At 42.0% G+C, this 230686-nt stretch carries 171 protein-coding genes, 1 tRNA gene, 1 other RNA gene and 1 riboswitch (1 of these 174 cut by a window edge); of the genes, 65 read left to right on the forward strand and 108 right to left on the reverse strand.

Features of this window, described 5'->3' with window-relative positions:
- From ACNORC_RS05605 to pruA, 3 genes are all read right to left on the reverse strand, one after another.
- On the reverse strand, positions 1-1289 hold a 1289-nt coding region (locus tag ACNORC_RS05605), incomplete at its 3' end, for an HYR domain-containing protein (protein WP_418334640.1).
- Between the two features lie 195 nt (positions 1290-1484).
- Entirely contained in the window at positions 1485-11426 is a 9942-nt protein-coding gene (locus tag ACNORC_RS05610; RefSeq protein ID WP_418334641.1) for a DUF8693 domain-containing protein, read from the reverse strand.
- A 313-nt stretch (positions 11427-11739) separates the two neighbouring features.
- On the reverse strand, positions 11740-13365 hold the full coding sequence (gene pruA / locus ACNORC_RS05615; protein WP_418334643.1) for an L-glutamate gamma-semialdehyde dehydrogenase: 1626 nt from the start codon (positions 13363-13365) through the stop codon (positions 11740-11742).
- Between the two features lie 137 nt (positions 13366-13502).
- Between pruA and ACNORC_RS05620 the strand changes: the two genes are divergently transcribed.
- Complete coding sequence (locus ACNORC_RS05620) at positions 13503-14234, forward strand: NRDE family protein (protein ID WP_418334644.1); 732 nt, start codon at positions 13503-13505, stop codon at positions 14232-14234.
- On the opposite strand, the gene apaG is transcribed toward ACNORC_RS05620, so the two are convergent.
- From apaG to ACNORC_RS05635, 3 genes are read right to left on the reverse strand one after another with little or no spacing between them, the layout of a single operon-like run.
- Positions 14226-14612 (reverse strand): Co2+/Mg2+ efflux facilitator ApaG/CorD, encoded by a 387-nt coding sequence (gene apaG, locus ACNORC_RS05625; RefSeq protein WP_418334645.1) that lies wholly within the window; start codon positions 14610-14612, stop codon positions 14226-14228. The genes ACNORC_RS05620 and apaG overlap by 9 nt on opposite strands.
- Positions 14613-14615: 3 nt before the next feature.
- Positions 14616-15719: a DUF3667 domain-containing protein gene (locus ACNORC_RS05630; protein WP_418334646.1), complete on the reverse strand. Its 1104-nt coding sequence runs from the start codon at positions 15717-15719 to the stop codon at positions 14616-14618.
- Between the two features lie 28 nt (positions 15720-15747).
- A complete protein-coding gene (locus ACNORC_RS05635; protein WP_418334647.1) occupies positions 15748-17001 on the reverse strand; it encodes a type IX secretion system plug protein in 1254 nt (417 codons plus the stop codon).
- A 160-nt stretch (positions 17002-17161) separates the two neighbouring features.
- Here ACNORC_RS05635 and ACNORC_RS05640 point away from each other — a divergent pair, with 160 nt between their 5' ends.
- The 8 genes from ACNORC_RS05640 to ACNORC_RS05675 all read left to right on the forward strand — a co-directional run bounded on the left by ACNORC_RS05640 (position 17162) and on the right by ACNORC_RS05675 (position 24588).
- Positions 17162-18505, forward strand: a complete 1344-nt coding sequence (locus tag ACNORC_RS05640) for a Na(+)-translocating NADH-quinone reductase subunit A (protein WP_418334648.1) — start codon at positions 17162-17164, stop codon at positions 18503-18505.
- A 10-nt stretch (positions 18506-18515) separates the two neighbouring features.
- Complete coding sequence (locus tag ACNORC_RS05645; protein WP_418334649.1) at positions 18516-19700, forward strand: NADH:ubiquinone reductase (Na(+)-transporting) subunit B; 1185 nt, start codon at positions 18516-18518, stop codon at positions 19698-19700.
- Positions 19701-19702: 2 nt separating this feature from the next.
- Entirely contained in the window at positions 19703-20443 is a 741-nt protein-coding gene (locus tag ACNORC_RS05650) for a Na(+)-translocating NADH-quinone reductase subunit C (RefSeq protein WP_418334650.1), read from the forward strand.
- A 5-nt stretch (positions 20444-20448) separates the two neighbouring features.
- Complete coding sequence (locus tag ACNORC_RS05655; protein ID WP_418334651.1) at positions 20449-21207, forward strand: NADH:ubiquinone reductase (Na(+)-transporting) subunit D; 759 nt, start codon at positions 20449-20451, stop codon at positions 21205-21207.
- 24 nt (positions 21208-21231) lie between these two features.
- A complete protein-coding gene (gene nqrE / locus ACNORC_RS05660; RefSeq protein ID WP_418334652.1) occupies positions 21232-21846 on the forward strand; it encodes an NADH:ubiquinone reductase (Na(+)-transporting) subunit E in 615 nt (204 codons plus the stop codon).
- 10 nt (positions 21847-21856) lie between these two features.
- Positions 21857-23146, forward strand: coding sequence for an NADH:ubiquinone reductase (Na(+)-transporting) subunit F (nqrF, locus tag ACNORC_RS05665; protein WP_418334653.1), 1290 nt, complete (start codon positions 21857-21859; stop codon positions 23144-23146).
- A gap of 91 nt (positions 23147-23237) precedes the next feature.
- Positions 23238-23594, forward strand: coding sequence for a DUF8840 domain-containing protein (locus tag ACNORC_RS05670; RefSeq protein ID WP_418334654.1), 357 nt, complete (start codon positions 23238-23240; stop codon positions 23592-23594).
- 52 nt (positions 23595-23646) lie between these two features.
- Complete coding sequence (locus ACNORC_RS05675; RefSeq protein WP_418334655.1) at positions 23647-24588, forward strand: FAD:protein FMN transferase; 942 nt, start codon at positions 23647-23649, stop codon at positions 24586-24588.
- 260 nt (positions 24589-24848) lie between these two features.
- Here ACNORC_RS05675 and ACNORC_RS05680 read toward each other — a convergent pair whose 3' ends face one another.
- From ACNORC_RS05680 to gpmI, 5 genes are read right to left on the reverse strand one after another with little or no spacing between them, the layout of a single operon-like run.
- Positions 24849-25613 (reverse strand): class I SAM-dependent methyltransferase, encoded by a 765-nt coding sequence (locus ACNORC_RS05680; RefSeq protein WP_418335379.1) that lies wholly within the window; start codon positions 25611-25613, stop codon positions 24849-24851.
- Positions 25614-25645: 32 nt separating this feature from the next.
- Entirely contained in the window at positions 25646-26464 is an 819-nt protein-coding gene (gene map / locus ACNORC_RS05685; RefSeq protein ID WP_418334656.1) for a type I methionyl aminopeptidase, read from the reverse strand.
- Between the two features lie 2 nt (positions 26465-26466).
- Complete coding sequence (locus tag ACNORC_RS05690) at positions 26467-26877, reverse strand: BT0820 family HAD-type phosphatase (RefSeq protein ID WP_418334657.1); 411 nt, start codon at positions 26875-26877, stop codon at positions 26467-26469.
- Positions 26878-26928: 51 nt separating this feature from the next.
- On the reverse strand, positions 26929-27480 hold the full coding sequence (locus tag ACNORC_RS05695) for a TlpA family protein disulfide reductase (protein WP_418334658.1): 552 nt from the start codon (positions 27478-27480) through the stop codon (positions 26929-26931).
- A gap of 1 nt (position 27481) precedes the next feature.
- Positions 27482-28996 carry a 2,3-bisphosphoglycerate-independent phosphoglycerate mutase gene (gene gpmI, locus ACNORC_RS05700; protein ID WP_418334659.1) on the reverse strand — a complete coding sequence of 505 codons (1515 nt, stop codon included), beginning with the start codon at positions 28994-28996 and terminating at the stop codon, positions 27482-27484.
- Between the two features lie 278 nt (positions 28997-29274).
- Between gpmI and ACNORC_RS05705 the strand changes: the two genes are divergently transcribed.
- Positions 29275-30024 (forward strand): murein L,D-transpeptidase catalytic domain family protein, encoded by a 750-nt coding sequence (locus ACNORC_RS05705; RefSeq protein WP_418334660.1) that lies wholly within the window; start codon positions 29275-29277, stop codon positions 30022-30024.
- On the opposite strand, the gene ACNORC_RS05710 is transcribed toward ACNORC_RS05705, so the two are convergent.
- From ACNORC_RS05710 to ACNORC_RS05725, 4 genes are all read right to left on the reverse strand, one after another.
- Positions 30021-31673, reverse strand: coding sequence for a L,D-transpeptidase family protein (locus ACNORC_RS05710; RefSeq protein ID WP_418334661.1), 1653 nt, complete (start codon positions 31671-31673; stop codon positions 30021-30023). The genes ACNORC_RS05705 and ACNORC_RS05710 overlap by 4 nt on opposite strands.
- Before the next feature lie 24 nt (positions 31674-31697).
- Positions 31698-32084, reverse strand: coding sequence for a GNAT family N-acetyltransferase (locus ACNORC_RS05715; RefSeq protein WP_418334662.1), 387 nt, complete (start codon positions 32082-32084; stop codon positions 31698-31700).
- Positions 32085-32154: 70 nt separating this feature from the next.
- Complete coding sequence (locus tag ACNORC_RS05720) at positions 32155-32448, reverse strand: GNAT family N-acetyltransferase (RefSeq protein ID WP_418334663.1); 294 nt, start codon at positions 32446-32448, stop codon at positions 32155-32157.
- On the reverse strand, positions 32448-33011 hold the full coding sequence (locus ACNORC_RS05725; protein ID WP_418334664.1) for a ClpP family protease: 564 nt from the start codon (positions 33009-33011) through the stop codon (positions 32448-32450). Before ACNORC_RS05725 ends, ACNORC_RS05720 begins: the two co-directional genes overlap by 1 nt.
- Positions 33012-33043: 32 nt before the next feature.
- On the opposite strand from ACNORC_RS05725, the gene ACNORC_RS05730 reads away from it, so the two are divergent.
- The 4 genes from ACNORC_RS05730 to ACNORC_RS05745 all read left to right on the forward strand — a co-directional run bounded on the left by ACNORC_RS05730 (position 33044) and on the right by ACNORC_RS05745 (position 35112).
- Positions 33044-33496, forward strand: coding sequence for a GNAT family N-acetyltransferase (locus ACNORC_RS05730; RefSeq protein ID WP_418334665.1), 453 nt, complete (start codon positions 33044-33046; stop codon positions 33494-33496).
- Positions 33497-33612: 116 nt separating this feature from the next.
- A tRNA-Gly gene (locus ACNORC_RS05735) sits at positions 33613-33685 on the forward strand.
- Positions 33686-34061: 376 nt separating this feature from the next.
- Positions 34062-34259, forward strand: a complete 198-nt coding sequence (locus tag ACNORC_RS05740; protein WP_418334666.1) for a hypothetical protein — start codon at positions 34062-34064, stop codon at positions 34257-34259.
- 34 nt (positions 34260-34293) lie between these two features.
- Positions 34294-35112: a GNAT family N-acetyltransferase gene (locus ACNORC_RS05745; RefSeq protein ID WP_418334667.1), complete on the forward strand. Its 819-nt coding sequence runs from the start codon at positions 34294-34296 to the stop codon at positions 35110-35112.
- A 110-nt stretch (positions 35113-35222) separates the two neighbouring features.
- On the opposite strand, the gene ACNORC_RS05750 is transcribed toward ACNORC_RS05745, so the two are convergent.
- Together ACNORC_RS05750 and ACNORC_RS05755 are read right to left on the reverse strand one after the other, a co-directional pair.
- A complete protein-coding gene (locus ACNORC_RS05750) occupies positions 35223-35981 on the reverse strand; it encodes a hypothetical protein (protein WP_418334668.1) in 759 nt (252 codons plus the stop codon).
- Entirely contained in the window at positions 35978-37309 is a 1332-nt protein-coding gene (locus ACNORC_RS05755) for a S41 family peptidase (protein WP_418334669.1), read from the reverse strand. The genes ACNORC_RS05750 and ACNORC_RS05755 overlap by 4 nt, the downstream gene beginning before the upstream one ends.
- Positions 37310-37424: 115 nt before the next feature.
- On the opposite strand from ACNORC_RS05755, the gene ACNORC_RS05760 reads away from it, so the two are divergent.
- Positions 37425-38036, forward strand: a complete 612-nt coding sequence (locus ACNORC_RS05760) for an alpha-ketoglutarate-dependent dioxygenase AlkB family protein (protein ID WP_418334670.1) — start codon at positions 37425-37427, stop codon at positions 38034-38036.
- Here ACNORC_RS05760 and ACNORC_RS05765 read toward each other — a convergent pair.
- Together ACNORC_RS05765 and pepE are read right to left on the reverse strand one after the other, a co-directional pair.
- On the reverse strand, positions 38026-38940 hold the full coding sequence (locus tag ACNORC_RS05765; protein ID WP_418334671.1) for a glutaminase: 915 nt from the start codon (positions 38938-38940) through the stop codon (positions 38026-38028). The two genes, ACNORC_RS05760 and ACNORC_RS05765, sit on opposite strands and share 11 nt — an antisense overlap.
- Before the next feature lies 1 nt (position 38941).
- The gene (gene pepE, locus ACNORC_RS05770; RefSeq protein WP_418334672.1) at positions 38942-39649 is read right to left on the reverse strand and encodes a dipeptidase PepE; all 708 of its coding nucleotides are present in this window, start codon (positions 39647-39649) and stop codon (positions 38942-38944) included.
- A gap of 246 nt (positions 39650-39895) precedes the next feature.
- Here pepE and ACNORC_RS05775 point away from each other — a divergent pair, with 246 nt between their 5' ends.
- The 9 genes from ACNORC_RS05775 (at position 39896) to ACNORC_RS05815 (ending at position 50078) form a co-directional block, all read left to right on the forward strand.
- Complete coding sequence (locus ACNORC_RS05775; protein ID WP_418334674.1) at positions 39896-40684, forward strand: BamP family beta-assembly machinery protein; 789 nt, start codon at positions 39896-39898, stop codon at positions 40682-40684.
- Positions 40685-41167: 483 nt separating this feature from the next.
- Positions 41168-41977: a BamP family beta-assembly machinery protein gene (locus ACNORC_RS05780; RefSeq protein ID WP_418334676.1), complete on the forward strand. Its 810-nt coding sequence runs from the start codon at positions 41168-41170 to the stop codon at positions 41975-41977.
- A gap of 342 nt (positions 41978-42319) precedes the next feature.
- The gene (locus tag ACNORC_RS05785; protein ID WP_418334677.1) at positions 42320-42820 is read left to right on the forward strand and encodes a DUF6702 family protein; all 501 of its coding nucleotides are present in this window, start codon (positions 42320-42322) and stop codon (positions 42818-42820) included.
- A 54-nt stretch (positions 42821-42874) separates the two neighbouring features.
- The gene (locus tag ACNORC_RS05790) at positions 42875-45193 is read left to right on the forward strand and encodes a M1 family metallopeptidase (protein WP_418334678.1); all 2319 of its coding nucleotides are present in this window, start codon (positions 42875-42877) and stop codon (positions 45191-45193) included.
- Positions 45194-45353: 160 nt separating this feature from the next.
- The gene (locus ACNORC_RS05795) at positions 45354-45638 is read left to right on the forward strand and encodes a Sec-independent protein translocase subunit TatA/TatB (RefSeq protein ID WP_418334679.1); all 285 of its coding nucleotides are present in this window, start codon (positions 45354-45356) and stop codon (positions 45636-45638) included.
- 482 nt (positions 45639-46120) lie between these two features.
- Positions 46121-46768, forward strand: a complete 648-nt coding sequence (locus ACNORC_RS05800) for an O-methyltransferase (RefSeq protein ID WP_418334680.1) — start codon at positions 46121-46123, stop codon at positions 46766-46768.
- Between the two features lie 208 nt (positions 46769-46976).
- Positions 46977-47333, forward strand: coding sequence for a four helix bundle protein (locus tag ACNORC_RS05805; RefSeq protein ID WP_418334681.1), 357 nt, complete (start codon positions 46977-46979; stop codon positions 47331-47333).
- Positions 47334-47535: 202 nt separating this feature from the next.
- Positions 47536-48798: a kynureninase gene (gene kynU, locus ACNORC_RS05810; RefSeq protein ID WP_418334682.1), complete on the forward strand. Its 1263-nt coding sequence runs from the start codon at positions 47536-47538 to the stop codon at positions 48796-48798.
- A gap of 509 nt (positions 48799-49307) precedes the next feature.
- Positions 49308-50078, forward strand: coding sequence for a hypothetical protein (locus ACNORC_RS05815; protein ID WP_418334683.1), 771 nt, complete (start codon positions 49308-49310; stop codon positions 50076-50078).
- A 658-nt stretch (positions 50079-50736) separates the two neighbouring features.
- On the opposite strand, the gene ACNORC_RS05820 is transcribed toward ACNORC_RS05815, so the two are convergent.
- The 26 genes from ACNORC_RS05820 to ACNORC_RS05945 form a co-directional block, all read right to left on the reverse strand.
- The gene (locus tag ACNORC_RS05820; RefSeq protein WP_418334684.1) at positions 50737-53130 is read right to left on the reverse strand and encodes a GumC family protein; all 2394 of its coding nucleotides are present in this window, start codon (positions 53128-53130) and stop codon (positions 50737-50739) included.
- Between the two features lie 3 nt (positions 53131-53133).
- On the reverse strand, positions 53134-53919 hold the full coding sequence (locus ACNORC_RS05825) for a polysaccharide biosynthesis/export family protein (protein WP_418334685.1): 786 nt from the start codon (positions 53917-53919) through the stop codon (positions 53134-53136).
- A gap of 821 nt (positions 53920-54740) precedes the next feature.
- On the reverse strand, positions 54741-55865 hold the full coding sequence (locus ACNORC_RS05830) for a YjbH domain-containing protein (RefSeq protein WP_418334686.1): 1125 nt from the start codon (positions 55863-55865) through the stop codon (positions 54741-54743).
- On the reverse strand, positions 55846-56637 hold the full coding sequence (locus ACNORC_RS05835; protein ID WP_418334687.1) for a YjbH domain-containing protein: 792 nt from the start codon (positions 56635-56637) through the stop codon (positions 55846-55848). Before ACNORC_RS05835 ends, ACNORC_RS05830 begins: the two co-directional genes overlap by 20 nt.
- A gap of 13 nt (positions 56638-56650) precedes the next feature.
- Positions 56651-57337, reverse strand: a complete 687-nt coding sequence (locus tag ACNORC_RS05840; RefSeq protein WP_418334688.1) for an outer membrane beta-barrel protein — start codon at positions 57335-57337, stop codon at positions 56651-56653.
- Positions 57338-57359: 22 nt separating this feature from the next.
- Entirely contained in the window at positions 57360-58418 is a 1059-nt protein-coding gene (locus ACNORC_RS05845) for a hypothetical protein (protein WP_418334689.1), read from the reverse strand.
- A gap of 158 nt (positions 58419-58576) precedes the next feature.
- Positions 58577-59719 (reverse strand): MraY family glycosyltransferase, encoded by a 1143-nt coding sequence (locus tag ACNORC_RS05850; RefSeq protein ID WP_418334690.1) that lies wholly within the window; start codon positions 59717-59719, stop codon positions 58577-58579.
- An 81-nt stretch (positions 59720-59800) separates the two neighbouring features.
- A complete protein-coding gene (locus ACNORC_RS05855; RefSeq protein ID WP_418334691.1) occupies positions 59801-61000 on the reverse strand; it encodes a glycosyltransferase family 4 protein in 1200 nt (399 codons plus the stop codon).
- The gene (locus tag ACNORC_RS05860) at positions 60997-61866 is read right to left on the reverse strand and encodes a dTDP-4-dehydrorhamnose reductase family protein (protein ID WP_418334692.1); all 870 of its coding nucleotides are present in this window, start codon (positions 61864-61866) and stop codon (positions 60997-60999) included. The genes ACNORC_RS05855 and ACNORC_RS05860 overlap by 4 nt, the downstream gene beginning before the upstream one ends.
- Before the next feature lie 4 nt (positions 61867-61870).
- Positions 61871-62995 carry a non-hydrolyzing UDP-N-acetylglucosamine 2-epimerase gene (gene wecB / locus ACNORC_RS05865; protein WP_418334693.1) on the reverse strand — a complete coding sequence of 375 codons (1125 nt, stop codon included), beginning with the start codon at positions 62993-62995 and terminating at the stop codon, positions 61871-61873.
- The gene (locus ACNORC_RS05870; protein WP_418334694.1) at positions 62992-64008 is read right to left on the reverse strand and encodes a polysaccharide biosynthesis protein; all 1017 of its coding nucleotides are present in this window, start codon (positions 64006-64008) and stop codon (positions 62992-62994) included. Before ACNORC_RS05870 ends, wecB (ACNORC_RS05865) begins: the two co-directional genes overlap by 4 nt.
- Positions 63995-65155: a glycosyltransferase gene (locus ACNORC_RS05875; RefSeq protein ID WP_418334695.1), complete on the reverse strand. Its 1161-nt coding sequence runs from the start codon at positions 65153-65155 to the stop codon at positions 63995-63997. Before ACNORC_RS05875 ends, ACNORC_RS05870 begins: the two co-directional genes overlap by 14 nt.
- Before the next feature lie 17 nt (positions 65156-65172).
- Positions 65173-66150 (reverse strand): acyltransferase family protein, encoded by a 978-nt coding sequence (locus ACNORC_RS05880; protein WP_418334696.1) that lies wholly within the window; start codon positions 66148-66150, stop codon positions 65173-65175.
- A 33-nt stretch (positions 66151-66183) separates the two neighbouring features.
- The gene (locus ACNORC_RS05885; RefSeq protein WP_386779900.1) at positions 66184-66681 is read right to left on the reverse strand and encodes an acyltransferase; all 498 of its coding nucleotides are present in this window, start codon (positions 66679-66681) and stop codon (positions 66184-66186) included.
- Positions 66674-67849 (reverse strand): glycosyltransferase family 4 protein, encoded by a 1176-nt coding sequence (locus tag ACNORC_RS05890; protein WP_418334698.1) that lies wholly within the window; start codon positions 67847-67849, stop codon positions 66674-66676. Before ACNORC_RS05890 ends, ACNORC_RS05885 begins: the two co-directional genes overlap by 8 nt.
- Positions 67849-69048, reverse strand: a complete 1200-nt coding sequence (locus ACNORC_RS05895; protein WP_418334699.1) for a glycosyltransferase family 4 protein — start codon at positions 69046-69048, stop codon at positions 67849-67851. Before ACNORC_RS05895 ends, ACNORC_RS05890 begins: the two co-directional genes overlap by 1 nt.
- Before the next feature lie 2 nt (positions 69049-69050).
- Positions 69051-70355, reverse strand: coding sequence for an O-antigen ligase family protein (locus ACNORC_RS05900; protein WP_418334700.1), 1305 nt, complete (start codon positions 70353-70355; stop codon positions 69051-69053).
- A gap of 2 nt (positions 70356-70357) precedes the next feature.
- On the reverse strand, positions 70358-71449 hold the full coding sequence (gene wecB, locus ACNORC_RS05905; RefSeq protein WP_418334701.1) for a non-hydrolyzing UDP-N-acetylglucosamine 2-epimerase: 1092 nt from the start codon (positions 71447-71449) through the stop codon (positions 70358-70360).
- Entirely contained in the window at positions 71440-72591 is a 1152-nt protein-coding gene (locus ACNORC_RS05910; protein WP_418334702.1) for a glycosyltransferase family 4 protein, read from the reverse strand. The genes wecB (ACNORC_RS05905) and ACNORC_RS05910 overlap by 10 nt, the downstream gene beginning before the upstream one ends.
- Positions 72592-74064 carry a lipopolysaccharide biosynthesis protein gene (locus ACNORC_RS05915; protein ID WP_418334703.1) on the reverse strand — a complete coding sequence of 491 codons (1473 nt, stop codon included), beginning with the start codon at positions 74062-74064 and terminating at the stop codon, positions 72592-72594.
- Between the two features lie 126 nt (positions 74065-74190).
- A complete protein-coding gene (locus ACNORC_RS05920) occupies positions 74191-75204 on the reverse strand; it encodes an SDR family oxidoreductase (RefSeq protein WP_418334704.1) in 1014 nt (337 codons plus the stop codon).
- A complete protein-coding gene (locus ACNORC_RS05925; protein WP_418334705.1) occupies positions 75204-76604 on the reverse strand; it encodes a nucleotide sugar dehydrogenase in 1401 nt (466 codons plus the stop codon). Before ACNORC_RS05925 ends, ACNORC_RS05920 begins: the two co-directional genes overlap by 1 nt.
- Positions 76605-78278: 1674 nt before the next feature.
- Positions 78279-78881, reverse strand: a complete 603-nt coding sequence (locus ACNORC_RS05930) for a UpxY family transcription antiterminator (RefSeq protein WP_418334706.1) — start codon at positions 78879-78881, stop codon at positions 78279-78281.
- An 827-nt stretch (positions 78882-79708) separates the two neighbouring features.
- Positions 79709-80377, reverse strand: a complete 669-nt coding sequence (locus tag ACNORC_RS05935) for a hypothetical protein (RefSeq protein WP_418334707.1) — start codon at positions 80375-80377, stop codon at positions 79709-79711.
- 730 nt (positions 80378-81107) lie between these two features.
- Positions 81108-81866 (reverse strand): SDR family oxidoreductase, encoded by a 759-nt coding sequence (locus tag ACNORC_RS05940; protein WP_418334708.1) that lies wholly within the window; start codon positions 81864-81866, stop codon positions 81108-81110.
- Between the two features lie 143 nt (positions 81867-82009).
- Complete coding sequence (locus tag ACNORC_RS05945) at positions 82010-82165, reverse strand: lmo0937 family membrane protein (RefSeq protein WP_029038389.1); 156 nt, start codon at positions 82163-82165, stop codon at positions 82010-82012.
- A gap of 499 nt (positions 82166-82664) precedes the next feature.
- Between ACNORC_RS05945 and ACNORC_RS05950 the strand changes: the two genes are divergently transcribed.
- Positions 82665-84011, forward strand: a complete 1347-nt coding sequence (locus ACNORC_RS05950) for an FAD-dependent oxidoreductase (protein WP_418334709.1) — start codon at positions 82665-82667, stop codon at positions 84009-84011.
- 511 nt (positions 84012-84522) lie between these two features.
- Here the strand turns inward: ACNORC_RS05950 and ACNORC_RS05955 are convergent.
- The 5 genes from ACNORC_RS05955 to ACNORC_RS05975 form a co-directional block, all read right to left on the reverse strand.
- Positions 84523-86013 carry a potassium/proton antiporter gene (locus tag ACNORC_RS05955; RefSeq protein WP_418334710.1) on the reverse strand — a complete coding sequence of 497 codons (1491 nt, stop codon included), beginning with the start codon at positions 86011-86013 and terminating at the stop codon, positions 84523-84525.
- Positions 86014-86049: 36 nt separating this feature from the next.
- The gene (gene msrA / locus ACNORC_RS05960; protein WP_418334711.1) at positions 86050-86712 is read right to left on the reverse strand and encodes a peptide-methionine (S)-S-oxide reductase MsrA; all 663 of its coding nucleotides are present in this window, start codon (positions 86710-86712) and stop codon (positions 86050-86052) included.
- A complete protein-coding gene (locus ACNORC_RS05965) occupies positions 86709-87272 on the reverse strand; it encodes a hypothetical protein (RefSeq protein WP_418334712.1) in 564 nt (187 codons plus the stop codon). The genes msrA and ACNORC_RS05965 overlap by 4 nt, the downstream gene beginning before the upstream one ends.
- A gap of 655 nt (positions 87273-87927) precedes the next feature.
- Positions 87928-88707: a zinc ribbon domain-containing protein gene (locus ACNORC_RS05970; protein ID WP_418334713.1), complete on the reverse strand. Its 780-nt coding sequence runs from the start codon at positions 88705-88707 to the stop codon at positions 87928-87930.
- A gap of 2 nt (positions 88708-88709) precedes the next feature.
- Positions 88710-89804 (reverse strand): Nif3-like dinuclear metal center hexameric protein, encoded by a 1095-nt coding sequence (locus tag ACNORC_RS05975; RefSeq protein ID WP_418334714.1) that lies wholly within the window; start codon positions 89802-89804, stop codon positions 88710-88712.
- 82 nt (positions 89805-89886) lie between these two features.
- Here ACNORC_RS05975 and lpxK point away from each other — a divergent pair, with 82 nt between their 5' ends.
- Entirely contained in the window at positions 89887-90900 is a 1014-nt protein-coding gene (gene lpxK, locus ACNORC_RS05980; RefSeq protein WP_418334715.1) for a tetraacyldisaccharide 4'-kinase, read from the forward strand.
- A 125-nt stretch (positions 90901-91025) separates the two neighbouring features.
- Here lpxK and ACNORC_RS05985 read toward each other — a convergent pair whose 3' ends face one another.
- The 6 genes from ACNORC_RS05985 to ACNORC_RS06010 all read right to left on the reverse strand — a co-directional run bounded on the left by ACNORC_RS05985 (position 91026) and on the right by ACNORC_RS06010 (position 97295).
- Positions 91026-93260 carry a hybrid sensor histidine kinase/response regulator gene (locus ACNORC_RS05985; RefSeq protein ID WP_418334716.1) on the reverse strand — a complete coding sequence of 745 codons (2235 nt, stop codon included), beginning with the start codon at positions 93258-93260 and terminating at the stop codon, positions 91026-91028.
- A 31-nt stretch (positions 93261-93291) separates the two neighbouring features.
- Positions 93292-94329 (reverse strand): type I glyceraldehyde-3-phosphate dehydrogenase, encoded by a 1038-nt coding sequence (gap, locus tag ACNORC_RS05990; RefSeq protein ID WP_418334717.1) that lies wholly within the window; start codon positions 94327-94329, stop codon positions 93292-93294.
- Positions 94330-95199, reverse strand: coding sequence for a lipoyl synthase (gene lipA, locus ACNORC_RS05995; protein ID WP_418334718.1), 870 nt, complete (start codon positions 95197-95199; stop codon positions 94330-94332). It lies immediately after the preceding gene.
- A gap of 215 nt (positions 95200-95414) precedes the next feature.
- Entirely contained in the window at positions 95415-95984 is a 570-nt protein-coding gene (locus ACNORC_RS06000; RefSeq protein WP_418334719.1) for an RNA polymerase sigma factor, read from the reverse strand.
- Positions 95975-97075 carry a glycosyltransferase gene (locus tag ACNORC_RS06005; protein ID WP_418334720.1) on the reverse strand — a complete coding sequence of 367 codons (1101 nt, stop codon included), beginning with the start codon at positions 97073-97075 and terminating at the stop codon, positions 95975-95977. Before ACNORC_RS06005 ends, ACNORC_RS06000 begins: the two co-directional genes overlap by 10 nt.
- Before the next feature lie 13 nt (positions 97076-97088).
- Entirely contained in the window at positions 97089-97295 is a 207-nt protein-coding gene (locus ACNORC_RS06010) for a membrane or secreted protein (protein ID WP_418334721.1), read from the reverse strand.
- A 165-nt stretch (positions 97296-97460) separates the two neighbouring features.
- Between ACNORC_RS06010 and ACNORC_RS06015 the strand changes: the two genes are divergently transcribed.
- Positions 97461-98084, forward strand: coding sequence for a fasciclin domain-containing protein (locus ACNORC_RS06015; protein ID WP_418334722.1), 624 nt, complete (start codon positions 97461-97463; stop codon positions 98082-98084).
- Positions 98085-98142: 58 nt separating this feature from the next.
- Here the strand turns inward: ACNORC_RS06015 and murB are convergent, their stop codons facing one another.
- Positions 98143-99156, reverse strand: coding sequence for a UDP-N-acetylmuramate dehydrogenase (gene murB, locus ACNORC_RS06020; protein ID WP_418334723.1), 1014 nt, complete (start codon positions 99154-99156; stop codon positions 98143-98145).
- Positions 99156-100346, reverse strand: a complete 1191-nt coding sequence (locus tag ACNORC_RS06025) for a pyridoxal phosphate-dependent aminotransferase (protein ID WP_418334724.1) — start codon at positions 100344-100346, stop codon at positions 99156-99158. The genes murB and ACNORC_RS06025 overlap by 1 nt, the downstream gene beginning before the upstream one ends.
- A 90-nt stretch (positions 100347-100436) precedes the next feature.
- Here ACNORC_RS06025 and ACNORC_RS06030 point away from each other — a divergent pair, with 90 nt between their 5' ends.
- Entirely contained in the window at positions 100437-101750 is a 1314-nt protein-coding gene (locus ACNORC_RS06030) for a retropepsin-like aspartic protease (RefSeq protein ID WP_418334725.1), read from the forward strand.
- 55 nt (positions 101751-101805) lie between these two features.
- Here the strand turns inward: ACNORC_RS06030 and ACNORC_RS06035 are convergent, their stop codons facing one another.
- Positions 101806-102186, reverse strand: a complete 381-nt coding sequence (locus ACNORC_RS06035; RefSeq protein WP_418334726.1) for a DUF1573 domain-containing protein — start codon at positions 102184-102186, stop codon at positions 101806-101808.
- Positions 102187-102327: 141 nt separating this feature from the next.
- Between ACNORC_RS06035 and ACNORC_RS06040 the strand changes: the two genes are divergently transcribed.
- On the forward strand, positions 102328-104958 hold the full coding sequence (locus tag ACNORC_RS06040; RefSeq protein ID WP_418334727.1) for a valine--tRNA ligase: 2631 nt from the start codon (positions 102328-102330) through the stop codon (positions 104956-104958).
- Positions 104959-105058: 100 nt separating this feature from the next.
- Here the strand turns inward: ACNORC_RS06040 and ACNORC_RS06045 are convergent, their stop codons facing one another.
- From ACNORC_RS06045 to rsfS, 6 genes are all read right to left on the reverse strand, one after another.
- On the reverse strand, positions 105059-105328 hold the full coding sequence (locus ACNORC_RS06045) for an acyl-CoA-binding protein (RefSeq protein WP_418334728.1): 270 nt from the start codon (positions 105326-105328) through the stop codon (positions 105059-105061).
- A 10-nt stretch (positions 105329-105338) separates the two neighbouring features.
- Complete coding sequence (locus tag ACNORC_RS06050; RefSeq protein ID WP_418334729.1) at positions 105339-105992, reverse strand: phosphatidylserine decarboxylase family protein; 654 nt, start codon at positions 105990-105992, stop codon at positions 105339-105341.
- Positions 105982-106785 (reverse strand): phosphatidate cytidylyltransferase, encoded by an 804-nt coding sequence (locus ACNORC_RS06055; RefSeq protein ID WP_418335380.1) that lies wholly within the window; start codon positions 106783-106785, stop codon positions 105982-105984. Before ACNORC_RS06055 ends, ACNORC_RS06050 begins: the two co-directional genes overlap by 11 nt.
- Position 106786: 1 nt before the next feature.
- Positions 106787-107398 (reverse strand): LUD domain-containing protein, encoded by a 612-nt coding sequence (locus ACNORC_RS06060; RefSeq protein WP_418334730.1) that lies wholly within the window; start codon positions 107396-107398, stop codon positions 106787-106789.
- A 101-nt stretch (positions 107399-107499) separates the two neighbouring features.
- On the reverse strand, positions 107500-109548 hold the full coding sequence (gene ftsH, locus ACNORC_RS06065; RefSeq protein WP_418334731.1) for an ATP-dependent zinc metalloprotease FtsH: 2049 nt from the start codon (positions 109546-109548) through the stop codon (positions 107500-107502).
- A 16-nt stretch (positions 109549-109564) separates the two neighbouring features.
- Positions 109565-109936 carry a ribosome silencing factor gene (gene rsfS / locus ACNORC_RS06070; RefSeq protein WP_418334732.1) on the reverse strand — a complete coding sequence of 124 codons (372 nt, stop codon included), beginning with the start codon at positions 109934-109936 and terminating at the stop codon, positions 109565-109567.
- Positions 109937-110028: 92 nt separating this feature from the next.
- On the opposite strand from rsfS, the gene ACNORC_RS06075 reads away from it, so the two are divergent.
- The gene (locus ACNORC_RS06075; protein ID WP_418334733.1) at positions 110029-110760 is read left to right on the forward strand and encodes a biotin--[acetyl-CoA-carboxylase] ligase; all 732 of its coding nucleotides are present in this window, start codon (positions 110029-110031) and stop codon (positions 110758-110760) included.
- Here ACNORC_RS06075 and ACNORC_RS06080 read toward each other — a convergent pair.
- Both ACNORC_RS06080 and pyrE read right to left on the reverse strand, forming a co-directional pair.
- Positions 110757-111152: an SRPBCC family protein gene (locus ACNORC_RS06080; RefSeq protein ID WP_418334734.1), complete on the reverse strand. Its 396-nt coding sequence runs from the start codon at positions 111150-111152 to the stop codon at positions 110757-110759. The genes ACNORC_RS06075 and ACNORC_RS06080 overlap by 4 nt on opposite strands.
- Before the next feature lie 3 nt (positions 111153-111155).
- Positions 111156-111797 carry an orotate phosphoribosyltransferase gene (gene pyrE, locus ACNORC_RS06085; protein ID WP_418334735.1) on the reverse strand — a complete coding sequence of 214 codons (642 nt, stop codon included), beginning with the start codon at positions 111795-111797 and terminating at the stop codon, positions 111156-111158.
- Between the two features lie 7 nt (positions 111798-111804).
- Here pyrE and ACNORC_RS06090 point away from each other — a divergent pair, with 7 nt between their 5' ends.
- Positions 111805-112428, forward strand: a complete 624-nt coding sequence (locus ACNORC_RS06090; protein WP_418334736.1) for an NUDIX hydrolase — start codon at positions 111805-111807, stop codon at positions 112426-112428.
- Here the strand turns inward: ACNORC_RS06090 and ACNORC_RS06095 are convergent.
- The gene (locus ACNORC_RS06095) at positions 112396-114147 is read right to left on the reverse strand and encodes a M14 family metallopeptidase (RefSeq protein ID WP_418334737.1); all 1752 of its coding nucleotides are present in this window, start codon (positions 114145-114147) and stop codon (positions 112396-112398) included. The two genes, ACNORC_RS06090 and ACNORC_RS06095, sit on opposite strands and share 33 nt — an antisense overlap.
- A gap of 163 nt (positions 114148-114310) precedes the next feature.
- On the opposite strand from ACNORC_RS06095, the gene ACNORC_RS06100 reads away from it, so the two are divergent.
- Both ACNORC_RS06100 and ACNORC_RS06105 read left to right on the forward strand, forming a co-directional pair.
- Complete coding sequence (locus ACNORC_RS06100; RefSeq protein ID WP_418334738.1) at positions 114311-115603, forward strand: PQQ-dependent sugar dehydrogenase; 1293 nt, start codon at positions 114311-114313, stop codon at positions 115601-115603.
- A gap of 9 nt (positions 115604-115612) precedes the next feature.
- Positions 115613-117895 carry a TonB-dependent receptor gene (locus ACNORC_RS06105; RefSeq protein WP_418334739.1) on the forward strand — a complete coding sequence of 761 codons (2283 nt, stop codon included), beginning with the start codon at positions 115613-115615 and terminating at the stop codon, positions 117893-117895.
- Positions 117896-117909: 14 nt separating this feature from the next.
- Here ACNORC_RS06105 and coaD read toward each other — a convergent pair whose 3' ends face one another.
- Together coaD and ACNORC_RS06115 are read right to left on the reverse strand one after the other, a co-directional pair.
- Positions 117910-118365 (reverse strand): pantetheine-phosphate adenylyltransferase, encoded by a 456-nt coding sequence (gene coaD / locus ACNORC_RS06110; protein ID WP_418334740.1) that lies wholly within the window; start codon positions 118363-118365, stop codon positions 117910-117912.
- A gap of 39 nt (positions 118366-118404) precedes the next feature.
- On the reverse strand, positions 118405-119382 hold the full coding sequence (locus ACNORC_RS06115) for a D-alanine--D-alanine ligase (protein ID WP_418334741.1): 978 nt from the start codon (positions 119380-119382) through the stop codon (positions 118405-118407).
- Positions 119383-119484: 102 nt separating this feature from the next.
- Between ACNORC_RS06115 and ACNORC_RS06120 the strand changes: the two genes are divergently transcribed.
- The 5 genes from ACNORC_RS06120 (at position 119485) to ACNORC_RS06140 (ending at position 126347) form a co-directional block, all read left to right on the forward strand.
- Positions 119485-120117: a PASTA domain-containing protein gene (locus ACNORC_RS06120; RefSeq protein WP_418334742.1), complete on the forward strand. Its 633-nt coding sequence runs from the start codon at positions 119485-119487 to the stop codon at positions 120115-120117.
- Positions 120098-121159, forward strand: coding sequence for an RluA family pseudouridine synthase (locus ACNORC_RS06125; protein WP_418334743.1), 1062 nt, complete (start codon positions 120098-120100; stop codon positions 121157-121159). The genes ACNORC_RS06120 and ACNORC_RS06125 overlap by 20 nt, the downstream gene beginning before the upstream one ends.
- 116 nt (positions 121160-121275) lie before the next feature.
- The gene (gene yaaA / locus ACNORC_RS06130; RefSeq protein ID WP_418334744.1) at positions 121276-122037 is read left to right on the forward strand and encodes a peroxide stress protein YaaA; all 762 of its coding nucleotides are present in this window, start codon (positions 121276-121278) and stop codon (positions 122035-122037) included.
- Positions 122038-122165: 128 nt separating this feature from the next.
- A complete protein-coding gene (locus tag ACNORC_RS06135; RefSeq protein ID WP_418334745.1) occupies positions 122166-125615 on the forward strand; it encodes a pyruvate carboxylase in 3450 nt (1149 codons plus the stop codon).
- Between the two features lie 60 nt (positions 125616-125675).
- Positions 125676-126347, forward strand: a complete 672-nt coding sequence (locus ACNORC_RS06140) for a uracil-DNA glycosylase family protein (RefSeq protein ID WP_418334746.1) — start codon at positions 125676-125678, stop codon at positions 126345-126347.
- Here the strand turns inward: ACNORC_RS06140 and ACNORC_RS06145 are convergent.
- The 9 genes from ACNORC_RS06145 to ACNORC_RS06185 are packed head-to-tail and all read right to left on the reverse strand — an operon-like array spanning position 126344 to position 133218.
- Positions 126344-126478: a 30S ribosomal protein THX gene (locus ACNORC_RS06145; RefSeq protein WP_418334747.1), complete on the reverse strand. Its 135-nt coding sequence runs from the start codon at positions 126476-126478 to the stop codon at positions 126344-126346. The genes ACNORC_RS06140 and ACNORC_RS06145 overlap by 4 nt on opposite strands.
- Positions 126478-126663 (reverse strand): hypothetical protein, encoded by a 186-nt coding sequence (locus ACNORC_RS06150; protein WP_418334748.1) that lies wholly within the window; start codon positions 126661-126663, stop codon positions 126478-126480. Before ACNORC_RS06150 ends, ACNORC_RS06145 begins: the two co-directional genes overlap by 1 nt.
- Positions 126664-126717: 54 nt before the next feature.
- Positions 126718-127491 (reverse strand): tryptophan synthase subunit alpha, encoded by a 774-nt coding sequence (gene trpA / locus ACNORC_RS06155; RefSeq protein WP_418334749.1) that lies wholly within the window; start codon positions 127489-127491, stop codon positions 126718-126720.
- A gap of 55 nt (positions 127492-127546) precedes the next feature.
- Entirely contained in the window at positions 127547-128728 is a 1182-nt protein-coding gene (gene trpB / locus ACNORC_RS06160) for a tryptophan synthase subunit beta (RefSeq protein WP_418334750.1), read from the reverse strand.
- A gap of 15 nt (positions 128729-128743) precedes the next feature.
- The gene (locus ACNORC_RS06165) at positions 128744-129394 is read right to left on the reverse strand and encodes a phosphoribosylanthranilate isomerase (protein ID WP_418334751.1); all 651 of its coding nucleotides are present in this window, start codon (positions 129392-129394) and stop codon (positions 128744-128746) included.
- The gene (gene trpC / locus ACNORC_RS06170; RefSeq protein ID WP_418334752.1) at positions 129391-130185 is read right to left on the reverse strand and encodes an indole-3-glycerol phosphate synthase TrpC; all 795 of its coding nucleotides are present in this window, start codon (positions 130183-130185) and stop codon (positions 129391-129393) included. Before trpC ends, ACNORC_RS06165 begins: the two co-directional genes overlap by 4 nt.
- A gap of 10 nt (positions 130186-130195) precedes the next feature.
- Positions 130196-131191 (reverse strand): anthranilate phosphoribosyltransferase, encoded by a 996-nt coding sequence (trpD, locus tag ACNORC_RS06175; protein WP_418334753.1) that lies wholly within the window; start codon positions 131189-131191, stop codon positions 130196-130198.
- A gap of 3 nt (positions 131192-131194) precedes the next feature.
- The gene (locus ACNORC_RS06180; RefSeq protein WP_418334754.1) at positions 131195-131821 is read right to left on the reverse strand and encodes an anthranilate synthase component II; all 627 of its coding nucleotides are present in this window, start codon (positions 131819-131821) and stop codon (positions 131195-131197) included.
- Between the two features lie 2 nt (positions 131822-131823).
- The gene (locus ACNORC_RS06185; protein ID WP_418334755.1) at positions 131824-133218 is read right to left on the reverse strand and encodes an anthranilate synthase component I family protein; all 1395 of its coding nucleotides are present in this window, start codon (positions 133216-133218) and stop codon (positions 131824-131826) included.
- A 298-nt stretch (positions 133219-133516) separates the two neighbouring features.
- On the opposite strand from ACNORC_RS06185, the gene ACNORC_RS06190 reads away from it, so the two are divergent.
- From ACNORC_RS06190 to ACNORC_RS06200, 3 genes are all read left to right on the forward strand, one after another.
- Positions 133517-133828 (forward strand): rhodanese-like domain-containing protein, encoded by a 312-nt coding sequence (locus tag ACNORC_RS06190; protein ID WP_418334756.1) that lies wholly within the window; start codon positions 133517-133519, stop codon positions 133826-133828.
- A gap of 261 nt (positions 133829-134089) precedes the next feature.
- Positions 134090-135301, forward strand: coding sequence for a S8 family peptidase (locus ACNORC_RS06195; RefSeq protein WP_418334757.1), 1212 nt, complete (start codon positions 134090-134092; stop codon positions 135299-135301).
- A 112-nt stretch (positions 135302-135413) separates the two neighbouring features.
- On the forward strand, positions 135414-136106 hold the full coding sequence (locus ACNORC_RS06200) for an aspartate/glutamate racemase family protein (protein WP_418334759.1): 693 nt from the start codon (positions 135414-135416) through the stop codon (positions 136104-136106).
- Positions 136107-136302: 196 nt separating this feature from the next.
- Here ACNORC_RS06200 and ACNORC_RS06205 read toward each other — a convergent pair whose 3' ends face one another.
- The 8 genes from ACNORC_RS06205 to ACNORC_RS06240 all read right to left on the reverse strand — a co-directional run bounded on the left by ACNORC_RS06205 (position 136303) and on the right by ACNORC_RS06240 (position 149796).
- Complete coding sequence (locus tag ACNORC_RS06205; RefSeq protein ID WP_418334760.1) at positions 136303-137106, reverse strand: DUF1206 domain-containing protein; 804 nt, start codon at positions 137104-137106, stop codon at positions 136303-136305.
- A 123-nt stretch (positions 137107-137229) separates the two neighbouring features.
- Positions 137230-140358 carry an efflux RND transporter permease subunit gene (locus ACNORC_RS06210; protein ID WP_418334761.1) on the reverse strand — a complete coding sequence of 1043 codons (3129 nt, stop codon included), beginning with the start codon at positions 140356-140358 and terminating at the stop codon, positions 137230-137232.
- On the reverse strand, positions 140358-141554 hold the full coding sequence (locus ACNORC_RS06215) for an efflux RND transporter periplasmic adaptor subunit (protein ID WP_418334762.1): 1197 nt from the start codon (positions 141552-141554) through the stop codon (positions 140358-140360). Before ACNORC_RS06215 ends, ACNORC_RS06210 begins: the two co-directional genes overlap by 1 nt.
- Positions 141555-141559: 5 nt before the next feature.
- Positions 141560-142810 (reverse strand): efflux transporter outer membrane subunit, encoded by a 1251-nt coding sequence (locus ACNORC_RS06220; RefSeq protein ID WP_418334763.1) that lies wholly within the window; start codon positions 142808-142810, stop codon positions 141560-141562.
- Positions 142811-143119: 309 nt separating this feature from the next.
- Positions 143120-144985, reverse strand: coding sequence for a mechanosensitive ion channel family protein (locus ACNORC_RS06225; protein ID WP_418334764.1), 1866 nt, complete (start codon positions 144983-144985; stop codon positions 143120-143122).
- Positions 144986-145085: 100 nt separating this feature from the next.
- A complete protein-coding gene (gene metF, locus ACNORC_RS06230) occupies positions 145086-146042 on the reverse strand; it encodes a methylenetetrahydrofolate reductase [NAD(P)H] (protein ID WP_418334765.1) in 957 nt (318 codons plus the stop codon).
- Complete coding sequence (gene metH, locus ACNORC_RS06235) at positions 146042-148777, reverse strand: methionine synthase (RefSeq protein WP_418334766.1); 2736 nt, start codon at positions 148775-148777, stop codon at positions 146042-146044. Before metH ends, metF begins: the two co-directional genes overlap by 1 nt.
- On the reverse strand, positions 148774-149796 hold the full coding sequence (locus tag ACNORC_RS06240) for a homocysteine S-methyltransferase family protein (RefSeq protein WP_418334767.1): 1023 nt from the start codon (positions 149794-149796) through the stop codon (positions 148774-148776). The genes metH and ACNORC_RS06240 overlap by 4 nt, the downstream gene beginning before the upstream one ends.
- Positions 149797-149846: 50 nt before the next feature.
- A riboswitch (SAM riboswitch) is annotated at positions 149847-149949 on the reverse strand.
- Positions 149950-150245: 296 nt separating this feature from the next.
- Here ACNORC_RS06240 and ACNORC_RS06245 point away from each other — a divergent pair.
- The 3 genes from ACNORC_RS06245 to ACNORC_RS06255 all read left to right on the forward strand — a co-directional run bounded on the left by ACNORC_RS06245 (position 150246) and on the right by ACNORC_RS06255 (position 153606).
- Positions 150246-150584, forward strand: a complete 339-nt coding sequence (locus ACNORC_RS06245; protein ID WP_418334768.1) for a P-II family nitrogen regulator — start codon at positions 150246-150248, stop codon at positions 150582-150584.
- Positions 150585-150586: 2 nt separating this feature from the next.
- Positions 150587-151813: an ammonium transporter gene (locus tag ACNORC_RS06250; RefSeq protein ID WP_418334769.1), complete on the forward strand. Its 1227-nt coding sequence runs from the start codon at positions 150587-150589 to the stop codon at positions 151811-151813.
- Between the two features lie 371 nt (positions 151814-152184).
- Complete coding sequence (locus ACNORC_RS06255) at positions 152185-153606, forward strand: glycosyltransferase family 2 protein (protein WP_418334770.1); 1422 nt, start codon at positions 152185-152187, stop codon at positions 153604-153606.
- Positions 153607-153690: 84 nt separating this feature from the next.
- Here the strand turns inward: ACNORC_RS06255 and ACNORC_RS06260 are convergent, their stop codons facing one another.
- From ACNORC_RS06260 to ACNORC_RS06305, 10 genes are all read right to left on the reverse strand, one after another.
- Positions 153691-153843, reverse strand: coding sequence for a hypothetical protein (locus tag ACNORC_RS06260; RefSeq protein ID WP_418334771.1), 153 nt, complete (start codon positions 153841-153843; stop codon positions 153691-153693).
- A 332-nt stretch (positions 153844-154175) separates the two neighbouring features.
- A complete protein-coding gene (locus ACNORC_RS06265) occupies positions 154176-155744 on the reverse strand; it encodes a serine hydrolase (RefSeq protein WP_418334772.1) in 1569 nt (522 codons plus the stop codon).
- 124 nt (positions 155745-155868) lie between these two features.
- On the reverse strand, positions 155869-156546 hold the full coding sequence (locus tag ACNORC_RS06270) for a DUF4097 family beta strand repeat-containing protein (RefSeq protein ID WP_418334773.1): 678 nt from the start codon (positions 156544-156546) through the stop codon (positions 155869-155871).
- A 70-nt stretch (positions 156547-156616) separates the two neighbouring features.
- On the reverse strand, positions 156617-157231 hold the full coding sequence (locus ACNORC_RS06275; RefSeq protein WP_418334774.1) for a hypothetical protein: 615 nt from the start codon (positions 157229-157231) through the stop codon (positions 156617-156619).
- 163 nt (positions 157232-157394) lie between these two features.
- The gene (locus ACNORC_RS06280; protein WP_418334775.1) at positions 157395-158849 is read right to left on the reverse strand and encodes a hypothetical protein; all 1455 of its coding nucleotides are present in this window, start codon (positions 158847-158849) and stop codon (positions 157395-157397) included.
- A gap of 77 nt (positions 158850-158926) precedes the next feature.
- A complete protein-coding gene (locus tag ACNORC_RS06285) occupies positions 158927-159421 on the reverse strand; it encodes an outer membrane beta-barrel protein (RefSeq protein WP_418334776.1) in 495 nt (164 codons plus the stop codon).
- Between the two features lie 307 nt (positions 159422-159728).
- The gene (locus tag ACNORC_RS06290; RefSeq protein ID WP_418334777.1) at positions 159729-160385 is read right to left on the reverse strand and encodes a response regulator; all 657 of its coding nucleotides are present in this window, start codon (positions 160383-160385) and stop codon (positions 159729-159731) included.
- 5 nt (positions 160386-160390) lie between these two features.
- Positions 160391-164602: an AAA family ATPase gene (locus tag ACNORC_RS06295; RefSeq protein WP_418334778.1), complete on the reverse strand. Its 4212-nt coding sequence runs from the start codon at positions 164600-164602 to the stop codon at positions 160391-160393.
- A gap of 200 nt (positions 164603-164802) precedes the next feature.
- The gene (locus ACNORC_RS06300; protein WP_418334779.1) at positions 164803-165234 is read right to left on the reverse strand and encodes a hypothetical protein; all 432 of its coding nucleotides are present in this window, start codon (positions 165232-165234) and stop codon (positions 164803-164805) included.
- A gap of 11 nt (positions 165235-165245) precedes the next feature.
- Entirely contained in the window at positions 165246-165545 is a 300-nt protein-coding gene (locus ACNORC_RS06305; protein ID WP_418334780.1) for a hypothetical protein, read from the reverse strand.
- Between the two features lie 212 nt (positions 165546-165757).
- Between ACNORC_RS06305 and ACNORC_RS06310 the strand changes: the two genes are divergently transcribed.
- Positions 165758-166396: a hypothetical protein gene (locus ACNORC_RS06310; protein ID WP_418334781.1), complete on the forward strand. Its 639-nt coding sequence runs from the start codon at positions 165758-165760 to the stop codon at positions 166394-166396.
- Positions 166397-166403: 7 nt separating this feature from the next.
- Here ACNORC_RS06310 and ACNORC_RS06315 read toward each other — a convergent pair whose 3' ends face one another.
- Positions 166404-167750, reverse strand: coding sequence for an alpha/beta hydrolase (locus ACNORC_RS06315; RefSeq protein ID WP_418334782.1), 1347 nt, complete (start codon positions 167748-167750; stop codon positions 166404-166406).
- 127 nt (positions 167751-167877) lie between these two features.
- Between ACNORC_RS06315 and ACNORC_RS06320 the strand changes: the two genes are divergently transcribed.
- The 9 genes from ACNORC_RS06320 (at position 167878) to ACNORC_RS06360 (ending at position 189673) form a co-directional block, all read left to right on the forward strand.
- Positions 167878-169284: a hypothetical protein gene (locus tag ACNORC_RS06320; protein ID WP_418334783.1), complete on the forward strand. Its 1407-nt coding sequence runs from the start codon at positions 167878-167880 to the stop codon at positions 169282-169284.
- Between the two features lie 68 nt (positions 169285-169352).
- The gene (locus ACNORC_RS06325) at positions 169353-171326 is read left to right on the forward strand and encodes a caspase family protein (RefSeq protein WP_418334784.1); all 1974 of its coding nucleotides are present in this window, start codon (positions 169353-169355) and stop codon (positions 171324-171326) included.
- Entirely contained in the window at positions 171316-173031 is a 1716-nt protein-coding gene (locus tag ACNORC_RS06330; protein ID WP_418334785.1) for a caspase family protein, read from the forward strand. The genes ACNORC_RS06325 and ACNORC_RS06330 overlap by 11 nt, the downstream gene beginning before the upstream one ends.
- A 10-nt stretch (positions 173032-173041) precedes the next feature.
- Positions 173042-174586, forward strand: a complete 1545-nt coding sequence (locus ACNORC_RS06335) for an ankyrin repeat domain-containing protein (protein WP_418334786.1) — start codon at positions 173042-173044, stop codon at positions 174584-174586.
- Between the two features lie 22 nt (positions 174587-174608).
- Entirely contained in the window at positions 174609-181304 is a 6696-nt protein-coding gene (locus tag ACNORC_RS06340) for a CHAT domain-containing protein (protein ID WP_418334787.1), read from the forward strand.
- A gap of 223 nt (positions 181305-181527) precedes the next feature.
- Positions 181528-186066, forward strand: a complete 4539-nt coding sequence (locus ACNORC_RS06345; RefSeq protein ID WP_418334788.1) for a caspase family protein — start codon at positions 181528-181530, stop codon at positions 186064-186066.
- 65 nt (positions 186067-186131) lie between these two features.
- Positions 186132-186278, forward strand: coding sequence for a hypothetical protein (locus tag ACNORC_RS06350; protein ID WP_418334789.1), 147 nt, complete (start codon positions 186132-186134; stop codon positions 186276-186278).
- A 168-nt stretch (positions 186279-186446) separates the two neighbouring features.
- Positions 186447-186644, forward strand: a complete 198-nt coding sequence (locus ACNORC_RS06355; protein ID WP_418334790.1) for a CHAT domain-containing protein — start codon at positions 186447-186449, stop codon at positions 186642-186644.
- 137 nt (positions 186645-186781) lie between these two features.
- The gene (locus tag ACNORC_RS06360; RefSeq protein WP_418334791.1) at positions 186782-189673 is read left to right on the forward strand and encodes a CHAT domain-containing protein; all 2892 of its coding nucleotides are present in this window, start codon (positions 186782-186784) and stop codon (positions 189671-189673) included.
- Between the two features lie 36 nt (positions 189674-189709).
- Here ACNORC_RS06360 and ACNORC_RS06365 read toward each other — a convergent pair whose 3' ends face one another.
- Both ACNORC_RS06365 and ACNORC_RS06370 read right to left on the reverse strand, forming a co-directional pair.
- Positions 189710-193831 (reverse strand): caspase family protein, encoded by a 4122-nt coding sequence (locus tag ACNORC_RS06365; RefSeq protein ID WP_418334792.1) that lies wholly within the window; start codon positions 193829-193831, stop codon positions 189710-189712.
- A 54-nt stretch (positions 193832-193885) separates the two neighbouring features.
- Positions 193886-194815, reverse strand: coding sequence for a hypothetical protein (locus ACNORC_RS06370; RefSeq protein ID WP_418334793.1), 930 nt, complete (start codon positions 194813-194815; stop codon positions 193886-193888).
- 175 nt (positions 194816-194990) lie between these two features.
- Here ACNORC_RS06370 and ACNORC_RS06375 point away from each other — a divergent pair, with 175 nt between their 5' ends.
- Together ACNORC_RS06375 and ACNORC_RS06380 are read left to right on the forward strand one after the other, a co-directional pair.
- Positions 194991-195713, forward strand: coding sequence for an outer membrane lipoprotein-sorting protein (locus ACNORC_RS06375; protein WP_418334794.1), 723 nt, complete (start codon positions 194991-194993; stop codon positions 195711-195713).
- Positions 195714-195784: 71 nt separating this feature from the next.
- On the forward strand, positions 195785-198832 hold the full coding sequence (locus ACNORC_RS06380) for a WD40/YVTN/BNR-like repeat-containing protein (RefSeq protein ID WP_418334795.1): 3048 nt from the start codon (positions 195785-195787) through the stop codon (positions 198830-198832).
- Positions 198833-199358: 526 nt separating this feature from the next.
- Here ACNORC_RS06380 and ACNORC_RS06385 read toward each other — a convergent pair.
- The 3 genes from ACNORC_RS06385 to ssrA all read right to left on the reverse strand — a co-directional run bounded on the left by ACNORC_RS06385 (position 199359) and on the right by ssrA (position 210592).
- Positions 199359-208634, reverse strand: coding sequence for a BspA family leucine-rich repeat surface protein (locus ACNORC_RS06385; protein WP_418334796.1), 9276 nt, complete (start codon positions 208632-208634; stop codon positions 199359-199361).
- Between the two features lie 142 nt (positions 208635-208776).
- Complete coding sequence (locus tag ACNORC_RS06390) at positions 208777-209466, reverse strand: LuxR C-terminal-related transcriptional regulator (RefSeq protein WP_418334797.1); 690 nt, start codon at positions 209464-209466, stop codon at positions 208777-208779.
- 726 nt (positions 209467-210192) lie between these two features.
- Positions 210193-210592: a transfer-messenger RNA gene (gene ssrA / locus ACNORC_RS06395) on the reverse strand.
- A 227-nt stretch (positions 210593-210819) separates the two neighbouring features.
- On the opposite strand from ssrA, the gene ACNORC_RS06400 reads away from it, so the two are divergent.
- Positions 210820-212025, forward strand: coding sequence for an NAD(P)-dependent oxidoreductase (locus ACNORC_RS06400; RefSeq protein ID WP_418334798.1), 1206 nt, complete (start codon positions 210820-210822; stop codon positions 212023-212025).
- A gap of 55 nt (positions 212026-212080) precedes the next feature.
- Here ACNORC_RS06400 and ACNORC_RS06405 read toward each other — a convergent pair whose 3' ends face one another.
- A complete protein-coding gene (locus ACNORC_RS06405; protein WP_418334799.1) occupies positions 212081-213370 on the reverse strand; it encodes a mechanosensitive ion channel in 1290 nt (429 codons plus the stop codon).
- Positions 213371-213677: 307 nt separating this feature from the next.
- Here ACNORC_RS06405 and ACNORC_RS06410 point away from each other — a divergent pair, with 307 nt between their 5' ends.
- Positions 213678-216230 (forward strand): adenosylcobalamin-dependent ribonucleoside-diphosphate reductase, encoded by a 2553-nt coding sequence (locus ACNORC_RS06410; RefSeq protein WP_418334800.1) that lies wholly within the window; start codon positions 213678-213680, stop codon positions 216228-216230.
- A gap of 98 nt (positions 216231-216328) precedes the next feature.
- On the opposite strand, the gene ACNORC_RS06415 is transcribed toward ACNORC_RS06410, so the two are convergent.
- The 3 genes from ACNORC_RS06415 to ACNORC_RS06425 form a co-directional block, all read right to left on the reverse strand.
- The gene (locus ACNORC_RS06415; RefSeq protein ID WP_418334801.1) at positions 216329-218260 is read right to left on the reverse strand and encodes a TlpA family protein disulfide reductase; all 1932 of its coding nucleotides are present in this window, start codon (positions 218258-218260) and stop codon (positions 216329-216331) included.
- Between the two features lie 163 nt (positions 218261-218423).
- Positions 218424-219242, reverse strand: coding sequence for a 3-deoxy-8-phosphooctulonate synthase (kdsA, locus tag ACNORC_RS06420; protein ID WP_418334802.1), 819 nt, complete (start codon positions 219240-219242; stop codon positions 218424-218426).
- Positions 219243-219319: 77 nt separating this feature from the next.
- Positions 219320-219904, reverse strand: a complete 585-nt coding sequence (locus ACNORC_RS06425) for a nuclear transport factor 2-like protein (protein WP_418334803.1) — start codon at positions 219902-219904, stop codon at positions 219320-219322.
- A 303-nt stretch (positions 219905-220207) separates the two neighbouring features.
- Here ACNORC_RS06425 and typA point away from each other — a divergent pair, with 303 nt between their 5' ends.
- The 3 genes from typA to ACNORC_RS06440 all read left to right on the forward strand — a co-directional run bounded on the left by typA (position 220208) and on the right by ACNORC_RS06440 (position 222555).
- Positions 220208-222007 (forward strand): translational GTPase TypA, encoded by a 1800-nt coding sequence (gene typA, locus ACNORC_RS06430; protein ID WP_418334804.1) that lies wholly within the window; start codon positions 220208-220210, stop codon positions 222005-222007.
- A gap of 72 nt (positions 222008-222079) precedes the next feature.
- Entirely contained in the window at positions 222080-222337 is a 258-nt protein-coding gene (locus tag ACNORC_RS06435) for a uroporphyrinogen decarboxylase (RefSeq protein ID WP_418334805.1), read from the forward strand.
- 56 nt (positions 222338-222393) lie between these two features.
- Positions 222394-222555, forward strand: a complete 162-nt coding sequence (locus tag ACNORC_RS06440) for a hypothetical protein (protein ID WP_418334806.1) — start codon at positions 222394-222396, stop codon at positions 222553-222555.
- Between the two features lie 19 nt (positions 222556-222574).
- On the opposite strand, the gene ACNORC_RS06445 is transcribed toward ACNORC_RS06440, so the two are convergent.
- Positions 222575-223258 (reverse strand): cell division ATP-binding protein FtsE, encoded by a 684-nt coding sequence (locus tag ACNORC_RS06445; RefSeq protein WP_418334807.1) that lies wholly within the window; start codon positions 223256-223258, stop codon positions 222575-222577.
- Positions 223259-223455: 197 nt separating this feature from the next.
- On the opposite strand from ACNORC_RS06445, the gene ACNORC_RS06450 reads away from it, so the two are divergent.
- The 4 genes from ACNORC_RS06450 to ACNORC_RS06465 all read left to right on the forward strand — a co-directional run.
- Positions 223456-226479, forward strand: coding sequence for a tetratricopeptide repeat protein (locus tag ACNORC_RS06450; RefSeq protein WP_418334808.1), 3024 nt, complete (start codon positions 223456-223458; stop codon positions 226477-226479).
- Positions 226480-226506: 27 nt separating this feature from the next.
- A complete protein-coding gene (locus ACNORC_RS06455; protein ID WP_418334809.1) occupies positions 226507-228228 on the forward strand; it encodes a TonB-dependent receptor domain-containing protein in 1722 nt (573 codons plus the stop codon).
- Between the two features lie 234 nt (positions 228229-228462).
- Positions 228463-229593, forward strand: a complete 1131-nt coding sequence (locus ACNORC_RS06460; RefSeq protein WP_418334810.1) for a hypothetical protein — start codon at positions 228463-228465, stop codon at positions 229591-229593.
- Positions 229594-229673: 80 nt separating this feature from the next.
- Positions 229674-230686, forward strand: partial view of an amidohydrolase gene (locus ACNORC_RS06465; protein WP_418334811.1) — the 5' portion only. It continues 610 nt past the right edge of the window; 1013 of the gene's 1623 nt are visible here — the first part of the coding sequence; it begins with the start codon at positions 229674-229676; its stop codon lies off the right edge, out of view.

The raw sequence follows: 230686 nt of genomic DNA on the forward strand, positions 1-230686 counted from the left end.
CTTCCCAGGGTAATTTTTGGATTTTCATTATCGGAGACCACAACGTCAATAGAACCTGTAACAGTATTGTTTGCCGCATCGGTCACTGTGTAGTTGATAGTGGTGGTTCCGATGTTAAAGGTTTTGGTGCCTACCTGGCTGCTTCCGGAACCTGAAGTAGCTCCGCTCATGGTCCAGCTAAGGCTGCTTCCGGAACAGTTGTCATCGAAACCGGCATTTGGAATAGCGATAGCTGCGGTACACTGCCCGTTGTCTGTATCTCTGGAAATGTCACTTCCCAGGGTAATTTTTGGATCTTCATTGTCGGAGACTACCACATCAATGGACCCAGTAACGGTGTTGTTTGTCGCATCGGTCACGGTGTAGTTGATAGTGGTGGTTCCGATGTTAAAGGTTTTGGTGCCAACCTGATTGCTTCCTGAAGCTGTAGTGGCCCCGCTCATGGTCCAGCTCAAAGTCTCCCCGGAACAGTTATCACTGAAAGTTGCATTAGGAATAGCAATAGAGGCGGTACACTGTCCTGAATCTGTATCTCTGGAAATGTCACTTCCCAGGGTAATTTCAGGATTCTCGGTATCAGTAACCGTAATACTAAGATCTTTCGTAATGAAATTACCGGCCGCATCGGTTACTTTATAGGTAATGGTGGTCTGTCCCTTGTTAAAGGTTTTGGTGCCTACCTGATTGCTTCCGGAATCTGTAGTGGCCCCGCTCATGGTCCAGCTCAAAGTTTCCCCGGAACAGTTATCACTGAAAGTTGCATTAGGAATAGCAATAGAGGCGGTACACTGTCCTGAATCTGTATCTCTGGAAATGTCACTTCCAAGGGTGATTTTAGGATTCTCGTTATCTGTCACCGTTATCTGCATGACATCTTCAGCTGTGCTGGATCCATCAGATGCGGTATAGGTAATTGTTGTCACTCCTTTGTTGAAGTCTTGAGAGCCTACCTGGCCACTACCTGAACCTGATGTGGCGCCGGTCATGACCCAGTTAAGGTTTGTGCCGGTATAAGAGGCATCTGGAATATCAATACTGGAGAGGCAATAACCTTCATCAGTGTTTTTCGATATATCATTGGCAGCAATTACAGTTGCACCCCATTCTTCATCCAAAAGGCTAAAAGAAAAAATACCAAAAGGAGATTCCTCCCATGCAGTAGACTTTTTTTGATCTAAAGCCGGAAAGGAATAGGTAGTTGGACTGAAATTTTTCCAATAGCTGGCCAGGGCTGAATTCAGCACTAAAAGAAAGCCAATAAGAAAAACAGAGGTAGTTTTTTTACCCATATGACCCGTTTGATATGGATCAAAAGTAGGAAAAAAAACTATATGTGTCTCATTTTAAGGTAATTTTAAACGTTTAAATGCAATTTTTGAGGATAAAATGCATAATATTGAAAGAAGATTCCTACAGGAAAATTTTCATTTTAAAAGGAAAAGCCGCTCATTAAAGCGGCTTTTCCTATTGTTAATTTCTGATTTCTATTCCAGAATTACCTTTTTAGTAACTATTCCTTCTTCGGAATGTACTTTTACAATATACATGCCCGAAGCAAATCTATTGACCGGTAGACGGATTTCTTTTTCAACAGGAATATCATAATACATATGGACTTGTTGCCCAAGTGCATTGTTAAGGTATACTTTGTCTACTCCAATCAACTGAGGGTTCCTGATTAGAATCTCTCTGGTGCCAGTAATATAAAGTACCTCGAATGGCCCTTCTTCCAGTTCTGGTTCGGGTTCCGGTTCAATTACGGTATCATCCTGGAAGGCAAGTTTGAATCTGTTAGTAAAAGTTCCTTCTTCTGAAGTGGTCTCATATGGGCCATCTCTAAGATTGTGGACAATTTGATGCAGACTGTCCTTAATGAAAATATTCATGTCAGCCGGAATATTTTCCAGCTTATCTAATTCAATTGTCAAAGTACCAGGTTTCTGAATTTTCACCCCCATTTGCAGTTCCCGCTCGGGGTTAAAATCGCTCACCGCCTGGATAACGAATTTCTGGTCAATAAAATACCAGTACATATCTTCTGCGTTGTCTTCAATAAGAGGAGCATCATAACCCCAATCAAATCCGTCTCCAGCCTGAGGAACTGCGCCTACTAAAATTTGACGATGATACCCTATTGGGGAACGGAATTTTAACCAGATCTTTTTAAACCCTGTTTCCTGGGTTTTCTTTAATTCTGCCCTTTTCCTTTCTTGAGAGAAGAAAATGGAAGTGCTTCCTCCTTCTATCTCATAGACTCTTTGGGTGTTTCTGAATTGAACAGTTCCGTAAGTCTGAGGATCAGTTGATAAAATGGGAACTGTATTCAAGAAAAATCCTTGCGCAACAGGAATAAACTGGCCGGGTATTTTATTGTCGGTGTTTCCGGAATCATCGATCCTCCAATCTGTAGAGACAGCTTCAATTCCGTCCAGATAATTCCTAACTGCATAACCTCCTATGTACTGTTCCAAAACATGGGTCTGTCCGGCAAAATGGCTCCAGAAATATAAAGCACCGTTAAATTTACCTTGGTTCTCATCCATGAACTTTTGGGAATCAATTGCAGAAGGATAAGGGTTTCCAACAAGGTAATTTTGATTTGTTCCCATTGTAGAAGAAAGAATATCCCCGTTGTTTGGTTTTCCCTTGAAAGCATAATTTTGGCGATCACTTATAGCGGCTGCACCTGAGGTTCCTTTCATAGTGAAGCCTTCCGCAGCATTAAGGGCTCCATCAGATCCTACGTAATCCCAATTAGCATATATATCAGCAGCATCAGGGAAATAGGTCCAGAGCCAATAGCTACTTACTATTATGTTTGTAGGATTTAAGCCTGTGGGGTCAGCTGCGTAAGGGTTGTCAATAAAGTCAATCGTGCCATTTGGATTTTTCAGGATATCTCCAACAGTGTAACCCGAATTATTATTCGCCCCCTGAATTGCTACAGGTGAGCTCCAATAATTGTAATTAAAGCTCCTTTGAGTTCCCTGCTGATCTCTTTCCAACCATCCGGCACTTGTGTTGTCTAGTATACTACCATGATCCTGTAAAAGTTGAGATTCGCCTACAAGATCAATATTTCCATCCAATTTCAGATAATGAGTAATTCTGATAGGATGATCTGCTTCAATGGTTAAAAGTCCTGATTCAGAATGTAATCCGAGCATTGTTATGTTCTTATCTCCTGAAGTAATATTATGGCTGGTCCTTGCAATATTCCAGTCAATAGGATCACCATTAACTCCAGTACTATTAGGGAAATCCCATACATTAGGTCGTGCCCATGTGTTCACCAGTTCCCAATCTCCATCGTTTCCTGAAAAATAAGGAGTAGGAGAGGTGTTTTCCTGGTTGGTGGTAATATTATAGAGCCTTCCCGGCACTTTGCTATTTTTACTACTTGAATGGTCTGGAGTGAAACCGTTAGACGGCATTAAGCCAACATCAAATGAAATTAAACCTGCAGGATCTGGGTTTTTAGAAATTAGCCTGTAATATCCTGCCAAATCACTTGTTGAAAGATTATAAAATGGAAGGTCATTTTGATCAAGATTATAAGTTCCATCTGTATGGTAACTACTCAATCCTCCATCCTGGATGGCCAGATTAGGCACCACTTCACCCTGCAAAGGTGTCACAACTGTTCCGGAAGCATCTAATTTTAATCTTTGATTCATCATGAATCTTATCTGTTCATCAGTGAGAACTTTATTCCAGATCCTCAATTCTTCTATCCAGCCCGAAAAATGATTAGAAGTTGTTTTTGTACTGGCATTATATCTCGCCCCAATGCTCGTATTGTTAATTCCAGACCCGGTTGTGACTATTTTTCCGGAAGGGATTCCATCTACCCACAGGTCACCATTATTAGAAACCGCAATATGATACCATCTGGTGTTCTTTTTTATTTCTGCCGGAAGGTTTTCCATTTTGAGCTCAAATCCCGAGCTACTAAAAATAACCCCCGTTGATGCATCTGTAGTACCCGATTCATCCTCAAGTGGCCTGTCAAATGGTCTAATCCATGTTTCAATAAAATAGCTGCCATTGTAATTATTTCCGAGGTCAATATAATCATCATCTCCGTCAAAGTCCAGGGTAGTGCAGTCTGCAAAGTAAAAAGTTACTTCACCGTTATTAACGGGACAGGTGTTTCTCTCGTCGGGAGTAATCGTCCAACTCAAAGTGTATTCTCCCTCAATAGGAGGTGTGAAAGTTGCATTTGGATCTTCGATTGCCGGACCGGTTCCTGTGGTTGCAAAGTGATCCTCAGAAAAAGTGTATCCATCAGGACCTGATATCACCGTCCAGGCCACTGTTGATTGGTCATCCAATGGGAATTCAGTTATTTCACCCTGTTGCCCGCCTGTTAAAGTTCCTGATAACGGAACTTCTGAACTACCACAACTTCCAACGTTTGCGGTAGCTGTAGTGGAATATGTGTCGAATACATAAACCTGTGCAAGTGCTTTATTTTCGACACTTTCACAAGGGTCTCCATTGGTGTCAAAAACCAGCGCAGTTTGGACCTCAAAATAGTTCCATCCAATTTTTTCGGGGGTATACTGGACTACACTCTGGTTCACTTCCCCAATCTGCACTAGCGGATTATTTGGGTCATTTAGATCGTCATCATAGTACCAAACCAGTTGAACATTCTGAGGGTCTTCAGGAAGTCCTATATCGTCGATTGTATAGATTCCACCGGTTGTTCCATCGTAAAGCCATCTGATTCTCAAGTTTCCTAAGCCAGCATATTTACTTAGGTCTATGGCCATATTGTTTGGTTCACCGAGTCCATCATCTCCAAACTTTTCATAATTATCACTGTGTTCCGGTCCAATAATTTCCATTAAAGGAGCTTCTGTATAGGTCTGTCCACCATCTAAAGATATTTCAACTCTAATAATATCTCCGTCAGTCAAATTATAAGCCTGATCGAAGGTCAATACCGGATCATCAGTCGCATATAAGTTGAAAATCGGAGTTTCGAGAGTTGAAGGGTTGTTACCTGATACTATTGCAAAACCTTTATTTCCTTCATCACAGGAGCAGGAATCAAATAACTGGTCAATAATTCCTGAACCGGTAGAGGTATTGGCCATTTCAAACTCTTTTGGAGTTGTTCTCATCCAACGATCAGGCCTGGTATTGTCGGCAGCAGATTCAAATGTATATTCTGTTCCATCATTACCTTCACCATATCTCATTACTCTCCACCCGTGGTTTGCAATGGAAGAATTGTCGAAGGCCCCTCCTAAAAAAGTTCCATAGCCTCCATACCCTGTGCTGGAACTGAGAGTTACATAATCTCCGAAACAGATCTCTGGAGGTAGTACACTTACGGGAGAAGGTGCAATATCTGATGGGATGACACTTAATGTTGCATATTCTGAATAGACATTAGGTGAACATGCGCCACTTTGGACCTCCACTCTAAAAAGTGTCGATTCGTTAGAACTAGCTGCCATAACCTGGGATCCCTCCAGAGTATTACCGGTATATGGTGCGGAACCGTCGAGCACGGTTCTCCATTCTGTATCTGAGTTTCTTCTATACTGCCATGAAACGATCTCACCTACATAACTTCCTACTGTTTGAAGAGGAACTACATAATCTTCTGTTGGAAATTCACACATTGTAAAGACCCTGTCATTTCCATTGAATAAAATTTGACCTGCTACAGGTTCAGGATCCACATCAATACTTAATTCTGTTGAATAAGCTTCATCACAAACACCGTTTTTCACTACAGCCCTAAAAATTGTTGTTGATGGAAGATCCTGAAAATCTAAGGTCTCAGAAGTTTGTGCAATTGAAGTCCAGTTGCTACCGTCTGTTGAACTTTCCCACCTCTGGATTTCTCCATTTTTACCTGTCAGTGTAATGGTTCCATAATTTTGAGTAATACACACTGAGGCTGGTCCGGAAGTTACACCGCCATCTGAAGGTTCTTCCACATAAATACTTATAACATCTGTATTGACACATCCATTGTCATCTGTTCCGGTGACCGAATATTCAAATGTTCCCACAGAGTCTCCGGTTACGGTAAGCTCATTGCCTGTTCCAACGTCATTCCCGTCCAAACTCCAGATGTATGTAGTGGCTCCAGAAGCAATTAATCTGGTTTCCGTATTAAGACAGATTTCGGAGGAATAACCTGAAGCTATACTAATATCAATCTCTGGTAGCGGATTAATAGTAATGTCTACTTTCGTCCTTTCGCTTTCACAACCGGTACTTGTAAGAGTTTGACTGACCCAATAAGAAGTAACTTTCACTTCACTAGTATTAGGAACAGGGGCAGATCCCAGAACGGTAGTAGCGTCAACAGCATCGTACCAGTTAATAGTTGCACCTTCAATGGGATCGACTGATAAAGGATTACTTACGGTTTCATTGTAGCAATATTTAAACTCGATGGTTTCAGCAGCAACTGGATCAGGTTTGTCATAAATTGTTACTATAAGTTCTTCAGGGTCACTTTCACATTCATTAGGTTGTTTTTGAGTCACCCAATAAGAGAATGTGCCAGGCGTATCGGTTGTGGGAGTATAAGAGTTACCCAGTAAAACGTATTCCTGAGCGGTGTCGTCATAACTATACCATAGAAGCTCGTTGTCCTCGCTGTCTTTAATAGCTGTTAGTGGTTCGGGAGTTTCTCCCAGACAATATTCAACCGGAGAGGTTTCAGGTGCCCCGGGCCTGGGATTTACCCGAAATGTAAAAGTTTTAGAAGTGGCTGCAGCACAGGTGAAATAATCTGGACCATCAATTTCAACAGCGTAAACTCCGTCATCGTTGATATTAATATTTTCTATAGTCAGTTTGCCACTGTAAACACCATCAGCGCCTGTGGGGCCAGTTTCTGTCATCACATATTTTCCCTGGCTGGGATAAATTGGATTGCCGTCTTTGATCCACTGGAATGTCAGCGGTGCCCCTTTGGCATTTGCTTCATATTCAAAAGTCAAACTTTGATAATCATCTTCACATATGGTGATATCCTCTACTGGTTTTGTAATTATTATGTCTTCATCAATATTTAAAGTGACGATATTGGAAGTTTCTGAAGCGCAAACCGGATTTGTGCTACTTACCACTACCTGGTACTCTCCTGCATTTGCTGAAGTAGCGTTGTTAAATGATAATATAGAGTTAGTTTCTCCATTAATTTGAACAAAGTTTCCGCCCGAATCTTTTTTATACCATTGGTAAGTAAGGTTATCTCCTGTAGCAATTACTTCAAAAGAAGCAGGATTGCTGGAACAGGTTCCATAATTTACAGGCTGAGTAGTGATTTGAACCTTTTCAAATATTTCTACCTGTGTAGTTACCTGAACAGCCTCACAACCATCAGCATTATTGTCTTTGGTATATGTGATTGTGTGAATTCCAGGTGTGCTATTTGCCGGGTCGATGGTTCCCTCTGAATCTATTACCAGCCCTTCGGTTGCTGTAAATTCCCCACCCAAATAATCACCGGCAATGCTTGAGTAATTTACTGTATAGGAGTTAGGATCAGCAGTACACAAAGGTGTGGTGTAATTAATGGAAACCTGAGGTAGCTGTGTAATGGTAACTTCCGTCTGAACTGTAACAGGATCACAGCCTAAGGAGGCGGGAATGGTATAAAATACAGTATAAGGGTTTGTGCTTGGACTGCTGGTTTTTGGATTAATACTACCTGTGGTGGGGTCTATATCCAGGCCTCCGGGAGTGGAGGAAAAAGTTCCACCTGTATAAGCTCCAATTCCGTTGGCAAAACTTACCGAATATTCAGTTGCATCTGAATTACAAAATGGTCCGGTATAACTTATATCTACAGAGGGTAACTCGTTTATGATAACAGTTGTTGTTGCTGTTGCAGTTTTGCACCCTTCCGGAGTATCATAAAAAACAGTATATGTCCCAGGGGTACTGGCCCCAGGGGTAATTTCTCCTGTATCTGTGTTTAGGCTTAAACCTTCAGGACTTGAGTAGTAATTTCCTCCTTCATAGGCACCGGTTCCGGTTAAGGTAACTGTTACATTCCCTATCTGAGATTCGCAAAGATCATTGGGGTATTGAATTTCTGCTGTGGGATCCGGTTTTACTATAATTTGTCCGCTTCTTGAAACCTCCTCGCAATCACTTATTGAAGTAACAGTGTAGTCAAAAGTACCTGCCTCGGTAGGTGTACCGCTAATTGTAAACACACTGTTGTTAAAACTTCCGTTTACGCCCTCTGGTAGACCATTTACCTCGGCATCTGTTGCTGGGGAGGTGAGGTTGAATTGAATATCAGCTATTGCGGTGTTGATACATAATTCCTGGTCCATATTGACAGGAGTATCAATAGTTGGATCCGGTTTTACGGTGATGTTTCCGTTCTGTGTTGTACTTACACAATCACCTGATGTAGTGAGAACGTAGTCAAAGCTTCCAGCTTCTGTCGCAGTACCACTAATAACGAAATTACCTGCGGAATAATTTCCGGTCAATCCTGCAGGTAGTCCGGTAACAGAAACATTAGTTACCGTCGTGTTCGTAGTAAATGTTATATCATCGATTGCAGTATTAATACAGATCTCCTGGGACTTATTAGTAGGATCATTCGTAAATTTTTGATCTTCGTTGACAGTGATAGTGCCTGTTATGGCTGTCTGCTGTGTAGAGCAGTTTCCGGTACTGTTGACTGTATAGGTGAAGTTTCCAGATTCTGTAGGTGTACCTGAAATAGTAAAAATTCCCGAGTTATAATTTCCATTTAAACCAGCCGGCAATCCTGTGACTGTAGCTCCCGTACCCGCATCTGTAATAGTAAAAGCGATATTACTGATAGGAGTATTGACACAAACTGTCTGATCTTTGTTAGATGGAGTGGATATAGTTGCATTTTTCAAGACCGTAATGATCATTTCATCTTCTTTTGGATCACAAGGTCCCGCTGGATCAATAGAAGTAATTTTTATAATTATTGTTCCACCACTGTTGGCGATAGAAGAAGGTAGGGTGTAGGTGCCATTTAAGCTATTACCTCCATTGGAAAAACTTCCTCCTGAAACACTTGCACTCCAGTCCCAATCCTGGTGTTTTGTAATAACACCACCTATTTCGCCGGCAAGGGTGATTTGAGTTGTTCCTTTGCAGACTGTTTGATCGGGTCCTGCATTAACGTAAACTACTGTTCCCGTTGTTATCTCGTCAGATGTAAAAGTATTTGAGTTTCCACATTCGTTAGTAGCAGTGACAGAAATTGGGCCGGTTTGCGCGCTAGCAGTTGCAGTAACTGTAACCTCATTAGTTCCTGCCCCATTGGTTATATTCCAGCCAGAGGGAAAGGTCCAGTTATAGGAAGTTGCACCGGGAATATCCTGAACTCTATATTTTAATCCGGAAACCACTGGACAAACTGCAGTTGAATTTATTGTGGGATCAGACGTGTCGAAGGCCGGTGTTATTCCAATAACCGAAGAATCTACCTGGATACTAATTTCATTACTTTCTGCAGTTGGGACAGCCAGACACTCTTCGTCTGATGTCATTATCACTTTTACAGTTTGACCATTTGACAAGCTACTGGTCGTAAAGGAAGCTCCGCCAGATCCTTCCGGATTACCGTCCACATACCACTGATAAGAAGGGTTTGCACCTTCATTTACCGAAGTAGCTGTAAAGGTAATTGAGGATCCTGCGCAAATAATATTGTTGGAATCGTTCGAAGTTATGCTTACCTCTGGTGTAAGATTAGGGTTGACAGTGACACTTACCGGGTCGCTCGTGGCGGTTGTAGTTGACAGGCAGGTTTCGTTAGAAGTAAGCACCACTGTAACATTTTGTCCTGCACTTAAATTACTTGTAGTAAAGGTAGGGCTATTGGTTCCTACGTTGTTGCCATCAAGCTTCCACTGATAAGAAGGTGCTGTTCCCCCATTAGTTGGTTCGGCAGTAAATGTGATACTGTCACCATCACAAATATCCGAATCACTAGGACTAACGGTAACTTGAGGTGTAAGATTAGGATTAACAGTAGTAGTAATTTCATTACTGGTAGCAGATGGTTGGCTTAAGCAGGTTGCATCGGAGATCATTATTACCGTAACTATTTGACCATCTGTCAATGAATTTGTGGTAAAAGTCGGACTGTCGGTTCCTGCATTCGAACCATCTATTTGCCATTGATAGGAAGGATTGCTGCCGCCATTCACTGGTGTAGCAGTAAAAGTCACCTCGGTTCCTGCACAAATGTTATTATCAGTATCTGAAGAACTAATACTTACCGAAGGCTCAAGATTTTCACTAATAATAATAGTACCATTCAAAGATTCTGAGTTGCCACAAGTTCCTGTTGCAGTAATGGTGTAAGGAAAGGAACCCACCAGGGAACTGGAGCCGCTAATAGTATAAACCCCACCGGAGAAATTTCCTGAAATACCACTGGGTAATCCAGTTACGCTTGCTTCTGTGCCTGTTTCCCCGATATCGTAGGTAATATTTGCTATGGCCTCATCCTGGCAAACGTCCTGGGAATTGTTACCAGAAGAAAGGTTTATGGTTGCATCTTTAAGCACAGTGAGAGTACCTGATTCTGTCGCCGAACCACAAGGTCCGGTAGCTGTAACTGTATATGTGAATGATCCCGAAGAAGTTGATGCGCCACTAATTGTGAAATTTCCACTGCTATAGCTACCACTAACCCCGGGCGGCAAGCCGGTTACTGTTGCTCCATTGCCACTACCCTCTATAGAAAAAGTAATTGGATCTATAGCAGAATTGAGACAGAGGCCACTTTGATCTTTATTTCCAGGAGCACTAATACTAGCATCGTCTGTAATGGTTATGTTAGCTGTAGCCTCAGCAGTTTGAGAAGTAACACAGGTAAGGCTGCTGGTCAAAACTACCCGAACACTATTGGCACCGGCTGGAAGACTTGCTATTGAAAAAGTATTTGAACCGGATGTTTGAGAAGGACTTGATTCTGAATTTACATACCATGCATATTGAGGATTGTTTCCTCCATTTGTATTTGTTGCTGTAAACGTGACTGATTCCCCGATACATTTTAAAGAAGGAGAAGATGAAATGTTTACTGTAGGTGTCTTATTGGAATTTACAGTCATTGTTATAGTACTACTCACAGTAGAACAGGTCACGTCATCAGAAGAGGTGACAATAACTTTGACTTTATCCCCATTACTAAGGGTTGAGCTCGGAAAAGATGTGCCGGTGGCCACATCCAAGTCATTAACCTGCCATTGAAAGGAAAGATTTGTACCACCATTAGGTGTAGCAGTGAAATTAACTGGAGTTCCTTCACAAATATTATTTCCAGGATTGACTGATATAGAAACGGAAGAAGGACATTGCCCATACCCCCCAATAGACGCTAGGGTAAAGAGCCAAAAAATCGCAACTTTTATAGAAAGTAGTTTTTTTACCATAGTGACCGCGTTTAGATTTTAAACTGTAGGGGAGTGTAATGCTCTGGTAAGGAGACATTTAACGATCTAATTTAAAGCTTATTTATGGTAAAAAAATACGGAATCGGTGAAAGGTGCGGTCTAACCGACTAAAAACCAGTATTATAAGAATTTTAAGTAAAATTAACATTTTGTATGTCAGAATTTTACTGTAAAATTTTGAGAAGATATGTTAAAAAATTTACAGGATTTTAAGAAGTAACGGGAAATTAGCAAAAGATCTCAATAAAAAAGCCGCCCGAAAGAGGCGGCTTTGAGAAAAATTAACAACAGATTATTCTCCTAAAAATGGATAGCGATAATCTGTAGGAGTTACAAAGGTCTCTTTAATTGTTCTTGGGGAAACCCATCGATAAAGGTTCAGAATAGATCCTGCCTTATCATTGGTTCCACTACCTCTGGCACCTCCAAATGGCTGTTGTCCCACAACAGCACCTGTTGGTTTATCGTTGATATAGAAATTTCCGGCAGCATTCTGTAACGCTATGGTAGCTTCCGCAGCCGCATATCTGTCCTGAGAAAGAATGGCTCCGGTAAGCGCATATTCAGAATCATCAACCAGTTTCAAGGTTTCACTCCATTGATCATCTTCGTAGAGATAAACGGTAACCACAGGTCCAAAAAGTTCTGTACACATAGTACTGTATTTTGGATTAGAGGTAAGGATCACGGTAGGTTCGATAAAATATCCTTTTGATTTATCATAATTACCACCAACTACTATTTCTGCATCATTATCCTCTTTGGCCGCATCAATATACTTCGCAAGTTTATCAAATGAAGCTTCATGGATCACAGCAGTAATAAAGTTGCTCATATCTTCAGGAGAGCCCATTTTGAAGGACTTCACATCTTCTACCACATATTTTTTCACTTCCTCCCACATGCTCTTTGGGATATACACCCTTGACGCAGCACTACATTTTTGTCCCTGGAACTCAAATGCACCTCTGGAAATGGCAGTAGACACTTGCTTTGGTTTAGCACTTGGATGAGCAAGGATGAAATCCTTACCTCCTGTTTCTCCAACAATTCTTGGGTAAGACCTGTAGTTGTGGATGTTTTCACCTATTTGTTTCCAAAGGCTCTTGAAAACAGTAGTGCTTCCTGTGAAGTGGATACCTGCGAAATCGCGGTTAGAAAGAACAACGTCTGAGATCATTTTTGGATCTCCCATGACCATGTTGATCACTCCGTCAGGAAGTCCGGCTTCCTTGAATACTTCCATGATCACTTGTGCAGAGTACACCTGAGAATCACTCGGTTTCCAAACTGCAACATTTCCCATTAAGGCCGGTGCTGAAGGCAGGTTTCCTGCAATGGCTGTAAAGTTGAAAGGCGTTACTGCATAAACAAATCCTTCCAGAGGCCGGTATTCTAATCTATTCCATGCACCCGCACTTGATTCCGGTTGCTCTTCATAGATACGGCTCATATACTCCACGTTGAAACGCAGGAAGTCAATAAGCTCGCAAGCCGAATCGATCTCTGCCTGAAAAATGTTCTTTGACTGACCAATCATAGTGGCAGCGTTGATCTTGTAGCGATAAGGTCCGGCAATTAGATCAGCGGCTTTAAGAAAAACGGCAGCTCTTTGTTCCCACTCCAGGTTAGCCCATTTCTCCCGGGCTTCAAGAGCAGTAGAAATAGCTTTTTCAACATGTTCCTTTGAAGCTTTGTGGTAATCTCCCAAATGATGCTGATGATCATGAGGAGGGTTCATTGGTGCCGTATCTCCGGTCTTGATCTCTTCGCCTCCTATATACAGGGGCACCTCAACCTTTGAGTTATATAATTCCTTATATGCTTTGAGAACTGCTTCTCTTTCCGGAGTTCCCGGAGCATATGACTTTATAGGTTCATTAATGGCTTCAGGTACCTGAAATACTCCTTTTCCCATAATTTTATACTTGTTTTGGATTTTACTAAATGGTTCGTAAAGGTAAATAAATTAAAAGAATTTTGGATCCCCTAAAATTTATTGAACTTTATATAATTATTCGCGTTTAATAGACTGTTTCTTATTATTTTCATAAAATGTGCACAGTAACTTTAACTCCTCAAAAAGCCGATATTAAAGGCTTTGTTCTGACCTCTAACCGGGATGAAGCTCCCGGAAGAAAGACCCTACCGCCAAAAGTGTGTGAGGAACAAGGGGTGAAAATGGTCTTTCCGAAAGACGAAGTGGCCGGAGGCACCTGGTTGGGAGTGAGTGAGCAGCAGCGGCTCGTTTGTCTGCTCAACGGCGGATTCGTAAAACATATGCGCACTCCGCCGTACAGGTTGAGTCGGGGAGTGGTGGTAAAGGATCTTTTGGCTACTCCCGATTATGATCTTGCTGCGGAAGAATATGACCTTCACAAGGTGGAACCGTTCACTATCATTATGGTAGAGTGGAAAGAGCAACTCAGGTTTCAGAAAATGGTTTGGGATGGAAAACAAAAACACTTTCGGGAATTGCCATTACAGGAACATATTTGGTCGTCTTCACCCTTGTATTCCGAAGAGATGAAAAACCTGAGAGAGAAATGGTTTCAGCAGTTCAGGGATAGTGGTGTTGTTACTCCCGAAAGCTTACTTTCTTTTCATTCTTCGGCAGGGATCGGTGACAAGAACGTAGATGTAATAATGGACCGTGGCTTTGTAAAGACACAAAGTATTTCACAGATAGTTCATTCCGAAGATAAAACCAGCTTTTACTACAGGGATCTTACCACAGAAGAGGTGTCAAAAATGATATTTTCAGATACTCTTGAGGAACTAATTTAAAGCGAAAGGTGCGCTCAGTTTGAAGGATGGGATCGCAACGCGGAATTTCCTGGTAGAAGTGAAATTGATCATGCTGTAGAAACCGCTCATTGCTCCAAAAGGAGAGGTGAGCAGACAGCCGCTCTTGTAGGTGTGAGATTCGCCGGGTTTCAGCACCGGTTTCTTACCGATCACACCCTCGCCTTCTACGATCTCTGTTCTATTAAGTGCATCCTTGATCTTCCAGAAGCGGGAGGTGAGCTGCACAGAATCTTTGCTCTGATTTTCAATAGTTACCTTATAGCCAAAGGCGAAATGGACCCTGTAATTTTTGTAAAAGGTCCCTTCGAAATTGGTCTCTATTGAGATCTTTATCCCTCTGGTTACTTGTTGTATCATCTCCTAATATATTGCGAAAGATGCCACGACAGAAAATATGGCTGCAATGATTGCTAAAATAAAGAATATTATATTGATAATAATAAACTTTACCAGTGTTTTAACTCTCCCTTGTCCGTAAAATCTTCGGAAGGCTTTATACAGATAAAACAAGAATACAAGCGTAGTAATTCCCGTCACGGCATTGGTTTCGAGAATAGAATCCAGATTAATTGAGATTCCGTAGAGCACAAACCAGGTAGTCTGATTGTGGAAGGTAAAGATGAGGTGCTCCATATAGGTGAAGGGCCTCCTGATATAAAGCAGCCATATAAAAAGGGCAAAGACCGGTAAATAGAAAAAGATGATGAACGGAAGTTTACTGATGAAATAGTCATAGAACAGTCCCGGTTCTGAAGTAAACCTGTTAGCATCCACAGTCTTCTTGTAGAGCCAGTGGTTTGAGGTGGTGTTGGTATATTTAAGACTGTCCAGTGCCCTGTCTGGACTTTTAATTTCGGTTTCTTCATAAAACTTGTTGAACAGGTTCAATTTTTTCCCTATTCCTGTCCAATAGCCCATCGTGTCTATAGCTTCTTCGGAAATATATATGTCTTTTACTTTAGTGGTATCGGTTAAAGGTAATATCACACCCACATCAGGTCGTTCAATTCCTTCAGCTGCGAGAATAGAATCTGTCATCTTAACCTGTTCTTCCCTGGGGATGTCAGTTTCTGAAGGAACTTCAAAAGTGTCATCAAAATCGTGGGTTAAACTCCAGGCCAGGAAGAAGAGGATAGAAGCGCTAAGGTAGAATCTATAGGGATTGGCATAACGTACTCTTTTCCCTTCTATATAATCCTTCGAGATCTTTCCGGGTTTGAAAAGTAGGACTCCAAGGGTGCGATAAACTCGGGAATCATAAGCAAATATTCCGGCAAAGAACTCATTGAAGAAATCGTTGAATGCGAGTTTTTTCGTACTGTTCAACTGGCTGCAGTTGGGACAATACGTGTCGCTAATATCCAGAGGATGATGACAGTTAAGACATTCGGTACTCCGGTATTTTAATTTATGCCTCTCTTTTATGATCCTTGGGCCGGGAAGGAGATTGTTCTCTTTGCTCATTGCTGCCAATTAACAATCCAAATATATATTAATTTGAGATATTCAGCGATGAGGCATTGCCTACCCCAATAATGCGGGTATACCTTCCTCCAGGCGGAAGATAATATATGAGGACAGTATAATCGTTTTCTGTATTGACAAAGTTTCCGCTGATGAAACCTTCATCCAGTATTCCATCATTCCGAAGAAACACATATTTATAATCGTAATAGCCCTGCTTGAACAGCCTTGCGGTCTCGTAGGCGCCGGTGCCCGGATTATAGGTGAGTTTAGTGCTTTCATCCAGCTCATAATTGTTGAACCTACCGTAGAGATATACGTCACCATCTTCAAGAGGTTCATAGGTTCGTAGGCCGAAATGAACCCATACGTAGCCGGCCTCAATGGTTGGGTCGCTTCCCTGCATGGTTCTCACCACAAAATTTCCGTTGATATCGGGATTGTAAGTGTACGGATCGAAAGCTCTAATGTGGTCCTGGAACAAATAATGATGGTAAAGGTCTTCCACGTCAATGGACCTAATTTTTACAGTGGCAGCACGAAGATCTTTGCTGTCAAAATTGAGATATTCATTGCCTGCCCAAAAAGAGGTTAACTGGTCGTATTTGTAGATGAGGGTATTTCCAATATTGTATTGAGGTTTGACATTGTATATGCCGGTCTTTAAATTATTATTCTGAAGGATGACAGCCCAAACAGACTCTTCTGGATTCCTGATGATGAATTCCTGAGAGCTCACTTCAAAATTCACCACTTGTTTGCTGTGAATAAGTTTTACCTCTCTGGATTTCTTTACCTCGACGCGTACCTGGGTGAGAGGTTGGTAGATCATGAACTTGCGGGAAAAGACAACTTCCTTGTTCTCATTATAAATGGAGAGCATATAATTCCCCGTTACTTTAAGCCCTCTGGTGTCTTCATTAGGAATTTGAAGGTTGTAGTGGGAATATAGCTGTAATGTGTTGTATGAATTTCGGTAATCATTGATCCTCACGTTGTCAAAGCCTTCCAGGTATTCAGATTTCACCAGTTGAGAAGGCGTCCAGTCATAATTAAAATGCTCGATACTATAATAGTAGTTGGCTTCGTCGCCGATTATGTCATCAAATTCAAGGTTAATGGACTGCCCAAGTTGAATGATAGGCACCTGGCTGTAACCGGAACCATCATTAAAGATCACTGTGCGAATATAATTTGGTGGTGGCACTTCCACCGCGACCTGTGCCGGGAGGGTATGCTGAAAAAGAAAAAGGGAGAATAGGATAGTGAAAAATGTCTTCATGTGCCCAAATAAATTCTAAAGATACTCAAAAACTGATTACCGTCAGAATTTGGGCATTTTAACAGGGAACAGAGGGAAATTAATTGATTTTTAATTGGGAAGTGTGGGTCGAAAATGCATAAATTTGCACGATTTTAAATGAAATTTAACACTCCATCCTATGTCAAACGACATTAGAATTAAAAGAGGGCTAACTCTACGACTTAAAGGGGAGGCAGAGAAGACTATGGTCGATGCACCCCGCTCGAAAACCTTTGCTGTAAAACCACCGGACTTTCATTCGGTTGTGCCGAAAATGGTAGTAAAAGAAGGTGCTAAAGTACAGGCCGGAGATGAACTGTTCTTCTCAAAATATGCTGAGTCCGTGAGATTTACTTCTCCCGTTAGCGGTACTCTAAAAGAAGTTAAGCGAGGCGAAAAACGCCGTATCATGGAAGTTGTTATCGAAGCTGATGCAACCGATACGTATCGTGATTTTGGTACTCTTGATCCCGTTTCAGCTGATGCTAACGCGGTAAAGGAAAAAATGCTGAACAGTGGAGCCTGGGCTTTCATCAATCAGCGACCTTACGATATTATTGCAGATCCAAAGGATAACCCAAAAGCTATCTTTGTTTCAGCCATGAACACTGCGCCATTGTCTGCCGATGTGGAATTCATTCTGAAGGACAGAATGGATGCTTTCCAGGCTGGACTTAATGCTCTTGGGAAATTAACTTCTGGAAAAGTACACGTTTCTGTGGCTAAGGACAGCAGTTTGTTCAGCGGACTCAAAAATGTGGAAATGCATAAAGTTTCTGGACCACATCCTGCAGCGAACGTAGGGGTACAGATCCATCACATCGATCCAATCAATATTGGAGAGAGGGTTTGGACTGTTAATCCTGAAGATGTAGCTACTATTGGTGAGCTTTTCCTTACCGGAAAGTTCAATGCCGTGCGCACCATTGCAGTTGCCGGAACTGAGGCTAAAGACCGTAAATACTTCCGTACCAAGATAGGCGCCAATGTTACCGATCTTATTGGAGAGGTTAATGATAATGACGTGCGTATCATTTCAGGTGATGTGTTGACCGGCCAAAAGCTTAATAATGGGCAGTACATCGGGTTCTATCCAAATGAACTGACTTTGATCCCTGAAGGGAACAAGTACAGAATGTTTGGTTGGATGCCATTTACTTACAATAATATTCCTTCAAATTCCCGTACTTCTTTGACGTGGTTGTTTCCGAAGAAAAAGTATGAGGTCAATACGAACCTTCACGGGGAAGAAAGAGCTTTGGTAGTGACCGGCGAAATGGAAGAAGTAATGCCTATGGATATTTACCCGATGCAATTGCTTAAAGCATGTATGTCGGGAGACATCGAGAAAATGGAAAATCTCGGGATCTACGAAGTGGCTCCGGAAGATTTTGCACTGGTAGATTACGTGAATACTTCAAAAATTGAAGCTCAGGAAATAATTAGATTAGGGTTGGACTTAATGATCACAGAAGTTGGATAAACTGTTTACTATGGAATGGATTAGACAAAAATTAGATAAATTCAAAGAACCCTTTGCTAAAGGGAAGAAATTGGAAAAGTATTCGCCTGCATTTAATGCAATAGATACTTTTTTATTTACCCCTAATCACACTACCCGCAAAGGTGCGCATGTGCGTGATGCGGTAGATTTGAAAAGGGTAATGATCACCGTAGTGATCGCCCTAATCCCTGTACTTCTGTTTAGTATGTGGAATACAGGTTATCAATACCTGAGACAGGTGCAGCCGGAGGTTGATTTCTGGGAAGCTTTTGGTTATGGAGCCCTGGAGATACTTCCAATGATCGTGGTTTCTTATGCGGTTGGTCTGGGAATCGAATTCGCATTTGCAATTTTTAGAGGACATGAGGTGAACGAAGGTTATCTCGTTACCGGATTACTGATCCCTATGATCATGCCGGTGGGACTTCCGTTATGGATGCTTGCTATTTCTGTTGTCTTTGCAGTTGTTATCGGGAAAGAAGCTTTCGGTGGAACCGGAATGAATATTCTTAACCCGGCTTTGACTGCCAGGGCTTTCGCATTCTTCGCTTATCCAACTTATATGTCTGGTAACAGCGTGTGGGTGATGAATGCTGCGGAAGTAGACGGAGTTTCAGGAGAGACCATCCTGGGAAGTTTAGCTGCAGGACAAAACGTAGAATACAGCGCAATGGATATGTTCATGGGAATCATCCCGGGGTCTGTTTCAGAAACTTCGGCGGCCCTCATTCTTTTAGGAGCCTTGTTCCTGATCTTTACTAAGGTTGGAAGCTGGAGAATTATGGTGAGCGCTGTTATTGGAGCTATTGTAATGGGATTGATCTTTAATGCGCTTCCTTCACTGGGAATTGCAGGAAATGAATTAACAAACTTCCCCTGGTACCAACACCTGTTGGTAGGTGGTCTTATGTTCGGGATTGTATATATGGCTACAGATCCTGTATCGGCGGCACAGACATATAAAGGAAAATGGATCTATGGATTCCTTATTGGATTCTTCTCCATTATGATCCGTGTTTTCAACCCTGCTTATCCGGAAGGAGTGATGTTAGCCATTCTTCTTATGAACGTTTTTGCTCCAACTATTGATCACTATGTGATCCAGGGCAACATCAAACGCAGATTGAAAAGAAAGAAAGCAGGTATTAACCAACAAGTTGAAACTGTAGTTTAGTTATGGAAGAGAAAACAGTAAATAAAACGAATTCCAACTCTTACACCTTTATATTCTCCATCGTTATGGTGGTGATAGTTGGGGTAGTCCTGGCATTTGCCGCTACGTCTTTACAGCCAAAGCAGTATGAGAATATGCGAAAGGAAAAAATGCAGAATATCCTTGCTACGGTTGGAGTTGAAACAGATCGTGAAGGAGCAAAGGAACTTTTTGACCAGTATATTACTGAGCAGGTGGTTCTTGACAATGAAGGTAAAGTTAAGGAGGGTGTGAACGCTTTTGACGTGGATCTTGCCAAGGAACTTAAAAAGCCTGCAAATGAGCAAAACTTTCCATTATACATTGCAGATGTGGAAGGAAAGGCTTATTACATTGTTCCATTAAGAGGAGCCGGACTTTGGAATGCCATTTTCGGGTACATTGCTCTTAAGGATGACGTGAACACTATCAAAGGTGCTGTATTTGATCACGTCGGGGAAACTCCGGGTCTTGGTGCAGAGATCACTCAGGAGTGGTTCCGTCATAGATTTGATGATGAGAAGATCTTTGATGATAATGGAGAATTGGTTGGTGTATCTGTAGTGAAGGGTAATGCCAGTACTTCCAAAGATGATAATAAAGTAGATGCGATTTCCGGAGCGACAATCACAGGTGACGGTGTTTCTGACATGATCTCTGAAAGACTTAATCACTATCTGCCTTATTTCAAGAGTAAAACAGATATTAAAGTTGCAAATAATTAGGAATTATGGCACAGGAAATAAAAAATACACCTGAGCAGTCTGCTGAGGTTTCAAAAGAAGAAAAGAAGAAAGCGATGGTACTTTTTCTTTCAGATTCTGAAGAAAAAGAGCATTTTCTTTCTAAAGCAAATAGAAAGCTTCTTACAGATCCGTTAGATGATGACAACCCAATAACCGTGCAGGTACTTGGAATCTGTTCGGCATTAGCCATCACCGTACAGCTGGAACCGGCTATCGTAATGGCTATAGCTGTAATGGCGGTAATGGCTTTTAGTAACATGATCATTTCGTCGCTTAGAAATATGATCCCTAACCGTATTCGTATCATCGTACAGTTAGTAGTGGTTGCCTCTCTGGTAGCTTTGGTGGACCAGGTCTTGAGAGCTTATGCATACGATGTAAGTAAACAGTTGTCGGTATTCATTGGTCTTATCATTACCAACTGTATCGTAATGGGACGTCTGGAAGCATTCGCATTGGGTAACGGAGTTTACAAGTCTTTCCTTGACGGAATTGGAAATGCTGCGGGATATGGTTTGATCCTTATCATTGTAGCGTTCTTCAGGGAGTTGCTTGGAGCCGGAAAATTATTCGGATACGAGGTACTGGGACATAAAGGAGCTACTCTTGCAGAATCTACAGGACTATATGCTCTTGGATATGAAAATAACGGATTGATGTTGCTGTCTCCAATGGCTCTTATTGTAGTTGGGATTATCATTTGGGTACAGCGCTCAAGGAACCGTAAATTAATTGAAGCCTAATCTAGAACAGCAAAAAATTCAACTATGGATTATATAAATTTATTCGTAAGGAGTATCTTCATTGAGAATATGGTATTTGCCTATTTCCTTGGAATGTGCTCTTACCTTGCAGTATCTAAAACTGTAAAGACAGCAGTCGGATTAGGAGCTGCGGTGATCTTCGTACTAAGTATTACAGTACCTATCAACTTTTTACTTGATAACTATCTTTTAAGACCGGGAGCTTTAGCCTGGTTGGGAGAAGATTACGCAACCATTGACCTCAGTTTCCTTAGTTTCATCATGTTCATCGCGGTGATCGCGGCCATGGTTCAACTTGTGGAAATGATCGTAGAGAAATTCGCACCGGCTCTATACGGAGCGTTGGGAATTTTCCTTCCGTTGATCGCAGTTAACTGTGCTATCCTGGGAGGATCTTTGTTCATGCAACAGAAGGATTTTGCGGGTATTGGAGAATCTGTAACCTATGGATTAGGAAGTGGTATAGGATGGTTCCTGGCTATTCTTGGAATCGCTGCTATCCGTGAAAAGATCGCTTATTCCAATGTGCCGGCTCCGCTAAAAGGGCTTGGTATTACATTTATTATAACCGGATTAATGGCCCTTGGGTTCATGAGTTTTATGGGAATCAAACTATAGAGAGAAAGAAATGGAAGTAATTATAGCAAGTGTAGTAGTATTTTTAGTATTAATCTTACTATTGGTCGTCATTCTTTTGACAGCAAAGGCCAAATTGATCCCATCGGGCCCCGTTAAAATTAATGTGAACGGAGAAAAAGATCTTGAAGTAGGTTCAGGAGGAACCCTTTTGTCCACGCTGGGAGAGAACAAATTGTTCCTGCCTTCTGCGTGTGGTGGTGGTGGAACCTGTATCCAGTGTAAATGTATTGTTTCTGAAGGTGGAGGTACCATCCTTCCTACAGAGGAGCCTCACTTTACACGAAAAGAGATTGCACAGGGATGGCGTCTTGGTTGCCAGGTGAAAGTAAAGCAGGATATGAAGATCCAGATTCCGGAAGAAGTATTCGGCATCAAAAAATGGGAAGCTACTGTAGTAAGTAACTATAACGTGGCATCATTTATTAAGGAATTCGTAGTTGAGATTCCTGAGGATATGGACTATAAAGCCGGAGGATATATCCAGATCGAGATCCCTAAGTGTGAAGTGAAGTATGAAGATATGGATATCACCGCGCACCCTGAGGAACACCCGGGAGAACCTGATAAGTTCAAACTGGAGTGGGATAAATTTAACCTGTGGCCTCTTGTAATGAAAAACCCTGAGGTAGTGGAAAGAGCCTACTCTATGGCTTCTTATCCTGCGGAAGGAAGAAGGATCATGCTGAACGTTCGTGTTGCTACCCCACCATGGGATAGAGCAAAGAATGACTGGATGACTGTAAACCCTGGAATCGCATCCTCCTATATCTTTAGCAAAAAGAAAGGTGATAAAGTAACTATTTCAGGACCTTATGGTGAATTCTTTATCAACCCTAGTGATTCTGAAATGTTATACGTGGGTGGTGGTGCCGGAATGGCTCCAATGCGTTCTCACTTATACCACCTTTTCAGAACTTTGAAAACGGGTAGAAAAGTTACTTACTGGTACGGTGGACGTTCTAAGCGTGAGTTGTTCTATACTGAGCACTTTAGAGCTTTGGAAAAAGATTTCCCGAACTTTAAGTTCTATATAGCACTTTCTGAACCTTTGGAAGAAGACAACTGGAAAGTTAAAGATGGATTGGACGGAGAAGGAGATGGATTCGTTGGATTCATTCACCAGGTGGTAATTGACAACTACCTGAAACACCACGAAGAGCCTGAAGAAATTGAATTCTATTTCTGTGGACCTCCGTTGATGAACAAAGCGGTGGAGAAAATGGCCGAAGATTTCGGTGTGCCACCAGAGAATGTTCGTTTTGACGACTTTGGAGGATAGGAAACCTCTCATAAATATTGAAAAACAGCCATCGAAAGATGGCTGTTTTTTTTGCCTTTTTTGAAACCTCTATTAACCGTACCTTTGCCCCATGGCTGATCTGTCTGAACAGGAATTGCACAATCTCGCGATGAATATCGTGGGAAAAGAACTTGAAGAACAGGGCTTCGAATTTCTCGGGGTTAACAGTGAATTCAAGAAAGACCCTCAGTTTGTGGTGCTGAAAAATAAGAAGATCCATTTCGTGATCGTAAGGGCGATCGAGTATCCTCATGATCCAAAAGAAGTGGATATGATCTTTCTGGAAACCATTAAACAGCACGCAAAGAAGTTCGACGCTATTACCTATTATGCAGGTGTAGGACTGGCCAACTCAAAAGATTATGAACTTCCGGTAAATTCTTCCGAAGATTATGTGGTTAACTATGACGGACTTCAGGAAATATAACTTCCTCTTACTTTTTTTTCTTTCCATTTCTTTTCTATCCTGCAATTCTGAATTGCCGACAAGGAAAGTGGCAGGGGAGGCGCTTGGAACAACTTATCACATCACTTATTTTGGCGATGTGGAATTAGAACCTGCCCTGGATTCCATTTTTGAGAGGGTAAATCAATCGATGAGCACTTACCGGGAAACCTCTGATATTTCTCGTCTCAACCGCGGAGAAGAAGTGCAGGTGGATTCACTTTTCCGAAATGTCTTCAGGCTTTCGCAGCAGGTGAATCGTGAAAGTAATGGATACTTTGATCCCACAGTGGGTAACCTGGTGAATTTCTATGGTTTTGGACCGGAAAAAGGTTTAAAAGAGATCGATAGCAGCAAGATTGATTCTTTGATGCAGTATGTTGGGATTGAGAAAATACAGATCTCTTCCGAAGGAATAGTAAATAAAACTTCGCCGGAAGTGTATCTTGATTTCAATGCCATTGCAAAGGGCTACACCGTAGATCTTATCGGCCATTACCTCGACACCCAAGATGTACAGAATTACCTTGTAGAATTAGGCGGAGAGCTTTTGGCAAAAGGGGAGAATCTTGAAAAAACTGCTCCGTGGCTGGTTGGGATCGATGATCCCGAACAGGCTGAAGGGGAACGCAGTCTCACTGCCGGAGTCAAACTTATTAATCGTGCTATGGCTACTTCCGGTAATTACCGAAAGAACAGGTTGGATCCTGAAACCGGAAGAATGTACGTCCATACCGTCAATCCGTTGACAGGGCATGGAGAAAAGAGTGATGTGCTCAGCGCTTCAGTGCTCGCTGAAAATTGCGCGCTGGCTGATGCGTACGCAACTGCCTTTATGGCCATGGGATTTGAAGCATCCAGAGAGCTGCTTCAAAAACTTGAAGATGTTGATGCTTTTCTAATTTACGCTAAAGAAGACGGCAGCATGGGCAAATTTTCTACCGAAGGTTTTAAAGAAGTGCTTGTAGATCTCTAATCAGAATAGAGAATAAAGAGCATAGAAAAGAGACTCTGAAAAAATACTTTATAGCATTCTTCTCATCAGTTTGTCATTCTGAACGAAGCCTGGCGAAGTGAAGAATCTCTGCTTAGATCAAGGAATAAATAGAGTCTTAAAAATGTCATTTTTGGAACTCCTTTTTTGGATCATTTACTATTAACGAATTAACGAGTTAACGAATTCCGAATTAACCAATCCCCAATTATCCAATCCCCAATTAACCAATCTTCGATTAACTATTTTTTCGCCACCGGAATAATTTCTCCCTTAGCGAGCCTGTAACGATCCACCAGGCCGGAATCCATCTTTGAGGTAAGATCAACTTCTTCCACTTTGAAACCGATGCTTCTCAGTTTATCAAAATAATCTCTTCCGTAAACCCGCACATGATCGTACTGGCCAAAGATCTTAGCCCGCTCTTTTGGATCTGTGATGCTGTCGTCTTCAAAGGTTCCTTCCCTGTTTAGATCCTGTGGAATTTGAAGAATAGCTGTTCCGCCGGGAGTCAGGATCCGGAATAATTCCTGCATCGCTTTCTCATCATCGGGGATATGTTCCAGCACATGATTACAGAGAATAAAATCAAAACTGTTGTCTTCGAAAGGCAGATCGCAAATATCGGCTTTCACATCAGCTAAAGGCGACTCAAGGTCAGTCGTGGTGTAATCGAGGTTTTCAAGCTTCCGGAATCGCTTGTAAAAAGCTTGTTCCGGAGCAAAATGTAAAACCTTATGCGGCGCGGTAAAGAAATTGGTGTGTTCCTTCAGGTAAAGCCATAAAAGACGGTGACGCTCCAAAGAAAGGGTAGAGGGCGAAAGCACATTCTCCCGTTGATTCTCATAGCCGTAGGGAAGGAACTTTCTGAATGATTTTCCGTCAATTGGATCCGTATAATTATCACCCCGCAAACTGATCAAAAGAAAAGGCCTCGCCAGGTAGCTCAACCTAATCAATAATGGTCTCGGTACCCGGTTTAGAAAGAATTTAAAAAGTTTTTTGATCATAGTAGAAGACTCCTTCGGATGCCCGGGATCTAAAATTCCATTTTATGAGCTCTGAACTCGTCCTCTTCATCGCTTTGGATGCCAAGGGCTTCATAAATATAGTGGAAAGTTGATAGTAGCTCGGGTTTTCCGTCTATGAGAGCCACATCGTGCTCAAAGTGAGCGCTCGGTTTATTGTCGGCCGTGAGGATAGTCCAGCCGTCCTTCAATTGTTTGATGCGGTGAGTACCGGCATTGATCATGGGTTCGATCGCCACAACCATACCTTCGATGAATTTCTTACCGCGGCCTCTTTTTCCGTAGTTCGGCATTTCGGGATCCTCGTGCATTTTTTCTCCCAATCCGTGACCAACCAGTTCTCTTACCACTCCAAACCCATGTTTTTCGGCGTACTGCTGAATAGCAAATCCAACATCACCTACCCGGTTTCCGGCCTTGAACTCTCTAATTCCTAAATAGAGCGATTCTTTTGTAACCCTTAGCAACTTTTCTGTTTCAGGGTCTATTTCTCCAATAGCAAAAGTGTAAGCATGGTCTCCATAAAATCCATTTTTCAGAGCTCCGCAGTCAATCGAGATAATATCGCCTTCCTTTAAAGGTTCGTCATTCGGAATTCCGTGAACCACCTGTGCATTCGGACTCATGCAAAGGGAATTTGGAAAATCATACATTCCTAAGAAGCCGGGTTCTGCACCGTGATCGCGAATAAAGGTTTCAGCAAGTTTATCCAGGTGAAGCGTAGTCACTCCCGGTTTTACTTCCGAAGCCAGCATTCCCAGTGTCCTGGAAACGATTAACGCACTTTCCCTTAAAAGTTCAATTTCTTCTCTGCTCTTGGGTATGATCATGATTATTTTTTAAAAAGTTTTAGCAGGCCTTTTTTCTTCTGCGGAAGGGAAGCAGCTTGGGCTGTAGTCCCCGTTAATTGATGATAGATCTCTCCCCAGGGTGGAAGCCCGTTGATGTTGCGATCGTCTATAAAAAGATCAGCAAGGATCTTTCGGCTAATTCCTTCTTCGTACTTTTCCTCAGGATAACTTTTATTGACGGCATAGAATTGGATTCCCTTGTTTTCACAGAATTCCACCGCTTCCTGAAGCTTGATCCCGCTACGATAGGTCCACAAAATGATCTGGTGGCCTTCTTCCTGCAGCTTCAGTAGGGTTTCAAAAGCAAAAAGAATGGGTTTCCCTATTTCCGGATACCGGTTCTCCACCAGCGTACCGTCAAAATCTACCGCAATTGTCAACATTTTTCGCATGGCACAAAAATAACAAGAATAACAGAAAACGACCTTTTTAAAGGTTTTTTGTTATTCGTAAGGATTAGTATATTCCTGCCCCGTGACTATCTTAGCGATATCTTCTTCAAAAGTTTCCTGCGGAAATTCAACAAACCTGTTCACCTCTTTGCCATCCTTGTAAAAGATAATTGTTGGTACATAGTGTACATTATATTCAGTCTGCAGATCTCCCGGCAGGGTCTTTTCTTGGGTCACACCCCGCATATTGAGGTTCTCCATATTGAATCCACTCTCCTGTAGCACTTTGTATAGCTTCGGGATTTCCCGCTGGCTATCAGCACACCAGGTTCCCATAAAAGCCTTTATTTCATAATCCTTAATGTTACTTTTTATAGCATCAAAAGTCTCTTTAGAAGGTTTATACGACCTGTACATAGGATCAAACCAGGCGGAGTGGGGAGGTTGTTCGAGATCCTGCATGGAGATCTCTCCTACAATAATTTCTTCCTGCTCATTGGATTCTATCGTCGAGTTGGATTCTTTCATCGCAGTGTCCTGTTTTCCCGAACTTCCACAGGAAAGCGCCCCTGCAATAAGTAGGAGGGTAAGAAATGACTTCATATTAAAAAAGGGGTTTTTGGGTCATTAATTCCGGTTGTTCAATTCCCATTAATTTAAGAATAGTAGGAGCGATGTCTCCCAATTTTCCATCCTTAAGTTCCTTCACATCCTTATCGACAAGGATGAACGGCACCGGATTGGTAGTGTGCGCCGTGTTTGGGCTGCCATCGGGATTGATCATCATATCACTGTTTCCATGGTCGGCAATGACAAGCACAGAATAGTCGTTATCTACTGCAGCTTCTATTACTCTTTTAGCACAATTGTCTACAGTTTCGCAGGCTTTTACAGCTGCTTCAAAAACGCCGGTGTGACCCACCATATCGGGATTTGCGAAGTTAAGGCAGATAAAATCAGCTGACTTCTTATTTATTTCAGGCACGATCTCATCAGTGACCTCATTAGCACTCATCTCCGGTTGCAGGTCGTAGGTTGCTACCTTTGGGGAATTTACCATAATGCGGTGCTCTCCGTGAAAAGGCTTTTCCCTTCCGCCGGAAAAGAAGAACGTAACGTGTGGGTATTTTTCTGTTTCGGCAATTCTGATCTGTGATTTATCTGCACGCTCAAGTACCTCTCCTAAAGTGGCTTTAATATCTTCTTTTCCGAAGACCACATTAGTGTTCTTAAATGTTTCGTCGTAACGGGTCATAGTGACGAAGTAGAGCGGTAGTTTGTGCATATTCTGCTCCGGAAAGTCCTTTTGAGACAGAGCCTCGGTCAGTTGTCTTCCGCGATCTGTCCTGAAATTGAAAAAGATCACCACATCCTCTTTTTGCAAGGTGGCTACGGGAGAATCATTTTCTGTAACTACAATAGGTTTGATGAACTCATCAGAAACATTGTTGTCATAGCTTTTTTGAATGGCGGCAACCGGGTCTGCAGTTTTTTCTCCTTCTCCTTTTACGATAAGGTCATAGGCCAGTTTCGTTCTTTCCCACCTTTTATCCCGGTCCATAGCATAATAACGGCCAATAATGGAAGCCAGTTTCCCATTGGTGCTCTTCAAATGTTGCTGCAATTCCTCAATAAAACCTTTTCCTGAGAAAGGGTCCACATCACGACCATCGGTAAACGCGTGTACATATTTGTTTTTCACTCCGGATTCATCTGCCGCCGTAAGCAGCCCTTTCAGGTGATTTATGTGGGAATGCACTCCGCCGTCACTTACCAGTCCCATAAAATGGACGGGTTTATTGTGGACTTTCGCGTATTCAAATGCCTGTTGCAGCACCGGTTCATCTTTGAGACTGTTGTTCTCTACCGCAAGGTTGATCTTTGCAAGGTCCTGGTAAACGATCCTTCCGGCACCAAGGTTCATATGTCCCACTTCACTATTTCCCATCTGCCCGTCTGGTAAACCAACGTTCATTCCGTCGGTGCGAAGGGTGCTGTGAGGATATTTTTGGTATAAAGAATCTATAAAGGGAGTATTTGCCTGGGCTACCGCTGAAGTTTTAGGATCCTGTCCTATTCCCCAGCCATCCAGGATCATAAGGATAACTTTTTTGTTCATGTGAAAATTAATTTCCGTAAAGATAAGAAATCTCCATTGTGGGCGCTTCGGGCTTTCTCGTAATGTTTTGAAAAATTAAAGATTTCTAAAAAAGGAACTCTTAAAAAACTTTAACGTTAAAAGCTGGGGCAGCTACAATATTTTTACAATTTTTAAGTTCTCTAAGAAGGAATATAAACTTGTTAAAACCCTCATTTTAACTGTTTTAATCTCTATTTTTGAGGTTTTGGTATGACCTTTGAATAATTATAGGCACTAACCTACTTTAACAAAACGATATGATAAAGAAACTTATGATCCTTGCAGTTGTGTTAACTGTATCTTTCGCCTTCGCTACCAACCTGCCTGCTAAAGAAAAAGAGTCTGCTTCCGTAGAGAAAACCCTGAAAATAGCTGATAAACCTGAAGTACTTTCTGCAGAGGAAGAAAGACTGGCTTTATATGAAGCTTTTGAGGCTGTAAATTCTTCAATGCCTTCCCAAAACGTTTTTACAGATGCCCTTAAAGGATATGAAAAACTGGAAGCCGAAGATCATATTGAAAAGGAGATCCTGACAGTTGTTGATTTCAGCCTTCCATCTACCGAAAAACGCATGTGGATCCTGGATATGACCACTAAAAAAGTACTTTTTCACACCTATGTTTCCCACGGAAAGAACACCGGCGGAAAAATGGCTACAAAATTCTCAAACACTCCTAATTCCCTTCAGAGCTCTCTTGGGTTCTATGTAACTGCGGAAACCTACTACGGAAAGAACGGACTTTCCCTGTTCATTGACGGAATGGAAGAAGGATTCAACGATAATGCACGTGACCGTTATGTAGTGGTTCACGGAGCCGATTACGCTAATCCTGGTGCTATTAAAAGACTGGGAAGACTGGGAAGAAGTTATGGTTGTCCTGCTGTTCCTACCGCTCTTTCAAAAGATATCATCAATACTATAAAAGGTAAATCGGTACTTTTTATCTACCATCCCAACAAAAATTACCTTCAGAATTCACAGTTTTTGAACCCACAGGTAGCTTAATTCTTAAGTAATTGATCGTAGATCTTCTTGTCAAGATCATACACATCGTTAGTAAATACAGTTTTATTACCGGCCCTCCAGGCTGTCCAGTATAGATGATGGACCCTGAGGGGCCGATCTATTTTTACCTGCATCGTTTTACCGCTGTTGATCACTTCCTGAATTTTTTCTTCATCCCAATCTTCCTGATCTTTCAGGATGTAAGCTGCAAGATCAACCGCGTTTTCCACCCGTACACAACCTGAACTTTCTGCCCGCTGATTCTGCTCGAACAAAGCTTGCCCCGGCGTATCGTGGAGATAGACCAGAAAGCGGTTAGGATAAATGATCTTCAACCGCCCCAATGGATTGGAAGGTCCTGCCGATTGTACAAAGCTGTAAGACCTTACCTGTGGTGAGCTCCAGTCAATGAAGGCAGGATCAAGTTTTTCTCCTGCGGAATTGAACACGCTCATATTGTGACTTGCCAGGTAATTTCCATCTCTTGAAGCCCGGGGGATCACATCCTGTGTCTTTATAGTTGGTGGGATATGCCATTTGGGATTTAGGACAATGTATTCGGTTATATCTGAAAATATAGGAGTGGGGCGGGCTCTGCTTCCGGCGATCACGCTGTGCTGCCGAATAGTATCCCCTTTTTTCACCACTGCCAGTTTGAAATTCGGAATATTGATGACTACATAGTGTTCACCGAGATCTCGTGGGTACCAGCGCCAGCGTTCGAGATTCGCCAGGATCTGTCCATATCTTTCGGCTGGACCGAGATTGAGCTCTTCGATCGTGGAATTGCCAATAATGCCATCGGTGAGGAGACCTCTTTCCTTCTGAAAGCTTTTTACCACTTCCTGCAAGCTATCGGAGTAGAGACTATCCGGAGTATTCTTCGGAAGCGTATAGCCAAGGTCCTTAAGTCGTGAAGCGACAGCCGGAATTCTTGGGTCATATTCTCCTTTTCTTATAAGATCTCCCTTTGAAATTTGGACCGAAGTTCCGGATTCCTCCTTTTTACTATACTCAAGAAGGGATCGTTTAAGATCTGAATAGATCTGATGCTTTGGTTTGAGGTCATTTAAAACCTGTGCAGGTTCTTCTTTATTCACGACTTTATTTAAAGTCTCAAAAAGGTCATTTTCGGCTCGCTCTATTCCCCAGCTTTCATTGAGTTTTCGGGGGTCGAGGTGTCCGTAGTAGAGGTCATGAGCATAGTTGAGAAAAGCATCCGTAAGCAGCAGGTCCAGTTTAGCGGCAGCTCCTGCATCAATTTTTGTTTCTCCTTCCAGGATCTTGTCCAATTCCTCGCCCTGGTACCATTGGTAATTGAGTCCTTCTTCCGGTGCTTTCTTTAGCTCATTAAGGAAGGAATTCCTTATTTCCGCATCATCCCATACGGCTTTATAACTCCTGCCTGCATAAAAGGAGTCCACCAGTTTCTGTTGTTTGAACTTTAGACCGGAATTGTCATTTTTGACCAGCCTCTGTATCTCTTGAGGATCTGCTGTGGGAACAGTCCGCACTTTTTCCGAAGCTGTTTCGGAAGGGGCAGGATCGGCAGGAGCCGATCTGTTTTCCGAAGAGTCATTGCACGCGACAAGTAGCCCTAACCCGAGGATGAATTGGAATACAAAAAATACCGATCTCTGTTTCTTCATGGAAATCTTCTCTAAATGCAGATCTTACAGCTGTTGGAACATCACTATGTGCATACACACATTGGGGATCATAAAAGATCCGCCTTTTGTCTGGTAGCCGAATTTGGAATAGAACCCGACGGCCGACTCCCTCGCATTGAACCAGAGTAGGGAATCTTTACACCTGCTCTTTATTTCCTGTTCTCCCTTCAACAACAGCTGCTTTGCTAATTTCATTCCGCGGTATTCGGGTAAAACAGCCATTCCCCGAAGTTGGTATTGGCAATCTTCCCGGAAATAAGGATGGGAACGTTTCATATAACTGGCTATTCCTACGAGCTGGTCCTCGTGATAAACGCCGAGATGAAAAGTGCTGTCGTCATTGTCTCCTTCAAAAATAACTTCTTCGGGTGGACGATCAGGTCTTAACACCGACTGCCTTACCGAATAGGTGTCTTCGGCCGAAATTTGCTGTACTTTGGGAGTTTTCAGGAGCTGGAAATTATTCGGTTGCTCTTACATCCTTATATTCCGGATGACGTTCAAATTGTTTGGCGGCATACTCGCAGAGAGGATCTATTTTGAGATCGTTTTCTCTGGCGTATTCCACAGAATGCTTTACCAGGCTACTGGCCAGGCCTTCTCCTGTGTTTTCCGGTTCTGTTTCGGTATGATCAAGGGTCATTACATTATTGTCCTCTACGGTATAGGTGAGTTCGGCTACTATTTCCCCATCTTTCTCAATAAAGAACATTCCTTTTCCATTTTCTTCTTTCTGCTGAATATCTTCCTTCATTACATATGTTTTTTAAGTACCTCGTCCACGATTCCGTATTCAATAGATTCCTCAGCATTCATCCAGTAATCGCGGTTAAAGTCCTTTATGATGCGATTGTAATCCTGGTTACAATTCTTGGCCAGGATCTTTGCGCTAATGTCTTTTATTTTCAAGATCTCAGCTGCCTGTATCTCAATGTTTGAAGCCTGTCCCTGCGCTCCGCCACTGGGTTGATGGATCATCACCTTCGCGTGCGGCTGCACGAATCTTCTTCCTTTTGCTCCTGCTGAAAGTAGGATGGAAGCCATGGATGCTGCCAAACCTGTGCAAATCGTGGAAACCGGACTATTAAGAGAAAGCATGGTGTCGTAGATAGCAAAGCCTGCAGTAACATAACCACCGGGACTGCTTATATAGAACTGTATCTCATCATTGCTCTGGGAATCGAGGTACAGCATTCTTTCTATGAGATGTCGGGCGGTCTTTTCATCTACCTGTCCCCATAAAAATATTTTCCGTTCGTTAAGGAGGGAGCGGTCTATCTGGTCCTGAATTTTTCCTGCTTTTTCTTTATTATCCATTCTGAATTTTTCTGGTTTGTTTAGCTAAAAATATGACTATTTTCGCAGAAAAATCGGAAATGAAGCTGGCATTTAACAAGATTTTAAAGGAGGAATTTCCACCTCTCCTTCCGCAGGTGCAAACTTTTATGGGACATCAGTTAGCTGATGAACTTTTGCTTAACCGGTTTATGGAAATGTTCGACCAGAATTATGAGTGCTTTGGAATTTTTCTGGATGAAGAACTGGTGGGTATCTTCGGCTTGTGGTTTATGACCCGTCACTACGCCGGAAGGTCCTGTGAACCTGATCATATTTATATTAGCGAAGAACATCGCAGCAAAGGGATTGGAAAGAAACTTTTTGAATTCATTTCCGGATATGCCCGTGAAAAAGGCTGTGAGACCTCAGAGTTAAATAGTTACGTAAGCAACTACCGGAGCCATAAATTTTACCTTAATGAGGGGTATGAAATAAAGGGATATCATTTTTTAAAAAAGCTGTAAATTTTTTTGGAGCAATTCTAAGTTTCAGTTTATATTTGCACTGCAAAGGCGGGAGTAGCTTCCCGACTACTCGGGAGTAGAGCGTCAGCCTTCGTGAATTAATAAAATCTACCAATGCGGGAGTAGCTCAGTTGGTAGAGCGTCAGCCTTCCAAGCTGAATGTCGCCGGTTCGAACCCGGTCTCCCGCTCAAAAGCTTCACCGAAAGGTGGAGCTTTTTTTTTGCGGGAGGGCGGGTGAGAATCCCGAAGGGCCCGGCCTGTCTGCCGGAGCACGCGTAGGCAGATCTCCCGCTCTTAAGCTTCACCGAAAGGTGGAGCTTTTTTTATTCCAGAAAATGATCTTGGAAAGAAGAGGCCAGGGGGAGAATCCCGAGGCCTCGGGTCCGGCGAAGTCGGGGGGAACCCGCCCGGCCTGTCTGCCGGAATCCTTAATTATCCTTAGTTTTTTCAAACCCTCCAGAAATTCTTAATCTGTTAATAAAATCTTTAATTTTTGAGGAATTTGGAATTTCTAATGTTAATATTATTACCTTACAGGGAGTAAGAACTTTAAAACCATTAAAAATGAGACAGATCAATCCATTTTTCCTAATTGGTACCCTTGGAATGTTGCTTACCTCCATTCTTCATATCTTGATGGCTGTTATTCTCACTGAAGAAGGTGTTAATTCTTCTTTCTCCATCTTGTATCCTGTCTTCATTGGTTTCCTTATTGTAGGTACTGCGGTGATGATCAAAAAGAAAAGATCCCTGAACAGATAATTTCTTAAATTGTTCCCAAAATTTTTTGGGATCTATGGAAATAAAAAATCTCTCCGCCACTCCGGTGGAGATTATCATTGATTGCTTTCTGAAATCTTTTCAGAATTATTTTGTCACACTCCCCACTGACCATCAATATTGGAAAGATCGCTTTCACAATGTCAAAGTAGATTGGTCACTTTCTTTTGGAGCTTTTGAAAACGAAAAGCTCGTCGGTTTCATCATAAACGGAATTGATGTCCACAATGGAAAATTAACTGCTTATAATACCGGCACCGGAGTCTTACCTGAATTTCGGGGACGACGGCTGGTGGATAAAATGTATGAGCAGGCATTTCCAGAATTCAAAAAAAATGGGATCGAAAAATGCCTTTTAGAAGTGATAGTTGAAAATACCCCTGCCAAAAAGGTATATCAGCGCATTGGATTTTCCATCACCAGGAATCTGCGCTCTTTTTCAGGAGAGATTTCCAATACTTCTGAAGCAATAAAGCCGGAGTTAACAACATATTCCGAAGTTCTCCAAACCGGTCTTTATGATTCAGAATCTTATTGCTGGGAGAGTAGGGCAGAAGCCGTAAAAATGGCTGAGGAGCTGACGAAATCTTATTTAGTAAGGGACGTTAAACAAAATGTTGAAGGATATTTCACGCTGGGCCAGGCAGGCAATATTATTCAGCTGGAGGAAAAAGATGGCAATTATTCGGCACTTTTGAATAGTGTGGGTACACTCGAGGAAAACGTAAAACTCAAGAATGTTGCCTCAGACAGGAATAAATTGATCTCTGAACTAGAAAACAGGGGTTTTAAAAATACGGTCAACCAACATGAAATGGAACTGTTGCTGTCTTGATAAGATTCTTCACTTAAAGTTTCCTGCTCTTTATACTTCAGATAGAATTTATTATAAAAAAGATCCGCTCTAAAGTAGCGGATCTTCTTATAAACCTGGATCTGTCGGTTTTAATTCATAAAAGAAAGATCTGTAATCAGTTCAATATTTTCCCTTTTTTGAGCCTCCAGCGTCTGCATAATCCGGTTGCGGTGATTTGCACCAACCAGGATCAAAACTTTTTTCGAGGGGTTGTTTTGGATAAGGTCTAGAGCATTCTCGGTAATACTGCTATCCCGGTTCTTGTTGAATTCGGAATATTCCGCGTATTTGCTGTTTTCAAATAGGCTGTCTTCCAACAGGTATTGTTGTCTTGTGAGGCTGTCATATTCTCCTTTCAAAAATTCTTCTGCGGAATAATTGAGGGCAATACGCATTTGCTCCTGTTGTATCTCCGGAATTCCCGCTTTTTCGTATTGCTGTACGAGCACAGAATCGGTTTTCATTAGTTGACCCAGGTATTTGATCTTCGCAGGTTTATAAACCGTATCCCTGAACATGGCAATATTTACAGTTTCATCGCGGGTGTCCGGGCTGTAAAAATCTATTCCTGCTACTTTTCCGGGGAAAGAATCCCTGATCTGAATGAATTCAAGAGGGTAGAACTTGTCCAGAGTGTCGTTGTCAAGAGCCATATCCTCCTGCCGAATTTCCACCCCGATCACATCAGCCTGATAGGCTTTCACGATCTCCATAAGGTCATCGTACGTGTAGTTCGGATTCATTTCATGTGCCCCGTGAAGGGTAGGAAGCACCAGCACCTGTGTTGGCTCGGGAGTGTTGCAAGCTGTTAACAATACAACAGCCAAAAGCATCATTAATTTTTTCATTTTTTCAAATAGTTTAATGCGGCCTGCAGGGCCACATCTTGTTGATCAATTATATTTTGCAGGGTAGGTTTTACTTCAATATCGGGTTTTATACCAATTCCAATGAACTCGGAATTATCAGGAAAAAGATCCCTTTTGGAACACACCGCACCCATGCCTCCAAAAGGCAGGGGAAAAAATAAAGGTTGTCCGGTACTGCCGCCGGTGGGCTGACCTATGACCACTCCGCGCTTCATTGTCTTAAAGGCCGTGAGAAAATCTTCGGCTGCCGAGTAAGTGTCAGGACCTGCAAGCACAACTACTTTTCCTTTAAAAGTGGGTCCTTTATAAGGTTTCCAGTCTCCCTGCGTAAATTCAAGTTCATCTGGTGCCTGACCCCAAGCTCTTAGTGGAGGGCGATAATGCCTTATCACACTTTTTGATGTAAGGAAAGTACTGTCAGTGAGGTAACCAAGCAGTTCGTAGCCGTTATTTCCATTGCCGCCACCGTTGATCCGCAGATCTACAACCAGATTTTCAGGATGAGGTAACTTCTGAAAGATACTATCTAAATATGGGACGAGGCTTCCGTCATTAAAGGTATTGATTGTCAGCAATACGGTCTTCTTATTCAATTTTTTATAGTCAAAACCTTTCGCCGCCGGGAACATCTGTTCATTCCTGATACGGGCAAAATTTTTCTGAATAACTTTCCCCGTTGGGGTTTTGATCTCCAGTTTGACCGGCTCATCCAACGGTCCGCGGGTGAGGAAAAAAGCATACATGCGAGCAGTTTTATCGTGTGGTGTACTCGAACTCACATAAGGTGCAATATGCTCTTCAGCATATTCGGTAACCGGAAGTTCATTGATCTTTAAGATCACCGTTCCGGGTTGTAACTCCCGGTAGGCCTCCAGTTCACTGTCAAGAAGGGTGATCACCACCTGCCCTTCAACCAGCTGGGTGCGGATAGGAAGGCTGCTGGAAAGTTCCTCCCAAAGTTCCTTTGGCGGAAGAATGAGGCTGTGGCCATCTTTAAGATTGGTGTAAAAATTCGTGAGCACCTTGTAATACTCAGCCTTTGTATCAGCTTCCAGTACCTTCGGGATATAATTGTAGTAGATGCTGTCCCAGTTGGCCTCGGGAATGAGATCAAAATTTGCGAAATTGAATTTTGCTTCTGCCCAGGCTTTACTTAGGCCCGCGATCTTGGTTGCCGGGCTAAGACTATCTCCAAAAAAGCTTCTTTCAAATACCTTTTTAAATTGTTGTGTATACGCTGTGCTGTCAAAGCTCTGCGCCTGTATCCCTAGGCTGCAAAGGCAGGCCAGGAAAAATATTTTTTTCATATCTTCAATAAAAGGCATTAAAATTAATAAAAAGAAGTGGGTAAAATCCTACCCTGTGTAAATAAAAATGTTTTTAATCCCCCTTCAAAAATGCCTTTTTTAAGACCTCTTTAAAATGACAAAAATCGAAACTTTTTCACTTGAAAATCTTTTACCGTATGGAGGTGAGACATTTTACTTTGGAAAGATCCTGACGCCAACAGAGGCTGAACATTATTTTCAGCAGCTTCTTCATTCCCTCGACTGGAAGCAGGACGAGGTGATCATCTTCGGAAAAAGGATCGTCACAAAAAGGAAAACTGCCTGGTATGGAGAAAAGGAATATGAATACACCTACTCCAAGATCACGCGGAAGGCAAAGCTCTGGACTCCGGAATTGAAGGCTTTAAAGCAAAAGGTCGAAGAGTGTACGGGACTACCATTTAATTCCTGTCTGGTCAATTTGTACCACAGTGGGGAGGAAGGAATGTCATGGCATTCCGATGCCGAAGCTGAACTGGGAAAACATCCGGCGATTGCATCATTAAGTCTTGGGGCCGAGCGTAAATTTGTACTAAAGCACAGGGAATCCAAAGAAAAAGTTTCCGTAGACCTGGAGAACGGCAGCCTTTTGCTGATGCAGGGAGAAACTCAGAGGAACTGGCTGCACAGCCTTCCAAAGACTAAAAAAGTAAAGGAACCGCGGATCAACCTTACCTTCCGGAATATCAAAAAAGTTAAAAAATAGAATATCCGGTCAACGTGGTAAGTCTCTCCAATGCGGCCATACCCAGAGCCGAATTTCCTTTCGGGTTCAATGGAGGGCTCCATACGGCTACGGCGTAATGATTGGGATTTACTGCTACAATTCCTCCGCCAACGCCACTTTTTCCGGGAAGGCCTACCTCAAAACTAAATTCCCCTGCTTCATCATAGAAACCACAGGTCTGCATAAGGGCATTCATCCTTTTCACCTGTCTGCCTGTAAGAAATTCCCGCTCAGAATTCAGCAGGGTTCCGTGGTTAGCATAGATGATAAAAGCCTGCGCCAGTTCCCTGCACGACATGGAAATGGAGCATTGGTGAAAGTAAAAGTCCAGCACATCTTCCACATTATTTTCAATATTTCCGAAGGACTTCAGGTAATTGACCAGGGCAAAGTTTCGGTAACCTTCAGCTTTTTCTGAAGCTGCTACAGTTTCATTGAAGCCAATGCTTGTGTCCCCGGTGATCTCGTGCAAAAACGCGAGTAAGGCGGCCTTGGGATTGGTGAAATAAGAAACCAGCACATCTGCCACTACCAGGGCGCCGGCATTGATATAAGGATTCCGTGGAATTCCGGAGTCATTTTCCAGCTGTGACAAAGAGTTAAAAGGGTCACCCGACGGTTCCACGCCCACCCGGTTCCAGAGATCATCACCCACCATTTTCATGGCAAGGCTAAGCGTGAAAACCTTGGAAATTGATTGAATGGAAAAACGCTCAAAACTATCCCCAAAATGGTAATTATTACCATCGATATCGTACATGTGCATACCGAATTTAGAGGGTGGTACTTTAGCCAGTTCGGGAATGTAGGATGCCACCTTGCCTGAAGGCTGCACCTTGGAAAATTCCTGTTGTATCTGGTTGAGGACGGTTTGATATTCCATTTTAGTAGACTTGGTTCAGGGAACAACCCGGTTTGACCTCAAAAGGTTCTTTTTCGGCTTCGAAGATCCGGGCATTCAGGTCGCCTTTGAGAGTAATTTCCTTACCCTTTACCTCCAGCCAGCTTCCTTCCCGAAGTCCCACAACAGGAGGAGTGTTGAATTGATGGAATTCCTTGATACGTGTTTCCCGTGTCTCTCCTTTGTGGGTAGAGTTGGGATTGGGATCGAGATAATGTGGATTGATATTAAAAGGCACCAGGCCAAGAGTAGTAAAACTTGGTGGGTACACTATAGGCATATCATTGGTGGTCTTCATGGTAAGTCCGGCGATATTGGTACCTGCACTGGTTCCAAGATATGGAACGCTGTTTTCTAAAGTTTCTTTTAGCGGAACCAGGAGCAAATTCTGGTAAAGGCTTTGCACCAGTAAAAATGTATTACCACCACCGGTAAATATTCCCTGTGCGGTGCGAACAGCTTTAACAGGATCTGGATATTCATGGATCCCTTTCACCTGGAACCCTATCTTTCCGAAGGCTTTTCTCGCAAGGTCGGTGTAGGTATCATGTGAGATCCCTCCCGGCCTGGCATAAGGAATGAACAGTATCTCTGAACATCCCGAAAAATGCTCTTTTAGAGTAGGGAGTAAATATTCAAGATAATCCTGGCCGTGCAGGGTGGAGGTGCTGGCGAGTATAAGATTCTTCATGGGTGCTGTTTTCCGTAAAATTACTTAAGAATCTGCGGCTATCCTAATCGTAGTTTAGCTGTTGGACATTGGCTATTAAATGTCATAATCCATCTTTTGTTTTCTCTCAAGGTGGGGTGAGCGGTAGAAAGAGAGCTAATAGCTAAAGGCTAAAAGCCAAAGGCTCTTTGTCGTTTTAACAAAGCTTTAGTCGGAAATTAGATTTTTCTAAACAATAGATTTTGTTCCTTTAAGAAAAGTCACAGCATGAGAGTTCTATTGTCCCTTTGTTTTTTGTTCTTCAGTTTCTATAGTTCAGCCCAGATAGGGGAGCGCGTAATGGCTAACGGAGAGATCACTGTGCCTTTGGGAGAAGATCCTGAGGGAGTCGGAATTGTTAACAGGACTGCTTTGCAGGCCACGGTTTCAGATCAGGCAGGTCTTTTTCAGATCCCGGTCAAGGTAGGCGATACCCTGGAATTTTCTTCCCTGCAGTTCCAGGACTTTACCATAGTGATAGACAAAGGAGTTGTGCAGAACAAAAAGCTCCATGTATTCGTTTCAAAAGCAGTCACTGTTTTGCCTGAAGTTGTGGTGAAGCCTTATGATCTTTCCGGAAATGTACGGGTAGATGTGGAGATCATTCCTGTGGCAAAAACTGATCTTCCCAATAAATCGGCTGCCGAGATCGATCCTTATGAATGGAAATTTCCACCGGACTCTATTGTGTCTCCACGGAATGCTGCAATGAAGGAGGCGGTGATATTCAGTGGGGGAAATTTCGCGAATATCTTTCGTGATATCTATACTTCCCGGGATGAGATTACCAATCTCGGAAGAGAAGAAGATATTGATGAGCAGATCCTACTTTTGTACGATGATGACTTCTTTAAGCAGAATCTGGACATCGAAAAAGAGAATATTTACGAGTTCATTTATTTCGCTGAGGACCATGGTTTGACCTCTGCCATGCTCAAACCTGAGAATGAGATGCAACTTATTGAATTCCTCGTGGCCCAAAGTCAGAAGTACAAACAAAGAAAGGCAGAGAATTGATTTCTGATATTACGGTCTAAGGCTTCGACTATTCGGCTGCGCCGGCTCAGCATGACAATGGTTCTCTTGATTTTTGAATTTCGTTTCCTTCATGAGATTGCTTCGCTATCGCTCGCAATGACGGTGGTATGAATGAGGAGTTTACAAGTGGCATCGACTATTCGGCTTCGCCGGCTCAACCTGACAATGGTTTTCGTGATTTTTGATTATCGTTTTCTTCATGAGATTGCTTCGCTGTCGCTCGCAATGACGGGAGCAAGAAAAGGGCTTCGACTTTTCGGCTAACGCCGGCTCAGCCTGACAATGGTTTTCGTGATTTTTGATTATCGTTTCCTTCATGAGATTGCTTCGCTGTCGCTCGCAAAGACGTTGGCATAAAGTGAGGAGTTCGCCAAGGGCTTCGGCTTTTCGGCTGCGCCGGCTCAGCCTGACAATATTTTTATGCGATTTTCTCTTTCCGAATATTTTTTCGTTCTTTAACAGATGAAGCAACTGTTCTTTTTACTTTTTGTGATGGTTTTTGGGATTTCTGCAGGTCAAAATATTGGCCGCATCGAGATCAGCGGAACTGTCAAAGTACCGGCCGGTTCTGAGGCCGAAGGTATAACCATCTTCAACAAGAATTCTAATCGTGGTTCTGTTACCAATCAGCACGGGGAATACGAGATCGCGGTAGCTAAGGGAGATTCTCTTTATTTTTCAGCACTTCAATTCCAGGGAGTCCTGGTGGTAGTTGATGAAAAAGCTATCAAAGATCAAACCCTGCACGTGGAGATCCTTGAAGGTATAAATGAATTGCCCGAGGTGGTAGTGAGGGAACACGATCTTTCAGGAAATATTACTGCAGATCTCAAGAATATTAAGGTGGTAGAACTCAAACTTCCATCTTTTTCTGCTGCAGACATTAGTAAAATGTACCCTGACTGGCATCCTTCAGATGACGTACAGTCCGCTCCCCGGAATGCTGCCGTAGAGAGCAGTAGTGCCGGTTTGCAGAACGGAGCGAATCCGCTGGCTATTATTGGTGGATTAATCGAGTTGATCGTGCCTCCGCGCAAAAACAAGCCTGCACCTGAGCCTTATATAGGAAGGATCGAACTGGAAAAGATCGTTCGGGAGAAATATGGCGATGCCTTTTTTGCTGAGGTACTGAAGATCGAAAAAAAGGATATTAGTAACTTCTTCGACTTCTGTGAGGAAAGTGGCTTCCCCAGGAACCTGCTTAAAAAGGAAAAAGAAATGGACCTGCTCGAATACCTGCTTGAGAAGAGTGAGTTGTTCAGAGAGGCATAACAATAAAAGGCTTCGACATTTCGGCTTCGCCGGCTCAGCCTGACAAATATTTGATTACCGTTTCCGTTCATAAGATTGCTTCGCTGTCGCTCGCAAAGACGGTGGTATGATGTGAGGATTACCTTAAGGGCTTCGACTCTTCGGCTGCGCCGGCTCAGCCTGACATTGTTCTCTTGATGTCGTAAGAGGCCAAAAAGAAATTCAGTTAGCATATTAAACCTTTCTTAATTTTCAAAGTCTAAGCAGGTGTGGATCGCCCAAAGGTCTATCTTGGAACGCTCTTTGATTGTAGAGTGTTGATTTCCGAATCTTTACCCGGATAAAAAGAATGAGAACCTGTTTATGAAAAAATATTTTTTGCTTTTTATTGCCTTTTTGCCCCTGTTGTCTTTTGCCGTTCATAAATTCTACGTTAGCCAGACCGATGTGGTGTACAATGAAAAAACCAAATCTGTTGAGGTGATCTCTCACGTCTTTATTGATGACATGGAACAACTGCTTCAGGAACGTTACAGCAAAGAGCTTTTTTTAGTGAAAGGCGAAGAACATCCGCAGGCTGAATCTTACATAGAAAAATATTTTTTGAGCAAACTTCTTGTTTCCGTTAATGGAAAACAACGCGAGCTCAACTACATAGGTAAAGAATACAAAAATGATCAGCTGGTGCTGTATCTGGAGGCTGAAAAGGTGGAAAGGCCAAACAGCATCTCGGTTGAAAACATAGTTCTTTCCGACATTTTTCCGGAGCAAAAAAACGTCGTGAAAGTTGAATATAACGGCGATATAAAAAGCTTGCTGCTCAGCAGAGACAAGCCGGAAGGCTCGTTAATTTTCAGCGAATAATTGTTAAACTTCAGAAATAAATTATTTTTAGCAACCTAAACTTAAACTTTAAACATGAGAACATTTAAATCTGCACTCGTTGCATTTTTATTTCTGTTTTCTGCAGGCCTATTCGCTCAGGATACTGAGAACGGTCAGCAGCAGACAGAGGTAAAAGAAGCGGGGCACCTTAACCAAAACAAATTCAGACAGCTTTACCAGGAATTCTCAACTCCTAATCAATACCGCACCGCCAGTGGTGCACCGGGGCCGGCTTACTACCAGAATGAGGCCGATTATAAGATGAATATAGAGTTACACGACCGTGAGAAAAAGATCACCGGGCGTGAGACTATTACCTATCATAACAATTCCCCTTCAGATCTTGAATACCTGTGGGTGCAGCTTGACCAGAACATTCGTTCTAAAGAGTCAGTTGCTAAATTAAAAGATGGTAACGGAATTCCACCGGTAGCTCAACCGGGAAGCTTTGTGGCTGAGTATATGGAAGAAGATTTCGACGGTGGATTCAATATAACAAGTGTTACTGTTGATGGAAAACCACTTAATACCGTGATCAACCAGACAATGATGAGGGTAGACCTTCCGCAGCCATTAAAAGCCGGGGAGAGCTTCACTTTTGATATCGAGTGGTGGTACAACATCAACGATCACGTGGTTAACCGCGGCCGTTCAGGATATGAAGAATTTGCCAAAGACGGCAACAGGGCGTATGTGATTGCCCAATTCTTTCCAAGAATGGCAGTTTACAATGATGTTGAAGGCTGGCAGAATTACCAGTTCTGGGGGAATGGTGAGTTCGCCCTTCCTTTCGGAAACTACGAAGTGAGCATTACTGTGCCTGCTGACCACATTTTAGATGGTACGGGAGTGCTTCAGAATCCAAAAGAGGTGCTTACCAAAGAGCAGTATAAGCGCTATGAAAAAGCGAAAAAGACCTATGACAAACCTGTTATGGTGGTTACCCAGGAAGAAGCTGAAGCTGCTGAAAAAGGTTTTTCAACTGAGAAAAAGACATGGAAGCTGAAAGCTGAGAACGTTCGTGACTTTGCATTCGCTACCTCCCGAAAGTTCATCTGGGATATGATGGCTGTAAAAGTAGGAGGTAAGGATGTGATGGCTGTTTCCATGTATCCGAAAGAAGGAAATCCACTTTGGGAAGAGTACTCCACTAAAGCTGTGGCACATACCCTGGAATCATATTCAGATCATACTTTTGCCTACCCTTATCCAAAAGCGATTTCTGTTCATGCCAAAAACCAGGGAATGGAATATCCAATGATCTGCTGGAACTATGGTAGACCTGATGAGGACGGTACCTACAGTGACCGTGTAAAATACGGAATGATCAGTGTGATCATTCACGAGGTGGGGCACAACTTTTTCCCAATGATCGTGAATTCTGATGAGCGCCAGTGGGGATGGATGGATGAAGGTCTTGATACCTTTATGCAGTACATTGCCGAGCAGGAATTTGGAGAAAAGTATCCTGAAGCCATCGCGCCAAACACTAAATATCCTTCACGAAGAGGAGCTCCTTCCCAGATCGTGAACTATATGAAAGGAGATCAGAAGTATATTTCTCCAATCATGTCCAATCCGGAGAACGTTTACCAGCTTGGTAATAATGCCTACGGAAAACCTGCTACTGCATTGAACATCCTTCGGGAAACAGTGATGGGTAAAGAATTGTTTGACTATGCATTCAAAACCTACGCCCAGCGCTGGAAGTTCAAACATCCAACCCCCGAAGATTTCTTCAGAACTATGGAAGATGCTTCAGCTGTTGACCTTGATTGGTTCTGGAGAGGCTGGTTCTATACTACAGACTATGTGGATATAGGAGTAGAGGGAGTGAAAAAATATTTTGTAACAGACAAGCCTACCAAAGAAGGGAAAGATCTGCTTGCCCGTTACGGAATACAGGATCCGGATTCTGAAAACTTCCTTTATGTTGTAGAGGAAGGAAGCGAAGAAATGGAAGAAGGAATGAAAGGCAGATCTACGGTTGAGAATGCTCCGAAACTTCAGGAATACCTGATGGATAATTTTACTCCTGAGCAGAGAAAAGACATGAAAGCTCCCAAATACTTCTATGAAGTGATCTTTAACAAACCGGGAGGGCTGGTAATGCCGTTGATCGTTGAATATACTTATGCTGACGGTACTACTGAAAAAGTCACTTATCCGGCACAGATCTGGAGAAAGAATGATGACCAGGTGAGAAGAGCGGTAGCTTCAGATAAAGAGATCGTGAAGATCCAAGTAGATCCTGATTTAGAAACTGCTGATGTGAACACCGATAACAACTCCTGGCCACAGGAAATGAAGATCGATAAGTTCCAGGAGTTCAAAGCTCAGAACCAGGGTTAAAACCACCCCTGTCCACCGTGCGGTGGACTTCCCCTCCTTTAAAAGGAGGGGTGCCCAAAGGGCGGGGAGGTTTTGGTTCCCAAAAAAATAACAATTGAGAAAGCCGACTTTAACGAGTCGGTTTTTTTAATGACTGATATTGTGAGTATATTTGCAGCCTATGCAAACACTTCCACTTTTTATTAGCAGTGCCGAGATCGGTTTCATCATTTTTATTCTGGTGATGGTCTTTGGTGCCGATAAGATCCCTGAGATCGCCAAAGGTCTTGGAAAGGGAATGCGCAGCATTAAGAATGCCACCAACGATATCAAATCTGAGGTGATGCGCAGTGCTGATAAGCACGGAATGGACACCAAAGGTCTGCAGGATGGGGTTATGAAAGAGATCGACAAGGTAAAGGAGGATATCGAGGAGATCACGGGATCGGTGAAACGGAGGTTTTAAAGACAGTTGCCAATTATCAATTAACAAGGATCAGGTTCCCCGTCTTTGCGATGGAGGCCTCCAGGCCTACTGAAGCAATCTCCCTCTGAAGAAATTCTAATTTCTAGGTGAAACTATTTCCTGCCGGTAGGCAGGGGAGCCGAAAAAGTATTTTTTTTAGACAGGATTAATTTATCATAAGCTTTAGCTAATAGCTAACGGCCAATAGCCAAAAGCTTTTCTTAATAAGTGCATAAGTTTTTTTACCCCGACCCTAAAAGGTGAAAACTGATGCAAAAATTTTCCAGGAAATAAGAGCTAATAGCTAACGGCCAATAGCCAAAAGCTTTTTTTACCTTCGTACTTCTAACTTCTCCGCTTTGCCCCTAACCCTAAAGGGTGGCGGAGAATAATTTCATATGCTGAAGAGCTAATAGCTAACGGCCAATAGCCAAAGGCTTTTTTATACCTTCGTACTTCTAACTTCTAATTTCATACTTCGGATGCATTTTTTACCTCAAGAGATCGACGATTATGTCGTAGCACATTCGGCTAAAGAACCGGAACTGCTTCAGAAACTGAACAGGGAAACTAATCAAAAGGTACTGCAGCCGCGGATGCTCAGCGGGCATTACCAGGGAAGGCTGCTCAGTCTTCTGTCCAAACTGATACAGCCAACCAATATCCTTGAAATTGGTACTTACACAGGATACTCCGCACTCTGCCTGGCTGAGGGAATGAAAGTCGACGGAATTCTGCATACCATAGACATTAATGAAGAACTCTTTGATCTTCAAAAAAGGTATTTTGAGGCCTCTCCTTACGGACATCAGATCAAGCAACACCTTGGTGACGCCACAGAGATCATTCCTTCTTTAAAAGAATCCTTTGATCTGGTCTTTATCGACGCCGATAAACCCAACTACCCGGAATACTTCCAACTTATTATGGACAAGCTGAATCCGGGAGGAGTGATCCTTTCCGATAATGTTCTTTGGAGCGGAAAAGTGGTGGAGCCGGTAAAAGATGACGATGAATCCACTAAAGCTCTTCTGGAATACAATAAGCTTTTAGCTGAAGATGAGCGACTGGAAACGGTGATGTTGCCTGTCAGAGACGGACTTACGATTAGTAGGAGGAAATGGCATTAACTTTTTCCTCTAATTTATCTTTGTATTGAGCTGTTAGCCGTTAGCCCTTGGCCATTAGCTTTTGTTGTCATTCCAACGTATGAAGGGATCTAATCAAGAAAAGGTTTTTTGACATCTTATATTAATTTAAAGCTTTTAGCACTTGGGCACTGAAATTTTTCTCCATTGATTTTTGATTATATTGATTTGATAATCAATAATTCAAAGAATGAGAAATTTCAGAGAATACGACGTGTGGAAAGGTGGTATATCCTTCACGGCATCTGTTTATATATTTACCCGGGAGTTGCCAGATGAGGAAAAGTTCGGAATAATCAGTCAATTGCGAAGGGCAAGTACATCGATACCATCAAACATTGCTGAAGGATGCTCCCGTCACTCTGAAAATGATTTCGCCAGATTTATAGAAATAGCTTTAGGATCTGCTTTTGAGGTGGAGACACTCCTGGTTATTTGTAAAGAGGTAGGTTATATTACAAGGGATCAATTGGATGAACAGGTTAGCCAGTTACACGGAATCCAGCGAGGTCTCAATAGCCTTTACGGAAAATTGAAAGGAAGGTAAAACAAGCCTTTAGCTTTTAGTCTTGGCCATTGGCTTCTTTATTGTCAATCAGACGAGGGATCTTAAAGTAGGTTGAAAGGTCAGGTAAAGCTAATGGCTAACAGCCAACAGCCAATAGCTCTTTTAAGAAAGCCAACAGCTAATAGCCAAAAGCAAATGGCTCTTTTAACCTACTTTCTTACTTTTGGAAAAAATTCCATTCATGCAATTCCAAAACACCTTATCATACGCCCAACAACTCGATCAGAATGATCCCCTCAAAAACTACAGGTACAAATTCCATTTTCCGAAAGTGAATGGAAAAGATGTGATCTACTTTACAGGGAATTCATTGGGATTACAGCCTAAGAATGCAAAGAAATATGTGGATGAGGTGATGACCGATTGGGCGGAGCTGGCGGTGGAAGGACATTTTCAGGCGGAGAAGGCCTGGTGGGATTATCACGAGCGGTTTTCAGAAAAACTTGCACCTATCGTGGGCGCGAAACCTTCGGAAGTTACGGTGATGAATACCCTTACGGTCAATCTGCATTTACTGATGGTTTCCTTTTACCGGCCCACGAAACAGAGGTATAAGATCATTATGGAAGAAAAGGCTTTTCCGAGTGATCAATATATGATCGCCAGTCAGGTGAGGTTTCACGGACTATCTCCTGAGGAGGTCATTGTGGAGGTGAAAAAAAGAGAGGGAGAACATCATTTCAGACTGGAAGATATTCTGCAGACCATTAAAGAAGTAGGAGAGGAGTGCGCTTTAGTGTTAATGGGCGGAGTGAATTATTATAACGGGCAAGTGCTGGATATGGAAAGCATCACCAAAGCAGGAAAAGAAGTCGGAGCTTTTGTAGGCTGGGACCTCGCCCATGCTGCCGGAAATGTGGAGTTGAAACTCCACGAGTGGAATGTGGATTTCGCAGCCTGGTGCAGCTATAAGTACATGAATTCCGGTCCCGGGAACGCTTCCGGTTGTTTTATAAATGAGAAGTACCACAACCAAAAAGATATTCCGCGGTTTGAGGGCTGGTGGGGCCATAACAAGGAAAGACGTTTCCTAATGGAACCGGAATTCCAACCCGAACCCAATGCCAATGCCTGGCAGGTGAGCAATGCGCCTATCCTGGCTTTAGCTCCATATCTTGCATCTTTGGAACTGTTCGAAGAAGTTGGTATGCCTGCACTCATTCAAAAAAGGGATAAGATCGTGGCTTACCTGGAGTTCATTCTGCAGGAGATAGCCTCGGAAGTAGGAGGAGATTTCGAGATCATCACTCCGAAGGAACGCGGTACCCAGCTCTCTGTTTTTCTACACGGGCAGGGAAAAGAGCTGTTCCATTATCTGATGAAGAACGGAGTGATCACCGACTGGCGGGAGCCAAATGTGATACGGTTAGCACCGGCAGCGTTTTATTGTTCTTATGTAGATATGTGGAGGTTTGGGCAGGTGTTGAAGGGGTATTTTTCCTGAATTTAAATTTGGATCTCAATACTTATTACTCCACAATCCCTACTATTTCTCGCAAAGGTCGCAAAGACTAGCGCAAAGGAACGCAAAAGGTTTTGCGCAGATCTTCTCGGAATATAGCTCGGGTTTCCGTCTTTGCGAAGGAGTTCGAAAGAACGACTGAAGCAATCTGCTCCGGATGTGTTACAATTTTAATTCTTAGTTCAGACATGACTCTACTACTGGGCTGAGAGATTGCCGCGGTCGTCCCGAAAATTGGGACTCCCTCGCAATGACGTTTAAAAGCTACAGCCAATAGTTTAGAGCTTTTTCTTTTACAGCATCACTTCATCACTTCATCACATCATTACTTCATCACTTCCTCACAACCTCACTGCATAAAAAAAATCACTCAAATAAACATTTAGTTAAATAACTGGATGAAAATCAAATAATTATCACTAAATTAACATTCCCTCCAAAAATTGCTCCCCTTGTTATTGCGAATTATTAACCCTAACCAATAATAAGTTATGAGAAAATTGATGTACTTGCTATTTCTGATCCCTATGATGGTAATAGCTCAAGACCAAAGCAATGAGCAATATGCTGTTTTTGAAAATGCTCTTCTTACCCCGCAACCGGACAAGGTTCAGCAGTTCGAACAGGGCTTAGCCGCGCATAATAAGAAATTTCACGCTACCGAACCTTATGGGGTGCGTGTTTATTACATCGCTAACGGACCGAATGTAGGAAAGTATATCTGGGCGATGGGACCTATTCCGTGGAGCGCCATTGATGATCGCCCTGCAGATAAGGCACATGATGACGACTGGATCAATAATGTGGTAAAATATATGACCGCCGACTCAGATCAGACCTATTGGAAGTTCAATTCGGGACTATCTAACTTCGCTAAAGATTTCAAGGTTGATAACCTGTTAGTGGATATGTATGATATTAAGCGTTATGAAAATGAGCGGATGATGAAAGCTATGGAAAAAGTAGCTAAAGTGATGAAGGAAAAGTATCCTGATATGACCTATGGTGTCTATACCAATGAATTACCGTCAACTAAAGACGGCCGAGACTTGGCCATGGTATTTTTCTTTGATGAAATGGGCTGGATGGGAGAAGATTCCAAATTCGTGGAGAATTACAACCAGGTCTACGGAGAGAAGGGCTGGGATGATTTCATGAAGGAGTGGAAAGAGATCAGCGATGGAAAACAGTCCGAGCTCTGGAAGTACCAACCTGAACTCAGCGGACTCGGTGCTGATGTGACTGCTTCGGATAGACAGTAGTATTACTGAGAATCAAAATATAGACCCGGTTTTTTGGCCGGGTTTTTTTTGTGAATAGTGGGCAGAGGACAGTGGGCAGAGGTCAAGGTTTCATCAAAGTTTAAAATTCCAAGCTCAAGGTTCAGGGTTTAAGATTCAACGTTATGGGTTGCAGGGTTCCCGTCAGTTGGAGTAGCCCGGAGGGCGTATCGAGAACAAGGGGAATGGAACTCCGTCGACTTCTCGATACTTTTGTCTAAACCTGCCGGTTTTGACAAACACTCGAAGTGACGGCTACTCAATTCACGGCGATTTTGTGCAAACACTCGAAGTGAACAGCTATCAGCAAAAAGCCAACAGCTAAGGGCTAAGGGCTAACGGCTAAAGGCTTTTAGAAGAGATAAGAGAGAAGAGAACCGACAACCGAGAACTGACAACTGAGAACCGACAACCGGCTTCGACTTTTCGGCTGCTGCCGGCTCAGCCTGACAGAGGTAAATGTACTGACCCTCCTGCCTAAAGCTTCCGTGAGAAAGCAACCGAGAACTCCTTTACAAGATCACAGCATCACAGCATCACAGCATCACAGCATCACTCCGTCACTCCGTCACATCATCACCAAAACAAAAAAGCCCCCGAAAATATCCGGAGGCGTTTGAGTTATGGTAATAAAGACCTTCTACCAGAAAGCGGCACGGTTCTTTAAGCGATTCCAGAAGGTATTCTGTTCTTCGCCATAGGCATAGTAATACCCGTATTTGTTTCCGTAGCCGAACTGAGCGGCTTCCACATCATTGAGGATGTAGCCGACGCCGTGCAGTTTACCCTGTTCTTTGGCTTCAATACCAAAGTTAAGGAGTTTCTTTTCGGTGTAGCCTGCGCGGACAACGTAAAGCGTCAGGTCAGCGTATTTGTTAATGAGGAATGTGTCTGATACGAGCATTGCAGGTGCGGTATCCACGATCACATAGTCGTAGAGGTTCTCCAGTTCAGCGAACAAGACAGCGGTTCTTTCCTGTCTCCATAACTCAGATGGGTTAGGAGGGATACTTCCCGATGGTAACAGGTGAAGGTTCTTGTGTAGCTTAGAAGAAATTAAGATATCTTTTAGCTGCAGGTCCTTCTGTACGAGGTAATCACTTACCCCTCGCTGGTCTCTGGCAGTCGCCTCGTAACGCTGTAACTGCGGATTTCGCAGGTCAGCCCCAATGATAAGTACTTTTTTCTCTGCATTCGCCAGGGTCATGGCAAGGTTAAAGGCCGAAAAGGTCTTGCCTTCTCCTTTGATGGTCGAGGTGATGAAGATGATATTTCCTCCGGATTTATTACTTGTATTCACAAGCAGGTACTGCAGGTTCGTATGCAGGATCCTGAAGGACTCTGCCAGTACAGAACGGTCGTTGGTCTCAATAAGGTCGGTCTGGTTACGGGCGATCTTTGGGATCTCTCCTACAATAGGAATGCTCTTGGTGATCTTTTCAATATCTCCACGGCTCTGTACCTTATTGTTCAGCAGGTTTCGAACATAGATGATCAGGAACGGAATTAGAAGGCCGAGGATAAGAGCTGCCAAGAGAATGATCTTTGGTTTCGGAGAGACCGGTTCTTTGGAGCTGTACGCGGCATCAACGATCTTTGCTTTAGGAGCCGTAGCTGCAAGGGAAAGACTGGTCTCTTCCCTTTTTTGAAGCAGGAACAGGTAAAGCGCTTCTTTAATGTTCTGTTGTCTCTCAATACCACGGAACTGTTTTTCTTTGGAAGGTACCCCCGCGATCTGGGCATTGATGGTCGCTTCTCTGGCCGAAAGGTCTTTCTGCGAGATCAATAAGGAATTCCGGAGGTTCAGAAGGCTCTGCATGACGTTAGCCTTGATCTGTGATATCTGATTATTAAGATTGACGATTACAGGGTTCTTCTCAGTAGAACCCGAAAGGATGCGGTTGCGTTCCAATACCGTCTGATTATAGGACTGGATAGCGCTTACCAGGCTGGCTTCGTTAAAACCGAGATTGGCCGGTAAAAGTCCGTCCTTTTCATCATTCTTCAGGTATTCGATCATCGAGTTGGCCAGTTCCAGCTGGGTCTCCACTTCAAGCTGTTCTTTACGGAATTCGCTCGCGTTCTCAATGAACAGCTGCGATTCGGCCTGGATATTAGTAAGGCGGTTCTCAGTCTTGAATTCCTGTTTGCCGGTCTCCACAGAATCCAGTTCTGAAGAGATGATAGCCAAACGGTCTTCAATGAACTCAGCGGTATTTAAAGATACCTGGTTTTTATCTTCTATAGCTTCCCGGTTGTATTGATAGATCAGGCGGTCCAAAATATCCTGTGCTTTTTCCTGAACAGGATCCTGCAGGCTGAGCTCAATGAGGGTACTGTTCTTGTCGGTCAGGTTGACCTGCAATCTGTTCCGGTAACTTTCTACAGCTCCTTCGAGGCTTCCGAAGGAAACCAATATGGTCTTGTCTATTTTGTCCTGCCCCGTCTCAAAGTTTGGAGTTAAGATGATTCCGCCGAAAGGAAGTTCTACCGGAGTTCCAAAAGCTCCTTTTTTGGAGTATTCTATTTCGGGGTTGCTAATGCTGAAGCTGGTGGAATCAATTATGTCCACTGCAAAAGGTTTCAGGTCTTTTAGCTGATCTTCACGGTATTCCAGCACCTGGATATTGAAGGGGCGCTCCTTGTATAATTCGGTAGTGCGAACCGTACCATCTTCAAAATACCGCACTTGTAGCTGCAGGTGCTTACCTACATTGTGCAAAAGTCGGCGGGATTTAAGGATGCCTATCTCATTTTCAATGGAATTGGTTCCCAATCCGTTGAACATGCCAAGGTCAGCAAAGGCTGAAAGATCGGCTCCCGCTCCTTTTTTCTCTTCATCTTTGATAATAATAGTGGCTGCGGTATTATAGACCGGAGTGGTATAGCGCAGGTAGAGAAAAGCTCCAAGGACGCAGAATATTACACCTGCTAAAAACCAGGGCCAGTGGATGAGATACTTTTCCAGTTCTTCCCGAAGATTGATCTCTTCTTCCTGGGGGCGGTAGACCGGGGGTTGGTTATTTTGGGACATAGTTTATTTTGTTATCAGGATAGCCAAAGAGATTAATATTGAAGCTATTGAAATATATACTGAGGAGTTTCGGTTATAGGCAGCGCCCTGTTTCTGGGCTCCGTTAGGTTCTACATACACTACATCATTCTGCTGCAGGTAATAGAAAGGGGAATTCAATAAATTGCTGTCTGTAAGGTCAACATACTGATAGATCTTTCCTTTTTCAGTTTCCCTTATGATCAGAACGTTTGTTCGCTTTCCGTAGATGGTCAGGTCTCCGGCAAAGCCCAGGGCCTTATTGAGACTTAAATATTCGTCAGGAATACTGAAGGTGCCGGGGCGGTTCACCTCCCCAAGAACGGTCACCTGGAAATTGGCGATACGCGTGTTAACAATAGGGTTCTGCACGTAAGCGGAGATCTTTTCTTCCAGCATTTCTGAAAGCTCCTGCCTGTTAAGACCTCCCACGTGGATGGTACCCAGGACCGGAAATTCAATATTGCCAGCCCCGTCTACCAGGTAAGTTTGTAATTGGGGTTGGCCGGAAACACGGGTAGCATCTCCAGTACTCGGCATTCCCACTACCGGCAGGTTGAACGGCTGCACGGCTTCCAGGTTCTCTGCCGCCACGCTGATGGTAAGCAGGTCATTGGACTTTATTTCCAGACTCTTCTTTGATTCAGCAACCTCCTGTTCCAGAGCCTGCATATTCTGATAATAAGTGATCTTTTTTCCTGAGACACAGGAGCCGGCTAGCAGCAAGCTAAACGATCCGATGATCAGGGATAGGGAAAATCTGGTGTTCATGGTTAATTTTATGAGGTTGCGAAGATAATAGTTTAAGATTTGTTTAACAATGATGAAGTTGTTAATGTGGGGTTCGAAAAGAGAAAAAGAGAATAGAACAAAGAGTTAAGAATCACTGACTTATTTATTCAAGGTTCCAGGTTCCAAGTTGCAGGTTACAGGTTACCCGTCAGTTCGAGCCTGCCTACCGTCAGTTCGAGAGGATTGTATCGAGAACGACGGGACTTGAGGTCCGCCTCTGTTCTCGATACACCTTTTGCTCGCTTTACGCTCACAAAAGCCACTCGAACTGACGGCACGGATAAAAGCCAACAGCTAATGGCTACAAGCCTTCTAACTTCATACTTCTAAATTTTAACTTTCAAAGAGATCCCTCGTCGGCTTTTTCTCTTGTCGTCAAAAGAGCCTCTGTCGGGATGACAGTTACCTTCCCCGTCAGTTCGAGCCTGCCTGTCGGCAGACAGGTAGCCCGAAGGGCGTATCGAGAACAACGGGAATTGAAATCCGCCTCTTTTCTCGATACTTTTTCTTCACTTCCGCTCAGAAAAAACTCGAACTGACGGCGCGGATAAAAGTGAACAGCTAACTGTTAAAGGCCTTCTAACTTCCTACTTCTAAAATCTGACTTCCATAGAGATCCCTCGTCAGCTTTTCTCCTGTCGTCAAAAAGCCTCTGTCGGGATGACATTGGAGCTCAAATACCAAATCCCAAATCACCAATTAAGCAATTAACCAATCCCTAATCCCCGTTCTCCGATTCCAAGATTCGACTGAAATAGCCAAAAGCCAACAGCTAACGGCCAATGGCTAATAACTAAAGGCTAATGCCTACCGTCTAGCGACTGCACGAAGAGCTCATTATACTGCCTCAGCACATCATCCAGCCGGGGCATTCCCAGGCGATAGGATCGGGCCACCGGATCTTCGTTGTTGTAACTGTATTCCCAGCGGAATTCCTCGCTGGTTCTGAGTTCCAGTTTTTTGGTCCTGAAAATGGTACCGGGCCAGAGGGAGAAAGCGAACTGAAAACCGCCGGTCACCCCGGCGTCTGTCGCGGCTACGTGCAGGCCAATGTCTACAGTTCCATATTGACGGATAAGATCTACTCTGGCTCCTTTATCACCGAATAGGAACTGGCCAGCGCTGAACTTTCCGGTGAGGTTTTCGAAAAGCAGTCGGTATTCCATATCTGCCACGGCGTGAAAGGCATCGAGCTCTTCGGAATAAAAACTCCCGGCGTTCATCCAGTAAAAGCCGGTCAACCCGGTTTCGAGCCCGAAGCTCCAACGGGAATCAAGGGGTGCATAACGATATTGCAGATCAAACCCGTAGCGATCGTAATAAAAGGAGCCTATACTGGCGGCTAAAAAATGCGAATTTACTGGCTGGGTAAAGTAATGGATCATGCTGGGAGCGAGGCGGGGAGAGGTATCCTGCGCGTCCAGGTTATTCCGAACCGGAATGCTGATCCCCGTTTGCAAACTTAGTCCCGGCGCCAGGTAGATCCTGCTGTCCAGCACCACATTGAATTTTATCTGGAAAGGATCTGAGTAATACCCGAACCTGGCGGAGAAGTCGGGGTTGATCCTGAAGTGAAAACGATAAGAGGATAGGCTATTATTACTTCGGTAGAATTCTCTCTCTGCTTGTGAAAGCTGAAAAAACCTGTCACTTCCGGCAACATAATTTCCTATGGGCCGGTTGTGGTGCATCGGGATCCAGACCAGGGCTTTTTCTGTTTCATCCTGCAACATTAAACCGGCGTAGCGCATGGAGTGATATGGGCTGCGGAATTCCCGGTATTCAAAGAATACCTTCAGGGTGTCGGCTTCCTCCAGCACCTGCACATTTTCAAAGCCGGCTTTAAACAAATTTTGCCCTATTTCCTGAGCCGTGAGCGGACTCAACGACAGCAGCAATACTATTTTAATCCAAATCTTTTTCATAGCGTCTTAAAGCTCTAGGAGAAAAGTTTAAAGAAAAATTAGCTGCAGCGGTAAAGGCCCATTTCTTTCCTTCAAAAGTATGTCCTTGAAGGATCAACCAATTGGTTGGTTTTAAAAAAGCACCGGCGTTGATTGTGTGGGTATCATATTCCAGAAGAATACCTCCAAAAGAAACCGGTTGATAAGTGAGGCCTCCAAAGAAACCTTCCAAATAATTGCTGTGGCCGAATTCTGATTTTGTAATTATTTCTAAGGATTCTAGTCCGTTTTTTTTTGGATTTCGTCTGATTAGGTAGGAGGAACCATATCCCCCTGATAAGTTTATATTTCCAATAGAAGTGGAAATATTTTTTGTCAAAACCAGATAGTCATGAGCCATAACTGGAGAAACCGAGGCGGGAGGAGTCCAGCCGAGAACTACAGCTGGAAAATATTTTTGTTCTTTTAAAAGTAGGAATCTCAGGTCCAATTGTCTGTCGCCAACTCCAATTTTATCAGCCATATGTGGGCGGTGGGCAATACTTAATCCTACTTCCATAAAGGAGGTAAAGTTCACCCTGGCATTGTAGAAGTGTACAGTATTCCGGTCGTTTTCCGGAAGATTGAAGATAGAATATTCTGTAGGTAAATATCCGAAAGAAAGGGACAGGTCTTTTTGGGTGTTCCATTCGGCAGAGGGCGTGGCAATATACCCGGGTTTCCCTAAAAAATTTACCTGTCCGTAGCCGGAGAAAAACCCCAGCAGGGACAGGTAAAGAAAATGTTTTTTCATTTTTATTCAGTTGCTATTGCGCGGAGAAACGATAGCGAAGGCTTAGTCCTACTTCCAGTCCCTGCACAGAGACCTCGTAAGATTCTTTTTGAGAATCTGTGTCGGCCTGATAATTTTGGTTGTATGATCCGGTGTTGTACCCGGCTTCCAAAGCCAGTCCAAAGTTGCTGTTTAACAAATATTCCGCACCGGCTTTAAAATTGGCGCCGTAGTTATTACCATTAAAGCTGTCAGAAGAATTCCCTCCTTCTGTACTGGTACGCTCTACTTTATTCTGAATGAAATAGCGGTTAAGGCCGGCTCCTGCGAACAAGTTGATCGCCTCATTGAAAACTCCGTCAAAGTTATAGACTAATCCTAAAGAAACAGGAATAATAGTCTGATCAATGCTCTCTGAAATGACAAGACCTCCCCCAAATGTTACTTTTTGGGAGAAATCGCCGGTCCAGAAGCCTACTCTTCCATCAAGGGCCAGACCCTTATAAAGGTTTACCTCTGCGCCAATGTGGGGTATGACCCCTCCTTTGGTAAAGTCTGAATCTTCTTCGTAGTTCATCAGGAAAGCGCGCTCATCCAGGTCAGAGTAAGAGCGGTTCCAGTAAGAGATACCGGCTTCGAGGTGGTTTAATTTTATCTGGGCCTGTGCGCTAAATGCGAAAAGGCCGGTTGCAAAAAATAGAATTGCGGTTATTTTCTTCATGGTTGTTTTTTCTGGTTAGTTATTAATTTCCTGATCCCTGGTTATGGCAGTTGTTCAGGGCCTGCTGTAGAGCTGCATCAGCCTCAGCTTTCAAAGCCGCGAAATTTGCATTGACGGTAGCGGTCAGGGCTTCTTTAATAGTAAGAACAGCAGCTTTTTCTTCTGTACGCTTTTGTTCCAGAAGGTTAACAGCTGCAGTGTACCAGGCGGTAAGAGAACTGCTCGCTTCTACGGCATAAATAAGCGCAGCAAGTTTTAGTTGGTCTGCAATAGCAGGTTCGGTAGTTTCCAGGGCAACAGCTAATTGCAACAGGTCAACTGCAACAGCAGTTAATTCAGCCTTGTAGGTGTCATAATCGGCATTAAGAGTAGCCAAACGGCTCTCGTAACGGGCGTCAGCTTCTGTAAGCCTTCTTGTATAGTTAGCCTGAATGCTTGCCAGCTGGGCGTCTCGTGTGGTGGTGAGTTCCTCCATCACAATAGCATAGGCTTCCTGTACTGCTTCTGCACATGGCCCGGTAACAGCCTGAGCTACGGCAAGACGTCTAAAGCTGGTATTGAACGGGGCATCTGCAGCAGCTGAAGCCGTTCCCGTATAATCAGCAGTGAACTGGATGCTTGGCAACAGAGCAGCGATCTCTGCAGGCAGGTCGTCCAGCAGGCTTTCCAGGTTTGCCAGTTCGCCGTCGAAGTTCTCTGTGCTCATAATTGCAGTGATCTGTGCTTCGGTCAATGCCTGGGCTTCAGCAGCTACTCCTGCCGGCAGGGTAGCTGAGAAATTTTGTAAAGCCGTAAGACTGGCCTGGGTCTCTGTTGAAAGTCCGCCAGATCCAAGGTCGGTTATAATGGCCTGAGTGGCTGCCGAATTCTGTACACTTCCAAGGGCAGGAGCGGTGAATTCAGGATCCTGATCTTCTACCGGGGGCATTTCGCCAATATCCTCAAAGTCATCACTTACAAATTCATACGGATCAATGTACTCCAGGTCTTTAGTGCTGCAATTAAACAACAAGAAAGAACCTGCAAATAGACAACAAAACAAAGTTGCCCTACGCGCTAAGCGTGGAAATCTGGTTTTCATAGGTTGGTTTTAAAAATTAGAAACAAGTTTGAAATAAAGCTTTGTTAGGGACTTTGCTTTGTGTTAAAAGTCGCTAATATATAAAAATAAAATTATGTTAAAATTATTTGAAATGCCTTGTTATTGCTGAGTTTGTAATGAATTGTTTTTCAGTAGGGTTATGTGCCGGAAGTTTCTTTTGCAGCGACCGGAATTCGCTTCTTCAGCGAACTCAACCAGCCGAATAACAAAAAAGAAAAAGCATATAACAACACCACCAACAGGACCAAATACAGGTGGGAGAGCTTATTGGAAAGTGAAAAAAAGATCCCGATTATCACCAAATTAAGCAAGCCCAGACTGATACTGGCTTTAAAGTGGGACAGACCCAAATCCAGAAGGACGTGGTGCAAATGATTCCGGTCCGGTTCAAAAGGGCTATTACCATTCAGTTTCCTAATGATAATCACCCTCAACGTATCAAAAATAGGAATAAACAGCGCACAGGCTAAAAATAACAAGCGATTTCCCGGATGGTAACCCTGCTCCATCAGGGGCAGATCGGGTTCCATTACCAGGATCTTTAAGCTCAGAAAAGAGAGAATAAGGCCTATTACCAAAGAACCCGCATCCCCCATGAAGATCTTGTTCCTTCCCCTGGAAAAATTGAAGCGTAAAAAAGCGCTGAGGATCCCTGCCACACTAATAGAGACCAGCACGTAATAAGGTTCTCCTGTGGTATAGAAGACCAGGGCGAAAACAGCAGCGATCAGGATGCCTATGATGGCGGCTAAACCGTCTATCCCATCTATCAGGTTATAAGCGTTTACCAGTCCCAGTACCAAAAAAGCTTTCAACAGGTAACCTACCAGGGCGGGAATCTCGTGAATTCCCACGAAACCGTGCAGATTATTGAAATCCAACTCGGGAGAAAAGATAAGGAACAGAGCGGCGGTGATCTGTCCCACCAGTTTGACACGTGCCGTGGAGATCACCAGATCATCTTTAAGGCCCACCATAAAAAGAATGGTAATGGCAGCGATGAGATGATTTCCAATATAGGTAAGTCGTAAGCCCTGTAGCAGGGATAGCACCAAAATAATAGTGATGTAAAAAGCCACTCCCCCAAACGTGGGGACGGCGGTAGTGTGAGAACTGCGCTCATTTACGCTGGCCATCAGATTCTTTTCCTTGCTCACCCACAGAACCTTGGGAATGAGATAAAAAGTTACTCCGAAGGTTCCCAGAAAGGTAGAGGTAAGGAACCACCAATAATTACCACGGAAGAACTCCAGAATGATCTGTTGATCAAGAATATTCATAATAAATAAAATTGGTTGGTGTAATTCCGGTCGGGTAGGGGCGACCATCTAATTAATGTAAGAGTTGAAATTTGTACTAAACTAAGCTATGGATTGCACAGCGGTTAGAACCTTCTTAGTAGCTGAATCTACAGAAAAAGTATGTTGTAAAAGTTCGAAGGAATTTTTTCCAGCTTCTTTTCTCCATTCGTTTTTATCAACAAACATTTTAGCCATAGATAGAAAGTCGTCATCCTTTCCATTTAATAAAACTTTTCCAGCACCAGCCTCATTAATAATTTCAATAATGTCATTTCCAGCGTTTACACTCCCTAAAATGGGCAATCCTTGAGCCATATACCCTAGAAGTTTACCTGGGAAATTGTGAGTTGTATGTTCTTTATGAAGACTAAATAGCCCAATATCGAATTCGCTCAACATTTTGCGGTACTCACCCTGAGGCACGGGATCCAATAGAGTGAGGTTGTTTAATTGGTATTCTCTAATGGCGTTCTTAATTAAATGAACTTCATTTCCTGAGCCAGCAAAAACAAAGTGGGCATTAGGATTATTTTTTAAACCTAAAGCAAGACGAACCAAATTCATCATATCCTGAGCCTCGCCCATATTTCCTCCATAGAAAAAAACTACTTTATCTTCTAATCGATATTTCCTTCTAAAATCGTTTCCAGAGGAATCGATAGGTGTTTCTCGTGTCCAGTTAAAAAGAACCTCTGACTTGTGATTTAGAACATATTTTTCATTGAACAATTCTAAATTCTTAGGAGATTGTAATCCAATTCTATCCGCAGCTTTGTAATTGAGCTGTTCAAATTTCCTGAAGTATGCTGCAATGGCCGATTTTTCTTTTATTAGGCCATGATCAATTACCCACTGGGGAAAAAGATCCCGAAGGATCAAGTAACTTTTTGCATTCCACTTTTTTTTAAGCTTCGTAACCAGAGGACCAAAAAAAATTGAGGGAGAATAGTAAATTATAAGGTCGCATGGATTTTTGTAGAAGTGAGACTTCAGATTTCTCCATCCATTAAATGATAATAAGGATTCGTTTATTGCACGTCTGACTTTGGAAGGAGCTTTAACATCTGGAGAACGAAACCGATAGACCCTTAAGCCTTCAAGATCTTCTATAACGTACTTTCCAGATACCCTATAGTCGGGAGTTGCCACTGAGACCTGGTGCCCTTCATTTAAAAGAGCTAAACCAAGCTCATGCATCATCTTTGCTCCGATTTTTGTACTATGCGGCAAATAGTCATCTACCAGTAGCAGTATCTTCATTTCTGTGCTAAGTTGTAATTTTCATAGAGGTGAGGGTGAGATTTCATAAAACTTACCATTTCCTCAATCATTTGAGAGTAGGTTGGTATCGTCTTTTTTAATTCCTTACGGGTATCCATAAAAGACTTATCTACCTGCTTCCCCTCTACTGCAGTAATTTTTATATCTTTTCCTGTATGCTCCTGGAAAAGTCTTAACAGTTCATATTTATTAATTGGTTGCCCATTGGTCACATGATACAGACCACTAAGATTTTGCTCTAAGCTAGTAACGACCACATTGGCTAATTCAGTAGTTGTGACCCCGCTCCAAATAGCTTTAGTAAAACCATTAGTTTCTTCTTCCTGCTGCATGAACCAATGAAAAAGACCTTCTCCATTCTGCTTTAACTCAGGACCGATAATGGAGGTTCTAAGAGTTAAGTGGTTTGAGTTCTCAACCTCTCCCAATGCTTTTGTTTTTGCATAAATGTCTTTTCCATCCTTTTCATCCTTTTCGGTATATCCACCTTTTTCTCCTGAAAAAACACAATCAGTTGAAATATGAATTAATTTACTATTTAAATTATCAGCAATTTTCGCCAGAAAATGTGGTAAATAGGAATTTAAATAAATGGCATTAGCCGGATTATCATTAGCTCCTTTAATAAGGACTCCTACACAATTAACTATATAATCTGGATTTTCTCTTTTAATCAATGCCTCCAAATCCTGCTTGTTATGTAAATCCAGGATAATTGTTTCTGGTCTAAGTTTATTTCTATAGCTTATATCAATTATATCAAATTTATTTTCAGATTTTAAATTATAGAAAACCTGATGGCCCAGCATTCCTGTGGAACCTAAGATCATTATTTTTTTTGCCATAGTGTTATTTTTTCCAAACTGTACGGTTGATATAATCTGTGTACGAAAGGATAATTCTTAAGACCTTTTTCGAGACATTATCTGTAATATAATCCCCAACCATTTTAATAGCCGAATTGTTTTCCTGATGCTGCTCAGTGACAACCTTAATACTTTCAACAACTCTGTCCTTTTTCAAACCACTCATGATTAGCGTTCCTTCATCCATACCTTCGGGACGCTCATGGGCCTGGCGTATAGTAATAGCAGGCAAGTTTAAAATTGAAGCTTCCTCTGTAATAGTTCCGCTGTCTGAAATAACGCAGAATGCATTCTTCTGTAGATGTATATAATCGTGGAATCCAAATGGTTTAGAAAATATGAGTTTAGGATTACTGGAAACAAATCCGATCTCCTCTAATTTCTTACGAGTTCTTGGGTGAGTTGAAATTATAACCATCTTATCAAACTCGTTACTTATCGCATCTAATGATTCCATAAGATCCTGAAAATTCTCTTCTGAATCCACATTCTCTTCCCTATGAATACTAACTACAAAATAGCCTTGCTTTTTGAGGTCTTCCTTTTCCAGAATAGCAGAGCTATCTATAGCTTTCATTTGTTTTTCAAGAACCTCTCGCATAGGAGATCCGGTCTTTATTACCGTCTCCGGAGCTAATCCTTCTGCTACCAAATATTTTCTTGCATGTTCAGAAAGAGGCATATTTATATCGCTTAAATGATCAACGATCTTTCTGTTTACCTCTTCCGGAACCCGTTGATCGAAACAGCGATTTCCTGCTTCCATATGGAAGATTGGGATCTTCCTCTTTTTAGCAGAAATTACGGCCAAACAGGAATTGGTATCGCCATACAGCAAGACCGCATCAGGATTTTCTTTTTCGAGGAGAACATCAGATTTGGTGATAACATTTCCAATGGTTTCAGCAGCATTTTTACCTGCAGCTTCCAAAAAGAAATCTGGCTTCCTCAGTCCCAAATCTTTAAAAAAAACTTCGTTGAGTTCGTAGTCATAATTCTGGCCGGAATGCACTAGTATGTGATTAGTATGACGATCAAGTTCTTTGATGACCTCACTCAATTTTATTATTTCGGGCCTGGTGCCTACTATTGTCATTACTTTTATCATGCTTCTACTTTCAATTCATTCTTAATGAAATCAAGGCTTAAGAGGGCTTCTTTAATTTCTTCAATATTCAGCCTTTTAGTGTTGTGGGAATTATAATCTTCAAAGCTTGAAATGGAACCTTCTCCTTTGTCGAAATATATACCGTAGTTAAGATCCCTGTTGTCAGCGGGAATGCGATAATATCCGGGAAGGTCCTCGGCCTTCAGCATTTCTTCTCTGGTACACAGAGTTTCGTATAATTTTTCTCCATGGCGGGTACCTATGATCTTAACTTCATTTTTTGCCTCAAACAATTCTGTCATTGCCTTGGCAAGATCTTCAATGGTACTGGCGGGGGCTTTATGAACAAATAAGTCACCTTGATTACCATTTTTAAAGGCATAGATCACCAGTTCCACAGCTTCCTCAAGAGACATTAAGAATCGTGTCATGTTTGGATCTGTAACCGTGAGAGCCTTACCTTCCTTTATTTGCTTCGCGAATAAAGGGATTACAGATCCCCTCGACGCCATAACATTACCATATCGAGTTAAACAAATAGTTGTGTCCTCAGGAGATATGTTTCGTGAAGCTGCTATTACGGTTTTCTCCATGAGTGCCTTTGACATTCCCATGGCATTAATCGGATAAGCCGCTTTATCGGTGCTTAAACATATTACCTTTTTTACTTTATTAGCAATTGCAGCTTCTACTACATTTGAGGAACCAATCACATTTGTCTTTGCCGCTTCCAGGGGAAAGAATTCACAGGAAGGTACTTGCTTTAGAGCAGCTGCGTGGAATACATAATCGACGCCTCGCATTGCTCTTTCAACACTTTCATAAGTGCGAACATCTCCAATGTAAAACTTGATTTTATCATTTTTATAGAGGTTTCGCATATCATCCTGTTTCTTTTCATCACGGGAAAAAATTCTAATCTCTTTTAGATCTGAATCAAGAAAACGATCTAATACAGCATTACCGAAGGAACCTGTTCCTCCAGTAATCAACAAGGTTTTATCTTTGAACATCAATATGTTGTTTATAGGTATTAAGTAAAAATGAAAATGTTTCTTTAGAAGTTTTTTTCCAGGAATATTTTTCTATTTCCAATTTATTTTTGTCAATGAATTCCTTTCTTTTTCCCGGGTTTTCAAGAAAATCTATTAATGTTTTGATAATGGAATTAGGATCTTTTGCATCAAAATAGAAGCCTCCATCTTTTAAAAATTCTGGCATGGGTTCTTTATCACTACATGCAATAGCTTTCCCGGAAGCCATTGACTCCAACAAAATATTTGGCATGTTTTCACAAGTGGAGGCAAATAGAATTCCATCTGCACTACAATATTCCTTCTCAATTTCTGCATAGTCTACATGTCCTTTAGAATGAATAAAGGTATGTGTGGGATCTTTTGATGCTATAATTTTATTAAGTTTTTTTCCAGCCGGTTTAAAGATCACCCCCCCCACCAGACTTAATTCTACTGGATAACCTAAAATTCTCAATTCGCCAATTGCTTTAACAACATTCCACTGGTGCTTATATACGTGTATTGTTGAGACATATAAGAACCGAAAAGGTTTTTGAAAACTATATTCTGAAATTTTCTTTTGAACTTCTGGAATCCCTACAAATTTTGGGGACAAACCATGATGAATTACCGCAGTTGGTTTGGTGCTTAATTTTAGCTTATTTGAGATATAATTTTTGGCGTAGTCAGAGATAAAAAGAATTCCGGCAGAATTTTTAAAACAAATCTTTTGTTTTTTGTAATTAAGCCAAAAACGAAGGATCTCTTTTGGTTGTGCTATATCTTTCCATATATGCCTTTCATATAAAAGCATATTTCTTGACATGCCAATCATTGGCTTGAATTTACCAATATAATCACCAGTGATTGAAAACAGAATATCGCATCTGGTCTCAATTTCTTTATCATATCCCGAAATCTGAAATTTAACACGACTGAATAAGTCTTTATTAAAAGCAGGGAATGTTACTTTTTCAAAAAACGGAGAATCTGGCAATTCATTTAATACCGCCGTAGAAGAAAAAATGACGATTTTATAAATCCTATTTGAGAAATAAGCATGATCATAATTTATCAATATTTCTCTAAGATGCGTAACACCTCCGCCTCCTCCGATATTGGAAGCGTCTATTCCAAATCTCATTTAAAATATAATATTTTCTAATGGATAAATAATAGCTTTTTTAATTTTTGGCTTTTCCTTAAATACTTAATGCTTAAGTAAAAAAGAACTAAAACTATCAATAAGATTAAAATGGCTGTAATATCGGCCGGTAAATTCGGGTTTAAAATTGTTAAGCCGCGCTTGACCAGTGCATTTAAAAAAATATGAAAACCAAAAATAAATAAGGAGTTTTTCCCTAAGAATTCAAATTGTTGTGAAGAAATAAATGAAGATGCTTTAATTAAAATTAATATTCCTAAAAAACCTGCCAAATACGAAAGGAAAAGATTGCCAAATTTATGCACCGCAAAATTGAGAAAACCATAATTGCAAGCCAAACTAACTCCAAACAAGATCAAGGGGATTATCCAGAACTTAATGTCATAAAGTAATATTTTTTCCAATGAACCTGTTTTTCTAAATAGAAAATCAAATCCTAGAAAAGGAAGTGCCAAAAGGCTATTTGTTATTCCCCAAGGAATATATATATTAAAAGAAGTAAGTAATACTCCGATGGAAAAAAATAGAGTTATGAATAAAACCTTAATTTTTTTATTCTTGTTTTTTTCAATAAAATAAAATAGAATAAGCAATGTAAAAAGACATGGTAAAAACCATAATGGAGGATTCCAAGATAAATGTCCATTTGATGCATTACCAAATATTATAGAAATGAAAAAATCCTCAACAGTTGAGAAATTTTTGTTATCTGTAATAACTGAGAAAGCACGATGTAAAACAAAAGTTAACAACGCGAATGTTAAGAATGGTTTAACTATGGCTAGATATTTCTTTTTAAAGAAGTTTCTAAAGTTATCTTCTGCTTTGAATAGAAAGCCACTCACAAAAAAGAACACTGGCATATGAACAGAATATATCACTTTAAATAATTCTTCAGTAATTTGCAAATGCCCCAGTATTACTAGACTTATTCCTAAACCTTTTAAATTATCAATAACTGGATTTCTATACATTAATTAGAATATGTAATTATCAAAAATCAAAGTTTATCTTTTCAAATATTTAATTCTTCTAGCCGGATTTCCAGCATATATATAATTAGATTCACTTAGAGATTTATTAACTATACTACCTGCGCCTATAATAATATTATCAGCGATCTCGACACCTGGTAATATTAGGGCATTGGCTCCGATCCATACATTATTCCCTATTTTGATGGAGTTCGAAATATGGGACCTTTTATTGGAGTTATCCAAGGATTGAACAGACAGATTACCGGTTATAATCTTAACTCCATAAGAAAGAGTTACGTTATCCCCCAAATTTATTTTTGCTCCTTCACATGATTGAATGATGACCCCATTATTAAAAACATTATTCATTCCTATTTTTACATTTTCACCTTCATAAATAGTAACATTCTGGTCGCAGCGAAAGCCGGAGCCGTTTTTTTCTAATTGTAGCGAAATAAAAAACTGACTGAATCTTCTTTCTATTGCTCTTACATATCTAAGAAACAACCTAACACCTCTCTTAATCATTCAAAATATCTATTAAAACCTTACCCCAGGTTTGTTCCCACACAAGATTTTCTTTTACATAGTTTCTAGCATTGAGGGCTAATAAATTTCTTTTTTCCTCAGAAAATAAAGAAATTATCTTTGCGACAAGATCTTCTTTGCTTTTTGCATTAAAAAGTAAACCATTAAAATCATTATTAATAACTTCACGATTACAATCATAATCTGGAGCTATTACAGCAGTTTCACTGGCCATATATTCCATTATTTTAATAGGACAGATTATATCTGTAGATCCAGGGAGTATACTAATATCGATTGCAGATAAAATGCCTGGAACTTCTTCTTTTGGAACACCATCTATTAAAACTAAACCATTATTTAAAATACCATAGTTCTGAGCTAATTCACGGCATCTATCATAATCTTTACCATTCCCGACTAACACAAAGTGAACATTATTTTCTTTCTTCAATATCTTATTGGCTGCATGTACGAGTAATTCAGTATTATGATAAAAAGCATAACTCCCTAAATACCCAACAACAATATCAGCATTAGGTACCCCGATTTTTTCCTTGAACCTAATGGCTTGAAGAGGGTCCTTCAGAAATTCGTCTGGATTTACGGCATTTAAAGCAACATAAATTTTATTAGCATCTATTCCTTGTTCTATCAATTGAAGTTTAAGAACATTAGACTCTACCACAATAAAGTTTGCACTTCTTATTTTCTTACGTTCAATGTATAGTGCATACCATTTGAACAAGGAAAATTTATAATCTATTAAATGATCTTTCCATTCTAGAACAAAAGGTATATCCAGTTTCTTAGATAGTCGTAAGCCAGCCCAGTGAAGACGGGATGACCTTTCCCATATAAGATCGTGAGAATAATTATTCTTAATTTTTTTATATAGCTTAAGGTCATGAAGAATATCGCGAATTTCAGATACCGAATGAATAAAAAACTGTAAAAGCTTTTTCTTCCGATATGAAGAATTGAAATGCGACTGATTCCCATAATTATTCTGAGATTCTCTCTTGCCACTAATTAGATCCTTGCCAAAGAATACCTCAACTTTAATATTTAACCGCTTCCATACCGCTATAACCTCGCTAATTTTCCTACCTGGGTTGGAGCTTGAAAAACTCCTTCCACCCACCACGTACAAAACTTTTTTAGCCATTAAAGCAAGCTGTTTATCATTTCTTCAATATTTCTTTTATACAGAATAGGATTAAACTCTTTAAGAACCATATTTCGGCCATTTTCACCAAATGCAATTCTTTTTTGTTTATCTGAAAGGAGAGAAATTATTGAATTTATTAATGGATCAATTTCTTGTGGAGGGATCAAATATCCGTTCTCATTATGTCTTAACCATTCAGGAATACCTCCTACATTACTACCAATACATGGTAATTTACAAGCAAGTGCTTCGGGCCCCACCAACCCAAATTGCTCCTGCCAAATACTAGGCATCAAAAAGACATCACCGCTTAAATAAAATTCTCTTATTTTATCGTGTGGAACAAAGCCTAAAAATTCTACATTTTCCACTAAACCCAAGTTTTTAGTTTGTTGCTTTAGTGTATTTAAAAGTGAACCTCGACCTGCAATTTTTAATAAAACATCAGGAAAAATTTCTTTCACTTTTGATAAAGCAGGGAGTAAGAATTGAACTCCTTTTTGTTCTGCAATTGCTCCAACATAAAGCAAAGTTGGTCTTTCCTTGTGAGTTTTAATAGGCTCATCCAAGAACATTTCATCAATACCTAATGGAATATATTTCGACTTAGTTAAACCTAAACGTTTAGCAGTGTTGAAAATATTTAGAGAAGGACAATGAAATAAATCGATAACATTCAATAAAGAATTCCAATATCTTTTTTGCAATTGCCAATATAGTGCAGTATTAGTAAGTGTTGTACATCCTCTAGTAAAACACTTACTTCCAATCCCCATTTCACAAGCGGCGGAATTTTTTAACCCTCCCCAGGAAGTTGCACAGAATAAATTAGGGCCGTGTAACGTTTGAATCACCGGCAACTCTTTAAGCGCAGGTGAATTATATATGGAAAGTGGAAATTTAGAAACTAAATGAATGTGAACTAATTGAGGCTTTATATAGTTAACCAATTTGGTGAATTCCTTTTCTATTTTTGAACTTAGTAGGAATTTATTCAACTTCTCTTTAATTCCATTTATTGGAATATCTATAATGAAATTATTTTCAGTTGATTTTGAAGAATCACCAAAACCTATACTATATACTTGAAAACCCAATTCTTCAAGAGAACGCTTTTCTAAACCAATTACCGCATCTCCTCCGCCTCCAAATTGAATATGATCATTTACTAAAAGAATTCTTTTATTTAGTGACATTTCTATACTTCCGTTTCTTTTGGATATAGATTGCTGTTTGAATTTGTAGATGCATATACCGAAAAGCAAATAAGAACAATTAAAATTCTAAGAGTATTAAAATTATTGGTTGCAAAACCACGCCAAAATGTATGGCCGGCAAAACCTACAATAATCTCACTGATTAGATAACTTAATGATGCAGCTATAAAAACATACTCAAGACTGGATTTATCTGTTGAAAAACTTCTCAGTCCCTTTTTTAAAATTTTGTAGGCAGTGGTGAGAAAACTAAGGAATAAAAATAATCCGATAACACCCGCTTGTTCAAGAGCAAAAATATAGATATTATGAAATCCATATCCTATTCTAAAATTATTATGTGTGGGAGCGACGTAAAATCCACCTCCAAAAAATGGAACTAAAACACCATTTTCTGTATAAGAATTTAAATCAAATTCCTCAAATATCATAAACCTAGAAAGAATCGAATTAGAGCTATTATTCTCCATATTTTCTAAGCGATCAATTGTTTGAAATTTATTTCCTTCTATTGAAAATAAAATTATTATGGAAATGAATAGAATTATTACTCCAGCGTAATATGCTTTAAAACGTAAAATAAGGTAAATTAAGAGAGTAATTACTAATAAGCCCAAACCTGTTCTAGAACCTGTAAATAATAATGGCCACGCAGTTAGTGCGGAAACCCCATAGACTATTTTACTTTTTGCGCCTTTTAATGTGGATGCATAACCAAAAATTAGAATAAAAACCAATGGTAAGTAGGTAGCTATTTGAAAATACGTATTCCCAAAAGGCCCCCAAATTACACCCTCTGGTTTAATTATATATTTACCTGGAGCAAATTCTACCTCTCCTGCCACTCCATAAAAATATTCATAGTAAGAATAGGCAAAAACAAAAAGTCCAGACCATAAAAATATTTTAAAAATGTTTTCAAGAGAATTAATTTCGGAAATAACCCTAGCAGCAATAAATAGAACAAATAGTTCCTGCAAATAAGACCCATAGTAATATACCGTAAAACCATTAATCTCTAAAGGAAAGGTATAAATTAAAATGGATAGGGTTGAGCAAATACCAAACCAAATTATTATTTGCTTATACTTTTCATAAATCAAATTATTTAATTCCAATTTTTTCGTAAATGGGATTAGAAAGATTGCCAGAACACTCGCAATATCAAAAAGTCTCGGATTTAATCTATCAATACTTGATAATATTATTATCGGCTTTTCATAAGCAAAGGATGCAATTAGAAATATAAGCCAGTAAAAAAGCAATTGCTTTCTTTTTACTATCATTCTTAACGAATCACATTAATCAATCTGTCCACTATCCTTCTTGCTGCATTGCCATCCCATAATTCTGGAATTCCTCCTTTTTTCCAGTCACCTTTATCCAATTTTAATATAGTGGGAGCAATTGCGTCTGGATTGGTTCCTATCAATTCATTGGTGCCTATTTTTACAGTTTCAGGACGTTCTGTATTATCTCTTAGAGTAATACAAGGTATCCCCATCACCGTAGTTTCTTCTGTAATCCCCCCTGAATCAGTAATTACAGCTTTAGAATTTTCAACTAGATAATTAAATTCTAAATATCCCATAGGATCCACAATTTTCAAATTAGGTGCTTTAATCCCCAATTCATCAAATAATTTAGCCGTGCGGGGATGCATCGGAAAAATAATAGGCTGATTATTTGCATTATCTATTATTTCCTGCATAAGTGATTTGAAGTTTTCAACTAAATCCACATTTGCTGGGCGATGTAAAGTAAGTACGAAATAAGCTCCTTTTTTCAATTCTAATTCACTAAAAAAAGAGGGGCGTTTAAAATTTCCTCTGTTTTTTAATAAAGTGTCGATCATTACATTTCCAACAAAGAAAATTTTATTTGGAGGAACTCCACTTTTTTCTAGGTTTTCACCCGCCCACAAACTCGTTGTAAAAAAATAGTCGGCAAGTGCATCGGTCACCATTCTATTTATCTCCTCTGGCATACTAAGATCAAAAGATCGAATTCCTGCCTCGATATGTGCAACCTTAGTATTTAATTTTTTAGCAACAATACTGCATGCCATCGTACTATTTACATCACCTACTACAACCAACAAATCCGTAGGGTTTGCAAGCAAATCTTTTTCGAAAGCAACCATTATCGCCGCAGTTTGCTCTGCCTGTGTACCACCACCGCAATTCAAATTAACATCTGGATTTGGTATTCTAAGCTCTTCGAAAAAAGTCTCACTCATCCTATGGTCATAATGCTGGCCGGTATGAACTAATCGATATTGAATATTTTCACCATTATTATTTGCTTCATTTATAGCATGGATGATTGGAGCTATTTTCATGAAATTAGGACGAGCCCCAGCAATTAAAGTTAGATGCATGAATTATCTATATGAGATTCATAAGTTATTTTCAATTTTTTCTGTAGTGTATTGTATGAATAGTTGTCCAATACAAAATTTCTTAAGGCAAACCTACTAGGTAAGTTTCTTTTAGAAACAGTTTTAATACATTTAGCAAGCGCTTGTGGTGTGTTATTATAAACAGTAGCGACATCTGGAGAAACCAAAGTTTCTGGAGCATTAATTTTACTTGTTATAACATAACATCCACATGCCATAGCTTCTAACATAGATACGTTTGCAGTTTCTACTCTACTCGAAACTATATAAATATCATTTTGAGAATAAATTCTCTTAAGCTGTTCTTGTGGAACAGGTTCTAAAAGTTCAATTCGATCCTCAGGTAGTTCTTTTAAAAGGCTCTTCCAAAATTTCTTGTCTTTAGCGGCTGGCTTTCCAATTATGATTAACCTCCATTTAAGATCTGAGGGAAGAAAGGCAAATGCTTTTAACAAAATATCCGTTCCCTTTATTAATCCAATATTTCCAGTAGTAACAAAATTTATGGTTTTATTATTGACCGAATATTCATCAGGATAAAACAATTCCGTATTGATAGGGTTTGGCAGAACCCCAGTTACCTCAAGAGAAGTTTTATTCTCTATATTATATTTGAATCCAGGACTGACAGTATAAAAACCGGAAATATTCTTTTGCATTTCTTTGTAAAAACTACCAAGCCTCCAAAAATATTTATTGTCAGAAAAAAAACCGGAATAATGTTCTGAAACAATTACCGGGATTGAATGTTGGCTTCCTAAATAAGCAGCGCCATATCCTGCCGGCATAGAGACATGAGCATGGATGAGATCTGGTTTTCCATGAACCCTTACGGCAAATTGGTAAAGCTTTTCTAATTTTGCATTATACTTCTTAAGACTTTTCTTATAGGTAATGAAATTACGTTGGAATCTCTTTTTGGGTCCCCCAGAAGTTATGTAATAATGATTTTCATTCAATTCAATTATTTCATCGCTGGTTTGATTTGTTTCCTGATCCACCTGGAGTATTATAACTTCCTGAGCAACAGATTTAGCAAGTTGGATATGTGGTTTTATCCAATTACACCAATTTGGTTTGTCTGGGGTAGGGTGCCAAGAAGGGATCAGAAAAAGTTTCATTTAAAATAATTTCTTAACTAAAGATTTTAATTGAACCTTCAATTTTTTATCAATAAAGAATAAAAAAGTCCAAAATGTGATAAAAATTAGGATTGATATAATAACTCTTAAAATTATGTCATCAATTTCAAACCTTAAAAAAGCAAGAAATATCGCGCCTAAAATCAAAGTATTAATGATAGGTTTTTTTATAGCCTTGAAAAAATCACTTATTTTTACAGGTGTGTACTTAATAACAAACATGAAATTTGGTAATACTATGACCCACATATATATGGCGTAAGCGATAGTTAATCCTTTTACTTCCCAGTTTATTCCTATTAAAAATGTTAATAGGAGTAAGATGGAATTAATCCATCCCCATTTCACTATTCTTTTGGTCTGGTTCAAGGAGGTGAGAATCCAGCCAGTTGTGCTTAACATGGGCTGCCAAAATGCTGCAAAACAAAGGATTTGATATAGTTCAATAGCGGGAACCCATTTTTCACCCAAAACAATTAAAACTACATCCCTTCCTAATATTCCTAATGTGGTTATTAGAGGTAATGTTAAATAGGCAATAAGCATTAATGAATTTGAATAATGTTTTCGAAAATCATTCGGATTCTTTTGGAGCCTACTTAATGTTGGAACCATTACGCTGGTTAAAGGAGCAATTAATTGTCCAATTGGTAACATCATTAATGAGTAGGCTCTACTATAAAAACCGAGACTAGATGCACCTACGAATTTTCCAATAATAATATTGTCTCCTGTTCTTGCGAAGTAATTAATGACACCGTAAACGGTCATATTTTTCCCAAAATTTAATAAGTCTCCTGTGTTCGATTTTTTTTTATAAAATTTAGGCTTCCATGGCAGGACAATAAGTACTCCAATTAAATAAAAGAAGCTTATGATAATAGGTAAGAGTACTAAAGGCCAATAATTTTTCAATTTATATGCTATCAAAATTGAAATTACCGATCCTATCAATTTTGCAGAGACATCTATAATAGCTAATGAAAAAAAATCCATTTTGCGTCTAAGAAGGGCTTGATGTTGGATAGTCAGTGCTCCAATAAATAATCCAATTGATGAAAAAATAAGTATAAACTTAATTTCTGGCTCCATAAAAAACTCAGCAACCAATGGAGATATAGCAACTACTAAGCATGCTAAGCCTATTCCTATTAAAATATTTATCCAGAATAAATTTGAAATTTGCTGTTCGTTAATTTCCTCTTTTTGTACAGTTGCCATAGATAGGCCTAGATCTTTAAAAATCATTATAAAACCTGTAACACTTCCTGCCATTGCAACAATTCCAAAACCTGAAGGAGGAATAATCCTGGCCATAATACTTAGAGTTCCTATTTGGATTAAAAAATTAAGTATTTGAGCAAGAATATTAATAGCTCCTCCTTTCAATGAAATTTTTGAAAGTGAACTGGTTTTAAACTCTTTATTTAAGAGTAGATTTAAATCTTTCATTAATTGGAAATGAAAATTGACCTAATTGGTTCCAATAAAAAGCTAGTGTAAACGGTTATTATAAAAAAAGATAAAATGACCTTTAAGAGGTCAAGGGAAATATTTCTTTCGTCCGTTGAGATATTATTACCAATTAGATTTTTTGGGAGTGAAATTTTTATTATACCAGATCGATGCCTCTTTTAAGCCTTTTTTTAAATCAACATGTGGACAATATCCAAGAAAGGACATTGCCTTATCAATTGAAGCTAAAGAATGCGGTATATCTCCCGCGCGATTTGGTCCGTGTTTTATCTCTACTTGAGCTACTCCCTGGTCAAAATCTGACAAATACATCTTAAGTAATTGAGCTAACTCAAGTAAATTAGTTCTACTCCCTACAGCTGTATTATAGACTTGATTTAGAGCATTTTCATTTTCGGTGGTAATAGCTAGCAAATTCATCTGCACCACATTTTCTACATAAGTAAAGTCCCTGGAATAGGTGCCATCACCGTTGATAACCGGGCTTTCATGATTCATTAACTGGATTGCGAATTTTGGGATCACTGCCGCATAAGCTCCGTTTGGATCTTGTTTTCTTCCAAACACATTAAAATATCGTAAGCCTATTGAATCTAATCCATATGTTTTATTAAAAATATCTGCGTACAATTCATTTACATATTTTGTAATGGCGTAAGGAGAGAGAGGTTTTCCTATTTCATCTTCCACTTTTGGAAGTTTTTCTGAGTCTCCATAGGTAGAGGAACTGGCTGCGTAAATAAAACGTTTAACACCTGCATCTCTTGCCGCTACAAGCATGTTTAAAAAACCTGATACATTCACCTCATTACTGGTGATGGGGTCATTGATGGAACGTGGAACAGAACCAAGTGCTGCTTCATGTAGGATGTACTCTACACCCAGGCAGGATTTGTGACAGGTTTCCAGATTCCTAATGTCACCCTCCAAAAGAGTGAAGTTGGGGCTATTAAGAAACTCCTCTATATTTTCTCTTTTTCCCGTAGCGAAATTATCCAGACAGATAACCTCAGCATTCAGGTTGAGTAAAGCCTCGCAGAGATTAGATCCAATAAACCCAGCACCACCTGTAACAAGTATTTTTTTACCTGCTAATTTCTTGAATTGTTCTTGCATTATAACTTCCCGTTTACTTCAGCTAAAATTCCTTTTACGTCATAAACCACTGCATTTTGACTCCTTAAAGGGTTGAGGTCCATTTGAAGGAATTCTTTATGTGCAACGGTCAAAACCATTGCGTCAAATTTTTGATCAGGTAAGGAAGTAATTGTGCTTAATCCATATTCATGTTTCACCTCCTCAGGATTGGCAAGAGGATCATATATAGTGACCTTAGTCTCGTACTGTTGCAATTCTCTCACTACATCAACTACCTTTGTATTTCGAACATCGGGACAATTTTCTTTAAAGGTGATTCCCAGTACCAGGACATTCGCGCCTTTTACCTTGATATCATTTTGGAGCATTAGTTTAATAACTTCGGAAGCTACATATTGACCCATGGAGTCGTTCATGCGTCTTCCGGCCAGAATGATTTCGGGATGGTATCCGAGCTCCTGAGCCTTCTGTGCCAGGTAGTATGGGTCCACGCCTATACAATGTCCGCCAACCAGTCCTGGTCTGAATGGTAAAAAGTTCCATTTAGTACCAGCAGCCTCCAGAACATCGTTGGTGTCGATGTCCATCTTGTTAAAGATCTTCGCCAGCTCATTTACAAAAGCGATGTTGATGTCGCGCTGAGAATTTTCGATCACCTTGGCGGCTTCGGCTACCTTAATGGTTGGGGCAAGGTGAGTACCGGCGGTGATCACGCTTTTATAAAGGTGATCTACTTTTTTTCCAATGTCAGGGGTGGAGCCGGAGGTCACTTTCAAGATTTTTTCTACCGTGTGCTCTTTGTCTCCCGGGTTTATTCTTTCAGGAGAATATCCCACAAAGAAGTCCTCATTAAACTTTAGGTTGCTGAATTCTTCCAAAACAGGAACACACTCTTCTTCAGTTGCACCGGGATATACTGTAGATTCATAGACCACAATATCTCCTTTCTTCAAAACTTTCCCAACACTCTCGCTGGCTTTGTATAGCGGAGTAAGATCAGGTCGGTTGTTCTTGTCAACCGGAGTTGGAACTGTGATGATGTAATAGTTGCAGTCCTGGATGTCACCCAGGTCGCGGGAAATGTAGAGGCCTGTTGTGGGTTGTGAGTTGTCAGTTGTCGGTTTTGCCTCCTGGGAGTTACCATTCAATCGTAGTGGCTTTTCCCAGTGTCCGGCAATAGCCAGTTCTTCCACCTCCTTAGGCATTTCAATTGGCAGCGGATATTTCTTTAGTAATACCTGCTGCAGAACTTCGTCTTCCACCTCAAGAGTGGAGTCGTGTCCTTTTTGAAGTTCTTCTACCCGTTTGGCATTGATGTCAAAACCTATTACGGGATATTTAGTAGCGAATAGTCGGGCCAGGGGTAGGCCTACGTAGCCAAGGCCTATTACTACTATTTTAGGAGATTCTGTGTTCATGGTACAAGATTAGCTGTCGGGAATTTTCAAATCAAAAGAATCCCGAAGATGTTTATTCTAAAAGTTTGGTGATTTTTTCCGGAAATTCCGGCTCCCTACACCTCCGGTAAGGAGGACGTGAAGTATGTTGGGCATTCTAATTTATTTTTCCTGCTTGAGTGTAGGGATGCTCTTACAGGGGGATTGGTCAATTTGGGGTTGGTGATTGGGGATTGGTTAATTTGGGATTGGAAATTTGTTTCTTACTAAAAACTATTCCGTTCGCCATTTGCCATTCTCCAATCCCCACCCACCTGTGGTGGGCCCTCCTTTGCCAAAAGCTTCAGAGGACAGGCACGGCTTCGCCGTTCTGAGTCCCAGTTACTTGCGGAAACTCAGTCGATAAAAAGATAAAAATGTCCGGTAAACGGCTGATTTTCATCTTGCGAGCTGCAAATATATTCTTAAGAATTACGCTTTAGCAAGTTTTAAGTGTTAAAATCCTTAAGTTTTTATTAACAGCATTTTGTTTATCGCAAGAAAACGATTGAGAAGAGCAATAATTTTTACGGAAAACCGTAAAATCCTATCTTTTTGTAAGAATAATTCACTAATGAACTGTTAATAATATTTTGTAAATGAGGGGATTGGGATTTTTTCCTACAAGAATGTTTAATTGGGGAATGGTTAATCGGGGAATGGTTAATTGGAGAATGGGGACTGGGAATTTGGTGATTGTAAATATCAGATTAAAATTCTTTTTTTTTGCCACGAATGCACGAATGTTTCTCTTTCAGGTTGCAGGTTGCCTGTTGCGGGTTCCAGTTGGGGGTTGCAGATTTCCAATCGTGAGTTGTCAGTTGCTTGTCCGCCGAAGCTTTAGCGTAGGTGGGTCGGTTGTGAGTTGTCAGTTCTGAGTTAGCGGTTCTCGGTTTTCAGTTCTCAGTTGTGAGTTGTCGGTCCTCAGTTTCTGGTTGTGAGTTGTCAGTTTGAGAAGTGTGCTGGCCTAATTAGAGGGACCGTTTTTATAAGTTGGTACGGCAAACGAGTTAACGGAAAAAAGCATACAGAGATTACCGGAATTCTCCGCCTCCCTTTAGGGCCGGGGTAAAGCGGAGAGTTGTGGATTGCAGGTTGCAGGTTTCCAGTTCTCTTTTAATTTTTAAATCTTAAATCTTAAATCTTAAATCTTAAATCTTAAATCTTAAATCTTGAATCTTGAATCGTGGATCTTGAATTTTGAATCTTGGATCCGGAATTTTTCTTCCCCTTTAGGTGTGCCGGGGTGGAAGGAAAACATCAATGGACAATTAACAATAAGCCCATGAGATCTCTGTCGGGATGACAATAGAGTTAACAGCTAACGGCTAATAGTTAAGGGCTTTTCCAAGAATATCACTTCATCACAAGGTCACTACTTCAACAGAGATCCCTCGTCAGCTTATGCCACTACCGTTGCACAAGCTTCTGTCGGGATGACAATAGAGCCAACAGCTAACGGTCAATCCTCCTTCGCATGGCTTCGGTGGACAGGCAGCTCACGGCTTTTTCCAGAAATATAACTTCATCACAAGGTCACATGATCACAACATTACAAGGTCTCAACTTAGAGATTCCTCCTTCGTCGGAATGACAACAGAGCCAACGGCTAACAGCTAACGGCTAAAAGCCATAAAAAATGAACATTCTATATAATTAAGAAATAGCTTCTGAAGTCCGCACATTGACCACCATTCCCAGGCTTTGAAGAACAAGTTTTAATCTTTTTTTTCCCACTTTCTGAACAACTGCCTGCTGCCCCTTAAAGCTTCCGCCTGCAACAGTGATCTTGTCGCCGGGAGTAAGGTCACTCACATCGACTTCCTCCACCCGGTCATCTTCGAGCCACTTTTGAATGGTCTCTATTTCAGCGTCGCGAATAATGGCAGGTTTGCCTAACCAGAAGATATACTGTACAACTCCGGGAACGTCGAAGACTTTTCCGCGGTCCTTTTCATTAAGCTTCACAAAAACATAGGATTTAAAAAGGGGAGTGGTCACCTTTTTCTTGCGGTCGCTCCATTGGCGCACTTCGGTGGCCACCGGGCAATAGGTCTGAATGTCGAGCTCTTCAAGCCTACTCGCTACCTTTCGCTCCCAACGCGGTTTTGTGTACAGGGCATACCAGTTCATTGCTTCTTTTTCCAATCTTGTCTCGGGTAGGGTGTGCACGAAGAGTGCCGAGCTGTGAACTGCAAAATTAAGCTTTTGGTAGGAGGTTTGAAAATACTTTTCTGTAGTCTTTATAATTGAGACCAAATCTTAGATTAAAACTCTATTTTTTGTCACGGACCCGCCTGCCGGACGGGCAGGTGCACGAATGTTTCTTTTTCACGTTGCGGGCCTGCCCGCCGCACGAAAAACATTGTGGTTTACGTCTTTGCGAGTCCGCCTAAGCGGACGAAGCAATCTGTTGTAGTTGAAGATGAATCTGTGGCTGAGTTAGAGCTGTCATCCATAATTTTGAATCCGTTTTCCAAGTTTCACACAAAGAACACAAAGGTTAAAATTAAGCTCATAAAGAGTATTAGATTGCGAGCAGGAATGTTTCAATTCATAAAGTCAATTCCCAAGAGATAGATTGCTTCAGTCGTCCCAAAGCTTCGGGACTCCCCTGCCGGCCGGCAGGCGGGTTCGCAATGACGTAAAGAAGCAACTCACCTCGCCTGGCTTCGATGAGCAGGCGGCCAATAGCTGATAGCCCAAAAGCTTTTCAACATACGCATCCTTCATATCAGGATCACTTCGTCACTACGTCACAGTTGTTGAATCTTGAATCTTGATTTTTGAACCCGGAATTTTTCTTCCCCTTTAGGGGCAGGGGCTGAACGGAAACACAATGAACAATAAACAAAGATCAATGATCAATGATCAATTATCAATGCACAACCTTAGTAGCCAATGGCTAATAGCTAAAGGCTAACAGCCAAAAGCTAACAATTAACAGCTTCACATGATCATCACAGGTTCACTGCAAAGAGATCCCTCGCCAGCTTATGCCACTACTGTTGCACAAGCTTCTGTCGGGATGACAACAAAGCCAATGGCTAACGGCTAACTGCCAACAGCTTTACACCATCACTCCGTCACTCCGTCACTCTGTCCTCCATCACAACATTGATCCCGGTAAAGAACAACTCAAAACTCCCATTCTTGTTCTTGTGGGTCTTGGCGATCTTGAGTCCGTTGAAGTCTTCGTAGTTTTCCCAGCTGGCCGGAAACGGGTTTTCCCTGCTGCCACCTGATAAATAAATCCATTCCCTGATCATTAGATCCTCTCCAAAATAGATCTCATACATATCGCCCGGGGTATAACCGGCTCCTTCCGGATACTTCACGGTCACCATCTGCATTTCATTCCCACTGATAGGCGCGGTTGCCTTTTCGGAATATTCATACTCCATGTCATCCCATGCGAGGTGAAACGGAAATAACAACCAGTATTGATCATTGATGAACCGCTGATCTACCCATTCGTGGCGGTCTGCTTCAGACTTATGATCGTAGGTTATAGTACTATCCGGAGTGGTCAAGGTCACCATGTTCGTTTTAGGTTCCCAGGTCCATTGCCGGGAAGTTCGGAGCGTATCATTGGCTTTGACGTTAAAGGTGTATTGTAGTTCTTTTACCCGATCAAATACCTCAAGGCCATTGGCCTTTGCTATTTGATGGGTGATGGGGATTTCTTTTTCAGGTTCGTTTTTGCATCCGAGTAAGGAGGTAGCCAGAGCGAGCAGGAGAAGTATTTTTTTCATTTTGGTTGGTTTGAGCAATGAATTTAATCTTTTTTCGGGAAATGGAGTAGTGTGATGATATGATACTGTGAGGAAGTGATCTTGTTAAAGGATTCCTTCCCATCAGGGGAACAAGGGAGGACGGTTGCATGTTGCCTGTTGCACGCTGCCCTCCAAAAACATTAAGGTTTACGTCTTTGCGAGTCCGCTTTAGCGGACGAAGCAATCTGTTGTGGTTAGTGGTGATCTGTAGCTAAGTTAAAGCTGCTCCTGGATTTTGGTTCTGTATCCCAGATTTCACACAAAGATCACTAAGAAAAAAGTTAAGCGCACAAAGAGTCTTGCCATGCGAGCAGGGTATTTCTTTTTATAAGGGTATTCAGAATCTTCTTGATAAGCTTTTTCGGCTCCTTTTAGGGCTGGGGTAAAACGAAAAAGCTCCCAGCGGCAGGCGAATCTGTGATTGGTTAGAGCTGCTCTTCAATTTTAGATATATATCCAAGATTTCACACAAAGAAAACTAAGAAATAAATTAAGCTCACAAAGAGTCTTTAGGTTGCGAGCAGGAGTTAATTTGGTTCTATTTCTTTTGATAAAGTCAATTCCCAAGAGATAGATTGCTTCAGTCATCCCGAAACCTAGGACTCCCCTGCCGGCCGGCAGGCGGGTTCGCAATGACGTGATCAAGCCAACTGCTAACAGCCAACAGCTAATGGCTAACAGCTTTTTTTCCAACTTCTCAACTCGTACTTCAAATCGCTTTCACGCTCATTCCACCATCGGCTACTATGTTTTGTCCGGTGATGTAAGAGGATTTGTCCATGGCCAAAAAGGCAATAATGGAAGCCATTTCTTCAGCTTTGGCCACCCGCTTCAACGGAGTCATATTCAGGATGGATTTTAAGCGATCTTCCTGTTCCAAAACACTTTGAGTTAGTGGGGTGTGAGTGTACCAGGGGGAGACGGCGTTAACCCGAATCTTATCTGCTGCCCATTCCACGGCCAGGCTGCGGGTCTGTTGCAGGAGGCCGGCTTTGGACATGGCGTACGGAGTGCCGGAACCCACATCCTGAGTGGCGGCCGCAGAGGAAACATTGATGATCTTTGCATTGCCCGAGGCTTTAAGTAAAAGGTGTAATTCTCTAGAAAGGGCGAAGGGGGAGACGAGGTTGATCTCCAGTACCTTCCGGAATTCTTCTTCAGAATATTCATGGGCTCTTTTCCGGATATTGATCCCCGCATTGTTCACCAGAATGTTCAATGAACCCCAGGTGTTCTCTACATATTCCATGACCTTCTGCCGGTCTTCAGGTTTGGTGACATCAGCTACCATGCCTTTTACCTTGTACCCCTTTGCGAGCAACTCATCCTGAAATTTGATGATATCTTCCGCTTTTCGGGCGGTAAAAAGGACCTCTGCCCCCAATTTCAGGAATTCCAATACACTGGCCCTTCCTATTCCTTTTGACCCTCCGGTGATAACGGCCTTCTGGCCTTCAAGATTCCACATGTACTATTTTTTTAATTCTGAAACGCCAAAACATACGAATGGCTGTTACTGATCCTAACAAAGGTAAAGATTACAAACCATCCTAAATATAGGTAGATCAGGTTTTACCATAAGATCAATAAACAGCCATTTTTCATTATCTGCTATAAGCTTCTTCCGGTAAGCAGTTTATAAATGATCAGGATCACTGCGATTACAATCAGGATGTGGATAATGCTACCCAGGTCGGGGAAGGCAAAGTACCCGATCAACCATCCAATGATCAGTAAAACGATAATAAGCCATACCAAGTCTCTCATAATTTAGGATTTGTGCAGTTATTCACTGCTGGTTAGAGTTTATATGTTGAAGTCAATTTTATGTGACGGTAAGTGTTAGATTATCAATTTTTTAACCTGGTTTCATCAAACTATCTAATAAATGTACAAAAGCTTTTGAATTTCACCTGCTGCTTTAACGGAGGTTTAACCAGAACAATGATCAATGAGCAATTAACAATGAACAATTATCAATTATCAAGAAACGGAGGTGAGAGGTCAGAGGATAGGGGGAGTCACATAAATGAGGGCTTTAAATTAACTAGCAAACTTCTAAAAAAGGTCAATTCTATTTAGGACTCCACAACACAACCGACAACTCATAACTGCCAACGGCTAACCCTCCTTCGCTAAAGCTTCGGCGGGCAGGTAGCCAACAGCCAATAACTCCATCACTCCATCACTCCATCACTCCGTCACACCATCACTGTTTCACCGCTTCACAATTAAAATTCGTATTTTCGCTGCCAAGAATTTTTAAATGCAGCATTCCAAAAATATTGCTATTGTAGGTTCCGGACTGGTAGGGTCGCTTCTGGCGCTTCACCTTAAGAAAGTCGGACATACTATTACCGTCTTTGACCGTCGTCCCGATGTGCGCCTGGTGGAATTTTCAGGTCGGTCCATAAATCTTGCTATGTCTAACCGCGGGTGGAAAGCCCTGCGGGAGGCCGGAGTGGAGGAGGAGATCCGGAAGCTGGCCATTCCCCTGTATCAAAGGGCTATGCACGTGGACAACGACCCGGTCTACTTTCAGAAATACGGAAAGGAAGGTGAAGCCATTTATTCTATTTCCCGCGGAGTGTTGAGCAGGAAGATGATCGACCTGGCGGAAGCTGCCGGGGTAGAATTCCGTTTCGAGGAAAAAGTATGGGATGTTGATCTTTCCGAAGCCAAATTATACACTGGAGAGAGTGAGAAAGGGGAGTGGAAGGAGTATGATTTTGACCTGATCTTTGGTGCCGACGGAGCTTTTTCCCGCGTGCGACACAAGATGCAACGGCAGAGCAGGTTCAATTATTCCCAGGATTTTATTGATGTGGGCTATAAGGAATTGCGTATCCCGCCTAATGAAGATGGTTCTTACCGTCTCGATAAAAATTCGTTCCACATCTGGCCACGCGGCAATTTTATGTTAATCGCGATGCCTAACCTGGACGCCAGCTTTACCTGTACGCTGTTCATGCCTTTTGAAGGAGAGATCTCTTTTGAGGCGATCAATTCCGGAGAAAAAGCAGATAATTTTTTCAGTGAACATTTTCCCGATATCAAGGACGAGATCTCCAATCTCACCCGCGATTTCATGAAGAATCCCACCAGTGCCCTGCTTACCGTAAAATGTTATCCGTGGACCTATTATGATAAGATTGCTCTTGTTGGAGACGCCGCACACGCTATAGTTCCGTTCTACGGACAGGGTATGAACGCGGGGTTTGAAGATATTTCTTTCCTGAGTGAGCTGCATCAAAAGTATGGCGATGACTGGGAAAGCATTTTCAGGATCTATCAGGAAGAGCGCAAACCCAATGCGGATGCTATTGCTGAACTCAGTTACCGGAATTTTCTGGAGATGAGCAGCAAGACCGCAGATCCTGATTTCCTGCTGCGGAAGAAGATCGAAAAGCACTTTGCCACCCGACATCCTGAAAAATGGACTCCGGTGTATTCGCGAGTCACTTTTTCTGAAAATCCTTATTCCGAAGCCTTACAGGAAGGCGACCGGCAGGCGCGTATCATGGATGAGATCATGCAGCTTCCCGGTATTTCTGAAAAATGGGACTCTAAGGAAGTGGAAGATCGCATCCTGGAGCTGTTGAAAGGGAAGTAAAGTTGCCGGTTGCAAGTTGCCGGTTGCCGGTTGCGAGTTATGAGTTGTCGGTTGCTTGCCCGCCGAAGCTTTAGCGTAGGTGGGTCGGTTGTGAGTTGTCTGTTTTCAGTTCTCTTTCAAACCTTCAATCTTAAATCTTGAACTCGGAATTTTCCTTCCCCTTTAGGGGCGGGGGCTGAACGGGAATTGTTGAAGGTTGCCTGTTGCGGGTTGCGAGTTTCCTGTTTTCAGTTCTCTGTTGTCAGGCTGAGCCGCCGCAGATTCTGCGGCGAATAGTCGAAGCCTTTCTGAATCGCTAATACTGAACCCTGCCTTCTTCTCGATACTGTTTCCTTCGCTATCGCTCATGAAACACTCGAAGTGACGGCATAATAGCCAAAAGCCAAAGGCCAAGAGCCAAAAGCTTTTTCCATCACAGGGTCACTTCGTCACAACATCACTACTTTCAAAGAGATTCCTCCTTCGTCGGAATGACAATAGAGCCAAAAGCTAACAGCTAATAGCTTTTTCATTAATCCTCCTCCCCAAAATCCGGGTCGGGATGGAGTTGTAAGCTCTCGTATACAGATTCTACGCTCTGTTTGTCCTCTACGAGGATAACAAGAGTGTCATCAGCCTCGATCTGAGTGGTGCCGTTAGGGGTGAGGAATTTTCCGTTTCGGGAGATCATCGCAATGATGGCTTTCCGCGGAAAGTGTAAGTCTACAATACGTTTTCCCACCGAGAAATTATCCGGAGGAATAGTGATCTCACGAATAAGCGATTTTGTACCGTCGTTCAAAAACGCGTCAACAGGAGAGACCTTTTTTACCTTTTTTGGAAGGGCTACATGAAGCCATTTCGCCACCACCGATAAAGTTGTTCCCTGTACAATTACAGATGTCAGTGAAACAAAGAAGACAATATTGAAGATCATATGTGCCTTTTCAATTCCGGCGAGCAGGGGATAGGTAGCAAAAACAATCGGCACTGCACCCCGTAGTCCTACCCAAGACAAATACCAGCGCCTGCGGGTCTTCATCTTGAACGGGGAAAGACTGAGCCATACCGCCAGCGGCCTTGCGACCAAAATAAGGAATCCTGAGACCAATACGCCAAGACCGAGAATGGGTACAATATCACTCGGAAAGACGAGCAGTCCCAACGTAAGGAACAGCACGATCTGCATCAGCCAGGCGAGTCCGTCATAGAAACGGATAATGGTTTTTTTGTGAATGAGGTCACGGTTCCCAAGATATACTCCGCTGAGGTAGACCGCCAAAAAGCCATTTCCGCCAAGCCTGTCTGTAGCTGAGAAGGTTACGAACATAAGAGCGATCGCCAGTACCGGATATAATCCTTCAAAGTCGAGGGTGATTCGGTTTATGATAATTTTGCTAAGCTTTCCGAAGAGAAAACCGAGTGCTGCACCTATCAGGATCTGCTGCAGGAACAACGGCAAAATAGAAATGAGCTCCTTATCCTGGTTCACCACCAGCCCCAGAAAAGCAATAGTGAGAAAATAGGCCATAGGATCATTACTACCACTTTCCAATTCAAGCGTAGGCCGAATATTAGCTTTTAAAGCTAGGTTCTTGGAACGCAAAATAGAGAAGACCGCGGCAGCATCTGTAGAGGAAACGATGGACCCCAGCAACAGGCCTTCGTAAAAAGTAAAATCTGTGATCGCCCACACGAAAGTACCAACGGCCAAAGCGGTAAAAAGCACTCCGAGGGTGGAAAGGGAGATCCCATGCCAGAGGACGGGTTTGATGCTACGCCAGTTAGTGTCGAGCCCTCCCGAGAAGAGGATAAAGTTCAACGAAACGATCCCGATGAACTGTGCCAGCTGCGGATCGTCAAAATGGATTCCTCCAATTCCTTCAGAGCCTGCCAACATCCCCACAGACAGGAAAAGGATAAGGGTGGGAACCCCGAATTTATAGGAAGTTTTTCCCGCCAGAATACTGATCAGCAATAAAAGCGACCCGATCAATAATACATTTTCGGTGGTAATGTCCATACGGCAAAGAAAGCAAACTTTGTATAAAATGTCCTGTTAGTGGCTGCTTTCCTTTAACAAGTGCGGAAATTTTTTCTTGAACTTCTCTATACGCGGAATGGAAACATTGCGGATGTATGGATCATTCGGGTGCAGGCGTTCGTAATCCTGATGATAGTCTTCTGCTTTCCAGAACTTCTGAAACGGCAATACTTCAACTGAAATTGCTTTTTCGTACTGGTTAGCCAGTTCCTTTATCTTCTGCTCAATGACCTGTTCCTGTTCCCGGTTCTGGAAAAGGATAATGGAGCGATACTGCGATCCCATGTCGGGACCCTGTCCGTTCTTCTGGGTAGGGTCCATAGAACCAAAGTACACGTCTACCAGGGTGGCGTAATCGATGACCTCCGGATCATAGATCACTTCTACTGCTTCAGCATGTCCCGTTCTTCCGGTATTGCTTTCTTCGTAGGTGGGATTTTTGGTATGTCCTCCCGAATATCCCGAAACGGCTTCTTTAACTCCTTTCACGCTTTCAAAAACGGCTTCTACACACCAGAAACAACCGCTCGCAAAATATGCTCTTTTAAGTCCGTCCTGCGCCGGAACCTCTACGGGATCGGCATCAGCCAGATCGGGCCGGATCTCGTTTTTTTCCGAATTATTTCCGCAACCGGTAGTGAAAGTAAATAATATGGATAGGGCAACTAGTAGTTTCATTCTTCGTCTCTTTTATAGGTTCCTTCAAGTGTTTTCTTTCCTAAAATGGCATAATCAGTGGCAATTTCTCCGCCGGAAGCAAATCCTTTCCAATCCAGTTTAGCACTACCATCTTCATGAAATTCTAGGGAAGCCACCGGGGTGTCCCTGTCAAAATCTGCCCACGGCATTTTTTTCTCACGATCATCATCACGGGACACATCTACAAAATAAATATTAGCTGTATTGTCACCTGTTCTTTGGACGCGGGCTGTGATAAACATGCGGTCCTTCTCGATACACCATTCCGTTGGCTTGTCAAAATCGATCTCAATACAGTTACAATTGCAATCTGCAGCGGGCTTGTCTTTCACCAGTTTGCGGTATCGGCCTTTTAAGACCGCCACGGGCGCTTCGGGTTCTACCTCTGTCTGTACGGCCTCTCTTTCCTTCTGAATATTTTCGGGAGGAACATTTTCTGATGTTTCAACTTCCTGCCGGTCCATTGAAGAAGCCCTGTTCTTGTCGTTACAGGAAACAAGAAGACCAAGCAGCAGAATTATTATACCAAATTTTTTCATAATGCAGGTTTTAACCTTTTAAAGGTAAGTTTTCCAGAGGTCTTTTATGTGAAAGCGGTGTTAACGGATTTTTCCGGTTGCAGGTTGCAGGTTGCATGTTGCATGTTGCATGTTGCAAGTTGCGGGTTGCCAATTTTCGGTTGTGGGTTGTGGGTTGTCAGTTATCACTTTCCTGCCGATTGGTTGGCATTTGGTGCTTGGAATTTGGTACTTCAATTTTTCTTCACCTTTAGGGGCGCCGGGGTTGAACGGTGGCGGGTTGCGGGTTGCTTGCCCACCGAAGCTTCAGCGTAGGAGGGTCAGTTGTCTGTTGTGAGTTGTGGGTTGTCAGTTGAGGTCGAACGGTTATCGGCTGTAAGTTGTGATTCTTCAATGGGGGAATCGGAATTTTAAATTTTGAATTTTGAACCAGGGAATTACTTCCCCTTTAGGGGCGCCGGGGTCGAACGGTTGCCGGATGCTGGTTCCTTGTCATCCCGACAGAGGCTTTTTCGACGACAGGAGAAAGAGACGACGAGGGATCTTATAGTTAGTCATCAAAACCATAAACCGAGAACTATAAACCATGAACCTTGAACCCTGAACCCTGAACTCCGAACAACAAAAAACCCCTCACTTTCGTGAAGGGTTCTGTATCTTAAAAAATGACTTTTCCTTAGAAACTCTGGAAAAGTTCATTCATTTTTTCTCTTTCTTCCTGTGCCAGTTCCTCATCAACAAGGATTCGACCACTGTGCTCGTCAGTAATGATCTTTTTGCGGCCGGCGATCTCCATTTGCACCTGTGGCGGAATGGTAAAGAAAGAACCTCCGGAAGCACCTCTTTCGATCGGCACTACGGCAAGACCGTTCTTAACGCTTCCCCTGATCCTTTTATAGGCAGTTACCAGGCGCTCTTCGATCTGCTTTTCGTATTCCTTTGATTTTTCGATCAGCGCTTTTTCCTCTTTTTCAGTCTCTGCAAGGATCTCATCAAGTTCGCTCTTCTTGTGATCCAAGTGTTTTTGGCGCTCTTCCAAACGTTCTTTAGTTTGTTCGATCACTTCTTTCTTTTGATCGATCTGTGCGCGATATTCTTTGATCTGCTTTTCAGCCAGCTCTATTTCCAGTTCCTGGAATTCAACTTCCTTAGAAAGAGCATTGAATTCACGGTTGTTGCGAACATTCTTTTGTTGTTCAGTGTATTTCTTGATCGCTGCCTTAGCATCTTCAATTAAATTCTTTTTGGTGCTGATCTCCTGATCGATCACCTCAAGATCGGCATCCATTTTTTCCAAACGGGTGTTTAGGCCTGCTACTTCATCTTCTAAATCTTCTACCTCCAATGGAAGTTCACCTCGTACATTTCTGATCTCATCCACGCGGGAATCAATAAGCTGAAGGTCGTACAACGCTCTTAACTTCTCTTCTACAGTAACATCGGATTTTTTTGCCATAGTTAAAAATACTTGATAGGATTGGTATCTGTGTTTGATAAAACGATTGCAAAATTAGCAAATTTTTTCTTAAGATAAGAACTGAGCAGGTTTTTTGTGTACTGCTCACTTTCGTAGTGTCCAATGTCTGCCAACACCAGTATTCCCTCAGCTTTGTAGAAGTCGTGATACTTAAGATCTGCAGTTAGAAAAATATCTGCTCCCGCACGCTTCGCATTTTCGATCGCAAAGCTGCCACTTCCGCCCAAAACAGCTACTTTTTTTACAGGTTTATTAAGTAAAGCCGAATGCCGGATGCAACCGGGGCCAAATACCTGCTTTACCTCTTCCAAAAAGGTCTTTTCTTCCACCTCTTCCGGAAGCTCTCCCAGCATTCCTATTCCAATATGCTGATTGTTGTTCTCAAGACTGGTAAGCTCATACGCGACCTCCTCGTAGGGATGTGCTTTAAAAAGGGCATTTAGAACAGCCTTTTCCAAATGCTTTGGGAAAGTTATCCCTATCTGGGTCTCCTCTTCAAAGTGCGTTTCTCCTTTCTTTCCTATCACCGGATTAGAATCTTCATTTCCTTTGAATGATCCACTGCCGTTGACATTGAAGCTGCAATTGTCATAATTCCCTATGCTGCCTGCTCCTACAGCAAATAGAGCCTCCCGCACCTCATTGGCTGCTGCTTTTGGAACAAAAGTGAGCAGTTTTTTGATAGTGCTCTGCTGCGGCACCAGTACCCGGCGGTTCTGAAGATTCAGTTTTTCGCAGATCATATCGTTCACCCCTTTGAAATGATTGTCAAGCGCCGTGTGAATGGCGTAGATAGCTATGTCGTTCTTAATGGCTTTTAGCACGGTACGTTCCACGTAATTGCTGCCGTTGAGGCGCTTAAGTCCGGAAAAAATGATGGGATGGAAGCTAACGATCAGGTTACAGTTCTTTTCTAGGGCTTCGTCAACTACCTCTTCAAGGGTGTCCAGGGTCACCATGATTCCGGTGACTTCCTGATCCGGAGAGCCGGTAAGCAATCCTACGTTGTCAAAGTCTTCAGCATAAGCTAAAGGAGCCAGTTCTTCGAGGGCAGTAGTAACATCTTTTATGAGCATAGTAAGGTCTTTTTTCTATTTTCTTAGCTCTCTTTTCTAGTGAAAAGAGCTAGAAAGCTTGAAAAGTACTAATTTCGCTGGTATGTTAAAAGCCCGAAAACTTCTTTATCCTTTTTCCCTGCTCTACGACGGGATCACCACTCTTCGGAACAAATTCTATGATAATGGCATTTTTGAGTCCCAAAGTTTTGATCTTCCGGTCATTGCGGTAGGTAATTTGAGTGTGGGCGGCACGGGAAAATCTCCCATGGTGGAATACCTGATGCATCTGCTGGAGGAGCAATACAGGGTGGCGAGTCTTAGCCGGGGGTACAAAAGGAGCAGTAAAGGATTTTTGTTGCTTAACGGAAAGGAATCTGCAGCCGAAGTAGGGGATGAGCCCCTGCAGTTCAAGCTTAAATTTCCGCAGGCATTGGTGGCGGTCGATGAGAAACGGGCACACGGGATCAAAGAATTGCTTAAGCTGAAGACTCCTCCCGAAGTGATCATTCTTGACGACGCTTTTCAACACCGGAAGGTAAAAGCCGGATTTTATATTCTGCTTACTTCATATTCAGATCTGTACTGTGATGACCTGGTGCTGCCGGCAGGTAACCTTAGGGAATCATCTACAGGGGCTAAGCGGGCAGACGTTATTGTTGTCACAAAATGTCCCATTGGGCTTTCTCCTAAAGAACAGGAAACCCTCAAAAATAAGCTGCAGATCAAAAGAGGCCAGCCGGTATTCTTTAGCAGCATAGCCTATAGCAAGGAAATTTTTGGGGAAGCTGAACCTCTTCCCTTAAAGGAGCTTCAAAAAAGGCATTTTTCGCTGGTCACCGGAATTGCAAATCCAAAGCCATTACTTGATCACTTGCAGAAAGAAGGATTGAAATTCGAACATATCGCCTATCCCGATCACCACAACTTCTCAACTTCAGAAATAGAGCAGCTGCAGCAGAAGGAGCTAATACTTACTACCGAAAAAGATTTCGTCCGACTTAAAGAATACATTCCTGCAGATAAGCTGTTTTACCTGCCTATTGCGACCCACTTCATCGGGGACCGGGAGAAATTTGAGGAAGCTATCTTGAGTTTTGTGGCACAACAGAAATAAGTGTTGGTGTAAATAAAGAGCAAAAAAAAATGAGACCGTGGAGAGTCTCATTTTTTATATCGGCTAATTCAAACTATCAATTCAATAACTTGATGTTAGCCTTATCTCAAACCCTGTGCCATAAATTAGACTGATGCTTTTTCTTGGCTCAGATATTTATTGATCTTTTGGAAGAATTCCTCTGTTTTATAGGGTTTCGGGATGATATCATTAAATCCGTTAAGGTAGAATTCATCTAAACTTTCTTCTAAAGTTACCGCGGTGAGGGCAATAATCGGAATAGTTTCGTTGAATTTTCTTATCTCCCTTGTTGCTTCAATTCCGCTGATCCCCGGCATGTGAATGTCCATCAGGATGAGGTCAAAATGGTTGTTGGAGACCTTCTCGATCGCACTCGTACCGTTATCCGCAACATCACAGATCACCTTGTTCTTCTCAAGTATCTTGCGGGTTATCATCTGGTTGATCTTATTGTCTTCCACAATAAGGATCTTCTTATTGTGCATGATATCATTAGAAAGTGGCTCAGGGATGGCATTGGAATCACTGCCCGGTTCCTGAGGGGCGGCCGGTTCAAGGGCTTCGAATTTAAGCTCGAAATAAAACAGCGAACCTTCTCCCAATTCACTTTCCAGGTGGATCTCACTATCCATCAAATTCAGCAGGTTCTTTACGATCGATAATCCAAGTCCGGTACCGCCGAACTTCCTGTTGATCTGCAGACTTCCCTGGGTAAAGTTCTCAAAAATGGCTTTTTGCTTCTCTTTGCTGATACCTTCTCCCGTGTCTTCGATCTCGAACTTAAGCAGTACCTGTTTCCCGGTCTGGCTCAGCCTTTTTACCCGCACCCATATGTCACCGTCTTCAGTAAATTTGATGGAGTTTCCAATAAGGTTGATGAGGATCTGCGAGATCTTTAATGGATCTCCTTTTAATTTCTGCGGAATGTTAGGATCAAATTCCAGATGCAGTTTGGTCTTCTTGTCTTCCGCTGAATTTTTCAGCGCTACCAGTACATCGGTGATCCGCTTCTGAAGGTTAAAAGAACTCTCCAACATTTCCACTTTTTTAGCCTCCAGTTTGTTGAGGTCCAAAATGTTATTGATAAGAGACAACAGGTATTCTCCGGAAAACTTCAGGGAATTGAGGTGTTCTTTCTGATTTTCGGTCGGGCTTTCTTCCAGCAGCAGATGGGTGAGACCCGTTACCGCGTAGAGCGGAGTCCGAAGTTCGTGAGTAATAGTGGAAAGGAACTGAGCCTTTGCCAGGGAAGCTTTTTCAGCATTTTCCTTGGCGGTCACCAGTTCAGAATTCTTTTTCTGAAGCAGATCATTCGCTCTCGCACGAAGGTTGTTGTTCTTGTAAAGCGAAAGCGTGAGCAGCGAAAGAATGGTGATCAAGGCCACACTCAGGATGGTGGTGAGTTTGTTGACCTTCAGGGTGCGTTCATTCTCCTCATTCTGTTTGCTAAGCTCGTTCATCATGTTCTTCATGGCGTCAACCCCATAGCGGGCGCTGGCATCTGAAGTGATGGCTTCTTTATTAAGATCGTAGAGGGAATTTCCTAACCGGGTGCTTTTTTTCAGGTAATCATACGCCTGCTCAAAATTACCGGCATCCTCATGGATCTGGCTCAGCAGACTGTATGAAAACATGGTCATGCTTCGGAAGTTATTCTCCTGTGAGATCTCGAGGCTTAACTGTGCATTTGCAAGGGCTTCGTCATATTCTCCAAGTAACTGGTGCGACCTTCCGCGGTAATAATAAAGTCGGGAGAGCTCATATTCGTTCTTGGTTCCGGCGAGTTTTTCTTCGGCCAGAGAGAAATATTTTAGAGCTTCTTTTGGATCTCGCTCAACGTTGAGATAAAGGATCGCCCGGTTGAGGTCTACAACGCCAACCCCTTCAGTATTATCGAGTCTCTGGTAAATATCTCCTGCAAGATTGAGATATTCTTCGGCTCTTTTTAAATCTTTCTTGGCAATGAAGATCTTTCCGTAGTTGACATAGCTATACGCCAGTCCGGGTTGATCGTCAATACTTCGTTGAATGGAAATTGCCCGTTGGAGCTCGGTGGCTGCCTTGTCGTTCTCGTGCCGTACGTAATACAGCTGGGCCATGATACTGCTGGAGAGAGCCGTGAGTCGCGGATGGTCAATAGTACGCGACAGCTCAAGCGCAGTGTTGAGCTGCTTAAGTGCGGTGTCGAGGTCCATGCTGTTGATGGATTCCTCAGCATCGCTTAACAGCTGCTCGATAGTGGCATTTATTTCTTCGATCTCCTGTAGGTTTTTTTCCTGGTGGGCGTAGGAAAAGGAAAACACAAGAAAAGCCACTACGCATAGAATTATTTTCTTCATTGGGGACGTAGCTAACTGAGGATAAATATAATTATTTATTGCTAACAAGGGAAATTAAATCAATCAAGCGGCTGGAATAGCCTATTTCATTGTCATACCAGCCTATCAATTTTACCAGATTCTTCCCGACTACCGAGGTCATCTGAGCGTCAAAAATGCAGGAATGGGGATTACCATTTATATCGATGGAAACTATAGGATCTTCGGTGTACTGCAGGTAATTTTTCAGTTCTCCTTCGGCCGCTTTTTTGAAAGCTGAATTGATCTCCTCAATGCTGGTGGGACGGGAAACGTGCAGGGTCATATCGGTAAGAGAGCCGTTGGGTACAGGTACCCGAATTCCGCAGCCGCCAATCACCTCACTCAGCTCCGGAAAGATACTCGTGAGAGCTTTTGCTGCACCAGTAGTAGTGGGTACAATAGATTGGCCTGCAGCTCTCGCCCGACGCAGATCGTTATGAGGCTGGTCGTGCAGACTCTGGTCTGTAGTGTAAGAGTGAACGGTAGTGATATAGGCTTCTTCCACGCCGCAAAGTTCATGCATGACCTTCAGCATGGGCGCGGCATTGTTCGTGGTACAGGAGGCATTTGAAATAATGTTCTCTGTGCCATCCAGAATATTTTCATTCACGCCAAGCACCACCATTTTAATACTTTCATCCTGTGGGGGTACCGACAGGATCACCTTTTTGACTCCGCTCTTGAGATGTTTTTCCAGTTGTTCCCGGGTCTTGAATTTTCCCGTGCTTTCCACAACCAGGTCAACTTTGTGAAGGTTCCAGGGAATATCTTCCGGAAATTGCTCATTCAGCACAGGGACCTTGATGCCATTCACCTCAATTCCGCTGCCATTGGCTTTCACTTCCTCTTTAAGCACGCCGTGAATACTGTCGTATTTTAGAAGATGGGCAAGGGTGGGAGCGGGCGCAAGGTCATTGATGGCCACTACCTCAATGGCAGGGTGCTGCAGCAGCAGCCGAAAAAGATTGCGACCAATCCTGCCAAATCCGTTGATGCCTATGCGGACCTTCTCCTTCATATTTACTTCGGAAGTGTTCCCTGCCGTCATTTAGGTAAGGTGTTTCTGAGCTTTATAGGAAGAGCGAACGAGCGCGCCACTTTCAACATGACGGAACCCCATTTCCAGGCCGATGGTCTCGTATTTCTTAAATTGTTCGGGAGTGATGAACTCGTGTACCGGAAGGTGTTGCTTAGAAGGCTGCAGGTATTGACCAATAGTGACAATATCCAGGTCTACAGCTCTCAGATCTTTCAAAGTTTGAATAACTTCTTCCTCAGTTTCTCCCAAACCAAGCATGATCCCTGATTTGGTTCTTTTGATACCCTGTTCTTTTAAGTATTTCAATACCTGAAGGCTGCGTTCATACTTCGCCTGTATCCTTACTTCTCGAGTGAGCCTTTTTACAGTTTCCATATTGTGGGAAACGATTTCCGGATTCACTTCTATGATACGGTTGATGTTGCGTTCTACTCCCTGAAAATCGGGGATAAGGGTTTCCAAAGTTGTTTCAGGACTCATCCTTCTGATGGCCTTTACGGTCTCCGCCCAGATGATGGATCCCATGTCTTTCAGGTCGTCGCGGTCAACACTGGTGATCACGGCATGTTTGATCTGCATCAGTTTAATAGAACGGGCTACTTTTTCAGGTTCATCCCAGTCTACTGTTTCAGGCCTTCCGGTCTTTACTCCGCAGAATCCGCAGGAACGGGTACAGATGTTCCCAAGGATCATAAAGGTGGCTGTTCCTTCACCCCAGCACTCTCCCATATTGGGACAGCTTCCGGAAGTACAAATAGTGTGAAGGTTATATTTATCTACCACTCCCCGCAGTTCGGTATACTTTTTACCGGTGGGAAGTTTTACCCGCAACCACTTGGGTTTAGGGGTTCTTTTGGCAGTGATTTCTGTTGTTTCCATAGAAATTTTTCTTGGCCGCAAAGATACAATAAATAGGGGAATTGCATAAAAAGCAGGGGAATTGTTAGGAAGTCAAAAAGGGTAATACCGGAACCTCCCCAATCGCAAAATTCATCTTCAGTAGAATTAGTTTTTGTCAGGTCGAGCGCCTGCCTGTCGGCAGACAGGGAGTCGAGACCTTTCTCAATTTCCAAATTCCAAGCTCTGGTCTTATTTCACCTTTTTCGCTGCTCAATGATCTGTGCCAGCAGCTTTTTTGCGCGTAGTAACTTTACTTTAACGTTGTTCATGGGTTCGTCCAGGTTCTGCGAGATCTCTTTGTAGCTCATTTCCTGAAAATACCTCAGATTGATCACTTCCTGGTAATGGGGTTTCAGTTTTTTGATATCACGCAGCAACTGGGCCAGGTTCTGCTCGGTGATCAGGGCGTCTTCAATGCTGGGAGCATCATCAGCGATGCGATACACCCGCTCATCTTCCTCATCGGTAGTACGGGAACGAATGGAAGCGTTCTTTTTCCGGATCAGGTCTACGTGTATGTTCTTGGAAATGGTAAACAGCCAGGTCTTGAAAGAATATTCCGGATCAAAACTGTCAATCTTGTCAAAAGCCCGGGAAAAAGTTTGAATGGTGATGTCTTCAGCATCGTACTCGTTCTGCGTCCGTTTTAGCTGAAAGCCATAAACTTCATTCCAGAAGGTGTCGAGCAGATAATTAAAGGCGCTTTGTTTTCCTTTTTTTGCCTGCTCTATCTGTTTCTGAAGTGGATCGGGACCTATTTCCAATGAGTGGGTTTTGAAATTAAATTAGCTATAAATATACCTAATTGAGCCCAGATTAGGAACAGTTCCAAAAAGGGAAATAACCAGAAAAGATCGGTTTCCCCGAATTTTTTTCCGGAGTTATAGAAAACAGTTCCCTGCACCAGCCATCGCACCGCCAGCATCCCCAGAGCTATCTGCCAGTAAGAAGTAAAAATGAGAATGAGAAAGAATAACCAGAAAAGGAGTTGGGTTGAATAAAAGAGGCCTAATAGCAACTGGTGTTTTTTCTTGTAGTGTTTTGCGATCGATACGTGCCTGCGTTTTTGCTGAAACCAGGATCTCAGATCTTCCTTTGGCACACTTCGGGTGATCCCGTTAGCTGAAATACAAATATTCGTATTGCGTTTATGAGCTGCCTGGTTTACGAACAGGTCATCGTCACCGGCGCGAATGTGAAGGTGGGTTGCAAAGCCATTCTGATGGTAGAATTCGGCAGCGGTGTAACCGAGGTTTCTGCCAACCCCCATGTAAGGCATTCCCCAGCGGGCATAAGAAAAATACTGGATGGCTGTCAAAAGGGTTTCAAAGCGAATGAGTTTGTTGAGCAGGCTTCGGCTGTTGATGAAATATCCGCCGTAGCCGAGCACAATACTTTTTTCTGTACTAAAGTGGGCGCTCATTTCCCGCAGCCATTGATCTGACTCGGGCCGGCAATCGGCATCGGTAAATAAAAGAAAGGGTTTAGAGGCTTTTTTGATCCCCAGGGTGAGCGCGTATTTCTTGTTGGCCCAAAAAGCTTCATTGTTCTGGACGTCTACGATCTTAACCCTGTGGTTTTCCGAAGCAAATTTTTCGATCACTTCCAAAGTCTCATCAATGGAAGCGTCGTTGATGATCACCACTTCAAAGTTTGGGTGGTCCTGTTCCAATACCTTCGGAAGAAAATTCCGCAGATTCTCAGCTTCGTTCTTGGCGCAAATTATCACCGATACCGGGAGAGGGGTTTCAGTTTTTTTTACTTCCGAAGAAGCAAAGGCGAATTTGAAGAAACCCAGGTAATAGCAAAGATTTAGCAGGCCAATGAGAACAAAGGCTAAAAGGAACAGCAACATTTATTTGGGTTGGTTATTTGACTGATTGAGGCTGATCGCAATCTCTGGCTTCATCGGGCATTTTTCCGCAGTAGCTGCAAGCCTCTCCTTCCTTATTCAGAAATGGACTTTGGCTGGCACAGGTGCCGCTGAATTTTCCGTCTTTCTTTCCCCAGATCTTTATGGCGATTCCTGCAAAGGCAAGTCCTAAAAGTACTATAGTGATTAATACAAGTTCCATGGTCAATATTTTGTGCAAAAATAAAGAATTATGGAGAGTAATTGAAGGATATCCTGAACTTTATTAAAGTCTCATTTTTAACATTTTAACTAAAATTTAGCCTTCGGAAATGGGATGTGAGAATATATCCCAATAAATTGTAGAGAACCTCTAAAACCAACCGTTATGACATCTAGAATAGCACAATTTATCAGCATTTTCCTTTTTGTTGTACTGTTTTCCTGCCAGGACAAAGAGAAGCAAAATTCTGAAGTAGAAATTTTTCCTCCCGAAGAGAAAAAGGACGAATTAAGAGAGGAAAGGCCAATGTCAAGAAGCTACCTTCTTGCAAGGATGCGCGAGAATGGTGAGCTGAGTGCTTTTACTGAGCAATTTAGGAAGGCCGGTTTGGAAGAAGAATTTGAAGGAAAAGAAGGTCTTTTTACCATTTTCGCACCTTCCAATGCCGCTTACGACCGGATTCCTGCAAAAAAGATCAATTCAGGAGAAGAATCCGGGATAGAAGAAAATATGAAAGATGACTTGCGCTACTATGTGGTGGAAGGACAATTAACCGTAGATAATCTTCTTCAGAAGATCCGGGCTTCAGAAAACGGCAGGTATGAGTTTAGGACTGCATTGGGTGAAAAACTTTGGGCGACGCAGGAAGGGGATAAGGTTGTACTCATTGACGTTTTGGGAAACAAGGCTGCGATCGTGACCTCAAAAATGGAGAAAGACTCCGGTGTATACCATGTTATAGATAATGTTTTGCGCTCCGGCGATAATGCGGCAGAAGGCGGAAGCTAGGCCTTAAAAACATAAAATAAAAGTGCTCCAAAAATGACATTTTTGGAGCACTTTTATTTTAGAAAATGTTTACTTCCGGAAGGATCTTTATTCCGAAGAGATCATATACCTTTTCCTGCACCTTCCTGCTCAGCCGAAGAATGTCTTCTCCGCTAGCGCTGCCATAATTAACGAGTACCAATGCTTGTTTTTTATGCACGCCGGCATCTCCTTCGCGGTATCCTTTGAGGCCGGCACGGTCGATCAGCCAACCCGCCGGAATTTTCACCGTTTCCTCATCCATCGTGTAAAATGGCATTTCCGGATAGATCTCTTGCAGCTCTTCGAGTTTGGTTTTAGTAACAATAGGATTCTTAAAGAAGCTTCCGCTGTTGCCTAATTCCCGAGGATCAGGAAGTTTGGACTGCCGGATGCTGATCACAGCATCTGAAATGTCTCTAATTCCGGGTTCTGAAACTCCTTTTTCTTCCAGGAAACTGTCAATACTGCCATAAGAAGTATTGAACCGGTGATTTCCTTTGGTAAGCCTGAAAGTGACATCGGTAATGATATACTTCCCTTTTTCCTCATTTTTGAATACTGATTCCCGGTACCCAAATCGGCAATCATCCAGGCTGAATTTTTTCAGCTCCAGCGTTTGAATGTTCAATGCGGTGCACTCTTCAAAAACGTCTTTTATCTCAACGCCATAAGCGCCAATATTCTGAATAGGAGCGGTACCCACATTTCCCGGGATCAGGGAAAGGTTTTCGAGTCCGCCAAAATCATTATCGATACAAAATAGCACGAACTGATGCCAGTTCTCGCCGGCCATGGCCTTCACCAGTACTTTATCCTCAGTTTCTTTTTGAATGTTGATGCCCTGCAGATTAATATGTACCACGGTCTTCTCAACATCCTGTGTAAGTAGCATGTTGCTGCCGCCACCAAGAATAAAAAGTTCGGAAGCATAGGAATTCTGAAGTACAGTCTTGAGTTCTTCAATAGTCTCCACAGAGATGAACTTCTTCGCCTTGACGTCAATGCCAAAGGTGTTGTAGTCTTTAAGAGATGTGCCGGTTTGTATCTGCATTAGGCGTTGTACTCTTTTAAAGCAGCTTTTAAGATCTCAATAGCTCTTAACAGGTCTTCTTCTTTGAGAACGTATGCTATACGCACCTGATTCAATCCGGTGTTAGGAGTGGAGTAGAAGCCGGCGGCCGGTGCGACCATAACAGTTTCATTATTAAGATCGAAGCTTTCCAAAAGCCATTTTGCGAAATCTTCGGCATCCTTTACAGGAAGTTCGGCGATACAGTAAAAAGCTCCTTTTGGTTTAGCCACGCGAACGCCTTCGATCTGCTCGAGGCCCTGAACTAGTGTGTTCCTGCGGGAAGTGTACTCTTCAATAACTTCATCAAAATATTCCTGCGGAGTGTCCAAAGCTGCTTCACTGGCGATCTGTGCAAAGGTTGGGGGGCTAAGTCTCGCCTGTGCAAATTTCATAGCAGTAGACATTACTTCCTTGTTCTTAGAAGCCATGCACCCAATTCTGGCACCACACATACTGTAGCGTTTGGAAACAGAATCGATCATAATCGCATTTTGCTCCAGTCCCGCCACGCTCATGATGGAATAGTGTTTTGCACCTTCATAGGCAAATTCACGGTACACTTCATCGGCCACGATGAACAGGTCGTGTTTCTTCACGATCTCTGCCAGTTGGTCGATCTCCTCTTTGGTATACAGGTATCCGGTTGGATTTCCCGGATTACAGATGAGGATAGCTTTAGTCTTCGGAGTAATTAATTTTTCAAATTCTGAAATAGGAGGCAAAGCGAAGCTGTCTTCTATTTTCGATTTTACGGGTACTACGGTTACTCCTGAAGCGGTAGCAAACCCGTTGTAGTTGGCGTAGAATGGCTCCGGAATGATAACCTCGTCACCTGCGTCACAGATGCTACCCATAGTGAACAGTAAAGCTTCGGAACCACCTGTGGTAATGATCAGCTCATCTGCCGAAACATTAATGTTGTGCTTCTTGTAATAAGCCGCGAGTTTGTTGCGGTAGCTTTCGAATCCTGCCGAATGGCTGTATGAAAGCACTTCTATGTGGTTTCCTTTTACGGCTGCCAGCGCTTTGGCAGGAGTTTTAATATCAGGTTGCCCGATATTGAGCTGATAAATAGTACGCCCTTTTTTAATAGCTGCTTCTGCGTAGGGAACTAACTTACGTATAGGAGATTCGGGCATTGCCTGCCCTTTATTTGAAATACTTGGCATGTTTGAAATTTTTGGCCTACAAAGTTGCAAAATATTACCTGAAACATTGTTATTTTTTGTATTTTTTGTGGTCAACTTAGCCTAACGATCATGCGGAAAAAGCTATCCCTTTTTCTGATCCTTTGCCTCAATATCAGTTTCTGTTATTGCCAGGAGTCCTTTTTTATTGAGAAGGATCGCAAACGTACCCGAATAAACTTCAACTTCATTAACAATCTTATTATTATTCCTGTGGAACTCAATGGGGTGGATCTTTCTTTTTTGCTCGACACCGGAGTCAATACTACAGTTCTGCTAAATCTAAATCCCGATGATACCCTTTCTGTCAATTCTGTTGAAAAAGTGCGGCTTCGGGGGCTGGGAGGAGAGGATCATATTGAAGCTTTTAAATCTTACGGGAATGATATGAGGATTGGGAAAGTGCGGAATCCCGATTTCCCGCTCTACCTCATCTTTGACGAGAAAGTGAATTTTTCGCCCCGGCTGGGGGTTCCGGTGCACGGGATCATTGGTTATGATTTTTTCAAAGATTTTATTGTGGAGATCAACTACGCCAGAGGCTTTTTGAGAGTGCATGATCCAAAACAGTTCCGAAAGAAATTGAGAAGCTACAGCGATGTGCCACTGCAATTTTTTAAAAACAAGCCTTATGTTACCAGTAAAATTGAGGTGGATGGGCCGCCTCAGGAGGCATCGCTATTGTTGGATAATGGATTAAGCGACGCTGTTTGGTTGTTTAGTGACAGCATGAATATAATGGTTCCCGAAAAGTCATTTGATGATTTTCTTGGTTTGGGATTATTGGGAGATGTGATAGGGAAAAGGAGCAGGATAAATTCCCTCACTCTGGGAGATTATGAGCTTCAGGACGTCACCGCGTCTTTTCCTGACAGTGCTTCGGTAAAGGGAGTTCGTCTTTTTGAGGAACGAAACGGTAGCATTGGAGGTGAGTTGCTTAAGCGTTTTAACCTGTTCTTTGATTACGGAAATAATAAACTGTATCTGCGGAAGAATAAGTTTTTTGAAGAAGCTTTCAACTACAACATGAGCGGAATTATACTTGAGCATAATGGATTTGTAGTGCTGGAAAGTTATGTGAGCGTTCCGCAGGGAAATCAACCAGATCAAGGGCAGGTATTTCCAAATTCCCCGGCTCCTTATAAGAAATTCGAACTTCAGGAGGCATTCCGTATTGTACGCCTGCGGAAAAATTCTCCGGCAGCCATGGCCGGACTTCAGGTTGGGGATATTTTGATGGAGGTGAACGGCCGCTCTGCCTATAGGTATTCCCTGGAGGATCTTACTAAACTTTTCTCTTCTCAGGATGGAAGAAGAATTAAACTTCAGGTGGAAAGAGACGGAAGACAGATGGATTATATGTTCAACCTGAAGAAAATGCTCTAAAAAAACAAAACCCCTCCAAAGGAGGGGTTTTGCAACTCTTCAAAAAAGGGAAATCCTAGCTTTCCTTATCCAGGACTTTTCCTTTGATCTTTATTGATTTCGCGGGTTCATCGGCATTAGAATAGACAGTAATTGTCTTTCTGATAGGACCTACGCGAGTGGTGTCATACTTTACTTTTATTTCGCCTGTTTTACCCGGCAAAATAGGATCCTTTGGTTTTTCCGGGATGGTACAGCCGCAGCTGGAGGTCACATCGGTAATCACCAGTGGGATATTTCCGGTATTCGTGAACTCGAATATCCGTACTCCATCACTTCCTTTTTCAATTTCTCCGTAGTCGATCACTTCAGATTTGAATTCGATCTTAGCGACTTCCTGCGCCTGTACCGCAATTCCGGCGAAAAGAAAAATGGCAATTGCTACTAATTTTTTCATCATTTTCAGTTTTTACAGAATTGTAAATATAATACTTATATGCATTATTTGGCAAATAAAACCTCTTTCCATTTTATTCGCCTTTTATAATCCTGAAGTTATAATTACTTTTGCCTGATATTCCAAAAACCGCACCAAAGTATGTCTGAAGCATCAAAATACAATGCCCGGGAAATAGAGAAAAAATGGTATGAATACTGGATGGAGAACCGGTATTTCCATTCTGAAGTTGATGAACGGGAACCCTACACCATTGTTATCCCCCCTCCAAACGTTACGGGGGTGCTGCACATGGGGCACATGCTTAACAACACCATTCAGGATGTATTGATCCGTCGTGCGCGCCTAAAAGGATATAATGCCTGCTGGGTGCCGGGAACAGATCATGCTTCGATCGCTACGGAAGCAAAAGTGGTGGCTAAGCTTAAAGCTGAAGGCATAGACAAAAATGACCTTTCCAGGGAGGAATTCCTTGAGCATGCATGGGAATGGACCCACAAGCATGGCGGAATTATTCTGGAACAATTAAAGAAACTTGGAGCGTCCTGTGACTGGGAACGTACCAAGTTCACGATGGATGACGAGATGTCTGCATCGGTAATTAAAGTATTTGTAGACCTGTACAATAAAGGTCACATCTACCGTGGTTACAGGATGGTCAACTGGGATCCGCAAGCCAAGACCACACTTTCTGATGAAGAAGTGATCTATCAGGAGCGGCAGGGACATTTATATTACCTGGAGTATAAGATCGAAGGTTCTGAAGATACGCTGACCATTGCTACCACCCGTCCTGAAACTATACTGGGAGACACCGCTATTTGTATAAATCCGAATGATGAACGCTTTACTCATCTGAAAGGTAAAAAAGCGATCGTGCCCGTTTGTGAGCGGGTTGTTCCAATTATCGAAGATGAATATGTAGACATGGAATTCGGTACGGGATGCCTAAAGGTGACCCCGGCACATGATGAAAATGATAAGGTGCTGGGAGATAAGCACAACCTTGAGGTAATTGATATTTTCCATGACGATGCTACCCTAAATTCCTACGGAATGCATTACGAAGGAATGGATCGGTTCGAAGCCAGAAAAGCTATTGTTAAGGAACTGGAAGAGAAAGGGATACTGGTTAAGACTGAAGATCATGTAAATAAAGTGGGAACCAGCGAACGTACAGGAGCTGTTATTGAACCAAAGCTCAGTGACCAGTGGTTCTTAAAAATGAAAGAACTGGCACAGCCTGCACTGGATGCTGTACTGGAGAAAGAAGTAAATCTCGTTCCGGAGAAGTTCATAAATACCTACCGCCACTGGATGGAAAATGTTCGCGACTGGAACATTAGCCGTCAATTACTATGGGGGCAGCAGATCCCCGCATGGTACTATGGAGATGAAAAAGAAGACTTTGTGGTAGCTGAGACTGCCGAAGAAGCTCTTGAAAAAGCCATTGAAAAGACCGGAAATAAGGAACTGTCATCCGAATCCCTCACACGGGATAAAGATGCGTTAGATACCTGGTTCTCTTCCTGGTTGTGGCCAATCAGTGTGTTTAACGGAATTCTGGAACCTGACAATAAAGAGATCAATTATTACTATCCGACCAATGACCTGGTAACTGCTCCGGAGATCCTTTTCTTCTGGGTAGCCCGTATGATCATTGCCGGATATGAATACCGCGATGAAAAGCCTTTCAATAACGTTTACCTTACCGGGATAGTGCGTGACAAACAGCGTCGCAAAATGTCCAAATCCCTTGGGAACTCACCAGATCCACTGGAATTGATCGACAATTACGGTGCAGATGGGGTTCGTGTAGGAATGTTGTTAAGCTCTCCGGCAGGGAATGACCTTATGTTCGATGAAGATCTTTGTAAACAGGGGAGTGCCTTTGTGAACAAGATATGGAACTCGTTTCAATTAGTTCGCTCCTGGGAGATCGATGAAGCTAAGGAACAACCGGAATCGGCAAAACTGGCGATCAACTGGTACAATGCGAGATTCCAAAAGGAACTGCATGAGATAGAAGATCACTATAAGAAATACAGGATGAGCGATGCTCTTATGGCGACTTACAAGCTGGTTTGGGATGATTACTGTTCCTGGTTCCTGGAAATGGTGAAACCGCCTTACGGAGAAGCTATGGACGCTGCCACCTACAAAGCGGTGATAAAGATCCTGGAAGACAACCTGAAGATTTTGCATCCTTTTGTGCCGTTTGTTTCTGAAGAGATCTGGCAGGAGTTGAAAGGGCGTTCGGCAGAGGAAGCTCTTATCGTGGCCACCTGGCCGGAACTTAAAGAATTCGATTCGGCGGTTATAGTGGAGTTTGCGATAGCTTCCGAAGTGATTTCAGGAGTGAGAAGTATCAGGAAACAAAAGAACATTCCGCATAAAGATCAGTTGGAGCTGCAGGTGCTCAATAATGAGAAGACATCTGCCACTTTTGATCCTGTTATTCGAAAAATGGGAAATATCTCCAGTCTTTCTTATGTTGACCAACAGGTACAGGGCGCTCTCTCCTTTAGGGTGAAGTCCAATGATTATTTTATTCCTGTGGCAGGGGCTGTTGATGTAGAGGCTGAGATAGCCAAACTTCAGGAGGAACTGGATTACACAAAAGGCTTCCTGAATTCTGTTGAAAAAAAGCTTTCAAACGAACGCTTTGTGAACAATGCTCCGGCTAAAGTGGTGGAGATGGAACAGCAGAAAAAACAGGATGCCCAGGCAAAAATTGAAGCTATAGAGGCAAGTATAAAAGCCCTTTCTTAAGCATCTAATTATAAAATATATTAAGAGCCGGAGAATTCTTTCTTCGGCTTTTTTATTGTGGGAAATTCAGAAATTTTGTGGATGTAGTTAAGCTGTAAAGCTATTCGTCGCCGATATGCTCATTTACCAGGTCAATGTATTTTTTTTTGGCTTCGAGTACGCTGATGCCTTTGACCTGTAAGAGGGCGTTGAGTTTAAATGCGCTGCGCACATCATTCTCCCCTGACGGAGTATAAATGCCTTCCTGTTCGGTTGCCTGTTTGTAATAAGCGTAGAATTTCAGCATGATATCTGGCGGAAATTTTCGCGTGGTGGTACTGGCCTTTTCGTAAGCCTTCAGGAATTCCCTGTCAATTTCTTCCGGAGTCATAACAAGAAGGTTAGGATACATCAGCGATCACCGTGAGGCCGCCTTTTACCTTTTGATTCAGTTTCACCTTCAGAGGTGTACCTAAAGGAAGAAAGACATCTACCCGCGATCCAAACTTAATGAAGCCGCTGTCTTCGCCCTGCACGACCTCTTTGCCTACTTCGGCATAATTGACGATGCGCTTGGCAAGAGCTCCGGCGATCTGACGGTAAAGGATCTCACCCGATACAGGGTTTTCCACTACAACGGTAGTGCGTTCATTCTCTTCACTGGCTTTTGGATGCCAGGCTACCAGATATTTTCCCGGGTGGTATTTGCTGTATTTGACAATTCCGCTCACCGGATGCCTTGTAACATGTACATTGATGGGAGACATGAATACCGAAACCATGAGACGTTGGTCCTTGAAATATTCTTTTTCGAACACTTCTTCGATCACTACCACTTTTCCATCGACCGGCGCCATTACATGTTCATTATTGAGCTCGGTATTCCTTTTTGGATTCCTGAAAAACTGGATGACCAGGAAGAAAAGGATGATGGTACCTAACAGGATCACTTGTTTGATCCAGTCCGTAAAAATGAAAGTGTGAGCCAGCAGGTTGACAACGATCAACAAGATCATTGCGATGGCCATAATTTTATATCCTTCTCTATGAAACATAATTCAATAATTGTAAATACGCATAAATAAACGGGCTGGCAAAGATAATGCTATCAAGACGGTCAAAAAGTCCGCCATGCCCCGGCATTAATCTTCCACTATCCTTTACACCTGCCTGTCTTTTAAATTTGGACTGGATGAGGTCTCCAAGGGTCCCAAAAATGCTCATTATGATACCCATTCCAATCCAGGCGTACAGGTTGAGCAAACCGGTGAAAAAGAATACAAGATAACCGGCAATGGCTGTAAAGATCAATCCTCCCAAAAAGCCTTCAATGGTCTTCTTTGGGGATATACGTTCAAAAAGTTTATTCTTTCCAAAGTTCTTACCTACAAGATAGGCAAAAGTATCATTAATCCAAATAAGGCTGAAGATGCCAATGACCATCTCAGGAATGAAATCGCCAGTATAACTTGGGATTAGAGTGAGGAAGATCAAAGAAGCGATCAGGTAGAAAATGATGATCACATATTTCTTCTTTTCAAATAATGGGATCTTGTGAACGACCATGAGGTCTTTGACCAGGAAAAGGTTCACGAAAATTGTAATGAGCAGTAGGAGGATCGTAGCATAAGGGCTCCAGCGTGCATAGCTGAAAATGTAGAACAGCCCGATCAATAGAAAATACCCTAAATAACTTTTGAGGTGGAGCAGCCTTTGAAGTTCTCTCAGGCAGATTAGACCAAACAACAGGAAAAGTGTGGTAAAGGCAAATTCAGATGAGAATATAGACACTACCAGGATAGAAATGTACATCACCCCTGACAGGCCTCGAATTAGATTTTCCTTCATGTTATAGATCTTCCAGAAGCAGCAAATATAGGTTTTTTGTGCTACTTCCATAACTCATGAAGTCTCCTTCCTTATTGTTCTCGAAATTTTTTATCGTAGTAATGTTGGTAGGAATCCGGTCTTTATTTTTAAACTTGATCCCTCTAAGTCCTTCTCCTATGGCATCAACCAACTTGCTTGTAGAGGCAAGGATCACGAAGTTATACGGAAGTTCCCGCAACTTCTTTTCTTTGATCTGGTTGGAGGAGATAAGGATAGAGCCGTCATTGGCTATAAGATATTCACAGGTGCTTAAAAAGAAGGCAGCTTCCCCTGAGTTGGTGAATTCTAGATTGAATTCTGAAAATTTTTCCCTTAAATTAGAATCAAAACAACAAGATTTCTTTTCATACCAATCATTCTCCAACATTATGTTTTCGAATGCTTCCATTAATTCCTCATTACTCTCACAGTAAAGAAATTTACCACCGTTGTTCTTGAAATTGAGCATAAACCGCTCATCGGTAGGCATCTTAACATCTGGCATATACTTGCTACGGTCAGAATTTTCAGGTTTTTCCTGACCTTTGTCTGATTTAGATCTAGGGTTTAGAAAATTTCTAAATAGACTCATATAGGTTTGGGTATTACTCTAAGTAGCATTTAAACCAAAGGTAAAAAATCTTAACTTATGATTGACCAAAGTTAAGATTTTTTACAAGGGGTGTTAATATGTTATTCGGCAGTTTTGTCTTCAGGCGTTTCAGAAGAATCTGTGCCAGTAGATACTGATTTTTCTGTCACAGTCTCCTCGCGAACTGGTCTTTTATGTTCCTGAGAATTACCGTTCATGATCTCATCACGGCTCTTATAAGGTCTTTTTCCGAAGATCTCTTCCAGGTTGTCTTTAAAGATAACCTCTTTCTCCAAAAGGATCTCAGCCAACTGGGTAAGCTTGTCTTTATTAGCTTCCAAAAGTTTGATAGCCCGCTGATACTGCTGTTCTATAAGATTCGAGATCTCTGTGTCAATAAGTTCTGAAGTCTTTTCACTGTAAGGCTTCTGGAAATTATACTCATTTTGTCCCGAAGAATCGTGATAGGTAAGGTTCCCTATTTTTTCGTTAAGTCCGTAAACCGTTACCATGGCCCGCGCCTGTTTGGTTACCTTTTCAAGGTCACTCAGGGCTCCGGTAGAGATCTTGTTAAAGATCACTTTTTCGGCTGCACGACCACCAAGGGCGGCACACATTTCGTCCAGCATTTGTTCAGGACGAACAATAAGTCTTTCTTCCGGAAGGTACCAGGCAGCTCCTAAAGACTGTCCACGTGGCACGATAGTTACCTTCACAAGCGGCGCAGCGTGTTCCAGCATCCAGCTTACGGTAGCATGGCCTGCCTCGTGGTAAGCGATCGCCTGTTTCTCCTCCGGAGTAATGATCTTGTTCTTTTTCTCAAGACCACCTACAATACGGTCTACAGCATCGAGGAAGTCCTGTTTTCCAACAGCCAGTTTGCTTTTTCGCGCTGCGATAAGTGCAGCCTCGTTACAAACGTTGGCAATATCAGCTCCCGAAAATCCCGGGGTTTGTTTTGCCATGAATTCAGTATCCAGTTCATCGGCCACTTTTTTAAGCGGACGTAAGTGAACATCAAATATTTCTTTTCTCTCCCTAACATCCGGAAGGTCCACATAGATCTGGCGGTCAAATCGACCCGCACGCATCAAAGCTTTATCCAGTACATCTGCACGGTTGGTAGCAGCGACCACAATAACATTGGTGTTCGTTCCAAAACCATCCATCTCGGTCAACAACTGGTTCAGGGTATTTTCGCGCTCGTCGTTAGAACCTGAAAAATTGCTTTTCCCTCTTGCTCTACCTATTGCGTCGATCTCATCAATAAATATGATGGAAGGAGATTTTTCCTTGGCCTGTTTGAAAAGGTCACGTACCCTGGAAGCACCAACTCCAACGAACATTTCCACGAAGTCTGAACCTGAAAGGGAGAAGAAAGGTACTTTTGCTTCCCCGGCCACAGCCTTGGCAAGTAAGGTTTTTCCTGTTCCCGGAGGTCCTACTAGTAATGCCCCTTTTGGGATCTTACCACCCAAAGAGGTGTATTTGTCAGGGTTCTTAAGGAAATCAACGATCTCCTGTATTTCTTCTTTAGCGCCTTCAAGTCCTGCTACGTCCTTGAATGAAACTTTCACATCTGTATTCTGGTCGAAAAGTTTTGCTTTTGATTTTCCAATGTTGAAGATCTGTCCGCCGGCTCCTCCGCCTGCACCACCGCTCATTCTCCTCATAATAAAGATCCAGATCCCTATGATCAGAATAAATGGCAATAAGGTGAGGAAGATATCTCCCCACACATTGTGGTGTGATTCAAACACTACAGGTGTATCCAGGTCATTCTCTGCCTTTACCTCGCGAATGTCGTCCTCAAGATTTTGAAGGTCTCCAAACTCAAAGGTATAGCTGGGAGTATCTCCTGTCGGAAAAAGTTCATCCTGGGCAGCTGCCTTGTGAACTTCTTTTTCTTTCGCCTCTTCAGTAAGGAAAACCCTTGCCTGATTCCTGTTAACTATCACTACTTTAGCTACATCTCCGTCTTCAAGGAAGTTTAAAAACTCAGCCGGATTTGTCTTTGCAGGTTCATTGAACCCGCTTCCGCTGAAGAAGTTTATACCCAGGAATACAAGTATGATAGCGGCATAGATCCAGTAGGCACTGAATTTAGGCTTTTTAGGTTCTTTGCTTTTATTAGGTTGCTCTTTGGCCATGCTGTTCTCTTAAGTCTTAATAATTTGTTTCTATTGAAGTGGTCTTGGCATCTCCCCAAAGACTTTCAATATCGTAGAATTCCCTTATATGTTTCTGAAAGACGTGTACCACGACACTCACGTAATCCATTAAAACCCATTCTGCATTTTCAGATCCTTCAATATGCCAGGGTTTGTCTTTCAGGGATTTACTAACGGTTTTTTGTATGGAATTCACGATGGCGTTTACCTGCGTGTTGGATGTTCCATTGCAGATAACGAAATAATCACAAACGGTATTTTCTATTTCTCGTAGGTCCAGGATATCAATATCATTTCCTTTTACTTCTTCGATCCCTTTGATTATATGTGCAATAAGTATGTCGTTGCTCGCTTCTTTTTTTGTCATTAAATTTATTTCTTTGCGCAAAGTTATTACTTTTTAGTCTTTTTGAACCTTGGTTTTCATAACATTTAACGCCTGCATTATCTATTCTCTCTATGCACCTTATCAAAGTTAATGCCATCAACTCTACAAATTCTTTTGCGCGTGAAATGTTCAGAGACAACCCGGGCATGTCTGCTACCTGCGTAATAGCTAAAAAACAATTATTGGGACGGGGGCAACGAGGCACCACTTGGGACTCAGAAGAGGGGAAAAACCTCACTTTTAGTGTCATATTTCCAAAACCTCAGATCCTTCCCGGTAGTCAATTTGTGCTAAGTGCTGCTGTAGCCACCAGTCTTGTAAAGGCGCTTGAGAAATTCGATCTCCCTAAATTGAAGGTTAAATGGCCTAACGACATTATGTCAGCAAATTTGAAGATTGGCGGAATTCTCATTGAAAATGTCATTTCTGAAGGGAAAGTAGCGGCAACTGTAATAGGTGTTGGGCTCAATGTGAACCAGGAAGAATTTATCGGTCTCCCGGGTGCGGGATCCATGAATTCTGTCTCCGGAAAGTATTTTGATCTCGACAAGGTGCTGGATCAACTGCTGGAAGTGCTGGAAGAAAGCCTGTATGCTCTCAATTCCTGCTCTTCGGAAGCTGTTTTAAAAGAGTACAAAAAACACCTTTTTCGAATGCAGATACCTTCCACCTTTCAGCTGCCAGATGAATCTTACTTCACAGGAATGATCGCAGATGTGACCCCAGCAGGAAAACTGCTGGTAAAGACGGAAGATGAACTATTGCAGGAATACGACCTGAAGGAGATCAGGTTGTGTTACTAACATAAGCGCGAAGTATTCTCTGCCAAAGCGCCAATGAATTTCTTCAACGGACCTTTGACCATCATGGCCATCATTGCATTGAACTTTCCGTGGAAGAACAGTTGCGCCTGACTGGTTTTCTCGTCAACAGGTTCAATTACGACATCCAGGGAAAAGTCAAACTTGTCTGAAGTAGAGCCCAGCACAATAAATTCCGGTTCGCGGGTTTCTTTTATTTGTAGTTGGATCTCGGGCATTCCCTTTAGAGCAAAAGCGAAAGTATCCTGGGATTTCACCTCGAATTTTTCCTTGCTCTCGGGCATGATCTGATCGTAATTCTCAACATTGGTAAGAAAATCGAAGAGCTCCTGCTGGCTTTTCTGTACCGTTACTTTTTCACTTTCTAATTCCATAGCTTATTTTTTCCAGTTCGCCGGATCTTTGCGCCAGCTTTGTAACAATTCGGCTTCCGCCTGATTGATATAATTCGTTTTTTGAGCAACTTCCAGTAAATACTCATAGTTGCTTAGAGTATGAAGCTCGACGCCCGCGTTTTTGAAGTTTTCAACGGCAGTATCAAATCCGTAGGAAAAGATGGCTAGCATTCCTTTTATAGTAACGTTGGCTTCCTTCAATGCATTTACGGCATTGAGGCTGCTTTTTCCGGTACTAATAAGGTCTTCAATAACCACCACGGTCTGTCCTTCCTCGATCTTACCTTCGATCTGATTCTTTCTTCCGTGGCTTTTTGCTTCAGGACGTACGTAAACAAAAGGAAGGCTGAGGTATTCTGCCACGAGCATTCCAATTCCAATGGCACCGGTAGCTACTCCGGCAATGACATCTGCTTTTCCGTAGAGCTCCTCGATCTGTTTTGCCATGTTCTCTCTTACGAAATTTCGTATTGGTGGATAGGAGAGAATGATGCGGTTATCACAGTAAATAGGGGAGTTCCAACCGCTCGCCCATTGAAAACCCTGTTGTGCATCTAATTTTATTGCTTTAATTTGCAATAATAACTCAGCGGTTTTTCGTGCTGTTTCCTTGTCTAAAATCATACTGCAAATGTATAAAGTTTTTGTAAATGATATTCCTATTATTCTTTCAACAGAAAAGGATCTGGGCGAAAAATATGTAAACATTCCCATCAAAGAAGTTAAATTTAAAAGGATCATTAAAAAGATCAATAAAGGCAAGTTGCTGTTTGTCAATCTTTACCATTCAAATGAGGAAAAGTTATTGAAACACCTTTTTAAGAAATTGCCGGTAGTTACTGCTGCCGGCGGAATGGTTCTCAATCCAAAAAAGGAAGTATTGTTCATCTTTAGGAATGGGCGCTGGGACCTGCCAAAGGGTAAGATCGAAAAGGGCGAAGGCCTGGAGGACGGAGCTATCCGTGAAGTAGAGGAGGAGACGGGCGTGAAGAACCTGAAAATTTCTCAATTCCTTCAGGAGACTTACCACGTTTTTCAGCGGAAAGGCCGATACCGACTGAAGGTTACTTACTGGTACGAAATGACTACTGATTATGACGGGGAGCTTGTTCCGGAAGAAAAGGAAGGGATCATGAAGGCAAAATGGAAAAATAAAGAGAAGTCAAAAAAGGCACTTTTGAAGTCCTATGCCAACATTAAACTTCTTTTTCCCGAAGAGATCCTACCGGTTTACGCGAAAAACGGGATAGCGTAAATGCGCCTTTTCGTAGTGCTCTGATTTCTTGTGTATCCAGTCTAGCTGAGCATACCAATTAGCTGCGAAATCACGATCTTTTTTCTTCTTTTCCAAAAATTCATCCTCCACTTCGGGGTGGTCATCCAGAAATTCACGAGCAAAATCCTCAAATACATAGGGTGAAAAGCCCTCTTTTTGCTGCAGAATACTGTCAAAGAAATTCCAGTTGAAAAAGGAATCGGGTGATTCCGGTTCCAAGGTGGCCATAAGATATCTGCCCGCGCGCTGATTAATGGGAATAAAGAAATCCCCTTTTCGGATGTTCACTTTTTCCTGGTTTGCAGAAACTTTGGTATTGGAGTGAGGGTAATGACCTTCATATGATTCCTTGGTGGTCTCGTAATCCTCAATGCGGTACACCTGTAACTGTAGCGTAGTGTCCTTATCAAATCGCTTCATCTCCACCCTGTTCAGCTTCAAAAGATCTACAATTGGCCACCATGCCTGTGGTACTATATAACCTTGCGGAAGACTTATCTCGCGGGTTGGTTTGAAGTTGTCATAATAAGTTACATCCTTTGTAAAAGGTTTACTTCGGTCATACTTTAACCGGTCCATGCCTGTCACCTCACTTTTAACGATCTCTCCTTCATAACCTTTGAACTTAAGTGTAGAGGTCTTACTGCTGTCCACTTCATAATCGAATTGATAAGAGGTCTTCTTAGGAAAACCTGCAATGGCGTCTTTCCGCAGTTTTTTGATCAGCTTTGTGTCCTCATCTGTGATGTCTATCATGGAGCGCAACACTTCATAAGTACCTTTCACCCTCTGGTCATATGGTTTGAGCATGTGGGTTTCCACCATCATTCCGAAGGTATTCCAAAGAGCAGCATATCCGGTAGAATACCGCGGATTGTCCAGAAACTGTGAGAATCCTTTTTCCGGAATATCATTGAAGACATTCACATAAGGCGTGATGTCCAGTTTCTTTTTTCGCAACGCTTTTTTCAGGGCGGGCATCATATCGATCTTCACATAATTTCCAGATTCCCCACCCAGTTTGTTGTGCTGAGTAAATAAATGGGTGAGGCTGTATTGATAGTCGGCACCGTTGCTCACGTGAGTATCAATAAAAACATCGGGATCTACTTTGTGAAAGATCTCATAGAAGGAGCGCGTATTTTTGGTGTCGGCTTTTATGAAATCCCTGTTCAGGTCAAAGTTGCGGGCATTTCCGCGGAAACCATATTCTTTAGGGCCATTCTGATTGGTACGGGTAAAGGAATTCCTGTTAAGGGCACCACCAACATTGTAGACAGGAATGGCTGCAATAATGGTATTTTCGGGCAGCGGAATGGAATCCTGGGCCAGGTCCCGAAAAAGCATCATGGTAGCATCAATACCGTCACTTTCGCCGGGATGAATCCCGTTGTTGATGAGTAAAATACTGTTCTCTTTTCGGCCTTCATTGAGATCGAATTGTTTGTTCCTGCTGTAGATGGCCAGGTGGAGCGGTTCGCCACTGTCGGTTTCCCCAATTTGCTGCAAACTGATGGTAGGATACACCGCTGCGAGGTTGGCGTAATATTCTATAACTTCCGGATAGGTAGCCGTTTCAGTTCCACCTGATTTTTCAAATACGGTGGTAAAATCGTAATCCTGTTTAAGTATATAATTGGAGAAGTCACAGGAGACAAAAGCCAGAAGCAAACAAACCAGAAACGGAATCTTCTTCATCAAAAAAATATTTATGGCTGTAAACTTAGTTAAAAAAGTGTAAAATATCCCAACAGCTGCTCCGGCTACTTCACCCCGAACTCCCTGTTAAAGAAGGCATAATCCTTATGTCAGGTTTTCTGTCACTAAAAATAAAACTTATTTTAGCTAAAAAGCGGAGGTTATGAAAAGGTTTTCAGGAGTTTTTACGGTGTTTTTATGTTTAATATTCAGTTTTGCTGCATTTTCACAGGCGGCCGATTCCAAATTAAGGGAGGACAAAAAACAGGAGTTAGCGAAACAACCACCTGTAGTTGTACAGACCGCTATTGGCGAATTGAAGCTGCCATCCCCTTTTTCTACGGAAGTAGTAGCAAATGTGAGCAAGGTTGTGCCCTGGCCTGAAGGGAAAATGCCGAAAGCCCCCGAAGGTTTTAAAGTGACAAAATTTGCGGGAGATCTTCAGCACCCGAGGTGGACCTATATAGCACCCAATAATGATATTTTTGTGGCCGAATCAAATGACTCCGGAGAAAGCGCTAATCAGATCACCCTTTTACGCGATACCAACAAAGATGGAAAGCCTGATGAGCGGCATGTCTTTCTTAAAGATCTCAATCAACCCTTCGGAATGCTGGTGCTGGGTGATTATTTTTATGTTGCCAATGTGGATGCCCTTAAAAGATTTCCATATAAAAAGGGACAAAATTCCATTGAAGTTAAAGGTGAAACCATTGTTTCCCTTCCCGCAGGCGGTTATAATCACCACTGGACGAGAAACATTATTACCAATAAAGAAGGTTCGAAGATCTATATTACTGTAGGCTCTTCCAGTAATGTGGGTGAATACGGAATGGATCTCGAGGAAAGGCGGGCCAATATTCTGGAGGTTAATCCCGACGGTTCCGGAGAGAGAGTTTATGCTTCTGGAATAAGAAATCCGGTAGGTATTGACTGGAATCCGGTGACCGGAGAGCTATGGGCAGCGGTCAATGAGCGGGACAACCTGGGGAATGAACTGGTTCCCGACTATATCACCAGTGTAAAGGAAGGTGCTTTCTACGGATGGCCTTATTCTTACTACGGACAGATCAAAGATCCCAGATGGTACCATGCTCCGCATGAAGACATGGTGCAAAAAGCGCTTGTTCCCGATGTGCCTTTGGCTTCACATAGCGCTTCTTTGGGACTGGAATTCTATGAAGGCGATCAATTTCCTGAGAAATACAAGAACGGAGCTTTCGTAGGACAGCATGGTTCCTGGAACCGTGCCGATCTTGCAGGTTATAAGGTTGTGTTTGTTCCTTTCAAAGATGGCAAACCCCAACAACCTGAAGATTTCCTCACCGGATTCATCGCTGAAAGTTCCGGTAGCGAAGTCTACGGAAGACCCGTTGCGGTGACCACCTTGCCTGATGGTTCCCTGCTGGTAAATGACGATGATGGAAATGTGATCTGGAGAGTTTCAACTGAATAGAGCGAAAAATTGAAGCACTTTTCCCCCTTTTTGATCCTGTTATTTTTCTTCGGAAGCCTTTCTGCACAGAACGTGCGGGTAAAGATCATTAATTCCCTTACCGGCGAACCTGTTCCGGATGCGGTAGTCAGGATTGCTGAAAGCAAAGCTGAATTTTCGGCTTCTGAAGAAGGCATTGTAATGCTTTCTGTGGAAGGGTTTCCGGTGCAGGCGACTGCTTCAGCACCGGGATTTGAACCTAAGAATTTCAAGATCAAGAACGAAAAAATAACAATCCCTTTAGAACCCATTTTTGAAGCCCTTTCAGAAGTGGTGCTTAGAAGTACCATTATTCCGCAGGATGTGTTGAATACCCCGGCTTCCGTTAGTCTTTTGCGGGCCAAAGATCTGCAGCGCAATGAAGGCGCCTCGGTCATGGATGCAGTTGACAGGGTCGCGGGAGTATCGGTGCTGCAAGGGGCATTGAACACCAACAAGCTCAGCATTCGCGGCGTGGGCTCCCGGTCGCAGTACAGCAGCAATCGCGTCAAAGCCTATTTTATGGAAATTCCACTCAGCTCGGGGGAAGGAGAGACCACCCTAGATGATCTGCCTCCTGAAATCCTTGATCGGGCAGAGATCATCAAAGGTCCTGTGTCGAGCATTTATGGAGCAGGGCTGGGAGGAGTGATCAACCTTTATCCTTCAGAAGGAGCATGGGGAAACAAGGTGAGAGCTGAAGCAACAGCGGGAGATTTCGGACTTTTCAAAAACAATGTTCAGGCTTCTCATCACGACGAAAATAATTCTATAGTTGCCACTTTCAACCACCTGGAGACCGATGGCTTCAGAAAGAATGGGCAGTACAATCGAAATTCAATAAATATTTACGGGAGCCGCAGCTCGTCAGAAAATAACACACTTTCGGTGCTGGCTAATTTGATCCGGCTGAAAGCATTTATTCCCAGTTCACTTAACCGGGAGACCTTTGAAAATGATCCTGCTGCCGCGGCTTTCACCTGGGCCGCTGCGAAAGGATTTGAATCCTATGACAAAGGACTTTTCGGAATTTCCAACCACCATAGCTTTTCGAGCAACTTCAGTAATACCAGCAGTATCTTTTTCAATTTCCGGAATGGGTATGAGCCGCGCCCTTTCGATATTCTCAAAGAGGAGCAGGTGGCCATCGGAGCCCGCACAAAATTCAACCTCAAAAATGACATTTTTGGAAAGGATTCTGAACTGAGCTTTGGAGCTGAATTATTCAGAGAATGGTATGACACGTCTACATTTGAAAACCTTTACGAGGAATATCCTGACCAGGGCAGTGTGGCTGGAAAGATTTTGAGCAATACTTCCCAGGACCGGAATTATTATAACCTTTTTGCGCAATTCAATATTGCTGTTTTCTCAAAATTAAAGCTGGAGGCCGGACTCAATTTCAATTCGACTTTTTACAGTTTAGAGGATCTTTACGCACAGGATGAGGTGGACCAGTCCGGAGACTACAGGTATAAAAGTATTCTCTCTCCCAGGGCGGGTGCCGTTTATACTATTTCTAAAGGGAAGAATATCTATGCCTCCATTAGTCACGGATTTTCGACGCCTACAGTCGCAGAAACTCTAACTCCCGAAGGTTTGATCAATACTGGGATCAAACCCGAAACGGGAATGAATTATGAAATCGGTTTTAAAGGAAATTTTCTGAAGAACCGTCTTCATACTGAAATAGCAGTCTTTTCTATTCAGGTCGAAAATCTTTTGGTGGCAGAACGCGTGGCTGAAGACCGGTATATCGGCCGGAATGCAGGAAAAACTGATCACAACGGACTCGAATTCCTTTTAAATTATAATTATTCGATCTCTCCCAATTTCTCCGGAAGCGCCTTTATAAATGGCGCATTCAATGATTTTACCTTTGATGAATTTGTCGAGGAGGGAACAGATTTCTCCGGAAATAAACTTCCGGCCGTTCCCGCGAACAGTTTCCAGGCGGGAGTGGATCTGGTTTTTTACCAAAATCTTCGTTTTTTTGCCACTTTTCAGCAGGAAGGAGAGATGCAGTTAAATGACGAAAATTCCGGAAGCACTGACAGCTACAGTCTTGTAGACCTTAAACTGTCCTGGTCACCGCGAATTTTTCAGAATTGGGAAACAACTTTATTGGCCGGAGTAAATAACCTGTTCGATGAGCATTATGCCGCTTCTATAGTTCCGAATGCTGTTGGATTTGGAGGATCGGCACCACGTTATTTTTATCCGGGGAAACCCCGGAATTTCTATACCGGCATCAGCCTGGGCTATGAATTCTAAATAAGAATTGAATTTTACTTTTTTCGGACCACATCGGGAACCATAAAGGTGTAGTCACCTCCGTTACGTATCACATCCCTAACCACAGTTGAGGAAATATGGCTTTTTCCGGAGGAAGTGATCAAAAACACGGTTTCCACGCCGGTCATCTTAAAATTGGTCTGCCCGATGAATTTTTCGAATTCAAAATCTGTGGTATTACGAAGGCCGCGTAGAATAAAGCCGGCATCCTGCTTTTTACAAAAGTCAACTGTCATTCCTTCATAGGTCATCACGCTGATCTTTGGCTCGTGATCAAAAGTCTTTTCCAGGAAACGCACACGTTCTTCCAGAGAGAACATGTACTTTTTGTCGGCATTGACACCAATGGCGAGAATGATCTCGTCAAAAAGTGGCAGTCCGCGGTTGATGATATCCACATGTCCCAATGTGATGGGATCAAAAGAGCCGGGAAAAACAGCTTTTCTCATAACCTGGTTTTGAATCTAATGTAAGGATTTTCTGATAATCTATTTACTGGTTGCTGCTTCTATAGCGCTTCCGAAGAGCTCGGGCAGGGAAATTCCGGCCGCCTGTGCCTGTTGTGGAAGGATACTCGCCTCGCTCAACCCCGGATTGGTATTGATCTCAATAAAATGCGGTTCATCGTTGTGAAAGATAAATTCTGAACGGGAAAAACCTTTCATCTTCAGTTTCCGGTAAATGAGCTTTGCGATCTCCTGTACTTTTTTAGTCTGTTCTTCTGAAATACGGGCCGGAGTGATCTCCTGGGACTTTCCGAGGTATTTCGCTTCGTAGTCAAAAAACTCATTTTCAGAAACAATTTCAGTTACGGGTAAAGCAGTTATTTCGCCATTGTGCATGATCACACCTACAGAAACTTCTGTTCCATCCAAAAATGATTCGATGATCACTTCATCATCTTCTTTATACGCAAACTTCAGCGCGGGAATGAGCTCCTCTTTTGTCTTCACTTTGGAAACACCAAAGCTGCTTCCGGCCTTATTAGCCTTCACAAAACACGGTAATCCCACTTTTTTGATCACTTCATCGGGATCTACATCCAGTCCCTGATCGGCAAAGTAATTCACAGCAGTTTTAATTCCGTAGGGCTTCAAAACACTGATGAGGTCGCGCTTGTTAAAGGTGAGGGCCGATTGATAAAAATCGCAGGAGGTTTGAGGAATATTCAGAAGTTCGAGATATGCCTGTAAAAGGCCATTTTCTCCCGGTGTTCCGTGGATAGTATTGAAAACGCAGTCAAAAGTTATGAGTTGATTATCAATAGTGACGGTAAAGTTGCTGCGGTTAATAGGGTAGGGAGTATCGTCATCTGCAATAACAAACCACTCCTTTTGCAGGATATGGACGCGATAAGGATTGTATTTCTCGCGGTCGAGGTTTTTGTAAACTACATTCCCGCTGTTGATAGAGATGCGGTATTCACTTGAAAAGCCACCCATGGCTATGGCAACATTTTTCTTCATAATTAAATAAGCGCCGTTTATTTACGTTAACAAAAGTAGGACTATTAAATGAATGTCTGTAAAACCACCTGTTTTTATATCTTTGTTTTTTTAAATTCTAATATGAGTTTCCTCAAATTTATCTTTAGCAAAACCTTTCTGTTACAGTTGGTTTTGGCGGCTTTGGCCCTTGTTCTTATTGTTTTTATCATCTTACAGTGGCTGGATTTTTCTACCAACCAGGACCAACGGATCGTAGTGCCCAACCTGGCAAGACTTTCTTTAGACAAGGTAGATGAGACGCTTGAAGAGCTGGACCTTAGAAGGGAGATCCTTGATTCGGCCAATTACAATCCTGAATATCCACCATACTCGGTGATCGACCAGGTGCCCGTTCCCGGGAAATTCGTAAAGGAAAACCGAAAGATCTACCTGACGCTGAACCCTTCGGGATACCGAAAAGTTGAGATTCCGCAGAACCTTATCCGTAGGACCAGAAGACAGGTAGAGCCCACTTTACGATCTCTCGGATTTGAAATAGGATCTATAACCTATAAACCCGATGTTGCCAAAGACGCGGTGCTGGAATTACGGCACAATGGCCAGAAAGTGGAACCGGGAGATAAATTGATGAAGACCTCTAAAATTGATCTTGTACTGGGAGACGGCTCCGGAAGATATGGAATGGAAGAAGAGGAGAATACAGATGAAGACAATATTTTAGACGACCTGGAGAATGAAGAATATGATTTCTGAGAACAACAATCCTGAGATAGACGAGAATGATGATGAGCTGTATGAGCATCACCGCTTTGTAGCCGATAAAGGCCAGCAACCACTGCGGGTGGATAAGTTTCTCATGAACTACATTGAAAAGGCTACCCGAAACAAGATACAAACGGCAGCCAAGGAAGGGAACATCCACGTCAATGAAGTATCGGTAAAGTCCAACTACAAGGTAAAGCCCGGAGATGTGGTGCAGGTTATGTTTGAGCATCCTCCCTACGAATTCCTGTTGACTCCCGAGAATATTCCGTTGAACATAGTACATGAAGACGATGCTGTCCTGGTGGTAAATAAACCTGCCGGAATGGTAGTACATCCCGGTCACGGCAACTACAGCGGTACGCTTATTAACGCCCTGGTGTATCATTTTGATAACCTTCCGCAGAACAGCAGTGAACGCCCCGGATTGGTGCATAGGATCGATAAAGATACCAGCGGACTTTTAGTCATCGCAAAGACCGAACAGGCCATGACAAAACTTTCCAAACAGTTCTTTGATAAGAGCAGTGAGCGCGAATACGTCGCCATAGTTTGGGGAAATGTTGAAGAAGACGAAGGTACCATTGAAGGGAATATTGGTAGACATCCAAAAAATAGACTTCAGAATACTGTTTACCTGGGAGAAGATGAAGATAAAGGGAAACCGGCCGTAACTCATTTCAAGGTGATTGAAAGATTGGGATATGTCACTTTGGTTTCCTGTAAACTGGAAACCGGTCGTACACACCAGATCAGGGTGCATATGAAGCACATTGGCCATACCCTCTTTAATGATGAGCGTTATGGAGGGGATAAGATCCTGAAAGGCACCACTTTTACTAAGTACAAACAATTCGTGGAGAACTGCTTTAAGGTATTGCCGCGACAGGCTTTACACGCCAAAACCCTCGGATTCAAACATCCGGTAACGGGCGAGTGGATGAGCTTTGATTCTCCGGTTCCGGAAGATATGCAGGAGTGTATCGAAAAATGGCGGAATTATGCTAAGAATCAGAAGGAATTCATTGATTAAATAAGCTTTTTCAATAGCCTTATCAAAAGGAAAAAGTCCCTGCTGTTTCAGGGAAGGGGAGGAATTGGTATTTTAGTGCTGTAAAATAAGAATGATCAAAGTCTCCCAGTAAGAATATGAAAATAGTTATATCCCCCGCCAAGACTCTCGACTACGAAACAGCTCTTCCCACTACCCGTGGCACTCAACCTTCTTTTTTGGAAACTACGGCTAAAGTGAACCGAAAGCTCGCAAGAATTTCCAAAAAGGATCTGATGGAATTAATGGACATCAGCGATAAACTGGCAGATCTAAACCATACTCGCTATCACGAATTTGAAGAAGAGCACACAAAAAAGAATTCGCGACCGGCAGTTTATGCGTTTGCAGGAGATGTTTATACCGGACTTGAAGCCTATACCATCCCTACTGAAAAACTTGATTTTTTGCAGGATTCTTTGCGTATCCTTTCCGGATTCTACGGAATCCTTCGGCCCCTGGACCTCATTCAGCCGTATAGACTCGAGATGGGAACTTCCCTTTCTGTTGGTAGAAAAAATGATCTGTATGAACTTTGGCAGGAGAAGATCACTGGCTATTTGAATAAAGAACTGAAAGAGGACGAACTGTTTGTGAACCTCGCCAGTCAGGAATATTTTAAGGCAGTGAACACCGCAAAACTTAAAGTTCCTGTGATAACGCCGGTCTTCAAAGACTACAAGAACGGAAAGCTCAAGATCATTAGTTTCTTTGCAAAAAAAGCGCGGGGTTCTATGGTGCGTTTTATTGCAGATACCGAAGCAAAAACCATTGAAGACCTGAAAGCTTTTGACTATGATGGATACCGGTACAGCGAGGAAGAAAGCAAGAAAAAAAATGAGCTGGTTTTTACGAGGTAAGCAGCAACGGGTTTTATTGTTAAAGTATTTAAAAAAGCGGTGTTTCACCGCTTTTTTCTTTTTAATTTCTGTGCCAATGCGCCTGTACAGCAAAGGGCAAACTAATCAACAAAAAAGCATTTTTCAGAATGGACATTAAAAAGGTTTTAGTAGCAAACAGGGGAGAAATAGCCATCAGGATCTTCAGAGCTTGCACAGAGATAGGATTACGCACTGTGGGGATCTATACATTTGAAGACCGGTATTCACTGCACCGTTACAAAGCCGACGAATCTTACCAGATAGGTGCCGACAACGAACCGCTAAAACCTTACCTGGATATTGAGGCCATCGTTAAAGTGGCCAAACAGAATGGCGTGGATGCAATTCATCCGGGCTATGGATTTCTTTCTGAAAATGCTGAATTCGCTCAGAAATGCGAGGAGAACGGGATCATTTTTATCGGCCCAAAAGTCTCCGTGCTAAAATCGCTGGGAGATAAAGTGCGGGCTAAGGAGGTGGCGGTCAAAAATAATATCCCGGTCATACAGAGCAATGAAAAAGAACTTTCTTCAGTAGAAATAGCCCTTGAAGAAGCTGAAAAGATAGGATATCCGGTGATGCTGAAGGCAGCTTCGGGAGGTGGCGGCCGCGGTATGCGGGTGATAAGGAATGACGAAGAACTAAAGAGTGGGTTCAGAGAATCCAAGCGTGAGGCATTGAATGCTTTTGGTGACGACACCGTCTTCCTGGAGAAATTCGTGGAAGACCCCAAGCATATTGAAATTCAGATCGTAGCTGATAATCACGGCAATATTGTACACCTTTTTGAACGTGACTGTTCGGTACAACGACGGTATCAAAAAGTGATAGAATTTGCCCCTTCTATGGGACTGGAAGAAGGTGTCAAAGAGAAACTTTATAAGTATGCGATCGATCTTTGTAAGGCTGTAGAATATAATAACATCGGAACCGTAGAATTCCTGGTAGACAGGAGTGGAGAGATCTTTTTTATAGAGGTAAACCCGCGGATTCAGGTGGAGCACACCGTGACCGAGATCATCACGAACATTGACCTTGTAAAAGCGCAGCTCTTTATTGCCGGCGGATATAAGTTGTCTGACAAACAGATCAAGATCGCAAGTCAGGACAAGATCACTACCAACGGTTATGCCCTGCAATGTCGAATCACTACTGAAGATCCTACCAATGACTTTAAACCGGACTACGGAACTATTACAACCTACCGAAGTGCTTCCGGATTTGGGATAAGACTCGATGCAGGGAGTATTTATCAGGGGGTAAAAGTTTCACCATTCTTTGATTCGATGCTGGTAAAAGTTTCAGCCAGCAGCCGTACCCTTGACGGGGCCTGCCGAAAAATGCGAAGAGCGCTGGCAGAATTCCGGATCCGCGGAGTAATGACAAACATCGGATTCCTGGACAATATCCTTTCCAGCCAAACCTTCCGACAAGGGGATGTTACGGTAAACTTCATTAAAGATCATCCTGAACTTTTTGAGATCAAGAAGGCCCGCAACCGGGCAACTAAAATGGTAAAGTTCCTGGGGGATGTGATCATCAATGGAAATGAGGATGTCAAAAATGTGGAAAAACCGAAAAATTTTATCAAACCGGTTGTGCCTTCTTTTGAAAGCAATGGATATCCGCAGGGTACAAAAGATCTGTTAACGGAATACGGGCCGGAGAAATTTTCCCGTTGGTTACTGCACGAAGGCAAGGTTCATTATACCGATACTACCATGCGCGATGCTCACCAGAGTTTGCTTGCTACACGCATGCGTACAACAGACCTGCTGAAAGTGGCAGAAGGTTTTGCCCGTAATCATCCGGAAGTTTTCAGCCTGGAGGTATGGGGAGGAGCCACTTTTGATGTATGTCTCAGATTCCTGAAGGAAGATCCATGGGAACGGTTAAGACTGCTGCGGAAGGCCATGCCCAATGTTCTGCTGCAAATGCTGCTCCGTGGCTCTAACGGAGTAGGGTATACCGCCTATCCCGATAACCTCATTGAAAAATTCGTCGAGCAGGCATGGGAGAACGGGATCGATGTCTTCCGGATCTTTGACAGTCTCAACTGGATGAAATCTATTGCTCCGTGTATTGAATATGTGCGTAACCGTACCGATGGTCTGGCAGAGGGAACTATCTGCTATACCGGTGATATAATGGATCCAAAAGAAACCAAATACAATCTCGAGTACTATATTCAGCTTGGTAAGGATATAGAAAATGCCGGGGCACATATCCTGGCAATTAAAGATATGGCGGGGATCCTGAAGCCCGATGCCGCTTACGAGCTGGTCGCCAATCTTAAATCGCGGATCAATATTCCGTTGCACCTGCATACCCATGACACCTCTTCGATTCAGGCGGCAACGTATTTGAAAGCTGTAGAGGCAGGAGTGGATGTTATCGATGTCGCACTGGGTGGCCTTTCCGGACTTACTTCGCAGCCCAACTTCAATTCCATTGTAGAAATGCTGAGATTCCACGATCGGGGCAGACCAATAGACACCAACAAACTCAATGAATATTCCAATTACTGGGAAGCAGTACGACGCTATTATTTTCCATTTGAATCCGGATTAAAAGCCGGAACGGGAGAAGTCTACAAGCATGAGATTCCGGGAGGACAGTATTCAAACCTTAAACCACAGGCCGAATCCTTAGGACTTGCAGATCGTTTTCATGAGATCACCGAGATGTATGGAAAAGTAAATGAACTATTTGGGGATATCATTAAAGTTACGCCGAGTTCGAAAGTGGTCGGGGACATGGCGCAGTATCTTGTAAGTAACAATCTTACCATTGAAGATGTACTCGAAAAAGGGGAGGAGATCTCCTTTCCGCAGTCAGTGGTGAGCTATTTCAGGGGAGACCTGGGACAACCTTATGGAGGTTTTCCTCAAAAGATCCAGAAGATCGTGTTGAAGGATGAAAAGCCCTATACCGAAAGACCGAATGCCCATCTTGAACCCATCGATTTTGAAAAGGAATATTCCGAGTTTGAAAAAATGTTCGGGGAAGGACTGGGTAGGGAACTTCAGATAACCGATTTTCTTTCTTACAAGTTGTATCCCAAAGTATTTACTGATTTCTATAACCATCAGGTTCAGTACGGCAATGTGATCAATATACCCACTAAGAACTTTTTCTACGGAATGGAACCGGGAGAAGAGATCATTGTAGAACTTGATAAAGGAAAGACGCTGCTCATCGAGTTCATTTCTGAAAGCGAAGCGAATGAAGACGGAATAGCCAAGGTCTTTTTCAAGGTGAACGGGCAGACCCGCGCGGTAGAAGTGCAGGATAGATCTGTGAAAGTGGAAAAAGTAGTACACCAAAAGGTCGACAAGAATGACAAGAAACAGGTGGGCGCACCTCTACAGGGTGCATTGTCCAATATCCAGGTGAAGGCTGGTGACAGCGTTGAGAAAAATCAGCCGCTGTTTGTGATCGAAGCCATGAAAATGGAAACTACCATTACCGCGAATACTGCCGGGGAAGTGGAAAAAGTGGTGCTAAAAGAAGGCACTATGGTCTTTGCTGATGATCTGGTGGTGGTCATGAAGTAATTTCGGCATGAATTCTGAAGTCTGTTAGATGCACGTGTAATTTCTAAAACTTTTTGTCTTTTGTCTGAAGAACTGTTTCATCATATCCATCCTTATCCTCCTTTTGTTCCTGAAAATGCTACCAAACTCATAGTGGGTACTTTACCGCCTCCGCGTTTCACGACCCGTGATCTTAAAGAAGACGACGTGGATTTTTGCTACGGAAGCCGCGACGGACTCCTATGGCAGGTGATAGACCGGGTATTCGATCTGGACCTGAAATTTGAAAATACTCCTGAAGCTGTTGAAGAACGGAAGAAATTCCTCGCCAGTAAGGGGATTGGGATCTGTGATACGGTGGAAAGTTGCAGAAGAGAGAAAGTAGATGCTTCAGATCTTGGAATGCTGGAAGTGGAATTAAGGGATCTCATTAAGATCCTTCGGAAACATGAAAAAATCGATACCTTATTATTTACCGGCGGGAACAGTAAGAACGGCCCCGAATTTTTCTTCCGTCGCCTTTTGCAGGAGTACGATATGAAGCTAAAAGTTATTTCCAATACAGTTCCAAGGATACACCAGTTTCTACTGGACGGGAGATCGATAAACACCGTTTCCCTCACCGCCCCATCAGGGTCGGCCAATCGGGCTATTGGCAGCATGCAACTGTACAAAGACTTAAAAAAACAAAACCCTGACTTCAATACAATTGATTTCAGGGTCTTGCAGTACCGTCAGTTCTTAGAGAACTAAACGGGTTCTTTTTCCTGGGGATTTTTGATCTTTTGCGGACTTACTTTGAATTTCTTTCTTTTTGGTCGCAATTTGCCATAGCTGTTAATGGCAATTTTTCCCCGTTTGGTCTTTTTATCGCCTTTTCCCATTATTTCTTATTTTTTTGATCTCTAATGGTTTTATCGTCAATATCAAAGTCGTTAGTTTCAATGTCGCGGTTTCCAATTTCTCCGCTTAGAGGATCATTGTCGCTACGTCTTTTTCGTGATCTTTCTTTTTTCTTCTTATTATCTTCAATAATTCCCATAACATTCGGTTTTTTGGTTCGATTCAAGATACAAAAAAGTGAACTTTTTAGGTATTAAAGACTTGTTAATAAGGGGATTGATCACCGGATGGAACTCACAAAATCTTCAATTTTTTCCGTTCCGTTCTTTTCCAGGTGTTTAATAAATGCGCTGCCAATAATGGCGCCGCTCGTGGTTTGGGTTGCCTGCCGGAAAGTTTTGTCATTATTGATCCCAAATCCCACAATAAGAGGGGTTTTTAATTCCATTTTTGACACCCTTTCAAAATATTCTTTTTGCTGTTCTCCAAACCCTTCAGTAGATCCAGTCACACTTGCGCTGCTCACCATATAAATAAATCCTTCGGAAGCATCATCAATAGCCCTGATTCGCTCTTCGGAAGTTTGAGGCGTGATAAGAAACACAGGTAACAATCCATACCTGTCAAAAATGGTTTTGTAGTGGGTCTTATATTCTTCCAGCGGAAGGTCAGGAATTATCAACCCATCAATGCCTGCTTCCTTACATTTTTTGCAAAATTTTTCCACTCCGTACTGAAGGATAGGATTGAAATAACCCATGATCAATAAGGGAATGGATACCGAATTCCTGATATCTTTAAGCTGCTCAAATAACCTGGTGGTGGTCATTCCATTTTTCAATGCTACCTGCGAACTCTCCTGGATGGTCGGTCCGTCGGCTAAAGGATCGCTAAACGGAAGTCCGATCTCCAGCATATCCACACCACTTTTTTCCAGCTTCTTTATAATTGTGCCCGTATCTTCAGGTTCCGGAAATCCTGCCGTAAAATAGATCGACAGTAATTTTTCCCCTTTTTGGGTCTGCTGTTGTATTCTTTGATTGATTCTGTTCATTCTATTGTTTTGTTTATTTAGACCTGCAAGGTCTTCAAGACCTTGTAGGTCCGTTTTACAAGTTGAAATAATCGATGTACGTATTCAGATCCTTATCCCCACGTCCTGAAAGGTTGATAACCATGACATCTTCAGGCTTAAATTTACGGGTCTCAAAAATGGCTAAAGCGTGTGCTGTTTCTATAGCAGGAATGATACCTTCCAGTTTTGAAAGCACCAGCCCGGCTGCCATAGCTTCTTTGTCAGTGATCGAAATAAATTCTCCCCGTCCGGTGCGGAATAGATTCGCATGCATGGGACCCACTCCGGGATAATCCAGTCCGGCAGAAATTGAATACGGTTCGGTGATCTGTCCGTCATCGGTTTGCATCAATAAGGTCTTGCTTCCGTGGATGATGCCTTCTTTTCCAAGGGCAGAAGTAGCCGCACTCTTTCCTGTGTTCACGCCTTCCCCGGCGGCTTCCACCGCGATGATCCCCACATCTTCATTGTCAAGATAATGATAATAGATCCCGGCTGCATTACTGCCGCCGCCCACACATGCCACTACAAAATCCGGAGCTTCGCGTCCTTCTTTTTCCTTCAGCTGCATTTTTACCTCTTCAGAAATCACACTTTGAAAGCGGGCCACCATATCGGGGTAGGGATGGGGTCCAACCACAGATCCTATGATATAATGGGTGTCCACCGGATTATTGATCCAGTCCCTGATCGCTTCATTGGTAGCATCCTTCAAAGTGCGGCTTCCCGATTTTGCAGGAACCACCTTGGCACCGAGCATTTTCATTCTGGCCACGTTTGGAGCCTGTCGCTCAATATCAATTTCACCCATATATACAATGCACTCCAGTCCCATAAGGGCACAAACTGTAGCCGTGGCCACTCCGTGCTGACCGGCACCGGTTTCGGCGATGATCCGGGTTTTGCCCAGTCTTTTCGCCATCAGGATCTGCCCGATGGTGTTATTCACCTTGTGAGCCCCGGTATGACAGAGGTCTTCCCGTTTTAAGTAGATCCTGGTGTTATATTTTTTACTGAAACGTTCGGCAAAATAAAGTGGCGTTGGTCGGCCCACATAATCCTTCAGCAGCTGTTTAAATTCCTTTTGAAAAGAATCTTCCTTCATGATCTGCAGATAGCGAGACCGCAGTTCTTCTACATTAGGGTACAGCATTTCGGGAATGAAGGCCCCGCCAAAATCTCCGTAATAACCTTTTTCGTTTACTTGATAACTCATATTATGTTCTTTAATTCAGGAAAGCAGGCTTTCTCTGAAAATCTTTAATTTTTTTGCATCCTTAAGTGCCGGTTCGGTTTCAAATCTGCTGTTGACGTCTACCCCATAGAAGATCCCTTGTTTGTTCTGCTGCTCAAAAAACTGATGAAGTTCTTTAATTTCTGAGACCCCTTCAGGACCAATGCCGCCGCTCAAAAAGAACGGAACTGTAGATGGATATTTTTTGAGGATCTCCCAGTCAAAGCTGATCCCATTTCCACCTTTGTTCTTTCCTTTGGTGTCAAAAAGGAAGAAATCCACGACTCCTTCGTAAGGCTCAAGTTCCGAGAAATCGAAATCTTCACCTACTGAAAAAACCTTGATCAATTCCACATTTTTGGGAAGTGAATTCTTCAGCTCCCTGCAAAACTGCGGACTTTCATTGCCATGCAGTTGAATTGCTGAAAGCTTATACTCCTGTTGCCTTTTCAGAATATAATCCGCGGAAGCATCTACAAAAACGCCGGTCTTTTTAATGGAAGCATTAGTTTCAGGAATAACTTCATTGACATGCCGGGGAGATTTTTCAAAAAAGATAAGTCCCAGGTAATCGGGTTTTAATTCCGCCACCTCCCGGATGTTACCGGGATCTCTCATTCCGCAGACTTTCAGCTTGAGGGAATTCATTGGTTCTCTTTGTTTAATTGCTGCATGAAGGCCGCAAAACTTGCTCCCGGATCTTCTGTCTTCATGAAATTTCCACCGATAAGGAAGCCTTGAAAACCACTTTTTTGAAGCTCCAGGATCGCAGCCGTATCGCTGATACCGCTTTCAGAAACCTTCACATACTCTTCAGGGATGGCTGCTGCCAGCTCTTTGCTGGTGTTAAGATCTACTTCAAAGGTCTTGAGATTACGGTTGTTCACACCCACCATATCTATTTCGGGCATTAGTGAATTGTCCAACTCTTCCCGGTTGTGCACTTCCAGTAAAACTTCCAGTCCCAGCTCTTTCGCCAGTTTGGAAAATTTTTCGATCTGTTTTTCGTTCAAAAGGGCCGCTATAAGCAGGATAACATCTGCACCCATGGCTTTGGCTTCGTAGATCTGGTATTCATCGATCACGAAATCCTTCCGAAGCAATGGGAGCTTAACACTCTCCCGGGCCAGGGAAAGATCTTCCATGCCTCCACCAAAGTAGGCTTCATCGGTTAGTACAGAAATACCGGCCGCTCCAAATTTCTCATAGGCCTTTACGATCTCCTCCACTTCGGCTTCCGGATTGAGGTCGGGATGGGAAGGGGAACGTCGCTTGAATTCTGCTATAATTCCGGCAGGGGATTTTCGCAGGTTTTCGCTCAAAGAGATACATTTTCTTTTGAAGTGTGGCAAAAGCTGTAAAACTTCCACCGGAACTTCTTCTTTTTGAGTGGCTACTTCCACCCGTTTATCTGCTGCTATTTTTTCAAGAATATTCATAATGTCATTTTTAGGCCTGGCTAAGGCGTTGCAGGTTTTTGAAAGCTGTGAGAGCTTTTCCTGAAAGTAAGGCTTCTTTTGCCAAACTAAATGCTTTTTCAAGGCTGGTGTTCTGAGCCGTTTTAATGGCCATTCCTGCATTGGCACAAACTACATTGTTCTGGGCTTCGGTGCCTTTTCCCTCCAGGATATTTACAAAGATGGCGGCGGCAGAAGCCACGGAATCGCCTCCTGAAATTGCAGAGGCCTCAATAGGTTGAAGTCCGAAATCCTGTGGTTTCAACATTCCTTCGGAAGAATTCGAGATGGTTTTAGTGTTTCCGGTGAGCGAGATCTCATCATACCCATCCAGAGCGTGTAAAATGGTAAAATTCTTATCAGTTTTTTGATAGAGATAGCCATACATCCTGGCCAGTTCCAAATTAAATACTCCCACTACCTGGTTTTTCGGAAAAGCCGGGTTCACCATAGGTCCCAACATATTGAAAAATGTCTTTACCGAAAGGGATTTTCTGATGGGGGCCACATTCTTCATGGCTGGGTGAAACAGCGCCGCGTGTAAAAAGCAGATCCCGGCTTCGTCCATACTTCTTTTTAGAAAATCTTCTTCCTTACTGAACCTGATGCCCAGGTGTTCCATGACATTTGAACTTCCGCAGCCCGAAGAAACCCCGTAATTTCCGTGCTTGGCCACGGGAACGCCTGCACCTGCTGTCACGAACGAAGCTAATGTTGAAATATTAAAAGTATCCTTTCCGTCACCTCCCGTTCCGCAGAGGTCAATGGGATCATAATCTCCCAGATCGACCGGAAGGCACAGTTCCAATAACGCATCCCGAAATCCTTCCAGCTCTTCCAGGGTAATGCTACGCATCATATAAACTGTGAGAAAGGCGGCTATCTGACTTTCGTTATAAGCCCCGCTTGAGATATTCACCAATACCGCCCTGGCTTCCTCTTTGGAAATGGTCTCGTGGTTGATCAGTCTGTTTAGTAATTCTTTCATGTTCTAAGCTTCAGGGTTTGAGTTTTCATCCTTTTCAAAAATGTCATTTTTGACCCAGTTCTCAAGGATCTTCTTACCATGTGGAGTGAGCACTGATTCCGGATGGAATTGCACCCCGCGAACGTCAAATGTTTTATGACGAAGGCTCATGATCTGTCCGTTCTCATCAAAGGAGGTAGCCTCGAGGCACTCCGGAAGTTGATTTTCTACCACCCACGAATGGTACCTTCCCACCTCCATTTCAGGATCCAGGGAATGGAATAAAGGTTCATCTGTCACACAGACCTTAATTTTTGAGGAAACTCCGTGAAAAACATCTTTCAGGTTGATGATCCTGCCTCCAAACACTTCCCCAATGGCCTGCTGCCCGAGACAAACTCCTAAAATGCTCTTTTTGGAAGCGTAGGTAGAAATGATCTTTTTAAGCAGTCCTGCTTCATCGGGAATTCCGGGGCCGGGAGACAGTAAGATCTTATCGTATTGTTCCACTTCTTCCAGATCCAGTTCGTTGTTCCTGCGGACGGTCACTTCGCAGTCCATTTCTTCAAGGTAATGCACCAGGTTATAGACAAAAGAATCGTAATTGTCAATGACCAAAACCCGGGTCTTTTTATTTTCTCTAGTTGTCATGATCAGATATTTTCAGCGAGGTTCAAAGCGCGGGTAAGCGCGCCCAGCTTATTGTATACTTCCTGTAGTTCGTTTTCTTCTTTTGATTCTGAAACAATTCCGGCACCGGCCTGGTAGTGCAGCTGATGATTCTTGCTGAGGAAAGACCTGATGACGATGGCGTGGTTAAAGTTTCCTTTAAAATCCATAAATCCGATTGCGCCACCGTAAAAATCCCGGTTGACGTTCTCATACTTTTCAATTAATTCCATGGCCTTGTACTTTGGTGCACCGCTCAGAGTTCCGGCAGGGAAAGTATCGGCGACCATTTGCATGGTTGAGGTGCCCGGATGTTTTTTTCCGGTTACCTTACTTACCAGGTGAATGACATGTGAAAAGAACTGGATCTCCTTGTAGGTTTCTACTTTGACAGAGCTACCATGCCTGCTGAGGTCATTCCTGGCAAGATCTACCAACATCACATGTTCTGCATTTTCTTTTTTATCGGCCGCCAAAAGACGTGCACTTTCAGCATCCTGTTCATCATTCCCGGTACGTTTAAAGGTTCCGGCAATAGGATGTATTTCAGCCTTCTCATCTTTTACCACCAGCTGGGCTTCGGGAGAACTTCCGAAGATCTTAAAATCTCCGTAATCGAAATAGAACAGGTAGGGCGAAGGATTGACATTCCGCAGGGCACGGTAAACATTGAATTCATCTCCGGTGAATTTTTGGGAGAACCTTCGGGAAAGGACCAGTTGGAAAACATCTCCCCTCTGGCAATGCTGTTTTGCAAGCCGAACCTTTTCTTTATAACCATCATCTGTCTCATTGGAAACCGGAGGGCCTTCCGCAGTGAAATGAAAGGAAGCGAAATTCTTCACTTTCAGCAACTGTTCTATCTGTTCAAGATTTGAAGGCGATCCAAAGCTGTGATCAAAAATGTAAGCCTCATTGTTGAAATGATTAATGGCGATGATATTCTGATACACGGCATAGTAGATCTCCGGAATGTCCAACCCGTCCTTTTTTCTGCTGATATGAATGTTTTCAAAATGTTTTACACCGTCATACGCGATATAGCCGAAAAGACCTTCGTTGATGAAGTTGAAGCCACCGCTGCTGGTGCTGAATTGCTGAGCGAATTGGTGGATAGCTTCCGGAATATTCACTTCTGCGGTGACAGGAATTTCTTTTTTAGTGCCGTCAGGATAGGTTTCGGTGAGCAATTCATTTTCTACTTTGACCGAAGCTATAGGATTGCAGCAGATGTAGGAGAAACTGTTCTCGCTCCCATGGTAGTCACTACTTTCGAGCAACAGGCTGTTGGGAAACCTGTCCCTTATCTTGAGGTAGATACTTACAGGAGTAAAGGTATCTGCCAGTAGTTTTTTGTAGGTGGTATGCAGGTTATACATAAAATTAGTTTTTCAAAATCATGAAATAAAAAAAGGCTTGTCGTGATGACAAGCCTTTGTATTTTTTATACAGCAGGTTTCGCTCACGACGATTGACGTAAGTTACTCCACCACCAGTTATTTTTTGTAAATAGCATCATAATTGAAAAGCAAATATAAGCGGGAATTTTCAGGAAACAAATTTTTTGTTAGGACAGATCCAAAAAAGGTATTTTTAAAAGGATTCCCCGGATAGAATTCAGACGGTAGGATAGAGGTTTATTATATTTGCCGAAGTAAAACTGAAAAAAGTAATAGCATGAAAGAAATAAATCAGGAAGAGTGGAGAGAAAAGATCGCCTCAGATGATAATGCGGTGATCCTGGATGTGAGGACACAACAGGAGGTAGAGGAAGGATACATTCCAAATGCAAAGAATATTGATATTTATAAAGCACACGAATTTCTTGAAGAGCTTGACAAGCTGGATAAATCAAAGAATTATTACGTCTATTGCCGATCAGGAGCCCGTAGTGCACAGGCCTGTAAGGTGATGGATCAAAAAGGTTTTCACGAGACCTATAACCTTCTGGGAGGATTTTCTCAATGGGAAGGGGAAAAGGCGGAATAATTCATTAACATTTTATTTGTAGGACAAAGGCGACATTTCTGTAGGAGTGTGGCCTTTTTTTATTTTCGCGGAATCGTACTAAAAATAGGTTTTTTGTGAGATTTATTTATTGTTTTGAAGGTATTTTGTGTGGAAAAATCAGTGTAAGAAGAAATGTTAATTAACATTCATATTTGCTGCTCCTGCTGTTAAAAAGTTTGGGTTTAAGTTAAGAAACCCTAGTTTCGGAAAATCTTTTAACATTAACCTAAACTTTTACCTATGAAATTTTTAAAGAACTACTCAGTTCTGGCCTTGAGTGTTGCAATGGCCACTGCGGTATCCTGTTCAAAGGACGATTCCGGAGTAAACGACACAATCTCTACCACTCCTGAAGTTGCACAAGCCTCTTCTGACATTATTCCCGACCAATACATTGTGGTCTTCAAAGCGCCCGGAAAAACCAGTGGAGACCATCGAATGAACAAACAAGCTGTACAACAAAAGACCGTGGATGTATTTGCTCAAAATGGCCTTCAGGGAGCAGAAGTGCTAAAGGTATATAGTGCAGCCCTTTCTGGAGCAGTGGTTAAAATGTCCAAAGATCAGGCTGCTCTCCTAAGAAACAGCAATGAAGTAGCCTATGTAGAGCCAGACAGGATCATTAGTCTTGGCAAACCGTCCTGGGCAGGTGGTGGTGATACCGGCAGTACTGGCCAGGAAACACCTTATGGCATCACCAATGTGAATGGTGGAGGAGCCTCCTATACCGGAAACGGAGTAGTATGGGTGATCGACTCCGGAATTGATCTTGATCATCCTGACTTGAATGTCGAAACGAGTCCTGAACTTGCTTTTTCTGCTTTTACTAAAGGAAAAGATGCTGGCTTTGACGATGGAAACGGTCATGGAACCCATGTTGCCGGTACTATTGCCGCTTTGGATAATGATTTTGGCGTAATTGGGGTAGCCCCGGGAGCTAAAGTGGTTCCTGTAAAAGTTCTTGACAGTCGTGGAAGCGGTTCTTATTCAGGAGTAATCGATGGTGTGAACCACGTAGCTGCCCACGGAAAGGCTGGCGATGTTGCCAACATGAGCCTTGGCGGGCCAGTTTCAGTGGCTTTGGATGATGCAGTTAAGGCTGCTGCCGCAACGGGAGTTAAATTTGCTCTTGCTGCCGGTAACGAGACAGACGATGCCAACAATCACTCTCCTGCACGTGCTAACCACGCGAATATCTATACCATTTCTGCAGTTGATAGCCAGTACAGATTTGCCTCTTTTTCCAATTATGGAAATCCTCCTGTTGACTATGCAGCACCGGGAGTAGCAATTAAATCTACCTGGAAAGATGGTGGCTATAACACCATCAGTGGAACTTCTATGGCTTCACCTCATGCGGCCGGAGTATTATTATTAGGAGCTCCAAAAACTTCTGCTCAGACCATTTCAGGTGATCCTGATGGAAATGTTGATCCTTTTATTACTCATTAAGATCAAAAACTCAAAAAAAAAAGCACCCCACCGGGTGCTTTTTTCATTTAAAGTGACCATTGTCACCCTTTTCCCACTTTCACTTTAATATCTTTAAGCAAAGTATAGTGTAATGAGAACAATTGGTCTAATAGGTGGTACCTCCTGGCATTCCACCATAGTATATTACCGTCTTATCAACGAGATGGTAGGAAGGAAGATAGGGCCCGAATCCAATCCTCCATTGATCCTCTACAGCTTAAACATCCAGCTGATGCGGGAACAGAACCGCGAAAAGATATTACACGCTTACCTCCATATTGCCCGAAAACTTGAAATTGCCGGAGCTCAGGCACTGGTCATCTGTGCCAATACTCCGCACATGGTCTATGATTTCGTGCAACCCAAGATCTCTATTCCGATTCTGCATATTGCAGATGCCATTGGAAAAGAGGCGAGAGAAAAGGATCTTCAAACCCTCGGACTTCTGGGAACAAAACCGACTATGCAAGGGGATTTTCTGGAAAAACGACTAAGATCTCAATTCGGTATTAATACAATAGTTCCTGAAGAAGAAAATTGGGATGATATTCACAATTTTATTTCAAAAGAACTCACCCAGGGAAAATTTACAGAAACTGCACGTTCTTTTTTTATTGACCAGATGCAACTCTTAAAAGAGAAAGGAGCAGAAGGAATTATTCTGGGTTGTACTGAATTGCCTATGTTGCTGGGACAAGAAGATTTTGATCTGCCTTTAATGAACACAACTCATCTTCACGCACAACTGGCAACCAATTTTATTTTACAGACTGTTGAAGTCTAAATTTTGACAGATTAGCCTAAAATGAAAGAAGAGAGATCCCCCAATCTCTCTTCTCTCGTTCTCAATAAAATTTACAAATACCTCTTAAATTAAAGACACGTGTTTCTATTAATAGGTACATGTAAATATACACAAGGAATACTTCACAAACTATGGGGAATTTCCCCTAATTTTTGTCGGCTATCTTAATCCAGAATTAGGTGGTTCCTTCGAAATTCCGGTATTTCGCCATGAGGAACATGTAAATGGCATAGGCCACCAATCCTGCAGCCACCACTCCCATTAACCAGCTTCCGTAGGAGGAGTCCTGAATAAAGGAAAATGCTTCTGAAGTAGTTTTGATCTCCGAAGGATCTGAACTAAAAGAAGCTTTTAATGCGAAATATCCAATGATCAAAAATATGACACCCCGGGCGCTAAGCCCGAATTCTGCTGTGTTCTTTATGCTTTTCCGTTTCTTTTCGTCACTCAGTGAGTAGAGGGCGAATTTTTTGGTGTAGTCATTTTTGTATGCCTTTACGAACTGAAAGATCCCCGCAATTGCAATTCCTGCGCCGGCAATCCCTATGATGATCAATCCAGTTTCACTGGCGAGCCAGGATGATTGTTGAGCTGAACCGGTAGAACTTCCGGTACCGCTTCCGCCGCCGGCATTGATAACCCGTAGTATGGCAAGAACTGCCAGTCCAAGATAGATAATTCCACTAATGAAAAAAGCTACTCTCTTTGCCTTGCCCTTCATGTCATCACCAATATTTTCAGGATCTTTGACCGACTGGATAAATCTCCAGATAGAATAACATGCCAGGCCAAGTCCCATTAGCACGAGAAGAACATTTCCGAAGGTCTGTTTGTCGAGAAATTCAAGAACCTGTAGCCTTCCTGTTTTTTGCCCTCCCATATTGAAAGCGGCCATGAACGTCAGAATACCTGTTATTGCGTAGACAGTTCCTTTAGCTACGAACCCTGTTCGGGCCATTTTTTTGATCTTACTATCCATTGGTTGGTTTTTGTGGGTTAGCTATTAAATTTAAAGGAAAAGGCCAAGACAACCAATGAATTATAAATAATTTAAGGATTCCATGGCGTTATTCAATGAATTTGCTAAAGTTTGAAAAGTGCATCAAATTGAGCTCTCCTTGGGTGATTTTTGTACGGTTTCTCCTTTTTCAACCAGTAGGTGTAAGTCTTCTAATATCAGGTATAAACAAGGTACAATAATGAGAATGATCGAAGTCGCAAAAATGATCCCGAAACCAAGAGAAATTGCCATAGGAATGAGATAATAAGCCTGGCTGGATGTTTCCATAATAATTGGGGTAAGGCCTCCAAAAGTGGTAAGAGTAGTAAGCATGATGGGCCTGAAACGCCGTAGCCCGGCTTCGTGTATGGCATCATATCTGGATAGCTCCTTTCTTTTTTTATTAGCATAGTCTATCATGATGAGAGAGTCATTTACCACAACGCCCGAGAGCGCGATCACTCCCATCAGGCTTACCAGCGAAAGATCATAACCAAGCAAAATATGACCAATAACTGCTCCCACAATTCCGAAGGGAATAGCGGTCATCACAATAAGGGGCTGAGTATAACTGCCAAAGGCGATGGCGAGCAACGCATAGATGATCAGCATGGCCATAGAGAATCCACTCCACAGTGAGGCAGTCGATTCCCTCATGTCTGCCTGGCTTCCTTCAAAACTCCAGGTGATGCCCGGGAAATCTGCCCGCAGCTGCGGAAGTACTTCAGTCTGGATCTTATCAAGAACCCGCGTCACAGCGTTAGCGGGTTCTACATCCATCCCAACATTGACCACTCTACGGCCGTCCCTGCGGTTAATATTGGTGAAGGCTTCTCGCTGTTCCACTCTTACGGCATCCAAAAGTGGGACTTCTATGCCCTCTTCTGTGCGAATAATGAATTCTTCAAGGTTCTCAATGTTCTTTCGTTCTTCCAGTGGAAGTTTTACACGTACTTCAATCTCATTCGTTCCGCGGAGTTGCCGCATGGCAAGTGCACCATAAAAAGCATCCCTTACCTGTTGGCCAACTTCAGAAGAAGTAATGCCCAGGTTTCTACCTTCCGGAAGAAGCTTAAAATCATACTGAAGCTTTCCTTTATTGTAATTATCACTGACATCACGGGTATTCTCAAAAGCTTCCATACGTTCAAAAAAAGCGGTGCTTGCTTTTTCCAGGGTCTCAATATCCGAATGGCTAAGGTCTACGCTTATTGCCTGCTGGTATCCACCGGGTCCACGTTCTGCTTCAAAGGTTATCTGGTCAACTCCTTCGAGATCCCCAATATTGTCCCGCCAAAGAGCAATTACTTCCCTTGCTGTCATATCTCTTTCATCGGGCGGTTTCATCACGATCTCCACATCAATAAAGTTCTGTCCCCTCACATTGGTCTTGATCCCTTCAGCTACCTCATAGAGATTGTGTTCTTCAAACATTTTGCGGGTACTTTCTGTGATCTCTTCTGCCACCTTTGCTGCCTGGTCCGGCGTGGTGCCCACAGGAAGGCGTACCCCGGCTTCAATTTCATCTGCAGCCACTTCGGGCATCATTATCATTCCCATGTGATCACTGTAGCCGTAACCGCCAACAATCAGGAGAAGGGCAACAGCCGCACTTAGAGTGATATAGCGATACTCAAGACATTTATCGAGTAAGGGACGGTAGTAGCGATCAATGATGCGATTAAATCCTTTAGAAAAAGATTCCTGCCAGTTTTCCAGTTTTAGAGCCCATCCTTTTCTCTTTTTTTCTGAAATATGACCAAGGTGAGAGGGTAGGATAAACAGGGCTTCCAGTAAAGAAACGGCCAGGATTACAATAACCACAACGGGTAAAGGCCACCAGAATTTCCCGGTTTCGCCTGGCATGAAAAGCAGAGGAACAAACGCGATGATGGTAGTAGCCACACTGAAAATCACCGGCTTTGAGACATCTTTGGTCCCTTTTATCGCTGCATCAATATAGCCCATTCCCTGCTGCCGGTATTCATGGATATTCTCTCCCACCACTATAGCGTCATCTACAACGATCCCCAATACCACCAGGAATCCAAACATGGAGATCATATTAATGCTGACTCCTATAAAAGGCAAAAATATTATACCTCCAATGAATGAAATGGCCATTCCCATCATTACCCAAAAAGCCAGCCTGTACTCCAGAAATAAAGTAAGTATCACCAGTACTATAATGATCGCCAAAATGCCATTTTCGGTAAGCAAGGACAATCGTTCCCGGTAATCTTCGGCGCGGTTGCTGTCTATGCGGTATTGTACTCCGGGAGGTAGGGGAAAATCATTCAGGATTTCCTGCACAGTCTCTTCGATTTCGAGAGGAGACTGGTCACCCACCCTGAAGATCGACAAAGACACCGCCGGCTGCTGATTGAACTGCCCATGGAATCCTGTTTCCTCAAAACCATCAGTAATGGTAGCGATCTCTCCTAATGTCACTTTTGCTCCGGAAGTGGAGGAAATGATCGTGACATTGCTGAATTCTTCCGCCCACTGCTTCCGTTCCTTCATGCGCAGGAGGATCTCTCCAGATTCAGTTTCTACAGATCCTGCCGGGACATCTTCACTGGAACTTGCTATTATCCGGGCGACCTGTCCTAAGGTGAGATTGTATTTTCTCAGGTTGTGCCTGGGGATTTCTATATGAGTCACGTAATCGGGAACATTTCCCAGTTCTACCTGCGTGATCTGTGGGTCACTTAAAAACCGGTTTCTTAGACGTTCTCCTAATTGTCTCAGGGTCCATATATCTACACTTCCATAAAGGCTGACTTCCATCACATCCCGCTGGCGGGACCGCAGGCTCACCCTTGGCTGTTCAATATCATCAGGGAAGGTCCTTATACGGTTCACCGCCTGGTCAATGTCCTGGAACACCTTCATTCGGTTGGTTCCACCTACCAGTTCAATGGAAATATTTCCGGAACCTTCGTAGGCAGTGGAAACGATCTCCTTTATCCCCTGAATTCCGCGTACCGCTTCCTCCACCGGTAAAAGGATCCCTTGTTCCACTTCAGCAGGAGCTGCCCCCGGGTAAACTACACTTACATCTACATAATCTAACTGGAACTGGGGGAAGACCTCTTTCTGGATCTTAAACATGGTCCAGATACCGCCACCAATCAAGATTATCATGAGCAGATTGGCAGCAATGGAATTCCTTGCCATATATCCTATGACCCCTTCTTTTCGCCTTTTATTTTTCTTTTTATCAGCCATTATTCCTGAGAGCTCTCCTGTTCCGAAGCATTCTTCCTGGTGGTTCTAAGCGGGAGGCCATCTGCGACGGTGCTGAGATTGGTGGTCACAACTTTATCCCCGTCTTCCAGGCCATCTGTTATGTATGCAAATTCAGCATCATTCAAAAGGATCTCTACTTCTCTTATTTTTAATTCTCCATCCTGCATTACCCACACCCGGTCGTTATTCCGGATATGGTCACGGCTCAATCTGATCACTCCCGGGATCGTTTTTCCCAACAATCTGGCTTCGACAAAAGAGCCTATCATCAATTCGGGTTTTTCTTTATTCGCTGCTTCTTGGCCAAGCGGGTCCGGAACATTCACCAGTACCTTGGCCAACCGGGTTTCATCTTCAAGAGCGCCTACCTGTTTATCTAAAGATCCTGTTCTGAAGGTGTTTTCCGGCCAGGCGGTTGTATTCCGAACTTTTACTTCGGAACCTTTTTCACGGGCCGCCTCTGTAAATTGCAGGTATTGCAGTTTAGAAACCGGAATATTCAGGATGACCCAATAATGGTCGCTGCCCACGAGGCGGCCGAGGTTGTCTCCCGGCGCCACCTGCGAACCCACCGTTACATTCTGACTTAGAATATGAGCATCAAAAGGCGCCCTTATAGTAGTTCTGGCCAGATCGAGCTGAGCCTGATCCACTGCTGCCTGTGCAGCATTGATGGTCGCTCTCACCGAATTGAGTTGAGGTTTTCTAAGTACCAATGATTTCTGTTGGGCAGAAAGGGAATCTCCTCCAATCAGTGCGAGGTCTTTTTCCGCGACCTCCTGTCGGCCCATTTCTACTTCCAAATTCGTGCGGGCCTGTTCCAGATCACTTTTCCGAAGCTCCAGCACATTGCGGTAGTCAGAAGGATCTATCTGTAGTAGGACAGCTCCCTTTTTAACAAAACCACCCGGAGTGAATTCAGGGGAGCGTCTAACTACTTCGCCACCCACCAACGGGCTCAAGGTAATATCCTCTACAGGAGACACAGTACCGGTAGCCACAAATTCCGGTTGATAATCGCCACGTTCCGCAGTGACCACTTCCACCAGCATAGCCATTTGTTTGGTTGCGCCTTCAGATTTTGCAGTGGGTTCTGTCATAAAAATGAGGCTGGTGACGATGACTGCCAGTAGCAGGATTCCTAACGAGATAAGTATTATTTTCTTTGTGCTCATATAGATTATGGTAAAGTAGCTGTTCGTTCAGTTTCAAATCCACCTGCCAGCGCCCGGTAAAGTTCAATTCGTGTTTCCAACAGTACCTGTTGCGCCTCCAGCAGGTCTCTCTGCAGTTGCTGCTCGCGGTCAAGCGACAGCAGAACATCGAGATAATTACTAATTCCGTTGAGGAACTCGATCCTTAACTGCCCATTCGTTTTCTGTGCCAGTTCCAGTTGTCGTTGCAGGATCTGGATGCGCTCCTGTTGTTTCAGTTCCCTTATCAATGCGTCCTCCACTTCCCTGAAAGCCGTCAATACGACCTGGCCGTATTCAAAAAGCCGCTGATTTTTCACAGCTTCGGTGCGCTCCACTTCTGCATTAAGCCTGCCGCCGTAGAACAGGGGAGCCACAATATTGCCGGCAAGGGTATAGGCCCAGTCTTTGAAAAGGTTGTTATAATCATTGGACCGCATTTGACCTGACAGGTTTAATGACAGCCTCGGAAATTTAGCCCGTATGGCGGCTGCCATTTCCCGATCTGCAGCCATAACAAGGGCATAAGCTTGTTGTACATCGGGTCTCCTGCGGATCAATTCCAGCGGAAGCCCGGTGGCCGGTAGCGGCGGTAATTGCGGGAGACTGTCTGTTGGGAACTCAGGTTGATTTTGCGGAGGTATTCCTAACAGGACAGAAAGTTCATTCTGTAAAAGAGCTAATTCAGTTTCATAAAAAACCTTTTGGTTGCGGGTGCTTTCCAGTAACTGCTCCTGTCTTAAAATATCTACGGCCCTTATTTGCCCACTGCTGAAACGGTTCCTTATGAGCCGCATTATCTTTTGGTTAGTCTGCAGCTGCTGTTCGGCAAGTTCGAGTTGTTTGTGAGTTGTGACCAATTGAAACCAGCTGATCCCTGTCTCTGCGGAAAGGGTCATGGCTGCTGACTGGTAATCCAAAAATGCCGCTTCGCTTCTGAATTTTTCAGCCTGTACGCCGGAAGCGATCCGTCCCCAAAGGTCCAGTTCGTAGGCGGCTGATACTCCCATTTGTAAATTTTCCCCACCGGCAAAATCCGGTTCCGGCCTGCTGATGGCGGAATAGGCAGTAGCCTCCACTTCCGGCCAAAGAAAGGATCGTCTGCTTTTCAGAACGGCCAAAGCTGCCTTATACTGTTCCCAGTCTCCCGCCAGGCTTAGGTTGTTTTGCAGTGCTTCCTCAATTACTTCACTCAGCACCGGATCTTCAAAAGCTGTCCACCATTTTTCCGGAGCCATTACTTCCCCGCTATTGGAAAAAGCTTCAGGATCTTCTATAGGAGGTGCTGCTTCCTGAAGTTTAGGGGAGCAGGAGGAAAGCAGAAAAACTGATAAAAGGAGTGGGAGAAGGCATTGCGAAAAATGCCTTTTTTGGAAAGTAATTTTATTCCGAAGGTTTATTTGAGGAAGCTGTTCTATAGCGTACCAATTTTAGGTTACAATCGAATTTTACTAACAGTTTCATTATCAATGATTCTAAAGTTACTGTTTTTTTAGAAGTTGCAAAGCAAAGCCTGTCAGCTTCCTCTATGACATAAATGGCAAAATTTATAAACCGGGAATTTTTCCGGTGCCGGAGTCTTTTTTCATCACAGAGCCTTTCGGGGGATAATCTCCTGTATCCTTAAGCTTTTCAATCTCTTCGGGATCGAATTTCGGCAATTGCATTTCGTGGTTCTCGCGCCATTTTTTGACAGTTTCTTCGGCAGTGCGGGATTTTTCTTTAGATAAGCCCTGGTCTTTTGCGAAGTATAAAGTTTGAGAAGGAAATGCGAAACCGGTACCGCTTTCCCCTACCACATCCATCATCTTAAGCAACAGGTCTTCCTTAACTTCCAGGTAATCGTCAAAGGTTGCAACATTGATATAGGCAAAAACATCGATCTTGAGGGAATCTGATCCCAATTCTATGAATCGTACCCGGGCCGGATCCGGAGAAACCAGTGGGTGAGCGTACAGAAGTTTCCGTAGCTCAACAAGCAGGTACCTGATTTGATCTGGAGTGGTCTCGTAACGCAGTCCCAGCACCGGATGAAACCAAAACCTGTCCCTGAATGCAAAATTCTCGATCTTGCTGGAAGAAAACTCCCCGTTTGGAACTGTAATAAGGGTGCGGTCAAGTGTACGGATCCTTGTTGAACGCATCCCGATCTTTTCAACCGTTCCCATGGTGTCACCCACGCGACAAAAATCTCCTACTCTTATTGGTTGATCGGTGATCAGGGTAACACTTCCAACAAAATTCTCTATTGTTTTTTGAGCACCCAGGGCCAGGGCTAAACCACCAATTCCCAGGGCGGCGAGTCCGGTTGTCACATCAACACCCAGAGCTCCCAGCACGGCGATGATCCCTAACACCACTATTGCTATCCTGGCTGCTCTTCGCAGAAAGAGTACTACCGAAACCCCGGAGACACTTCCCCTGTTGATCATGCGTTGCTTGCTGTAGGCCCCAATAAATTCCGCCAGTTTCCATAACAGGATAAGAAATGCCACCCAGGCAATGATGACAGTTATGCCGCTGAATTTTTGTCGTACGATGATTGAAATGCCCAGGTCCTGAGAAAAGACCACGAAAAGCCAGACCGCCAGGTATAATTTCAGGGGAAGGGCGAAGGCTTTTAAGACGCCCGAAACTGTTTCTGTCCTTGCCTTTCTCCACATTAAAGGAATAAGGTGCACCAGCAAAGAAATGATACTCCAGGCGATGAGATAACAAAGTGCTGCAAGCAGGATTGTGGCCAGCCATTGGCCTGCCGGAACGCCACCCCATTGACGACCCTGAAGGAATTCAGGAAGAATTCGGTCGATTGGAGTGATTATTTCAACGGTGGAAATCGTAGCAATTTTCTCCAGAGATTCCGAAGCAATGAGCCAGATTGGTCCGGCATCCGGTCCTTTCGTCTCCTCAATATAGATCTGTATATTTTCTCCATCTACGGTAATGGAACCTACTTTATCCAGGTTTGGAGGAAGTCCGTCGTCTTTGCGCCCGGCCGGGTCGTCACTGATCCAGGAATAGGGTAAAATATGCCCTTTTTGGTTCAGTAGCATTTCAAGGGAACGAGCGAGATCTACACCTTCTTCTGTTCCCGAAGGCAGGTCCTTCAGGTCAAGGTATGAACTGGCCCTGGCGTAATTCTTATCGGCAACTGCCGAAATAAAACCCGCAATACTGCTTCTGGGATTGCGCCTTCCCAGGGGATCTTCGGGATACTGTACTTCAACCGACTCTTCCTGACCCGATTGCCCCGGCACCAATTGAGCCTGCAACTGGAAATTATTGAAAAGCAGTAAAAAAAAGAGTATCCAAAAATGCCCTTTTTGAAAGGTATTTCTCGAACACATATCGAAAGATTTAAAGTGTAATGGTTTAGAAGAATATGCCGGGAGGGGAGTTCCGCTATGTTTCATTTTTAATGAATTTGGACCCGCAGGAGCCACTTTCCTGCTGTTTCTCCTAAAGATAAAAAAAATGGACCAAGGCATGGTCCATTTAAGAAAAGCATAAGAGTTAGAAAACAGCCGCTGCGATCTCTCTTATGTTGGAACTCCTTCCCATGGAATAATAGTGAAGCACCGGAACACCGGCTGCAATCAATTCCTTACTCTGTTCGATACACCATTCCACTCCAACTTCCCTTACCTGCTCATTATTCCTGCATTTTTCGACCTCCCGGGTAAGATCATCGGGGAGGTCCACATGGAAACGATGAGGGATCATCGTTAGCTGATTTTTGGTAGCAATAGGTTTTAGGCCGGGAATGATTGGCACTTTTATTCCCTTTTCCCTGCACTTCTCTACGAATTCGAAGAAGCGGGAATTATTGAAGAACATTTGGGTAACAACATATTCTGCTCCGGCATTTACTTTTTCTCTTAGTCGTTCAATGTCTTTGTCGAGGCTGGGTGCCTCCATATGTTTTTCAGGATAACCGGCGACCCCGACGCAAAAGTCGGTTTGATGATTATTTTCCAGAAGTTCTTCCTGAAACTTCCCTTTATTGAGGTCGTTGATCTGCCTCACCAGGCCTTCGGCGTAACAATGTCCTTTTGGATCGGGTTTGAAATAAGTTTCACTTTTGACCGCGTCACCGCGCAAGGCCATGACATTTTTAATTCCGAGGAAGTCGAGATCGATCAGGAAATTTTCAGTGTCTTCTTTGGAAAATCCGCCACAAAGAATGTGGGGCACGGCATCCACTCCGTATTTACTTTGAATGGCCGCACAAATTCCCACGGTTCCGGGTCGCTTGCGCACTATCCTTTTTTCGAGCAGTCCGTTCTCCTGTTCAATATATACATATTCCTCGCGGTGGTAGGTCACATCGATAAACGGCGGTTTAAATTCCATCAGGGGATCGATCCCGTCGTAAATGGATTGAATATGCTGGCCTTTTAAGGGAGGCAGGATCTCGAAGGAGAAAAGTGAGCTGCCGTTAGCTTTTTCTATGTGTTGGGTGATTTTCATTAATCTGCAATATTTGGTCTTAACCACTTTTCGGCCTCTTCAAAAGAGATTTCTTTTCGACGCGCAAAATCCTGTACCTGGTCTTCCTTTATTTTTCCGACTCCAAAATAACGAGCCTCGGGATGGGAGAAGTAATATCCGCTAACACTGGCTGCCGGCCACATGGCCAGGCTTTCGGTGAGTTTTACGCCAATATTCTCCTCCACCTTCAAGAGCTCCCAGATGGTTTTCTTTTCAAGGTGATCTGGACAAGCAGGATAACCGGGCGCAGGGCGAATTCCTTTGTAATGTTCTTTTATAAGCTCTTCGTTACTCAGGTTTTCTTCTAAAGCATAGCCCCAGTAATCCTTTCTCACCCGCTCGTGCAGGTATTCTGCGAAAGCTTCGGCAAGTCGGTCGGCCAGCGCCTTGATCATGATCGAGTTGTAATCATCATGCTTCGTCTCAAATTTCTTTGCGAGCTCTTCTGTTCCGAAGCCGGTACTCACGCAAAAAAGTCCGAGGTGATCCTGCCGACCGGATTCTTTCGGAGCTATAAAATCGGCCAGGGCAAAGTTGGGTTTGCCTTCATGTTTTTTCAATTGCTGCCGTAGGGTTCTTAAAATGCTCTTTTTTTCTCTGGAAGTTTCCGAAGAGACTAGTTCAATATCGTCATCATTTATGCTGTTTGCCGGAAAAATTCCGAAGACAGCTTTGGCCTGAAGCAATTTTTCTTCCACAACTTTTTCAAGAAGTTCCTGAGCATCGTGGAAAAGTGCAGAGGCCTGTGTTCCGACTTTCTCATTCTGAAGAATTTCGGGAAACCTGCCATGCAGATCCCAGCTTCTGAAAAATGGCGTCCAGTCGATATATTTTTCAAGCTTTTTGAGATCCAGATCTTCAATAATCTGTATTCCCGTTTTATTCGGCGGGATTAATAAGGAATTCTCCCAATCAATTATGAACTTGTTCTTGCGGGCCTCTTCAATAGAGAGGTAAGATTTTCTGGTGCTACGCTTCAAAAAGTTTTTTCTGAAATGGTCGTATTCGGTCTTCAGGTCAGCCTTGAATTTACTCGCCGATTTCTCCTTGAGCAGATCTCCTACCACCGTGACGGCCCGGGAAGCATCATGTATGTGCACTACAGCATGCTGGTATTGCGGATCGATCTTCACGGCAGTATGTGCCTTGGATGTAGTGGCGCCACCAATAAGTAGCGGAACGCTGAATTGCTGTCGTTCCATTTCCTTGGCAAGGAATACCATTTCATCAAGCGAGGGAGTAATAAGTCCGCTCAATCCTATGGCATCCACATTTTCGGCTTTGGCAGTTTCAATGATCTTTTGGGGAGGCACCATTACCCCCAGATCAATGATCTCATAATTATTGCAGGCCAATACTACGCTCACGATATTTTTACCAATATCATGTACGTCGCCTTTGACCGTAGCGAGCAGGATCTTTCCAGCGTTTTCCCTGGACCTTCCGGAAGGATTGGCCAGTTTTTCTTCCTCAATATAGGGCAGGAGATAGGCTACTGCTTTCTTCATCACCCTTGCCGATTTTACCACCTGGGGCAGGAACATTTTTCCGCTGCCAAACAGATCGCCCACCACATTCATTCCGGTCATGAGAGGCCCTTCGATGACCTCCAGAGGTTTTTCTGCCTGCCGGCGCGCCTCTTCCACATCCTGCTCAATAAATGCATCTATTCCTTTAACCAGTGCATGGGTAATGCGTTCCTGTAAAGGTTTATCTCTCCATGAAAGGTCCGTTTTTTGCACTTTTTGAGTACCCGTTACAGTTTCGGCGAAATGCAGGAGTCGTTCGGTAGCATCTTCCCTACGGTTCAGGATTACGTCCTCAACATGCTCCAGCAGCTCTTGGGGGATATTGTCATATACCTCAAGCAGCGACGGATTCACTATACCCATATTCATTCCGGCCTGAATTGCGTGATACAAGAAAACAGAATGCATGGCCTCGCGTACAGGATCGTTTCCGCGGAAGGAAAAAGAAACATTGCTCACACCGCCACTGAGGCTCACATGTGGGAGATTTTGCCTGGCCCAGCGGGTAGCTTCAATATAATCAACGGCATTGCGACGGTGTTCTTCCATGCCAGTACCCACCGGGAAAATATTGAGATCAAGAATAATATCTTCAGGAGGGAAGCCCGCTTTTTGAGTAAGCAGATCGTAAGAACGTTTTGCTATCTCAATTCTACGCTCATAATTATCTGCCTGGCCTTTCTCGTCAAAAGCCATTACCACGACGGCTGCCCCATACCTCTTTATCTTTTTTGCCTGCGACAAAAATTCTTTTTCGCCTTCTTTGAGGCTAATGGAATTTACCACGCATTTTCCCTGTACCACCTGCAGACCCGCTTCTATGATCTCCCATTTGGAACTGTCAATCATGATTGGGATGCGGGCAATATCAGGTTCGGCCACTATCAGGTTCAGGAATTTAACCATAGCTTCCTTGCCGTCGATAAGTCCGTCATCCATATTCACGTCCAGGATCTGCGCCCCACCTTCCACCTGGTCGCGCGCTACACTCAAGGCTTCCTCATATTTTTCCTCTTTTATGAGCCGAAGGAATTTTTTTGAACCGGCCACATTGGTGCGTTCCCCCACATTGATGAAGTTACTTTCAGGAGTGATCACCAGCGGCTCCAGCCCCGAAAGTTTTAAAGGACGAAAAGCGGTGTCTGCCTCAGGAATTACTTCTGCTGTTTTTGTCTGTCTGTTCATATTCCTGAAGTTTCCGGTTCAACGAGTTTCGAAAATGGTCTTGGAGAGTAATCTTTAGCAACTTCGGCAATGGCCTTGATGTGTTCGGGAGTGGTGCCGCAACAGCCACCCAGAATATTTACGAGTCCTCTTTCCAGATATTCTTTTGTTTGTAAAGCCATCTCCCGTGGAGATTGATCGTATTCCCCGAAAGCATTTGGCAACCCGGCATTGGGATAAGCAGAGACTCCGAATTCAGATCTTTGTGCGAGCACTTCCAAATAGGGGGTGAGCTGCTTTGCGCCCAAAGCGCAGTTAAAGCCAATGCTGAGCAACGGAACGTGAGAAACGGAAATTAGAAAAGCTTCTGCAGTCTGGCCTGATAAAGTCCTTCCTGAAGCATCGGTTATGGTACCGGAGATCATTACTGGAATGTCAGAAGCGAGCTCCTCCTTTAGTTCCTCAATTGCAAAAAGAGCCGCTTTGGCATTTAGGGTGTCAAAAACAGTTTCCACGAGAAGTACGTCCACTCCTCCTTCTATAAGTGCCCTGGCTTGCTCCTTATAGGCATGGTATAATTCTGTAAAGGAAATAGCGCGAAAGCCGGGATCATTAACATCCGGAGACATGCTGGCCGTTTTATTTGTAGGGCCCATGGCACCGGCTACGAACCTTGGTCTCTGAGGATCTTCTGCAGTGACCTCATCAGCTACTTTACGTGCAATGCGGGCACTTTCGTAGTTAAGCTCATACACCAGTTCCTGCATTTGATAATCGGCCATAGCGATACGGGTAGCTGAAAAAGTGTTGGTTTCCACCATATCGGCCCCGGCCAGGAAATATTTGCGATGCACTTCGGCAATAGCCTGTGGCTGGGTGAGAGACAACAGGTCATTATTTCCTTTGACAGAAACTGGCCAGTCGGCAAAGCGACTTCCGCGAAAATCTTCTTCAGAGAATTTGTATTCCTGTAGCATGGTGCCCATAGCACCGTCCAGGATCAGTATTTTTTGTGATAATGCTTCTTTTAGTTTTGACATAGTCATGAGTTGATCACTATCAAAAAAGAAGCAAAGGGAAAGCATTCTTCTTGTTATCTATCCACGGCAGCGTGGTAGAATGTAGCACCTTCTCCAAACGGAGGGTTGCCAAGGCTTCAACGGGTCTATTCCCTCAACCTTTCTTGATAACGAATATTAAAAATGTAAATGAACTGTTGGGCAAATATAAAGGCTTCTTCTTACGATTTGCAAATTTTTATGGAAAAATAGGGAGAATGGGAAGTGGAATATGGAGAAATCATTTCGCTTATCGGTTTCTGAAAATAATTAGGGGGTGCTAATCACAAAAAATAGATATTAAAATTTAATATACTCTAAAAATTAGGGGTCTGTTGTAATGAAATAATAAAAATTAATTTTTTACCCCCTAAAAAATGGGGGTTAAAACTTTTTTATATAGTTTTATCCTGTTGAAAAGCAAACATAAGATGAAAAAGATCGAAGCCATAATCAGGAAATCAAAATTTGAGGAGGTCAAGAAAGCTCTCCTTGAGATCGAAGTCATGTTCTTTACCTATTGGGACGTAACCGGGGTAGGAAATGAAAAACAGGGGCATGTTTACCGCGGAGTAGCTTATAACACTTCAGACCTGCAACGTAGGATGCTCTCCATTGTAGTCTCAGACAGTTTTGTCGAGAGAACCGTGGAAGCAATCTTAAAGTCGGCATTCACCGGGGAGGTAGGTGACGGAAAGATCTTCGTCTCTCCCATAGAAGAAGCCTACAGAATAAGAACTAAAGAAACAGGAACCCCTTCACTCAACTAACTATGGAAAACGTACTATTTACCGCCAACAACTTGTGGATGATGATCTGTATCGCACTTGTTTTCATCATGCACCTGGGCTTTTCACTCCTCGAAATAGGTCTTACACGCGCTAAGAATACGATCAATATTCTCTTTAAGAATGTGATGGTAATAATCATCGGGTTACTTACGTATGCTTTGGTAGGGTTTAGTTTGATGTATCCCGGTGCAGCTTTTGCCGGGGATTTTATCGGATTTTCTCATTTTGGTGTCCTGCTTCCTGAAAACGGACTTACTGCCGCTTATTCCGGCGGACATTTTACGTTTTATACTGATTTCCTGTTCCAGGCGATGTTTGCTGCTACTGCTGCTACAATAGTCTCGGGTGCAGTAGCCGAAAGAATAAAACTCGGCGGATTTATCGCTTTTTCGGTGGTGTATGTTGGCCTGATCTATCCCATCACCGGCATGTGGAAATGGGGCGGTGGCTTTCTTGACGAGTTAGGTTTTTACGATTTTGCAGGATCTACTTTAGTGCATTCCGTTGGTGGCTGGGCAGCACTTGTGGGAATTATGGTCTTAGGTCCCAGAATAGGAAAATTCAGTGATGGCAGGATTCAGGTTATTCCGGGTCACAGCATTCCGCTTTCAACAGTAGGAGCATTTTTGTTGTGGTTCGGCTGGTTTGGATTCAATGGGGGCTCTGTTCTCTCGGCAGATCCGGCTGTGACTTCTTTGGTCCTTGTGACAACCTGTATCTCGGCTGCGGCCGGCGGATTAGGTTCCTTTGTTATTTCAAAGATTCGCTATAAAGAGAACGACCTGTCTATGATCCTGAACGGTATCCTTGGTGGACTGGTAGGAATTACTGCCGCTGCAGATGTCACAGGAGTACTGGACGCTTTTATTATTGGAAGTATTTCCGGAGTGTTGGTAGTGGTTTCAATAGCTGCCCTGGAGAATTGGAAACTCGACGATCCCGTGGGAGCAGTTTCGGTACATCTCACCTGCGGAATCTGGGGAACACTTGCAGTGGGTATCTTCGGAAAAATGGCAGGTTGGGAACAATTTTTCAATCAGCTTACCGGTATCGCAGCCGTAGGATCCTTTTGCTTGCTGACTTCCTTCGGAATATTTTACGCACTCAAGAAAACAGTTGGTATCCGGGTGACCGAAAAAGAGGAAATAGAAGGTTTAGATGCACATGAGCACGGATCGGCAGCCTATTCGCAGTTGCAGTATGAGTAAAGGATATTGTAAAATATAACTTTGAGACCAAGCCGCTGCAGGTAAAGGCAGCGGCAATTGGTCAAGTTCTCAATTAAGGGAATCTTTTTTTAGGCCCGATTTATCTTTTAGGTCGAAAACTGTATCCAAAACTAAACGACAAAATTATTGTTCTTCTTCACCAACTGTCCTCTTCCGCAGGCAATCCACACAGTGTAGAGAAGTGTGGTGTTTTCCCGTTCTGCATGTGTTAAAATTCCACAGTCCCTCCAAAAATGCTTTTTAAAGGCCTCAATAACAGTCCTGTAAAAATTGGTACGTGAATTGCTTAGGGGTTCGCGACGCAAGGCCTGACAAGGCCTGTAAAAACTGAACAATAACAAGAGTTACCAATGATATTAGAAAAAGAAAATTCAATTAAGTATAATCCTTCCGAAGCCGAAAATTTAAAAGTAGAAGAACATTCCAATTTTGACCCTGAATTCAGGGAAAATCCAAAAGATCTTAAAGGTATTATCGTACGCGCGAGCAGTATAGTGCTGCTTATTGGTGCTGCCTACCTTGTGTACGTCCTTCAAAATGATTTTAGCCGCTACAATCTCGAGCGCCTGGATACTCTTTGGGGTAGGATCTTCTTTGCAATTGCGGGTGCGCTTTTCCTTTTTAAAGCGGGATTTTTCGCATATAATCTTTACCTGTATTTACGCTACAAGCCTATAAGTTCTGTGGCTGACGATGCTTTGCCTACCTGTACTGTGATTGTGCCTGCTTACAACGAAGGCAAACAGGTGTGGGCCACTTTAATGAGTCTCGCAAAAAGTGATTATCCGGCAGAAAAACTCCAATTGCTGGCAATCGATGACGGGAGTAAGGACGATACCTGGGAGTGGATGCAGGAGGCTAAGAGAACTCTTGGCGATCGCGTTAGCATTTATCAGCAACCCGAGAATAAAGGAAAACGTCATGCCCTTTACCGTGGTTTCCACCTGGGGACCGGAGAGATCTTTGTGACGGTTGACAGTGATTCTGAAGTTACAAAAGACACCTTGCGTAACCTGGTGAGTCCGTTTGTGGTGAACGAGAAATGTGGTGCCGTTGCCGGAAATATTAGAGTACTTAATAATGGTAAAAAAGCTTTGTTGCCAAAAATGTTGGATGTGAGCTTTGTACTGAGTTTTGAATTTGTACGTTCGGCAGAGAGCAGCCTGGAATCAGTGTTGTGTACTCCCGGAGCACTGGCTGCATACAGGAGTGAAGCGGTCTTTAAAGTTCTTCCCGAATGGATCAACCAGACCTTTATGGGGCAACCTTCAGATATTGGGGAAGATCGCGCCATGACCAATATGATCCTGAAAAATGGGTACCATGTGCTGTTCCAAAGAAACGCTTATGCATACACTAACGTTCCTGAGAAATATTCTGGATTGTATAAAATGTTTATCAGATGGGGGAGAAGCAACGTGCGGGAAAACCTTGCGATGGCAAAATATGTGTTCACCGACTTTAGAGAAGGTTCCAAGGTAGGATCAAGGATCCTGTTCTTTAACCAGGTGATCAAACTGGTCATGAGCTATCCATTCATTTTACTGATGCTGTTTTTCATCATTACGCATCCGGTACTGTTCATCAGTTCCACACTGTTGAGTATCCTGATATGGTCAAGTTTTCCGGTGTTGTTCTACGCGAAGAAATATAAGTTATCTGAATCGTTCTGGGCGTATTCTTATAGCATTCTATATACCTTCGGATTATTCTGGATCACTCCATATGCTATTGCTACAGCTAGTAAAAGAGGATGGCTCACCCGGGGATAGTTCATTAAAACTATTGAAAAAAGGGAATCTTAACGGATTCCCTTTTTTATTTGGAGCTTCAAACAATGGGGGGATAGAGAGGACTTAGTTCATCCAGAACACAAATCCAATTATGCCCAGCAAAAGGAGCAGGCCAAAAACCATTTGTGCTCTAAAAAAGAGGTAATCCCAGTTGATTTGGGAAATATAAGATCTGATGAATTCTTTTCGTGCGGCGTGTTTTTCTTCTGCTTTCATAATTCATTGGGGTTTGGTTGTAAAAACAGAAAACAAATTCAATACCAGTTATTTCGGGGTTAATTTATCAAATATTCATAATTGTTCTAAAAATAAAAATAATTCTTAAATATTTTAATAAAGGCTGCGTGTAGATCCTGCTGCTGAAGAATTCCCAAACCGGAACTTTAGAAAAGGTTTAGGTAAAGTTTAGCTTCGGCTTAACAGGTGCCAAAAATGTCATTTTTGACACCTGCTGTTCTTTATTTCCACAGGAGTGGGGAAGAATGCTCAACGGTATAAATGAAAACAGCCGCAAAAGTTGCGGCTGAATATTTTTAATCAGAGAAAGGTTATTCTGCTCTGGAAAAATCAAGATCCTGAAAATCAAAACTAAAGTCGGTCATTGGGGAAACCGGCTCCATTGAAAATCCTTCAGCTTTTCCTTCTTTGTCGAGCCTGAAGATGACAAAAGCATCGGCGTTCAGCGAGCGCTCATCCCATTTCACAATAAAAGTATTTCCGGTGTAGTAACTCATGCTTCCGCGCAGGTCGGCCACATTTTCAGATCTGAACCGAAGTTTGTTGTTTTCCAGATAAACATTCACCTTTCCAAACCAGGGATCGTTGAATGTACCTGTGTATTTTGATAAGGCTTCTTTACTTAGTTTATTGTTTTTCTGCACCGTTTCGACCTTTTTCCATACTTCAGCTACAACAGCATCAGCTCTTTTCTCTCCTCTCAGTCTGGCCTCATTGTATTGGCTGATCCTGTCTTTTCCGTTAATTCCGAAGTAGGCATCCTTTATAGAATTGGTAATCGACCTGAAAGCAGCTCCGGACTGCTGATTGGTCAGCACGATGATACCCAGGTCCAATTCTGGGATCATGGTTACCTGGCTCACAATTCCCAGCAAGCCGCCGGTATGGGTAACCTCAAGATATCCATTGACATCGCTGAGGAACCAGCCCAATCCGTAGGCTTTAAAATGAGTATTATAGTCCCCTTTGCCGGTGCCTGTAATAGTTTGTGGCTTCCACATCTCACGGTGGGCTTTAAGACTGAAGAGACTGTCCTGTAAATTTTCACCATATTTTCCATTGTCCAGTTGGGCCTGTACCCATTTGCTCATATCCTTTACAGAGGAATAGATTCCTGCTGCAGGATTGGCCACTTTAGTAAAACTGAGACCTACGGGCACTAATTTACCGTCCACCGGAGCATGCCCGTCAATTACGTTGGAATAATCTTCGATCCTGTGCCAGGACATAGCCGTGCGGTCCATCCCTAGTGGCTCCAGGATATGTTGCTTAACATAGGTTTCATATTCGGTTCCTGAAACTCTTTCAATAACCTCTCCTGCTACAATGTAAAGCAGGTTGTCATAATCATATTGGGAACGGAAGGAAGATACCGGCTTGAGGAATCTTAGATTGTAGATCAACTGATCTTTATCAGTAACATTTGAAGCCGGAAACACCATCAAATCCCCTGCGCCCAATCCCAGTCCGCTGCGGTGGGTGAGCAGGTCCCGAACTGTAAATTCGCTGGTGACATAGGGATCGTAAAGTTTGAATTCGGGAATAATTTCTGTTACCCTGCTATCCCACTCCAGTTTGCCGTCATCTACGAGTTGGGCAAGAGCTGCTGCGGTTACCGCTTTGGTGTTTGATGCCACTCCAAAAAGGGTATTTTCATCTACCTTTCCACCGTCTTTCAGGGAGCGGGTACCGTATCCTTTCATGTGAACAACTTTGCCGTCCTTAAGTACGGCCACAGCAATGCCCGGAACATTAAAAGTATTCATGCTCTTTTGAACGAGACTGTCTATTTGAGGGTTTTCAAGACCTTGTGCAGTTGTAGAAATTCCGAGGAGGAGAAAACAGAAAAGGAAAATTCTGCTATAAAATGAGGCTTTCATAAAGTAAAATTTTGCCCCTAAAGATACAGAATTCTCCTACATATTAACGCAACTTGCTGGTCTGCGAAAAGCACAAAGATTCCGCTCCAATTGAAGCGGAATCTCAAAATGAACAACAAATTTTCTATTTTAAATATATATCGCCGGTAACGGTGTCAAGGCTTAAGCGGTTATTTGTTTCCGCCAGCTCCAGGTTCATCTTCCGGCCAATTATTCCGTTTTTCTTTTGGATTTTAGGATTGGCATCGGCGTAGATCTCACCCATTAAAGAAGAAGCGCTAAAAGAACTGTCCTTTACCGGAAGATGTATCTCTCCGGAAACAGTTTTCAGGTTCAGGTCTCCATCAAATTCTTTAATGACAATATCTCCAACAACAAGATCGATGGAGATATCACCTCGCAGATAATCTGCAGTTAGTTTTCCGGTGATACTGGAGACCTTCAGTTTTACATCTTTGGGCACATAGACGGTATAGATGAATTCATGTTTGAAATCGTGGAAATGAATACCTCTTTCTTCCTCTATTTTGAAAAGCTCTTTTGAATTGGAACTGAATTCGATGGCAGAGTCTTTCAGCCGGAGGTTGAGCTCATAGTTTTCAATAATTTCCTTTTTTTCGGAAGCTATACTGGCTTCAACCTTAATTTTTTGTTTGTCCCAGGTTACAATTTTGATGGAAGAGGCAAACTCCAAATTCATTTCTACCGATTCATTGCTGTAAGCAGTTTCCCTTTCCACTTTTTTCTGCGCCTGAATATTCATTCCGGACAACACCAGTAAAGCAAAGATTAGTTTTTTCATGTGTACTGTTTTTTGATGATTGATTTACCTTAAGTACGACAGGAAATATTAAGTGTTGCAAAATACCGGTTTATCCTATCTCGATTTTATGCACCAGGAAATCGGTCAATTTTTTCCACTGGACCTTTTGTGCAAAAGCCCAGCCTCCAATCGCAAGTGAGGAATTAAGGATCTCCCGGTCCCCAGCCTCTTCGTCATCATTGATACCTTCTCTTTTTCCAATTTCCCAGGCGGTGAGGGTATCTCCTCTCAACTCTACTCTGAAGGTGCTGGTAGCCTTATCTATAAAGAAATGTTCGATCTTTCTTTCACCGTCTTGCTCTTCTGTGGGGTCTATGCTGGGGCTTACCGTGAATTCTGCAAAATTATCTCCTTTCTTGATGTCGGTGACCATCACCCAATTTTCAGGAAAGGGACCCGGTAAAAGAATTTTTATAAAATCATTGAACTCGGGCTCAGGTTCATCTTTCTCATTTCCATGCTTGTCAAAAAGGACAAATTTGGAGGTTATTCCCGGCAGGTCTGACCATTGATTTACATGGAACAATTTCTGAACTGACCTCTCGAACTCTTGTTTTGCCTGAAGTTCGCTCGAAAATTTTTTCTCACTTGAGTAGGTCTTGTCCATAGTGCCATCATCAAAAACGACCTTCTTCTTTTTTTTGAACCACTTTTTAATTGACATTTTTGAATATTTAAACTTCTCTCTTTCAATTTAATCTAACCCTCTGAGAATAGATGTCAAGGAGTTGCTAAACTTGGTTAGAGAAAACTCAAAAAGTAGAATTTGGTAAATAAAAAACTGCCCGACCATAGGCCGGGCAGTAAATTTTTATGAATAAAATTTTTTAATAGTAGGTGTAAAATACAGTTTCTGTTTGGCTTCCTCTTTCAAAAAGTTGGCCTTCAGCATTAAACTTATTGATGTAGTAATGATTTATATTCACTCCTTCTTTAATGTAGGTATAATAGAGTGGTAAAAGTTGCTGAACCTTTAGAGTTGGTATTATTTCAATAGGTGCCGGGTTCCCCTTGTCCAGGTAAGTGTCAAATGAAAGACTGCTTTCAAATACCAGAATATTGTTGCTGTTTAATTTGAAAATACTCTCTTTTTTTAAGTTGCCATCTGAATGATATTCATATTCATGTTTGCCACTTGTTTTAAAGCTGCCATCTGTCTGGATGTGAAAAATGGTCTTTGTCTGGATCTTTCCGGAAAAATTATAGTCATAGATACTGTAGGCTGTCTTAGCAAAACCACTATTAACTTCAGAACGAACCACTTTGCCGTTCTCCCAGATAAAGTACTCACCATCTCCGGGAAAAGCGGAGACGCTTTCGATCAAACCGTTACCGGAGTAGTAATAAATATCAGTTCCCTGCGCCATTGAAGTAGAATTATTCTCCCATAGAACTTTACTCACTTTTCCATCTACAGCATATTCCCAGGTTTTCTTATCTCTTTTACCATCCTTGGTGATAGTTTCAACCGATTTTATCTTTCCCTTTATCTCGTCATCCAGGAGAACGAGATTTATTTCTGAAAGTTCTCCTATGACCACACCCGCACTATTGGAAACCAACTTGAGTTTCAGGTTTTGATGATTTTCAAGAAGGGCATTATCCTTCGGATAAATTTGAAAGGTTGTAAATACAGTTCCTGAAGGTACAGGAATCGAAATCTTTTGATCCTGATCAAGAGCAGGATAGCTGCTAATAAAGTGATCGTTAGTATTTCCTTCAACTTCTACTACAAGGGAACCTTCAGGAATTTGATATCCCGAAAAGTGGATTCTTACTTCCACACCTTCAATATTATTTTCAATAAGACTTACAGATGAGGTGATGAAGGAGGCAGTGGCGGGTGAATCGTCGTCTGTGATTTCAATAGTTGTACTGCTTTTACTCCCAAATAAAATACCGTCACTGCTTTCTTCCAATTTAAAGGTTACAGTAGAATTTTCTTCAATCTGGTTGTTGTTAACAGGAGTAAAATCAAATGCCGAGAAGGTGCTGCCTTTTAATACCTCCAGTTCGATCTCTCCATTCTCTACCGGCGGATTAGTTTGGAATCCATTATTTTTTGTGCTGGTTACTTTAAGTATAATATACCCGTCCTCCTGTGCAGGCTCGTTCAGGTTTATTCTGAATTCAGTAGCAGAAGAATTTTCCATAATAGAAGTGTCTTCGAAGAGATCAGCGACTACCAGGTAGGTAGGGGACTCAGTATCATCATCTTTAGAACATGATAACAATAAATTGCTGAGGAGCAGTGCGAAAAAGATTGGACGAATAGTTTTCATAATAGTAAGTTTTGATTGATTGAATGATTTTTTTCTAATAAAGACCCTCCCCTCGTTAGGAAGGCGGGTTTCCCGGATTAGAAATTATATTCTAACCCCAGGTTTACAGTTGATACAGTAAAATTGTCGCGACTAATTCCGGAGTAAGAGACAAGTGCCCCGATTTTTCCAAAATTGATTCCGGCAAGTGGTTTGTAGTAGAATCCGCCTTCGTTACCATCATTGACACCAACCGCATAACCTACATCGGCACCTGCGAAGAATTGGTTCATATTAAATCTTGCTGAAGCTGCCAGTGGTAGGAACTGGAAATCCTCAACTTCCCAGCTTCCAAATTCATCTTCACCTGAGTCTCCAAAAAAGTGAGAGTAACCTACTACACCACCTATTTTAAATTGCTCAGAAAGATCAAATCTGTAAGCTGCTTCGCCTCCTAAATTAAAAGTGGCAAATTCTTCAATGTCTCCTACCGGAATTCCCGCGTTAATACCGAAGCTAAAATTTCCCTGTTGGCTGTGAGCTACGGTCATTGTCATTAAAGTGATCATTACAAGTAAAACTGATTTTTTCATTGTTTTTTGATTTTTGTTGTTGATAATTATTTCGTTTTAAGTTTAGGTAGAAGGCTCGGCCGACAAGTTTTTATGATTGCACTTTTTGATCGAATTCTACAAAGCAAAGATGGGACAGGAGTTAGAGTTTGGAAATACCGTAACAGCAGGGTTTTCGATACCCGGGTGCAGGTATTTTAAGGAATAGGAAATACCGTGAATCAGGTATAGGGTCATTAGAAGAATGACTCCCTAAAAAGTAAAAGCCTCACGGGTAAAGGACCGGGAGGCTTTTAATTAACAAGAGACCCAAAAAGGACCTTTTTGACTACTCTTTCAAAAGTTGGTGTTTGACCGCAAATTTATATACGCCCAAAGAATTTTTTACCTCGATCTTGCGCATCAGATTTTTTCGGTGAGTTTCTACAGTTTTTGGACTGATAAATAGCAGATCTGCTATTTCAGAATTCGAATGTTCCAGGGCAATTAATTTCAGAATCTCCAGTTCCCTTTCGGTCAGGCTGCTTAAAGCATCCTGCGGCTCATTCTTTTGCTGGAAGTTCCGGAGAAGATTTTGTGCAAGTTGATTACTTATGGTCTGACTTAGGTAAGGCTCTCCTTTGATCACCTGTCGTATGGCGAGTTCCAGTTCTTCTTTCCCGGTATTTTTAAGAATATAGCCTGATGCCCCTGCTTCCAGCATTCCTGTCACCAGTTGCAGATCATTCTCCATTGTCAATCCCAGAATTTTGATATCAGGATACTTCTCCTTGATCTTTTTGGTGGTTTCAAGACCATTCATATCAGGCATGTTGATATCCAGAATGGCGAGATCTGGAGAGAGTGTTGTTAACCTTGTCAACGCTTCTTTGCCACTGTTCACTGTAGCGATAACCTCTACATCCTTTAATTGAGACAGTAAAGATGCAAGACCGTCCAGAAACATCTGGTGATCATCTGCCAATAAAACTTTTACCTTTTCCATAATATTTAAACAGTTAGAGGTATACTCACGTTGAAAACAGTTCCTTTATTGATTGAAGAGTCAATGTCAAAATAACCGTGCAGAACTTTTATCCTGGAATGAATATTCTTTAAACCTATCCCGAGACTGGCAAGACCTGTATCAAATCCTTTTCCATTGTCTTCAACAAGCAGGTTCGTGAATTCATTATTATGCATTAAGGTGATGGTCACCTTAGTGGCCGATGCATGTTTAATGATGTTCTGAAGGATCTCCTGAAGCACTCTGTATAGAGTGAACTTGCCTGCCACTGAAAGATCTTCCCTTAAACTGTGCGAATGGAATATGTACTCCACTCCGTTAGTTTGCCGGTTTTTGTTGATCAGAGATTCCAGTATTTCAGGCAGGCTCTTATTATCCAGATCGGGAGGCATGAGATTATGAGAAATATTTCTCACTTCGCGGCAACTTTCATCAATGAGGCCGACTATCTCGTTGAGCAGTAATTGATTTTGAGTATCAGTACTCTTTAAATTTATACGGCTTAAATTAATCCTGCTTAAGGCAAGGATCTGCCCAAGGCTATCGTGCAGGTCCCGTGCTATCCGTTGTCTTTCCTTTTCCTGCGACTCAATTACTGCTTCGATCCTGTTCTTCTCTTGTAGTTTAAGTTCTTTGTTGAGAAGGTCGTTATTGTGATGGTAAACTGCATTAGCGAAAGTGGTGGAAATGAGCTCTATTGTTAGTAAGAAAAGGTCCCTTTCAGTTTCAGTCAAAATAGGACAATCCTCGAGGTAAATAAGGCCGATGGTTTCTCCACTTTCCCTAACCGGAAAGATGCATATGTTTCCAGGTATTTCCTTCTGAAGATAGGGATCTGCAACAAAAAGCGATTCTTTAGAGAAATCCTGAAGGATGATTTTTTCACCTTTTTTTATACCGTAATTAAGGATACTTACCGGAAGGTTTGCCCTCAGTTCATGGAGAGGCTTGTTGACGAGATCTTCTCCATTGGGTGCAAGAGCTAGTACTTTCCAGCTATTTTGCAGGGAAAAGAGAATTGCAGCTTTACCTGCATTACCCTCTTTCAAAATAAGAGAAACAAGTTTTTTGGAAAGATCTGTCAGAGAGATCTGGTTTCCCGGAATTGTTTGCTCCAAAACTTCCCGAATGACTTCAAAAGGATGGTGGGAATGAGGAGAAGAGGAGGACGGGATTTTTTCTGGGATCACGGATTTATAAAGCTTCTTGAGCTGTTCTACTTTTGCTGTAGCTCCCCAGGCGGTGTATAATTTAAGGCTCTTTTTAAGGTAATGTATGGCCTGGCCATTTCTTTTTTTATCCCGATAATACTCAAAAGCCCGTTCGGCCGCAATTGCGGCGTGATGTACAAATTCCTTATCACGGGCTTCTTCTATCGCAAGGTCATACAGTAAGGTTGCCTGCTCAAAATCTCCTTTGCATTTTGCGATTTCAGCTTTTACCAGGTAAACCTTATGAAGAAAATTACCTGATCTAAAACCTGCCAGTCTTTCAAGTTCCTCCAGTTTTGGCGCTACTTTGTCCATGGCTTCTGAAAATTCCACGGGGTGATGATATGCCGACTGAAGCAAGCTTAGAGAATAGAAAAAGAAATGTTCAACCTCGATCTGAAAACCTTTACCCACATACTCCAACCGGTCACAGCTTTCTCCTGCTAAAACTGCGGCCTCTATAAAGTTGCCGATATAATTTAATTTTTCGAGAGCCAGTAGATGGTTATAACGGCAGGTAAGGTTGTGTTCAGACTCAACAAGGATCTCTTCCGGAAATATAAAATCTCCGGTTTCGAACCCGGGGATTTGTCCTGTCAGGTATTGTGAAAGGGAATTATCTGTTCCGCTTATAAAGAATACGTGATGGTCCTTTTCATTCCTTTCAGAATATTCGAGATGTTCCTGTAAATTTTTTCCACGATAAGAATCAAGGACACGAACAATTGTATGGCAAAAGGCAGCATAATGAGAATCTCCTGCTTCGGTAGCCTGTTGAGCTCCTTCTTTTAATTTAACTACACAATCGCGGTAATGATGTTCCCAGGTATAAAAGTTAAGGATCGCAACATAATGAACCATATAAGAAAACCTCTTAAAAGGATCATTTTCTATCATCTTAAGAGAAACTTTTCCAAGAAAGTGGGCCAGCGACCGATTCTCCTCACTAAAAAATGCTGTAAAGAAACTCGCTGAAAAGAGTACAGGAGTTACCGGAGCGAAACCTTTTTCAAGGGTAAGTAGCAGGGTTTTTGAGACCATGAACAAACTCTTGTGAGGATCCATATAGTAAACAAATGTCATGGAGGTAGCTACAAGGTTCATCAGGTCCTGATATTCCTGATCTGGATTGATCATCTCGGAAAACCGGACTTTCATATCAAGTTCTGCCGCTTTCCTGCTCAGGATACTGCAGTCTACTGCAGATTCTTTTTTTATTGAATCATGATCTGACGGAATAACAATACCATATTCGGCGAGGGTCCTTTCCAGACTTTCAAATCCGTCATTAAGAATATGTGGTATGTTTTTTTGGTGGATCAGAGCAGAGCAGATCATCATTTTAATTAGAGTCGCCTGCAGCCGCTGATGTCTCGTACAGTTCATCTTCAATGCCTGCCCAATAGATTCAAGGGCGGCTTCAAATTTAAGGAGCAAAAAGGAAGTCTCTGCATATCCAAAATGAATCAAAAATTGCACAGTATCATGATCCATCTGCTCTGTCTTGAATATAGAAACGAGTTTGGGGTCAGATACTTTTATAAAGGATATTTTTCCGGCAGATAGTTTATCAGCAGCAACATAATAATTATGTGCCACTTCAAAAGCCGTGTTGTTTATTGCCAGCCTTGCCGCATGTATGTTTAGGAGAATATTTTCTTCCAAATTCTCATTTTTGAAACTTGTAAGTTCATAGGCTTTGTTGAGGTGATTTACGGCTCGAAAAAAATCCTGGTTTTCGTAGGTATTAAGCTTCTGAAGCAAGTAATGTCCAGTTCTTTGATGAACATCAGATTTCTCCGCATTTGAAAGCAGGGAGTTGGCAGCTGAAAAGATCGTATCGTGTGAGAAGAGGAATATATTTCTTTTCCTTATCAAAAGATCCATTTTAACGAGGTCTCTTAGATGGTATACTATCTCTTTTTCAGGTTGGGTAAGGATCTCTTTTAGCAGATCAATATTAAATGAGTAACCTAAACAGGAGGCAGTAGCAATTACCTGTAATTGGTGAAAAGGAAGACTACGGAGTTGTTCCTGAATAAAGCTAACTGAATCTTCTGCGCTTCCCAGTCTTGGCAGGTGTTCCCAAAATGCAGGGTCCTCAGGTCTTATCTTTGCCAGGCCTTCTTTTTGGATGATCTTTAAGATCTCATTGATCCGAAAAGGATTTCCCGCACTCTCAAGCCATAGATAGTTTTGAAAATCTTCGAGGTTTTGTTTTGACAGCCTCCATTGAGATGGAACCATGGCTCCCACCGAATTTCGTGACAGTGGCTTTAGAGGTATGAAAGTAACGTTTCTCTTATTTTTAAAAATTGTAGATAAGGGGTCATTTATCGCAGAATTTTCTTCTGCTTCTCTTGAGGCTGCGATAAAAATAAGTCCGGGGATATCATTGCTTTTTATCAGCTCTTCCAGCAAAAGAAGGGACGCCTTGTCACACCATTGTAGGTCATCCAGAAAAATCAGCAGGTGATAACCCAACCCGGTAATGCTCCTTAGGAACTTCTTGAGAAAATAGTAGAACCGTGCTTTGAGCTGATGGGGAAATGCATAATGATCCCTTACCAGATTCTTCCGGCTAAAGAACACTTCCAGTTCATCGAAGACCCCCGTGACGGCTGTAATATTCGTCTGCAGGGCAGAGGTGGCACTTTCTTTTACAGAATCGAATTCCTCATCAGATAATAAAAGGATCTGCTGGGCCCAGGAAGAAAAAGCCTGTTTAAAAGCTGAATAAGGAGCATTTTCCCGGTGATTCTCAAATTTCCCATATAGCTTAAAACACTTGTCATGAGGATAACTTTCCAAAGCCTTCTTAATCAAAGTGGTCTTACCAACTCCGGCAGGCCCTTTAAAGATGAACAACGATGTTCCTGAAGTGCCGGCATTAAGTAGGCCTTCAGAAAGTAATTTTAGTTCTCTATTTCGGCCAAAGATGGGTTCTGTAATAGCCGCGGATGTTTTTTGTAAGTGACCAGACATTGATGGATTAGATAGAAAGTTCCTTATTCAATTATTTTAGCCAGTAAAGCACTAAAAATAGTTCAAAAACTCAGACAAAAATCTCCTCGTTAAAAATAAATCCCTCCTCTTTTCACCCTTGTATTTATCTGGCATTCAGCCGTGTATAAGGTATTTTTCTGGTTTGGATCTCGGTTGTATTACTGTTGAAAAAAAGCGATTTAGTCCCGGTATGTTAGCTCTTCATGCAAAGTTATTTCCAGCCATTGCACAGCATCGGTCATCTTTTTGAAGATCCTTATTCTAAAGATCTTACCCGGTTGTACCTCCTTTTCCAGTTCAAGACTGGTAAATACATTTTGAGGTGAGACATAGGCAACGTGAGAAATTCCTGCTTTGAGCAATCTTTTGAGGTTAAGCCTTTCCACCCAGGCAAGGTCATCAGGTGGTAAAAGACTACCGTGGTTAACCTTTATTATGTAAACTTTGAAGCGGTGGGAAGAAAGAGCATGTAAAATTTCTTTCAGTTCGAACCTGCTCCAAGAATGCTTTTTTAGATGTTCCTGATAAAGAATGGTTGCTGCGGGGTTAGAACTCAGGATGAAATCTGAATTTTCCGCCAGGAGTACTTCCTGAAAGCTATAATTTTTCATTTAAACATTTTTTATGGTTGAACTTGAGGGGCGCAGCCAGCTTCTGTTAATTCATCTGACTTGAGCTGTGTGAGGGTTATGATGAGCTTAATAAAATCAAATTCAGTCAGGTTATTTTCTTGAGTCTTAATGGCCGCATCTTCCTGTATTTTCTCTATTGAGTTGACTGGTGAAGGTTCCATAGTTGGTGAGGCAGGGAAGAGGGAAAACATTACCTGTTTCAGGATTAGTAGAGCCATCCAGTAAGTTTTAAATATCTGGGTTATTCTTTTACCGCCGTAGTTCTCAAAGATCATATTCATTGTATCCATGGTCATTAATTTTAGCTTAATAGAAATAGATAAATCTTACGTTACAAAGTTCCGTTTCAAAAGCCGTTTGGGAAATACCTATATAGAGGGGTTTTGTCTACCGCCTTCATGGTATATTGATGGACACATAAACCGTAGAGGTTAAAAAGGGGAAAGAATTTCCGTTCTCAGAAATTCTTTTATTTTCGAACAGAAAAGGAAGTTTACTTAATATGAGAGTTAAAAAAGTGAGAGGCCATAAAAAGCTCTGGAAGCAAATTGAACAGTGGGAGCAGCAGAATTTGCATTTGGACCTGGATAATTTAAGATACCGCCAGCGGGAATACGCCAGGGCCGCTTTGAGTCCCTACTCCAATTATCCGGTGCTGGATATTTCTTATTCTGAACCTTTCGGAAAGACCCGTCAAAAGATCCTGCGTGCTCTTTTGAACATTCATGAAAGTTGGCATGAGCAACTCAAGAATTTTGATGAACCTTATTACCTTAAGATCTGGTTGTTTGAACCTTTTCTTACGAAGTCTCAGGTAGTTTGTGCAACTGGTGATTTTATTGATTTTTACAAAGACAGTTTTTATAAATCCGAAACTGAAAAAAAATTTCCTGTTGATAATTATGGTTCGTTGAAAGAAAGAATGGAAGAATTGAAGTGGGAACGTGCCGTGCACGACGAAGTGGTTACACATGATGATGTTGGTACACCCTATGAATTCAACTCTCTTCGGGAATTCCGCCGTAATAAAAATCATGTAGACCGAAGGATCAAGGGCCATTACCGTGCAACAGAAAATGAAGACGGCAGCAAATACTATTATACAAAATATGGCAGTGTGTGGTTAGGGAGTTACCGGTAGATTGTTGCTATTCTGTTTTTACTTTCCAGTAATCGGGATTGGTCTCCAGGATCTTTTTCAGGATCTTCCTTTTTTCAGCCCTTCTTCCGGTCTTGATGAGGTCAAAAATATCTGAAATAATAGAATGACTTTCTGCGAAATAGGAGTGTCCCAGGAAACTGGTATCAATTCCGCTGGCATCCACAGTCTCGATTCCCTCTATCAACACCAGGCCGTCGCTAACGTCTCCTGCTCGCGGGTACCCATGAGCCAGCTTTGAAGCTTTAAGCGCCACATCATCCTCAGAAACATACAGCGTCACCGGATTTTGAGTCAATTCTGCCATTTTTGGGGCGATATCCCGCTTGAATACGTCAGCGTCAATATCGGGAGCGGCCAGGATCACTTCTTTTATCCTGGTTTTTAGGTGAGGTTGTTCCTTCAGTAACTCTAACAGTGCGCCGGTTAGTCCGCGGTTACCCATGCTGTGAGCGATGAGGTAGATCTCATCAGCGGTTGATTTTGTGAGGTAGTCTTCCAAAAAAGTCTTTATGTTGGCCTGTGCCCAGCTGATGTTGGCCTCGTCATTGGTGTAGCCGCTCAAGCTGGCTTTGGACGGCCAGCTGTAAAATACAGGTACACCGTCAAATAATAGATCATAGGAGATCTGGGCTGTTCTTTTGGCCGCTTCAGAAAAAGAAACGTTATACCCGTGGATAAATAAAAAAGAGGCACTTTTATCGGAATCGGCTATTTCGGAATTCAACCTTTTAATAAAACTATCCTTTGAAAGCAATTTTGCTGAATGGATCATTATGTGCTCCTTTGGGTCTTCCTCGAATTCCAGTTTCCATAGGGAAGGTTCTTCGATCTCCCCAGGAGTGTGCGTATTGGGAATGCTCACTTCACATAAACCATAATGGAGATCTCCGCGACGGGTGCCAAAAGTTTCCTCTATTTCTTTACCCCGGTTGTAGTTACGATCTGTAGCAAAAAAGACCGGGAATTTTACATAACCTTTCTCCGGAAGGGCTGCCCCACGACTTTTTGGTTTAGAATATTGAAACTTGAGGCAGAAACGCTCTTCAATTTTGTCATTTTTGAGTACTAAGGTATCCTCATTTTTAAAAGAGTGATTGAAGGTGATCCAGTTTTTAAGATCAAAACCCTCGGGATTTTTGAGAAGTAGCTCGTCAACTATTCCATTGTTCCTAAGCTGAAGTTCCACCGGTCCTTCTTCAGGAATTAGTATTCCCTGCTTAAAGTCTGATTTTTGGGACAGACATTCCGAAGCCAGATCCATGGCTTTCTGAGCTGTCATTGGGAACCAGCAAATTGTGAACAGAACTGCTAAAATCAGGGTTATTTTTTTCATGTCTTAACTCTAATAATGACCAATTATAAATCTGAGGTATAAAAGTAGGAATTCTCTTTAATTTTTACATAAACCCTTGAAGTTTAATATTTTTTGATATTTTTAACACCAAAATCATTGTTATTCTATGAAGAAAATTCTACTTCTGCTCCCCTTATTTTTACTCATTTTATCAGTCAATGCACAAGAAAGATACAAGGTGTTGTATGACTACCAAACAGAAAATATCCAGTATTTCTCTTTGGATAGGAATAACAAAATTAAGGACACTTTAGAGAAACCAAAATTCAAAAAGAACAGCCAGGTTGAGCTCCAGGTGGTGAACGTCAATCCTTTTGCCGTTAAGTTAGAAACAGACGTTTCGGAAGAAGAGATCCATAAATCAGGTGGCAGTGGATTTAATTTTGGGACCTTGCTGGGAGGAATTGGCTCCATGTCTCAAGACAATCTTAAGTTGAATCTTGGTAACCTGCCGGTGAGTGACACCTTATTTTCCAGAGGAGCACAATCCAGGGGCGCAGGTTTGTCCAGTAAATTTCAGGATCTCAATGATATTGCTACAAATGTTAGTGCCCTTAAGAGTACTTTAATGTCTAATTTAAAGAATCCCAACCTTACCAAGGAGGAGATTGAGGCTAATCTAAAACAAGTGGCTGCACAACAACAGGATGTAAGGCTGCCAAATCCAGATGAGAATTTCTATAATTACCTCGCTAACCTTGAAAAGGTCCTGGTCACCGGCACCAATGAAATAATTACTGATGTGAAAATGCTCAAGGCCGACCTTGACAGGACCTCCAATGAAGGTGTAGCCTCCCGCGGAGAGTTGGTGCTTAGAAACACATCCTATACTGAACTGGATAACCTAATACAATCGGTACAGAATTCCACAGTAGAGTCGGTAGCCTCACTTAACAAGATCCAGTCGCTCTATACGGCTTTGGAAGGATCTGTGTTTTCCAGAACTTATGATTATTACCTGGATTCTGATAAATCTAACATTGAATTGACCTTTAAAGAAAGTGATTTTGCTCAAGACTCCGATGCCGGAAACAACGCCGTGTTAAAAAGCCGAAATATCAAGATCCTTTCAAGAGGAGGCTTTAAGATAAATACCGGAGTAGCTCTTACCATGAATAATTTTGAATCTACTTCTGAAGATTATTTTATTACCGAAGATGGGCAGATTGCTTCCAATACCAATGACTACTTTATTCCAAACCTGAGCACCATGATCAATTTTTACCCGATCATTTCAGAAAATTTTAATCTCGGCGGAAGTTTTGGACTTTCCATTCCAATTTCTGATGATGTGAAGGGAGTGAACTTTCTTTTAGGTCCATCGTTATTTCTCGGAAATGACAGCAGGCTTTCCCTTTCCGGAGGAGTGGCTTACGGTCCTGTAGACAGGTTGACCAACGGACTCGAAGCAGGAGATTCTACTTCCCTGAACTCTCTCGACGGCTTCACCAAAACGGTGTACGACATCGGGTACTATTTCGGGGTGTCTTTTAGCATTTTCAACATTAACTAACTCTATATCAAAATTATAAATCTGTGGTGATCCCACAGAGAAATGAACCTATGTCAAAATTTAAGAAAATGAAAAAATTATTTTTAGTCCTTTTTTTCTGTTCCATTACGAGCCTTGCGTTTGCAGAAAAGTATGCTGTGATCATTGCCGTGGGAGATTATCCTGCAAAGACCGGCTGGGCACCAATTAGTTCTGTCAATGATGTGCCTTTGATCAAATCCAGTCTGCAAAGTCAGGGATTTATGGAAGACAACATATTGGTCCTTAAGGATGCCGAGGCCACCAAACAAAACATACTTTCTACTTTAAATGATCTAAAGAACCGGATCTCGGCGGGAGATATCGTGGTCATTCATTATTCTGGCCATGGTCAACAGATCTTTGACGATAATTCCGAAGAGATAGACGGGCTGGACGAAGCCATAGTACCTTATGATGCCTGGGTGAAATACACCTACAACTATAAAGGAGAAAATCACATTCGGGACGACGAGATAGGTAACATTCTCGCTAATTTTAGAAATAAACTGGGAAAAGACGGGCAGTTGCTTATGCTGTTGGACAGTTGCCATTCAGGTTCTTCTACCAGGGGAGGAAAGGCGAGAGGAAGCCGTCAGGCATTTGTCCCTGACAATTGGGAAAAACCTTCCGGAGAGACCAGTAAAGGAAGTGACATGTTTGAGCAGGTGAAGATAAATGAGAATGCAGCACCCTTTGTGCTGATTTCGGGAGCTTCGGCCAATGAGCTCAATTATGAGTACGAAGGAAAAGGTTCCCTCAGCTATTCCTTTTCCAAAGCTATGAATGAACTGGGATCTGATTTTACTTACCGACAGTTGTATTCAAAAATTGCCGCTGTGATGAACACGATCTCTCCCCGGCAAACTCCCACCATTGAAGGAGACCAGGATTATAAACTTTTCAAAGGGGAATATGTAAAACAACAATCATATTACCCGGTGGTAAAAATGCCCAGAAGGGATGTGCTTAAGATCCAGGCAGGAAAACTCCACGGTATTTTTGAAGGTACTACTGTAAACATATTGCCTGCAGGGACTACAAAAGTAAAAGAAGGGGAGATCCTCACTTCGGGAACGGTACTGCTTTCCAAATTTAACGAGGCGAATATACAGTTGGATAAACCTTTAGAAAGTTCCAATGAAAAAGATTATTGGGTATTTGTGAGCGAAAAATCTTATGGAGATATAGGAGTGAATGTTTTTGTGGACAGCAAGATAGCAGACAGGGGAGTAGTTAACGAAATTGAAAAGTTCCTGAAGGAAAACAATCTTGGAACCCTCGTTAAAGACGCTGAAAACTCAGACGTTTATATTTCTGAAGAAAACTCCAGTTATACGTTGAATGCTACCAATGGTCTTGTGGAATTTGCAGAAGGTGACCGCAACAGAGGCGCAGCAGGGATGGAAGACCTGAAGGAGCAACTGTTCAAATACGCTCAGGGCAATTACCTGAAAAGCCTGAATATGGACAATGAAGATTATGAATTCAGTTTCAGATTATTGCCTGTTGAATATGATGTGGTGACAGAAACTTACGGAGATACCCTTTCACCTGATGCCTACAGGAATGATTCCGGAACCTTTACGGTACGTCCAGATGTGGACCACGTGGTTTTGGAGGTGACCAACAAAGGAAACCAACCAGTCTACTTCAGTCTTATCGAGATTAACAGTAAGGGAGAAATAAACCCTTTTCTTCCAAATGGTAACTGTAATTTAAATGACAATGAGAGGCAGATCCAACCGGGGCAGACCATGCTGTTCAGAGATTGTATCTTTTCGTTTGCTCCACCCTATGAGAAGCTAATGATAAAAGGCTTTGCTTCCCCAAACCCGATCAACTTTCAGTCTACTATTTCCACCAGGGGAGCCGGGCAGCGGGCTGGTAATCCTAACCCTTTAGAGCAGTTTTTGGGCCAGACCTATACGCAGTCCAGAGGCCAATCTTCATCTAAAGTTGCTGGAAAGGTGGATGGCTACAGTACCGAAATGATCTATGAAATTATTTCTAATGATGAATAAAATAGTTTTCACCTTTATATCAGCCCTCTTCTGTGTGTCTTTATCTCATGGGTCGATTTCAAAGGAGCATTATAAAGTTAATTCCTTAGGAAGAGCTTCAACTCCAAATCTTCATATGATTTCCATAGGAATCAACAATTACGAAAATCATGAGAATTTCCACAACCTGGTTGGATCAGTTAATGATGCAAGAAAAATCCTCGATTTAATTAAAAGAGATGCAAATAAGTTAAAGTTTAATCAGTCCTATGAAAGCTCTGGTAGTTCTAGGTTGCTTCGAAATTTTATAAAAATTGAAAACGAATATAAACTGAACAAAATTTACTCTTATTTATTAGTCGATGCAGAAGCTACTTCTAAAAACATACGCGACACATTAAAACTAATAGCACGCAACTCCAAACCTAATGATATATTCGTTTTCTTTTTTGCAGGAATGAGTTCTGCCCATGAAGGTGAGGTGCAGCTTTATACGTATGGAGACTCCTCTTTACCTATTAAAGATTTGTCTTATTTAATAAACCAAATCTCTGCAAAAAAACAGTTGATCATATCTGAAGCAGGGAATGGCAAAGGATTTTCCAATTCTCTCATTTATAATCTTTTTGAGCAAAATTCCATTCTAGCCTCTAATTCGGATAGGAACAGAATCATTATTACAACCAAGGGCTTGGGGCAGGAAGGAAAACTGGAGAATGGGTATGGAGGATTTCTTTCATCCTACCTCCTTAAGAACGAAAACCTTCTATATATTTTTAAAACTCCACTGAAGTTTGAATTAGATCTTAATAGACAAGAAATTCAACACGATTATTTTAATGAGAAATATTGCGCAGTTTATTTTGAAAGTGATTACAGGGATTTATTGGCTTTAAAATTTTCGGAAAGTTACTCAAGAGGGGCAGTGTCAAATCAGATTGATGTTAAACATGACGCAAACGCAAATTCGAAACGTAATATTCCAATTGTTCAAGCTGTGTTAATTGGAACCAACAATTATAAAAAATCTATAGGTTGGGAGAATCTCCAAAACCCGGTAAATGACGTCCGAACAATCGGAGAAATACTCGAAAAAAAATATGGCGCGAACACTTTATATTTAATTGATCAAGGTAGGAATGAGGTTCTGTTACATTTGATAAAGATTAAGAAACAACTTGCCGAGAATGATAAATTGATTGTATTCTTTGCTGGCCACGGTTACTATCACTCAGATTACTCGGATGGATTTCTTGTTTTTCAAGATAGTAAAGGTCTTGAAGAAGATCCCACCTTGGATACCTATTTACCAATGGCTACAATAAATAGGCTTCTAGATGGATTTCCTAATAAACAGGTTCTAACGATCTTCGATGTCTGTTATGGTGGAAGCTTTGAGCTAAATGGGGGTGATCTACCAGTCGAGAATTATTCCAAGGCTACTTTTGATAAGGGTATAAAACATTTTATAGTTGAGAAGAATCAATACAACTCCCGCATTTACCTTGCTTCAGGAAAATATGAAGTGCCGGATTATTGGAATAATTCTTTAGACCATTCTCCATTTGCAAAAAAGTTGATTAAAGCTTTTGAAGAGGAAAATGAATTTATTTCTCCTGGAAAAATATTCACATATCTTCAAGGTAACGCCACAGAGACTGTTCTGAAGAAATTTGGAAGTCACGAACCAAGAGGTGATTTCTTACTACCTGTAGTACCTAATTAAAATAATGATTATGAAACAAAAATTACTCTTTCTCAGTATTTGCTTTTTCACAATTTACTCCTACTCCCAAGATGACATTCAGTTTCCAAAGGAATATCCCTTTGGAGCACCCGGGAGCACCCCAAGAGGTGTATTCGGGAAGGACGACCGGAAGGAAGTGAAGGATGCCGAAGGTTATGAAGATTTTGTACGAGCTACTGCGGTTATGGTCTCCAAAAAAGCTATAAGAGAAAACAGGATCTATGGCTATGATCTGATGGAAAGACTACAGCTGCAGTTTGAAACCTCAAAGTTTCACGAGAATGTTAAGTTTCTTGATCAGCCCACAATAGCCAACTGTACCGGATTTTTAATAGCACCGGATATTCTTGTGACTGCCGGCCATTGCGTAACTACACTAGAAGAAGCACAGGAATATGTCTGGCTTTTCGATTATACCAGTGAGATGTACTATGACGGCTTCAATCGCTATATAGTAGTAGAACCTGAAAATGTTTTTGAGGTCACAGAAGTTTTAGGAGCTGAATTTCAAGAGGAGGAAGGAGATGTTGATTATTCAGTTCTTAGACTGGACAGGCAATCGGACAGGAGGCCTTACAGGTTCCGCACAAGTGGAACAGTAGCAAATGGCACTGCTATAAATACATTGGGAGCCCCGACCGGTTTACCTTTAAAGTTTTCAACTAATGCTATTGTGACTGATAATGAACCCAATTCTTGGTTTAAAAGCAATATTGATTCTTTTCCTGGAAATTCCGGAGGCCCGGTCTTTGATCAAAATGGGTTTATTGAAGGTATACTTGTACGGGGTGCAGTAGAGTATACTAATGAAGGATATAGGGGTGATTATAAATACGATGAAGAATGTGATTGTATAAAAACAGTCACCTGGGAAAATGTTGAAGGGACAGCAGGTTGCCAGGCACACAAGATAACTTCTATGCCCGGTGAACTTTTAGTGACCGCTGTTTACGAAAATCTTGAATATGCAGTTGAGAACCATTTGGTAGAAAGGTTTAATGATTGGGATAATTATTCCTGGGTCTTTAGTGATACGTACTTAAATGGTCGGGAACCGTTGGAGGAAAAAGCTATAATTTTTGAAAACACCTATGCCTTAAAAAAGATCCTTGAATTCAAAGCTGAAGAACTGTCCGACCATCAGGCAAGAAGGCTTATAGAAGGATCGGTTTATAGAGACCATATACCATCTCTGAAGGTAGTACTGGAATCAGGCCTGTATCCCGATGCCGGAATGGATCAGGAGGAAAGTGTTTTACAGCAAAGTGTAAGATGGGCTAATCTTGAAGCCGTTAGATTGCTGATCGCCTATGGGGCTAACAAAAATGTTCAGGACAAGGATGGGAATACTTTACTTCACTTGAGCGCCGAACGCGGTAATATGGATATGGCCAAAATTTTGCTCGAGAACGGCGTAAAAGCTGATGTAAGGAATAACAAGCGCCATTATCCTGATAAAGTAGCCCGTAAGGCCGGTCATAAACAGCTAGGGAAATACTTGAAAAAAGTTAGAAAAGGCAGGATTAGAGTTTAGGAAAATAATTTTTGCAATAATCATGATGAAAAGGACTCTATATTTTTTATGTTTTATTATTGGTATTTATAACGTCACAGCTCAAACCAAATATTTTGAGGAGCCTACTTTCAATAAAATGGTGAAAGCTTTTCAGAAGCAAGAATACACAGTTCTGGAAGATCTGTTGCTTCAGGATATTTCCGGGGGTAAGTCTAATGCGTTTACCTATAGTATAGCTCATTTTTATAATGAAAATATAGATGGAAACTTCAGCAGTAAGTTAGGTGATAAACAGCAGAAGATTCTTTCATTTTGTTCACAGATTGAAGCTCATGATAAAGCCGAAAGATATTTAAAGATTTATGATGCTTACCGGGATTTTGAGTTTAAAGATGACTTGCCTGTGCAGGCTTATTATAAAATCATGTCTGCCACCAGTAAAATTTCTTATGACGAAACCGTACAAATATTTAAGACCTGGTTGAGCAATCATGGAGTTCAGTACAGGGCATTGTGGATGCTCGATTATGTCTTTGATTACGGCCAGCGATATGAATTGTGGAAAAACATTTTGAAAGAGAATTTTTATGATGATTTCCCAGAGTTACAGGCGTATGCTGAGTTCAATCTCAATAATATTCCCGAATTAAACCTGAAAAACTGGAGCACCGTTCAAAACCTTGAGAATGTAAATAGGTATCTTGAAAAAAATCCAAAAGATCCGGAAGCATTAAGACGAAAGGCTATTTTACTTGAAACTCTTAAAAGAAAGAAAGAAGCCTTGCTAAACTATGAAAAGGCGTACGCTGTTAATCCCTTTTATTTTGAAGGTTTTTCAGGTATTAATGTTATAGCACTTCAATATGAACTTTCGGGTGATTTTAACGAAGATGCTGTTAGAGATTTCGTTGAGCATCATTATTCCAAAGCTTCAGGTGAAGATAAACTGAACTACTGGAGAGCAAAAACTTACTTTGAAGCGGGAAATAAAACCAAAGCCAGTTCTATTTTAAAGTCACAAATAGAAAAAACACCTTGCCCTCAGGCCCTTTTTTTGCTTGCTGAAATCGAAGCCTCAGATGACCGGTTTACAGAAGTTTATAGATTGCTTAAACAAATTCCATCTTCAGAAAGACGTCGAAATTTGGAATATTATGAGCTTTGGCTGGAATCTTTAAAGGAAACTGAAGCGGTAGATGAAATGCTCGAACATTATAGAGGTTTAACCGGTGATCTGGAAATGCATAATCAATCCACTCTATACGAGATTTTTGATTTCTTTGAGAATTCAGGTCAATATGAAATCGCAGAAGAGGTGCAGCTTATAAAGGAAAGCAGATTTCCAAACTCTAACTGGACTTTAGATAATCTTGGATATGTTCTCTTAAAAAATGAAAAATTTTCTGAAGCGGAAAAAGTGCTGCTTAGAAGTTTTGAACTTAATCCGGTAGACTCTTATACCCTTGCCAGATACAAAGAAGCTCTAGAAGGCAATAATAAAGATGTAGATGCAGCACTTGAAAATCTGGAAAAACAATTTCCTGATAGTTACCTGTTAAAACAGGAAATTTTAAATATAGGAGATGCACAGGAAAACTGGAATAATTTTATCGCCTCCTTTAAAAATGAAGCCGGGCTGGTAAATGCACGGCTCGTCGATATGAAATTGAGCAAAAATTCGAATCGAGGAGATTTGCTCTTAAATTTTCATGAAGAACAGCTAAGTGCGGCCAATTCCAGGCTGGATTCAATATTCTACCTTGACTTGCTAAACTGGGAGTACCGAAGCTATGTTCAGAAATATACCGTAAAGCCGGAGCGAATGGATAAAATGCTGAAATTAAATGAGCGTTACCAGAAGCTTTCCGGAGACCTGTTCGAAATTTTAAAAACAAGAGCTTATCTGTACAGGGCGGCAAAGGAAACGGAACTGGCGCAAAATGCCATTCAACAGGCTATCGAGGTTTACCCTACAACCGCAAATATTGAACATGCCATTATAAATTTTCGGGCCCCGGGAGGTTTTAAAGAATATCGAAAAGCCCTGGAAAAGAATGTCAAAAATTATGAAGGTCTAAGGTATTATATCCTTAGAAATGTAACCTATGGCGGCAGTAGTATAAATGCTATCTGGGCTTATAATAAATGTAAAAGCCTTTATCCGGATAAGGATTGCCAGTCTAGTTCGTATTTCATTGCCCTGAAAAATTTCGGCAATCCGCTACCTAGAATTAACAACTTTAAAAATTCTTATAATCTGGGAACCTCTTCCCGTTATATCGATTGGTATGATCAAACCAGGAAAGATGTTTTCGATAATCTTTATTCCACCTTTGAATATGATGAAGATGAAAACACGATAAAGGTTTATTTTAAAAATGGGGAAGAATTTATTCAGAAGGATGATCCTTTGCTTGGAAGACCGGTTTTAAAACAAAAAGGGAAAATCTGGATTAAATACGGGTATACTGAAAATGGCAAAATAGACCGAATAGAAACTTCGGCACACGAGAAAATGAATCTTCAGTATAATGAAAAGGATCAGATCATAACTTATGATCTGCAACTTGGGAAACTGAAGAGAAACTATAAACTCGGATATAACGAGGCGGAAAAGATGAATGAAGTAATCCTGAATAATCAGGATACGCTGCGCGTTTTTTACGATGAACAAAAGGAGGTAGATAGCACATACACCAGTGGTATGGGAAATCCTGCAGAATTACAGTATAATCTGGTGGCCGATATTAATATGCTTTCTACTTACACAAGAACGGATAAACTTGAAAATATTCATCTGGAAGATCCCGAACATCAAAAATTAGCCTCTCAGTATGAAGTTGCTTATAATCAAACTCCATATGAGGGATTTGGAGTAAACCAAGCTGAAGAAATGCTTCAGTATTTAAGATATTTAAAGACCAATCTAAATCAGGATTCTGGCTTTGCTACTGAAATTCTTAATAAAGCCGATGATATTTTCTATGATCTTTCTTTTACTGAATATCCACTGCCTGTAAAGGAACAGTTTGTGGAAGCTTTCGATATCTATTACCAGGTGCTTAAAACAATTCGCAAAAGAGGAGTAGCGCTGGATTACTGGCAGCAATGGATGGACATTCGGGAATATCTGGAAGCGGAGAAGGATGCTCAAAAAAGCCTTAATTCCTACAGGAAAAGAATAGAAGCCTTACAGAAAAAAATAAATGAAGATCCGGTGGTTCTCCTGGAAAGTGCAAAATGGCTGGCGAAATCTGATTTGAACCTAGATGCATTTTGGCATAATACCAGTTTGGACAAAATTGATGAGGATTTAAAGGCGAGCAATATACATTCGCTTTTAAAAAGGACGAACGGTGATATGTTATTGAGTGCCCAGGATCGCTTACTGGTAAAAGAAAATGGATACTGGAAAACCTTGAGTTACGATCCTTTAAAATCAAGGCTTACTAATGAGCCGGAAAGTATTAAGATGCAAAGTAAACTTCAATTTAAAGATATGGTTGAAGTTACTAATGCCATTGTTTTCAATGCAAATACCGGGACGTTTATTCTGGATAATAATTATGAAACGGTAAAGGAAATTAAAACAGATTCTTTGAACTATGTAGGAGACAAGGTTGCCGGGATATCAGCCAGTGGTTCGCTACTGTTTTTGTATTCTAATGATAAAATAAATATTCTCGATCTCGAGAACCCGCAGGAACCTGTCTATTTGAATACTGTTAAGACCAGTGAAGAAATCATTAAATTAATTCCTATTTCAAAAATTAATTCTTCTCATGTTGCATTTGAAGATTATGGTAGTGAAATGTCAAATTATGCAGATTATTTTTTCATCCAAACCGCGGGCAAAGTCGAGTTGTTCAAGGTAGATCATCTTGGGAAGGTGTTAGACAATCAAATCCTTTATTCCGGCAAGGCAATACAGGATTTTCTAATTTCATCTGGAATGGAACTGTTTGTCCTCGATAATGATGACCTATTTTCTAAAAACCTTTTTCTGAATTTTTCATCCAGCGAACCAATTGGCGAATTAAATCTGGTTGCTACAAGTGAAATCTTGGATGATATCCACGTAAATAAAGAGATAATAGGACTTTTCGAAGTGCCGATAAATGAGACGGAAAAGGCCGTCGCCGTGATTACCGATGGTTTTATCAATATTTATAAAGACTCGCATTTCGAATTACTGGACATTAAAGGAAGGTCGGATCTGGAAGATATTCAGCCCATTTATTACTCAGATGAAAATGGTTTTGGAATTTTATCAGATGAGAAGATCTATGAGTATACAAAAGGGAATTATACTTATTACGAATCGTCTCCGGAAAAAATCAAGACGCTGGAGCATTATGACCTTACCCTAACACTCAGTGAAGGAAGTTTAGAATTTTCAGATTATAGTGGCTATATAGAAGGAACTATAACTACTGATGGCTGGGGTACGTCTATCAGTGATTTTCAAGACTTGGGGAATGGAAGCATCTTGCTTGCTGATTATATGAACGTCTATAAATGTTTGTATGATCCTGAATTGGGTGACTTTCATAGCGAACTTCTTTTTGAAATCACCCCCGTCCAGACGGGAGACTGGATAACACAGGATAACCAGAGAATCAAATCTATTCATAAAGCGAAAGAGGGTACGATATGGTTGTGTACGGCAGTTAGTGTTTTCAGGTATAATCCTGATGCAACTCCCGTTCTCAAGGAGTTTTCATTTGTTAAGAATCCGGATGAATTTCCGGTTAAAACTTTAAATATTTTCAACCTTATAGAAACCTATGATGGGAAAATATGGGTCATTAATGATGAGGAGCCATGGAATAACTACAAAGGCATGAATCTCGACGGGGGATTACTAGTATACAATGAACAAGATGATAAATTTGAATTATTTGATGATGAAGATGCTACCCCAGATTATATGCCTTGGTTTGTAACTTCCTATACACCCCTGAGCGATTATTCGGCTATTGTTGGAACTACTTCTGGATTTGCCATGCATGGGCCGGGAGGTTTGAGACTCATTTCAGGAATGTCAGACAGCTATCGCAATATTTTGGATGCTCACAGGAACCTGTTTTTAGGAACGGAGGGTGTCAAATTTGGTGATATTTTGCTTTTTGGTACCGGGGAAGGAATTGTGGGGTTTAAAGACGAAGAATGGTTTTATCCGGACAGGTTAAATCAAATATTACCACAATTTCAGGAGTTCGGTAGATATGGCGGCACTAAAGTGAAGGCATTGGCGGTAGACCATTTAAATCGCTTACAGATTTCGACAGACTTAGGTCTGGTGATCATTGATTCCGATAACCTCGATCCCAACGATTTGCTGCTGATGGATTACGGCAGCGAGCAGTATCTTGAATATTATAACAAGAAAAAATTAAAGAATGACAGGGAAGTTGTTTTGAACTCATTGACTTCCGAAAATGAGACAAAGAAGGTCATCAATGAGGCCGATGAAATCAATCATGAGATAGATAGATTAAAATCTTTAAAAAAGAGTTTTGACAAAGACCTTAAAGTGACTTCCTCCAGTTACAGAACAGTGAATGTAGATTCGATAGATTCTGAAATTAAGAGAATGAGCGACAAGCACTCCAGGTTATTGCTCACCTTAAAAGAAAAAAATCCTGTTATCTACCAGGCTTTGAAGGTACCGCCGCTGGAGATAGCCGGAATAAGAAAAAAACTGAGGGAAGATGAATGCGTGGTGCAGTACATTCCGCTTCAAAACAAGCTGTTAATTCAACTAATCAGTAAAGACCAGTTAATTTTAAAGGAAATCGATGTAACGAAAGATTATCTGTTTGATCTGGCTTTATATACTTCAGACCTGCTAAGTAATAAAAATAGAATACGTGGTGCAGTAGGTGAAAGTATGGTTGAAGAAACTGGAGAAAATAATGAGGAAGAACTGTCTAAAACTTTGACCCAGCTTTATAATTACCTTCTGGAGCCGATCGAGAATGAACTTAAACCGTTCAAAAATAATATTCAAATCATGGCAGAAGGTGTTTTAAACTATATTCCTTTTGAGGCGCTGAACAATGGTGAGGAAAAGGAATTCTATGCATTAAACGATTATAATTTCACCTATCTGTCTTCACTTTATATGTACCAGTTATTTGATGGATTCCGGGAATCGGGAGAAAGTGAAATACTGCTTGTGGGTGATCCCGATAGCTCTTTACCCTTTGCCCGGGAAGAAGTTGAGAATATCTCCCATATTTATCAGGGAAAATATGATCTTTTGGTAGGTAGCAAAGCCAAGCTTGATAAATTCAAAAAATCCACTTCAAAAAAAGGTATACTACACCTTGCTACACACGGTTTTGTAGATGAAAATACCATCAAAGACAGCTGGTTACTATTCAATGACAATAAATTAAGTCTTTCCCAGATCTATGAAATGAATCTAGAAGACACCAATCTGGTGGTACTTTCGGCCTGTGAAACCGGAATTGGGAAAGAAGGTTTGGAAACTACAAGCTTGGCTCAGGCTTTTGCCAATGCCGGAGTAAAATATCTTATTGCTTCCTTGTGGGAGGTCAATGATGAATCCACAAAGATTTTGATGGAGAAATTTTATACCGAATTAAATGCCGGAAAGGAATATATGGATGCCCTTCACGAGGCAAAGATGTATTTAATTGGCTTCGAAAATGGCAAATTTTCCCATCCTAAATACTGGTCACCTTTTATAATCATTGGAAAGAGTTAACAAATTGTGAGTTAACACGATAATAATTGTCAAAGCTTTATTAGTGTTATGCTCATGCTATCTTAAATTTTATAGAAGAGTACAAGCGGCTGCATTTCGATAAGGGTAGAATATAACCTACTCTACATTAGTGGAATAATTATAACCTTTCATTCCTGGTAATAGTGTGAGGCGTTGTTAAAAATTACCTCAAAAATGAAAACTGAATAAAATTTTAGGAATTATGAAACTGAAAATACTATTACTGTTATTTATAATTTCGATATCAGAGATTGGCTTCAGTCAGGAAGATTTTCTGGAAATAGATGAGCACATTTATGTCTCTACGATTAACGGTGATAAAACTAAAATAGCTGTAGCTACGAAAAGGGAGATCCATATTATTAGCACATCCGATTTACAAATATTGCAGGAGATCAATTTTTTGAAGAAAGAAAAAAATGTAGAGATTTATGATATCAAATTTCAGAATGAAGGAAAAGAACTGCTTATCTCCACCTTTTTTAAAAAATCTGAATCTCCTTCCAGATCGGAAAAATTCGAATATTTACAGGATGAAAAATTTATCTATTCATTAGAGAAGAAAAGAGTTTTAAATACCTTCAATGGCAATTATTATCAGGATTATATGAATAGTGCTATTTCAATTTCCGGCTATAATGAACTTAGTAAGAAACTGCTCAGTGGCAATATGTTGCGACTGCATAAAAATGGTGATATGAGTATTGAAGGCGAACTTCTGGATGAACAGAAAAAAGAGGAATGGGCGGGGCTGTTTAATTCTCGTTCTACTTCAGACAAAAGCATGGTTTTCAATGAAATCTCGGGAGATTCAGTAATTACAAATGGACAAATAAGAGCTTTAAAAGCGATATCAGAGAAAAGAATTGCGGTACTTTTTATAGACTCAGTGAACGAAGCAGGAAATCATTATAGAATAGAAACAAGAGGACTGCCTGAATTGGAGAAATTAAACGAAAAGTCTTTTGTATCTGAAGGTATAGTTGATAGAATGTCGATATCAAAATCCGGTGCTTTTCTGGCAATCTCTGGAACGGAATTGCCAGATCCTTTTATAGGTGATCCTAATAAACTTGCACCGAGATATGACAAATTTTTAACCACAAATTTCCACCGCATTTTTGATTCAAAAACACTTCAGGAACATCCTAAAATTTCAGAATATGTAGTTATTCCTGATATTTTGGATAACTCAGGTTTCTGGAAAATCTATAATGGCGATATTACTTTTAATTCTTATGATAGTGGCAAGACTCGACTAGTAATAAGTAATTATGATTTTCCTTTTCTCAGAATTAGAAATTTTTACAAATTGAGCCCAGACGAGCTTTTAATCGTTGGCTCGGGTTCTCTTGATAAAGAGAATAAAGATGAGTTCAAAAATGGTATTATAAGATATTCCATTAAAAATAATACTATAAATAATATGGTTGCCTGGAGTGCAGATACTCTGGAAATTTTTAATCCTTCAAAACCAGTTTTACAGACTAATCAATTTAATTTTGACAATTTTCAAATTACTAAAGGTAACAGCCGTTTGCTTACCTATGGTGATAATTCTTTTGAAATATGGGATGTTGCAGATAAACGAAGATTAATTAATAAAAAACTCGAAAATGTAATTAGTAGTACTATTAGTAATGATGGAAACTATTTACTATTATTTTTAAATCAATTTAACAACACACATTCATTTGTTATTGGAAAACTCAACCTTAATACGGGTAAACTAATTAAAAAGGAGGTTTCAAAATCAGATACTGATTTTACTCCATATTCTTCTTTGATCATTCCTTCAGGCCCAAACGGATTTAAGGTTTTAAAGCGAGATGGTATATGGACTGTGAATATGGAAGACCTCAGTTTGCAAAATTCGGTAGATGAAATTATTAGTGAAGAGACTACTTCTCCAACTTTCAAATTATTAGCAAATGATGGAGAAGAAATCCTGGTGGCTACATACGACATAGAATATACAGAATCCAGAACTAAAGAAACGAGCCTGGAAAATGTTTGGAAATACAATTTACAGGAAAATCGACTCGTAAAATTAGATCTTCCGTCCGAAACAGAAAATGCATTTCCCTTCTCCGCAAAAAAAATTCTTCTCTATCAAGGTAAAAGGAAATACTCTGTTTTATCCATTGAAAATGAAGTTATACATCCGGTCTCCAGTCTAAAGCTCCAGGAAAAGATCAAGGATGTGGTTTATAATGATAACAGGTCTCTTGTATTATATGATGTTATAGATGAATATGGAAATATATCAAAGACCCAAATTCAGGAGATTGATAATATAACAGAAAGAAATATACAAGAATATAAACTAGATGTGGAGATGGGTACCTCTTTAAAGTATTTTAATGAGCAATTTGTGTATACATCAAAAAACAGTCTTTATTCATTCTATCCAAACGAAAATGGCATATTTCAATGGAATACAATGCCTAAACTAAAGCGCATAGGAGATATATCTATTGCTAATTCAAATCTTCTTATTGATGATTTTTCACTGATCAATCTTCAGGATTTAAGTGTAGGTTCAATAAAGAATATTATCAAGGATAAAAGTTCTTACGAACTCTTGGTTGGTACTCTACTTGAGGGAGATCGAATTCTTTACGCTGAAGATTATTTTGACTTCGTAAAATTTCGAATTAAAACGCTCGATGATTTTAAAGAAATCTGGGTGAGCGAAAAAATTTATACTGAAGATCAGTTAGATTTTATAAAGGTTTCCAAAGATGGAAAGTACGCTGTTGTTGGAAAAAAGTTTGAGCCGAAAAAACTGTTTGTAATAGATATTATTAAGAGCAATGTAATTGAAGTGAAAATGCCTTATGAAGCAGAATATATAATTCCTGGTAAAGTAAAGTTCTTTGATAATGATTTATATCTGTTCCATCATGATTTGAGTTTTGATTCAAATAAAGAGGATGAACTTGCGAATCATGTTTTTAATATAACAGAAAAGAGGTTTTATAAAAAAATTGAAAATTACGAGGTTGTTACTAAATTAGAGAATGATCAATTTGTATTTTATAAGTGGGATGTAGAAGATAATGCTATTGAGTTAGGACAACTAAATGGAGAAATACCCACTATTAATCAAAGATTGAAAACATTTGGTGCACCAAATCATTTTTTTGAGGATAAGGAAAGAAATTATTTTATTGCAGATTATGGAGGTCTACTATTTTTTTGGAACAAAGATTCCAAATCTCCTGTAAAAACTATCGATGTAGGAGATATTAGAAAGCTCATTCGTAAAGGGGATCAACTATTTGCTCTTTTATGGGATAACGAAATAGTGCTTATAAATCTGGCTTCTCAGGAAGTTGATCTTCGAACTTTTGTCTTCGATGTGGGTAATAATTCGGAACTGGCCTCCATTACTTCTGATGGTGAATTTATGGCTTCAACTTCCATTATTAATAATTTTCATTTTGTTAAAGATTTGAAAACATACCCGCTCTCCAATTATGAAATTCTATTAAATAGGCCAGATAAAGTTTTAGACAAGCTAGGCTACGCAGATAACGATTTAATTGGAGCATATAATAAAGCTTATTTGAAACGTCTTAGCAGGACAGGGGTCAATGAGAAAAACATCAGCATCTTTTCCGAAAATAAACCCAGAATTACGCTTCAAAATAAATTAGAATTACCGAGGGTGTCTAGCACCGGTACCATAAAATTAAATCTGGAATTTGAGGATGTTGAAAATGATCTTGAAAAATTCAAAATTTTCATAAACGGAATCCCTATTATGGAAAAGAAGATTAAGGGTCAAAAATTGGAGATACAAGAGACATTGATTTTAAATGCTGGCCTGAATCAAATTAAAATTAAAGCGGTTAATGTTAAAGGGGTTGCGAGCGATCCAATTTCATTTAAAGTCATAAGAGAAGCTGAGCCGGATACTAAAATTCATTATTTCGGTATTGGGGTCTCAAAATATAAAGATGAAACTATGAATCTCAAATATGCCGATGTGGACATTAGGAGTATTTCTGAATATCTAAGTGAGAAATTTACAGATAGAGTTACTATCGATACGCTTTTAAATGAAAATGTCAATTCAGCCAATATTAAAATTTTAAAGGAAAAGATTAAAAATACTGATATTGATGATATCGTGATTTTGTCATTTTCTGGACACGGGCTCGTAGATGAAAATTCCAATTTTTATTTCGCAACTCATAATATCGATTTTGAAAACCCGAAAGAGAACGGCTTTTCTTATCAGGAAATCGAAGAATTACTATCTGATATCCCGGCCAGGAGAAAATTAATTCTGATAGACGCCTGTAATAGTGGGGAGATTGATTCGGAAGAAGAATTGGAATTAGTTGATCTTGACAACGAGAACGTTAAGCAATATGTAGCAAAAGGAAGTAAAGTGGTCAAGTCTAAAAATTCAAGTGGTTTGCAAACTAGTTTTCAATTAATGAAATCGCTTTTTAGGGATACCGAGGAAGGTAACGGGGCTTTTGTGATCTCTGCTGCCGGTGGAAGGGAGTTCGCCTATGAAAGTGAGCGCTGGAATAATGGTGTTTTTACGTATTCGTTCATTAAGGGAATGGAAGAGCTTGGGTCCAAGTATAACGACCAGGATGGGATCATACTGGTCTCTGAATTACAGAATTACATATATAACAGCGTAATTCGCTTAACAGACGGGCAACAGAAACCCACCACCAGAAGTGAAAATGTTGAATGGAACTGGGAATTAAACTGATTTTTATTCCCCAGTAATCTTTTTAATAGTGGAAGACCCACTTTTGATGATCGAATTCTTGTTCTTTGAAGTTGGCGGAAAGTGCCATTGAAAATATCAAGACCTATCACGGCACCCGAGATCCTGCTTATGTTTATGCATTAAGTGAGAAGGCCATAGCCCTTAATGGGTTGAAACGTTTTGAAGAAGCTCTCGAGGTTTTCTTCTTCTGAAGAAATGAATAGTGCCTCTTTCAATAATCTTTTAGCACTAAAAGGTTTGTTACTCAAGAGTACTGTTGAACTGAGGGAGGAAATTCTGAAAAATAAAGATTCTAACAGTCCTCAAATTTTCAAAGAATGGATAGGCATTAAAGAACAACTTGCAAAATCTATTTTAAAATGGCAGGAGTTGAAAGTTTGATCATGAGTCTGTGGGAGGTTCCAGATGTTGAGACTGCCGAATTTATGGAGTCTTTTTATTTTAAATGGATAGACGGTATAACTGCCCGCAAGGCTTTTCAGGAGGCACAACGAGAAATGTCCTCAAAATATGCCGGGAGACCGGAAAAATGGGCTGCCTTTATAATGGTGCAGTAAGTTTAGTTTCTAATTTGATCTTTTTAGCAGGTATGAATATTGCTCATTTCAGGAGAGTTATACTGTTACTCTGTGTTTTAACCTTCAAATTTTCCTTTTCACAACAATCGGCTGTTGAAAATTGGAGGGCAGGCTTTTTGGAGCTAAAAGCTCAGGAAGATTCTCTGCCTGCTAAAGAAGTCCTCTCCAGGTTCGAAAAAAGTTATATCAGGGCAAAGAGTGTGTTTCAACCCGGTTCAAAGGAAATTCGGGATGTGGCTTTTGAACTGGGAAAAAAGATCTTTTTCGCCGGAGATCATTTTCGTTCTATCAATTACTTCGAAGAGAGTCAGAAAATCTTTCTTCAGCAGAATGAGACGTTCTCAAAAGAGTATTATCTGCTTCTTAGAGATCTATCGGTTGCTTACTATTTAACTGGCAGCTATGAAAAAGCCCTGGATAGTAATCTCCAGAACCGGGAATTAGTGAAACGGCTGTTAGGGAAAGAAAGTATCGAATATGGAAACATCCTGATCAACCTGGCTTCCATTTCTCAATACCTCCAAAATTATGAAGCTACAGCGCAATACCTGGAAGAGCTTGAAACCCTGGAGTCTTCAATGCAGAAGTCTTCAGATTATGATGATCTTCTTTATTCCATGTCGGTCATTTTTGGGGAGCTGGGAAATCTTAATAAATCTATTGTATACCTGGAAAAGTGTCTGCAAAATTCCCTTCCGGATGACGGGATGATCACTTATAAAGAAAATCAACTTTCGGGGCTGTACTACGGATCAAAGGATTTTGACAAGGCAATTGAAGTTCATCTGAAGCGGTTAGAAAGGACACAACACCTGGAGGGAAAAACGAGCTATGAGTATATTTCTGCTTTGCATGACCTTGTAAAAAGCTACGAGGCAGCGGGAAAGTATGAGGCTGCTATTGCCGCCCACCAGGAGGCGCTGCAGTTAACGGGCGAAGTTTACGGCACCGCAGGTTTTTCTTATGCCTATAGCTTAAGTAAAGTGGCAGCCACCCACATCTACTTTGATAAATATGACGATGCCATTCCCATTTTGCAGGAGGCTTTGCAGCTGTTCGACCGGGAAGAGAACGAAAATTTATACCTGCTTTGCCAGTTTTACCTGGGGCAGGCATACTTTTATGATGACCAGTATTCAAAAGCAATAGAACCTTTAAAGGCTTCGCTGACTTCAGCACAGGGTCAAGACAGCTACAATCTTTTTCTCTTGTCTGAATCCTATAGAAAACTTCAAGACTTTCAGGAAGCGATAATCTTTTTAGATCAGGCTATTGAAATGGCACCGGTCTACAATGAAAAGTATCTTAAGAATTATTCAGAGAGCAAGGCTTTATTGCTACAGGAAATGGGTAGGAATGAGGATGCTTTGGAGCTGGTGAGAAAAGCAAATTCTGAGACACTCCGCGACCTGGAGACCGGCTTCAGCTTCAGAAGTTATTCAGAAAAAAGAGCGCTGCTGGATGAGGTGCTATATAAATTCGAATTGCAGCAATCTTTCGGCTACCGTTATCAGCAAAGTCAGGAATTGGTTGAAATGAATCTCAATAACACATTGGTGCAGAAAGGTCTCTTGCTTAATTCTTCCAGGAGTATCCTCGAAGACTTAGCTACTTCTAATGATACTGGCGTCAAAAATGTCCTTTTTGAGTACAATCGATTAAAGGAAAAAATTACCGAATTGGAAATTTTGGGCGAGGATGGTGATTTCCGGAAACAGGTTGAACAGCAGTTGGGGGAACAGGAATCCCAATTGTCTAGGTATTATAATCTTAAATCTCAAAAAAATCTTTCCCTTAACAAAAGCTGGAAAAACATCCAGGAGAACCTGAAGAGTGATGAGGTGGCTATTGAATTCACCTATTACCAGTTTCACGATTCGAAACAATGGACAGACAGCATCTTCTATGGAGCCTATTTGATAACAAGAGATGCTGCTCCCCGGTTCATCAGCTTATTTGAAAGCCGAAAACTAAAAGACCTGATGCATCAAAAATCCCCGGAAGAACTTTATTCTTTAAGGGGGGCTGTAGCCAGATCATTCAAGCCATCTGGGTTGGGCGAACTCTTTAATCTTATCTGGGCACCATTAGAGCCATATCTTGGGGATGCATCAAGAATCTATTTTGCTCCTGACGGACTATTGCACCAGGTCTCTTTTGCCGCACTTCAGGATGGTAAAAATGAATCTTTAAGCACGAAATATGAGCTGGTCCAACTAAGCAGTACTGCTGTCCTGGCTGAACCCGATGAGGAAAAGGAATCGCGTACAGCATTCTTGCTGATTGGCGGAATAGATTATGGAAAGGGTATCGATCTCGAGGTAAAGGCGAACAAGAGCAGGGGAGAATCCTGGAATTACCTTCCGGGAACCAGGGCAGAAATTGAAAATATTGCCAAGATCCTTCGGAAGGAAAAGAAGCAATTTAGTAAGCTTTCAGGAAAGGAAGCTTCCGAGGAGAATTTTAAACAGCTCAGTGGTACTAGTCCAGCTGTCCTTCATATTGCCACTCACGGATTCTTTTTTGAAGATCAGCAGAGAAGCAGAGATACAGTGGCCACTGACCGGTCTAAATATTTCAGGGAGGCCGAGAACCCCCTGCTGCGCTCGGGACTTATTTTCTCGGGAGCAAATTTCGCCTGGACCGGAAAAGACACTCCCGCCTCACTAGAAGATGGAATCCTCACAGCTTTGGAGATCTCTAACCTGGACCTCAGTGGTACTGCCCTGGTAGTACTCAGCGCGTGTGAGACCGGCCTTGGGGATATTGAAGGCAGCGAAGGCGTCTTCGGTCTCCAACGGGCCTTTAAAATGGCCGGAGTAGACACTATAATAATGAGTCTTTGGCAGGTTCCTGACCTCGAAACGGCTGAATTCATGCAGCAGTTCTATGAGAAGTATTTCGAAAAAAGAAACTTCAGAAAAGCCTTTTTTGAAACCCAGCGCATCATGCAGAAAAAGTACAAAGACCACCCCGAAAAATGGGCAGCCTTTGTAATGGTGGAATAAGGTTTTGCTAAACGATCACTTTGAGAAAATGGGGTTTTACCACATTTTCAAGGTGGAATCAGTGTTGATCTCCCGCAGATCAGGAACCTGTTTTCCGTTGGTGAGCAACATGACCTGCTTTAAAAGTTCAGAGATATCTTCTTTAGTCAGATCGACTGAATGTTTAAGTTTATCTTCGCTTAATACTATGCCTCCAGCCAACCACTTTTCTTTTAGAAGGTTAATATAGGCACTTGTAAAAGCTCCATTCCCCAAACTTTTATTTTCATAGGCCACATCAACTCCCGAAGAGGCTGAAACTACCGTAACTCCACTTTTGGACAAAAAGTCATCAAAGACATCTGAGACCACATCGGAAAGTTTGAACTGTGGTGTGGACTGCGTATTTCTGGCTTTTGAACCACGTTGTCCCGCAACAGTTTCAGTACTTACTGTTGCGCCAGCGTCCAGATCCAGGGTGTTCCCGGAATGGCAGGTATCCATAAGGAGTAATTTATTGTTCGCCTGGGATTGGTTCAGGGTTTCGATGATCCTGTTGAAGGCCAGGCCATTCCTGGAGACCTCCTTGAAATCCATATCATGAGGAGCAAAATAATAGTTCGCAGTTTTATCCAAAACTCCGTGCCCTGCAATAAATAGAACAATCTGATCCTGCGGCTTGGCTTTTTTGAATGCATTTAGAATAGCCTGTTCAATTGAAGCAGCACTAGCTTCCTCATTGACCAGGTGGTGGACAAAAACATTTTCAAAAGAAGCCGGTTGATGAGTTTCGATCAACTCGTCATTATTCAAGAATTCTTCCTGAACCAGGGGCTCCTCCATGCGGACCAACAGTAATTCATCATCATGGATCAATACGCCTTTGACATCTTCTCCCAGGTCTCTTACCTGCAACAGTTCTCCATTCAAGCTATAACTCAAGATCTGCTTCTGATAAGTATCATCTGTGGTCCGTTGTATTCTAATTGTTTTTCCATCATTAGATATTGAAAACTTATCCAATGACTCGAGTTTCGGAAGGTCGAGCTTTTGCGGTAATTGCTCAGGTTGTCCTAAATTTTTGTAGAACAATTGCTTTGGTACGTCAGTATATAGTAAGTGCTCCCCATTTGCCGAAATCGCTTCAAATTTTGCACTTGATACATAAGAAGTGTCCACAATTTCCTTTTCAGCCAACCTGGTTTTGTAGACATCAGCGTTAAATGATATCTGTATTGACTTATCATTCCTGTTATTTCCTTTGGTAAGGATTATTTCATAATGGTCTTCTTCAAATTCATTTGAGAAATGAACCCAGGCTTCACCTTCCAAAAATGTCAAATTATCACTGGTAATTTTTTCTTTTAGAGATTCAGGTAAATTTAGGGGGCTGAATTTTCCAGAAGAAAACCCGTATTTATAAAATCCGTTGTTATCAGATTCTATTATAAATCCGTTGTTTTCAGTTCCCGGATAGATCATTTTGTCCGAACTGAGAATATCCATGCTCACATCATCGGGCAGTTCAATTGGCAGGGTGGTACCATCTTTAAAATTCCATATAAAGAAATTATCATCAGATTTTTCCAACCAGTACCTGCCATCTCTGCTTAAAGGATATAGATCATATAATGAGAAATAATCATAATATTTATTTATGCTTCCTACATCGCCTCCATTTTCGTCTTTTAGGGTAAACCGGTGCCCAAAGAATTTTGTCCTGTAGTTTTTCAACTCTTCTTCGGAAAGTCTCCCGTAGATCCTTGCCATATCCAGGGCATCTTTATCTGCAAAAGTTAGATTGTACTCGCTCTCTTTATAGTTGGAAACTCCCACGGAAAGTACATAGAGATCGCTTTTTGTGGAAGGGGAGGTTTTGAGCGGTTTCTCTTTTTGAAGATCAATATCTGTACCGGCATACAAATTATCTTGTCGAAGGCTCAATGCTTTATTAAGAAGGTTCAGATATTCGGAATTCGGCTCTCCTAATGATTGTAAGACTTTTGCAGGATCAAAATATTCTTTTTCAAGAGATTTGATCGGGACAAGCTTTCCTTCAGAAGTAGCGACGATATAATCTTCAGGATCTGTATTACTGAAGTAAAAATTATCGCGGTTGACAAAAACATGATCCTCCTGATTTGGATGTATCATTTCGAGGACCATTTCCAGACCTTCAGTTTTAAACACCTTTATCTTGCCATTCGTAAAACTTACCATGAGATTACTGCCATCCTCGTTTAAAGAGACTTTTTCAGGAAATTCAGAAAATGGGAATTGATAAACTTCCTCACCTATCACCAGCCCCAGGTCCTTAACGACTAAAACAGTAACCTCACCTTTGCTCGCGGCATCAACAATATTCAAGCAGTCATAAACGTTTGCCTGCACCTTACCTGAATCTGAAATAGTATAGGCGATAGAGGCCTGGTTGCAGGAATTTTCGCTTAACTGGAAGTAGGAATTGGTGACCAAAAAGTCATTTTCCTCATCAGCAAAGATCTTGTATTTGCCGTCCTGTAGATCTTCTGAAAAAATAGTTTTCTCCTTCTGAACATCTTTTATCAAAACCTTATTCTCCTCAGTAATCAGGAGCAGGTATTTCCCATTTTTGGAAAACTTACCGAATTTATATTTGCCGTTTAATGGAGTGATTTTGGTTCCATTAAGAATGATAAATTCCTGTGGGTCTGTATACCCGGTATTGTTATATTCCTCTTTACTAAGTAAAAGATTATCAGTAATTCCGTTAAAGTCAATAATTGTACGTTGATCAACTTCTATATTGCTCAATGGTCTCACCTTGTCATTTAGAAAGTCATAAACGAAAAATCCATAACTGTTCTCGTATTCCGATTTTTTCTCATAGCCGTAGAATGCCTTTAAGCCTGTGTCTTTATTGATATGTCCTGAGATATAAGACATATCACTTACTCTATGGGTAACCTCCAAATAATCATTGTAACCTAAATTCCCAAAACGATTATTGAAAGTACCGCTGTCATAGAATTTCACCTGATTGTCAAAAGAACCTGAACTTCCTTCTTTTCCAACTATTAACCAGTTATTGTCTGGCAGGAATATTCCTGAATAAAAAGGCCTCGTGTCTTTTGGCACAACTGACTTTATCTTTTGCTTGTCGTTGTCATAGACTGAAAATCTTAAAGCACTTGCAAAGTTTTCATTGTACCTCTCAAAAAACAGGAGTTCATTAGTTTGTGGAAGATATACCGATCGAACGGCACCACCGTCTGTTTTAGGGGTGATTTCTGTGAAATTCAAACCCTTCTTTTCAAGGATCAGCGGCTGAATTTGCCCCATGTCTTCCGGCGTAATGACAATTTTAAGTGAGGTATTTTGAAAATAACGCTCTACCTCTATAATATTGGTAGGGTAATTTTCGATAAGGTGAATGGGTTTGGTGAATTTATCAGGAACTGATAGATCATAGAGCTCAATAGTGTTTCTTTCTCCATCGGTCGTGATGGCAAAAAGTTTCCTTTCATCAAAGAAAAGGTCTCGGATCTCCAGCCTTTCGGGAACTTTGATCTCGACCGTATTCTTGTAATCATTTCCTACCTGAAGGGCAATTTTTGTCCAGGCCCTTCTGCCTTCAACCATTGCCATGGTTTTGCTGATCGAATCATAAGCCGCCCGGGAAACAGGTCCCGTCATATAATAAGTATTGACCTTTTGGTAATTCCTATCATACAGGTCAATAATAATCAATGACTTATCCGGATTAGTTCCCTGCGTTATAATTACGTCCTCCTGATTGCCGATAAACTCAAAATCTCCCTGGAACTCCTGCAGTACTTTTTGGTCATATAACCGAATATTTACTATAGAATCGAGGCTGCCATCACCATATGGAACCTTTTGATTAACGGTCAATACTTCATCCATATTGGCCAGCCTTAGAGACTTGACCGGAATACCAGTAGCAGGTCTTATGGTTTTTATTACTCTCTTTGTTTTTGAGTCATAGGCTAATATTTTCCCAGATTCATCGGCCGTAAAGAAATAAGGATACTTCGTGGAAGAAACCACATCTGTGATCCTGGTGGAATGATAATCCCGGAGATGAATGTTGGCCTTTTTTTCCTGTGCTTTCGTTATTGCACATATGAAGATGATCAGGACAAAAACAAAGTTTCTGAGGGTGGTTAAAAAGTTCATATTGAAGGAAGGGTTTTTGATCAGCTTCAGGCCACATTAAAGGAAAAGCGTGATTTATTCTACTATCTTTTTAATAGTGGAAGACCCACTTTTGATGATGGAATTCTTGTTCTTTGAGAGTATGCTTGGCAGCTGGTTGATATACTTGCTCCTGTTGCCTTCATATTCCTCGAGTTGGACACTAATTTGCACTACTCCATAAGATTCATTTCCATTGACATCAGGATAGATAGGAATATCATAGTACCAGGGAGAAAGTATAGGAGTCTGTATCTGGTTCTCCGGCCCGTATTTAAGGTCTTTAAAATCGTATTCCTGCTCGATCAAAGTATCGGTGATTGGGGTGCCGTCTTCTCCTCGCCATTGGCCTTTGATGAGGATAGATACCCTTGCGTTGAGATCTTCATCTGAAAAAACCTTGGTCTTTGAAAAGAAGACCCGCAGCTCATTAAAGCTCAACCTTGTTATCCCGGGGTTTTCTTCATCGCTGATCAGTTCGATCACCGCATGGAAGTTCAACAGGTCTTCCTTCACCGGCCGAATGATCTCATCCATGGCCAAAAACGCCTGTTGACTCCCTCTGGACTTTGGAACTGAAGAGACCTCTGTTCTGATGGTTTGTTCCAACTCCTGGTTCTTTTCCTGTGAAGTGGGTTTGGAATACTTCTTTATGTGGATCTCTGAATAAGTCTTCTCTACCTTTCCAAGATCTGTGTTGTAGTAGTCTTTAATTGAAAGATCCTGAGAATAACTGCTGGTCAAAGCTTCAGAAGATTTTTCAGCGAGATAATTCGCTCCTAAGAATAATCCCTGAAGAGCTATGTCAATCGCTCCTCCACGGGTAGATGGTCTCTTGAGTTCCAGTACGAATTCCTCATCAGCAATAATGTGAGAGCGTTTATGGGCAGCACAGGAACTGAACAGAAAGATGAAAAGAAAAAGGGCCGGCAATACCAGCATTTTAAGGGGGACTAAGTTTTTCACGTTGAGATGATTGAGTTACTTCGGTGTAAATATAGAAGAAATTGAAAAACCTCCTAATAATACATCAGGCAGTTACCAGGAGATGAATGATTTTTATAAAAGTCCATATATCTGTAACATTCTGTAGAAAAATCTTACTTATATTTAATTAAAACATTAACCTAAAGAACATTTTATGAAAATTATTAAATCATTATTCGTAGCCCTCTTGTTGTTGGTCGTGGCTCCCATGACAGCACAAACTGCAGAGGAGATCATTGCCAATTATGTTGAAAATACAGGAGGAGAAGAAGCCTGGAAAGAGCTTGAAGCTACTAAAATGCTTGCTTCCGTAACACAGGGAGGTATGGAAATTCCGGTGACCATTTATAACACTAAAGACGGTAAAATGGCTGTGGTAGTGAATCTTCAGGGTCAGGAAATCACTCAGATGGCATATGACGGTACCACTCTTTGGACCACCAACTTCATAACCATGAAACCTGAAAAAAGTAATGCAGAACAAACTCAGAACATGGCATTGAACAAGAATGATTTTCCCTCTGCCCTGGTGAATGCAGAAAAGAATGGGTATGAAGTGGAGTTGGTAGGTACCGAAACAAAAGAAGGAACAGAAACCTTTAAAGTTAAAATCGTTCAGGAGCCTGTGATGCAGAATGGGAAGGAAGTTCCAAACATTGGTTATTACTATTTTGAAAAGGAAAATTTTGTTCCAATCATATTGGAAAGTACTCAGGAATCCGGTCAGTTAGTAACCGTGGGAATGAGTGATTACCAGGAAGTGGGCGGCCTCTATTTTCCGTTCGCTTTAAATCAGGGAGGACAGCCTATAGAGATCAAAGAAATTGTTCTTAATCCGGAGATTGACGATTCACTATTCACCTTTAAGGAGCAATAGGAAGCTCTAGCCATACAATTAGGGATAGCTACTTAGAGTGGTTTTCCTTTTTTGCGTAAAAACCACACCTGATGAAAAAAAACATCTTTACTTTTTTACTGGCCTTTACAGTCGTTTCCCTGGGACTATCTCAGGAAAAAAATCTGTCTGGAAAAGAGCTTTTTGGAGATCTAAAAGCACGACATATTGGTCCTGCTTTAATGAGCGGGCGCATCATTGATCTTGAGGCGCATCCTGTCAATGACCGTATTCTCTATGCCGGTACTGCCGGAGGTGGAGTTTGGAAAACAACAAATGGAGGAGCAACGTTTTCACCCATTTTTGACGAACATGCACAATCTATTGGCGTGGTGACCATTGATCCCACAGATCCTGACAAGACTGTTTGGGTTGGTACAGGGGAGATCTGGACCCGAAATTCGGTAAGCCTGGGTGACGGACTTTATAAGTCGGTTGACGGGGGAACCACCTGGAAGAAAAAAGGCTTTGAAAACTCCGAAAGGATCAGCAGTATTGTGATCAATCCTGAAAATTCAAAGGAGATGTTCGTTGGAGTGATGGGTGCTCTCTGGGGTGACAGTGAAGAACGGGGGATCTTTAAAAGTAGCGACGGCGGGGAAACCTGGAAAAAGGTTCTTTATACCGATCAAACCACCGGAGTAGCTGATCTCATTATGGATCCATCCAATCCTAAAATCCTATATGCCTCTATGTGGAATTTCAGAAGAACTCCCTGGGGCTTTAATTCCGGAGGAGAGAGCAGCGGACTTTATAAAAGTACTGATGCCGGAGAAACCTGGAACAAAATCCAAAAAGGGTTGCCTTCAGGAAAACTCGGAAGGATAGCAGTAGCTATTGCTCCTTCTGCACCTGAAATCCTTTATGCCGCCGTTGAGACCGAAAAAGCTGAAACAAATGGTCTTTACAGGAGTGATGACGCCGGAGCCAGCTGGAAACATTTGAACAGTGATTTTGGTCTAACCGTTCGGCCATTTTATTTTGCCAGGCTGGTAGTAGATCCTAAAAATCCGGAAGTAGTGGTAAAGGGTGGATTAAGAGGCTCTATCTCTCACGATGGCGGAAAAACTTTTAAGGATCTTGGTGCTCAACACGCCGACATTCATGATATATCATTTGATATTAATAACAGCGACCGCATGTATACGGGAACAGACGGTGGTGTTTATCGCAGCTGGGATGGGGGAGTGCACTTTGAAATAGTGGAAAATATGCCCCTTTCGCAGTTCTACCACATTTCTGTTGACGATGCAGAGCCTTACAATGTGTATGGGGGACTGCAGGATAATGGCTCCTGGTTTGGGCCTTCTTCATCTCCCGGCGGAATTGAGGCGAGAGATTGGGAACCTATAGGAGGCGGTGACGGATTTCGCGTTTTAAAGCATCCGACAAAAAATATCATTTATTCTGAAGCCCAGGGTGCGAACCCTGTGTGGAGGTATGATGTGGATAAGAAACAGGCCAAGGTCATTGCGCCGCTGCCTGAAGGAAATGAAGAATTGCGTTTTAATTGGAATGCTCCCATGGCAGTAAGTAATCATCAGCCGGACAGGTTTTATATGGGAAGCCAGTTTTTGCACAGATCTGAAGATATGGGGGATACCTGGACAAAAATTTCTCCAGACCTTACCACAAATGATCCCTCAAAGCAGAAGAAGGAATCCGGCGGACTTTCTATTGATAAGTCAGGAGCCGAGACGCACACCACAATCTTCAGTATTGCTGAATCTCCTTTAGATGAAAACCTCATTTGGGTTGGAACCGATGACGGAAACCTCCACCTTACCCGGGACGGGGGCAAGAGCTGGAAGAATCTTGTAAAGAACCTTCCTGATCTGCCGGTAAACAGTTGGGTCTATCATATAGAAGCCAGTGTACATGATCCAGGTACCGCTTATGCTGTTTTTGACAGACATGCCGTGGGCGACATGACGCCTTATGTGTACAAGACTTCAGATTTTGGTGCTTCCTGGAAGTCTATTACTACAGACGAGATCGAAGGTTATGCCAGGAACATTCAGGAGGATTATGAGAAGGAAAATTTGCTCTTTTTGGGTACCGAAGCAGGATTATATATTAGTATCGATGGGGGAGGGCACTGGGCACATTTTACGAACAACCTTCCGCCGGTGGCGATTCCATTTATTGAATTGCACAAGAAAACTTCAGATCTCGTTTTGGCTACTCATGGACGTGGTGTGATCATTATAGATGATATCTCTCCACTTCGGCAAATAAACGATGAGGTACTGCAAAAGGATCTTCATTTTTTTGATACTTCCGCAGGGATCATTGAAGAGGAAAGAAATTTTGGGGGCGCCAGTAGTGAAACACAATTTGTTGGCGCGAATCCGGATTCCCAGGTGAAGCTTATGTATTACCTTAAGAAAAGGCACACCTTCGGGAAGATGTCTATGGACATTTACGATTCCAAAGGCAATGTTGTAGCCAGTCCATCCCCGGGAAAATCAAAAGGGCTGAATATTGTGACCTGGGATTACCTGCAGAAGACTCCCAAAGTGGCCGTTGGTAAGGTGCCATCTTTTGTTATAGCCCCAAGGGTGTTAGCCGGGGATTACAAAGTAGTTATTACCAAAGGGAAAGAATCTTATGAGCACATGATCACGGTGAAGAATGATCCTGCCTCAGATATTACTGCCGCAGAACGGGAAGAGAACCGAAAGCTCACATTTCGCCTTTTTGATGCGGTAGAAGATCTCGCCTATCTTGGTCACCGCATTGATTCCTATGTAAAGGAACTTGAAGACTCTGATTCAAAAGACGCTAAAAAGATGTCTGCGGAATTGACTGAACTCAAATCGAGGCTCGTGGTAACCACCGGCGACAGGTATGTACAGGAAGCAGAAGATGAGCTAAGAGAGAAACTGAGTGAACTTTACAATCAGGTTGCGAGAAGTTTTGATAAACCGGCCCCGGTGCACTACACTAATGCTGATGAATATGAAAAACAGCTTCAGGCCGCCTGGGATGACCTTAAAAAGATTGAGAAAAAATATGCTTCAAAAGTGAATAAAGTATTGGAGAAGGATGAGAAAGGCTCGATTACAATAAAAACTAAGGAAGAGTTTTTAGGAGAATAGGCTCAGTTTTCAGCCAAAAAAATCCCTGTCCACAAAAGTTGGCGGGGATTTTTATTTTATGGAAGTTTTTGTTTTAATTAGAAAGTCATTCCATATTGCATAAAAACGCTTTGGGTGGGTTTATTATAGTAGCCTCTTATTTCTAAAAGCTGCTCCTGAGCCTTTTTTGAGGTACCGCTCGAAATCACACGCTTTCTTTTTATTAAGAAAAAGAGAAATATGGATAAGTTCGACGGGTAATTTGTCTTTAGTGAAGTGGACTTCTCCTTTATCTTGGATACTCTTAATGACAGCGAGAAATACCTCCTTTATGAGGAGAATGGAGTCGATTGTAATAAACCATTATTGCAATCTAAGAAAGAGATAAGTAAGAACCTTGTTCAAATTCAAGCTGCTCTGGAAGAACCTCAGAACAGGCAGACTTTTGTCGAATTCAACCAGAATAGGAATTATATTTATTATCGGAAATAAAAGAGCCCCCTTAAAGGTGACTCTTTTAATATTACTGATGGAGCAATCTGGTTAATTAGTTATCCCTGATCACAATTTTTTGCTTAACCTCTCCAGCTTGTTCAACTCTCACAATGTAAGTTCCAGCCTGAAAGCTTTGGCCAAAAGTGTATTCCTCATTTGGCTTTCCTGAAGTTTTGTAGACAAGACTGCCGTTGTAATCGTGCACATATAACTGAACTTGATCTTTCTGATTGTCAGTATTTATAAATACTGTGAAATAATCTGTGGATGGATTAGGTGAAACTATAAAATCAAAGCCCATAGTGGAGTCGGTCGCGAGACTCAAGGTTTCCGCATTTTCGGTGGTACTTGCCAAAGTAAACCCACTATGTGCTACAAGGTTTCCTCCTGCAAGCTTACTTTCTTCACTTGCAATGCCCGTCCAGTTGCTCGAGTATAGCAGAGCGCCTGTGTTTCCATCGGTCAGGGTAAATGAAATTGAATCATCGGTACCCGGCTCGCCCCTGTCGGTCATATCAACTTTCAGGATCAGGTTACCACCAAGAGAAACCGGATTCAATGGATCGGTAATATCGGTGAGATTGGATTTGGTAGTAAATGTGGCCACCTGAGCATCTGGATCTGAAACATCTACCCCTAAAGACTGTACAGCATTGCTTTTAATCTGATATTTATGAATTTTACCATCAGCTTCCAATCGCCTAAAGATAACATTCATATGTCCTTGAAGCTTGTTACCTTTCTTGTTGTACTTCACATTAAAACCAAAGTTAGTTTTCAACCCCTGATTAGAAGCATATTCACCAGCTGAAGCATCAGGTATTAGATAACCACCTCCGGTAATAAAGTCTCCGGTAGGAATATATACTGTCACGACGGTTTCATCTTCCGCAACATAATATCCGTTGTCTACTAATACTCTTACAGTAAAGGATTCAGAAGAATTATTTCCGCTTATCTGAGCCAGCCATTCGTAGCTGACTGTTCCAGTCTTGGAATCAGAAGGGTCAACCAGATCGGTCACTTGCAGCCAACCGAATTGCTCACCAGTTTCGACTATTACAAATTTGACTTTCGCATTCCTTATATCTCCCTCAAAGGCATCATATAAGGTATAAGCCGGATTCGCAGTGATATCTTGAATATTGGCACTTAATACTACCCATGCTTCGGAATCTCTTGCAGTTGGGGTAGCCTGTAAAGACTGACCTGTATAGGCCACCATTGCATTTTCCGGGGTGATATCGAAGGCATCAGAGTCACTGCTGCCTAAGTAACTGTCATCTTCCAGGAATTCAGTTTCAACGGTGTAGGTATTGGCTGGGTCTTGATTTAATTTCAGGCTGGTAGAAGCCAATCCGTTTGCATCGGTTTGCGCTGTAGTGGATTGCGAACCAATAGTGAATTTAACCGTCTTTTCTTTGACACCTGTACCCGAAACATCGTCTGTCAATGTAGCTGAGAGGCTAACATTATCTGAATATTGTTCTTGGAGATCACCCGTATAGGTAAGAGTAGTTGGTCTCTTCTTAATTGTGACCGTAGTTGAACACTGAGATGAATTATTATTTACATCTTTGGCCGTCCAAGTCATAGAATTGACACCTATATCTAATTGAACTCCATTCATGCTGGTTCCAGAGGTTGTGGTCAAACCACCAGAGTAGGAGAAAGAAGCAATTCCACAGGCATCGGTAGCGGTAGCGTCAAATTCAGTGCCCTGAACTGTGTAATAAGTTTGATATGGATCAACATAACGTTCCTGGTCGGAAATACAGGTGATGTCTGGAGCAATCTCATCCTGAACCGTTACAGTCGCCGGGGCTGACGCTGTTTGTCCATTAGCATCAGTCACGGTTAGTATTACTGGATTTTCCCCTACGTCATTACAGGTGAAGTCGGTAATATCTGTGTCAAAAGTAAGTCCACCGCAGGCGTCAGAGGAACCATCGTCCACAGCATCTTCTGCTATTGAGACATTACCGGTGGAATCGAGCTGTACAGTAATGTTTTTGGTAGTCACTGAAGGCGGAGTGATATCCTGAACGGTCACAGTCGCCGGGGCTGAAGCTGTTTGTCCATTAGCATCAGTCACGGTTAGTATTACTGGATTTTCCCCTACGTCATTACAGGTGAAGTCGGTAATATCTGTGTCAAAAGTAAGTCCACCGCAAGCATCAGAGGAACCATCGTCCACAGCATCTTCTGCTATTGAGATATTACCGGTGGAATCGAGCTGTACAGTGATGTTTTTGGTAGTCACTGAAGGCGGAGTAATATCCTGAACGGTCACAGTCGCCGGGGCTGACGCTGTTTGTCCATTAGCATCAGTCACGGTTAGTATTACTGGATTTTCCCCTACGTCATTACAGGTGAAGTCGGTAATATCTGTGTCAAAAGTAAGTCCACCGCAAGCATCAGAGGAACCATCGTCCACAGCATCTTCTGCTATTGAGATATTACCGGTGGCATCGAGCTGTACAGTGATGTTTTTGGTAGTCACTGAAGGCGGAGTAATATCCTGAACGGTCACAGTCGCCGGGGCTGACGCTGTTTGTCCATTAGCATCAGTCACGGTTAGTATTACTGGATTTTCCCCTACGTCATTACAGGTGAAGTCGGTAATATCTGTGTCAAAAGTAAGTCCACCGCAGGCGTCAGAGGAACCATCGTCCACAGCATCTTCTGCTATTGAGACATTACCGGTGGAATCGAGCTGTACAGTAATGTTTTTGGTAGTCACTGAAGGCGGAGTGATATCCTGAACGGTCACAGTCGCCGGAGCTGACGCTGTTTGTCCATTAGCATCAGTCACGGTTAGTATTACTGGATTTTCTCCCACATCATTACAGGTGAAGGCGGTAATATCGGTATCAAAAGTAAGTCCGCCACAGGCATCAGAGGAACCATCGTCCACAGCATCTTCTGCTATTGAGATATTACCGGTGGCATCGAGCTGTACAGTGATGTTTTTGGTAGTCACTGAAGGCGGAGTAATATCCTGAACGGTCACAGTCGCCGGGGCTGACGCTGTTTGTCCATTAGCATCAGTCACGGTTAGTATTACTGGATTTTCCCCTACGTCATTACAGGTGAAGTCGGTAATATCTGTGTCAAAAGTAAGTCCGCCACAGGCATCAGAGGAACCATCGTCCACAGCATCTTCTGCTATTGAGATATTACCGGTGGCATCGAGCTGCACAGTGATGTTTTTGGTGGTTGCTGAAGGCGGAGTGATATCCTGAACGGTCACAGTGGCCGGGGCTGAAGCTTTTTGACCATTGACATCAGTCACAGTTAGCGTCACCGTCACAGGAGTACCCACATCACTACAGTCAAAGGAGGTGATGTCCAGGCCGTAAGTATCAATACCGCAATTATCAGTAGAACCATTATCAATGTCTGCAGGAACTATGGAAGCTATTCCGTTGGCATCCAGTTGTACAGTTTTATCTTGAGTAATAACTGTAGGTGGAAGTTTATCTTCAACAATGACATTAGCTATTGTAGTGGAAGTATTACCGTGTATATCAGTTACACTTAGTTGAACCTGATTAGCACTATTACCGGATATAGGTGAATCTTGACTCCAGGTAGCCTGATTCATTAAGGTTCCATTGTTATTATTAGGAGAGTTGTCAATAACCTGCCCTCCGGAACCTTCATCCATAGGCCAATAGCCAATTAATCCAGCTTCACTACCTTCCAATTGCTGGGTATAATTATTGCTAATCGTAACATTATCCAGGGCGACATTCCAAACTGATACCTCTGCAAGATTACCGTGAAAATATTGAATATAACCCTGGCGTCCTCCAATTCGTAAATCGTCTTGAAAAGTTTCGGAATCCCCAATAGGTCCAGTTCTATTAATGGAATTTTGTAGACTACCGTTTTTATAAATATTTACTACTGCGCCATCATAAGTTAAGGAAACGTGGGACCATTCGTTCAGTGGTAGAAAAACTCCGGTATCTATCCATTGCCAAATTGCATTTGTTTCACCAAGGGCATATTTCAATTGACCATCTGGAAATCTTGCCATTTCATATTCACCTTCTTTGTTTATAATTATTCCACCATGGGTTTGACTTTCCTGATGTTGACCTATTCCGGTCGGAAAAATCCATGCCTGAAGGGTAATTTGAGAACTGACATTTAAGTTGTTATTATTCCCAATTTGAATGTAATCTGAGAGTCCGTTAAAACTTACCGAATATGTAGATTCACCATTTGAGGAAATGTCATCACAAGTGAAACTGTTTTTGTCAATAGAAATAGTTTGTATACCACAATTGTCTGTGCTGTTATCATTCACCTGATCAGCTGTAAGTGTAGCTTGTCCATTTTCATCCAGCTCCAAATAAACATCTTGAACATGAGTCAGGGGAGATTCATTGTCCTCTACAGTAATAGTTTGGGTGCAGGTAGATTCATTCCCATTAGCATCAATAGCTGTCCAAATTATTTCAGTGTCACCCACTGGATAGATCCCAGAGGCGTCTGCGGTATTTGTAATATTATTCGTAAGGCTAATGGTTGATATTTCAGCACCACTCGTTATCCAATCTGTTGAAGGGTCCATGTTGACAAGGCTGCCGTTTTTTTGATTATTTGATTGATCGGTGAGTGTATTACTACCCGGCCCGTCCTCAAAATTATAATAGGCCTGAAGACCAGGTTCAGAACCAGCCAGTACCTTATTGTGAGCACTTAGTACTTCCTCGTCTGTTAATGCGTAATTCCAAATTCGTACTTCATCTATTTTTCCAGTATAAGGTTCATCTTGTCCATCGATTGTTGCAGGATGCCCAATACGCAGATTGTGACCTCCGTCTGTAGGTGTCGTAGTAGAAACATTCGAACCCAAAAGCCTTCCGTCCTGGTAAAGTCTGAGCGTTTTAGTTGTACTATCAAAACTTCCTGCAAGGTGAGTCCAGGTATTTGCAGTATTATCAATTTCTAAGGCAATACCGTTAAGAGTAGCTCCACCCTGGAAGTAGAGATAAACGAAATAATTCCCATTTCTATAGTTTCTTCTGATTCCAAAATCAAAATTGGTATTCGCATCAAACACAGCACCCTTACTAACAATAGATCGATAACCTTCGTTGGGGATATAAACAGGGTTTACCCAGGCTTCTATAGTAAAATCTTGTAAAAAAGGAAAGTTTTGAATTTCCACATAGTCGTTTAGACCATCGAAATCGAGGGCAGTAGAACTTAAATTGCAATTATCACTTACCGCTGGAGACGGAATAACAACATTTGCTTCGCATTGTCCTTCATCGGTTTCTACAATTATAGCTTCACAAGTAATAGTGGGCGGTGCCAGATCTTCAATTATTACTGTTTGCTGCTGCTCTACAGTATTTCCAATACCATCATCAAAAACCCAGGTGACTATTGTTTCCCCTTGTTGGGTTATGGGAAATTCTGTTGTAGTAGTGGCGGTAATAATTTGTCCAGAACAATCTGTAGCCGTTGGTGCGGTAAGGGATAAAACTTCACAGGATTCATTAATATTGGGTAGTGATTGCTGGTCCAAAGTGAATAAATTGCCGGCTGGGCCGGCATCAGTAATTGTCCAGCCAAAATTGTCTATCATTTGCTGTCTGGCTGCAGCACCTTCACAGTATTGACTATCTCCACCTTCAAAAATTACATTAGGCTGTAAATTCTGGCTACTCCAGCCGATTAAAAGTTTGTCATAGTTTTCTATAGAAAGAGTGACATATAAAAACATTCCAGCCATATCTGTTACTTGGCTGACATCCCAATTTCCAATGTCCTGATTAAAGGGAGTGGCGACAAACATTAATCTCATAGTCGTAACTTGGCTAACATCCCAATTTTCGATGTTTTGGTTAAAGGCAGGTGCCCCTTGAAACATTTGTGACATATTTGTAACCTTACTAACATTCCAATTCCCAATGTCCTGGTTAAAGGCATGGGCCCTATGGAACATGCCAGACATATTGGTTACATTGCTGACATCCCAACTTCCGAGATCTTGATTAAAAGCAGTTGTATTGCGAAACATGTCCTCCATATTTGTCACCTGACTTACATCCCAGTTTCCAATATTTTGGTTAAAGTCAGATCCGTAAAAAGAACTAAACATGTATGACATATTATTTACTTGGCTAACATTCCAGCTTCCTAAATCTTGATTGAACGCTGGGGCTTCATAGAACATAAATGACATACTGGTTACCTGGCTAACATTCCAGCTTCCTATGTCTTGGTTAAAGGAAGAGGCACTGGAGAACATCGCTGTCATATTTGTTACACTACTGACATCCCAATCGCCAATCTCTTGGTTGAAATCAGTTGCTCCTGCAAACATTGTTCTCATATTTGATACATTGCCAACATCCCAACCACCTATATCCTGATTAAAAGAGGTGGCACCCCTAAACATGCCAGTCATATCTATTACTTGGCTAACATCCCAATTACCAATATCTTGGTTAAAAGCAGATGCTTGCGAAAACATATTGGCCGTAGAGGCAACGATAGACAAATCTGGAACATCTCCAGCATTTATAACAAGATTAAGACAACCAGAAAATGATCTATCCATGCTACTCCATACAATTGCCCCCCATTGATCTACTGAAAGAATTTTTTCTTTATCTCCTGTGTAATTGAAGAAAATCCTGGGAAAATCTCCCCTGATCCGAATAGTGTAAGTCCCAGGAGTTCCAAAGTCGTGTGTAATATTTCCTGTTATGCCAGTTTCATCAAAAATGCCATCATCATTCCAATCCACATCATAATTGTAACCAGTTCCCGTTGTGGGAATAGTAATACAGGAATCACAGGAAGAACCGGGATTGTCGGTCTTCCAGGTGGTGATGAAGGAGGTGGTATCTTCTTCAATAATTACTTTTTGTTGTTGCTCCATTGTAGTCCCATCTGGCACTTCATATGTCCAGATCACAATGGTCTCTCCCGGTGCGGTTATGGGAAATGTAGTTGTGGTGGTGCCTGTAACCGTTTCACCTACACAATTTGTGGCTGTTGGGGCCGGTAGACTGGTAACTGCGGAGGATTGGATTATATCGGGCAATGGTTCTTGGTTGAAGGTTAACAGGTTCCCAGCTGGACCGGCATCGGTAATGCTCCAGCCAAAATTGTCGATCATCTGCTGTCTGGCTGCAGCGCCTTCACAGTATTGGCTATTCCCACCGTGAAAATTAACATTAGGTTGTAGATTTTGGCTGCTCCAGCCAAGTAATAGACTATCGTAATTATCGGTTGAAAGTGTAGCTCCAAAAAACATAGCGGACATATTTGTAACTTGACTAACCATCCAATTTCCTATATCCTGGTTAAAAGAAGTTCCCCAGAACATTTCGGACATGTCAGTAACCTGGCTAACGTCCCAACTTCTTATATCCTGATTAAAAGAACTTGCATATTTAAACATATTGGACATATTGATGACTTGACCAACATCCCAAATACTTATATCCTGGTTAAATGCAGTTGCACTTCCGAACATAACACGCATATTAGTAACCTGGCTTACATCCCAATTTCCAATGTCCTGGTTAAATGAATTTGCACCTGAAAACATAGCGTCCATATTTGTGACTTGACTAACATTCCAATTACCAATGTCTTGGTTAAACGAAGTTGCATAAAACATAGCTGACATATCAGTTACCATACTAACATCCCAATCTCCAATGTCCTGATTAAAGTTGCTTGCACGAGCAAACATCCATTGCATATTCGTGACATTGTTCACATCCCAATGATTAATATTCTGATTAAAATTTTCGGCGTCAGCAAACATATATGACGTATTGGTAACGGTAGATAAATTAGGAGCGTCTTCAGCAGGAATTGTAAGATATTTACAGCCATGAAATGCGTGCGCCATAGAATTCCAGGAAATATCCCCCCATTGATCCACTGAAAGAATTTTTTCTTTGTCGCTAGAGTTATTGAAATAGATCTGAGGAAAGTCTCCCCTTATTCGAATAGTGTAAGTTCCAGGAGTTCCAAAGTCGTGTGCGACATTACCATTTATTCCAAACTGATCAAAAATCCCATCGTTATCCCAATCCACATCATAATCATAGCCTGTCCCTGTTGTTGGTATAGTAATACAGGAATTACAGGAAGTGCCTAGATTGTCTGTTTTCCAGGTGGTGATGAAGGAGGTGGTATCAATAATCACTACTGTTACCGTAGCAGTCTGTGAATCTGTGTTTCCATCAAAATCTGTAACCGTTAAGGAAACTGTGTTGGAACCAAGATCTGCTGAAGTAAAATTAGTTTTGGAAAGAGTCATAGTTTCAATTCCGCAGTTATCATTAGATCCATCATCAACATCGGCTGGCGTGATAGTAGCATTTCCAAATTCGTCTAACTCTACTGTGATATCTTTGGTCACAGCTTGAGGAGTTGTAGTGTCTGGAGGAGACTCAATAGTAACCGATTCGCTGGAATGACAGCCGTTGGCTGCATATATATCAACTGTGTAAGTACCAGGAATTAGATCTGTGGCTATTTTTGTAGAAGCTCCATTGCTCCATTGGTAAGTATATGGACCGAGATCTGTGGTTGAAGGAATGGCTTCTGCAGAACCATTTGGAGTATTTGGACAATCACTGTCTGTTTTTTCAATAAAAGTTTTAAAGGGTATGGCAAAATTCCTGTAAACTGAATTGGCCTGGGAGTAATTATAAAATCCGAATTTTCCACTCGAAAATTGTCCATTTACGTCAAAGACAAGAACATTATCAATCCATATTTTTATATTGGTTTCAGTGTATTCAGCCTTAAACCTATAATATCTATAATCCTGCCAACCTCCCATAGAGTTATTGGTTGCCAAAACAGTAGTTATGGGGTCTGAAGAACACCAAAATGCACCAGTTTGAGTGGTCGGGACTCCGGAAATTCTGCGCAACCGCATTCCGCTTGATGCATAGCATTCATAGTTTTGATTGAGTTGCTTCCAATCGAATAATATGAAGTCATAAGCATTATCAGCAGTAGAATTGTTGGGAGATTTATAACCCAAAACAAAACCTATAAAATCATCATCACCGCTGGTTTGGACCCCGAACTCTCCTTCGACTGTAGTATTAATATATTCATCTGGGGTAACAAAGAAGGTAGGTGAACCATTAGTGGATTGTGTTAAGGATTTTCCATCAGCTGAGACACTCCAGTTTCCATAATACGGGTCACCTTCCTGCTGCCAGGTGTTCAGATCCATGGGAGCTACACAGTCGGTCGCTGTTTGCCCTAATAAAAAAGATGAAGAAAAAAGAAAAATAATTGAGAAGACAGTAAATTTTTTCATGACCCTGACATTTGAAAATTTTAAAAAAAAGTAGAACCGTCGGGTCTGGGGAATCCCGATAGAGATAGGGGAAAGATTCTGTAGGGTCGAGAAAGTTTCTAATTTAGGTAGAACAGTTAGAATGTACCATACGCCATATGGCCTAATTTACTAATGAGACAAAAGCAACAGCAATCTTCTCGAGTTCTGTTCTTTTATGTGTACCGAGTTTTTTGTAAATATTCTCACAATGCTTCTTAATAGTAGCTTCTGCTACAAAAAGCTGAGAAGCGATTTCACACCGGGTGAAATCTTTACCTAATAACTCCAGGATTTCCTTTTCCCTCCTGGTAAGTTTATTATACGCTTCAAAATATTGAGTGAATACTTTATTGATCCCAAATAGCTGATTAATTCTTTGAGTTATATGATCAACTTCTCCCGGGAAAAAGCTGATTGAGATAAATTCCTCTTCATTCCACACCCTTGTAGTTGTAAGGAAAAAGAATGGTGTTTTCCCCGGTCTTTTCCAGTCTTGGTAATATAGAATTACTTTTTCGGAATCCTGGCTATTCAATTCTCTGGACACTTTAGGATGTGTGATTTCCCTTGTAAAAGAGCTTTGATGCCTGTGTAGTAATTGACTCCCTTCTTCCCGCAATTGATCCTTAGTGTACCCTATAAGGTTGCATCCATTCTTCGATAGGTAGCGAAATGAGAAATCTTGCCGACTGTTAATATGTAATGCACCGGGAAGTATAGTTGCAAGGTCATTCAAAGAAAGAACTCCTTCATTTATAAGTTTTCTGAACTTGCACCAATTTTTTGAATTTTCCCAGCTTGTAGCCTCCATACAGTGTTGGATTGAAAACGTAGGGAAAATTTTTATTCAATATAGTGATTTTCAGATAAATAAAACAAATTTTGGAGGAAGCGATATTTATAAGAATTCTTATCTACTTTGTCCGATATCCATATGATACCTCTCCCAGCTCCTAAATTTCTCCTTATCCGTTCAGTGATATTTTCAATATATCCTGTATAATATTGGCCATTAGAGCATTTAAGGACATAAACTGCAAAAGGGAGAACCATATTAAATTTATTTTACTCTTTGAGAAGGGGTGGACCTTCGTCCACCGAAGCTATCCGAAGATTAATGATATGAATTCATTTTTGTAGAACGTATTCAAATAAAAAGCCCCCCTTCGTCCTGAAAAACAGGACTTCGGAGGGCGTAGGTGGAGTCGGAGGGGTTGGCTGCGCCTTCCCCTAATGATTCCCATACTGCAAATGTCAGCCATGCTTGACTGTCCCTGCGGGGCCAGGCGTCCAAAAACGAAAAAACCTGCTCAAGCGAAAAGGCTTGGCAGGTTTTCTGTTTTGATCCGCAGCATGGCTGCGCTTGATTGTGGAGTCGGAGGGGTTGGCTGCGCCTTCCCCTAGTGAATCCCATACTGCAAATGTCAGCCATGCTTAACTGTCCCTGCGGGGCCAGGCGTCCAAAAACGAAAAAACCTGCTCAAGCGAAAAGGCTTGGCAGGTTTTCTGTTTTGATCCGCAGCATGGCTGCGTTTGATTGTGGAGTCGGAGGGGTTCGAACCCTCGTCCAAACAAGCAACTCAGCTGCTTTCTACACGCTTAGTCTTCGTTTGGTTGTCGATGCAAAGCCGGTCGAAAACCACCAACTTTACACGTATCCTCGCTTAAGTTTCGCAACCGCATCAAGGCCCTGCGGTCACTATATTTACTTTACCGGTGCCTCTGTTGTGGACGCCGTAAATCAAGGCTTCCACGAGACATCTTGGCTCCCTGCCTTGCAGGGACTAAGCATTCCTACTGTGATTCGGATTATGCAGCCAAGGCGTAGTTATTCTCGCCGTTTAAAAAAGTGTGAAAAATGAGATTTACGAGCTATTTCCCAGCGCTCGACGTGCTTACAACTCAATTAGACTCGCTGTCAAAACCAAGTCGACCCCATTATGTAAAGAACTTATGTCAAAAAGTGCATTTTTCATGCCAGCTTTTTGGGCGTTCCCTTTTTCGTTCCTTCGCCAGGCTCAGGATCTCAAAGGGCGGGCTATTCGCTTTTAGTCCCGATTACCATCGGGAGCTAACCGCTGCTATCCCTAACGCGCAAACAAAGATAGTATTAAATTCCTATCTTTGAGACTCGTCATTAATTATTCAAAACCTATACCAAAATATGATAAAATTTGCCCTGATCAAAGAGCGGAAAACCCCGCCGGACAGAAGAGTTGTTTTCTCCCCGGAAAAATTAAAGGAAGCCGTCCAAAAATTTCCCGAGGCAAGTTTTAAAATAGAAAGTTCAGAGCTTCGCATTTTTTCCGATGATCGTTATCGTGAGGCCGGTTTTGAGGTGGTGGAAGATGTTAGTGATTGTGATGTGATGCTGGGAGTAAAAGAAGTGCCCATTCCGGCGCTTATTCCTAATAAAAAATACTTTTTCTTTTCCCATACAATAAAGGAACAGCCCTATAACCGGGACCTTTTACGGGAGATCCTGAATAAGAATATTGAACTCTACGACCATGAGGTCATTGTGAATGAAGTAGGTCATCGCCTAATTGGCTTTGGAAGATATGCCGGACTCGTGGGTGCTTATAACGGGTTGCGGGCTATAGGTCTCAAAAAAGGCATTTTTGAACTTCCGAAGGCTGAAGATCTGCCAGACCTCAATGCCATGCTGGCAGAACTCGATAAGATCTCTCTGCCACCGATTAAGATCGTACTTACCGGAAGCGGAAAAGTAGCTTATGGCGCTAAAGAAATTTTGGACCACCTGAAAATTAAGCAGGTTGGAGTAGACGAATACCTAGAGGAAAGCTTCAATGCCCCGGTCTATTGTCATATTGATGTCATGGACTATAATAAGAGAAAGGATGGGGCCGAAGGTTCTAACCAGGATTTCTATAAGCACCCAGAAAAATATGAGTCAGATTTTTTGCGGTTTGCCAAAGCCAGTGATTTTTTTATAGCCGGTCATTTTTACGGCCAGGGAGCCCCGGTCTTTTTTACGGCTGAAGATGTACAATCACCTGCCTTTAAAATACGCTTTGTAGCTGATATTTCCTGTGATATTGCAGGTCCCATTGCCAGTACTATCCGCCCTTCTACCATAGCCGAACCTTTTTATGGCTTTAGTCCGGAGACTTTGAGCGAAGTCGATTTCAAGGAAGATTCAGCGATTACGGTAATGGCAGTTGATAACCTGCCGTGTGAGTTACCAAAAGATGCCAGTGAAGGTTTTGGAGAGATGTTCCTGGAACACGTATTGCCCGCTTTTTTTAACGGAGATAAGGATGGTATCCTGGAGCGCGCCCGAATGACCAAAGACAAAAAACTTACTCCGCGCTTCCAATACCTGCAGGATTACGTTGACGGAAAATAAAAAAGCCAGTCAAAAATGTCATTTTTGACTGGCTTTAATTTAAGGTTCTATTCCTCTACATTGGAGGATTTGGATGGTCTTTATCATCCCTGCCTTTTTCCCTTGGAGGAATGGGTGGATTTTCCGGTCCTTTTGGAAGATCAGACCTTCCGGTGGAAGGGCTTTTGTATTCTGCAGCGTCCTCACGGAATTTACTGACAATATCCCGGAAATGTTCTCCAGCTGCTTCGCGTCCACCGAGTCCGTAGCTTAAAGCAACGGCTACCGCGATGGCTCCAAGAATAAGTCCGAAGGCAAGTTCCACGATCTCATTTGCAATTCCCATGGTTCTAAGCGCGATGGCAATAAAAAGCGCCAGGGATGCCCAGCGTACCACGCTGGCGATGAAATTGTTCTTTTTGGAACGGGTCATCGTGTTGTAGATCAACAGCGAGATGTAATTTCCGATGGCCAGGATGATCAATCCGAAGATAATCTGTCCGGTCACTTCCAAAATGTCATTTAAGATCTCGGTTAATCGGGAAAGTCCTAATATTTCAACAGCCGTAATAATTCCGAAGAACACCAGGAAGAAATAGATAAGGTTCGCTACCAGTTTAGACAGGGATTGTCCTGCACCGATCATATTGTGGATCTGGATCTTTTCCGCAGTACGATCGAGTCCCAAACTTCTGAAAAGATCTTCCAGGAAATTAGCCAGGAATTTTCCACCCCAGATGAAGACCAACAGAATGACTGCTGCGATCACTATTTCACCTATGATCTCAGTAAAGCCGTAAAGAATGTCATTTGCGGGTTCTGAAATGGCTTCTAACTGCAAGGTATTAAAAGCCTGGATGAGGAACGGAATAAAGATAACGATGAAGACGATCTTTCTGATGATGTCCACCAATTTATCTGTGTCTTTAAACCCGGTTTTGTCGACCCATTTGTCTAAAATGCCGCCACCTATACGAATTAGGTTGGCGACGAATTTTGCCAGAACATAACCTATAAAAGCGATGAGGGCAGCACCTATAAGATTAGGAATGAACATCAGGAATTCGTTCATCATGTTTTCCAGGGGTGTCAATACTTCGCTAATGCCCAGGATCTCCAGAACAATGAGTAGTACAATGATCATAATGAGGTAATAAAAAATATTACCTACAAATACATTGGTGTCCTTTATATCATCTGACCCAAAAATGCGTTCATCCCATGATGTTTTCCGTAGCATTTTTACCACCAGTGCTTTCACACCACGGGCTATGAGCCAGCCAATGAAGAGCACCAAAAGTGCCCCTAAAAGATCTGGTAAAAATCCGACAATTCGATCGCCAAATTCTTGAAAATCATTTTCCATAATTTTTTGGTTTTTTTAGTAGTTAGCTCTTGAAGTTACAGTAAAAACGACTTAAGCCACAGGGACTTAACAAGAGTTTAGAAAAAAATTTATGAAGATGTTAATATTTTCCAATCGAAATTTTTTGAAGAAAAATACGACCAAATCAGCAGTAGCAAGGGCTGAATGAGAATGGCAATTTTTGAAGAAAAATTGGAATTATTTTTCAACAGAGAATGGTTAATAAGAAACCATATGTGTCCATATGAAAAGTCGATTTTTAAAATAACTTTACTTCTCTTTCGTGAATAAACAAAAACAAACGGCCATGGTTGAAGAATTATTTAGCACCCAGACTTATACGTACGATGAAGTACTAAAAGCCTCGTTGAAATATTTTAAAAATGACGAGCTTGCTGCCACTACGTGGATCAATAAATATGCTGTAAAAGACAAAGACGGCAACTTTTTAGAACAAACCCCAGATGATATGCACCGCAGAATGGCAAAGCAGTTTGCCAGAATGGAGGCCAAGTATGCTGACAGGGCCGCGGGCAGTGAAAATCTTTCTGAATACGGTAAGAAAAGGGAGGCGCTCACAGAAGAGCGAATTTTTCAACTTTTTAAAGATTTTAAATACAGCATCCCGCAAGGAAGTGTAATGGCGGCATTGGGTAATGACCAAATGATCGCCTCTCTTTCCAATTGTGTAGTGGTGCCACCGGTGTATGATTCTTATGGCGGAATTCTTTACACTGATCAACAACTGGTGCAGTTGTTCAAAAGACGTTGCGGGGTAGGAGTAGACCTTTCCGGACTGCGACCTAAGAATGCAATGGTTTCCAATGCTGCGGGTACAACTACCGGAGCAGTTTCTTTTATGGAACGTTTCTCTAATACCACACGTGAAGTAGCTCAAAACGGCCGTAGAGGTGCTTTAATGTTGACCATTGATGTTGCCCACCCAGACGTGGAAGATTTCATAACTATTAAACAGGACCTCAAAAAGGTAACAGGTGCCAATATTTCCCTGCGACTTTCTGACGAGTTCATGAAGGCGGTGACCGAGGATACAGATTTTACGCTGCGTTGGCCTATTGACAGTCCCAATCCAAAATATACCAGAAAAGTAAGCGCTAAAAAGTTGTGGGATACTATTATCAAGTGTGCTCATAATACTGCTGAACCCGGACTTATTTTCTGGGATAAACAACATACCTATTCCACTTCTTCTTTCTACCCCGGTTTCAAGAACAGCTCCACGAACCCATGTTCAGAGATCGCGATGCAGGGAGGGGATTCCTGTCGTTTGATCGCAGTGAATCTTTACAGTTTTGTGGATGATCCATTTACTGAAAATGCTTCTTTCAATCATGAGAAGTTCTATAAGGTTATTTATGAGACTCAAAGGTTGATGGATGACCTGGTTGACCTTGAACTGGAAGCGGTAGAGCGTATTCTGGCCAAGATCGAAAATGACGAGGAGCCAGATTTCATCAAAAAGAATGAGATCGACACCTGGAAACTTCTAGCCGAGAACGGAAAGAACGGAAGAAGAACAGGTCTTGGGTTTACAGCTCTTGCTGATGCTGTGGCTGCCCTTGGTGTAAAATTTGACACTGATGAAGCACTTGAAGTGGTTGACCAGATCATGCAAACCAAATTCAAAGGTGAATTTGACAGTAGTATTGATATGGCGATCACCAGAGAACCATTCAAGGTCTTTGATCCTGCTATCGAAGAAAAGTCCGATTTTGTGCAGATGATGAAAAGGGAGTTTCCTGAGATCTACAACAGAATGATGAAGTTTGGCCGTAGAAATATTTCTATCAGTACCGTAGCTCCAACAGGAACTTTAAGTATGCTGGCACAAACCTCCTCCGGAATTGAGCCTGTTTTCATGCTGTCTTATAAGAGAAGAAGAAAAGTAAATCCATCAGAAAAGAATGCAAAAGTGGCATTTGTGGATGATACGGGAGATGCTTTCGAAGAATTTACTGTGTACCATCCGAAGGTAAAGACGTGGATGAATGCTACTGGAAAAGAAGATATTAATGAAAGTGCTTATGCTGGTGCGACTGCTTCAGAAATTGACTGGCAAAAAAGGGTTGAAATGCAGGCCCTGGTACAAAAATATACTACACATTCCATCAGTTCCACAATTAACCTTGCGACCGACGTAAGCCTCGAGAAAGTTAGTGATATCTATGTGGATTCGTGGAAAAAGGGATTAAAGGGAATCACCGTTTATCGCGACGGTTCGCGCAGCGGTATCCTTGTTTCTTCAGATGATAAAAAAGATAAGAAGGACAACGATTCTGTTTTTGCTGAAACTTTTGCCCCTAAGCGTCCTAAAAAACTCGGAGCGAAGATCGTTCGTTTCAACAACGACAATGAAAAATGGCTTGCGGTTGTAGGTCTCTTACATGATCGTCCATACGAGATCTTTACCGGAAAAATGGAAGATGTATTTAACCTGCCAAGCTGGGTTGAGAAAGGCTATGTGATAAAGAATCGGGATGAAGACGGTAAATCACGTTATGATTTCCAGTTCTGTGATAAACATGGGTACAAAGTGACTATTGAAGGACTTTCAAGATCCTTTAACGAGGAATACTGGAACTACGCGAAATTAATTTCCGGAGTTCTTCGTCACGGAATGCCTATTCCATATGTAGTTGACCTTATCAACAACCTGAACCTAATGGATGAGAACATCAACACCTGGAAAGCCGGGGTTGTTAGAGCTCTTAAACAGTTTGTTGCTGACGGTACCCCTGCTGCCGACAAAGAATGTGGCGAATGTGGCGATCCAGAAGGGATCATTTTCTCTGAAGGATGTCTTGTGTGTAAGAGTTGTGGCTATTCAAAATGCGGATAATTTTTTACTCTCTTATATTAAAAAACCCACTGTTGAAAGACAGTGGGTTTTTTGTTTGAACAAACCTCACAGGTTTTTAAAACCTGTGAGGTTTACTATTATTCTGCTGCTGCAACAGAATTATTTTCTTCAGCAAGCATATCTATGATCATGCCCAGCTCTTTGACCATTTTCTCATTGTTGCCATCATAGCCCATCATTTTGAACCTGATGTTGCCTTCCGGACCTATGATCACTTTGTTCGGAATTCCCTGGATTCCGTATGCATCGGCGGTTTCATAGCCGTTGCCTTCTTTAACCGGATCTATTAGAACCTCAAAAGGATAATTATTTTTTTGAATGAAGTCAGCCACATCTTTTTCGCGGTTAGGGCCGTTCTCAAAGGTGTCTACAAAGTAAAACTGTACATTAGGATTACTGCTATACTTTTCTACCGCGATCTTCATACCCGGAAATGACATTTTACAGGGTCCGCACCAGGTGGCCCAGAAATCCAGGATGACTGTTTGTCCTTTTAAAGAAGCCAGAGAGACTTCCTTGCCGTCAAGATCTTTCATAGTAAAGGCAGGTGCAGGCTCATTTATCATTTCCTCCTGTAGGTCCTGTTTCAGTTGCTCATCGGCTTGCGATTCAAGTGAGGACAGGTGATCTTCAAAAGAAAGGTCAGAATTATTGGTTGCTGAAAATGCCTTTTTTAGATAGTCTTTGATTTCCGCAGTTCCACGATTATTTCTAATGAAGCCTTCTGCCTTTTCGCGGGCTGTTTCAAACTTTTCTGCTTCAGTGAGAAACTGAACATAGCGGGTGTTCACTTCTGCACTGCTGTGTTGGCTAACTGCTTTTTCCTGTGCTTCCACCGCTTTTTCAAGGTTGCCCATTTTGTAGTGGATCAACCCGTAGGTATCATAATAGGATTCAAGATTAGAGGAAATACTTCTCTCAAATTGCTTTTTTGAGAGGTAATCAGGCTTATCGGTTTTATCAAGTTGCTGAAGAATTTTTAGTGATCTTGCTGAGAGCTCTTCCGCTTTTTCAAGATTTTCACCTTTTTCAGCTAATCCCCAGGCTACCGAATTTAAGTAGCTTGCAGCTTCCTTTTTATCCATGGTTTCTGTAAGTTCCATGATCTTATCATACTCATCTTTTTTTGCAAGATCTGCAGCCACAATTTTGGCGAAGGTACTGTAGAAGCGGCCATCTTTTCCGAATTTCTCGGAGTATTCATCAAATAGCTGCTGTTTTTCTTCAGGGTTCTTAGCTCCGCGCAATTTGAAATAGAAAGTTCTTTCTGCCAGTTCTCCTTCAGGATATTTTTCCGAAGCGACGGCCAGAATGGAATCAGCTTTGGCCTGATCTTTCTTAAAGGTGTAGAGCATAGAAAGCTTGGTGTATTCTTTATCGGTAAGGGACTCCTTGCTTTTATAAACAGCCAATCTTTGGTCAATATAAGCAGTCGCGGCCTCTTCATCGATCCTCCTCATCATACTGGGATAAAAATCATCATACTCCTCTTTAAGATCAGGATATGCCTCCAGATCACGACCTATCCTTGCCACTGCTGAGTCTCGTTCTACTTCCAGGTCATATCTCATCCCGTTCATAATATGGTAGGCTCCTGTTGCCGCTTCACTACCGGCCAACTTCTCGCCATCTTTTGAAAAGAGAGGTACCACGTAACCCTTTTTGTTGTTATTCTCATATTTAAGATCCACCATGAAATTAAATGCCATGGCCATTGCTGAATCCGGAATTTGGATACGGCCTACCCAATAGTCAGCAGAATCTTTGAGCTCTATATCTTCAGGGTAAAATGATTTGTTTACTAAATAGTCTACAGTAGCTTCGGGCATTTCAGCAGCTTCTCCTGGTTTTTCATATCTAAGCCGGAGTTCCTGTCCCGGTTGAGGCTTTGTGGCTGAGAGGTGCAAGCGGTTCATCTGCAAACCTGCATCTCCCTCTTTATCTTCCTGGCAAGCGACCAGAAGAGTCAGAGAAAAAAGGGAAAGTAGAAAAGTTGTTGGTTTTTTCATATTTGAGATAGGTTATTTTAGTTGAGCCGTTAAAATAGGAATTTTTTAACAATTGTAGGAATTAGCGCTCGACTAAAGAATTACTGCCAAGCGCCGAGAATAACCTAAAAAGCCTCACAAGATTTAGAAACATGTGAGGCCTGTAAGAAATTAGATCGAACAGTTAGAAAGAATTGATCGTCTTCCTGATTGTTGTTAAGTTCGAGAGCAGTAGCTCAAGATATTGAATATCCAGCATGTTGGCTCCGTCACTTTTTGCGTTTGCAGGATCAAAATGAGTTTCAATGAAGATCCCGTCTGCACCTGTAGCGATACCGGCGCGTGCAATTGTTTCGATCATATCCGGTCTTCCTCCCGTCACTCCGCTGCTCTGATTTGGCTGCTGAAGGGAATGTGTCACATCAAGCACTGTTGGCGCAAATTGACGCATGGTAGGAATACCTCGAAAATCTACTATCATATCCTGATACCCGAACATGGTACCGCGGTCTGTGACCATCACCTGTTCATTATTACAGTCGGTTACTTTTGTGACTGCGTGTTTCATACTTTCAGGGCTCATAAATTGCCCTTTTTTCAGGTTAACCACTTTTCCGGTTTCGGCGGCAGCTACCACCAGGTCTGTCTGCCTAACCAGGAATGCAGGTATCTGAAGAACGTCCACATATTCTGCAGCCATGGCAGCGTCACTCACTTCATGAATGTCAGTCACCGTAGGTATCTTAAAAGTTTCAGAAACCTTCCGAAGGATCTTCAAGGCCTTTTCGTCTCCAATACCTGTAAAACTATCTATACGACTACGGTTCGCTTTCTTGAAGGAACCTTTGAATATGTAGGGGATCTGTAACTTATCGGTAATACCAACTATAGTTTCAGCTATTCGCAGGGCCATGTCTTCACCTTCAATGGCGCAGGGACCAGCGAGCAGGAAGAAATTATCTGAATCAGTGTGCTGTAACTGTGGAATTTTGTTCAGTTTCATAAATTAAAAAAATTTGAGTACAAAGATACCTTTTTAGTTGATTAAAGAAATCTCACTCAAATTTTTAGTCTATGCGCTTATTGATCTATTAGATACTCCATACCACCTTCTTCCTCTTCTTTTAAAGGAGGTTGAATGTCATATCCAAGTGCTCTAATTATGAGGTGATTGTCATAATAAAAAAATACCTGTGACACCTTATCCTGTCTAAAGTGCATGGCTACGTGATAAGGAAAACTAATTGTATCCCCGTTAGGATAGTGAAGGGTGTTACGGCCCCAATGCAGGATCCATTCACCTTCTCTGGGTCCTTCAGGTACCTGCACGCCCAACCAAACACCGTCTTCGTTGAGAACGGGAATGGCAGTTTCACGGCCTTTTTTCCAGTAATTTATGGTTTGCTCAACATTCAGGCTGTCATAACTGCCCAGATTGTAGAACCGGGCATCTGCGGTAACATTCTTCTTAAGCATCTCCCAATTTCCGGTTTCATAAGCTTTTACAGTAGCTTTAGCAGTTTCAAGATCCTGGTCGTATCCTGGAAAATCAAGTGTCACTTTCCCATCAATCTGTGCTGTTGTGATACTTCCAAAACTGAGAAAAAACAATCCCATTAAAAATATCATTCGCACCTTAAGTCCTATTTTGTCCTTCTTTTTCATAAGCTTTCTGTTTTTACTGGGGAGGTGTTAATCGCGATTATAATGACTTAAAGATAAGGATATTAGGTGATAATAGGAATTTCAAAATCATAAAATATGAGGAAAATCAGCTTTTCATGCCTTTTATGTTAGTGATTTAACTCTTTTAAAATGAATAATGAAAAATTTCCCTTTTTATAGATATGTAATTACATAATTATCAATCGATTAGCTGCTCATCAATTTTAGAAAGAATTGCTGTGGGAGCTGTTTTTTTCGGAAAAAATAAACGTACCTTTGCAGCCTTAAAAATCAGGCGTTTATATGACAGCTATTAAAAACATTGCGATCATCGCACACGTTGACCACGGAAAGACCACATTGGTAGATAAAATCATGTACCATTGTCAACTTTTCAGGGAAAACGAAAATACCGGAGATCTTATTCTGGACAACAACGATCTGGAGCGTGAAAGAGGAATTACCATCACTTCCAAGAACGTTTCCGTAGTATATAAGGACACTAAAATTAATATTATTGATACTCCTGGTCACGCCGACTTTGGAGGAGAAGTAGAAAGGGTGCTAAACATGGCCGACGGAGTATTACTTCTGGTTGATGCCTTTGAAGGACCCATGCCGCAGACACGTTTTGTATTGCAAAAAGCTATCGATCTTGGATTGAAGCCTTGTGTGGTGGTTAACAAAGTTGATAAGGAAAACTGTACTCCCGAGGAAGTTCATGAAAAGGTATTCGACCTGATGTTTGAACTGGGAGCTGAAGAGTGGCAGTTAGATTTCCCAACCGTGTATGGTTCAGCCAAGAATAACTGGATGAGTGACGACTGGAGAAATCAAACCGAAAATATCGAGCCTTTGCTGGATATGGTTATCGAACATATCCCTTCTCCTAAGATTGAAGAGGGAACTTCTCAAATGTTGATCACTTCCCTTGACTTTTCTTCCTTTACCGGGCGAATCGCCATCGGGCGTCTTCAACGTGGGACTTTAAAAGAAGGAATGCAGGTTTCTCTTGTAAAACGTGACGGAACCATTAAAAAAACAAAGATCAAAGAACTTCACACTTTTGAAGGTTTAGGCCGTAGAAAAATTGATGAGGTACAGGCAGGTGATATTTGTGCTATTGTTGGACTTGAAGGATTTGAAATTGGTGATACTGTTGCCGATATCGAAAATCCTGAAGGGTTGAAGACCATCGCAATTGATGAGCCAACCATGAGCATGTTGTTCACGATCAACGATTCTCCTTTCTTCGGAAAAGATGGAAAGTTCGTGACCTCAAGACACATCAAGGAACGCCTGATGAAAGAGCTTGAGAAGAACCTTGCTCTAAGAGTTGAAGAAACTGATAGTGCCGATAAATTCATGGTCTACGGGCGTGGGGTACTTCACTTATCTGTTCTTATTGAAACCATGCGTCGTGAAGGCTACGAGCTACAGATTGGACAGCCACAGGTAATTATAAAGGAAATTGACGGAGTGAAATGTGAGCCTATTGAAGAGCTTACTATTGACCTTCCGGAAGATGTTTCAGGAAAAGCCGTTGAAATGGTGACCATGCGTAAAGGTGAAATGCTGAGCATGGAAGGAAAAGGAGAAAGGATGACCATCCAGTTCCAGATCCCTTCCCGCGGAATTATTGGTCTTCGTAACCAGTTGTTGACTGCAACTGCCGGAGAAGCTATCATGGCTCACCGTTATAAAGAGTATCAGCCGTTGAAAGGTGGAATTCCGGAGCGTCAAAACGGTTCTTTGGTTTCTATGGAAAAAGGAAAAGCTATTCCTTATTCTATCGACAAACTTCAGGATAGAGGTAAGTTCTTTGTTGATCCGGGAGAGGATATTTACGAAGGGCAGGTGATTGGTGAGAACTCCCGCCAGGATGATATGGTGGTGAACATTACCAAGACCAAAAAACTTTCTAACGTGCGTTCTTCGGGAGCTGATGACAAGGCCAAGATCGTTCCTGCGATCAAATTCTCTTTAGAAGAAGCTTTGGAATACATACAGAAAGATGAATATGTGGAGGTGACTCCGCACTTTTTACGCCTTCGGAAGATCTATCTTACCGAGAATGAGCGTAAAAGAAATAAAACGATCTAATATTAGATCCTGATCTCTAAAAGCTGTCAAAGTCTTACCTTTGACAGCTTTTTAATTTATACGAGATACGATATGGAATTTTTAGGAATATCACTTACAGAATGGATTGGCTACCTGGCCTCTTTCTTTGTCCTGCTTTCATTTTTAATGCGAAATATCATTACCCTGAGATATGTAAACTCTGTTGGCTGTCTTTTCTTTGTCGCCTACGGAATTCTTCTGGACTCATGGCCGGTGATCATCACCAACGTGGCTATTGTAATGGTGAACGTGTACTACCTTTTCATCAATAAAAAGGAACACGTTCCCGCTGATGATGTAAAACCATGATTGAAGTTAGAGGTTAGAAGTAAGAAGGTTGAAGTAAAAAAATAAACCCTCCAAAAATGCCATTTTTGGAGGGTTTATTTTTTTGTCATTCCGATCCAGAGACTTCGGGGGAGGAATCTCATAACGAGAGATTCTTCACTTCGCTGAGCTTCGTTCAGAATGACAAGTGGTTCTATTGTCATTCCGATCCCGAGACTTCGGGAGAGGAATCTTTTTGAATTTTAAATTCTGAATCTATTAAACTGTTTTCTGAACCACCTCAAATACTTTTTGTCCGTCGCACTTAAGGGTTTTAGAAGGGTATTTCAGCAGTAAAGCGTAATCGTGAGTGGCCATTAAAATGGTCTTTCCGTTCTTACTGATCTGTTGCAGCACTTCCATGATCTCCACAGAAGTCTGTGGATCCAGGTTCCCCGTAGGCTCATCGGCAAGGATCAGTTCGGGGTCATTCAGCAGCGCGCGCGCAATAGCGATACGCTGTTGCTCTCCTCCCGAAAGCTGGAATGGATTTTTAAAACCTTTAGTCTCCATTCCTACTTTTTTAAGAACTTCCTGGATCTTGGAATCCATGGCTGCCCGATCTTTCCAGCCCGTAGCTTTCAATACGAACAACAGGTTCTCATTTACATTGCGATCGTTCAGCAGTTTAAAATCCTGGAAAACCACTCCGAGCTTGCGGCGCAAAAATGGAATGTCTTTTTCCTTTAAGGTGCGCAGGTCGTAATCTACAATTTGTCCTTCCCCTTCGGTAAGCGGCAGGTCTCCGTAAAGAGTTTTCATAAAACTACTTTTTCCGGTACCCGTTTTTCCAATCAGGTATACGAATTCACCTTCTTGTATTTCTATATTGACTTCAGAAAGAATGAGAGTCTCGCGCTGATAGATTGAGGCGTCTTTGAGGTACAACACCGTGTTTGCCATGAAAACTTGCTTTTTGTGAGGTAAAAGTAAGAAAGAGAACGCAAAAAAGAAGGGAAGTGTTGTATTTCTTAATTCTATTTTTCAGCAAAGAATTGTTCATTTCATTTTGCTGAAGCATATAATTTATCTGCCGGGATGGGCGTTATAAGCAAAGAGTTTCTTATATCTTTGAGTCATCAACAAAACCAAACCCTCGAATGAACCATATCAAAACCTATCTTTTTGTTGCCTTCATTTACCTTTCTTTTCCACTTTTTGCCCAACAAACTGCCATTCAATCGAATGAACTGGCCGACTACAACCGGGCGCTTGAACTTTATAACAATCAACAGTACCTGGCTGCTCAAACCCTGTTTGATGAAGTACAGGATGAAGTGACCGATGAAAGGATCAAGGCAAACTGCGCTTATTATATCGCTAATGCGGCTATACGGCTGAATCAGCCGGGCGCCGATGAATTGATGGAAGATTTTGTACAACGATATCCTACCAGTACAAAGACCAACGCCGCTTTTTTGGATGTGGCTGATTATTACTTCAACACGGGGAAATATTCGCTGGCGAGAAAGTGGTATGATACCGTAGACCAGGGAAACCTTACCCGGTCTGAGAAAGAGCGTTTTTATTTCAATAATGGCTATGCCTATTTCAAAGCCAATCAATTTGAGGAGGCCAAAAATTACCTGAACAAGGTAAAGGACTCTAAGAAATATGGAAGTCAGGCGAAATACTACCTGGGTTTCATGGCCTACGAAGGTGATGATTACCAACAGGCGAACGAGCTTTTTGAGGAAGTTAGGGGAGAGGAGCGTTACAGTGAAGATCTTTCCTATTTCCAGGCTGATATGAACTTCAAGCAGGGGAATTTTCAGAAGGCAATTGAACTTGCTTTGCAGCAACTGCCACGAGCAGATCGCAAAGACCGTTCAGAATTGAATAAGATTATTGGAGAGAGTTATTTCAATCTTGGGGAATATGAAAAAGCAATTCCTTATCTGACCGAATATAAAGGACAACGCGGAAAATGGAATAACACCGATTATTACCAGTTAGGCTACGCTTACTTTCAGCAAGGAGATTTCGAAAAAGCCATTTCTGAGTTCAATAAGATCATCGACGGCAGTAACGCCGTGGCACAGAATGCCTATTACCACCTTGCCCAGTCTTACCTAAAGACCGACAAAAAGCAGCAGGCACTTAACGCCTTCAAAAATGCGAGCGAGATGGAGTTCAATAAAGAAATTCAGGCCGATGCTGCACTTAATTATGCAAAGCTGAGTTACGAGATTGGAAACAACTACGCCAGTGTGCCGCAGGTGTTGATCAATTATCTTGAGAAATACCCAAATTCTGCTGCAAAAGAGGAGATCAATGAACTGCTTATCAACTCATTGATCACCTCCAGAAATTATGAGGAGGCAATGCGCCTATTACAGGGTAACCGAAATTTCCAGAACAACGTGGTGTACCAACAGGTGGCTTTCTACCGCGGACTTGAACTGTACAACGAAGGAAATTACAGGGAAGCCATTGAATATTTTGACAAATCTCTTAGCGAGCGCAGGGATCCAAGATTTACTGCTTTAGCGACTTTCTGGAAAGCTGAAAGTGATTTCAATCTCAACAGGTTCCGTGAGGCTCTTGTCGGGTACAGAGAATTTGCAGGTATGAGCGGTGCAAAAGATGCTTCCGAAAGAGAAAACCTGGATTATAATATTGGCTATGCTTATTTTAAGCAGCGCGAATATGGCCGCGCCATAGATTATTTTAAGAAATATGCTGCCAATGCAGATCATGATAATTCCCGTCGCAATGACGCTTATGTGAGATTGGGAGACAGTTATTTTGTGAACAGCAGTTACTGGCCGGCTATGGAAGCTTACAATTCGGCTATCGCATTGAGAGGTTCAGAAAATGATTATGCTTCCTTTCAAAAAGCGATCAGTTATGGTTTCGTTGGAAGAAATCAAACTAAAGTTGACGAGTTAAGAAGTTTCCAAAACCAATATCCACGGTCCTCGTACAGGGATGATGCGGCTTATGAGCTGGGTAATACTCTTATTGCCATGAACCGAACTTCCGAAGGAATGGAAGCCTATAACAGGCTGATCCGTGAAGTTCCGGGAAGTTCATTAGTTCCGAAGGCGCTTCTGAAGCAAGGTTTGATCTTTTACAACAATGATCAGGGAAGTCAGGCGCTGGAGAAACTTCGGAAAGTGGTAACCGATCATCCTGATTCTCCCGAAGCAGTGCAGGCGGTGAAAACAGCCAGGCTGGTGTACATCGATCTTGGTCGTACCGATGAATACGCAAATTGGGTGAAAGATCTCGATTTTGTGGAAGTTACCGATGCCGACCTTGATAATACCACTTTTGAGTCTGCAGAAAAGCAATACAGAGAGAACAATACCCAAAAAGCCATTACTTCCCTCGAGAATTACCTGAACAAATTCCCGAACGGGCTTCATGACCTACAGGCAAATTTCTACCTCGCGCAATTGTATTACAGAGAAGGGAATAAACAAAAGAGTATCCCTAATTACAAATATGTGATCAGCAAGACCACCAGCAATGAATATACAGAGCAGGCGCTGGTGAGATTATCGGAGATCTTCCTTGAGAACAGAAATTATTCCGAAGCTATTCCGGTACTCAAGCGACTTGAGCAGGAAGCAACCTATTCCCAAAATGTCATTTTTGCCCAGTCTAACTTGATGAAATCATACCTGGAAGCCGGGAATTACGACCTGGCGGTGAGTTATGCTGAAAAAGTACTGGCTAACCCGGAAGCGGAGAAGTCGGCCAGAAATGATGCGCAGGTGATCATAGCCCGTTCTGCTATGAAGACAGGAAATGAGGCAAAAGCGCAGAGAGCCTATGCTGAAGTTCAGAAATCGGCAACCGGTGAGCTTGCGGCAGAGGCTTTATACTATGATGCCTATTTCAAACACAAGGCTGGAAACTACCAGGCTTCGAATGATGCGGTGCAAAAGCTGGCGAAGGAATATTCAGGCTATAAATTATATGGCGCCAAAGGACTTTTACTGATGGGTAAAAACTTCTATAAGCTGAACGATGCCTACCAGGCCACTTATATTCTGGACAACGTGATAAAGAATTTCACGCAGTACCCGGATGTGGTGCAGGAAGCCAAAAAGGAACTGGCCCGTATCAAGGCAGAAGAAGCCAAGACCAACGCTTCTGTAGAAACCAACAATTAATTTTCATAAAAAAAACCAAGCCTTCCCATGAAAATCAACTCATTAAGGAACAGTGTCTTTATTATATTTTTCTTAGCCACCGGTTTCCTGTATTCTCAGGAGATCAAAAGTGATTCTATAGTGGTGGTTAGTTCATATACCCCCAGCGTGCATGATGCCTTTAAGATCAAAGAGAAACCTTCGATCACAGATTCGGTGAACCTGGAGAAAAAGACGGTCCAATATTCCATTTTTTCAGTACCCGTAGCTTCGACCTTTACTCCGGCAAAAGGGCGCGCGACCACTGTGGAGCGAGAGCGGCCGCCAAAATTATACGACAATTATATAACTCTTGGCTTTGGAAGCTATAAAAGTGTGCTCGCCGAATTCTATAGTAATCTGGAGATAAACCGTACAGATAACTTCGGAATATTTCTAACTCATAACTCGGCACAGGGAGGTATAGAAAATGTTGTTCTGGATGATAACTATTACGACACAGAACTCAATCTGAATTACTCTTCCCGGGGTCGTGATCTTATCTGGAATATGGATTTTGGAGCCGAACACCAATTGTACAACTGGTACGGTGTGCCAACACCTGCGGACGGTGATACCTGGCCGGAATTTGATCCTCAGCATAATTATCTGAGTGCCTATATTGGCGGGGAAGTAAACCTGGATGACTCTTTTTTCAACCGGGCCAAGGCGAGATATCGCTATTTTAGGGACGATTTCGAATCCGCAGAACATCATTTCACTTTTAAACCGACTCTTGAGTTGCCAATAGGAGGAGAAATATTCAATACCAATTTAGTTCTGGATTTTGTGAATGGTTCTTTTGACAGGGAATACCTTTTTGATGAAGGGATCAACTACAGTTTCTTAAATGTGGGACTGCAATCAGGTCTGGTGATCTTACGCGATGATCTCACCCTGAACCTGGGAGCCGCCGTTTATTATAGTCTGGATACCGAAGCGAGTGATGGTGGGATCTATGTTTATCCGCAGGTTACCGCAAGTTACCGTATGGCCGGCGAATATTTCATCGCCTATGCAGGTTTGGAAGGAGATTTAAAGCAGAACACCTACTATAATTTTGCATCGGAAAATCCATTCCTTTCGCCAACCTTAACCATCAGGCCTACAGATCAGCAATACAACGCCTATGTGGGAGCAAAGGGGAAACTTTCTAACAGTGTAGGATACAACATCCGCGGAGGTTATATGGCAGAAGATGTAAAACCATTGTTCCTTTCCAATCACCCTATACTTGATGCGAATAACCAGCCTTACACCTATGGGAATTCATTTTCGGTGGTGTACGACCAGGTGAAAACAATTTCGGCTTTCGGGGAGTTGAATTTTGATGTGAGTAGCAATTTTAACCTGCGTGTAAACGGTGAATATTTTATTTACGATACAGATCAGCAGCAGGAGGCTTGGAACCTTCCGGACTTTAAAGCCAATCTTCTGGCAGATTATCAAATAACCAAAAACTGGTTTGCAGGAGCTAATTTCTTTTTGGTGGGAGAGCGAAAGGATCTTGAGTATGGTCAAAACGGAACTCCGATCGACTTTGAACCTGTTACTCTTGACGGTTACTTCGACATGAATGCCAATTTGGGATACCGCTTTAATGATCGCCTCTCAATTTTTGCTAAAGGGAATAACCTGCTGGGGGAAAACTATGAAAAATGGAAAGATTATCCTGTTTTGGGCCTTCAGCTGATGGCCGGAGCTACTTATAAATTTGATTGGGGTAGGTAACCCAATGGTGTATAAATATTAAAAAGGCCGGTCATTTGACCGGCCTTATTTTTTGATTTAAAATATTGTATTTTAGAATTTTACAGCTGCAGCAGAAATGTTAAAACATTCTTAACAATTAGATAACATTGGATTCGAATTAGTTTTGAATAGAAGAAGCTATTATTGCATCCTGAAATATAAATCCTGTAAAACGATCTTTTCCTAAGGAGAGATCAGAATCTTTTGAGTTAAATGGCAAAAACAAAATTTACCCGTACTAAAAGGAATAGGCCTTATTTGAACGTGCTTGATTTCATGGTCAAGGAAAAAACTTTCCTGGCCATCGTTATAATAGGTCTTGCTTTAGCAGGGATGCTGGCTGGCCAGGGGCAGGCGGGAATGTGGCTTGGATTTTTCTTTGCTGCGTATGCTACAGTAGCCAATGATAGTATTCAGTCGTTGGGAACCTTTATTGAAAGTAACAAATCTCGAAGTTGGTGGAAATTGTGGCTGTTCATAGGAGGTATCTTTCTAATTACAGTTGCCTTCAGCTGGTTTTATTTTGATGGGGATGTGACCTATCAGCGATTGTTAAAACCTGATGGAACCACGAAATACCCGCACCCGGAAACTTTCAGTTTCTTTCAGATCATAGCGCCGCTGGTATTGCTGATCCTTACCAGGATGAAGATGCCGGTATCTACTACCTTCCTTATTTTAAGTGTGTTTAGTGCAGATACTTCCGGTATTACATCGGTGGTGTGGAAGAGTTGGACAGGATACATTATGGCATTTGTACTTTCCTTCCTTGTTTGGTACTTCTCCTATAATATGATCAAGAAGTATTTTAAAAGCAGGAAATTCAATAATAGCTGGAATGTTATCCAATGGATCGTGAGTGGAACCCTCTGGGGTGTTTGGGTGATGCAAGATGGTGCTAACATTGCGGTATTCCTGCCTCGTCAACTGGACGCAGTACAATTTGGGATTTTTGCCGTTACTATTTTTGCAGGTCTTGGATTGTTGTTCTATTTGCGTGGTGATAAGATCCAGGAGGTGGTAAGTGAAAAAGCGAGGATCTCTGATGTTAGAGCGGCAACATTAGTAGATACTACCTATGTGATCCTGCTAATTTATAAGTTATTTATCAGTACAGTACCTATGAGTACCACCTGGGTATTCCTTGGGGTAATTGGAGGTAGAGAGATTGCCATTAGTTTGGCACGAACTAAGAAAGGACGTAAGCACCGCAAGAAAGCTGGTAAGATGATCTTCAGGGATTTCTCTGCTGCAATGATAGGTTTATTTGTTTCTATCGCACTTGCTGCCGGAGCGAATCCGGATATTAGAAATGCTATTATTGACGCTCTTACTACCTGGTAGTAAAGCTGAATTAATATAAAATGAAAAAGCGCTCAAACCATGGGCGCTTTTTTTATTTTTACCTTTTAATCTTTCAAAACATGCAAAAAACAATTCTGCTTATCTTTTTTGGTCTACTGATCGTTTCCTGCCAGGAACAGGAAGAGGTAGATCTCCTGGTATTGAACGGCAAGGTCTATACAGTAGATGAAGATTTTTCTACAGCCGAAGCTTTCGCAGTGCGCGATGGAAAAATTTTAGAGGTAGGAACTGGCGAAGAACTTCAGAAGAAATACCGCTCAAAGGAAACTATTGATGCCGAAGGCAAAGCCATTGTTCCGGGCCTTATTGATGCCCATGCCCATTTCTACGGATTGGGAATGCAAATGCAAAGAGTGGATCTTACCGGTACTAAGAGTTTTTCCGAAGTGGTACAAAAGATCACCGAGTTTCAAAAGGAAAAGAACACCGATTTTATTGTAGGCCGTGGATGGGATCAAAACGATTGGGATGTAAAGGAATTTCCGGTGAAAGATACACTTGACCTGCTTTTCCCTGATACGCCTGTCGCCATAACCCGTATAGATGGCCACGCTCTTCTTGCCAATCAGGCGGCCCTGGATGCGGCAGGAATTACAACAGAAACTCCTGCGGAAGGGGGAGAGATAGAAGTGAAAGATGGGAAACTTACAGGGATCCTGGTTGATAATCCTATGGCACTTGTGGAAAATGCTATTCCTTCAGCTTCCAAAGAAGCTGAGATAAGGGCGCTTTTAGATGCACAAAAAGAAGCCTTTAGCTACGGACTCACCACAGTGAACGATGCGGGGCTTGATCGCAAAACTATTGAGTTGATCGATAGTCTGCAGCAATCCGGAGCGTTGGACATCCGCATCTACGCAATGATAAGCAATACTCCGGCAAATCTTGATTACTATTTGGGCCGGAAGTTCATTAAAACTCATAAGCTGAATGTGCGGTCAGTCAAATTTTATGCTGACGGCGCACTGGGTTCCCGCGGAGCAGCGTTAAAGCAGCCATATTCTGATAAGCACGATCACTACGGGGCCTTGTTGTCATCAGTAGAAGATTTCAAAAAGATTGCTGCCCGTAT

The sequence above is a fragment of the Salinimicrobium soli genome (assembly GCF_048323655.1).
GTDB classification, from domain to species: domain Bacteria; phylum Bacteroidota; class Bacteroidia; order Flavobacteriales; family Flavobacteriaceae; genus Salinimicrobium; species Salinimicrobium soli.

Coding starts and splice junctions, on each gene's coding strand:
- ACNORC_RS06010 (WP_418334721.1), bottom strand. CDS start 97,295: ATGGAACTTGTATTAATCACTATAGTACTTTTAGGACTTGCCTTTGCA.
- ACNORC_RS05650 (WP_418334650.1), top strand. CDS start 19,703: ATGGAAGAGAAAACAGTAAATAAAACGAATTCCAACTCTTACACCTTT.
- ftsH (WP_418334731.1), bottom strand. CDS start 109,548: ATGGCCAAAGAGCAACCTAATAAAAGCAAAGAACCTAAAAAGCCTAAA.
- map (WP_418334656.1), bottom strand. CDS start 26,464: ATGATCATACCCAAGAGCAGAGAAGAAATTGAACTTTTAAGGGAAAGT.
- ACNORC_RS06310 (WP_418334781.1), top strand. CDS start 165,758: ATGAGAGTTAAAAAAGTGAGAGGCCATAAAAAGCTCTGGAAGCAAATT.
- ACNORC_RS06330 (WP_418334785.1), top strand. CDS start 171,316: ATGATGAATAAAATAGTTTTCACCTTTATATCAGCCCTCTTCTGTGTG.
- metH (WP_418334766.1), bottom strand. CDS start 148,777: ATGAACAGACAGACAAAAACAGCAGAAGTAATTCCTGAGGCAGACACC.
- ACNORC_RS05885 (WP_386779900.1), bottom strand. CDS start 66,681: ATGATTAAGAGAGGTGTTAGGTTGTTTCTTAGATATGTAAGAGCAATA.
- ACNORC_RS05730 (WP_418334665.1), top strand. CDS start 33,044: ATGACTATTTTCGCAGAAAAATCGGAAATGAAGCTGGCATTTAACAAG.
- apaG (WP_418334645.1), bottom strand. CDS start 14,612: ATGATACAACAAGTAACCAGAGGGATAAAGATCTCAATAGAGACCAAT.
- ACNORC_RS06410 (WP_418334800.1), top strand. CDS start 213,678: ATGGTTGAAGAATTATTTAGCACCCAGACTTATACGTACGATGAAGTA.
- ACNORC_RS06195 (WP_418334757.1), top strand. CDS start 134,090: ATGAAATTTTTAAAGAACTACTCAGTTCTGGCCTTGAGTGTTGCAATG.
- ACNORC_RS06385 (WP_418334796.1), bottom strand. CDS start 208,634: ATGAAAAAATTTACTGTCTTCTCAATTATTTTTCTTTTTTCTTCATCT.
- ACNORC_RS05975 (WP_418334714.1), bottom strand. CDS start 89,804: ATGCTCATAAAAGATGTTACTACTGCCCTCGAAGAACTGGCTCCTTTA.
- ACNORC_RS06120 (WP_418334742.1), top strand. CDS start 119,485: ATGAGTTTCCTCAAATTTATCTTTAGCAAAACCTTTCTGTTACAGTTG.
- ACNORC_RS06285 (WP_418334776.1), bottom strand. CDS start 159,421: ATGAAAAAATCAGTTTTACTTGTAATGATCACTTTAATGACAATGACC.
- ACNORC_RS05795 (WP_418334679.1), top strand. CDS start 45,354: ATGCAAACACTTCCACTTTTTATTAGCAGTGCCGAGATCGGTTTCATC.
- ACNORC_RS06265 (WP_418334772.1), bottom strand. CDS start 155,744: ATGAAAGCCTCATTTTATAGCAGAATTTTCCTTTTCTGTTTTCTCCTC.
- ACNORC_RS06405 (WP_418334799.1), bottom strand. CDS start 213,370: ATGGAAAATGATTTTCAAGAATTTGGCGATCGAATTGTCGGATTTTTA.
- ACNORC_RS05965 (WP_418334712.1), bottom strand. CDS start 87,272: ATGAAAAAATTTGGTATAATAATTCTGCTGCTTGGTCTTCTTGTTTCC.
- ACNORC_RS05835 (WP_418334687.1), bottom strand. CDS start 56,637: ATGAAAAAACATTTTCTTTACCTGTCCCTGCTGGGGTTTTTCTCCGGC.
- ACNORC_RS06345 (WP_418334788.1), top strand. CDS start 181,528: ATGAAACTGAAAATACTATTACTGTTATTTATAATTTCGATATCAGAG.
- ACNORC_RS06450 (WP_418334808.1), top strand. CDS start 223,456: ATGAACCATATCAAAACCTATCTTTTTGTTGCCTTCATTTACCTTTCT.
- ACNORC_RS05635 (WP_418334647.1), bottom strand. CDS start 17,001: ATGAAGACATTTTTCACTATCCTATTCTCCCTTTTTCTTTTTCAGCAT.
- ACNORC_RS06240 (WP_418334767.1), bottom strand. CDS start 149,796: ATGTCAAAACTAAAAGAAGCATTATCACAAAAAATACTGATCCTGGAC.
- ACNORC_RS05710 (WP_418334661.1), bottom strand. CDS start 31,673: ATGAAGAAACAGAGATCGGTATTTTTTGTATTCCAATTCATCCTCGGG.
- ACNORC_RS06275 (WP_418334774.1), bottom strand. CDS start 157,231: ATGTCAATTAAAAAGTGGTTCAAAAAAAAGAAGAAGGTCGTTTTTGAT.
- ACNORC_RS06355 (WP_418334790.1), top strand. CDS start 186,447: ATGGCAGGAGTTGAAAGTTTGATCATGAGTCTGTGGGAGGTTCCAGAT.
- ACNORC_RS05725 (WP_418334664.1), bottom strand. CDS start 33,011: ATGGATAATAAAGAAAAAGCAGGAAAAATTCAGGACCAGATAGACCGC.
- ACNORC_RS06260 (WP_418334771.1), bottom strand. CDS start 153,843: ATGAAAGCAGAAGAAAAACACGCCGCACGAAAAGAATTCATCAGATCT.
- ACNORC_RS06325 (WP_418334784.1), top strand. CDS start 169,353: ATGAAAAAATTATTTTTAGTCCTTTTTTTCTGTTCCATTACGAGCCTT.
- ACNORC_RS06315 (WP_418334782.1), bottom strand. CDS start 167,750: ATGAAAAAAATAACCCTGATTTTAGCAGTTCTGTTCACAATTTGCTGG.
- ACNORC_RS05950 (WP_418334709.1), top strand. CDS start 82,665: ATGCAGCATTCCAAAAATATTGCTATTGTAGGTTCCGGACTGGTAGGG.
- ACNORC_RS06050 (WP_418334729.1), bottom strand. CDS start 105,992: ATGTTTCATAGAGAAGGATATAAAATTATGGCCATCGCAATGATCTTG.
- typA (WP_418334804.1), top strand. CDS start 220,208: ATGACAGCTATTAAAAACATTGCGATCATCGCACACGTTGACCACGGA.
- ACNORC_RS06025 (WP_418334724.1), bottom strand. CDS start 100,346: ATGCCAAGTATTTCAAATAAAGGGCAGGCAATGCCCGAATCTCCTATA.
- ACNORC_RS06415 (WP_418334801.1), bottom strand. CDS start 218,260: ATGAAAAAACCAACAACTTTTCTACTTTCCCTTTTTTCTCTGACTCTT.
- ACNORC_RS05790 (WP_418334678.1), top strand. CDS start 42,875: ATGAGAACATTTAAATCTGCACTCGTTGCATTTTTATTTCTGTTTTCT.
- ACNORC_RS06060 (WP_418334730.1), bottom strand. CDS start 107,398: ATGAGTCTATTTAGAAATTTTCTAAACCCTAGATCTAAATCAGACAAA.
- ACNORC_RS05935 (WP_418334707.1), bottom strand. CDS start 80,377: ATGAAAAAAATACTTCTCCTGCTCGCTCTGGCTACCTCCTTACTCGGA.
- lpxK (WP_418334715.1), top strand. CDS start 89,887: ATGTTAAAAGCCCGAAAACTTCTTTATCCTTTTTCCCTGCTCTACGAC.
- ACNORC_RS05830 (WP_418334686.1), bottom strand. CDS start 55,865: ATGAAAAAGATTTGGATTAAAATAGTATTGCTGCTGTCGTTGAGTCCG.
- gpmI (WP_418334659.1), bottom strand. CDS start 28,996: ATGAACAAAAAAGTTATCCTTATGATCCTGGATGGCTGGGGAATAGGA.
- ACNORC_RS06005 (WP_418334720.1), bottom strand. CDS start 97,075: ATGTTGCTGTTCCTTTTAGCCTTTGTTCTCATTGGCCTGCTAAATCTT.
- gap (WP_418334717.1), bottom strand. CDS start 94,329: ATGACGGCAGGGAACACTTCCGAAGTAAATATGAAGGAGAAGGTCCGC.
- yaaA (WP_418334744.1), top strand. CDS start 121,276: ATGAAAATAGTTATATCCCCCGCCAAGACTCTCGACTACGAAACAGCT.
- coaD (WP_418334740.1), bottom strand. CDS start 118,365: ATGAGAAAAGCTGTTTTTCCCGGCTCTTTTGATCCCATCACATTGGGA.
- ACNORC_RS06180 (WP_418334754.1), bottom strand. CDS start 131,821: ATGACAACTAGAGAAAATAAAAAGACCCGGGTTTTGGTCATTGACAAT.
- ACNORC_RS05620 (WP_418334644.1), top strand. CDS start 13,503: ATGTGCACAGTAACTTTAACTCCTCAAAAAGCCGATATTAAAGGCTTT.
- ACNORC_RS05845 (WP_418334689.1), bottom strand. CDS start 58,418: ATGAAAACCAGATTTCCACGCTTAGCGCGTAGGGCAACTTTGTTTTGT.
- ACNORC_RS05855 (WP_418334691.1), bottom strand. CDS start 61,000: ATGAAGATACTGCTACTGGTAGATGACTATTTGCCGCATAGTACAAAA.
- ACNORC_RS06460 (WP_418334810.1), top strand. CDS start 228,463: ATGGCAAAAACAAAATTTACCCGTACTAAAAGGAATAGGCCTTATTTG.
- trpD (WP_418334753.1), bottom strand. CDS start 131,191: ATGAAAGAATTACTAAACAGACTGATCAACCACGAGACCATTTCCAAA.
- trpB (WP_418334750.1), bottom strand. CDS start 128,728: ATGAGTTATCAAGTAAACGAAAAAGGTTATTACGGAGATTTTGGCGGG.
- ACNORC_RS06185 (WP_418334755.1), bottom strand. CDS start 133,218: ATGTATAACCTGCATACCACCTACAAAAAACTACTGGCAGATACCTTT.
- ACNORC_RS06125 (WP_418334743.1), top strand. CDS start 120,098: ATGAAGAATATGATTTCTGAGAACAACAATCCTGAGATAGACGAGAAT.
- ACNORC_RS06220 (WP_418334763.1), bottom strand. CDS start 142,810: ATGGCTCCGGAAAAATGGTGGACAGCTTTTGAAGATCCGGTGCTGAGT.
- ACNORC_RS06320 (WP_418334783.1), top strand. CDS start 167,878: ATGAAGAAAATTCTACTTCTGCTCCCCTTATTTTTACTCATTTTATCA.
- ACNORC_RS06365 (WP_418334792.1), bottom strand. CDS start 193,831: ATGAACTTTTTAACCACCCTCAGAAACTTTGTTTTTGTCCTGATCATC.
- ACNORC_RS06030 (WP_418334725.1), top strand. CDS start 100,437: ATGCGGAAAAAGCTATCCCTTTTTCTGATCCTTTGCCTCAATATCAGT.
- ACNORC_RS05900 (WP_418334700.1), bottom strand. CDS start 70,355: ATGATAGTAAAAAGAAAGCAATTGCTTTTTTACTGGCTTATATTTCTA.
- ACNORC_RS06255 (WP_418334770.1), top strand. CDS start 152,185: ATGATATTAGAAAAAGAAAATTCAATTAAGTATAATCCTTCCGAAGCC.
- lipA (WP_418334718.1), bottom strand. CDS start 95,199: ATGGAAACAACAGAAATCACTGCCAAAAGAACCCCTAAACCCAAGTGG.
- ACNORC_RS06445 (WP_418334807.1), bottom strand. CDS start 223,258: ATGGCAAACACGGTGTTGTACCTCAAAGACGCCTCAATCTATCAGCGC.
- ACNORC_RS06250 (WP_418334769.1), top strand. CDS start 150,587: ATGGAAAACGTACTATTTACCGCCAACAACTTGTGGATGATGATCTGT.
- ACNORC_RS05765 (WP_418334671.1), bottom strand. CDS start 38,940: ATGGAATATCAAACCGTCCTCAACCAGATACAACAGGAATTTTCCAAG.
- ACNORC_RS06280 (WP_418334775.1), bottom strand. CDS start 158,849: ATGAAAACTATTCGTCCAATCTTTTTCGCACTGCTCCTCAGCAATTTA.
- ACNORC_RS05690 (WP_418334657.1), bottom strand. CDS start 26,877: ATGCGAAAAATGTTGACAATTGCGGTAGATTTTGACGGTACGCTGGTG.
- kdsA (WP_418334802.1), bottom strand. CDS start 219,242: ATGAAACTGAACAAAATTCCACAGTTACAGCACACTGATTCAGATAAT.
- ACNORC_RS06165 (WP_418334751.1), bottom strand. CDS start 129,394: ATGAATTCCCTCAAGCTGAAAGTCTGCGGAATGAGAGATCCCGGTAAC.
- rsfS (WP_418334732.1), bottom strand. CDS start 109,936: ATGACAAAAAAAGAAGCGAGCAACGACATACTTATTGCACATATAATC.
- ACNORC_RS05940 (WP_418334708.1), bottom strand. CDS start 81,866: ATGTGGAATCTTGAAGGCCAGAAGGCCGTTATCACCGGAGGGTCAAAA.
- ACNORC_RS05860 (WP_418334692.1), bottom strand. CDS start 61,866: ATGGCAAAAAAAATAATGATCTTAGGTTCCACAGGAATGCTGGGCCAT.
- pyrE (WP_418334735.1), bottom strand. CDS start 111,797: ATGATTTTAGACAAGGAAACAGCACGAAAAACCGCTGAGTTATTATTG.
- ACNORC_RS06440 (WP_418334806.1), top strand. CDS start 222,394: ATGCCATTTTTGGAGGGTTTATTTTTTTGTCATTCCGATCCAGAGACT.
- ACNORC_RS06335 (WP_418334786.1), top strand. CDS start 173,042: ATGAAACAAAAATTACTCTTTCTCAGTATTTGCTTTTTCACAATTTAC.
- ACNORC_RS06115 (WP_418334741.1), bottom strand. CDS start 119,382: ATGAAGAAAAATGTTGCCATAGCCATGGGTGGCTTTTCAAGTGAATAC.
- ACNORC_RS06425 (WP_418334803.1), bottom strand. CDS start 219,904: ATGAAAAAGAAGGACAAAATAGGACTTAAGGTGCGAATGATATTTTTA.
- ACNORC_RS06045 (WP_418334728.1), bottom strand. CDS start 105,328: ATGACTCCGGAAGAAATTGACAGGGAATTCCTGAAGGCTTACGAAAAG.
- ACNORC_RS05820 (WP_418334684.1), bottom strand. CDS start 53,130: ATGTCCCAAAATAACCAACCCCCGGTCTACCGCCCCCAGGAAGAAGAG.
- ACNORC_RS05945 (WP_029038389.1), bottom strand. CDS start 82,165: ATGAGAGACTTGGTATGGCTTATTATCGTTTTACTGATCATTGGATGG.
- ACNORC_RS05915 (WP_418334703.1), bottom strand. CDS start 74,064: ATGAAAGATTTAAATCTACTCTTAAATAAAGAGTTTAAAACCAGTTCA.
- ACNORC_RS06205 (WP_418334760.1), bottom strand. CDS start 137,106: ATGGATAGTAAGATCAAAAAAATGGCCCGAACAGGGTTCGTAGCTAAA.
- ACNORC_RS05925 (WP_418334705.1), bottom strand. CDS start 76,604: ATGAACACAGAATCTCCTAAAATAGTAGTAATAGGCCTTGGCTACGTA.
- ACNORC_RS05655 (WP_418334651.1), top strand. CDS start 20,449: ATGGCACAGGAAATAAAAAATACACCTGAGCAGTCTGCTGAGGTTTCA.
- ACNORC_RS05825 (WP_418334685.1), bottom strand. CDS start 53,919: ATGAACACCAGATTTTCCCTATCCCTGATCATCGGATCGTTTAGCTTG.
- ACNORC_RS06295 (WP_418334778.1), bottom strand. CDS start 164,602: ATGTCTGGTCACTTACAAAAAACATCCGCGGCTATTACAGAACCCATC.
- ACNORC_RS05890 (WP_418334698.1), bottom strand. CDS start 67,849: ATGGCTAAAAAAGTTTTGTACGTGGTGGGTGGAAGGAGTTTTTCAAGC.
- ACNORC_RS05695 (WP_418334658.1), bottom strand. CDS start 27,480: ATGAAGTCATTTCTTACCCTCCTACTTATTGCAGGGGCGCTTTCCTGT.
- ACNORC_RS05760 (WP_418334670.1), top strand. CDS start 37,425: ATGACAAAAATCGAAACTTTTTCACTTGAAAATCTTTTACCGTATGGA.
- ACNORC_RS05800 (WP_418334680.1), top strand. CDS start 46,121: ATGCATTTTTTACCTCAAGAGATCGACGATTATGTCGTAGCACATTCG.
- ACNORC_RS06040 (WP_418334727.1), top strand. CDS start 102,328: ATGTCTGAAGCATCAAAATACAATGCCCGGGAAATAGAGAAAAAATGG.
- kynU (WP_418334682.1), top strand. CDS start 47,536: ATGCAATTCCAAAACACCTTATCATACGCCCAACAACTCGATCAGAAT.
- nqrF (WP_418334653.1), top strand. CDS start 21,857: ATGGAAGTAATTATAGCAAGTGTAGTAGTATTTTTAGTATTAATCTTA.
- ACNORC_RS05805 (WP_418334681.1), top strand. CDS start 46,977: ATGAGAAATTTCAGAGAATACGACGTGTGGAAAGGTGGTATATCCTTC.
- ACNORC_RS06375 (WP_418334794.1), top strand. CDS start 194,991: ATGAAAATTATTAAATCATTATTCGTAGCCCTCTTGTTGTTGGTCGTG.
- ACNORC_RS06455 (WP_418334809.1), top strand. CDS start 226,507: ATGAAAATCAACTCATTAAGGAACAGTGTCTTTATTATATTTTTCTTA.
- ACNORC_RS05740 (WP_418334666.1), top strand. CDS start 34,062: ATGAGACAGATCAATCCATTTTTCCTAATTGGTACCCTTGGAATGTTG.
- ACNORC_RS05705 (WP_418334660.1), top strand. CDS start 29,275: ATGATAAAGAAACTTATGATCCTTGCAGTTGTGTTAACTGTATCTTTC.
- wecB (WP_418334693.1), bottom strand. CDS start 62,995: ATGATAAAAGTAATGACAATAGTAGGCACCAGGCCCGAAATAATAAAA.
- ACNORC_RS06300 (WP_418334779.1), bottom strand. CDS start 165,234: ATGAAAAATTATAGCTTTCAGGAAGTACTCCTGGCGGAAAATTCAGAT.
- ACNORC_RS05755 (WP_418334669.1), bottom strand. CDS start 37,309: ATGAAAAAAATATTTTTCCTGGCCTGCCTTTGCAGCCTAGGGATACAG.
- ACNORC_RS06095 (WP_418334737.1), bottom strand. CDS start 114,147: ATGAAGAAGATTCCGTTTCTGGTTTGTTTGCTTCTGGCTTTTGTCTCC.
- ACNORC_RS06145 (WP_418334747.1), bottom strand. CDS start 126,478: ATGGGAAAAGGCGATAAAAAGACCAAACGGGGAAAAATTGCCATTAAC.
- ACNORC_RS05645 (WP_418334649.1), top strand. CDS start 18,516: ATGGAATGGATTAGACAAAAATTAGATAAATTCAAAGAACCCTTTGCT.
- ACNORC_RS06340 (WP_418334787.1), top strand. CDS start 174,609: ATGATGAAAAGGACTCTATATTTTTTATGTTTTATTATTGGTATTTAT.
- ACNORC_RS05985 (WP_418334716.1), bottom strand. CDS start 93,260: ATGAAGAAAATAATTCTATGCGTAGTGGCTTTTCTTGTGTTTTCCTTT.
- msrA (WP_418334711.1), bottom strand. CDS start 86,712: ATGAAACTACTAGTTGCCCTATCCATATTATTTACTTTCACTACCGGT.
- ACNORC_RS06055 (WP_418335380.1), bottom strand. CDS start 106,785: ATGAAGGAAAATCTAATTCGAGGCCTGTCAGGGGTGATGTACATTTCT.
- ACNORC_RS05750 (WP_418334668.1), bottom strand. CDS start 35,981: ATGAAAAAATTAATGATGCTTTTGGCTGTTGTATTGTTAACAGCTTGC.
- ACNORC_RS05780 (WP_418334676.1), top strand. CDS start 41,168: ATGAAGCAACTGTTCTTTTTACTTTTTGTGATGGTTTTTGGGATTTCT.
- ACNORC_RS06225 (WP_418334764.1), bottom strand. CDS start 144,985: ATGAAACATAGCGGAACTCCCCTCCCGGCATATTCTTCTAAACCATTA.
- ACNORC_RS06210 (WP_418334761.1), bottom strand. CDS start 140,358: ATGGCTGATAAAAAGAAAAATAAAAGGCGAAAAGAAGGGGTCATAGGA.
- ACNORC_RS05785 (WP_418334677.1), top strand. CDS start 42,320: ATGAAAAAATATTTTTTGCTTTTTATTGCCTTTTTGCCCCTGTTGTCT.
- ACNORC_RS06400 (WP_418334798.1), top strand. CDS start 210,820: ATGATAAAATTTGCCCTGATCAAAGAGCGGAAAACCCCGCCGGACAGA.
- ACNORC_RS06035 (WP_418334726.1), bottom strand. CDS start 102,186: ATGAAAAAATTAGTAGCAATTGCCATTTTTCTTTTCGCCGGAATTGCG.
- ACNORC_RS05920 (WP_418334704.1), bottom strand. CDS start 75,204: ATGCAAGAACAATTCAAGAAATTAGCAGGTAAAAAAATACTTGTTACA.
- pruA (WP_418334643.1), bottom strand. CDS start 13,365: ATGGGAAAAGGAGTATTTCAGGTACCTGAAGCCATTAATGAACCTATA.
- wecB (WP_418334701.1), bottom strand. CDS start 71,449: ATGCATCTAACTTTAATTGCTGGGGCTCGTCCTAATTTCATGAAAATA.
- ACNORC_RS05880 (WP_418334696.1), bottom strand. CDS start 66,150: ATGTATAGAAATCCAGTTATTGATAATTTAAAAGGTTTAGGAATAAGT.
- ACNORC_RS05670 (WP_418334654.1), top strand. CDS start 23,238: ATGGCTGATCTGTCTGAACAGGAATTGCACAATCTCGCGATGAATATC.
- ACNORC_RS06080 (WP_418334734.1), bottom strand. CDS start 111,152: ATGGAATTAGAAAGTGAAAAAGTAACGGTACAGAAAAGCCAGCAGGAG.
- ACNORC_RS05640 (WP_418334648.1), top strand. CDS start 17,162: ATGTCAAACGACATTAGAATTAAAAGAGGGCTAACTCTACGACTTAAA.
- ACNORC_RS05840 (WP_418334688.1), bottom strand. CDS start 57,337: ATGAAGAAAATAACCGCAATTCTATTTTTTGCAACCGGCCTTTTCGCA.
- ACNORC_RS06390 (WP_418334797.1), bottom strand. CDS start 209,466: ATGGAGGCTACAAGCTGGGAAAATTCAAAAAATTGGTGCAAGTTCAGA.
- metF (WP_418334765.1), bottom strand. CDS start 146,042: ATGAAAATCACCCAACACATAGAAAAAGCTAACGGCAGCTCACTTTTC.
- trpC (WP_418334752.1), bottom strand. CDS start 130,185: ATGAATATTCTTGAAAAAATAGCAGCAGATAAACGGGTGGAAGTAGCC.
- nqrE (WP_418334652.1), top strand. CDS start 21,232: ATGGATTATATAAATTTATTCGTAAGGAGTATCTTCATTGAGAATATG.
- ACNORC_RS06135 (WP_418334745.1), top strand. CDS start 122,166: ATGGACATTAAAAAGGTTTTAGTAGCAAACAGGGGAGAAATAGCCATC.
- ACNORC_RS05870 (WP_418334694.1), bottom strand. CDS start 64,008: ATGTTCAAAGATAAAACCTTGTTGATTACTGGAGGAACAGGTTCCTTC.
- ACNORC_RS05875 (WP_418334695.1), bottom strand. CDS start 65,155: ATGAGATTTGGAATAGACGCTTCCAATATCGGAGGAGGCGGAGGTGTT.
- ACNORC_RS06270 (WP_418334773.1), bottom strand. CDS start 156,546: ATGAAAAAACTAATCTTTGCTTTACTGGTGTTGTCCGGAATGAATATT.
- ACNORC_RS06305 (WP_418334780.1), bottom strand. CDS start 165,545: ATGGATACAATGAATATGATCTTTGAGAACTACGGCGGTAAAAGAATA.
- ACNORC_RS06015 (WP_418334722.1), top strand. CDS start 97,461: ATGACATCTAGAATAGCACAATTTATCAGCATTTTCCTTTTTGTTGTA.
- ACNORC_RS06200 (WP_418334759.1), top strand. CDS start 135,414: ATGAGAACAATTGGTCTAATAGGTGGTACCTCCTGGCATTCCACCATA.
- ACNORC_RS06435 (WP_418334805.1), top strand. CDS start 222,080: ATGGAATTTTTAGGAATATCACTTACAGAATGGATTGGCTACCTGGCC.
- trpA (WP_418334749.1), bottom strand. CDS start 127,491: ATGAACAGAATCAATCAAAGAATACAACAGCAGACCCAAAAAGGGGAA.
- ACNORC_RS05775 (WP_418334674.1), top strand. CDS start 39,896: ATGAGAGTTCTATTGTCCCTTTGTTTTTTGTTCTTCAGTTTCTATAGT.
- murB (WP_418334723.1), bottom strand. CDS start 99,156: ATGCAGATACAAACCGGCACATCTCTTAAAGACTACAACACCTTTGGC.
- ACNORC_RS06245 (WP_418334768.1), top strand. CDS start 150,246: ATGAAAAAGATCGAAGCCATAATCAGGAAATCAAAATTTGAGGAGGTC.
- ACNORC_RS05745 (WP_418334667.1), top strand. CDS start 34,294: ATGGAAATAAAAAATCTCTCCGCCACTCCGGTGGAGATTATCATTGAT.
- ACNORC_RS05720 (WP_418334663.1), bottom strand. CDS start 32,448: ATGAAGGAAGATATTCAGCAGAAAGAAGAAAATGGAAAAGGAATGTTC.
- ACNORC_RS05895 (WP_418334699.1), bottom strand. CDS start 69,048: ATGTCACTAAATAAAAGAATTCTTTTAGTAAATGATCATATTCAATTT.
- ACNORC_RS05815 (WP_418334683.1), top strand. CDS start 49,308: ATGAGAAAATTGATGTACTTGCTATTTCTGATCCCTATGATGGTAATA.
- ACNORC_RS05850 (WP_418334690.1), bottom strand. CDS start 59,719: ATGAATATTCTTGATCAACAGATCATTCTGGAGTTCTTCCGTGGTAAT.
- ACNORC_RS06380 (WP_418334795.1), top strand. CDS start 195,785: ATGAAAAAAAACATCTTTACTTTTTTACTGGCCTTTACAGTCGTTTCC.
- pepE (WP_418334672.1), bottom strand. CDS start 39,649: ATGAAGAATCTTATACTCGCCAGCACCTCCACCCTGCACGGCCAGGAT.
- ACNORC_RS06290 (WP_418334777.1), bottom strand. CDS start 160,385: ATGGAAAAGGTAAAAGTTTTATTGGCAGATGATCACCAGATGTTTCTG.
- ACNORC_RS05910 (WP_418334702.1), bottom strand. CDS start 72,591: ATGAAACTTTTTCTGATCCCTTCTTGGCACCCTACCCCAGACAAACCA.
- ACNORC_RS06075 (WP_418334733.1), top strand. CDS start 110,029: ATGCACCTTATCAAAGTTAATGCCATCAACTCTACAAATTCTTTTGCG.
- ACNORC_RS05970 (WP_418334713.1), bottom strand. CDS start 88,707: ATGGCAAAAAAATCCGATGTTACTGTAGAAGAGAAGTTAAGAGCGTTG.
- ACNORC_RS06100 (WP_418334738.1), top strand. CDS start 114,311: ATGAAAAGGTTTTCAGGAGTTTTTACGGTGTTTTTATGTTTAATATTC.
- ACNORC_RS06215 (WP_418334762.1), bottom strand. CDS start 141,554: ATGAGCACAAAGAAAATAATACTTATCTCGTTAGGAATCCTGCTACTG.
- ACNORC_RS06090 (WP_418334736.1), top strand. CDS start 111,805: ATGTATAAAGTTTTTGTAAATGATATTCCTATTATTCTTTCAACAGAA.
- ACNORC_RS05610 (WP_418334641.1), bottom strand. CDS start 11,426: ATGGTAAAAAAACTACTTTCTATAAAAGTTGCGATTTTTTGGCTCTTT.
- ACNORC_RS05630 (WP_418334646.1), bottom strand. CDS start 15,719: ATGAGCAAAGAGAACAATCTCCTTCCCGGCCCAAGGATCATAAAAGAG.
- ACNORC_RS05955 (WP_418334710.1), bottom strand. CDS start 86,013: ATGGACATTACCACCGAAAATGTATTATTGATCGGGTCGCTTTTATTG.
- ACNORC_RS06190 (WP_418334756.1), top strand. CDS start 133,517: ATGAAAGAAATAAATCAGGAAGAGTGGAGAGAAAAGATCGCCTCAGAT.